A 230,686-nucleotide genomic window follows, 5' to 3' on the forward strand; every position below is an offset into this window, starting at 1 on the left:
CGGACCGGACCTTGGAAACCTACGACTTCTTCCTCGAAACCCCGGAGCCGGATGATGCGGAATTGGAGGCCATCCGTTATCTGGACGAGGTTTTGCAGAAAGAAGACATCGACATTGTCGAGAGCGTTCAGCGCGGCATGAGCACGCCCGCCTTCACCCAGGGCCGCATCGTGCACGACCCAAACGGGTCAGGGAAATCCGAACATGCCGTGCATCATTTCCACGGGCTGGTCCTGGACGCCTATGCAAGGGCCGCCCCGTGAGTCGGCCCAATATCGTTGTGGTGATGGCCGATCAGCTGGCGCCACATTTTTGCGGCGCTTATGGCCATCCGACGGTTAAAACTCCGAACATAGATGCGCTGGCCGCGCGGGGGATGCGCTTCGATGCGGCATATTGCAACTCGCCGCTCTGCGCGCCGTCACGGTTTGCGTTTATGTCCGGGCAGCTGATCAGCCGGATCGCGGCCTATGACAATGCCAGCGAATTTCGGGCCTCGGTCCCCACATTTGCGCATTACCTGCAGGCGTTAGGCTACCGGACATGCCTGTCGGGCAAGATGCATTTCATCGGTCCGGACCAAAAACACGGGTTTCAGGATCGGGTCACCACCGACATCTACCCGGCCGATTTCGCCTGGACCCCGGATTGGGAGGCGCCGGACGAGCGGATCGACAAGTGGTATCACAACATGCAGACCGTCAAGGAAAGCGGTGAAGCGGTCGCAACCTTTCAGACCGATTATGACGACGAGGTCGAATTTGCCGCGCGCCGCTGGCTGATTGACAGGGGCCGGGACCGTGCTGCCGGAAACAACGCCCCATTCTGCCTTGTGGCCAGCTTCATCCATCCCCACGATCCTTATGTGGCCAAACCCGAATGGTGGAACCTCTATTCTGGCGCGGACGTCCCGATGCCGGATGTAACTCTGACGCCTGAAGAGCAAGACCCCTTCTCGCGTCGGGTTATGGATGGGATCGAGGCGAGCTGTGTGCCGCTGACCGAAGAGGAGGTGCGCCGCGCCCGCCGGGCCTATCTGGCCAATGTCAGCTATTTCGACAGCAAGGTCGGCGCATTGGGGCAAGCGTTGGAGGATATCGGCGCGCTGCACAACACTATCGTGATCGTCACCGCCGATCACGGCGATATGCTGGGCGAGCGCGGCTTGTGGTACAAGATGAACTTCTTCGAACACTCGGCCCGCGTGCCTTTGATCATGGCCGGTCCCGGTGTCGCGCACGGCACCGCACCCAATGCCTGTTCCTTGGTGGATCTGCTGCCCACTTTCGTGGAAATCGCCGGCGGTACACAGGATATACTTGGGGAGCCTATAGACGGCCGTTCCCTGATGCCGCTGGCGCGGGGAGAGGACGATCCGGCGGACGAGGCAATCGGGGAGTACTGCGCCGAGATGACGCCTTATCCGGTGTTCATGGTCCGGCGCGGGCCGCTTAAGTACATTCACTGTGATGCGGACCCGCCACAACTCTACGATCTGTCGCAGGACCCTTTGGAGACAACCAATGTTGCAAACGATCCCGCCTATGCGGATCACGCGGCGCGGTTTGCCGCCGAAGTTGCACGGCGCTGGGACAGCGAAAAGCTGCGCGCAGACGTGATTGCAACACAGAAATCCCGCCGGGCCTTACATGCTGTCATGGAAGCTGGCGCTGGCGAAAGCTGGGACTACAACCCTCCGCGCGATGCGTCGCAGGAATACGTGCGAAATCATCTCGATTGGACGGCAGCCGCGGCCCGCTATCGGTTTCCGCCAGTCGGGGAGGATGGCAAATGATGCTGGAAGGCAAGACAGCGTTGATCACAGGTGGCCGCGGCGGGATTGGCCGCGCGATTGTTGCGCGGTTTTTGCGCGAAGGGGCCCGGGTCTACGCCGCCGATCTTACGCCGCAGGGGTCTTTGGCTGCGCATGACGACGATGGCAGTATCTTTGTCAAACTGGATGTTACGCAGGAGGGCGATGCGGTTGCCGCGCTGGCCAGGATTGGCGCAGAGGCGGCCAAACTGGATATCCTTGTGAACGCCGCCGGAATCGAAATCGAAAAGACCATCGAGGACACGACGCTGGACGAATGGAACCAGTCATTTGCTGTCAATGTCACCGGCACGTTTCTGACGTCGAAACACGCATTGCCCCTGCTGCGCACTGCGGCGGCTTCGGGAAGCTCGGCCTCGATCATAAATTTTGGCAGTTACGACGGCCTTATCGCTGACCCGGGTCTGGCCGCTTATTGTGCGACGAAGGGGGCGGTGCACGCACTGACCAAGGCGATGGCCTGCGATCACGGCCCCGAAGGCATCCGGGTCAACGCGGTCTGTCCCGGTTATGTGGACACCCCGATGCTTCAGGGATTTTTCACCGGCGATGGTTCGGGTGGTGGGGGACAGACCATTGATCAGCTGCAACAGGCCGTACGTGATGTGCACCCGATGCGGACCTACGGCACGCCAGACGATATCGCAAATCTGGTCAACTGGCTGGCGTCGGACGAGGCGCGTTATGCCAGCGGGCAGCTTTGGGTTCTGGACGGGGGGCTGAGTGCACAGGTTCAGCAGATGAAGCTATGAGCAGTCTCCAGAGTGATACCAGTGCGCCTGCAGGCGGTCTGAACTTCCAACCAGCTGAATCGGCGAAATCGAATGCAGATCGGATTCGCTCGATCATTGAAAACCTTGGTCTGACAATTGCCGCGCCAGAGGAGGCCCGTTTGCGGCTGACCCTCAAAGACCGCAGCCAGACCGCCTTTTGACGGGGAGCGCGACGCAGACAAAAATGTTGATTAACGGAGAGATGGTTGCAGGAGGGGGCGATGCTCTGCCTGTGCTGGACCCGGCCAGTGGAGAAACCGTGGCGCAGGTGCCCGAGGCAACATCAGAACAGATCGAGGCGGCCACCAGCGCGGCGCACGATGCGTTCGAGAAATATCGCCTGACTACACCGGTCGAGCGCGCAGGTCACTTGCACGCAATCGCAGATGTGATCGAAGACAACATCGAGGAATTAGCGGAGTTGGAAACCCTCGATGTCGGCAAGCCCTGGCCCATGGCGCGGGATGAAGAGATGCCGCTGACCATCGATACGTTCCGGTTCATGGCCGGCGCCGCTCGGACGGTAACAGGGTCTGCAACCGGAGAATACGTGGCGGGGCACACCTCAATGATCCGAAAGGACCCGATAGGGCCTGTCGCCTCAATCGCGCCCTGGAACTATCCGCTGATGATGGCTGCGTGGAAGATTGCCGCGCCACTGGCGGCTGGCTGCACCATGGTGTTGAAACCGTCCGAGATTACGCCGCTGGCCACGTTGCGATTGGCAGACCTGCTGGCAGATGTCCTGCCTAAAGGGGTTTTGAACGTCATCCACGGCCGGGGCGCCTCAGTCGGGGATCGTCTGATCAACGATCCGAGAATCGAGGGCATTTCCATCACCGGTTCGCCCGCGACCGGGATGGCGGCGATGCGGGCGGCCTCGAACCAGATCCGCCATGTGCATCTGGAGCTTGGGGGCAAGGCTCCGGTCATCGTGTTTGACGACGCCGATATCGACGCGGTGGCCGAAACCATCCGCTATGGGTCCTTCTTCAACGCCGGTCAGGACTGCGCGCAGCCCTGCCGGGTGATGGTTCAGGACAAGATCTATGACAAGGTGGTCGCCGCCGTGGCAGATCAGGTCGGACAGATCCGGATCGGCGCGCCGAAAGCCGATGGGACTGAGATGGGCCCCATCGTCTCTGCCGTGCAACGGGACCGCGTTGCCGGGTTTGTCGACCGGGCGCGCGACGGCGCCGAGATCGCGGTGGGCGGCATCGCAGGGGATGGGGCCGGGTTCTTTTACCAGCCCACTGTCGTGGTCAATGTCGACAACAATGCCGAGATCGCGTGCAGCGAGGTTTTTGGCCCCGTTGTGACCCTGTCGCGGTTTTCCGAGGCGGATGAGGCGCTGAGGATCGCCAATGTCGGGCGTTATGGCTTGGCCTCGTCCATCTGGACCAGAGATATTTCAACCGCGATGAAAATAACGGCGCAGCTGCGATACGGCATGACCTGGGTCAACACCCACGGGATGCCAGCCGCCGAGATGCCTTGGGCTGCGATGAAGGGATCGGGCACTGGATGTGACATGTCGGTTTATGCGCTGGATGCCTATACGTCGGTGCGCCATGTGATGGTGGCGCACTGATGCGGCTGGCCGGAAAAAAGGCCCTGGTCACCGGCGGCCGACAAGGCATCGGGCGCGGGATTGTCGAGGCGTTTCGGCGCGAGGGCGCGGCGGTCACTACCTGCGGTCGCGGCCCCCGGCCTGACGGGTTGGCTGACGATATCCATTGGCATGTGCTGGACGTCACGGATGTGGTCGCAGTCGAAGAGATGGCGGCAGCAGCAGGCGGCATCGACATCCTCGTCAACAACGCGGGGGTTCAAGTCGAAAAGACCGTCCCCGACAGCACGGATGCGGATTGGGACCTTGTGATCGGCACCAATTGTCGTGGCGTGTTTAACCTGTGCCGCGCCTACATTCCCCGAATGCCTGATGGCAGCTCGATCATCAATATAGGCTCTATTTCAGGGAATACTGCGGATCCATCGATGGCGCTGTACAACGCATCAAAGGCGTTTGTACACGGGTTAACCCGCTCGATTGCGGTTGATCACGGCCCAAAGATCAGGTGCAATGCGATATGTCCGGGATGGATTGAGACCGGCATGCTGGAGGCCGGTTTTGACATGGCGACTGATCCGCAGGCGGCGCGACAGGACGCTCTGGCCCGCCATGCTGCACGTCGCTTCGGTCGGCCGGAGGATATTGCCAGTATGGCGGTCTGGCTGGCCTCGGACGAAGCCGGGTTTGCGACCGGTCAATTGTTCACTGTGGATGGCGGCCTGACGGCGGCCTCGCCCCTTAATCCGGGTGTATTCTAATGGACGCATCGCACACAGCCTGCCTTGGCGGCGGTGTGATCGGAGCCAGTTGGGCAGCGTTGTTTCTGGCCTCGGGCCGGTCTGTGGCCCTGTTTGACCCTGATCCCAGCGTACAGGATCACGTTCTGGCCTATATCGCAGACGCCTGGCCGGTGATGGACGCGCTGGGCCTGACAGACACCGGCGACCCGAGTGCGATCCGGTTTTGCTCCAGTGCGGCCGGTGCCGTTGAGGGCGCTGAATTCGTGCGGGAAAATGTGCCCGAACGGTTGCAGATCAAACACGCGACCTATGCCGAGATCGAACCGGTCCTATCACCGGACGCCATTGTCGCCAGCTCAGCCTCGGGCCTGACTCTGGGGCAGATGCAAACCGGCTGGTCCGATCCATCACGCTTTGTGCTGGGCCATCCGTTCAACCCGCCGCATCTGATCCCGTTGGTCGAGGTGATGGGCAATGAAAAAACCGCAGACGGTATCGTCGACGCCGCGCAGCGGTTTTATGAAAGCCTCGGCAAGACCACGATCCGCGTGAACAAAGAGGTGCCGGGTCACGTCGCCAATCGCCTGCAGGCTGCGCTGTGGCGCGAGGCGATCCATCTTGTGGTGACGGGTGTTGCGTCCGTCGAGGACGTGGACAAGGCAGTCTGTGCTGGGCCCGGAGTCAGATGGGCGGCAATGGGTCCGACCATGTTGTTCAACTTGGGGGCAGGAGAAGGCGGGTTGAAAGCCTTCTGCGAACACTTCTCGGATACGTTCAATGGCTGGTGGGATGATTTGGGCAAGGTTTCTCTGACGGAAGAGATCGTAGACCAGCTGGCCGAAGGCGTTGCATCCGAGGCCCGGGGCAAAACCCCGGCAGAACTGTCGCAGCGGCGGGACGCGCTGATCCTTGCCATGCAAACGTCCATTAAGGCATTGCGCTGAGCTCAGCCCAGGAGTTGCCCCAACTTCAACGCCACGCCCATATTGCCGGATATCTTGAGCTTGCCCAGCGCCACGCCCGTCATGGGGTTCAGCTTGCCGGTCAGCAGCTTGGTCAGGTTTTCCTGCGAAATGCGGATCGTGCAATCCGTGTCCTGATCCTGCGTCGACGCCTGATTGTCGGCCAGAACAATCACACCTTTGGCACCGCAATCGAACTTGAGGGACCCGTCAAAGCTCTTGCCGGCTAGTCCCTTTTGTATCCCGTCGGCGATGTCCTGAAGCATCCATTGTCCCCTCGCAGTTTTTGAATGCGTAGAGCGTCGGGACCTTTGTGATCAAGGATGACCCTGCGGGAACTTGTGATTCAGAGTGCCTGCAGAATTTGCACGGTCCGTTCGCAGGGCTGACCACCGTAAAACGCGTCCAATACGTCCTGACACTCGGCCGGGGCATCCGGAACAGACGAGAACAAGGTCATGGAAGACCGCAGTTTCTTGGCGTCTATTCCACCCAGAATGTCACTGGCGTCGCGATCCTTGTGCAAGAGCATCAACTGGGCGGTTTCCGTCAGGCGCCGGCGCAGCTCGGGGTGATCCAAGTAAGCTGTCGCTTCGTCCAATCCTTCGATCCCATAAAGCTGCGCCATATGGGACTTGCCAAGGTCCGCCAGTTGCGGAAACACAAACCACATCCAGTGGCTGGTCTTCTGCCCCTGCCGCAACTCTTTCAGGACATCGGTCCAGACCGTGTCCTGCGCCTCGATGAACATATCGAGCTCGTTGTCGATATCGTCGTCGTCGATCACTTTGCCAGCCGCTTGTCGCGTGCCGCCAGCAGTTTCAGGCGCAGGGCGTTCAACTGGATGAAGCCTGCCGCATCTTTCTGGTCATAAGCACCTGCATCTTCTTCAAAGGTCACATGCGCCTCGGAATACAACGAATGATCCGACCAGCGACCGACCGTCGAGGCCAGACCTTTGTAGAGTTTCACGCGAACGGTTCCGGTGACGTGCTCTTGCGACTTGTCGATCGCGGCCTGCAGCATCTCACGCTCGGGCGAGTACCAGAAGCCGTTATAGATCAGCTCGGCATATTGCGGCATCAGTTGGTCCTTCAGATGCATCGCGCCACGGTCCATTGTGATGGATTCGATGCCACGATGCGCTTCCAGCAGGATGGTGCCGCCGGGCGTTTCATAGATGCCGCGTGATTTCATCCCGACGAACCGGCCTTCGACCAGATCGAGACGGCCAATGCCGTGCTTGCCGCCATATTCATTCAGCTTGGTCAGGATCGTGGCGGGGCTCATGGCCTCGCCATTGATGCTGACCGCGTCGCCTTTTTCAAAGCCGATCTCGATGAATTCCGGAGTGTTCGGCGCGTCCTCGGGATGCACAGTGCGCTGATAGACATAGTCGGGCGCCATATCGGCGGGGTCTTCCAGAACCTTGCCCTCGGATGAGGTGTGCAGAAGGTTGGCATCGACCGAGAAGGGCGCCTCGCCGCGTTTGTCCTTGGCAATCGGAATCTGGTTTGCCTCGGCAAATTCCAGCAGCTTGGTGCGGCTGGTCAGGTCCCACTCCCGCCACGGGGCGATCACCTTGATGTTGGGGTTCAGCGCGTAGGCGGCCAGTTCGAACCGCACCTGATCGTTGCCCTTGCCGGTTGCGCCATGGGCCACGGCATCCGCACCGGTGGCCTCGGCAATCTCGACCAAACGCTTCGAGATCAGCGGTCGCGCAATGGATGTGCCCAGCAGATACAGCCCTTCATATTGCGCATTGGCGCGGAACATGGGGAAGACGAAATCCCGGACGAATTCCTCGCGGATATCCTCAATATGGATGTTCTCGGGTTTGATCCCCAGCAGCTCTGCCTTCTTACGCGCCGGCTCCAACTCCTCACCCTGACCCAGATCGGCGGTGAAGGTGACGACCTCACAGCCATACTCGGTCTGCAGCCATTTCAGGATGATCGAGGTATCAAGGCCACCGGAATAGGCCAGAACAACTTTCTTGGGCGCGGACATCTGATTTCCCTTTGTCAGAAGAACGATTGGCCCCTAGCGGGTTTTGTTGGTGGGGGCAAGTTGTCAGCGTTGACGAGGGCCGGGAATTGGGGTGAAACGGGCGCAAAGAGAACAAGGATTGGTTGAGAGGACAGACAGCGGATGTTGGGTTGGAAGATTTTTGTACATTCGGTGAGATTGATCGTCAGAAACCTTCCTGCAGTACTAACAGTCTTCTGTTTACCAATTTTGGGTTGTATCTGTATCGCGGTTCTCTTTGGGATACTTGATGGAACATCGGCCGAAGAAAATTTCAATCAGATTGGCGAAGACACAGGGGCATTCATACTGAGAGGTGTAGCATGGGCCGTCGGAACGGCTGTGTTTTTAGCCTGGGGCGTTGTTTCGTGGCATCGCTACATTTTACTTGAAGAGTATCCAAAAGGGATCATCCCGGAATTCAACACTGGCAGGATTGGAGCTTACCTCTGGCGCTCAGTTCTGCTGGTCCTACTGGTTTCACTGATCTCGCTTCCTTTGGCTTTGATTGTCGGCACAGTGATGAACCCTTTGCTTTTAGGAGGAATTCTGACGACTTTTGTTCTTTCAGTTGTGGCCGGCTATTTAACGTTGCGCTTGGCGTTGATCCTGCCGGCGGCAGCGCTCGAAAAGCCAATGTCGATCGGAGACGCTTGGTTCGAAACAAGTAAATTCAAAAACGCAATCCTTATCTTGCTCTTGTGCCAGTTGGTTATTGAAACAGTTACCGAACTGGTTTTGGTAGCCATGCCGGGCGAGTCCGGGCTTCAAGTTCTCTGGGAAACAAGCAGCTTCCTGCTAGTCGCGCTTCTGAACGTCAGCATTCTGACAACGATGTATGGTGTCTTCATCGAAAAGCGCGAACTCACCTGATCGGCCTCACGAATACCTTGCTCTTTTTATAAGGATAAGCCACTGACATCCGCATGACTTATTTCATCACCCGTGCCCGTGCCGCCGAACAAGCGATGCGCTCTGTGTTTCCGGCAACGCCGTTGCAGCGGAATGCGCATTTGTCCGAGCGCTATGGCGCGGATATCTGGCTCAAGCGGGAAGACCTGAGCCCGGTTCGGTCGTACAAAATCCGCGGCGCGTTCAACGCGATGCGCAAGCAGCAGGGGCAAGAGCTGTTTGTCTGCGCCAGCGCGGGCAACCACGCGCAGGGCGTGGCTTATATGTGCAAGCATCTGGGCGTGAAGGGCGTGATCTTCATGCCCGTGACCACGCCCCAGCAAAAGATTCAAAAGACCCGTATTTTCGGTGGTGACAATATCGAAGTTCATCTAACCGGCGACTATTTCGATGATACTCTGGACGCCGCTCAAACCTGGTGCGCCGAGCAGGGCGGGCACTTTCTGTCTCCGTTCGACGATGCGGATGTGATCGAAGGTCAGGCGTCTCTAGCTGTCGAGATCGAGGAACAGCTGGGGCGCGTGCCGGATCACGTGATCCTTCCCGTGGGCGGCGGCGGTATGTCTTCGGGTGTGGCGACATGGTTTGGTGACCGCACCCACTGCCTGTTTGTCGAGCCCAAGGGTGGCGCTTGTCTGCATGCTGCGCTGGCGGCGGGGCATCCAGTGGCGCTGGACTCGATTGACAACTTTGTGGACGGCGCGGCAGTGGGCCGGATCGGAGAGCGGCCCTTCGAGTTGCTTAAGAACCGTCACCTGTCGGATGTCCTGGTTTTGTCCGAGGATCGCATCTGCGCAACGATGATCGAAATGCTGAATGTCGAAGGCATCGTTCTGGAACCCGCTGGTGCGCTGGCGGTTGAGGCTGTTGCGGACGTGCAAAGCTTTGTTCGCAGCAAGACCGTGGTTTGCGTGACCTCTGGCGGAAACTTCGATTTCGAACGCTTGCCCGAGGTCAAGGAACGCGCCCAGCGTTACTCTGGTGTTAAGAAATACTTCATCCTGCGCTTGCCACAGCGCCCCGGCGCACTCAAAGAGTTTCTGAACATTCTGGGTCCCGAGGACGATATCGCGCGGTTCGAATACATGAAGAAATCGGCGCGCAATTTCGGCTCGGTTCTGATCGGGATTGAAACGAGAAAACCCGAAAACTTTATGCGTCTGTTTGCGCATCTGGATGATGCCGGGTTCACTTATACGGATATCACCGAAGACGAAACGCTTGCGCAGTTTGTGATCTGACTCAGGTCAGGTTTTTTGCGAGCCCTGCCTCAAAAACCGATCTGGACGTGTCGAATGCCGCAAGTATTTCTTGCAAATCCACGTCCATCCCGTGGCCAGTGGCGGCGCGGCGTTCACCGTCCTGGCAGAGTTTCGAGAACTCGTCGAAGCCCAGGCTCATCGCGCTGCCCTTGAGGAAATGCAGGTTCTGTTCCAACTGGTTTCGCGCTGTGTCTGAATGCAGGCGCGCGATAACCTCCTGCACCTCTTCTAGAAAAATCTGGACGACCTCGTCGAATTCGTCCGCGCCAACCTCGTCCCTGAGCTGTCTGACCCTGGGCCATTGAATCATCGGCATTCTCCTGCGTCGCACCGTGCGTGACTTTTGGTACCGTACGTCCCGTAAACGGGTCGTTAAATGAGGTGGAGAGGGCGCCGGTTTTGCCCTTTCATCGGATGTTAAATCCACAGGCGATAAGATTGCCCCGTCCGGAGGATTCCACAGGTCAGGGATTGCAGCGTGCCAGAAACCAGTCAACAGGAAGCCAGGCCCGGGCTGGATTTCGGCGCGATTCGCAGGGTGCTGGTGGTCGATGACAGCCGCCTGCAGCGGCGTATTCTGGTGGCGTCGCTCAGGAGATGGGGGTTCGAGGTTCTTGAGGCCGATAGTGGCGACGCGGCCATTTCCCTATGCGCCGATCAATCGCCCGATCTGGTGCTCAGCGATTGGGTGATGCCGGGGATGAGTGGGCTGGAGTTCTGCCGCGCTTTTCGCGCGATGGGCACCGAACACTACAGCTATTTCATACTGCTCACATCCAAGAGCGAAAAGCAGGAGGTTGCACGGGGGTTGGATGCCGGGGCTGACGATTTCCTGATCAAACCGCTGGAGGCGGATGAGCTGCGCGCGCGCATTTCAGCCGGGGCCCGCATTCTGGACATGCAGCGCGAACTGTCCCGGAAAAATCGTATGATCGAATCTGCCCTGGAGGAACTGAAGCTTGTTCATGATGCAATCGACAAGGATCTGATGCAGGCCCGCAAGATCCAGGAATCCCTTGTCCCAGAACTGACGCGCACGTTTGGCAAGTCTCGCGTCAGTCTGTTGTTGAAACCGTGCGGTCATATTGGTGGCGATCTGGTGGGTATGTTCTCACCTGGCGTCAATCGGTTGGGGTTCTACAGTATCGATGTGTCTGGGCACGGTATCACCTCGGCCATGATGACGGCGCGGCTGGGGGGGTATCTGTCCAGCAAGCACTTTGATCAGAACGTCGCGATGGAGCGGCGATTTGACAAGTTTTACGCTCTTTTGCCGCCCGAAGCGGTTGCTGAAACGCTCAATTCCCGGCTGATCGCGGATGCGGGGATCGAAGAGTATTTTACAATGGCCTACGCCATCATCGACCTGCGCTATGGCCACCTCAAGATGGTGCAGTCCGGGCACCCGCATCCGCTGCTGTTGCGCAAGGATGGCAGCACCGAGTTTCTGGGGGATGGCGGGTTGCCCGTCGGGTTACTGTCAAACGCATCCTTTCATCAATTCGAGACGTATCTAAACCCCGGTGACAAGCTGTTGCTGTATTCAGATGGCTTTACGGAGTGTCGTCTGGCCGAAGGCGGGCTTCTGGATGAGGACGGTTTGCTGCGGATGGCTCAAGACTGCGCTGCTGATCGGGGCGGGCCTGAATTTCTGGACGACATGTTCTGGCGACTGACGCAGGTCATGCCACCTGATGCCAGGATGGAGGATGATGTCTCGGCAGTGTTCTTCGAGTACAACGGACCCTAAAGGCCTGCGAGGTGCCGACCGGCAAAATGGCGGTCACCATCGTTGCCCAGCAACTCGACCGCATCGGATGTGTCCATCCACAACGCTTCGTGAAACGCTTCGGTCGGCGGACCCATACGCCGCACGGGCCTGGCGCGATAGATCAGGCACATCTTTTCGGCCCAAAGGTCATATTCCGGCATATAAGTGAACCGACGAAAGGCGCCGATGCGCCGCGGATCGGAAATCGTCCAGCCGGTTTCTTCATACACTTCGCGATGTAGGGCCGTCATGGGTGACTCGCCGGGGTCGATTCCTCCGCCGGGCAGTTGAAGATCCGGTCCGGGTTCGGTCTGGCAGGTCAGCAACAGATGCCTGCGCCGAGGCAGCAGGGCATAAACGCCGACCCGCCGCGTGTATTTTCGTCCGGGCTGCGGGGTTTCACCGAACCGTCTGATCATGTATGGCCCCTTTCAACCCATTTTGTTCGACCTATATGGTGGCGGTATGCCAACCCGTGGCGTGTAAGGAAACCCCATGTCTCTTGGAACCAAAATCGCGTGGGACGATACCGTCCTGCCCTTTCAGCTTGATGTATCGGACATGCGCGGCCGCGTGGCCCGTCTGGACGGCGCGCTGGACGGGATTCTGAAGCAGCACGACTATCCGGAGCAGGTCGAAGCACTGGTGGCCGAGATGGCCCTGCTGACCGCATTGATCGGCCAGACCGTTGCGCTGCGCTGGAAGCTGTCGCTGCAGGTGCAGTCCAAGGGGGCGGTGCGTATGATCGCTACGGATTACTACGCCCCACAAACCGAGGGCGAGCCGGCCAGAATCAGGGCCTATGCCAGTTTCGACCGGAACCGGCTAAGCGATGGTGTCGCCTTTGATCAGGTGGGCGAGGGGTATTTCGCGATCATGATCGATCAGGGTGAAAACACGCAACCGTATCAGGGGATCACGCCTTTGGCGGGCGGATCACTAAGCGCTTGCGCCGAAGCGTATTTTGCGCAGTCCGAACAGCTGCCGACCCGGTTTTCGCTGAGCTTTGGAAAATCGACAGAACCCGGCGTGGGTGAGCACTGGCGCGCTGGCGGTATCATGCTGCAGCACATGCCCAAAGCGTCGCCTTTTGTGGCGTCTGGCGAAGGTCACGGTGACATCCTGTCCGCCGACGATCTGGTCGACTGGGCCGAAGGTGAAAACTGGGGCCGGGTCAACATCCTTCTGGACACGGTCGAGGATCTGGAACTGATCGGGCCATCAATCGCTCCGACAGACCTGTTGGTCCGCTTGTTTCACGAGGAACAGCCACGCGTCTACGACGCGCAGGCCGTCCAGTTCGGGTGCACCTGTTCCGAGGATCGCGTGCGGCAAAGCCTGTCGATCTATTCGGCCAAGGATATCGAAAAGATGACCACGCCCGAGGGAAAAGTAACGGCTGACTGCCAGTTCTGCGGGGCCCACTATGTGCTGGACCCCGCAACAGTCGGCTTTGACGCCGAAGGCGCCAAGGGTGGATGACCCCACTGAACAGATCCGGGCGGCGCTTGGTCGCCCCGGTCACAGCTCGAGCGACTTTGACCTCAACCTGGAAACCGTCCTGCCGCCGGGGCGCAAGCTGCGCCCTGCTGGCGTTCTGGTACCGATCTCCGTCGTCAGTGGAGCGCCGCGTCTGATCCTGACCAAGCGGTCCTCGGCCCTGAAACACCATCCCGGTCAGATCGCCTTTCCCGGCGGCAAGCAGGATGACGGAGATGCAGATGTAACAGCGGCGGCCCTGCGCGAAGCCCACGAAGAGATTGGCCTGCCCACAGACCTGCCCGAGATTCTGGGGTTCTTGCCGACTCATGAGACGGTAACATCCTTCTCTGTGACGCCGGTGGTAGCGATCGTGCGCGAAAGCTTTGCGGCAATCCCGGAACCCGGAGAGGTGGATGAGGTGTTTTCCGTTCCTCTGTCGCATGTGTTGAATCCTGCCAATTACCTCATCGAGTCACGCCAGTGGCGCGGCCAGCGACGAAAGTACTTCACAGTGCCGTTCGGCCCCTATTACATCTGGGGCGCAACCGCCCGCATTTTGCGGGGGATGGCGGCACGGGTGAATGAATGACGCGGATCGAAGAGGATTGGGTGTCCGAACCGGCGACCCAACAGGTGTGCACGGCCCTCACGGCCTCTGGAGCACAAGCTTTGTTCGTGGGAGGATGCGTCCGAAACGCCCTGCTGGGTGCGCCGGTCTCTGATATCGATATTGCGACGGATGCCCGGCCTGAACAGGTGGTTGAGCTGGCCCAAAAGGCTGGGCTCAAGGCGATTCCCACGGGAATCGACCACGGGACGATCACGGTCGTCAGCGACGGTATTCCGCACGAAATAACCACCTTTCGACGCGACGTGGAAACGGATGGCCGCCGCGCCGTCGTCGCCTACGCCGAAACTGTGGAAGAAGACGCTGCGCGCCGGGATTTTACCATGAACGCGATCTATGCGCAGCCTGATGGAACCATACTGGATCCGCTTGGCGGGTTGCCGGACCTCACGGCACGCCGTGTACGGTTCATCGGCACAGCCGCGCACCGCATTCGCGAGGACTACCTGCGCTCGCTGCGGTACTTCCGGTTTCACGCCTGGTACGGGGACGCCGGAAACGGGTTCGATGCTGAGGCTCTAGCGGCGATTGCGGCAAATCTTGACGGGCTGTCGGCTTTGTCCCGCGAACGCGTGGGGGCCGAACTGCTGAAACTGCTTGGGGCGCCTGACCCGGCACCGTCTGTCGCCGCGATGCGCAGCACGGGGGTCATGGCGCAGGTTCTTCCCGGCGCGGATGACCGGGCGCTGGCACCTTTGGTGGCCATCGAACAGGCGGCAGGTGCTGCGCCCGACCCGGTGCGTCGGCTGGCGGCCATTGCAACGCCGGAAGACGCGGCGACCCTGCGCCTGAGCCGGGCGCAACTGCAACGCCTCACACGCATGCGGGACGAGGCCTCGGCCTCGACCAGCGTGGCTGAGTTGGGCTACAGGTACGGCGACGAAGGCGGGCTGCATGAAACCCTGTTGCGGTGCGCGCTTTTCGAACACCCTTGGTCCGAGGACTTGCGGATCGCCTTGCATTCGGGCGCCGAGGCGCGATTCCCAATAAAGGCCACCGATTTGATCCCGGATTTCACAGGCCCTGCGCTGGGCAAGAAACTGGCAGAGCTTGAGGCGCGCTGGATTGCCTCGGGGTTTCAGCTGACCCGCGAAGATTTGCTGACCGGCTGAAACGAAGTCTCAAAAGGGGATGACAAACAAATTTGTTTGTGGTTACTTGCGCCTGTCACTTGATTTGGAGGGAGGCATGCGAATGTATTACGGGATCTGGTTCGGCTAAAGCCGGAACGCTCGACCCGTAGGGGTGGTGTTCTGGCGCCATCTTTCTTCGCACGCCCTTAAAGTCTTGCTCAATCGGAGCACCCTTCATGTTTCGCTATTTCGAAAACCTCGTTGACCCTTTTGTCGCCTATAAGGAATCCGACACACCGCCGACCCGGCTGTGGCCATTCATGCTGGACTACTCGCAGCCCTTTATGCGGGTGTTTTTCTGGACGGCGCTTATCTCGATAATCGTTGCTGGCGTCGAGATTGGCCTGATCTATTACATGGGTCGCGTTGTCGACCTGTTGGGCGGCTCGCCAGCCGAGGTCTGGCAGGATCACGGTACCGAACTGCTGTTGATGGCCGCGTTCATTATGCTGTTGCGTCCCATCCTGCATTTTGTCGACGTGCTGCTGTTAAACAACACGATCCTGCCGAACTTTGGCACGCTGATCCGATGGCGGGCCCATAAGCATGTTTTGCGTCAGTCCGTTGGATGGTTTGAGAACGATTTTGCCGGACGGATCGCAAACCGCATCATGCAAACGCCGCCTGCGGCGGGTGAAGTGGTGTTTCAGGTTTTTGACGCGATTTCATTCTCGCTGGCGTATCTGATTGGCGCGGCCATCCTGTTGTATGCGGCAGATCCGCGCCTGCTGATCCCGCTGCTGATCTGGTTTGCCTTCTATGCTCTGCTGGTGCGCTGGACGGTCCGGCGTGTCGAACCTGCATCCAAAGCGGCCTCGGACGCACGCTCGACCGTGACCGGGAGGGTGGTGGACAGCTATACCAACATCCACTCGGTCAAGATGTTTGCACATGACACGCAGGAACTGGATTATGCGCGTGAGGCTATCGAAGAGACACGTCGCACGTTTCAGGTAGAAATGCGGATTTTCACCATCATGGACGCCGTTCTGGTGACTTTGAACGGCCTGTTGATCGTTGGTGTTGTCGGTTGGGCCATTTACCTGTGGATGCAGGGCAGCGCGTCGGTTGGCGTTGTTGCTGCCGCAACCGCGTTAACGCTTCGGCTGAATGCCATGACCGGATGGATCATGTGGGCGCTGACCAGTTTCTTTCGCCAGCTCGGTATCGTTGCCGAAGGCATGGAGACCATCGCGCAGCCCATTGATCTGCTGGACGCTGCCGGGGCCAAACCGCTGCAACTGACAACCGGCGAGATTCAGATCCGGGATCTGTCGCACCACTACGGTCGGGACACCGGCGGGCTGGACCACATCAACATGACCATTCGGCCCGGCGAAAAGATCGGCCTGATCGGGCGGTCGGGCGCCGGGAAATCAACGCTGGTCAAGCTGTTGTTGCGGTTCTATGACGTGGAACGTGGCGCGATCCTGATCGACGGTCAGGACATCTCGGGCGTGACGCAGGACAGCCTGCGCAGCCGGATCGGTATGGTTCAGCAGGACAGTGCCCTGCTGCACCGGTCGGTTCGCGACAACATTCTGTATGGACGGCCGGATGCGTCTGAGGCGCAGATGATCGCCGCCGCCAAACAGGCCGAAGCGCATGAGTTCATTCTCGACCTGCAGGACCCGCAGGGGCGCACCGGCTATGATGCGCATGTGGGCGAACGCGGTGTCAAACTCAGCGGTGGTCAGCGGCAGCGGGTGACGTTGGCGCGGGTGATCCTCAAGGACGCGCCGATCCTTTTGTTGGACGAGGCGACATCCGCCCTAGATTCCGAGGTTGAAGCGTCGATTCAGGAGACCCTCTACGGCATGATGCAAGGCAAAACCGTGATAGCCATTGCCCACCGGCTGAGCACGATCGCTCAGATGGACCGGATTCTGGTTATGGATGCCGGACGGATTGTTGAGGAGGGCGCGCATTCCGACCTGCTGGCGCAGGGCGGTCTATACGCTCAGTTCTGGGCGCGGCAATCCGGCGGTTTCATGAACCCGGAGGCCGCTGAATGAGGATTGCCGACCTCATCAACCCATTCAAGAACATCGAAACGCCCCCACCGCAGACGTTGGGGGCGTTCATTCGCTGGAGCCTGTCCGGGGCGTGGCCGATGCTGTTCGTGGCGGCGTTCTTTTCGGCACTCGCCGGCGCGATGGAGGCTGGCACGGCCTGGATCCTTGGACGGGTCATTGATGTGGCAACATCCAGCGGGCCTGAGAATTTTCTGACAGCTGAGAACATGTGGATGATTCTGGGTGTGGTGGCATTCTTCATGTTGTTGCGGCCCTTGCTATTTGGGCTGTCGTCGGTGTCCAATAATTACATTGTCATGCCGAACATCCCGCCGCTGGTTCTGGCCAAACTCAACCGCTGGACGCTGGGGCAGTCGGTGACCTATTTCGATGACGATTTTGCCGGGCGGATCGCTCAGAAACAGATGCAGACATCCAACGCGATGGCTTCTGTGGTGTCCGAGACGATCAGTGCGATTGTCTTTGCACTCGCCTCTCTCGCGGGGTCTTTGCTTTTATTAGGCTCTATTCACCCGCTCGTGATGTTGCCTTTTGTAGCATGGCTGGCAGTGTATTTCCTGCTGGTGCGGTGGTATCTGCCGCGTATTCGCATGCGGTCGGCGGCACGGGCCGGTGCACGGGCCATGGTCTCGGGACAGGTGGTCGACACGATCACCAATATCAAAACTGTCAAGCTGTTCGCGCATTCCGCGTTCGAGGATCAGGCCGCGCGAAACTCCATGGTCGAGCTGCGTGAAAGGTCGTTGGATTTCGGCAAACTGTCGGCCAGTTTCCGATTCATTTTGATGACACTGGCCGGGATTTTGCCCGTTCTGCTGTTGGGTGCCACCCTGTTGCTCTGGCAGGCTGGAACGGCCACCGCCGGAGACATCGTTGCGGCGGGCGCGGTCTCGATCCGTATCGCGCAGATGACTGGCTGGGTCAGCTTTACGCTGATGGGATTGTACGCGAACGTGGGTGAGATCGAGAACGGGATGCAGACACTGGCCAAACGGGACCGTGTCGAGGATGTGGCGCAGGCGGTGGACCTGAAGGTAGTCAAGGGTGGCATCACGTTTGACTCGGTCAGCTTTGCCTATGGGCGTGACATTGGCGGCGTGACAGAGATTCACCTGAACGTGCAGCCGGGCGAAAAGCTGGGTATTGTCGGTGCATCCGGAGCCGGGAAATCAACCTTGGTGTCCTTGTTGTTGCGGCTCTATGACAGGGAAAATGGGTCCATCCGCATCGATAGGCAGGACATATCGCAAGTTACTCAGGACAGCCTGCGCCGCCAGATCGGAATGGTTACGCAGGAAACTGCGATGTTCAATCGCTCGGCCCGCGAAAACATCCTCTACGGTCGCCCTGATGCAACCGAAGAAGAGCTGATCCAGGCCGCGAAAAAGGCCGAAGCTCATGATTTCATACTGGGGCTTCAGGACGCCCGCGGACGCACGGGGTATGACGCCCATCTGGGCGAACGCGGCGTAAAGCTCAGCGGCGGCCAGCGCCAGCGGATCGCTTTGGCGCGCGCAATTCTCAAGGATGCGCCGATCCTGGTGCTGGACGAAGCAACGTCGGCACTTGATTCCGAGGTCGAAGCGTCGATTCAGACCGCATTGCACCGCGTCATGCAGGGCAAGACCGTCCTCGCAATCGCACACCGGTTGTCGACCCTCAGCGAGATGGACCGCATCGTCGTTCTGGATCACGGGCGTATCGTGGAAAGCGGAACCCATGATGTCCTGCTTGAAAAGGGCGGGCTGTATGCAAGGTTCTGGCATCGCCAATCAGGCGGGTTCATTCAGGCTGAGGCCGCCGAATAAGGGGTTTTGTTGCGCACCAACCCCCGGTATCAGGCGTCCATGACCCAGCAATTCACCATAAACCGCCTTGGACATCAGGGCGACGGTGTCGCAGATGGGCCGGTCTACGCGCCACGCACCCTACCAGGCGAAGTGGTCACCGGCACACTGCTGGGTCAATTTCTGGAAAATATTCGCGTCCAGACTCCATCCGAAAACCGTGTGCAAGCCCTCTGCCGTCATTACAAATCGTGCGGGGGCTGCCAATTGCAACACGCATCCGACGCGTTTGTCTCCGACTGGAAGGTAGACGTGGTTCGCACCGCGCTGGCCGCGCAAGGGCTTGAGGCCCCGATGCGGCCGATCCACACATCGCCGGACCGATCCCGGCGCCGCGCCACAATTGCTGTGCGACGCACCAAAAAGGGCGCGTTGGCCGGGTTCCACGCCCGCGCATCTGAGACGATCACAGAGATCCCGGACTGCCAGCTGCTGGACCCCAAGTTGATCGCTGCGATCCCTCTCGCCAAAGAGCTGGCGGTATTGGGCGGCAGCCGCAAGGGCGTTCTGGCCGTTACCCTGACCCTGTCCGAGGGCGGTCTGGACGTTGCGGTCAAAGGTGGCAAACCACTGGACGGCCCGCTGGAACTGACCCTGGCTCGGATCAGCGAAAAGCATCTTTTGGCTCGCCTGAGTTGGGACGACGAAGTCATTGCCACGCGACACCCGCCGGTTCAGCGCTTTGGCACCGCTGATGTCACGCCACCGCCCGGCGCTTTTTTGCAAGCCACCGAGGATGGAGAACAGGCTCTAATACAGGCCATTCGTGAAGCGACGCAGGGAGCTCGGCGGATCGTTGATCTGTTTGCCGGGTGCGGGACGTTTTCATTGCCACTGGCGCAAACCGCCGAGATACACGCGGCTGAAGGCGACGCCGCGATGACCAAGGCGCTGGAGCAGGGTTGGCGAAAGGCAAAAGGGCTCAAACAAGTCACCACCGAGGCGCGCGACCTGTTTCGCCGCCCACTGATGCCCGACGAGTTGACGCGGTTCGACGCCGTTGTTCTGGATCCGCCTCGCGCGGGGGCCGAAGCGCAGGTCGCCCAGCTGGTTCAGGCCAAACGCCCGGTCATTGCCTATGTATCCTGTAACCCGGTGACCTTTGCGCGCGACGCAAAAACCATTGTTAACGCGGGTTACACCCTTGAATGGGTACAGGTCGTTGACCAATTTCGATGGTCGTCACATACGGAACTTGCGGCGCGGTTTGTGCTGAACCCCGCATCTTGAGCAGACAGGAGACAGGCAGAATGGGGTTCAGACAGCGTTTGCTGACCGTTATCGAGGCTCCGGCTTTCAGCCGCTTCATCACTGGTGTGATCATCTTCAACGCCGTGCTGTTGGGCATGGAGACATCACCGACGCTGATGGAACAGGCCGGGCCGCTGATCGTGTTTCTCGATCAGGTCTGCCTGGCGATTTTCGTTGCCGAAATCGGCTCAAAACTAATCGTCACAGGGCGCAGGTTTTTCACAAGTGGCTGGAACATCTTTGATTTCGTGATCGTCGGCATCGCTCTGATCCCAGGCGGCGGGGGTCTGTCGGTGCTGCGAGCGCTGCGAATCCTGCGGGTGTTGCGGGTCATTTCCGTTGCCCCGCGATTGCGCCGCGTGGTCGAGGGGTTCATTTCAGCACTACCCGGAATGGCCAGTGTCTTCCTGCTGATGGCCATCCTGTTTTACATCGGCGCGGTGATCGCAACCAAACTGTTCTCACAGTCCTTCCCCGTATGGTTCGGCGATCTTGGTCTGTCGGCCTACACCCTGTTCCAGATCATGACGCTGGAAAGCTGGTCCATGGGGATCGTTCGGCCGGTGATGGATGTGTACCCGTATGCCTGGATGTTCTTTGTGCCCTTCATCATGGTCACAACCTTTGCGGTGGTGAACTTGCTTGTGGGTCTGATCGTGAACTCGATGCAGGACGCCCATCATGCCGAGGATGAAGTGAAAACCGATGCTTATCGCGATCAGGTGCTGGAGCGGCTGGAAATCATCGAACGCCACTTAATTGAGCAGTCGAACATGAAAAAGTGATTTCAGTTTATTGTTTTTTTGGCATAATAGTTCCCAAAAAACAGCAGGCAGTGAAAACATGGATCGTCGAGCATTTGGATTGGGGGCAATGGCAACGCTGAGCTTATCGGCTTGTGCCTCAGCCAGCCCAAAATTTCTGACCTATGATGGTCCCGAGGTGACCTCTTTGGTCGTCAACAAGGGCGCGCGCAAACTCTATCTTTTGCACAATGAGCAGATCCTGCGGGAATACGAGGTGGATTTGGGATTTGCGCCCGACGGGACCAAGACCAAACGTGGGGACGGCCGCACACCCGAAGGCACCTATCTCATCGACCGCCGCAACCCGCGCAGCAGCTTTCATTTATCGCTGGGTATTTCTTATCCCAACTCGCAGGACATCGCGCAGGCCAAGGCTGCGGGTGTCGATCCCGGTGGGGACATATTCATTCATGGCCAGCCCAATCGACGCTCGGAATATAAGCGTGCGAAAAAGACGCCGGACTGGACCGCGGGCTGCATCGCCGTCAAGAATGACGAGATGGAAGAAATCTATGCGATGGTGAACCGGGGCACATTGATCACCCTGCGCCCTTGAGGCAGGGCTAAGCCGGCACCCAGTTGCCAAATCCAAACTGCATATAGTCACGCGGATACGCCTCGGCCGCCAGCGCCTCAAGCCGGGCGTCATATATCTGGCCCAAAGTGAATGGCGTGTCTGGCGTGTTTTGTCCCGGTTGCGGCGGAGCCGCATGCCCCAGCCTGCGCGCCAGATCGGGTAGTGCGGTGGGCAACTCTTCCTCCCTGAGGATCAGATCGGGCGCGGCAAATCCGGACATCCCGTCCAGCGCTTGCGATTGGCTGCACCATGTTCCGTCCACCCGGATCGGTGTCTGCCCATTTAGGTTCTGGCGCAGGAATGTCAGGAACGCTGCAAACGCATCATAATGCTGATCTTGCGAGTAGTTGTTTGCCCGCACCTGACCGGGGATCGGCAATTTGAATCGGTTGCGCAATGTGTGTCGGATCACGTGATAGCTGTCAGAGCCTTTGTCCAGAATGCGCGTACAAAAAGCGGTATGCGCGCGGGCTAAGGGGTGCCGTAGGACGGTGAACTTGCGATGGCCCGGGTGCGATTGCATCCAGTCCCGAACCTGTTTGCGGCTTTGATCCGTGATCAGACCGTCGATGCCAACGGAATCCAAGTCCGCGAGCCACTGATTGACCACTGGTTCTATACCGCTGCGCAACGGCAGATACATCACAGGCGTCGCAGGGGCCGCGATGTAGGTCCCGACCGCCGGGCTGCGACGCGGCTCGTAATTCGGCGTCCGGTACAGGTTGAAGCCATCCATTTCGGACAGGGCCTGCTCCATCTGATCGGGGTTGGTCACCTTTGACCGGGGCGGGGCCGGGTTTTGCGGCTTTAACGTATCGTCCAGACCAGTCAACCGTGCCGCAACCCCCAGCCAGGCCGCCAGACCGTTCAGAATGTCCAACTGGTTCAGATCGTCATAGCCAATGAAGAACGGCGTCTGGCCCGACTTTTGCAGGTGGGCAAGCAGAAACTGATGATAATCCTGCAGTTGCTCAACGTATTCTAAGAACTCCTTGGCAAGAAATTCGACCTGCGCGTCGAGACGGCGTTTGATGTTCTTCAGCTGCCACTGTTTGGTTTTTCGCGCGATCTTGAGAGACAGGTAGCTGTCCAGTGGATTGCGCGTCAGAATGATCTTGGCGCAACGAGGATCGTTCAGGGCCGGCTCCAGAACGCGGGCGTCATGGTCCCGAAAATAACGGAATCCACCCAAGCCCTCTGAACCGTTCCGAATGGCCGTGATGAGCCGGGATGGATCGGCATCGCGTTCGTCCAGCGATACGCCCAGCAAGTCGTTGGATTTCAGGCGGCCGATGAAGTGTGGATTGAACGCCTCGCCATGACAGGTCACACCGTCAAGCGCGTTCAGATTGGCTTCCAGCAGGTTCGAACCGGTGCGCATGGCGGCCAGAATAATGAAATAGTCGAACTTCGCAGACATGCGTATTTATTGAACCAAGTAAGGTTTGCGGAAGGGTTTTGTCTGGGACCCGAACACATCGTCTGCTGGAAAATCGCCCATGAGATAGGGGTGCATGCCCTGATTCTTGAGGTTTTGCAGGAATTGCCCGAAACCGGACAGATCGACCATGGTCGGGGCCTCGGTCAGGTGGCTGAAGTGTTGCGGCCCGATTTCCTCGGTGACGGATTGCAGGGGTTCCATCGGCGATTCGACAAATTCTGCCAGAGACCAGCTGCGCACTCTTGCTTTGGTCCAGACGGATGTCAGAATCTCAAGCTGTTTGGTTTCGATTTGCTGCAGGCGCGCGGCCTCGTTACGGATATCGGCAAAGTTCATGTTCGACCGAAACAACGGGATGGCCCAGGCACCGGTGATGACCGATATCTGTGCATTCTTGTCACGGGCCAGAAACCAGTTGACTTTTTGCGTGTCGGTCGGCCCGAACTGAAAGCACTGGCGCTCGCCGCGCGTGTTCCAGATCAGGTTCGACAGAAATGCCGTCGGGTTGTAATCGCGCAGTGTCGCGCAGTCGCTGAGCGCACCATTGGTTATTGTCTCGCCCTGGGCGAACTCGGCCCGCTCCGGTCCAAAAAGATGCCCGTGCACCTTGGCACCGGTTGTCTGCGTCAGCCAGGGCTCGAAGTCTTCGAACAGTTCGGTGAACCCCTGAAACACGGAATACCGCGACGAGGTCAGACCATTCTCGCTGCCATGTCGCGGAAAGCGACTTTGCATGTACAACCCGTCCCGGCCCCGGGTGCGCCGTTCGACCGCCTTGGCAAACAGGCGGTCGATCTTGCCCGGATTCGGTTCCGCCGGTTTCATGGCACCAGCCGCATCCGTAAGAAAGGACTGGTAGAGACGGTCGGCACGCCACCAGATTTTTCGAGCGACAAAGCAATCGGACCGGCGTAACAGTTGCAGGTGATCGTCGTAAAAGATGTGCGGGCGTCCCTGATAGTCGAACTTGGACAGAGTCAGCGACCGACTTTCGATATGTGTGGAATAAAGCCGCGCCAAGGTTTGGAAATAGCTTTCATCCGGTATCCAGACGTGGCGAAAATACGTGTCGTATGTCTGGCGTTTGGGGTCTTGCAGAATTGCGGACAGGGTTTGCCGGGTCAAACACCACCACTGGCTTCCCATGTGAGGTACCAGACCCTCCGGGATGCGCCGGCGGATGCCCAGGGCGCGTTGCAGTTTGACATACCGGTCAAACAGTTTGCGGTGTTTGCGCCAGGAAAACGGGAAGCGCAGCGTAAAGCGTTCGTGATCCAGCCCGCCGATGGTCCAGCTGACATCCGCCGTGGTTGCGCTTTCGATAAAGTCGACGCGAGGTCGGTCGGACAGATAGTCGATCAACTCCTGTACCGGGCGCAGCGGCAGGCAGGCACCCGAGGACAGGAATACATGGCGGACATCCGGGAAGTCCTTGAGCATCTGCTCTGACGCGGATTGTGATGCCGCAACAATGCCCCAGCCTCCCCATTCACAGGTGTGACGCTCGGAAAACGCAATCTGCGGATCGTCCGAACAGGCGCTCACAAATTCGGAATACACATCGTCGGGCACTTTGCGATCGACATGGATCACCACGGGGCATCCCGCCTTGGTCCAGTGGCGGGCGACCTGTTCGGCGCGGTCCAGTGCCGTGTGTACCAGCATGACGATGCCAAGACTGCTCATGCCCAGTTTCCTTTGGACATAAGACCCAGAATCTCGAGCTGCCGCCAATTGATGTACTTTTCGGACCGGTCACACCAAAAGACCGGTTTGCTCTCTAGCTGCTCGGCATAGGCCTTGTACTCGCCGGACCTGCGATAATGCTCGCCTCGCTGCAGCTCCTCCCGCGCTTTTTCACCCAGCGTGTCGATCAGCTTGGCATGCAACAAGGCACCGCTGGTCTTTTCCCCACCCCATTCATCGTAGACCTGGTTCAGGCCCCGCGGCAGCAGGGAATGGGTCGAGCTGACATAAACATAGCGCCGATCCCACTTCACCAGGGGAATCTTGTTCAGCGCTGGTGCTTTAGACGGGGTCTCCTGAAAGAAAACCCGTGCGCGCGGGCCGCCCTGAATCCACAGGTTCCCGTAGTCCGGATTGCGCGTGATCATGTAGTTACCGGAATCGAACCACCGCGCAATTTCGAACGGGTCCTGCCCCTCGTGATAGGGTTGATCGTCGACAGGGCCTTGCGGATACATGTCGATCAGCATAGTTCCGAAACTGCGCACGGCGCATCCGTCCAGCCAATCGGTCAGCGCGCGGATCGGGCGCGTGTCGCAGAACGGATAGATAAAGAACTCATCGGGATCGACGGTTAGAACCCAGTGCCCGTGCGCATATTTGCGTAGCAGATAATTGGACCAGTCAATTCCGAAGGTCGAGCGACGATAGCTGGTCGTCGTGCGCCAGACAGACACATCGGGTTGCGCCTGTAGAAATTCAAAGCTGCCATCGCCGCTGTCATTGTCGACGAACAGAAAGTGGTCGATGCCCAGCGTGCGGTAATAGTCCAGAAAGAAAGGCAGGCGGATCTTTTCGTTGCGCACGACGCTCATCAAAAGCACGTCGCCGGGCTGGATTGCATCCGTATTGGCGCTGGCAGGCTTCAATTCGTGACGCTTTTTCAGGCAGCGCAGAATACGGCGCTTGCGCCGCAATCTCATCCGGTAAGAGTCCAACAGGCTCACGTGACTGCCCAACCTTTGTTTTTAACGCGAGCGACCCCCTGGCCCGCCAAATTCTGTTTGGTGCCGGGATATTGAGGTTTTATGCCACTTTTGCATCTTTCGAGGCAACGGATTTAAAAGACGTTAGTTTCCGGCATGGTATTTTGGTCCTTTTTGTTCTGCCCTCAGGCCCAACCGCCATCATTCATCAACCCAAGCTGCTGCAACTGCTTCCAACCCGTGTAGCGTTGGGACTCGGGGGCCCACATAACGGGCCGACTGATAATTCCATCATAGTAAGGCGCGAATTGGTCGGGATCGTGAAAATGCTGGCGCCGCTGTTTTTCGATCCGGGACTTTTCAACAACTTCCGGCAGAAACTTTGTATGCAACAAAACACCCGACGGCGTGTCACCGTCCGGTCCATCATAGAGTGTGTTCAGATATCTGGGTAGGGCCGAATGACAGGAATTCACAAAAGCATAGTGTCGCGACCATCGAACCAACGGGATCTTGTTCAACGTGGGTGAGCGTTTCCGGGTTTGGGCAAAGAACATGCGCTCACGCGCGCCGCCCTGAACCCACAGATTGCCCATTGGGCTTTGTCGCGCAGCGCGGTATGGCGCGGCATCGAACCAGCACAGCGTCTTGGTGGGGTCTGTTTCCGGATCATGATCCTGAGTGCCCAATGGTCCTTTCGGGTAAAGATCCAGCATCAGCGCCCCGAATGCGGACCGCCCGGTCTGGTCCAGCCAGGCCTTCAGGTCCTGCAGGGACCGCGTTTCGTGATGGGCGTAGATCAACAACTCGTCCGCATCCGCCATCAGGGTCCAGTGTCCATGGCCATACCGCATCTGTAACCATGTCAGCCAGTCCAACCCGTATCGGGCCGCGCGATAGCTGGCATGGGTCTGCCACAGTGACACATCCGGTTGATCCAGCAGGTACTCGACCGATCGATCGTCGCTGCCATTGTCCACGATCAGAAAGTGGTTCACGCCAAGCCGGCGATAGTGGCGGAAGTACCAGGGCAATCGGTTGATTTCGTTGCGCAGCGTCGTGAAGGCCAGAATATCTCCGCGCGCGATCTGGCTCGTTTTATCCTTAAGATTGGACAGCTGCGTGCGACTGCGCAGAGACCTCCACAACAGGCGACGGCGTTTCCAGCGCAGGCGGTACTTTTGCGCCCAGCTAATCTGAGGCAGAGCATGAGCCGCCGCGCCGGTCATCACCGCACCCTCACTTTTCGTAATGTCCGGTTTGGTGCCAGCGCCATGCATCAGTGATCATAGTCTCTAACGTGGACCTTTTTGGCGTCCAGCCCAGCTCCGTTTCGGCGCGGGCCGAACCGGAGACGAGTTTGGTGCAATCGCCAGCGCGTCGCGGACCGATGATATGGGGCACCGGTCGGTTGGTGACGGATTTTGATTTGTCGATCACTTCGAGCACCGAGAACCCCGAGCCGGTCCCAAGGTTAAAAACGCGGCTGCCTTTGCCGTTTTCCAGCCACTCTAAACCCAGCACATGCGCGTCGACTAGATCGCAGACATGCACATAGTCGCGGCTGCAGGTGCCGTCCGGGGTATCGTAGTCGGTGCCAAAAACCGTCAGACCATCCCGTTTGCCATCAATTGCGTCCAGCATCAGCGGGATCAGATGCGTCTCTGGTCGATGGAATTCACCGACCTCACTATCAGGGTCTGCACCGGCCACGTTGAAATAGCGAAAGATCACATGGCGCAGCCCATGTGCGGCCTCGAAATCCCTAAGGATATCCTCAATCGCGCGTTTTGATGCGCCATAAGCGTTCAGAGGGTGCTGAGATGTGTTTTCATCCAGAACAACGTTGTCATGGTCGCCATAAGTCGCGCAGGTCGACGAAAAGACGAAATCCAGACATTCGGCTGCAACCGCCGCCTCGATCAGGGCCAGCGATCCTGTGACATTGTTCGACCAATACCTGCCGGGCTCTTGCATCGCTTCACCCACCTGGCTCAGAGCCGCAAAATGCATGACCGCGGCGGGTTGGTGTTTGGCAAAAACCTCATCCAGCCGCGCCCGATCCAGCAGGTCGCCGTGCTCAAACGGGCCAAACTTCACCGCGTCCTGCCACCCGGTGATCAGGTTGTCGTAGGTCACCGGCGTATAACCTGCCCGCGCCAACGCCTTGCAGGCATGCGATCCAATGTATCCGGCGCCACCGGTTACCAGTACAGTCGACATGAGCGATCCAATCCCTGCTTGTCAGGCCAGCCTAGGTTATGCGGGGAAGCGGCGTAATGGGGAAAACGGGTCACTCCAACCCCATGGCGGCCATCATCTCCTCAATCTTCGGCACGTCCTGCGGGTTGTTCAACTCCCAGAACTGGCGGCCTTTAGCCTCGACCTCGACACACAGAACCTTGCGGCCGTTTTCCATGAACCTCAGTTGTTCAAGACCCTCAAGCTGTTCCAGTGGTCCGATTGGCCAACCGGGATACGCGGCCAGCGCGTCCGGACGATAGGCATAGACACCAACATGATGAAACACCGGTGTGGGCGCATCCCCGCCATAAGTCTGCGCCGTGTAGGGCACGACCTCTTTTGAGAAGTACATTGCGCTGTGATCGGCGGCAAACACGGCCGTTGTCCCGCCGACGCGCCCGTGTTTGCGGTCGTTCAACAGGCTGTTCAGCGCGTTGCCATCGCAGCGCAGCACCGGTGTCGCGACCCCAGCATCCGGCGCGGAACGCAGGCCCGAAATCAGGTCTTCCACGAACCAGTGCGGCGTCAGTGGCGCATCGCCCTGCAGGTTCACCACTATCTCGTAACCGCCGCCCAACACCTCGTGGGCTTCAGCACAGCGTTCGGTTCCATTTCCGCAGGTCTCGGACGTCATGACAACCTCGGCCCCGAACCCTTCGGCCACGTCGCGAATGCGGTCGTCATCCGTGGCGACGACAACGCGGTCCACGCCTGAAACCGACTTGGCCGCGCGCCAGGACCGTTCGATCAGCGTCACCGCAGTTCCATTTGCTCCGCTCAGGGGCACCAGCGGTTTGCCGGGATAGCGGGTTGAGGCGTATCGGGCAGGTATCGCGATCAGAACCGACATCAGGCCTCTTTCAGCTCCACACCCGGGGCATAGGCGATAAAAAACGGGTTTGCATAGCCGTCTTTGCCGTACGCCAGCGGCGTATGATCGTCAAAGCGGACCACGTGGCCACCTGCACCGGCCAGCACGGCGTGTCCTGCGGCGGTGTCCCACTCCATCGTGCGTCCGACCCTTGGGTAAATGTCGGCCTCACCCGTTGCGACAAGGCAGAATTTCAGCGAGGAGCCCGCGCTCTTGCTGTCCTGCACCTGATACTTATTGATGTAGTCGTCGGTGGCCTGATCGCGATGGGACTTGGAGGCCACGACCAAAAGGGCGGAATTGTCCGGGTTAGAGACTGATATAGGGGCTGAATCGCCAGGCTGGTCTTTGTTCAGCGCCCCGGTTTCCTCGACCGACTGACCATCGGCCTGCGTATAAAACATGCGGCCGCGCGCGGGTGCGTAAACCACGCCCCTTGTTGGCACACCGTTCTCGACAAGCGCGATGTTGACCGTGAAATCGCCGCGCCGGTTGATGAATTCCTTGGTACCGTCCAGTGGGTCGACGATCAGGAAGGTATCGCCCTTTTTTGCGTGTGAAGCGGCCTGTTCTTCGGTCACCAGAAGGATGTCGGGAAAGGCTTGACGCAGGCCGGCCGAGATCAGGGCGTCGGCGGCCTCATCCGCCTCCGTCACGGGGCTTGAATCTGATTTGACCTTCACGTCGAAATCATCCGCCTCGTAGATCTCCATGATCTTGTCACCGGCCTCAATGGCCAGCCGCCGGATGACTGGAATAAGGGCGTCATAGGTCACAAAAAAGCTCCGTTCCTGTGGTTTGTTGATCCGAAATCCTGACGGACTTATGATGTGCCGGTTACAGAACGGCAAGATATTCGTGCCAGAATACAGGCGACAAGGCGGGAAAGATCCTTCGAGTGTTCTATTTCAAGCGAAATCAAACGCTGTTGGGCGGCGCATTCACAACCGCGGAACTGGTGTTTCACGCGGTGGTGCGCAATGTGCGCGCGCAGCACGCTAATGCCGTGATCGCGATCCTGATCAACATCTTGCAGATCGTCGTCATGGCAACTGTATTTTATTTGATCATGTCTTTTATGGGCACCCGTGTGGCCAAAATCCGGGGTGAGTTCATTCTGTATGTTCTGTCCGGTGTTTTTTTGTTCATGACACATGTCCAGTCGGTTGGTTCTCTCACCGGTGTGGGGTCCGCCAATAACCCGATGATGCTGCACTCGCCGATGAACGTGATGGTCATGATTCTGGCGGCAGCCTTTGGGACACTTTACAAGCAGTTGATGGCCATTCTTGTAATCCTGTTTATCTACAGCGTCGCGGTGGCACCCTTGGATATTCAGGACCCCGGTGGGGCGTTTGCCATGTTGATATTGGCCTGGTTCACCGGGTGCGCCGTAGGGCTGGTGTTTATGGCAATCAAGCCATGGTTTCCGACGACTGTTACGATGATCAGCAACATTTACAGACGCATGAACATGGTGTTCTCGGGCAAGATGTTTATCGCCAACGCGCTTGGGGGCAGTCTGTTGATGATGTTCGCCTGGAACCCGCTGTTTCATATCATCGATCAGTGCCGCGGGTTCGTGTTCCGCAACTACTTTCCGCGCAACACCAGTTGGGAATACGCGCTTTGGGTGGGGATTACCCTGCTGATGATCGGGCTGCTGGCTGAGTTTTTCACCCGCAAGCATGTTTCACAAAGCTGGAATGCACGCCGCTAACGCGCCACGCGCATCGTCAGGTTGATCCGCCCGCCTTTCGGCAGCAAGCGCGACGATCCGTGTCGGATTCGGTCCACGCCGTGATAGGTCAGACGCGCCGGGCCGCCCATGATTACGACGTCACCTGAATTCAACCAGATCGATTCCGTTTTGCCGCCGCGTGATGTGTTGCCGATGCGGAACAACGCATCATCGCCCAACGACACGGACAAGACAGGCCATGAAAAATCCGCCTCGTCCTTGTCCTGATGCAAGCCCATTTTTGCGCCGTCTCCGTAATAGTTGATCAGACAGCAATCCGGGGCGCGATCCGCACTGACAAGATCACGCCAGACATCCAGAATCAGGTCGGGAATGTCGGGCCAATGCCCGCCCTTTGGGTGTTCGTCCTGATATCGATACCCGGATCGGTCGGTGACCCAGCCGAGATCGCCGGCCGAGGTCATGCGCACCGACATTTCCTTGCCCGAGGGTGTGATCGGGCGGAACAAAGGCGCCTCCTTCAGAATCGGTCGCAGAGCCTCGACCATCTGTGTCTGCGTTGCGGCATCCAGATACCCTTTTCTGATATCGAACCCCCGCAAAAGCACCCGCGTCATTCAAGAAACCCCATTCCTTTCCAAATCCTTGCCAAAAAGGCTTCAGATTCCCGAAAACCTGCTTTTCTGAACGCTTGCAGGCCTCTCATCACGCCCTTATATACGCCGGGACGCGCGATGGTGTAGGGCCGTTGCGCATATCAAATCGGGGCCGGGATGCCATAACGGGTCTATGCCTCGGGACATCGCCTTGAAGAGAAAGGGATTAAAAACATGGGAAAAGTAATCGGGATTGACCTAGGAACCACCAACTCGTGTGTGGCCATCATGGACGGCTCGCAGCCGAAGGTCATCGAAAACGCCGAAGGGGCGCGGACCACGCCCTCGATCGTCGCTTTTACGGAAGATGAGCGTCTGGTCGGTCAGCCTGCAAAACGTCAGGCGGTCACCAACCCCGACAACACGATCTTTGGCGTCAAACGCCTGATCGGTCGTCGCGTGGATGATGCCGAAGTCGAAAAAGACAAGAAAATGGTGCCCTATGCCATCGTCGATGGCGGCAATGGCGACGCGTGGGTCGAAGCCCGCGGTGAAAAGTACTCCCCAAGCCAGATTTCGGCCTTCACTCTGGGCAAGATGAAGGAAACCGCCGAGAGCTATCTGGGTGAGGAAGTTACACAAGCCGTCATCACCGTTCCGGCCTATTTCAACGATGCTCAGCGTCAGGCCACCAAAGACGCCGGTAAAATCGCCGGTCTGGAAGTGCTGCGGATCATCAACGAACCGACAGCTGCTGCACTGGCCTATGGTCTGGACAAGCAGGAAACCCAAACCATCGCGGTCTATGACCTTGGTGGCGGTACCTTCGACGTGACCATTCTGGAAATCGACGACGGGTTGTTCGAAGTTAAGTCGACCAACGGCGACACATTCCTGGGTGGTGAAGACTTTGACATGCGCATCGTCAACTACCTGGCGGAAGAGTTCAAAAAGGAACACGGTGTCGATCTGTCTGCCGACAAAATGGCCCTTCAGCGTCTGAAAGAAGCCGCTGAGAAAGCCAAGATCGAACTCAGCTCGACCTCGCAAACCGAAATCAACCAGCCGTTCATCTCGATGGGCGCCAACGGCCAGCCGCTGCACATGGTCATGAAGCTGACCCGCGCCAAGCTGGAATCGCTGGTGGGCGACCTGATCAAGAAATCCATGAAGCCGTGCCAGGCCGCCCTGAAAGACGCTGGCCTGTCGGCTGGCGACGTGGACGAGGTTGTTCTGGTCGGTGGTATGACCCGGATGCCGAAAGTGATCGAAGAGGTTACCAAGTTCTTCGGTAAAGAGCCGCACAAGGGTGTGAACCCGGACGAAGTGGTCGCTATGGGCGCCGCCATTCAGGCCGGTGTTCTTCAGGGCGACGTCAAAGACGTGGTTCTGCTGGACGTGACCCCGCTGTCGCTGGGCATCGAAACGCTGGGTGGCGTGTTCACCCGCCTGATCGACCGCAATACGACCATTCCGACCAAGAAGTCTCAGGTCTTCTCGACCGCCGAGGACAACCAGAACGCCGTGACGATCCGCGTGTTCCAGGGTGAGCGTGAAATGGCCACGGATAACAAGATCCTGGGTCAGTTCAACCTCGAGGACATCCCGCCCGCCCCGCGCGGTCTGCCTCAGATCGAGGTGACGTTTGACATCGACGCCAACGGCATTGTCTCGGTTTCGGCCAAGGACAAAGGCACTGGAAAAGAGCAGAAGATCACCATTCAGGCATCGGGTGGCCTGTCGGATGATGACATCGAAAAGATGGTCAAGGACGCCGAGGAAAACGCCGAGGCCGACAAGCAGCGCAAGGAGTTGGTCGAGGCCAAGAACCAGGCGGAGAGCCTGATCCACGCGACCGAAAAGTCAATGGAAGAGCACTCGGACAAGGTCGACCCGACCACCATCGAAGCCATAGAACTGGCGATTGCCGCGCTCAAGGACGAATTGGAAACCGAGAATGCCGACAAGATCAAATCGGGCATTCAGAACGTGACCGAAGCGGCGATGAAGCTGGGCGAAGCGATCTACAAGGCGCAGTCGGAAGAGGCAGATGACGAGCCGGCAGCCGCCGATGCCGCACCGGGCGATGACGACATTGTCGATGCCGAGTTCGAAGATCTGGACGACGACAAGCGTAAATAACGGTTAACCGGGCCAATTCGGGCCGGTCCGGTTGCCGGGCCGGCCCGTATACGTTGAGACATAAGGAACCACTGATGTCAAAACGCGACTATTACGATGTGCTCGGCGTGTCCAAGGGCGCATCGTCGGACGAGATCAAGAAAGGCTTTCGTGCGAAGGCCAAGGAATTGCATCCCGACCGCAACAAGGACAACCCGGATGCCGAGGCCCAGTTCAAGGAAGCGAACGAAGCCTATGACATCCTGCGCGATGCCGACAAAAAGGCTGCTTATGATCGCTTTGGCCATGCGGCCTTTGAAAACGGTACCGGCGGTGGTCGTCCGGGCGGTGGATTCGGACAGGGCGATTTCTCTAGCGCGTTCTCGGATGTCTTTGACGACCTGTTTGGCGATTTCATGGGTGGCCAGCGGGGTGGCGGTGGACGCCGGGCCGCGCGTGGTTCAGACCTGCGCTATAACCTGCGTGTGACGCTGGAAGAGGCCTATGCCGGTCTGCAAAAAACCATCAATGTCCCGGCCGCCGTGGCCTGTTCGGCCTGTGATGGAACCGGCGCCGAAGGAGGCGTTGAGCCGGTGACCTGTCCGACCTGTTCTGGTATGGGTAAGGTGCGCGCTCAGCAAGGCTTCTTCACGGTTGAACGCACCTGCCCGACCTGCAACGGCCTAGGTCAGATTATCAAAAATCCATGTAAAGTCTGCGGTGGTTCTGGCCGGGTGGAAAAAGAACGTGCCTTGTCTGTGAACATCCCAGCAGGCGTCGAAACCGGAACCCGTATCCGGCTTGCGGGCGAAGGCGAAGCAGGCATGCGCGGCGGCCCTCCGGGCGATCTTTATATCTTCGTCGAAGTGTCCGAGCACAAACTGTTTGAACGTGACAGCGTCAACCTCTATTGCCGCGTTCCCGTCAGCATGGCCAAGGCCGCGTTGGGCGGGTCGATCGAAGTTCCCACCATCGACGGTGGCCGCGGCCGAATTCAGATCCCGGCGGGCAGCCAGTCTGGCCGTCAGATGCGACTGCGCAGCAAGGGTATGCCGGCCCTGCGCGGTGGTGGTGTTGGGGACATGTTCATCGAATTGGCCGTCGAAACACCGGTCAACCTGACCAGCCGGCAGAAAGAACTGCTGCGCGAGTTTGACGATTTGGGGGAAGACAACCACCCCGAATCCAAAAGCTTTTTTTCGTCCGTAAAGTCGTTCTGGGACGGAATGAAGAGCTGAAATCATAGCCCAGATCACCAGGAGAGGCCGGTCTTTTTGGACCGGCTTTTTTTGTGGTATAAGTCCAGTTTGGCTGGTTACTGCGGCGTATTGGCCCTTGATTCCCATCCGAAGCCCTGAGATTGTCCGACCAACCGTTGGGGTGCCCTGCTTGAGGGGCTGAGAGGCGCGCATGTGTCAACCCATCGAACCTGATCCGGGCAATACCGGCGGAGGGAACGGTCTCAAGTCTACAGACGTTTTCCGAGCCACCGTTGCCCAGACCAAGATGGAGCAACGACATGGCACCAATTGCCCTGACCATAGCAGGATCCGACAGCGGTGGCGGGGCCGGTATTCAAGCTGATCTGAAGGCAATGTCCGCGCTGGGCGTTTTTGGCGCCAGTGTTGTCACAGCGGTCACGGCGCAGAACACGCACGCGGTGACCGCTGTGCACGGAATTCCGCTGGATATCGTGTCCGCGCAGATCGATGCCGTGCTGAGCGACCTGGACGTGCGGGCCATCAAGATTGGCATGCTGGCGACACCTGAAATCATCCACTCTGTTGCTCTGGGTATCGCCGACTTCAAGGGGCCGGTCGTGCTAGATCCGGTGATGGTGGCCAAGTCTGGAGACGCCTTGCTGGCAGATGATGCCATCCAGACGTTGCGTGACGTTCTTCTGCCCCGCGCGACGGTGTTGACACCGAACCTGCCCGAGGCTGCATGTTTGCTGAACGCAGGCGCGGCGAACACACCGGAAGAAATGGAGATGCAAGGTCGCGCGCTGTGCGCGTTGGGTGCCGATGCGGTGCTGATGAAAGGCGGCCATGGAACCGGTGCCGTTTGCCATGACCTGTTGATCACTGCGGCTGGCATTGTTGCCGAGTATCAAGCCGCTCGACACGATACAAAAAACACCCATGGAACCGGCTGCACTTTGTCTTCCGCCATCGCCGCGGGCCTGGCGCGCGGGATGGACCTGCCAGCGGCGACTGCCCGGGCCCATGGGTACCTACAAGCGGCAATTGCCCGCGCGGATGAACTACAGGTCGGGTCAGGTCACGGACCGGTTCATCATTTTCACCGGGTCTGGCCCACATGACGGTCTGGTCTGTCATCGGGGCGGGTGTTGCCGGTCTGGCCGTGGCAAGCGAAATGGCTTCGCGCGCTGCCAGGGTCGAGGTCTATGATCCCGGCGGTCCCCCGGGTCCGCATGGCTGTTCCTGGTGGGCGGGGGGTATGCTGGCCCCCTGGTGCGAATACGAAAACGCCGAAGAACCCGTGTTGCGGCTGGGTCAGATTTCCATCGACTGGTGGGCAGAACGAACACAGGTGTCCCGTCTGGGAACACTGGTCGTTGCCAATCCGCGTGACCTGCCGGATCTGCGCCGGTTTGCCCGCCGTACCGAGGGCTTTGATGAAGTCAATGGTGACGAAGTAACCCAATTAGAGTCCGATTTGTCGGGTTTCTCCAAGGCGCTTTACTTCAAATCCGAGGCGCATATCGATCCGCGCCGCGCACTGACCGACCTGCACCGCAGCCTGCGCAAGCAGGGCGTGACGTTTCACCAGAAACTTGCGCCGCCGCAACTGGACAACGCGATTGACTGCCGTGGCTTGCATGCGCGCGACTATCTTGGCGACCTGCGCGGCGTGAAGGGCGAGATGTTGGTGATCCGCTGCCCGGATGTGACGCTGAAACGCCCGGTTCGCCTGCTACATCCCCGGATGCCGCTCTACATCGTACCACGCGGTGACGGTGTATATATGCTGGGCGCAACGATGATCGAGTCCGAGGACAGCAGCCGGATCACCGCCCGCTCGATGCTGGAACTGCTCAGTGCGGCATACGCCCTGAACCCGGCCTTTGGTGAGGCCGAAGTGCTGGAAATCGGCGTCGATCTGCGCCCCGCTTTTCCGGACAACCTGCCGCGTATCCGGCGCCTGGGCCGGACAATCTATGCCAATGGGCTCTACCGCCATGGCTACCTTCTTGCGCCGGCTCTGGCGCAGGGCGTGGCCGATCTGGCGCTTGAGAACAAACATTCGGAGATGGTCGATGAAGATCGTGCTTAACGGAGACTCCCTCGACGTGCAGGCAACCACGTTGTCCGATCTGCTGACGGAGTTCGGGTTTTCCGGTCGCGTCGCAACCGCCGTAAACGAAGAATTTGTGCCATCCAGTCTGCGCATTGGCCATCAGTTAAAAGACGGCGACCGGGTCGAAGTCCTGTCGCCCATGCAGGGGGGCTGATCGTGAAATCCTTCTATGGCACCGACTTGCCCAACCCGCTGATGCTGGGCACCGCCCAATATCCCAGCCCGGCCATTTTGGAGCAAGCCTTTCGCGAAAGCCGTGCGGGCGTGGCCACGGTGTCTCTGCGTCGGGAATCTGGTGCGGGTCAGACCTTTTGGCAGATGATCCGCGATCTGGGTGTTCTGATCCTGCCCAATACGGCCGGGTGCCACACGGTAAAAGAGGCGGTGACCACCGCGCACATGGCGCGCGAGGTGTTTGACACCAAATGGATCAAGCTGGAACTGATCGGCCACACAGACAGTCTGCAGCCCGATGTGTTTCAACTGGTTGAAGCCGCGCGCATATTGTCGAACGACGGCTTTCAGGTCTTTCCCTACACAACCGACGATCTGATTGTCGGCGAACGCCTGCTTGATGCGGGGTGTGAGGTCCTGATGCCTTGGGGGGCGCCTATCGGATCGGGTCGTGGGCTGAACAATGAATACGCCTTGCGGGCAATGCGGGCCGCGTTTCCTGATGTGCCACTGGTCATTGACGCAGGCATCGGCCTGCCGAGCCACGCCGCGCATGCAATGGAACTTGGCTATGATGCCGTCTTGCTCAACACTGCTGTTGCTCGCGCCGGTGATCCGGTTGCCATGGCGCGGGCGATGGCACTGGCCATCGAGGCCGGCCAATTGGCGCATCAGGCCGACCCGATCGAGCCCCGGGATATGGCAGAACCCTCAACCCCCGTTGTCGGAAAGGCGTTTTTGTCATGAGCCTGGACCGGTTCTACCCGATTTTCGACGATTCTGATTGGTTGCGTCGCATGCTGCCCCTAGGTGTGAAGCTGGTCCAACTGCGGATCAAGGATCAGCCTGACGCGCAAGTCCGCAAGCAAATCGTGGACTCGCAACGGCTGTGCCGGGATCACGGCGCCGTACTGGTTGTGAATGACTATTGGCAGGCCGCGATCGACGCGGGTTGCGACTGGATCCATCTAGGGCAGGAAGATCTGGACGAGGCCGATCTGAAAGCCGTCCGCGCCGCGGGACTCAAGCTTGGCGTGTCCACGCATGACGATGACGAGCTTGAGCGTGTTCTGTCCATGGACCCAGACTACGTGGCGCTAGGCCCTGTCTATCCGACGATCCTAAAAAAGATGAAATGGCACGAACAAGGTCTGCCGCGCGTGACGGAATGGAAGCAGCGGGTTGGGGATATCCCGCTTGTCGGCATCGGCGGAATGAGCGTCGAACGCGCGGCTGGCGTGCTGGAGGCCGGGGCCGATATCGTCTCGGTCGTCACCGACATCACCTTAAACGCGGACCCAGAGGCGCGCGTACGCCAATGGATTGAGGTGACGCGATGAGCCGCTATGTCCGCCAGATGACCCTGCCGGAGGTTGGACCAGACGGGCAGATGCGCTTGTCGAAGGCGCGCGTGCTGGTCGTTGGCGCAGGCGGGCTGGCGGCGCCCGCCCTACCGTTGCTGGCGGGGGCTGGTGTGGGACGGCTGACCATCATGGATGCCGACACTGTATCGTTGTCAAATCTGCACCGGCAGACGTTGTTTTCGGAACAGGATTGCGATTTGCCCAAGGCCGAGGTGGCTGCAGACCGGTGCCGGGCTCTGAACAGCGACATTCAGGTGCTGGCCAGAAAACAGACTCTAACAAGCGACAATTCTGCTGAAATGGTCATTGGGGTCGATCTGGTTCTGGATTGCGCAGACAGCTACGCGGCCAGTTATTGTCTGTCGGACATGTGTCTGACAGTTGGCGTGCCACTGATCAGTGCGTCAGTGCTTGGGATGTCGGGCTATGTCGGCGGGTTTTGCGGAGGCGCTCCTTCACTGCGCGCGGTTTTCCCGGATGCGCCCGACAGTGGCGCGAGCTGCGCCACGGCTGGTGTACTGGCCCCGGTTGTCGGAGTGGTCGGCGCGATGCAGGCGCAGATGGCATTGACCCTGCTGTTGGGTCTCGATCCATCCCCGCTTGGGCAGATGGTGCAATTTGACGGTCGCACCTGCCGCAGCACAAGCTTTCGCTTTGACGACGCGGCAGAGCCTGACTCCCATTTCTCTTTTGTAAGCGCGTCCGAGCTGATGCCGGATGACGTGATCGTAGAGTTGCGCGGCGCGGATGAAGCGCCGGTGCCTATCCATCCCGACGCGCGGCGCATATCGCCGGAAGGTCTCAAAAACGAACCTAACAAAGGGCAAAGACTGGCCCTTTGCTGTGCCACCGGACTGCGCGCCTGGCGCGCAGCCGAAAAGATTCAACCGGATTGGCCGGGCGAGATCGTCCTCGTCGCGGCCTCAACCTCGTGAACAGAAGGAAATGCGAGACATGAAAAAACTGATCGCTGTTATTGCCCTGCTGGCCGCTGCGCCCGCCTGGGCCGAGGACAAGATGACCGTCCTGCTGGACTGGTTCATCAACCCTGATCACGGACCCATTATTCTCGCCGAGGAAAACGGGTACTTTGCCGAGCAGGGGCTTGACGTGGAAATCATCCCGCCTGCCGATCCATCCGCGCCGCCACGTCTGGTTGCGGCTGGTCAGGCGGAACTTGCCGTGTCCTATCAACCCCAGCTGCATTTGCAGATTCACGAAGGACTGCCGCTAAAGCGTGTGGGGACGCTGGTTGCCACGCCACTGAATTGTCTCCTCGTGTTGAAAGATGGCCCGATCAAGTCCCCGGCGGACCTGAAGGGCAAGAAGATCGGGTATTCTGTGGCCGGTGTGGAAGAGGCCGTTCTGACAACTGTTCTGGGCAAGTACGGCGTCACGTTGGATGATGTTGAACTGATCAACGTGAACTTTTCGCTCTCGCCTTCGCTGATGACCGGTCAGGTGGATGCCGTCATCGGTGCCTACCGCAATTTCGAACTGAACCAGATGGATATCGAGGGCGTTCCCGGCACGTGCTTTTACATCGAGGAAGAGGGCGTGCCGTCTTATGATGAGCTGATCTACGTCGCCAATCCCGAGACGATGGATGTCGACCAGATCGCCCGCTTCCTTGCCGCGACCGAGAAGGCCACCCAGTACATTGTCAACAACCCCGAAAAAAGCTGGGAGATTTTCGCCGCCACCTCGCCGGAACTGCAGGACGAGTTGAACGCCCGCGCCTGGGTTGACACTCTGCCACGCTTTGCACTGCGTCCGGCCGGCCTGGATGCCGGACGGTATGCCCGGTTTGAAGCGTTCCTGAACGAAAGCGGTATGATCGACAGCATCAACCCGGTCAGTGACATCGCCATCGATGTGACCGCGCAATGAGCGGCGCGTATGGCAACGCGTTTGCGCTCATGCGCGACGCGGCGCAGGGGCCGTGGCGGGACTATACCCGCCACGCCTTTGTCGAAGGGCTCAGGGACGGGACCCTACCGCGCGAGGCGTTCCTGCATTATCTGCGGCAGGATTATGTATTCCTGACACACTTTTCGCGGGCGTGGGCTCTGGCCGTGGTCAAGGCCGAGACTCATGAAGAGATGCAGGTTGCTGCCGCCACGGTGAACGGCTTGATGCAGGAAGAAATGATGCTGCATGTTGGCGTTTGCGCCGAGGCGGGCATATCGCATGAAGACCTGTTCGCAACGCCTGAACGCCCGGAAAACCTTGCCTACACACGGTTTGTCCTCGAATCCGGGTATTCAGGGGACTACCTGAACCTGCTTGCGGCGCTGGTACCCTGTGTCATCGGATATGCCGAGATTGGCGCGCGCTTGGCAAACGAGGCAACGTCTGAGACCTACCGCCAATGGATCGATACCTATGCGGGTGATCAGTATCAGAGCTATTGCCACGACATCGGCGCATTGTTGGACGCGGCGCTGGTCCGTCGGTTGGGAGAGCGCTACGAAACCGTTCCGATGTGGTCGACCCTCTGCAAGACCTTTGAAACGGCCACAGCGCTCGAGGTCAATTTCTGGCAAATGGGTCTGACCCCATGACACCGGCCCCTGACCTGTTCATCAGCGGGCACGCGGACATTGACGGTGCACTCTTGTTTGCGCCGGTAACCCTGACACTTGGGGCAGGGCAATGGACGTGTCTGCTGGGCGGGTCGGGGGTTGGAAAGACAACCGTTCTGCGTCTGATCGCGGGACTGGAGACCGGAGCCGCGTTCTCCGGTCAGATTACCGCCAGCGATGGCCAGCCGGTGGCAGAACGGGTGGCCTATATGGCGCAGGACGATCTGCTCTTGCCTTGGGCGACGGTGGCGCAGAACGTCTCATTGGGCGCGCGGTTGCGTAGGGAACGGGTTGATGTCGATCGCCGTGATCGGCTGATCGCACGGATGCGGTTGCAGGACCATATGCACAAGAAACCGGCCGAGCTGTCCGGGGGCCAACGTCAACGCGTGGCGCTGGCGCGGACCCTGATGGAGGATCGGCCTGTCGTTCTGTTGGACGAGCCGTTCTCGGCCCTTGATGCGCGCACCCGCGCGGACATGCAGGACCTGGCCGCAGAGGCGTTGCACGGCCGCACTGTTTTGCTGGTGACGCATGATCCCGGCGAAGCGGCCCGTTTGGGGCAGTCAATTGTCGTGATGACACCCGCTGGGTTGACGCCCTGTCAGCCGCCCCGCGCCCCGGCGCCGCGCATAGTCGACGACCTTGAGACGCTGGAAACCCAGGGTGCCTTGCTACGGTTGCTGCGGGAGACTGCGGCATGAAGTACCTGTCTGCCCTTGCCGCGACGATTTTTGCTCTGCTGCTCTGGCAGGGCCTGGTGACTGTAACGGGTTGGCCCAAATTCATACTACCCGGACCCGCCGTTGTGGCCGAGACCTGGTGGGAGAATCGCTGGATCATCGCACGGGACACGTGGGTCACCGCGGTTGAAGTCATAATTGGCTTTGTCTTCGGGGTTACTTTGGGTGTCCTGACGGCGCTGTCGCTGGCAAGCTCACGTGCGGCGCGGGTTCTGGTGCAGCCGTTGCTGGTGTTCACCCAGGCTCTGCCGGTCTTTGCGCTGGCGCCCCTGCTGACCTTGTGGTTGGGCTTTGATCTCTGGTCCAAGGTCGCCATGGCGATGCTGATTATCTACTTTCCGGTGACATCATCCTTTTTTGACGGGCTGGTGCGGACGCCGCCCGGCTATCTTGATCTGGCCCGCACCATGCAGGCCAACCGGTGGGCGATTCTGTGGCATATCCGTATTCCCGCCGCGCTGCCCTCACTGGCCTCGGGAATGCGATTGGCCGCTGTCTACGCCCCGATCGGCGCCGTCATCGGAGAGTGGGTTGGCGGATCTTCAGGTGGGTTGGGCAATCTGATGCTGCTCGCCAATGGCCGCGCCAAGACCGATCTGATGTTTGCCGCGATGCTGACACTCGGCGTTTTTTCCGTCGTTCTGCATATGATTGTCCGTCGTGCCACGGCGCGCATGGCGGGCGAGGTGCGTTAACCATTCGGCAACCGATTCTGCGCCAGTCTCGGGGCATGACACAGGACGCCTTTGCCGAAGCCCCGATGCTGTTTGACACAGACGAAGCACCCGCGCAGCCGCTGCCGACCGGTCGGTTACCCTCCTACATCAAAGACCACCGGCGGCGGCTGCGCGAAAGGTTCATGTCTGGCGGTTCGGCGGCGATGCCGGACTATGAGTTGCTGGAGCTGGCTCTGTTTCGGTCCATCCCCCGGCAGGATGTGAAACCGCTGGCCCGGCGTCTGCTGGACGCATTTGGCGACTTTAACCGCGTTCTGACAGCGCCCGAGGACCGGTTGCGGCAGATCAAGGGCGTTGGGGACACCGTGATCACCGATCTGAAAATCCTCGAAGCGTGCGCCCACCGGATGGCGCGCGCGCGGGTGATGCAGCGGCACGTAATTTCGGGATGGGACGCGCTGGTGGACTACTGCCACACCACGATGGCGCATCGCGAGACCGAGCAGTTTCGGGTGTTCTATCTGGATCGTAAAAATGTGCTGATCGCGGATGAGGAACAGGCCAAGGGCACCGTGGATCATGTGCCCGTCTATCCGCGTGAAGTGGCCAAACGTGCGCTGGAGCTGAACGCCTCGGCGCTGATCCTGGTGCACAACCATCCGTCCGGCGATCCGACCCCGTCACAATCCGACATCGACATGACAAACCGGATTCAGGATGCCTGCACCGCGCTGGGTTTGACGCTGCACGACCATCTGATCATCGGGAAATCGACCGAACTGAGTTTTCGCTCAGAGGGGTATCTGTGACCCTTACTGCACCCAGATTTCGACCCGGCGATTGACCTTTCGACCCCATTCGGTGTCGTCGCAAGCCATCGGCATGGCCTCGCCAAACCCCTCCACCCCAATTTGGATGTTTTCAGGAACAGCGGTTTCAATGGCACCCAGAACCGCATTGCGCACCGTTTGGGCGCGTCGCAATGCGATGCGGGCGTTGACATCCGCCGCCCCATCCCCGTCGCTGAACCCCACAAAGACCAGCCTGCGCGCATCAAACCGGCCCGCCTCGAGCGCTTGTGCCAATTGCAGGATGTTCGATCGCGATTGCGCGTCCGGCCTCGAGGATCCAGTTTCAAACCGGAAGGACAAGGACAGGCGAGACATCGGACGCAGCGTCTCGATCATGCGCTGTAGTTCCTGCAATCCAACTTCGGCCCCTCCGGTCACAATGGCATTGGCCAGACGGTCACCTTGCAACCCGATTCCCAGCATTTCGGGGCTCTGATCAACGAAACCGGCCTGCCGAATCGCCAACTCAGCGTTTGGGCTTTGGCTGTACGCCAGGAACTGTCGCGCGATCCGGGGTAGCCTGCGTTCCGGCAGATACAGGAACATCGGAGCCGTCAGGGGGTAATCTTCGGTCTTGATCGATTGCCGCGTCGCCGCCAGCGCATGCCCGCAACCACCCGTGAGCGGCAATGCACGTGCCCCTCCGACCGCCGCCTGCGTGGCGATTCCGATGGCAAACGGATCTTTGGCGACGGCACGTACAAGGTCACTGCTGCGCGCGTGGCGGATCGGGGCATCCGAAATTTTGACGTCGCCGGGCTCCAAAAGCTGATCCTCAACCGCCTGCGCCAGACCGGAACTGGCATTCGGCATATGCAATGCAATCGGAGCGTCGGGTCCGCCAAGGTCGGACCAGTTCTCAATATCTGCCGACAGAACCCGCGCCAGATCCGCGGGCGATATCTGCCGCACCACATTGTCGTCGGCCACAACCGGGACCATCGCGTCCAGCGCAACAACCCGCGACCGGCGCGGATGCGCAAGATCACCCAGACCTGCGGATTGCAGCGCCTCGCGTTCAGTATCTCGAATCTCGCGCATGGCCATGACGATGTCGGTGGCATCGTCCGCGAGATCGGCAAACCCTTGACTTGTGGTGCCGACCCTAAACATCAGCGTAGCCAATGCGGCCTGTCGTCCAGGTTGGTGCAGCTCATAGGCAAATGTGGATGAATCAATCCGTTTTGGAGTGGCGGTCAGACCCTCTTGGCGCGCAAAGCCAATGATCAGCGCTGGCAGCACCGTTTCTGCCATCACGGATGAGCCGGAAAACCAGACCTCGGCCACGAAATCGATCAGGTTAGGGCAGGCGGGACCTTCGCAGGTGACACCGGACCCATCCACGGTCAATTCGCCGAACTGGGTGTCGACGCGGTAGAACTCACCGTCATAGCCCAGCAGGTTTCCGGTGATCTCGACCTTGCCGTCATGCGAGGTCAGCGTGATGTCCTGCGCTGCGGCGCCTGCCGCCAATGTCACCGAAAACAGCGCAGCCACCGCTGCACGGAAGAATGTCATGAGAAGGTCGAGCCTGCCTGCGGATTACTTTGCAGCGATTGTCAGGTCTTCGAGCAGATTATTCAACACCAGAAACTCACCGGTGTGCGAACAGTCCGGCAAGCTCAGCGTCAGATCGCGCGAGCGCAACCTGCGATCGGACCGCAGCTCCAGCGACTGAACGCTCAGGGTCTGACCACAATTTGCGTCAGTTACCTCGGCCTCGACGGTCAGCGCGATTGAACCGGATCGGTCATTCTGCCCAGCGGGGAAAGAGTATACTTCGACGTTTTGAGCATCCTCAAAGCCGACTCGGCCCAGATTGACGACATTGCCGATACCCTGCGCCGATTGCCCGGACCAGACGTGACCGTCTCCGCCGTAACTGGCTTCAAATTCCAGCGCGTGTATCTGCAGGTTTGTGGCGCCGCTCCATTGCAAAGCGACGCGGTGGTATTGATCGATATCAGAGATGTGAGTGGTGGCAACGCTGCCGGTTTCATCTTGAAAGGAAATCAGAAAAATTGCGTATTCGGTCAGCGCCGGAACCGTCAGATCCACAGCACCGTTCGTGTCGGTCACCTGCGTAATGATCAGGCCGCTGTGGTAAATCTCGACACGTTCATTGGCATGACAGGGCGCCTTTATGGACAGGTGCGCCTTGGCGCCCTGCACGGCTGATGCGCGGGCGCTTAGATTGCAGGATTTTGGAGTTGTTGAGGCGCTCGGTTCGGCGCGCAGCGTTCGCTGCGCCGAGGGTGCGGTATCTATAGGTACATCACTCGGTGAAGATGACGTCAGAGTGATGCTTTTAAGGCCGGCCAGAACCGACGCCTGACCGTCTGTCGAAGCCACGTCAACGGCTGCCTGCGTGCGGTCGCCGCGCGCAAGTGATCCGTTCTGCATCAGGAAGCCGATGCCCAGCGCGCAAATAGCGGTGCCGAACATGGTTACGTAGTTCCGAACAACAAACAAGACACCCTCCCCAGTTGAAGGAGCGAGTCGCAATGTCGTCGCCAATCGCGGCCAATATGTGGCCACGAGGCGGACTCATTGTGTCGGATTCTAAGGTGACGCTAGGTCAGGCGACCATGGCAATGCTTGAATTTTTTGCCGGACCCGCAGGGACATCTGTCATTGCGCGACGGGTTGCCCCATGTTGATGGATCATCCTCGACAAAGCCCGGACGCGCGTCGCCTGATGCTTCGGCCTCGGCCACCGCTTCGGCTTGACCCGCCGCCTGATCGACCGCTTTCTGAGCTTGCGCCTGCTGGGCCGCCATCTGTGCCAGCATTTCTTTTTGCTCTTCTTCGGTCAGCGGACGGACACGCGACAATTGCTGTGTCACGGTCTCGCGCAGGCTGTCCAACATCCCCTCGAACAACTGGAAGCTTTCGCTTTTGTATTCGTTCAGCGGGTCGCGCTGGGCGTAGCCCCGGAAGCCTACGACCGAGCGCAGATGTTCCAGGGTCAGCAGATGTTCGCGCCATTTGCCGTCGATGGTCTGTAGCAGAACCTGTTTTTCGATGTTACGCATGTTCTCGGGGCCGAAGGCCACGGCTTTCTGCGCCATCATCTCATCGGCGGCCTTAATCAGGCGCTCGCGCACCTCGTCATCATCAACGCCTTCTTCAGCGGCCCAGTCCTGAACCGGCGCGTCGATGGTCAGCTTGTCCTTGACGGCCTCATACAGACCTTCGGTATCCCATTGATCTGCATAAGATTTCGGCGGCATGTATTCGTCAATGAGATCATCGATCACCTGTTCGCGCATGTCCGATACGATTTCTGATAAGTCTCCCGTCGACATGATCTCGCGGCGCTGGCTGAAGACCACTTTCCGCTGATCGTTCATCACGTCGTCGAATTTCAGAACATTCTTGCGCATGTCAAAGTTGCGGCCTTCGACTTTGGACTGCGCGCGTTCCAGCGACTTGTTCACCCAGGGGTGAATGATCGCTTCGCCTTCTTTCATGCCCAGCGTGGTCAGAACTTTGTCCAGCCGTTCCGAGCCAAAGATGCGCATCAGGTCATCTTCGAGGCTGAGGTAAAACACCGTGCGTCCGGGGTCGCCCTGACGGCCCGAACGACCGCGCAGCTGGTTGTCGATGCGGCGGCTTTCGTGCCGTTCCGAGGCCATGACACAAAGCCCACCGGCTTCCAGAACCTTGTTTTTTTCTTCGGCATGGTGCGCCTCTTCCGCCGCGCGCAGGTCGGCCGGATCCGCGTCCGGATTTTCGGCCAGCGCCTTAAGAACCTTCATCTCGACATTTCCACCCAACTGAATGTCGGTCCCCCGACCGGCCATGTTGGTGGCAATGGTCACCGCGCCATAGCGGCCCGCATCGGCCACGATCTGGGCTTCTTGTTCATGCTGGCGGGCGTTCAGCACGTTGTGCTCGATGCCTTCCTTGGTCAGCATCTGGCTCAGGACTTCGGATTTCTCGATCGAGGTGGTGCCCAGCAGAACCGGCTGCCCCTTTTCCTGGGCTTCCTTGGTTTCCTTGATCATCGCGCCGTATTTTTCCAGCGCCGTGCGATAGACCTGATCATCCTCATCGATGCGCGTGATCGGCTTGTTGGTCGGCACCTCGACCACACCAAGACCATAGATTTCCTGGAATTCTTCAGCTTCCGTCAGCGCGGTCCCGGTCATGCCGCCCAGCTTGTCATACAGGCGGAAGTAGTTCTGGAACGTAACGCTGGCGAGGGTCACGTTTTCTGGCTGAATCTGAACGCCTTCCTTGGCTTCGATCGCCTGATGCAGACCCTCGGACAGGCGGCGACCGGGCATCATACGTCCGGTGAATTCATCGATCAGAACAACGTTGCCGTCCCGCACGATGTAGTCCTTGTCGCGCTGGAACAGCTTGTGCGCACGCAGGCCCTGATTGACATGGTGCACCACTGTGGTGCTTTCGGGATCATACAGCGAATGACCTTCAGGGATCAGGCCGGCGGACAGCAACTGCTCTTCTAGAAACTCGTTGCCTTCATCGGTAAAGGTGACGTTTCGAGTCTTTTCATCCAGCGTGAAGTGATCGTCCTGCAGCGACGGGATCAGCCCATCAATCGCGGTGTACAGGTCCGAGCGGTCCTGCGACGGGCCCGAGATGATCAGCGGTGTGCGGGCCTCGTCGATCAGGATCGAGTCGACCTCGTCGACAATCGCGAAGTTGTGGTACTTCTGGTAAACCTCTTCCAGGTCGGCCTTCATATTGTCGCGCAGGTAGTCAAAGCCCAGCTCATTATTTGTGGCATAGGTCACGTCACAGCCATACGCCGCCTTTTTCTCGGCATCGGGCTGGCCCGACCAGATCACGCCGGTGGTCATACCGACGGCGCCAAACACCTTGCCCATCCATTCCGCATCTCTCTTGGCCAGGTATTCGTTCACTGTGACGATGTGCACACCTTTACCCGTTAGCGCATTCAGATAGGCGGGGAAGGTCGCGACAAGGGTCTTTCCCTCTCCCGTCTTCATTTCCGAAATGTTGCCCTGATGCAGAAACGCGCCGCCCATCAATTGGACGTCAAAGGCGCGCAGACCCAGCGCGCGTTTTGCGCCCTCGCGGACATTGGCAAAGGCTTCGGGCAGAAGAGCGTCCAGAGCTTCGCCGTCCAGCGCGCGTCTGCGCAGTTCCTCGGTTTTCGAGATCAGGTCTTGGTCGGACAGGTTTTCGAACTCGGGCTCGAGCGCGTTGATCTTTTCGACCAGGGGGCGGGTCGCCTTGATCTTGCGGTCGTTCGGTGTTCCGAACACCTTTTTGGCGAGCGTTCCGAGTCCCAGCATGTTCACTCCAGCGGATCTGTTCTTGTCTTGGTTGCGACAGGCTTGCCCACCTTGCGCGCAACCCATAGATACGGGGGTGAAAGGCGGCCCTGTCCAAGGCTTCAAGGCGATGTAAGCGGCAGGTTCCAGAGTGTCAACGCCGCGCCCCGTCGCGGCAAGAAAATAGGATGATTCCATGCCCAAAGGCCTCACTTTTCTGCCATCGCTGGCATTTGCCACCGTGATGGCCCTGCCGCTGGCCGCCGAAACCAAACCCGACGCCGATACTGTTGTCGCCCGCGTAAACGGCGATGAGATCACATTGGGTCACGTCATCGCCACCGCCGCCAACCTGCCACCGCAATACCAGCAGGCCGAGGATGCCGTTCTCTATGACTTCATTGTCGAGCAACTGATCCAGCAACAATTGCTGAGCCAGCAACAGGACGGCCTGACGGCGCAACACGAATTGGCGCTGGAAAACGAAACCCGCTCGCTCAAGGCGGTGCAGACTGTTGATGCACTGGTTGACGAGGTTGTGACCGAAGACGCCGTGCAAGCCGCTTACGACGCTCAATTTGCCGATTTTGAGGGCGAGGATGAGTTTGACGCCAGCCATATCCTTGTTGAGACCGAGGAAGAGGCAATTGCAATCAAGGCACAGTTGGATGACGGTGCCGATTTCGCCGAGCTTGCGCGCGAAAAGTCCACCGGTCCGTCAGGCCCCAACGGCGGCGCACTTGGGTGGTTCGGCAAAGGCCGGATGGTTCCCGAATTTGAAGAGGCGGTTCTGAGCCTCGAAAAGGGCCAGATTTCTGATCCGGTCCAGACCCAGTTCGGCTGGCATGTGTTGATCCTGAACGACACGCGCAAAACAGATGTTCCCGAATTGACCACGGTGCGCGAGGACCTGGTTCAGACCCTTCAGCAAGATGCGATCACGGCCCGGATTGACGAGCTGACACAGCAAGCCCAGATCGACCGGCCCACCCTGGAGGGTGTTGACCCCGAGGTCATCCGACAGCTGGACTTGATTCAGGAGTAACCCTCGTGGCCACGATCACCAAGGTTTCGCCGCTGGCGCCAGCGGCCTTCCCCGATCTGCCCGCAATCGATGGCGTGCGTTTTGCCACGGTTGCGGCGGGCGTACGCTATCAGGGCCGGACCGATGTCATGCTGGCCGTGATGGACCCGGGAACGTCGGTGGCCGGGGTGTTTACACGCTCTGCCACGCGCGCGGCACCAGTTCTGGATTGTCAGGACAAAATCGGCGGCCCCAGCGACGGTCCGGCGGCGATCCTTGTGAACTCGGGCAACGCAAACGCCTTTACCGGGCATTATGGTCAGACCTCGGTGGCCGAAGTCACCCAGGCAGTCTCAAAGGCAGCCGGAGTACCGGTGGAGCGGGTGTTTACCTCCTCCACCGGGGTCATCGGGGAACCACTGGCTCATAACCGAATTGTCTCGCAGCTAGAGGCATTGAAATCAAACCTCAACCGGCACGCGTTGGAAGACTCTGCCCGCGCCATCATGACCACCGACACGTTCCCCAAAGGCGCCGCCGCGCAGGTCGGGATTGAGGGCAAAACAGTCTCTATTTCGGGGATCGCGAAGGGGTCTGGCATGATCGCACCGGATATGGCGACCATGCTGGTTTACATCTTTACGGACGCCCAAGTTGAACAACCGGCGTTGCAGAAGATGTTGGGCGCACAAACAGACCGGACGTTCAACTGCATTACCGTGGACAGCGATACCTCGACCTCGGACACGCTGCTTTTGTGCGCAACCGGCGCGTCTGGCGTCGATGCAACCGGGAACCCGGCCTTTTCCGAGGCGCTGGAAACCGTCATGCTGGACCTTGCGCAGCAGGTGGTGCGCGACGGTGAGGGGGCCACGAAATTCGTAGAAATTCGTGTGACCGGTGCCGCCTCGGACGCGGACGCCAAGACCCACGGACTGGCCATCGCCAATTCTCCGCTGGTGAAAACCGCCATCGCGGGCGAAGACCCGAACTGGGGTCGCGTCGTTATGGCCATTGGCAAATCCGGAGCGGCCGCCGATCGCGATCGCCTCAGCATCTCTTTCGGAGACATCCTTGTTGCCGAAAAAGGCTGGGTTAGTCCCGATTATAGCGAAGAAGACGCCGCCGCTTACATGAAACGTCAGGATCTGGTTGTTGCCGTTGATCTGGGGTTGGGCGAGGGGCAATCCACCGTTTGGACCTGTGATCTGACCCATGGCTATATCAAAATCAATGCGGATTACCGCTCGTGAAACCCAAGCAACTCCAGCAAAAGTGGAGCCCGGTTTTGCGTCCGGGATTGCGACCATGAAAACGGTCCTCGTGTCTGCCGTCGCCCTTGTCGACATCGAGGGCCGCGTCCTGCTGGCCCAACGCCCCGAAGGCAAATCCATGGCCGGCCTGTGGGAATTCCCCGGCGGCAAAATAGAGCCCGGCGAAACACCCGAGGCCGCCCTGATCCGCGAATTGCATGAGGAGTTGGGCATCAACACCTGGGCCTCCTGCCTCGCCCCGCTGACGTTCGCCAGCCACACCTATGACGATTTCCACCTGCTGATGCCGCTTTTTGCCTGCCGCAAGTGGGAGGGTATCCCGCAGTCGAAAGAAGGTCAGACGCTGAAATGGGTGCGCGCGAATGATCTGCGCAACTACCCGATGCCTGAGGCAGATGTGCCTCTGATTCCGATCCTGCGGGATTGGTTGTAGGTATTAATTTTTCTCATACACTTGAGAAAACTATTCATGCAGTCGAGAGGGGATGTTCTCCAGGGTTATCACCGTGCTCACTGTGCAAGAGACCGACCATAAGACCATCCATGTGCTTTCGAAAGAAAGGTCGCCCCAAAAACAATTTGAGCGGCACCAAACCGGGCGGGTCCATTGAGGTCTCATCCTCCAAAGATGTACTGTACCTGTAAATCGTAGGAGGCTAAAGGTGTGCACACTGTGGTTCGAAAATGCCTGAACGCACATATTCGGCTATCAAAATCTTAAGAGAAGAAGCGGGTCTTTCACGTGCAGCGAGTTTCAATTGTCGGAGGGTCTGGATTTATCGGCACCAACCTCTGTCAACGCCTGGCCGATCATCAAATTCCGTTTGAAATTATTGATCTAAAGACATCTGTCCGCTTCCCGGAAAAGACCAAAATCGCGGATATCCGTGTTAAGGACACCCTTCGTAAGGCCATTACCGGAGATGTGGTGGTCAATCTGGCGGCTGTGCATACGGATGATGTCTCCGATCCAAATGCTTATACCTCGACCAATGTAGACGGGACACGCAACCTCGCTGAGGTCTGCGATGAAAAGGGAATTACAAAGATCGTGTTCACCAGCACCGTCGCCGTCTATGGGTTTGCCCCATCAGGCACCGATGAAAGTGGCAGGATCAACCCGTTCAATGACTACGGTCGCACCAAATGGCAGGCCGAAGAAGTGCTCGACGCCTGGTACAACGAGTCGGCGGAACAAAAATCTTTGCTCGTGTTGCGCCCGACCGTGGTTTTTGGCGAAGGCAATCGCGGCAATGTCTACAACCTGCTCAACCAGATTGCCTCAGGACGCTTTTTGATGATCGGGAATGGAAAAAACCGCAAATCCATGGCTTACGTAGGCAACGTGGCGGCATTTCTCGAAACTTGCATCCGCACTGACCGCAAACACGGCATCTTTAACTATGTCGATACCCCCGACGCAGACATGAACGCGCTGGTCGGTTTGGTACGGGGTAAGCTGACCCAAAAGAACGGCGCCGGTCTGCGCCTGCCGCGCTGGCTGGGCATCGGAATTGGCAAGGTGTTTGATTTTATTACCTACATCAGCGGCCGCAAATTCCCCGTCAGTTCCATCCGTGTGATCAAGTTTACTTCGGAATCCAGCTTTTCCAGTTCCAAGCACGAGTTGGACGGGTTTGAGCCCCCCTATTCGCTGCAGGATGGGCTTGAGCGCACATTGCAATCGGAGTTTATTGCACCTGATCCGGCTCGGGAAATTTTCTATACAGAGTAGACTGAGAGGATCTGCCGCAACCTCTGGCGTTGAACGAGGCCATGGTTGTGATTGGTGGGGTTATCGCGCGCGATCTGCAAATTGACGCAACCCACTTGCCGAGAATCCAGGTTGCCCTTTGCGGATCACCCTGGCGGCCTCGATACCCGCCAGGGTCGCGGCAGATGAAGCGAAGCGCGTGAAGTCGATTATCGGGCGGTCCGGATATTGTGGCGGTCAAACCGCCAGTCGGATCAAACACCACCAACGAGCAATACGCCGGCCAAAATTTGCAACAGACCCTGCCTTACGAAAACCTACCCAGCTTAAGGCCATAAAGACGTACACAGTATCTAGACTACCCACAAAGAAATGAACTATGTCAGATTTCGTGAACGACCGGTACATCGTAACCATCGGAGACATCCCATTTGACCGGAGGAGCCCGGTGGCTTTCGCTGCCACGCACTCTGTGTAGCAATCCAGCGGGCGGGGTAACAGCTCGGGCGATGAACGAAAGTTTGTCACCACTTTGGCGCGTGCCGCCGGTTTTGGCGGTGTATATGTGGAAACCCGCGAAGACCCTGATAAGGCACCCGGCAATGGCCCGAACATGATCCCGGTCGACCAATTGGCCGACCGTCTCGGCCCCCTCGCGAAAGAAGTGTAAGAATAGGTTATGGCACGCCCGGAACGTACGATCATCGCGTTGAACACGACGGACGCACGCCGCTTCGCGCGCAGCCTGATGAAAGACAGCGATCGGGTACTCTTTTTTGAGGAGGCCCGTAGCTGGGGCCAGATCCTGAGGTTGGTGCGCAAAGGTACGGGAACAATGATTCTGTTGGGTGCCCGGCCCCCGGATAAGGCCGCCGTAAAGGCGCTGGGGCGCTACGCGGACTCAGTGGTGATCCTGCAGCACGCCGTCAACAAACGCCGCCGCTTCAAAGAACTGCCGCCCGGATACTTCCTGAGCAACTTTAAGAAGCTGATTTACTGGAGCGTGTTCATCCTACTGTGTAAACTGGTGGGACTGCTCGGCCAAGGACGGCACAGTGTGCCAACGACCGTCTATCACTTCACCTCGGATTACCTTGCGGAATGGATAGATGCCTTGGGGCGGGATCGCTTTCAAGATATGGCCTGCCCGCGTCCAGATCCCACGCGTTTCGGTACTATCGAGGATATACCCGTTGTCGACGATCCGGTGGCCTATCAATTGATCGACGAACCCTTTAGGCAGACCATGGGCATCTCCAAGGCCCAGGAAACCGGCCTGCTTCAGAGCATTCTGGATACGACCGGTTCCGAGCAGATCATGGTCAAGCCACATCCGCGCAGCCAACCGGGCAAGTATGATTTTTCGGATCGCTTTGTCATCAGCAACACCCTGTATTCTAATGCAGAGGTGCTGATCGGATATCGCTCGGGGCTTCTCGACTATCCTTTTCTTGCGCAAGAACGCGTGGCGATCATCCCCAACGGTCAGAGCTTTGTCCTCGAGCGTACAATGATGGAGCGGAGCAATGAACAAGCCGACACCTATCTCGACTGCGTTGAACGAGACCTCCGCGCCAAAAAATATTAATGTCCTTTGGAGCGGGCGTAGTTTCGGCGGTGCCGAGATTTATGTTGAGACCATGCGCCGCAACTGGGGGTGCGAGATCATTGCGTTGCAGACTCTCAGCGCGGTCGAAATGCTGCGTTTGATGCGCGACATCGCCTTTGGGCGGAACACCTACGTATTTCACGATCTGCGCGCCGCACTACTGGGGTTTCTGCGCCCCACCCGTAAATACATCACGGTGATCCACGGGCCGGGCCAGCGGCAGGGGCTGACCCGGGCCGTCATCCGGGCGCAAGCCTTTACGCAAAAAGCGATCGTGCTGGTGTCGGACGATATCTATCCCAACCGGTCCAATGACCGGGTGTTCGTGCTGGAGAACTTTTCCAGCGCGGGTATCAAGGCCACGGATCAATCCGCGGATGCTGTCTTTGTCGGTCGGGTCACCCGGGCCAAGTGCGTCGACAAAACCGTAGCCTTCTGGCACAGGTATCAGCCCGGAGGCATCCTGCACATCATCGGCGATGGCGATTTGCTGCCCGAATTGCGCACACGATATGAAATCGAAGGCTCGAACATCCGATTTCATGGTGCCATGCCTCATGAGCAGATCACCAAAATCGCCTCGACCTGCCGCTTCTATGTTTCGTTTAGTGACCGTGAGGGCCTGTCCCTGTCGCTGCTCGAAGCCATGGATGGCGGGTTGATACCTCTGGTGACCAACCTGCCCTCGCAGCGTTTTGTCTTTGAGATTCCCGATGTCCCAATGGTGGATGAGGATGGAGAGCGGCTGGCGCAAGCGATTGCCCGTATCAATGATGGCACCGCTAAAGACCGCGCGACGCTGAGGGATGCAGTACGCCGCACTGTCCGCGAGCGCTTTCAGGAACGCTGGCTGAAGGTTTGGGAACAGCTGCTTGGTGCCAATCCCGGAACTTGATACAGAGGCGGGCGAGAAAGGACAAAATCATGCGTGTGTTCGTAACAGGAGGGGCTGGCTACATTGGTAGCCACACCTTGCTGCAACTTCTTAGGCAAGGTCATGAGGTGATGGTTTTTGACAACTACTCCAACAGCTCACCCGAACCTCTGACACGGGTGCGACAACTGGCCAACAAAGACTTTGCCATCCAAGAAGGCGACGTGCGCGACGAAGTGCTCTTGAACCAGTGCTTTGCCGATTTCAGCCCCGAGGCAGTGATTCATTTTGCGGGACTCAAGTCGGTGGGGGAATCCCAGCAGATTCCGCTGGACTATTATGACCAGAATGTCAGGGGCAGCATGACCCTATTGTCCACAATGAAAAAGCACGACTGCAAGCAGATCGTGTTTTCGTCTTCGGCCACGGTCTATGGTGAGGCCGAGTATCTGCCCTATGACGAAGAGCACCCTTTGAAGCCGACCAATGCCTATGGCAGGACCAAATACTTCGTCGAAGAAATCATCAGAGACTGGGCCGTGGCGTGGCCTGACGCGCGCGCAGTGCTGCTTCGCTATTTCAATCCGGTGGGCGCGCATGTGTCCGGGTGGCTCGGCGAAGATCCCAACGGCATCCCCAACAATCTGATGCCATTTGTGGCACAGGTGGCGGTCGGGCGGCGCGATCAATTGGCGGTGTTCGGCAACGATTACGAAACGCGCGATGGTACGGGCGAGCGCGACTACATCCATGTCGAGGATCTGGCCAGCGCCCATCTGGCAGCGTTGGGCTACAGCAATACTATGACCGGAGCGCAGGCGATCAATGTAGGTACGGGCCGCGGCACCACGGTGCTGGAGATGATCGAGGCTTTTACACGAGCCTCCGGCCGCGATATCCCCCATCGGATCGCTGCACGCCGCCCCGGCGATGTCGCGCGCAGTCTGGCTGCGGTTGATCTGGCGCAGTCGCTTTTGGGCTGGGCGGCGCAATACGATGTGGATGACATGTGTAAGAGCACATGGATTTGGCAGAAAGCGAACCCAAACGGTTACGCAGGGTGACGGGGTGGTAACCACGGATCGATATCTGCACGGCGTCGATACCTATGGCAGGGCGACGGCCTCAGCAACGACCCGAGCTTGGCTTACGCCAATTCTGTTGTCGCTCTATTTCGTCCCACTGCCGGAGATCGGGGCACGGGTGGTGCCATTTCTTCTGGTGTTCTATCTTCTGACAGATCTCCGCATGAGATTTCGGCCTTACGATGCGTTGGCCTTTGTCGGGCTGGCCAGTGCCACTGTAGTTCTTATCATATTGGACCCTGCTAAATTCGGTTTCCTGGTCAGCCTGCTTCTGGCGATCCTAATTACCCGTCTCATCAATGAATCACAGGGCAATTGGAATTTGATACCGGTATTGTGGATTCATGCCGGAGCGGTAGCGACCTCGGCACTTACGCTGATCGCATTTGGCTATGACCTGATCCCGCAACTCATTTATGGAGAAAGCCGTCACGCGGTTCACGACAACGTCTTTCTGAAGTTTCGGGTTTCGGGCTTGTATCAAGAACCCTCGACACTTGGGCTGCACATGCTGTTGTTGTCACTCTGGGCCGATCAGACTCACCCCCGGCAACGCTTCGTCAGCATGACTTTTGCAGGGATTGCCCTCCTGACCTTCAGTTCGATCACCATTCTGGCTGCCTTCAAGATCGTAATGGATTTGCGCAAAGTGCTGCGCAGTAAATTCTCCCTGCTGTTGTTGCCCGTCGTCTTGGTCGGCGGAGTCGTTGCGCTGCGGAGTTTCTATTTGTTCTTTGTCGAAAAGGTGTCGCTGTACGCGGGGCAAGGTTTGGAAACGGCCAAACGGTTCGAGGCTTTGTTTTTCACTTGGGACCAGATCGCATTCGACGAATTTAACTTTTTTCAGGGTCATGACACCGACATCATTCAAAAGTTCGTCGTATATGACCTGGGGCCGCTTCTCTCTACCCTCCTGATCTTGGGTTTTCCGGGTGCTTTGCTGGTAACTGCCTTTCTGGTTCGCATGCGGTTTTCGCTGGTAAACATCGCTATTGTGCTCGCAACCAAGGCGACCCTCAACAATCCCTTGCTCTGGATAGCTACACAGCGTTTCACCGGATCGCATAGCTCAGGAAAATGGCCCAGTTCTGGGAATGTGTCTTCTTGAACCTGAAAGAATCCCTGCTCAGTTCTGCCGTGATGCGCGTCGCCTCAGCGGTGCTGACGTTCCTCAACGGGGTTGTCCTGGCTCGTGTACTTGGGCCGGAATTCTATGGCCAATACGTGCTGATCTTTTCGTGGATTTCGCTGGGCTATTTCCTGTCAACCGCCGGCTTGCCTGTGCTCGTCTTGCGCGAGGTTTCCCTAAACACTGTTGAAGGCAACCACTCCCTGAGCAAAGGAGTGTTGATCTTCTCTATCGCCGTTTTCCTGGGTTTGCTTGGCATTTGCGGGCTGGTCTACGGTCTGACGCAGCTGGTCGTTGGGTATGAACCGGTCGAAGGTGGAATGGGATGGGTCGCCTGGGCAATTGTGCTTCTCTGGGGTCTTTCCATCCTGTTCGAAAACGCCACCCGTGGTCTGGGCAGAACAACAATCGGCCAAGTTGCCGAGCTTCTGCTACGACCGGGTCTTGGGCTACTTTTCCTGGTCATCCTGACGCTGATACACACTGTGGGCGATTTAACCTATGAAGACGCAATTCTCGCCCTGTTTGCTGCCACTTTGGCCACGGCGGGGTTCTCCGGCCTGACTTTCTGGTGTTTCACACGCCAACGGTGGAGCGGCCCCGCTCAATTCTCCTGGTTGCCCTGGATCCACGGAGGGGCGCTCAACTCAGCCACCTCTATCCTGATCACGACGTCCTTTCCGATTTCCTTCCTGTTGATCGGTCATATTGCAGGGGCCGAAGAGTTGGGGATTTACCGCGTGGCCTATCAGCTCTCTGTGGCCGCCGGCATGGGACTGTTGGCCGCCAAGGCAGTCATAGCCCCACAGGTCGCCAAGGCAGACAAAAACGGGGGAAGGCGTGCAACAACGGGGGTTTACTTAAACGCGATCCGCCTGTGCATGGGTTTTTCCATACCCGTCGTACTCGCTCTGATGGTCTTTCCCGACCTGATTGTAGAAACCATTTTTGGGGAAACCTTCCTGGGCGGCAAACAAGCCGTCCGCATTCTTGCCCTCTCGGTTCTGATCAACAGCGCTTTCGGGCCCATCGACATCCTGCTGCAGGTCGGGCGCAAAGACAGCGCGTTGATCGTGGCGGCTCTCATCCGCACTGTTTGTTTTCTTTCCTTGGTTGCGCTTCTTACGCCCGCCATTGGAATTACGGGTGGCGCTATTGCCCACACGCTTTCAGTCTCACTCTGGTGCGTGATTCTGCTTTTCTTCCACCTTCGGAGCACGTCGAAATCTGTTGGGTGAGTTGAATCTGGCAGTGATCTCAGCATGCGGGGATGGTTTGGTTCCTCTGAACGGTTTCAGGCCGTAGTGTAGGTGGATTTCCAGCTCGTTTATGCCAAAATAGAGCCCTCGACGCGGCGTTTCTCAGCCGGCAGAGGGGACCAGCCCGACCGATGCGGGCCGACCGGCCTTCAGATATGCAGCGCCTTGCCCAAAGCCCGAAGGCAAGCTTCCTGCAGGCTTTCGGACTGGGTTGGGTGGGCGTGGATGGTTGCGCCGATATCCTCAAGGCAGGCACCCATTTCAATGGCGATGGAGAAGGCGGCCGATAGTTCCGACATTTGCGCGCCAACGGCCTGAATGCCCATAACCGCATGGTCGCTTTCGCGCCAGACCACGCGGACGAAACCGTCTTCGCGTTCGCATGTCATGGCCCGACCATTGGCTGCCAACGGGAAATCGCTGACCTGTGTACCTTCGATCTCATCGGGTAGAGCGCCGCAGGTGACAATCTCGGGGTCGGTGAAACAGACTGCCGGGATCGCGCGTTTGTCCCACTCCACGGCGTGACCCGCGATATGCTCGGCAACCAATTCACCCTGCGCCATAGCACGATGCGCGAGCATAGGGTCACCAGTCACATCCCCGATTGCGTAGATGCCCCGCATCGAGCTCTGACAGGTATTGTCGATCTGAATAAACGGTCCATTCATGGTTAAAGACAATTCCTCAACGCCGATGCCTTGGGTGCGGGGGCGACGGCCAACCGTCACCAGCACTTTTTCGGCGGTGATATCACCCTGATCCGTGGTCAGAATACCATCGGCGAACCCCAGCGCCCTGGCGCCGGGCATGACCGTAACGCCCAGTGCTGACAGATGTTTGGCTACTGGTTCAGTCAGTGCTTTGTCGTAAGTGGGCAGGATGTGGGTCTCGGCCTCGACCACTGTGACCTTGGCACCCAGTTTGGCGAACGCCGTCCCCAGTTCCAGCCCAATATACCCACCGCCCACGACGGCGAGGCTTGAAGGTACGCCCCGCAGCGCCAGTACCTCGGTCGAGGATAGAATATCACCACCAAACGGCAAAAACGGCAGTTCGACCGGGGCTGAGCCGGATGCGATGACAATGTATTCCGCGCTGATTTCGCGGGCTTCTTCGTCAGCACCGGTAACCGACACCGTCTTGCCATCCAAGAACCGGGCACGGCCTGAAACGAACCGGACGCCTGCCTTTTTCATCAGACCTGAGACGCCATTGTTCAGCCGTTTGACGATACCGTCTTTCCAGGCGACGGTCTTGGCAAGATCGATTGCGGGAGCTGCGGTGGTAATGCCAAGCGGCCCGTCATTCATCGTCGCGATACGGTGAAACTCGTCGGCTGCGTGGATCAACGCCTTGGAGGGGATACAGCCCACATTCAGACAGGTGCCGCCGGGCTTGCCCTCGTCCACCACGATCGTGTCGATGCCCAACTGACCTGCGCGATTGGCGCAGACATACCCGCCGGGACCCGCGCCGATGATCAGCAACTTACATTTCAGGTCCGACATTCAGCCCTCCACAAACAGCATGGCCGGAGTTTCCAGCAGGGATTTCAGTTTCTGCACGAAGACCGCCGCATCCCAGCCGTCGACCACCCGATGATCGAAGCTGCACGAGATGTTCATCATCTTGCGCGGCTGGAACTGCTGGCCGTCCCAGACCGGGCGGATCTGCATCTTGTTGACGCCCACAATGGCCACCTCGGGATGATTGATGATCGGCGTGGTGGCCAATGCGCCCAAGGGTCCGAGCGAGGTAATGGTGATGGTACCGCCCTGCAAATCCTCGCGCTGGATCGTGCCATCTCGCGCGGCCTCGGCCAGCCGGGTCAGTTCAGCGGCGTTGTCCCACAGGCTGCGCGCTTCGGCGTGGCGGACCACCGGGACATTCAGCCCGTTTGGCGTCTGCGTAGCGATGCCTACATGCACGCCGCCATGGCGATGAATGATGCCGGCCTCGTCATCAAAACGCGCGTTCAGTCCGGGCTGTTCGCGCACCGCTTCGACAATCGCGCGCATCAGGAACGGCAGCATGGTCAGCTTTGGCCGATCACCTTTGTGTTTATCATTCAGGGCTACCCGAAGGGCGTCGAGCGCCTCAATTTCAACCTCTTCGACGATGGTGATATGCGGAATCTGGCGCTTTGAAAGCTGCATCTTTTCGGCGATCTTGCGGCGCATGCCGACAACGCGCACCTCTTCGATGCCGGTATTGGCACCGCGGGTGATTTGACCCTGCTGAATGCCGCCCGAGGCAATCCACTGATCCAGATCGCTGTGGCTGATCCGCGAGGCCGGACCGGATCCCGGCACGTGGCGCAGGTCGATCCCTTCTTCGCGGGCACGGGCGCGGACCGAGGGTGAGGCCAGCGGCTTGGTGCCCTGAGCTCGAACCACCGCAGGTGCCGCCCGCTCGGGTGTTTTTGCAGGGTCAGGCCTGGGCTCGACCTTTGGCTCTGGCTCGGATTCCGGTTCAATGTCGGGCACCGCAGCGTCGGCAGGGGCGTCGCCTTCGTTGCCTTCGCCGTCGACCTCAATACGGATCAAAGTGGCGCCAACGGCCATCAACTCTCCGATCTCGGCGCCCAGTTCCAGAACTGTGCCAGCCACGGATGATGGCACCTCGACCGCGGCCTTGTCGGTCATCACAACGGCCAGAATATCGTCCTCTCGAACGACATCGCCGGGCTTGACCTGCCATCCGGTCAACTCGGCTTCGGCGATGCCTTCGCCAATGTCCGGAAGGCGGATGATGTGCACGCCCATGGCTCAGTCCTCCATGACAGTTTTGAGGGCTTCACCAACGCGTTCGGGGCCCGGGAAATACTGCCATTCCTGAGCATGCGGATAAGGTGTGTCCCAACCGGTGACCCGGATAATCGGCGCTTCGAGGTGATAGAAGCATTCTTCCTGTACGAGGCTCAGCAACTCGGCACCAAAGCCGCAGGTGCGCGTGGCTTCATGCACGATCAGGCAGCGCCCGGTCTTTTTCACCGAAGCGGTGATCGCGTCCAGATCCAGCGGCATGAGTGTCCGCAGGTCGATCACCTCTGCGTCAATGCCGGTTTCCTGTGCAGCGGCCTCGGCCACATAAACCATGGTGCCATAAGCCAGCACGGTCACATCCGCCCCTTCGCGGGTGACCTTGGCCTTGCCCAGCGGTACGATCTCACCACCTGCTGGAACGTCGCCCTGCTCGTGCTTTTTCCAGGTGGTGAGCGGCTTGTCGTGGTGCCCATCAAATGGCCCGTTATAGAGCCTCTTTGGTTCCAGAAAGATCACCGGATCCGGGTCGGCAATCGAGGCCAGCAACAGCCCTTTGGCGTCGACGGGGTTGGACGGCATCACCACCTTGAGGCCCGACACATGGGTAAACAGGGCCTCGGGGCTTTGGCTGTGGGTCTGGCCGCCAAAAATACCGCCACCCGTGGGCATGCGGATGACTAACGGGCAGGTGAAATCGGCGTTCGAGCGGTGGCGCAAACGCGCGGCCTCACTTACGATCTGATCATAGGCGGGATAGACATAATCGGCGAACTGAATCTCGATCACCGGTTTCAAACCATAGGCAGCCATACCGATTGCCGTACCAACGATGCCGCTTTCATTGATCGGCGTATCAAAGCAGCGGCTCTTGCCGTATTTCTCCTGCAAACCAGCGGTGCAGCGGAAGACACCCCCGAAAAAGCCGACATCCTCACCGAATACAACCACCCGGTCGTCGGCCGCCATGGCCACATCATGGGCATCGCGAATGGCTTCGATCATTGTCATTTGGGTCATGGCTCAATACCCCGCCTGCTGGCGCTGCCGAACCAGATGTGGCGGCATTGTTTCGTAGACACCTTCGAACATGTCGCGCGGGGAGGGTGCCTTGCCGTCGCCCAGGGTGCCGACGCTCTCGGCTTGTTTCTGGGTTGTAATGACGCCGTCCATGATTTCCGCCTCGGCCTGTATATGGCGTTCCTCGGACCATTCGCCGACGGTGATCAAATGCTGTTTCAATCGCTCGATCGGGTCGCCCAGCGGCCAGGCACTGGCTTCCTCGCCCGAGCGATAGGCCGAGGGATCGTCCGACGAAGAATGCCCGCCCGCGCGATATGTCACGTATTCAATCAAGGTCGGACCCAGCCCCATACGCGCGCGTTCGGTGGCCCATTTGGCGACGGCGTGAACGGCCAGATAGTCGTTACCATCGACACGAAGCGAGGGGATACCAAACCCATGACCACGCGCGGCAAACGTGCCCACGCCACCCCGGGCGATCCCCTGAAAGGTTGAAATGGCCCATTGGTTGTTGACGATGTTCAGAACCACCGGCGCCTTGTAGGTCGAGGCAAACACCATCGCCGCATGAAAATCGCTTTCCGCTGTTGACCCGTCGCCGATCCAGCCGGCGGCAATCCGGGTATCCCCCGAAATGGCCGAAGCCATGGCCCAGCCCACCGATTGCACGAATTGCGTGCCCAGATTGCCTGAGATCGAAAAGAACCCGTGTTCCTTTGACGTATACATGATTGGCAGTTGCCGGCCGTTTAGCGGGTCATCGGCATTGGAATAGATCTGGTTCATCATCGTCAGCATCGGATAATCTACCGCAACCAGCAGTCCGGCCTGACGATATGTGGGAAAGTTCATGTCACCGGGTTGCAAAGCCCGCGCGAAGGCACAGCTGATCGCCTCTTCGCCCAAATGCTGCATGTAAAAGCTTGTCTTACCCTGGCGCTGCGCCATCAACATGCGTTTGTCAAATGCGCGCAGGGTCAGCATATGGCGCAAGCCGGCGCGCAGTTCATCTGGCGATAATGTACCTGCCCAGTCGCCGATGGCCTGCCCTTCTTTGTTCAGAACCCGAACAATTGAAAAGGCCATGTCGCGAATATCATCCGCCGCAACGTCGACCGGAGGTCGGAGGACCTCACCGGCGCGGGGAATCTCGAAATCCGAGAAATCCGGCGTATCGCCGGGGCGGCACCCCGGCTCAGGTACGTTCAGCGATAGCGGTTTGGGCGTGTCGCTCATGCTGCCCCCTCATGTCGGTGGTCATGGCCGCGATCCAGAATGTCGTCGACAATTTGATCAGCGACCTTTGTGGTCGAATGGCCGGTGCGTTTCGAAGTTTCGAGGATCTCGGCAATGCGAGTCGCGATTTCTTTGAGCCTGGCCTGACGATAGGTCTCACCTGCCTTGTGGATTTCACCGGCGACGCTGATGATGCCGCCCGCGTTGACCACATAATCCGGCAAATACCGAATTCCGCGCACGAGAAGCGTCTCGGCCACAGCGTCTTCGGCCAATTGGTTGTTGGCCGCGCCGCAGATGAGCTGTGCCGACAGTTTCTGCGCGTTTTCGTGGGTCAGAACTCCACCCAGAGCGCAGGGCGCGAAAATATCCATCTGCGCGTCAAAGACCTGATCCACCGGGCAGATATCCGCGCGCAGATTGTCGCGGGCGAGGTCCAGCGCGGCCTGATTGATATCCGACACGATCAGCGAGGCACCCGAGGCATGCAGTTTTTCCGCAAGGCTCATGCCCACGCTGCCCAGCCCCTGAACCAGCACGCGACGTCCGACCAGATCGTCGCTCCCGAATACGTCTTTTGCCCCAACCTTAAGACACTGAAAAACCCCTTCGGCAGTAAAGGGCGACGGGTCACCACTGCCATGCTCGCCGCCTTCAAGACCAACGGCAAAATCCGTTTCCTCAGCCACAATGCGAATGTCCTCGGGCGAGAAGCCCACATCTTCGGCGGTGTAATACTGTCCGTCCAGCGCGTTGACCGCCCGGCCAAAGGCGCGCAGCATTTCCGGCGTTTTGTCCGTTCGGGCATCGCCGATGATCACCGATTTGCCACCACCCAGCCCAAGCCCGGCCATGACATTCTTGGCCGTCATACCACGCGCGAGGCGCAACACGTCCTCGCGCGCAGCTTCCCGGCTTTCGTAAGCCCACATTCGGCAGCCACCCGCCGCCGGGCCGAAAACCGTTGAATGCAGACAGATGTAAGCCTGTAACCCGTGGCTGGCTTCCTCGGCAAATATCAGGCGTTCGTACCCGGGCGGTGGGGTTTCTTCCGTGATGATCAGGGGCATGATTTCACCATTCGTTTGTATGGCAGGGGTGTCGTCGTTTCGATCCGTCAGGATCATCACGTCCAGCCTATGGTCCTGCGCTGGGTTGAAAAACCGCTTTAGCAAGATAATCTGAAGGAAACAGAGTGGTTTCTGCTACAAAACAAAGGATACATAGTGCCTTACACTACTGATCAGGCGGATCGAGAGATTCTTCGTGCGTTACAAGAGGACGGACGTATGTCATTGGTCCAACTGTCCGAACGCATCGGATTGTCCGCTACACCCTGCAAACGCCGGTTGGCGCGTCTTGAGGAATCCGGGCTGATTTCTGGGTACAGCGCCCGTATCGACCGTAAAACGGCGGGTTTTTCGATTACCGCTTTCGTCTCGGTCGAGCTCGAGAGGCAGGACGCCGAAAAAGTGGCCGACTTTCAGCGCCAGGTCGCGCTGTTTGACGAGGTTGTGACCGGAACGCTGATGACCGGCGCACAGGATTTCCTGTTGGAGGTCGCCGTTGAAAGCCTTGAGGAGTTTGAGGCCTTCCTTCAGACAAAACTCATGCGATTGCCGGGTTTACGCGTGGTGCGTTCGCGGTTCGCGCTGCGCCAATTCATCAGTCGGGCGCGCATCCCATATTGAAAACCAGGGCCGGTCAATGACCGCTGCTGTCGCTGAGTCAGAAACGCTTGATGTTTGGATCTGATTTGAATGACGCGATTTAGTCATTTCTTTAGGATTTGACGATTGATTGAGACACAAATGTCTGAGGTTTCTCAGATCTCTGACTGCAAAAGAGGCATCCGGCACACATCTTTTTTGAATACGTACTCAGAGTTTTGTTGAATACGCATTCAGGATTACCTATCACTATTAGACAAATTGCGAATCGCCAGGGAGGACAAGATGCGCAAACGGACAATTCTCAAAGCCGGTGCCGCGGCGCTGGCTCTTGCAGCGGTGCCGCTTTCTGCTTGGGCAGAAGAGTTGCCCTACGGGCTGAAAGAGGGGCGGCCATACGACGGCACAAAGATCAATGTCTTGTCGGTTGTAACGCCGCAATTCGATGGCCTGATGCTCCGCGACCAGGAGTTTACAGACCTGACCGGTATCGAGGTTGAATGGACCTTTATTCCCTTCGGATCGCTGCAAGAGCGTATCAATGCCGAAGGTGTGGCTGCAAACGGCACGTTCGATGTGGTCAACTATCTCGACAGCTGGGGTCCGCCGAACGCCTATTGGCTGCGTCCGATTGATGATCTGATGGAACGCGACGGTGTTTCGATGGACCGCTATCCCGAAGCATTCGCACGTTCCGCACAGTTTGAAGGTCAAACCCTGGGCTTCCCCCTGCGCGCGCATCCGCAGGTGCTGTTCTACAGAACCGACCTGATCGACGAGCCCCCCACAACCTGGGAAGAAGTCGCGGCCATGGCCGATGGTTGGGAGCACGAGGGCATCTCGCCCATGGCGCTTTACTACAACAATGACGGCAACCGGCAGTCCTTGTTCATTTGGCTGAACTTCCTATGGGGCGCCGGCGCCGAGGTGTTCAACGAGGATGGCACCGCTGGTTGGACAAGTGAAGCGGCGCTTAAGGCGACAGAAGATTACATTGCGCTGTTGACCGAAAATGGCGCGGCCAACCCGAACTCGGTGGCCTTTGTTGAACAAGATGCGCGCCAGAGCTTCATGCAAGGCAACTCCGCCATGATCCCGGGCTGGTGGTGGTTCTATTCCGCCTTTCTCAACCCTGAGACCTCGACCCTGACCGAAGATCAGGTCGGTTTTGTTGGCATGCCGTCTTACACTGGCACAACCCGAACCTACGCGATCTCCATGCCGTTTGGTATTTCGCAGTATTCCGAAAACGAAGAAGCGGCCTGGGAGTTCCTGAAATGGCTCTCGAACCCCGACATGGACAAGGCCAACGCCATCGAGCGTGAGGTTGCGGGTGAACGGATCGTCAACAATGTGGTGACACATATCTCGTCACTGACCGATCCGGATGTGAACGCTGCAAATAACGGCATCCAGATGGCAGCCTGGGATTCGCTCAAACAGTCCGATATCATGCCGCAGATCCCGGAATGGTCAGAAGTTGGTGACATCCTCTCGGCTGCCATAGCCGAGGCGGCATCTGGTGGTGATACCCGTCAGCTGATGCTGGATGCCGCCGATCAGTCCAACCGCGTCCTGCGTCGCGCTGGTCGGATCGAATAGATCAGAACTCCCCATGGGGCTCGGTCACCACTCCTTTTGATCAAGCCTCGTACTGCTCCCTCCTGCCACACGGCGGGAGGGAAATACCCTGATTGGGATCACTCTAAATGCGCGACAATACCCTGAAATACCTGCTGATTATGCCAGCAGTCCTTGTAGTTGGTTTAACCGCCTTGTGGCCACTCTTTGAAAGCCTGCGGCTGTCTTTTACGGTTGGACGGCTGAACCGGCCCGGATCGCTGGACCAGTATCTTGGGTGGGAAAACTACTCCTGGGCCTTCCTGTACGAGCCCGCCTTTTGGAACTCGGTGCAGGTCACGGCAGTCTACACCGTGCTTACGGTGGCGCTGACCACACTTCTGGCCCTGGGGCTGGCCCTGCTACTGGCACCTGGTGGGCGGCTGCGCTCAGGCGTGCAAACGTTGCTTATCCTACCTTTTGCTATGAGCCCTGCTCTGATCGGGGTCAGCTTCCGTTTCATGTTCAACCCCGAATTTGGCCTGTTTGACGCATTTTTTGGGGTCATGATCCCTCCTCTGGCCGACGTCAGTTGGCTGGCCGACCCGGTCTTGGCCTTCGCAGTTTGCGTGATGGCAGATGTCTGGGGCTGGATCCCGTTTCTGACTCTTGTGCTGATCGGTGGGCTCGCCAGCGTGCCGCGAGACACAATCGAGGCTGCACAGGTCGATGGCGCCAGCGGCTGGCGCGTGTTCCGCGATGTTACGCTGCCGCAACTGGCACCGGTTCTGGCCGTTGTTATTATCCTGAAATCGATCTTCAGCCTCAAAACCTTCGATCAGATCTTCATGCTGACCAATGGCGGCCCCGGCACGGCGACGCAGACGCTGTCGCATTACATCTATGTCAACGGTATGAAGTACGGGCAGATCGGCTATGCCTCGTCCGTCGCGTGGCTGATGGTCATCCCGATGATCTTTCTGACCTACGCCTACGCCAAATACGTGTTCCGGAAGGGCTGAGGCGATGACAGGGAAACACAGAAAAAACCTGGTCAATGCGGTGCAGATCGTCCTCATCCTGATCGCGACTTTGATCATGCTTATGCCGATCCTGTGGATCTTCATGGCATCCTTTAAAAACCATATCGATGTGTTCCAGCTCAAGCTGTTCTTCACTCCAACGTTGGAGAATTTCAGCGAGGTGTTCCGCGCGCCGTATTATCTGGGTAGCAAACTCTTGAACTCCACCATCGTGGCCTTCTTCACCGTGCTTTTCGCAATTCCGGTGGCGACCATGGCGGCCTATTCCTTCAGCCGCTTCCGGTTGACGGGCGAAACCGCAATGCTTGTGGTGATCCTGGCCACGCAGTTTGTCCCGGCGGTGGTGATCATCCTGCCTTTTTTCGTCATGTTCCGCGATATCGGGCTGCTGGACACGCGGATCGGTTTGATCCTGGTGAACCTGGCAATCGTGATGCCGTTTGCGATCTGGATGATCAAAGGTTTCATCGATGGCATCCCGATGGACACCGAAGAGGCGGCGATGGTCGACGGATCTTCGCGGCTTCAAGTGATCCGGAACATTGTGCTGCCGATGGCGGCGCCCGGGCTGCTGACGGCCGGCATCTTTTGTTTCATCATCGCATGGAATGAGTTTCTTTTCGCCCTGATCCTGACCAATCGGGATGCGGTGACGTTGCCTGTCGGCCTGGCGCTGTTCCGTGCTGAAGAGGGCGACCTTTGGAATCTGCTGAGTGCGGCCGGCATCATTATCATGGTGCCGATGTTCGTCCTCGCGCTCTTGATCCGAAAATACTTCGTTCAAGGCATGACTATGGGAGCGGTACGCTGATGGCTGATGTCATCCTAAAAAATCTTACAAAAAGCTGGGGTGAGTTTGTCGGCGTCGACAACCAATCACTGGAGATCCACGATCAGGAATTCCTGGTTCTTCTGGGGCCGTCGGGCTGCGGGAAGACCACAACCATGCGGATGATCGCTGGGCTGGAAGACCCGACCGAGGGTGAAATCTGGATCGGCGACAGGATGGTCAACGACGATCTGCCAAAGGATCGAGACGTGGCGATGGTGTTCCAGAACTACGGCCTCTACCCGCATATGACGATCTATGACAACATCGCCTACCCGCTCAAAGTACGCGGCACCCCCAAGGACGAGATTGGTCCGCGGGTGAAAAAGGCCGCGGCGCAGGTGGAATTGACCGAGTTCCTGCACCGCAAGCCCAAGGCGCTTTCAGGTGGTCAACGGCAGCGTGTAGCATTGGCGCGCGCCATCGTCCGGACACCCAAAGTGTTCTTGATGGATGAGCCGCTGTCAAACCTCGACGCCAAGCTGCGCGTGACCATGCGGGCTGAGTTGAAACATCTCAGCCGGGAGCTGCGGATCACCACTGTCTACGTCACCCACGACCAGATCGAGGCGATGACGCTGGCCGACCGTGTGGCGGTGATGAAAAACGGCGTCATCCAGCAGCTTGGCACTCCAGACGAGATCTATAACGATCCCGCCAACCTGTTTGTGGCGGGCTTTATCGGCTCGCCGGCAATGAACCTGATCAACGGATCGGTCAAAGATGGCATGTTTGTCACCACCGGCGGCACACGGTTGGTCCCGGTGAAAGCCGCCGACCGAGCCAAGGTGATCCTCGGTGTACGCCCCGACGACATGCGGGTCTTTGAACCCGGCGAGGCCGAGATCGATGTGCGCATCTACGCCTATGAGAACACCGGCGAGGCGACTTTGCTGACCGTGCAATGGGGCCAGCAGCGGGTCATCGCAAAAGGGGATCGGCACCTGCGGAAAGAGCAGGACGATATGGTCAGCATCTCGCTGAGCAGCGACCACCTCTACTTGTTTGATCCCGAAACCGGAAACCGGATCAGGAGCGATTCCGATGGCGATTGAGTACCTCAAACGGTCCAAACCCGAAGCAGAGCGTGCCGAAGACGACGCGAAGGTGCGCGCCACGGTTGAGGCCACCCTGAAAGACATCGAAACCCGCGGCGATACCGCAATTGCGGAGCTCAGCCAGAAGTTCGACGGTTTCACCCGACCGTCTTTCCGCCTGAGCGACAGTGAGATCGAGGCGGCGATGCAAAAGGTCTCCTCCCGCGATATGGAGGATATCAAGTTCGCCCAGGATCAGGTGCGGGGCTTTGCCGAGGCGCAGCGGGCGTCGATGACCGATATCGAGGTCGAGACCATGCCCGGCGTCATCCTTGGCCACCGCAACATCCCCGTGCAATCGGTGGGGTGCTACGTGCCCGGTGGCAAGTTTCCCATGGTGGCCTCGGCGCATATGTCGGTGCTGACCGCGTCGGTCGCGGGCGTGCCGCGTATTGTGGCCTCGGCGCCGCCGCAGAACGGCGAACCGCATCCGGCGATTGTGGCGGCGATGAAGATGGGCGGCGCCCACGAAATCTATGTTCTTGGCGGCATTCAGGCCGTCGGTGCCATGGCTATCGGGACCGAGACGATTGATCCCGTGCACATGCTTGTCGGCCCGGGCAATGCCTTTGTGGCCGAAGCCAAGCGCCAGCTTTACGGCCGGGTGGGCATCGATCTTTTCGCGGGCCCCACTGAGACCATGGTCATCGCTGACGAGACTGTCGATGCGGAGATGTGTGCCACGGACCTCTTGGGCCAGGCCGAACATGGCTATAATTCTCCCGCCGCAATGGTAACCACATCGCGCAAGCTCGCCGACGAAACCCTGCGCGAGATCGAACGCATTCTCAAGATCATTCCCACTGCCGAAACGGCCCGCACCTCGTGGGAGGATTACGGGGACATGATCCTCTGCGACAGCCACGAGGACATGTTGCAGGTGGCCAATGACATGGCCTACGAGCACGTCCAGGTCATGACCGACCGTGATGACTGGTATCTCGACAATATGCACAGCTACGGTGCCCTCTTCCTGGGCCCGCGCACCAACGTGGCTAATGGAGACAAGGTGATTGGAACCAACCATACGCTGCCGACCAAGAAGGCGGGCCGCTACACCGGCGGTCTCTGGGTGGGCAAGTTCCTGAAAACCCACAGCTATCAGAAGGTCACCACGGATGAAGCGGCAACGCTGGTGGGCGAATACGGCTCACGGCTCTGCATGCTGGAGGGCTTTGTGGGTCACGCCGAACAATGCAACATCCGTGTCCGCCGCTACGGCGGGATCAACGTGCCTTACGGAGAGGGCGCGCCTTATCGCGACGCTGCGGAGTAGGTCTGGGATGTCTGACACGCGTATCACCTCAGCCGATGTCGCCCGGCGCGCGGGCGTCAGCCAGCCCACCGTAAGCCGGGTCTTTACGCCCGGTGCCCAGGTGTCGGCCGACAAGATCAAACGCGTGACCGAGGCGGCGCGGGAGTTGGGGTATCGGCCCAACACCTTGGCGCGGTCTCTGAATACCGGACGCTCCTACACAATTGGCATCGTTCTTGCCTACCTGAAGAATCCTTTCTACCCCGAAGCGTTGCAGAAGCTTTCCGAACGGCTGAGCGAAAGCGGATATCACGTCATGGTCTTTTTCGCCGCAAACATGGCCGAAGAGGTGGACGGTGTTGTCGAAAACCTGCTGGCCCATCAGGTCGACGGGATCATCTTGGCTTCGGTCAGTATGTCGAACCAGCTGACGAACCGATTGGCCGAGATGAACATTCCTTATGTGTTGTTCAACCGTGGGCAAGAAGACCGCTCACTGCCTTCAGTCACGGCCGCGAATTTCGAAGGCGGTCGGATTGCGGGTCGATTTCTGGCAGCGGGAGGACACAAGCGGATCGCCCACATTGCCGGTTGGAGAAAGTCTCTGAACGGTCGCGACCGCCAAGCGGGCTTCGTCGCGGGATTGGCCGAATACGGTATGGAGCCGTTTGCAATCATCGACAGCCACTTCAGACGAAATCTGGCCGTCGAGGCAACTAAGACCCTGTTCAAGGGTATCGAGGTGCCGGATGCGATTTTTGTGGGCAATGACCACATGGCTTTTGCGGTGATCGAAACGGTGCGCTGCGATCTTGGCCTGCGGATCCCCGAAGATGTTTCCATCATCGGCTACGACGACGTGCAAATGGCTGCATGGAAGATCTTTGACCTGACAACTTTGCGGCAGCCCGTGAACCGGATGGTCGACACCACTGTGACGCTGTTGCTCGGCATGATCGAAGACAAGCAACCCCATTCCGGCACCGTTGAAATTGAGAGCGAACTTATGGTCCGCGGCAGCGCCCGCATTCCTGAAAAGTGGGCCGACCCGTGACCCCCTAAATACGACGTCGGCGCAATTGCGTCGCGCTTAAACTGTTATGCACCTGTCTTTTGCCAGCGACACAGCATTAACGACCCCCATGACCAACATCCTGCTGATAATTGGAGAATCTGAATGACACCGCAACAAATGGAAGCGAACATTGTACGCTATGGAGACCTGAGACCGTGCAAAACGGCTTTCATCGACACGCATACGCCGGGCTCGGATCAGAAAGAGAACTTTACCATAATTGGCGGCGGAGTTTCCGAAGGCGCCGACCAGCATGTCCATATCCGTGAGACGCCGGGCTTCAACATCGGTGCCGCTGGGCAACCACCGAATTGCCGCAACTCTTTGCACGACCACAACACGGCCGAGGCGTTTTTTGTGCTGAAAGGCCGCTGGCGGTTTTTCTGGGGCCGTTGGGGCGATGCCGGCGAAGTGACGCTGGAAGAAGGCGATATCTTTAACATCCCGACCGGCGTGTTTCGCGGGTTCGAAAACATAGGCACCGACTATGGGATGATCATGGCATTCCTGGGCGGCGACGATGCCGGCGGTGGCGTGCATTGGGCCCCGCAGGTGGTCGAAGAAGCGGCCAGTCATGGCCTCGTCCTGGGCGAGAATGGAACGCTATATGACACCAAAAAGGGTGAAAGTCTGCCCCAAGGTGTATCGCCGATGCCACTGATGTCCGACGAGGAACTGGCCAAACGGGGCGAGCCGACGACTGCGGATGTGCTGCCGAACCACGTGGCCCGCTACTGGGATTTGATGGCGCTGGCGGATCGTCAGCCTGCCAAGGTCATAGGCCCGGATGCAAAACTGAGGGACCGGCCCGGTTTCGAGGTTGACTTCATCACCCGTGGGTCGATCCCCGAGGCGCGCTATAGCTGCGACGCGCCCGAGGTTCTGATGCCGGTGCGCGGCCATTGGCGTCTGGATTGGGACGGTGGATCGGCCACGCTGAACCCCGGCGACACTTGTCTAGTGCCCGAGGGCCTGTCGCGGTCCGTGGTCCCGTCGATGACCGGAGAGGCCAGCATGTACCGGGTGCGCAGCACCGATGATCCCGCCGGGAAAAGCATGTCGCTGACCTGATGCAGGATCCTCTCCTCCTGCTGCCGGGCATGATGTGCGATGCCCGGCTGTTTGGTCCGCAGATCGATGCGCTTTCAGCAGAACGCGCAATAATGTCGGCCCCTTTGACGGGGGCCGATACCATGGCGGGGCTGGCAGACGCGATCCTGGCGATCGCACCGCCGCGTTTTGCGCTGGCGGGGCTTTCGATGGGCGGCATTGTCGCCATGGAGATCATCCGGCAGGCACCGGAACGCGTGACCCGCCTGGCCCTGCTGGACACCAACCCGCTGGCCGATCCGCCGGACAAAGCGCCAGTGCGGCAGGCGCAGGTCGCCAAGGTGCGCAGCGGCGGTTTGCGCGCTGTCATGCGCGATGAGATGAAACCGAATTACCTAGCCTCCGGGCCGCGCCGCGAGGATGTTTTGAACCTTTGTATGGAGATGGCGGAGGCGTTGGGGGCAGAAGTATTTGCAGCGCAATCTGCGGCGATCCAATCGCGCCCGGATCAAACTGCCACCCTGCGCGGCGTTAACGTTCCAACGCTTGTACTCTGTGGGACCGAGGATGCGCTCTGCCCGGTGGCGCGCCACCAGCTTATGCATGATCTGATCCCCGGCTCCGAGCTTGCCGTGATCCCGGCGGCGGGCCACATGCCGACCCTGGAACAACCGAAAAAACCAATGAGGTGCTTAAGAAATGGCTGACACAATGATCCCCGAAGACCTATTGGCTCTGTTGCGAACGGTCGATACACCCACGGTCTGCAATGCAATCGAAGTGGTCCACGGCAAGCGTGGTTTCAATCGCTTTACCCGGGGTACGATGCACCATTCGAAACCCGGTGATCCGGCGACTGTCGGTTTCGCGCGTACCGCCAAAATATCCGGCCTGGCGCCGCCGACAGAGCCAGCCGAGGTTATTCGCGCGAGGCGCATTGACTACTTTGAGTCAATGGCATCTGGCGACGGTCCGACAGCTGCTGTCGTTGAGGATGTTGACTACCCCAATTGTATTGCGGGCTGGTGGGGCGAAGTGCACGTCGCCGTTCACAAGGGGCTTGGGCTTGCCGGCGCTGTCACCAATGGCGTCATGCGCGACCTTGACGTGATGGACGAGGGGTTTCCGGTCTTGGCGGGCTCCATCGGGCCAAGCCACGGTTATGTGCATGTGGTTGAGATTGGTACGTCGGTAAACATCATGGGCATGCGCGTCGCGCAAGACGAGTTGATACATGCCGACCGGCACGGCGCTCTGGTGATCCCCAACGACGTGATCCCGGCCCTGAAACAGGCAATTGAAACCGTCATAGCCAGCGAATCCATCGTCCTCGATCCCGCCCGTGCGCCCGGCTTCGACATCCAGGTGTTGAAAGAGGCCTGGGCCAGGTTCGAAGCGGCCAGAACCTGAGGCGAGGTAATAGTGAAACCAAAGATCCTTGTAACGCGCAAGCTCACAGCGCCGGTTGAGGCCCGCTTGGCGCGGGATTATGACGCCACGTTTAACCCCTCTGATACCCCGATGACGGGCGCAGAGTTGGCGCAGGCAATGGGCCGCTATGACGCGCTGGTGCCCACGGTCAGCGACAGGCTGGATGCAAACTGTCTGAAGGCCGAAGGGCGTACGGTGCAAATGATCGCCAATGTCGGTGTTGGTTACAGCAATATTGACACCGACGCCGCGCAGGGCGCAGGCCTCACCGTCTCGAACACGCCCGATGTTCTGACGGACGCAACTGCGGATATCGCCTTGCTGCTGATCCTGGCGGCGACCCGGAACGCCTTTGCCGCCGAGGCCAAGCTGCGCACCGGGCGTTGGGCCGGGTTTTCGGTTGTCGACGGTCTGGGCATGAGCATTCAGGGTAAGGTTTTGGGCATAATCGGTATGGGTCGTATCGGCCGGGCCACCGCCCGTCGCGCCGCCCTCGGCTTTGGGATGAAGATTGTGTTTTACAACCGGTCGCCCATCGGCCCTCTCGGGTTCGAGGCACGGCGTCTCGACAGTATCGACGCCGTCATGGCTGCAGCGGATGTGGTGTCAATTCACGTGCCAGGCGGAGGGTCAACCCCTTTGGTCACGGCCAAGCATATCGCAGCCATGAAACCCTCGGCCTATCTGGTCAACACAGCGCGCGGGGACAGCCTCGATCAGGCCGCGCTGATCGAGGCTCTGGCCAAAGGCCGCATCGCCGGGGCAGGGCTCGATGTTTTTGAGAATGAGCCATCGGTGCCGGAGGTGTTGCGCAAAATGGAAAACGTTACGCTTCTGCCCCATATCGGCTCGGCCACCGAGGAGGTGCGCACAGAAATGGGGATGCTGGCCGCGGACAATCTGGATGCATTTTTTGCCGGCGCAGTGCCGCCCTGCAAGGTGGTATGATCATGGCTACTCCGAACCTTGGCGTGATCGCAGATGACTTCACCGGTGCCACCGATATCGGCTCGATGCTGGTGCGCGGTGGCATGTCCGTTGTGCAGACCATCGGTCCGCCAGCCCCGGATTTCGCATTTGGCGACGCCGACGCCGTGGTGGTGGCGCTCAAGACGCGCTCGATCCCAGCCGCCGATGCCGTCACGCAATCGCTTGTTGCATTGAAAGCGTTGCAGGCGGCCGGTGTCTCTCAGATCCAGTTCAAATACTGCTCGACCTTCGATTCCACACCTGAGGGCAATATCGGCCCTGTCAGCGATGCCTTGGCGGCAGAACTGGGCTGTACTCAAGTGGTACATGTGCCTGCGCTGCCGGTGAACGGGCGCACAGTCTACAAGGGGCACCTGTTTGTGGGCGACAGCCTGCTGCATGAAAGCGGGATGCAAAACCACCCGCTCAACCCGATGACCGATGCCAATCTTTTGCGCTGGCTGCGTCCGCAGGTGGTGGGCGACGTGGCCCTGATCGACCATTCCGTTCTTGCAAAAGGAGCCGACAACGTCAGCATGGCCTTAGCCGAACGAAGCGGCGCGGCCCATGTCATTGGCGACACAACCGACGCAGACGACCTTGCCGTCTGGGCGGAAGTCTTGCAGGATGCCCGGTTTTTTGCAGGCGGCTCGGGCCTCGCGACACCTCTGGCACAGAGACATGTCGCATCCCGCAAAGGCGCGCGGGCGGAGCAGGCCGATATCCCCATTTCAGGCGAGGGACATACATTGATCCTTGCCGGAAGCTGTTCCAAAGCAACACTGGCGCAAATCGAGGCGTTTCAGGCCGCGGGCGGCGCTATCCGTCAGTTGGACCCGCTCGCCTTGGATGCGGGCGAGATTACGGTCGAAGCGATCGCCGAATGGGCTGCAGATACGCTTGGCACGGGCCCGGTGCTTATCCATGGTTCGGCCCGCCCTGAAGACGTACAACAGGCACAAGCCCAATTGGGTGAGGCCCGCGCCGGAGCCTTAATTGAAGAGGCCTTGTCGGAATTGGCCGCCCGTTTGACCTCATTGCCGCACCTCGGGCGGATCGTCGTGGCTGGCGGGGAAACCTCGGGGGCTGTTGTTTCTCGTCTGAAGGTTGCGGCTCTCAAAATAGGCGCGGAAATCGACCCCGGCGTGCCCTGGACCCTGGCGCTGGACGCCTCTGGCGCACCGGTGATCCCTTTGGCCTTGAAATCGGGGAATTTCGGGGGCGACGACTTCTTTTTCCGTACATCACAGATAGGGATAACATGACACAAGAGACGCAAATCCGGGATGAGATCGTCGCCACCGCGACATCCCTGTTTGAACGCGGCTACACTCACGGATCCACCGGCAATATCTCCGTACCGGTCGAAGATGGGCTGATCGTGACCCCGACGGGCAGCTCCTTTGGCGCGCTTGACCCGGCCCGCCTGTCGAAACTGGATTTCGATGGCAATCACGTGTCCGGCGACAAGCCGACTAAAGAGAGTTTTTTGCATCGGGCTGTCTACGCTGCCTGTGCCCGTGCAGGCGCGGTGATCCACCTGCACGGCACCCATTCTGTTGCGTTGTCCTGTCTGCCGGTCGCGGACCCCGAGGATGCCCTGCCAAAACTGACGCCTTACAGCCATATGCAATGCGGGCACGTCGCTCTGCTGCCCTACTTTAGACCAGGGGACGTGGCCTTGGCGGAGGCGGTACAGCAAAAGGCCCACAAACACTGGAGCATTTTGCTGGCCCATCACGGACCGGTTGTCGCGGGTACATCGCTGCGAAACGCCATGTACGCGACCGAAGAACTGGAACAGACCGCGCGCTTGGCGTTGATGCTGCGCGGCGCGGATCCACAAACCCTGAACGTTGATCAGATCGCGGATCTGGATCGGCATTTCCCGCCCTGGTGATCGCCTATGCCCCGATTTTCCGCCAATCTTTCCATGATGTTCACCGAATACGCCTTTCTCGACCGCTTCAAAGCTGCGTGCGAGGCCGGATTCGACGCGGTGGAATTTCTGTTTCCCTATGACCATTCGCCCGAGGACGTGGGCAGCGCAGTAACGGATAACGGTCTTGAAGTTTCGGTCTTCAACCTCTTTCCGGGGGATTGGTCAGAGGGGGACCGAGGTCTTGCAGCGCTGGCCGGACGGGAGGCCGAGTTCAAAGCATCGGTCGCGCGGGCTTTGCCTTATGCCGAGGCGCTTGGGGCCCGACGCTTGCACGCCATGGCGGGGATTACAGCGCCCAGGGCCGACAGCGTGACCACTTATGTGGACAATATCCGATACGCTGCCGACAGATTTGCTCAGGCTGATCTTGATCTTTTGATCGAGCCTATCAACCCGCGAGCGATGCAGGGGTACTTCTTATCGACGACTGAGCAAGCAATGGCTCTGATCGAGCGTATCGCGCACCCCAGAGTACGGTTGCAGTTTGATATCTTCCATCATCAGATCACGCGGGGCGATGTCATGTCGTCCGTGACCGACTGCAAGGATCTGATTGGCCACATTCAGATCGCCGGTGTGCCGGATCGCCATGAACCCGATACGGGCGAGTTGAACTATACCGAGATATTCCGGCACATTGATCAGATCGGCTATTCCGGCTGGGTTGGCTGCGAGTACATCCCGCGGAATGGAACGCTTGATGGCCTGGGCTGGTTTCGGGGAGAAGGGTCCGCATGAAAAACAAAGGATGCTTCGCACGGTGAACCTTCGAACATCGTATTGGAGGGCCGGACTTCCCGAAGGATGCGTTAAGCTTTCGGCTATCTCGTCATCCAGCCTGATGAAGCTTATACAGCGGTCTGTACCCAATGGCGGCGCTCCAACGCGCAATCGGACTTGGCGGTGTAATGGCTGTCCGAGTTTTGACGCAACGTCCTTTGGATTTACGCTCTCGTTTAACAAGTTGACGTAAACGTCAGTCTGTTATCACTTTTTTGACTAACCGATCAAAAGTTGACGCAAAACTGCAATTTCTTCCCCCTTACGAAGTACAATGCGTTTCCTAAATGCGCCGTGTCGCTGCGGATCGTCACTCACGGAAAAACGTCCTTGCGCCCGTCCCACCATTGGGCTCGGACACGGTTCGCAGCGGCAAAGTCTTTTTGCGCTTTAGGGTCGAAGGAATCTGAATATGCAAATCAAATCACTTCTAGGTCGCTTGAACCCAGCTGATTTGATCAAACCCGCGCCTGCCCGCGACGCAGACACCCCGTCCCCGGCATTGGACGACAAGCACCCGCCGCTGGAAAAATCCGAGATAACGGCGCTTTTTGAGGCTGCATTTGAAGAAATGCAAAATGATCTGCCCCTTAGCGGCCGGCAAGAACCCCTGACACGTTCCAACATGCCTGAACGTGAAGTACGCAGCTGAAAGCTTGGTCCATCCCGTAAGGGTTGCGGCGCGGTCCGAACCCCCGAGATACAGCCTGGCTGCACAACTTGCACTGGGCAGCGCCGGCAGTCACGCCTGTTTTTCGACCGGTTCCGCGTCGACGTCGATCACGTCGGTTTCGTCGGTGGTTTCGGCCTCCGGTTCCTCGGGCGGTTCAGGCTGATCCTCAAGTGCACCCACGATCAACGGCAACATGTGAGCGCCCGTCGCACTAGCAATCTCTGGCGTCTGAGGAGTTTGCCAACTGAGCGTATCAAAGCTGCCGCAATTCTGGCAGACCGGCGCCCATTCAGCCTGAATGTGATGACAGTTGTCGCACACCCACTGAGGCCCGCGCGGAGCGTTCAGCGCCTTGGCCAGCCAACCCTGGACGACGGCGTCCGTCGCACCCTCGCCCCGTTCTATTGCAGCCATCAACGTATAACCGCGTGCATCGGCCTGTTTTTCAATCACGTCGCCCAGCGCCCGGCGTGCCTCTGGGAAGTCTTCGGCGACGATGTTCAACTCTGCCAGAATCAGGCGGGTTTCCATATTCTCCGGGTGGATACGCGTGAGTGCAGAGAACCGCTTGATCCGCTCCTGAGGTGTTTCATCCGGTGCGATCTCGGCAAAAGCATGGGCGAGGTCGGGATGCGGCTGAACCTCCCACGCTTTTTTCAGGATCTTGGTGGCCGCTCTGGGTTTGCCCTTTGCGATATAGGCACGCGCGGCCATGGCAGCGGCAGGCACCAAATCAGGCGACAGGCGGTTGGCTTCAATCGCGTGTTCCTGCTGCTCCACACTGGCGGTCTCGTCCAGAATGTCCTTGGCCTCTGATAGCGCCAGAACCGCGTCGCGGCGTTTGAAAACATCGCGGGGCAGGTAGCCGGCTTTCAGTTTCGACGTCAAAGTCGAGCGGGCGCCGGCCCAGTCCTGCGCCTTGGTCTGCAGTTTCAGCAGAACGTCCTGCGTTTCTTCGTGACGGGGTTTAATGGCCAGTGCCTTTTCCGCCAGCTTCCGCGCGGTTTCGTCGTCACCCTCGGCTAGCTTTTGTTTCATGATGCCGCGCACGCCGACAAACCGGGTCGCGTTGTTTGTGACAAGCTTTTTATAGGTCTCGGACGCTTTCTTGGTGTCGCCGGTCAGCTCGGCGGCCTGTGCCACAAGCAGATTTGTCAGCTCGGGTTTGTTCAACAGTTTTTCGGCTTTGTTGGCCTTGGTCATAGCCACGCGACCCTCGCCCGACGCCAGCGCCATCACTCCGTCTGCAAGAGCCTGATAGCCGCGCTGTTCGCGGCTGCGGTCGAAATAGCGCGACAGGGCCGTTTCATTGCCGTTGAGGAACTTCAGCGTCGCGATCAGCAGGCTGAGCAGTTTAAAGAACAGCCATACCGCAAAAACCAGGACGCCCAGCGCAATCACCGATTGCAGCGGGCTCAGCGTGTATTCCGTTCCGGCGACAGTGACCTGCACGCCGCCGCTGGTCTGCATCAGGAACTGGGCCCCAAGGGCCAGCAGGCCAATAATCGCTACAAAGACAAGGATCTTAAACAATGACCACAGCATGGCAGGTCCTTCAGTTCGAGTTCAGGCTGGAAGCCAGCGTGTCGGCGGCATCAATGGCGGACACCCGCGTTTGAGCCGCCTGCTCCCATTCGGCCATTGCGGTCTGCGCCGCTTCGGGCAAAGATTTCAGTTCGCTCAGCGCTTTTGACAGGTCCCCATCCGACAGCGCCGCCTGCGCACGCGAGAGGATCGCGTCCGGATCGTCGCCGTCCTGCGGTGTCACCGAACGCGCGCCGGTCTGACGCTGGAGGAAGGCGATTACGCCCGTTCCCTTATCCGCGTCCCGCGCGTCCGCCAAAGCGGATCGGGCCGCAGGGGCAAATGAGGTGCGCAGCGATGACAGGGCCTCAACACCATTTTCCGCAGGCCCCGATAGCGCATCGGGAACTTCCAGGCCTCCGGCTTTCAACTCATTCACCAGCTCGCTGTAGGATTGGCCAGCGTCCAATTGGCTGCGCAGGCGCGACAGGATGGCCGCATTGGTCGCGGCCTGGGCCTCTGCCGAGGCTTTGGCCTCCAAGGCCTGTGCATCTGCAACCATTTTCTCGACCTCGCTGCGCTGGGCGGCCAGCGAGTCGCGCAGCTTTTCCAACTCAGCTTCAAAGGCGGCGGTGGCTTCGGGCGAAACACTGGCCTCGATCGGGTTCTTTTCCAGCGCGGACAGACGGTCGGTTAGTGGGCCCACCTGACCCGTCAATGTGTCGACGCTGGACTTCACCGAGGTCAAATCGGTCTCGACCGGCGCGAGCTTGTCCGCCAATGCCTTGACCTGAGCCGACAGGTCCGAGACATCGGAGTTGTCCGTAAGCGTTTTGGACAGGTTTGCGATCTGGTCTGATTGGTCTGTCAGTTTGGCCTCAAGTGTGGCAATCGCCTCTGACGTATCCGTTGCGCCCATCGGTATTAAATCACTGCGCCCGGCGACAAACCCGATGGCTGCCGCGATGACGCCGCCAACTAGGGCGGGAACAAACCCACCGCGTTTCTCGACAACGCGCTCAACGGGCTTTTCCTCTTCCTGCGCCGGCGCGGCTTCGGCTTCGGCTTCGGCTTCGGAATTCACCTCTTCCGCAGGGTCTTTTAGGTCAAGGGACGTGTCTGCAGAACCCTCATCACGACCAACGGCCTCATCGACTGCATCGTTCGATTTGGGGTCTTCTACCGGTTCCTGATCGGATTTCTTCTTATCAGCCACCGTCGCATTCCCCTTATCGATTCTAAAAACAACTGAATTACGGGCGTGGCCAAGTTAATCCGCGCCTGTCTCACCCTCAACCCGCATCACATGTTTCACAAGTTTTTTAACGGCTTTCCGCATTTTCTTAGGCGTTGGTTCCTTGGCGATTTTCAATCGCTCATAGGTCAAGGAATAAAGGGGTTCGGCTGTCGCCTCACTTATTGCGGCCAGCCATAACGGCGCGGATCCGGTCCAGACATCGGCAAATTGTCGCGCGGTGCGCGGCGAGAAAATCGGCGCGATTATCGGGACTTCCCCAATGGCGGCTTGCGATGCCTCATCGCTCAGCGGCAAAAGGCGCTGCTGATACACCGGCTGTTCCCGGGTCGTCACCCCCAACTCGGTCAGCCGCTCGGCCACCTCACCGCGAGTGTGCTCGCCGCGCAAATGCAGCAGAGGACCCTCGGGGCGGAGCTTGACCAGAGCGGCGACAAGTTCCTCGGCCGTTCCGCCTGCCATTTGCGCCCGCCAACCCGAGCCTTTTGCGGTTCCCGTTGTTGCGGGACCGACGCAATAGGCTGGCAAGTCTCGGGTCACTCCCAGCGAAGCCGCGGCGTTCACGGCGTTTGCCGAGGAAAAGATCAGTCCCCGGATTCCGCTGGTGATCACCTCGACGCCAAGCGGCCTGATGTCGAGCAATGGAGAATGGATGACGGTGACCCGGGACATGGTGCGGGTCGGCAGCTGCGCCAAAAACCTCTCCGAGGCGGCGCGCGGGCGGGTCATCAACAGATACAACGGGCGGCGCCTTTGGCCTTGGGATTGTTTGCGTCCGCGCAGGGTGATACCCCGCTTGGCAGTCATGATGCAACGGATCAGACCAATGGTGCAAACACTTACCGTGCTGGGATTGGAAAGCAGCTGCGACGACACAGCCGCCGCCGTTGTGCGCCAGACAGAGGGCGCACAGGCCGAGATCTTGTCGTCCGTCGTATACGGGCAGACCGAACTGCACAGCGCCTTTGGTGGGGTTGTGCCCGAAATTGCGGCGCGTGCGCATGCGGAAAAGCTGGATATCTGCGTGGTCGAGGCGCTGGGCGGGGCGGGGCTGACCCTGTCCGACATGGATGCCATCGCAGTCACCGCCGGTCCCGGCCTGATCGGTGGGGTGCTGTCTGGCGTCATGTGCGCCAAGGGTCTGAGTGCCGCAACAGGTTTGCCCCTGATCGGCGTTAACCACCTGGCCGGGCATGCACTGACCCCGCGCCTGACCGACGATGTTGCCTTTCCTTATCTTATGCTGCTGGTGTCTGGCGGGCACTGCCAGTATCTGATCGCCCATGGCCCGGAGGAGTTTACCCGGCTGGGGGGTACGATCGACGATGCACCCGGTGAAGCGTTTGACAAAACCGCACGTCTGTTGGGCCTGCCGCAACCCGGTGGTCCGTCCGTTGAGGTCGAGGCCCGGTCGGGTGATCCGGCGCGGTTCCGGTTCCCCCGTCCTTTAATGGATCGACCCGGCTGTGATCTGTCCTTTTCCGGCCTCAAGACGGCGCTGATGCGGACCCGCGATCAGATTTCCGCTGAAAAGGGCGGATTGACCCGTCAGGATCGGGCCGACCTGTGTGCGGGGTTCCAACAGGCCGTCGTTGACACATTGGCCGAGAAAACACGACGGGCCATCGTGCTGTACCTGCAGCAGAACCCGTCAGAACCTGTGATTGCCGTGGCTGGCGGCGTAGCGGCCAATTCGGCAATTCGGGCTGGTTTAGAGTCTGTTTGTGCAGAATTCGGCGTCCGATTCACCGCGCCTCCGCTGAACCTTTGCACCGATAACGCCGCCATGATCGCATATGCCGGGATCGAGCGGTTTCGCGCTGGCGCAAGGGACGGTCTTGATCTGGTCGCACGTCCGCGTTGGCCCTTGGATCGCACCAGCCCCGCGATGCTGGGCAGCGGCAGGAAAGGCGCCAAGGCATGAGCGTTTCGGTCCTTGGTTCTGGTGCGTTCGGCACCGCCCTAGCAAATGCACTGGCGAGCAAAGGGCCCGTGACCTTATGGGCCCGGGATACCGATCAGGCCGCGCGGATTCAGGACACACGGGAAAACCCGCGCCTTCCAGGTGTGAGCCTGCCGTCATCGGTCACGGTGACGTCCGATATTGGCTTGGCGTGTCAGGCAGATACCCTGTTGTTGGCCGTGCCGATGCAAAACCTGCGTGCGGCACTAACCCAGCATGAGACCCTTCTGGCGGGAAAAACCCTGGTGTCCTGTTGCAAGGGAATCGAATTGTCGACCGGATTGGGTCCGATCTCTGTCATCAAGCAAACCATCGACGACGCCCACCCCGCACTTCTGACCGGACCAAGTTTTGCGGATGACATCGCGCACGGTTTGCCCACCGCACTGACACTGGCCTGCGCCGACGCCTATCTGGGGCTGGAGCTGCAAAAAAAGCTGACCACCGCCAATCTGCGCCTGTATCGAACGACCGACACTGTCGGAGCCGAACTTGGGGGCGCCTTGAAAAATGTGATGGCCATCGGCTGCGGTGCCAGCATCGGCGCCGGTTTGGGGGATAGCGCACGGGCGGCCTTGATCACGCGTGGATTTGCTGAGATGCAGCGTTTTGCAGCCTTGCGTGGTGCGCGCGCCGAGACGCTTATGGGACTGTCCGGCTTAGGTGATCTGGTCCTGACCTGCTCATCCGAACTATCCCGCAATTATCGGTTTGGTTTGGCGCTAGGTCGGAATCTGAAGTTCGACGCCAACACCACGGTCGAGGGCGTTGCCACGGCGCGCGCCGTCGCTGAAATTGCCGAAGCCGAAGGGCTGGACCTGCCGATCAGTACGACGGTAGCGAAACTCAGCAGCGGCGCCTACAGTGTGGCCGAGGCGATTCAATCGCTGCTCAATCGCCCGCTCAAGGAGGAATAACATGCTGATCGCCCTGATCGCCCGCGACAAGGATGGCGCCCTGCAGACCCGTTTGGACAACCGCGCGGCCCATCTGGCCTATATCGAGGAAACCGGCGTGGTGTTGCAGGCCGGCCCTCTGTTGAACGACGAAACGATGATAGGGTCCCTGATCATTCTGGAGGTCGAGGATTTGGCGGCAGCGCACGCCTGGGCCGAGAGTGATCCATATGCGATGGCCGGGCTATTCGAGTCCGTCGAACTCATTCCGTGGAAAAGGGTGATTGGCTGATGGCATACTGGTTATTCAAATCCGAACCGTCGACCTGGAGTTGGGATCAGCAGGTTGCCAAGGGCGACGCAGGCGAGGAATGGGACGGTGTGCGGAACTATCAGGCGCGCAATTTCATGCGGCAGATGGCGGTTGGGGATCGTGGGTTCTTTTATCACTCGCAAAAAGACAAGGCGATCGTTGGGATCGTCGAGGTATGCGCCGAAGCGCATCCTGACAGCACAACCGATGATGAGCGTTGGGAATGCGTGGATATCAAGGCTGTGCGCCCCTTCACCACCGCTGTCACACTGGACCAGATCAAGGCGGACGAACGGCTGGCAGATATGGTGTTGGTCAAGAACTCGCGGCTTTCCGTGCAACCGGTCAGCGAAACCGAGTGGACGATAATCTGCGGCTTGGGTCAGACGCAAGCGGACTAGGCTAGGCCGTTTCGGACTTGCCTTCGGTGTCCCTGATCCAGTCCAGAACCATCGCGGCAATCTGATCCGAGTTGTTGTCCATCATCATCGCGTGCGTGTTGCCATTGATGCCCATAGAAGGAAGGTCCAGAACCCTGACGGATCCACCATCGGCAACAAGCTGAGACACATAGCTGTTTGCCGCGGCTCGGTAGGCGTGCCAGATTTGAAACTCTTCCAAGTAGTCTCCCCATATCACCAAATGCGGGACCTCAGCGGCCTTGCCTGTGGTCGAAGGTGCCGACGCGGGTTCAATGGCGATGACCCCCTTGAAGAATTCCGGATGTGTTGCCGCCGCCTCCAACGCGAAATTGCCACCCTGGCTATGAGCGATCAGCCAGACCGGGCCAACCCGCTTTAGCGCATCGTAATAGGCGGCAAGCGTCATTTCGGCATGGGTGGTCCAGCGGGGCACCAGTTGAGCCCCCAGCACATCCATCGCATCCACGGGAAATCTGATCCCCTCAAACGGGTGTCTCTCGGATTGTTCTGACCTGTACCCGCCGGCCTGTCCGAACCGGAACATGTTCCAGACATCGTTCTGAGTTCGAAACACCGGTTCGTCTTTGTAAATCTGGGGATAGGCCGACCAGCCAGCCCGCCCACGTTCCACGGCATCGCAAAGAAAAGTATCAAACCCGGACGTCAGAAAAAAGTTGTGCCAACCCGGTCGGCCATCCGGCGTGTTCTCCCAGACCGCACCGGTCATGCTGCCGCCATGCCAGAACATCAACGGGGTTTCGAATTCCGGCTCGACCTGACGCAAATACTGAACGTAGCATTGGCCGGTAATGTAGTCGCCGTTTGTATCAACGGTTCGGGGTGGGGCGTTGCGTGCAACCTGAATCTGCCGTATCGGTTGATCGCGCAGCGTTACCCTGTGGCCGCCGGCAAAAAAGCTACCGACCTCTTTGATCCGCACACACGGACCATCTTTGTTGGGGTCATCGTTGGCTGGCATTCATGCCTCGTTATTGCGCTGCAAGGTAACCCGATCCTATCCGTGACCGGATCAGATTCAAGCTTGCCGCAAAAAAAGGGAAGGCCCCAACGATGCAGAACCTTCCCTACCCCGCGTGCTCCCAACTCACCACACACGTATAGAATTTCTTGGTTCTGACCGTCCTGGTCACAGATCGACAATACCCGATGACCGGCTGCCGGTTCAAACTCCAAGTCTTTAAACTACTACTCAAATGCAAAACGCCCGCCGACCGGTCGACGGGCGCTGTTCAACGGCCGGAACCGGGATCAGCCGTAGACCGACTCTTTGCCAAAATGTTTGGTCAGCATGTAGTATACGACGGCGCGGTATTTGTTGCGTTCGGACATACCATAGGTTTCCAGGGCTGAGTTGATCGCCGTCATCAATTCGGGACCGTCCGATAGACCGAGTTTCTTGATCAGGAAGTTGTTCTTCACCGTCTCAAGCTCACCCTCTTGGCTGGCCGCTACCGTTGATGCATCTGCGTCATAAATCGCTGGTCCGCATCCGATCGTAACCTTTGTCAGCAGATCCATATCGGGATTCATACCGCATTTGCCTTTCAAATCTTCGGCATATTTGGCGATCAAGTCGTCACGCTTTCCCATTAAACACTCTCCCTTATTTGCAGTTCTTGCTGTGTTTTACTCACATTCCTGAAAATGTGACGGCAGGTTAAACAGAAGGCTACGTGTAACAAAGGGAAAAATTCCGAGCATTCCCCGTAAGCAAAGGCTGGCCGGAATGGCGGTTGATTTTTGGCCTATCATTATTTAACATTTATGTTAAATAACAAATCCAGGAGGACGACATGCCCGTATCGCTGCCCAACGAAAGCCCCGAATACAGAACCGCCCGCAACAAACTGCTGACGGCGGAAGCAGAGCTGCGCGCCCGAGTAGAAGCGGTCGCCCGTTTGCGCCGTTCCTTGCCTAAGGGCGGTCACCCTCCTACAGATTATGCATTTCGGTCTTTGGACGGAAAACCGGCACGGCTATCGTCACTGTTCGGATCTCATGACACGCTGGCCGTTTACTCTCTCATGTACGGCCCCAACGCGGCCCAGCCATGCCCGATGTGTTCCGCTTTTCTGGACGGCTTGAACAGCCAGATCCCGCATCTTTCGAAAAAGATCGGTTTTGCCGTTGTGGCTGAGAACGCGCCTGAGAAGCTGAAGGATCTGAAAGCTCGCATGGGCTGGGCTGACCTGCCGCTCTACTCAGCGCTGGGAACCACGTACCAAAGCGACTACCTCGCCGAGGCTGAGGATGGCAGCCAGTTGCCAATCCTGAATATTTTTCAAAGGGATCAGGACGGCATCCACCATTTCTGGAACTCCGAGCTGTTTTTCGAGCCCAGCGACTGGCATCCCCGGCACGTGGACGCAGCCTGGCCGCTGTGGAACGTGCTGGATTTCACGCCGGATGGCCGCGGAGATTTCTTTCCGTCCCTGCGGTGTTGATCTGTAAAGACACCTTTAAGCGCTGCCGTAATCCGCCCTGAACTGATGTTGAATGTCATGGTTCGGTCGGCTGGTTCAAGCGGCACCACCGAGGCGGTCGCTGGAAAATCCCTTAGATCACTTTGCTTCACTTTCCCCGTGCTCAGTTCCTTCCCATCTTTTTACTGATGCCTGTCGCATGGCGATTGGCTGACCGGCTTCCGGCAAGGAATGCTCTGATCGGCCTAGAAATCGGGGCAGCGCTTGCGACGCTCTGCGTTGGTCTCGCGGTGGCGGCCGGATACTTCTACCTTGCTTGTGGGCTGTTATTTATTCGCGGGTTCTTCGACATGACGACCAAGGTCGCGCGGAACGTCGCCCTCAAGGCTCATCTTGACGACTCATACATTGATCGTGCGAACAATCTGGTCATGACCTGCAATTATGTTGGTCAAGCGATCGGTACCGTGGTCGGCTTCTGGCTGATCTCGTTCGTGCCGATTACTGCAATCGCAGCGGCGAATGCGTGCACCTACGTCCTATCGGCTCTGACCTGCTTGCTGCTGCCCTTTATCCCGGCCGTTCGGTCGGATATCGGCGGCTACATTTCTTTGTTCCATCGTGGCCGGGTCGCGCTCTTGTCGAGCAGGACAATCATGCACGCAATGATCATTCTGGTTTTCTCAGTGGTTTTCTTGCAAGCATTCAACCAAGTTACCCGAGTATGGATACCTCTTGCGTGGCTTGGCCTTCCGCCACAATACGGTGCGATTTCGGAAGCCGTGGGGGTCTTCGGAATTGTCGCTCGCGTTGTCTTTGTAAACTATCTGTTTACTGGTAGTCGGAATATGAAGGCACCGTTGACGACCATACTCGTTTTCGCCTCATTTTCGATGATCGCTCCATTTGTCGCGCAGAACCCCCTGATAACCTTCTCCCCGTGTTTTGCGTTTATGTTGCATTCGAAGTCGCTTTCGGCGTTTCCATGAGCAGGATTCTCAAGAACGCTGATCGCGAGGATGTTCTCTGTTTGATGGTGATTTTTTACGGGATGGCATTTGGTGGAGTGGCGGTCACAACAATCATTATGGGCGTCGCGGCTGATCAGGTCGGGTTACCGATTTTGGCAGTCATTTTGGCTGTGTTGGCGTCTCTTGCAGCGATTTTCGGAACCCGATCGATCGCTCGACGGATGTAGTGCGTCAAGGTTAGCTGTCGGCTTAACGGCTTGTTTTAGCTCAGTATATCTGTGGGGCTTAAACTCATAATACTGACGCATATACACTCCATTATAAATGGGGAGGAGAATTCAAAGTGGCGAGCTGGTGCTCGCCTATTAAATCATAAGACGTGTTGGCTTTCGATGTGATGTGAAGATTTTGAGGGGAAAGGTTTATGCGACCAGATATCTCAGAAGCATTTGTTGAAGACATCGCCCTGTTCGCACGATCAGATGACCAGCCCGATTATCTTCGGAGGTTCGGTCAGAGGTTCGGCCTCTCGGAAATCGCCTATATACGGCTTAAACCACTTTCCGCCACCACGCCTCCAATTGAACTTTTGACCACTTGTTTGAAGGCTTGGGAGGACCGCTATGTTGAAAAAGGCTACGATGCCAGCGATCCGGTAGTTTCAAGTAGCTTCCTTGGTATACTACCATTCGACTGGGGCACGGTTCCCAAATCCGACAAGTCTGCGATAGATTTTTTGGTGAAGCGACCGAATTCGGTGTCAGCTCACAGGGCGTTTCCATACCGATCCGAGCCCCCTATGGCAGCCAGGCGCTCTTCTCAGCCAGTTCTCGGGAGCCGGTAGGGGAATAGCGCTCGATCAAGAAGCACCTTCTATCCGATCTGACCTATTTCGGATCTATTATCCACTCTGCCATCGTTAGGACCAACTCCGCAGATGACCATGACGTTGAGCTGTCGCCCAGAGAAAGAGACGTTTTGATCTGGGCCAGCGAAGGTAAAAGCTGTTGGGAGACTGGAAAGATCGTTGGTTTGAGTGAGCGCACGGTGAACTTCAACATCCGTAATGCGGCAACGAAGCTCGGAGCAGCGTCAAAGACACACGCAGTCGCTATTGCAATTCAGCGAAAGCTGATACAGCACACCCGCCATCACCAGCGACGGATCTGCGGTAAACTCTGGCGTTGATCGAAGCGATCGCTCTGGTTGGTTTTATTGTGCGAGCTCTGCGAACGACGAAGTCCACTTTTCGAGCATGCGAGCGGCACTGGAGTACTTGTATTGGATTTCTTAGGCGCGAGCCCAGCAGGGGGCGAAAATGTATGATAATGAACTTCCGATTTTCGCGACACTTTGGATGAACAGGCAAAGAATGGAACTCATTCGCGGGGCACCTCATCTTTCCCAGAAGCTCAGTGACACCAATGCGGTCATTTTGGAGTAGAGTCAGTTGTCGACCTAAACGGGCACTGTACTCTGTGTATTCCGCCAAAAATCTTCTGCTAAATCTGGTAGTGCACCTTTCAGACGCATGAGAACAACGTCGAGATCAAAACTTGGAAGCCGGTCCCTGACGTCAGCTACGCAACTTACTGTCTAAGGAGATACAACGGAGCGAATTGGTAGAGAATAGGCCGGTCTATGAAAACTTAATTTACCAGTAGTAAATAACCATGGATCGAATGACTGCCCTTACCGTGTTTCGAGCTGTGGTCGAGCTTGGCAGTTTCGCTGCGGCTTCCCGCAAACTGAACCTGTCTCCTGCCGCGATCAGCAAGAATATCAGCGAGTTGGAAGCCCATCTTTCCGCGCGTCTGATCAATCGCACAACTCGAAGGATGAGTCTGACAGAGGCCGGAACCTTGTATTTCGAGCGTGTTGTGCAAGTCCTCGATGATCTGGAAGAGGCCGACGCAACACTGCTGGCAATTCAGGCCACGCCATCCGGAGTGTTGCGCGTCAGCGCGCCGGTCACGGTGACGCTGATCGGGCTGTCAGAAAAAATCCCGAAGTTTCTCGACCGTTATCCCGATCTAACGCTGGACCTGAGGTTGGATGATCGGCGGGTCAACTTGGTGGAAGAAGGGTTTGATGTCGCTCTGCGTGGAAGTGACAGTCTTGAGGACTCGGGTCTTATTGCAAGAAAGCTGATGAATTTGGATCACGTCGTCTGCGCCGCGCCATCTTATATGGCGGAGTACGGTCGTCCAACCCGACCTGAGGATCTTGCGCAGCATAACTGCATTCAGTTCACCCATTCGGATCATGCCGCCAAATGGACCTTCGGGCAGGGCCGGCGAACCGTCGAAGTCCCTGTTCAGGGCCGCTACAAGGTTTCCTCCAGCCTTGCGGTCCGGGATGCTCTGCGCGCAGGGTTCGGTTTGAGCCTTGTGCCTCGTATGTACGTCGCTGAGGATCTGCAGGCAGGACGATTGTGCACGGCCCTGGAAGACTGGACACCGAACGAAACGGGACTCTATGCCGTCTATCCATCCCGACGCTATGTGATGTCCAAGGTTCGGGTATTTCTCGATTTTCTTGTTGCCGAGCTTCAAGACTAGGCGCCAGAGCTTTCTGCTTTTCTGGATCGCTGGGCATTCACCCCGACATAGGCAACCAGGTTCCGCCTCCGGCCACACCCAACAGTTTGCGATTTTTCACAATGGTTTGCCCTCGCGACAGGACATGAACCGGCGCGCCCTTTACACTGGTCCCTTCAAATGGGTTGTAGCCAACGTTATCCTTCAAATCGTTGGCCCCGTAAGTGATGGTCAGATCGGGGTCCCAGACCGCAATATCGGCATCGCATCCCACGTCGATCTGCCCTTTGCCCGATAGGCCAAACGCCTTGGCTGGCGCAGTCGCGGTCAGTTCCACGAAGGTCTCTAGTCCCATGCGACCCTCGCTCACCATCGCGTTGAACATCAGTGGCAATCTGGTCTCAAGCCCCGGCATGCCGTTGGCGATGCGGTTAAACGGAGCGTTACCGCCGTGAGCGAATTTCCCACTCTCGTCCATGCGGTAAGGGGCGTGGTCTGAGGTAACCAGCTGAACGGTGCCGTCCGCAATTGCCTCCCACAGGGCTTCCTGATCGTCGGATGTGCGCTGCGGAGGTGAGCACATGAAACGCGCAGGATTTTCACGTTCCAGGATATCGACCGTCATGAAAAGGTAATGCGGGCAGGTTTCTGCCTGGACATTTACGCCGCGTGCGCGCGCCCGGCGGACAATCTCGGCACCTTCGCGCGTTGAAACATGAAAGATCATGATGCGCGCGCCGGTGAATTCGGCAAATCGGCACATCCGGTCGATCGCCTCGATCTCTGCTTCGCGGGGGTGGGACTCGGCATGGTATTTTGGGTGTGTCTTTCCCGCGGCAAGCAGCTTTTCTGTCATATGACGGATAAGACCGTCATTCTCGGCGTGAAAGCAGACAAGTGCACCCTCCCGCTTGGCGACATCGAGGATGTCCAGAATGGATTTGTCGTCTTGTCGCACCTTGTCATAGGTGGTGAATACTTTGATTGAGCGGTGGCCCTCGGCAATCAATTGTGAAATGTCTTCGGTCAGGTTCCCCTCGCCTGTATCGGCAACAATCATGTGAAATGCATAGTCGATCAGTGCGCCTTTCCGCGCCAATGCGGCGTAGTTGGCGACGACCTTGCGTATTTTGTGGCCCGGATGCTGCGCTGCGAACGACACGACGGTTGTGGTCCCCCCAAACGCCGCGGATCGCGTGGCCGTCTCGAACGTATCGGCGTTCATCAGCCCCGCGCCCGAGACCTGTTCGATGTGGCAATGGGTGTCAACGCCGCCAGGCAAGACAAGCTGGTTGGTCGCGTCTATCTCGACCGGGGCCGTTCCGGACAGGTCCGGGCCGATGGCTGCGATTTTGCCAGCTGCTATGCCGATGTCGGTCTTTTGGGTGCCCACTGCGGTAACGGCTGTCCCGCCCCGGATAATGACGTCGAATTGAGAGTTCTGCATGGCGGTCCCGAAGCAATTGTTTGCGTATTGACATACCGAGTGTATACCAAAAGAAAGATGTTTAAAGATGATGCGTGAAAAGAACCCAAAGGTTCTGTGTCGCAGCAGGAGGGATTATGGCCGATACATTGCAGACATTGGGGGAAACCACCTTCACGCGTATCAAGGCGATGATCCTGGACGGCTCATTGGAGCCCGGCACGCGCCTGAGTGAGAAGAAGTTTGCGGATCTTTTGGGCGTTTCCCGCACCCCTGTGCGCGAAGCCATAGGCCATTTGATCAGTGAAGGGCTTGCGATTCGTACGGCTGGGGGCGCTCCTGTCGTCAACAGCATCTCGCTGAGTGACATTATGGAGATCCTCCATGTGCGCAGTTTGCTGGAGTGTGAGGCCGCCAGAAAAGCCGCAGGTTCAGGCAAACCCACTGAGGATCTTATGGCGATAAGGACCAAGATTTGTGGGTTCTTGGAGGGACCGCGCCCCAGTTCCGAGGAGCATTCCGCGCTGGATATGCAATTGCATTTTGTCATCGCGCGTATGGCCGGGTCCAAGCTGTTGTCTGAGCTGATCGAAGGCCTCAAGACCAAGACACGCATGTATGACCAGGGATCGATTCCGGACCGGCTTGTCCCCGGTTGCCATGAGCATCTTGCGATCATTGATGCTGTCGTTGCGCAAAAACCGGACGAGGCAGCTGCAGCGATGAAACTGCACCTGACCAATGTCCGGGAGGCGATCATTTCGCATATCTACCATCCGTTTTGATCCGACGAACAGCTGTAGCGAATTTATTTGAACTGAGATGTTGACTTGGTATCCAGAGTGTATACCGTCTGGATGCAAGCTAAAGTCTCAGTTTGAGGGTATTCGCCATGATCACGCAGATCGCCGGTCGGCCAATGGATGGGATCGTCCTCGCAGTGACGTTCCAGTATTACCGCGATCTGCCAAAGGCGATGGCTTTTTACGAGGATGTGCTGGGGTTCAGGCTGGCTATCGATCAAGGCTGGTCAAAGATTTATTGCATAGACGGGAAAGCGAATGTGGGCCTCGTGGATGAAACACGGGGGATGCAGAATTGGGCAGAAGCCAAGACCGTCCAGCTTTGCCTGCGAGTGCCCGACGTGGACGCATGGCACGCCTGGGCCGCGGCAAACAAAGTCGACGGGCTGACTGAGCCGCGCGACAGCGACGAGCTCGGTATTCGAGCTTTCGTCATGAATGATCCCGAGGGATATCAGATCGAAATACAAACCGCGAAGCCCGGGCACTAAGCGGTCTGTCACAGCTATGGAGTTAACCAGAAGGGCCGGCTCACCGGCTCCAATCAATATCCGCACACTCGACCAACACAGAGGAGTTTCCATGAAATACCGATCACAAAACACACTCTGGGCAGGCGTTCTCGGCGCAGCGATAATCGCTGCCACCGCAGGTGCAGCGCTTGCGCAAGACAAATCCGTGACGATTGGCCTGACCTCCGACCCAAGCCACCTCTATCCGCTTGCGGGCGAAGAGCTGTCGTCAAACATCATGTATTATCATCTGTTTGATCCGTTGGTGAAGCGCAGTGCCGACCTGTCATTTGGACCCGGTCTGGCGGAAAGCTGGGAAAACGTGGATGAAACGACCTGGCGGTTCAAACTGCGTGACGGCGTAACGTTTCACAACGGTAACCCGTTCACCGCATCGGATGTGGTCTTTACGGTTGAAAAAGCGCGTGAATCCATCCGGCCCGACCTGGTGGCCAACATTGCGTCGATTAACGCCATCGACGATCTGACGGTCGAGATCAAGACACCGAAACCCTATGCTGTGCTACCCAATGATTTGGCGGAGCTGCTGATCCTTGACGAGGAATACACGACTGCGACCGGCGATGAGCAGATGGACCTCAAGCCGATTGGTACTGGCCCATACATGCTGGATGAATGGATCAAGGAGGAGAAACTCGTCCTTAAGGCATTCGACGATTATTGGGCCGGCGCACCAAGAATCAAGACGGTGACCTTCCGACCGATCACAAACCCTGCGACCCGTACTGCGGCGTTGCTGACGGGTGAAGTGGATGTGATCCAGGATCTTGCTGTGCGTGACGTGGATCGGGTCAAGAGCGAGGATGGATTTCGGGTCATCACCCGCCCCAGCCTTTTAAACGTCGTCCTGGCAATGGATATGCGTGAGGAATCTCCGACCATCGAAGGCAAGAATCCGATGACGGATCAGCGCGTACGCGAAGCCATCGCGCGATCCATCGACGTCGACGCGATCAACAAAATCGTTATGAACGGTCTGGCCACGCCGAGTGAGCAGTATGTACCGGCATCTCACATCGGCCATGTCGACGGGCTGAATTTCCGCGACATGTATGCGGTGGATATCGAAAAAGCCAATCAACTGATGGCCGACGCGGGGTACGCCGATGGGTTCACTATGACGCTGGATGCAACCAACAACCGCTATGTGAACGATGCGCAGATTGCGCAGGCGCTGGCGTCGATGCTGGCCAAGATCAACGTTGATCTGCAACTGAATATCATGCCGAAATCGAACTTCTGGGGTTATATCCGGGTGCCGACCGAGAGCTCGAGCTTCATCATGAGCGGTTGGGACGTACCGGCGGGTGACGCGGGCTCCATGTATGGGGCGCTGTTCTACACCCGCGACAAGAAAGAGGGGTACGGCCAGGTCAACCGCGGGTCTTATTCGAACCCTGAGGTGGACGCGCTGGTCGATAAGGCGGACTCGACGCCGGATATCGCGCAACGCGACGCCTATCTGCAGGAAGCCACCAAGATCCTGATGGCGGACATTCCGATGATCCCCGTTCACTACGAGCAGGACATCTATGCTGTCCGGGATGGCGTGATGCTTGAGCCGCGCGTGGACAAGTTCATTTGGGCCTTCGACATGGATGTCGAATAACCGCGAACGCCAATAGGTCCCGGTGAAAAACCTTTGCCGGGACCCATCAGCTCAATTTTTTATCTCGCGAAAGACTGATCCCCGTTCATGTTCGGATATCTGCTAAAACGACTGATCCAGATGACGCTCGTGCTTTGGGTTGTTTCGGTCATCGTGTTCCTGATGATGAGTTTTACCGGCGATCCGGTGTTCATGGTCGTGCCCATTGACGCGACCGACGCCGAGATTGCACAGGCGCGCCGTCTGCTGGGGCTCGATCAACCGCTGCCCGTTCAATACTGGAAGTTCTTGACCAGCCTCGTACAGGGCGATTTTGGGCGCTCCTACGTCTTCCGCCAGCCGGCGATGACGCTGATCCTCGAGCGTCTTCCCGCCACCGTCGAAATGGTTCTTGTCGCGATGGCGCTGGCGATTGTGATTGCAATCCCCTTAGGTGTCTTTGCAGGCGCACATCCCGACAGCCGGATCAGTCGCATCATCATGGCCGGATCGCTTCTGGGCATCTCTTTGCCGGGTTTTTGGGTCGGCATGGTGCTGATCTATCTCTTTGCCGTGAACTGGGGCATCTTTCCCTCCTCGGGGCGCGGCGACACGGCCGAACTGTTCGGTCTGCGCATCAGCCTGCTGACCCGGGATGGGTGGCACCACATTATACTGCCGGCCGTGACATTATCGCTTGGAACCACCGCGATCCTCTTGCGTATGACCCGTGCCGGCATGATGGAGGTTAACCGTCAGGACTTCATGAAATTTGCACGCGCCAAAGGGGCTACCAAGCGTGACGTTCTGTACAAGCACGGCTTGAAAAACGCGCTGATCCCTGTGGTCACGATCTTTGGCCTGCAACTGGGTGATCTGATCGCCTTTGCGACAATTACAGAGACGATCTTTTCCTGGCCCGGCATGGGCAAGCTGCTGATCGATTCCATCTACCGCGCCGATCGTCCGGTGATCGTGGTCTATCTGATGTTGGTCGCGCTGATCTTTGTCGTCATCAATTTTCTGGTCGATGTGGTCTATACGCTGATCGACCCGCGCATCAAGCTGAAGTGAGCTGTCAACAATGATGTCCGGTTTCCTTCGATCCGAGTTCTTCCACAACTACAAACGCAGCACGTCTGCCATGATCGGCAGTGCGCTGATGGCGCTGTTTGCATTCGCAGTGGTTGCCGGACCGTTTCTCGTCGCCCAGAACCCTTATGACATTGCGGCACTCGATCTGATGGACAGCTACAAGCCGCCCATGTGGCTGGAAGGCGGCGACCCGCGCTTTCCGTTTGGCACTGATGGGCAGGGACGGGACGTTTGGGCTTCGATCCTGTACGGTGCGCGAATATCGGTCTTCATCGGGCTGGTGGCGATGTGTGCGTCCTGTATCATCGGCACGATGCTGGGGCTGATAGCCGGGTTTTACGGTGGCCTTGTCGATTCCGTCATCATGCGCATCGCGGATGTACAGTTGTCATTTCCGTCTATCCTGATCGCACTTTTTCTGATGTCTGCCGTCGGCACCGGTATTGATAAAGTGCTGATCGCCCTGACCGCCGTGGGTTGGGTTGTCTATGCGCGCACGGTACGCGGTTCGACACTGTCAGAAATCGAGAAAGAATACGTTCAGGCCGCCAAGGTCGCGGGGTTGCCCAACCACAAGATCATTCGCAAGCACGTTTTGCCCAATGTGCTAACGCCACTCATCGTAATTGCCACCATTCAGGTCGGCACTTTTGTTCTGATCGAGGCTTCGCTCAGCTTTCTTGGTGTTGGGGTGCCGATCACCCAACCGTCGCTGGGGCTGCTCATCAAGAACGGCTTTGATGTGCTTTTCAGCGGGTTGTGGTGGACCTCTGTCTTTCCGGGCGTGGCCATCATGACGCTGGTGTTTGGGATCAACCTTTTCGGCGATTTTCTGCGCGACGAACTAAACCCGAGGCTCAAGTGATGGAGCAGACCGTTCAGAAACCACTGCTGGCCGTGCGCGACCTGCATACCAGCTTCCATACCTACTCCGGCACCGTGCGGGCCGTGAATGGCGTCACGTTTGAAATCGGCGAAGGTGAGGTGATGGGGCTGGTCGGCGAAAGCGGCGGTGGAAAGTCCGTAGTTGGGTTTTCGATCCTCGGCCTCATCGACAGTCCGGGTCAGATAGAGGGCGGAGAAATCCTGTTTGACGGTCAGGACCTTGTCACGGCTGGCGAAACGCGTCTGCGCGAAGTGCGTGGGCAAGAGATTTCAATGGTGTTTCAAGACCCGATGACCTCGCTCAATCCGCTGCAAACAATCGGGCAGCAGATGGATGAGGTCTTGCGCCTGCACACCGATCTTGATGCCAGGACGCGTCGGCAAGCCTGTGTCGACATGCTGGAAAGTGTGGGGATCAGCCGTGCCAACGAACGCCTCAAGGCATACCCGCATCAGTTTTCGGGCGGTATGCGTCAACGCGTGGTGATCGCTATCGCCATGCTGGCGGGTCCCCGCTTGATCATCGCGGATGAACCGACAACTGCTCTAGACGTCACAATTCAAAGCCAAATTCTCAAGCTCATGCGTCAGCAGATTAAGGACAAGGGCGCTTCGATGGTCCTGATCACCCATGATCTTGCTGTCGTCTCGGAAATGGCCGACCACATCACGGTGCTTTATTGCGGCAAGGTTGTGGAACGCGGCCGCACGCGTGACCTGATCGAGGCACCCTCGCACCCCTATACCCGAGGCCTTATCGACAGCATTCCCGACATCACAAACCGGCATGACCGGCTGAGCCAGATCCCGGGCGCTGTTCCTGACGTGCGTAACCTACCCAAGGGGTGCAACTTTCGTGATCGCTGTCCGCGTGCGCGGGCCCGTTGCGCCGAAGAGGAACCGGAACTGAGTAAACCGCGTGCAACGCTTTGGGCGGCATGCCACTTTCCTTTAGCGCCGGAAGACGCAGCATGACCGATCATCAGGCCCCCATGCTTGAAGTGCGCAATCTGGAAATGCACTTCCAGATCGGCGGTGGAATTCTCGACCGGCTGAAGATCGATGCCAAAGGCGTGCGGCTGGAAAACCCTGTCGTGCACGCGGTCAACGGTGTCAGCTTCAAGATCGCGCGTGGAGAGATTATGGCGCTGGTCGGTGAAAGTGGGTGTGGCAAATCAACGGTCGCCAAGGCCATCGCACGTATCTACAAGCCGACGGTTGGCGAAGTGCTGGTCGAAGGGGAGGATATCGCCGGTTACGATTTTGCCCAGATGCTGCCCGTGCGGGCCCGGATGCAGATGATTTTCCAGGACCCTTACGCTTCACTGAACCCGCGCCAGCGTGTCCGCGATATTGTTGCCGAGCCTTTGCTGGAACAAACCAAGAGCGCGCGTGACCGCAAGACTGTGCCGACCCGGATCGAACAGCTGCTGGCCAAGGTGGGTTTGAACGCCGAGCATGCCGGGCGCTATCCGCATCAGTTCTCGGGGGGCCAAAGACAGCGTATCGGCATCGCGCGCGCGCTTTCCGTAACCCCTGGTCTTATTGTTGCTGATGAACCGGTTTCGGCGCTCGACGTATCGATTCAGGCGCAAATCCTCAATCTGATGAAGGATTTGCGTGACGAGCTTGGACTCTCGTATCTGTTCATAAGCCATGATTTGTCGGTCGTGCACCATATCGCGGATTCGGTCGGCGTGATGTATCTTGGCTTTATGGTCGAGAACGCACCGCGCGACGTTTTGTTCTCCAATCCCCGACACCCTTACACGCGCGCACTTCTTTCTGCGGCTCCCAGCATCAAGGCCAGGCGTGATAAAGAAGAGATCACGCTAAGCGGCGAAGTCCCCTCGGCGCTGGCTCTGCCCTCGGGATGCTGTTTTCGCACCCGCTGCCCGTTTGCGTGGGATCGGTGCGCGACTGAACGCCCCAAATTGCAGGATGTCGGCGACGGACAATCCGTTGCCTGCCACCTGATCGATGAGCCGGAAAGGGACAGGGCATGACCGTTATTGCACAGGCTCGTCTGGGTATACACGATCCGCATGACTGCACGGATGCAAGCGATGAATTGACGATCCTGCATGCCGTTTATGACACGCTTGTGCGGCGTGTAGGGCAGGACTTCGTGCCGCATCTTGCCGAAAGCTGGACCGTTTCCGACGACGCCCGCAACTGGAGTTTCCGTCTGCGGCAGGGGGTGACGTTTCATGATGGCAGTCCCTGTGACGCTCAGGCGGTTGCCGCATCTCTTGAGAGGATGGCGCGAGAGGATAAGGGCTACACGTTGGGGGCACCGGCCGTTTGGCGGCAATATCTTGGCGGTGCAACGCTGGAAATCGTGGAGTCTCACAATCTGGTCGTTACGTTGGTTGAACCGATGGCTGATCTGCTGGACGTGCTTGAACAGGGTTTCATTGTGGCGCCATCGGCATTTGCCGCGCTGGATGGCGGCAACTACGCCATGCAGATCGGATCTGGCCCGTATCGATTGACCTCAGCTACGCTAGGCAGGATCACGGCCACGCGGGTGGACAAGCATTTTGCTGGCTTGCCCGCCAATAAGACGATCACGTGGCTCTACGTGCCCGATCCGGCCGTGCGGCAAGTGTTGCTGGAGCGCGGCGAGGTGCAGGTGGCCAATGCGCTTGGTTATGAGGCGTCCCGCACACTGGGCGTTGAGCGTCATGAATATCTGGCGCCGGTCGCGATCATCTATCTTTTGAACGTGGCGAAAGGGCCGCTTGCGGATTCCCTAGTGCGCCGCGCGATTAGCCTGGCCGTAGATCGCGACGCTATTGTTGAGACAGTTATGGCTGGTGCGGCAAGTCCCTTGTACGGTTTCGTCAATCCCAACCATTTTGGTGCTGGGCCGGGAGAAACGAAGCAGATGGATCGCGATATGGCACGGCATCTGCTGGCGGAGGCTGGCTGGAGCGCGGGATTGACGCTTGATGTCGATTGCCCAACGCGCCTCCCGGATGAGGCTGAACGGCTGACGGCGGCGCTGGATGCTCAGCTGCGCGAGGTCGGCATTGCCCTGAACGTTCATATCCATACTGAACGTGAAGACTACGCCCATATGGTGCGCCGCAAGGAAATCCGCGACCTCTGTGTATTTGATTCCAGCCCGATGAGTACGTATCGCGTGCTCTATGAAAAGATCGACTCCCGCGTCGCAGGCTCCTGGTGGCAGGGTTACGCAAACGCTGAGATCGAGCTGTTGATCGACAAGGGCCGGCGCACCACGGACCGTGCTCTACGTGCGAAAATCTGGCGTCAGTGCTATACGTTGCTGCAGGACGATCCGGCCTGGCTTACACTGTACAATCCCATCCGGGTGATCGGGCTGTCAGGAGCACATCCGGACTTTGCGATGCCTGCTGACGGGGTGATCGATGTCGCGCGACTTCCTGCCTTGGGAGGAGCAGAGCAATGAAGGCCGACACGCTGATCACCGGTGCTTGCGTTATCACCATGGACCCTGATCGGCGTGTGATCGAAAACGGCGCGGTTGCTGTGAGGGATGGGGAAATTCTTGCCGTTGGTGCAGCGGCTGAATTGCAGACTGATGTGCAGGCGGACCATTTCGTGGATTGCTCGGGCCATATCGTTATCCCCGGCCTCGTCGATGTCCATGCCCATGCTGGTCATGGTCTGATCAAATCCATGGGCATGCATGATGGCTGCCGTTGGGAAGAGATTTGTGGAGAGGTATATACTCGGGCCTCGCCACCCGAATTCTGGTATGCAGAGGCTCGTCTTGCCGCGTTGGAGCGGCTGCGGTTTGGCGTCACGACCGGCGTGTCCCTGCTGGGCGGGGGCGACACAATCATGCGGACCGACGATCCGAAACACGCCGCTGCTCATTGCCGTGGTGTGGTCGAGGTTGGCACCCGCAGCGTTGTCGCCGTTGGCCCGACCCGCGCTCCTCATCCGATGACATATGCTGAATGGCCGGGGGGGGAGCGACAAGACTACCTGGTCATATTCGAACAGCAGCTGGAATGTTGTCAGAGCGTCGTGTCCGAGTGGCACGACACACATGACAGCCGCATTCACGTCGCCATGCTTTACCCTGTTTTGAGGGATGAACACGAACGCGACATGGCGGAAGAGGACTATGCTGCAGCCTGCGAGCAGGCAAGGATTGTCCGGGAATACGCTCGGGACATGGGACTCATTTTCACGCAGGATGGCCATTGGCGCGGCTCGATCCGCCGGGCAGAAAAGCTTGGTCTGCTGGGTCCTGAAACGCTGCTGTCCCATTGTATCGACCTGCACGCAGACGAGATTGAGCTGGTTGCGGCGACAGATACGAAAATCGCGCATAACCCGTCTGCCAATGCCTCGATCTTGGGGCGCTGCCCGGCGACCGAATTGATGGAGGCAGGTGCCTGCGTGGCGCTGGGTTCGGACGCAACGGCACCAGACAGGTCAGCGGACATGTTCCGTCACATGCAACAGGCGATGCATTATCACCGTCGCCACTTCCGCGATGCCGACAGGCTGCCCATTGGCCAGGTGCTTGAGATGTGTACCATTGGGGGTGCACGCGCGCTGGGCATGGCGGATCGGATTGGTTCGATTGAGGTCGGAAAGGCGGCCGATATCGTAACGCTTGATCTGCGGCGGCCGCATCTCTACCCACCCAACATGGCTTTGCACCGGCTGGTCTGCTTTGCCAACGGCAATGATGTGTCCAACGTCATGATCGGTGGCGAGTTCGTTTTGAGGGAGGGCAAGGCAACGCGCGTGAACGAGGCCGATATCCTTCGTGATGCTGCGCAGGAAACCGCGATCATGATTGATCGGATCGGAGGCACTCGGGATCTCGCTATTCCGCAAGGATTCTGGGGTGACGAAGAAAGGCAGACATGACGATCTATGTGATAAACCCCAACAGCAGCCAGCATGTGACCGATGGCATTGACGAGGCGGTTGGGCCCATGCGTGCGGCAAGCCCTGTGCCTATCGAGGCCCGGACCTTAGCCGAAGGACCGCCGGGGATCGAAACGCAGGCCCATGTCGAAGGTGTCGTGGCGCCGCTGCTGGACCACTGCGCGCGGTTGGAAGATCAGGCCAGCGCCTTTGTCATAGCCTGTTATTCCGACCCGGGACTTGCTGCCTTGCGCGAACAATCCGCGCAACCGGTGCTGGGTATTGCCGAGTCTTCGATCCTGACCGCCATGACACTGGGCCAACGGTTCGGGATTGTCTCAATCCTGTCCAAGAGCATCCCCCGTCATATGCGATACATTGGCGCGATGGGGGTGATGGATCGGTTTGCTGCCGATCAGCCGCTAGAGCTTGGAGTCCAGGAATTGGCAGATCACGCCCGGACATTCGACCGGCTCAAGGCCGTCGGCAGCAGTCTGCGGGACGTTGCCTTGGCCGATGTTATCATCCTCGGCTGTGCGGGCATGACCGCATATCGCGCGGAGTTAGAAGCTTACCTTGGTATCCCGGTGGTCGAACCCTGCCAGGCCGCGACCGCCATGGCGATTGGCAGGGTGGCCCTGCAAAACACACGATAGGATATTTCATGACACGACTTACCACCGAAGCTGCGGGCGTTTTTGTGATCGCCGTTACGCCATTTCTCCCAGACGGCCAGATTGACATGGACAGCTGTGACCGGATGGTTGATTTCTATCTCGATACCGGGGCAACCGGCCTGACTGTTCTGGGCATGATGGGTGAGGCGCCCAAGCTCACGGTCGAGGAATCCCGCGACGTCGTGGCGCGTATCCTGACGCGTGTGAACGGCCGCGTGCCGGTTGTGGTCGGTGTCTCCGCACCAGGCTTCGCTCAGATCAAGGCGCTGACGATGATGGTGATGGATCTCGGTGCGGCGGGCGTCATGATCGCCCCTCCGGCATCGCTGCGCACTGACGACCAAATCGTGACATATTATACTCAGGTCGCCGAGTTGATCGGAGATGTGCCGTTTGTTCTGCAGGACTTCCCGCTGGTCACCGGAGTACAGATCGCCCCCAAGGTCATCGCGCGGATCGTCAATGACCTGCCGAACTGCGTTTGCCTCAAGCATGAGGATTGGCCCGGTCTTGAAAAGATCACCGCGTTGCGGGCCGAGGGGATGCTGAATCGGCGCATTTCGATCCTGTGCGGCAACGGTGGGCTTTTCCTGCCCGAAGAAATGGCGCGTGGTGCGGATGGTGCCATGACAGGGTTTGCCTATCCCGAAATGATGGTGAGCGTTACAACGCTCTATGCCGAGGGCGATCCGGACCGGGCACAGGATATCTTCGATGCCTATCTGCCGCTCGCCCGTTTTGAACAACAGCCCGGGATGGGGTTGGCCATCCGCAAGTACACCCTCGCTCGGCGTGGCATCATTGCCCACGGCGCCTTGCGCCGTCCGGGTGCGTCGCTATCGCAAAACAGCCGGGCAGAGGTCGATCAACTGATCGCGCGGCTTGAAAAACGACTGGAGGAATTGAACTGATGGATCTGGAAATCACCGGGAAACGCGCGCTTGTTCTGGGGGCCAGTCGTGGCCTTGGTATGGAGATTGCCAAATCGCTTGCCGCAGAAGGCGCGACAGTGTTCGCCGCCGCCCGCAGCCGCGACAAGATCGAGGCATGGGCGCAAGGCATGGAAAATGTTCATCCGGTTCAATTGGACCTCGGCAATCCGTCCGAGGTCGATGCGCTGGTGGTCGATCTGCTGAAAGATGGTGGCGTAGACATAATCGTCAACAACGGCGGTGGCCCGCCTCCCGGTACGGCGCAGGCGGCAACACGCGAAGCGTGGCTTGTGCATTTCGAAACCATGGCGGCAAACATCTTCCATTTGAACACGCAGCTGCTGCCGAAGATGAAAGAAAACCAATGGGGCCGCATCATTTCGATCACTTCCTCGGGTGTCGAACAGCCCATTCCAAACCTTGCCCTGTCCAATGGCATCCGGTCCGCCGTCGTCGGCTGGTCCAAAACGCTGTCTGCGGAAGTTGCGGCTGATGGCATTACAGTCAATGTGGTGATGCCGGGCCGTATACACACTCAGCGCGTTGATGAACTGGACGCAGCCGCCGCCACGCGTACGGGCACGGATGTTGCGGACGTTGCCGCCAAATCGCGGGCGACCATCCCGGCGGGACGCTATGGAAAGCCGGAAGAGTTTGCGGATGTCGTTACGTTTCTGGCCTCTAACCGAGCCGGATATGTAACGGGCTCGCGCATACGGATTGATGGCGGGGGCATAAAGTCCATATAAACGACCGCAGCAGAGTATTCAGAAAATCCGGATCGCCCCTGCCAGTTCGTTTGCTATCTGGGCATTGTTCGAACAAGCGAGGGGCGGTTGGACACCGTGTCGTACCAAGCGGCCAACTGCGGGCGGTCGACGCGCCAATCGCCGACCGGTTGGCGAAAATCGAGATAGCCCAGCGCGCAGGCCAGCCCGATTGACGCTGCATCGAACCGGGTATCCAGAACATCGGATCCGCGCTCTTCGTACCAATTGAGAGAGCGGTCGATCTTTTCGCCTTGTCCGTCAAGCCAGGCCTGCGACACCTCTGCTTCGTCCCGCACGCGTCGCTCGTAAACACACGCCAAGGCTGCTTCGATCACCCCTTCTGCGAGGCTTTCCAAAGTCAGGCGGTCGAACCTGTCATCGCCGTTGTCGTAGAGCGTTGCAGGGTCGCTCAGGCCATCGACAAAACGCATTATGATGCGGCTGTCAAAAATCACACGACCGTCGGCGCGTTGGACACAGGGAATTTTCCCCAACGGGTTGCGTGCTGCAAGATCGGTGTTGGTGTCGAGAGGCGAGGTTGCCACACTCACGTCTTCAAACTGGTCTTCGACGTCTTTTTCGATAATCGAGACGCGCACTTTGCGCGCGAAAGGTGACGCTGGGGAATAGAAGAGTCGATTCATGAGGCGGGCTCCAGGTCAGTTCAAGGTGTTAGTAACTACATCGGTGTCAGATCAAACCGGTGTTCCCGCCCAGGCGACAGTGCTCCGGATATGATTGATCATAGCGGCCTCGGCATCGCCCGCAATGCGGCAGTGATGGTAGCTTTTGAATGAGAGCGTCGTGACCTGCCTCAGTCAATTTTGAACAAGCGATTGTCAGAACCGCGCTGGCTTATCCACTCGTTTCCGAAAACGGCCCTGGTCCCCGGATTCAGTACTCGCTGCTGGTATGTTGATGCCACATGTCGGTGACGATTTCCCAGCCATCGTCCTCCGGGCGCAAGACAAAGAGATAGGTGCCGGTGGCATCCATCCCAACTGTTTCGATTTTCGCCTCTACAAAGCCGATCATGACCGCCAGAGTCTCGTCGTCCGAGACGTATAAGTGATCAATTGTATGAGTGACCTCACCTTTATTGGCGGCGACAAACTCGAACAACTCCCGCGGACCCTCCAGCCCCTGACGCACAGGTTTGCCGTGTTCGATCCAGAGCGTGTCTTCGGAATAAAGTGAGACCAGCCCGGCCGCGTCGTGATCAGCAGCGAAGGCGTTGAACTGATCGTTGACAGCATTCAGGCTGGTGGTCGCGTCATCTGCGACGGCCATACCTGCCGAAAGCAATACGGCCGCAATTGAATTCATCATGCGCATAGTACGTTCCTTCTTTTTATGGGCGTGTCAGGAAGTCGGATCGGGATCAGGACGCGCGAAGATCACCTCTCGCGTGACCTGCCAGCGGTCGTCTTCGAAAATCAGGTCGATGCTGAGCTCAAGCACTTTGCGGGAATCGCCGATTGGCACCCGCCGGGTGATCAGGACGTGCCCATGGTCGCCGTTTGCTTCAACGGCGTTGAACCGGGCCCATTTGTGATCATCCGGGTTGGTGTCTTTGACCGATTTGGCCATCAGCGCCATGAAACCGGGCTTGTCAAAGCGTGCCAATTCGCCACTGACGTCCAGCATCAGGATTTGCATGTTTTTATGATAGATACGGTCCAGACCGCCGGTGTCGCCGTGGACCGCGACATTCATCAGGTCCTCAATCGCAGCGCGCACGCCTGCTTCGGTTTTGTCTGCCATTTCAGGTCTCCTTCAATTTCAGGCGTGGGTGCCGTTGACTGGGAAGTCATCGGACAACCCGCGCAAGAACCGGATACCCTTCACAAGGCTGGTCAGGCTGGGGCGGGCAAACGGGATGTTCGAGATGTCAACGATCTGCAGCCTGCCGTGATCGTTGACGACGAAAAGCCCGGGTTCGGCAAACGGCCCCTCGACATCCATCCCGTTGCGTGGACCGGAGACATACAGACCCAGCGTCCGCATCTGCTCAACACTCAGACCATAGCCAACATCGAAGGTTGGTGAGACGTCATGCATCTGTGCTGTGGCACGCTCTGCGCTATCGGCAGAGACCGCCAGCACATCGACGCCCAGGGCATTCAACTCAGGGAGCGCGTCGTTCAGATCGCGCAGGTAGGTCGTGCACAGCGGGCAGTGTTTGCCGCGATAGACGACGCTCAACATCCAGTCGTACCCGCCCCGAGGGACGGACAAGCTTCGGGTGTTGCCACCAAGCACAGGTAGATAGATCGCCGGAAATGCCTTTCCGACGGCAGGTTTGGGGCTGGTCATGAGAAGCCTTTCTGATTATATATCGATTGATACATAACTATCATGGCGACGCGAGAGTCAAGGAATTATATATTGACCGATACAAAAAAATTAGGCCGCCCAAGAAACTTCGATTACGACGAAGCTCTTGTGCAGGCGATGTCGGTCTTCTGGACCAAGGGGTATGACGGGGCGTCGCTGCGGGATCTGACTCAGGCGATGGGGATTACCGGACCAAGCCTGTACGCCGCGTTTGGTGACAAGCGAGAGCTGTATCTCAAAACCATCGACCTCTATGCGGATGTGGATGGATGCGCGCCCGTGGTGGCCTTTGAGGCCGAGGAGGATATCGCCAAAGCCATCAAAGGGTTCCTGTCCGAAGTGGTTCACTATGCAACCGCGCACGAAAGCGGGGCGAAGGGATGCTTTCTGGCATCGAGCGTGGTTACAACGGTTGGTCAGGTAGAGGGTGTGGCAGAGCGCGTTGAGGCGGCGATCGAAGACACCGAAAAACGCCTTGCAGCCCGGTTCGACCGGGAAATCGAAAAGGGCACGTTGCCCGCAGATTTTCCGTCCCGTGAGCGTGCTGCGCTTCTCTATGACTTAAGGCAAGGTTACATGTTCCGAGGACGTGCTGGCTGGAGCGGGGATCGCATGCAAAAGGATCTCGACGCTCGGGTGCAGATGCTGCTCACGTGTTAATGGCTAACGTTTACGCATCGCAGACAGGTCTTTAGGAACTCCGCCCAAATCGAGTTCTGATATACGCTTTTCGCCTGTGTTCGCATGGCGGTTTAAATTTGCTTGCTTTGGATGAGAGCGTAGGTGCAGCGGATCGCAAGCTTGTGGTCTGAAGTCGGGGCAGGGCCGTCATCAAGACTGGACAACGGCCATGTTGTTTTCAGTTCGGGCAACTGGCAAAACAGACCTTTACCGGCCGACTCCGACATAAGTTTCGAAACCGGATTTCATCACGGTGCCCTCGGAGTAGATATTGCGCAGGTCTACCATTCTGGGGGTCTTCATGGTTTCGGCCAGATCGGTCAGGTTCAGAGCCCGGAATTCATTCCACTCGGTTAGCAATACAACCACATCCGCGTCTTTTGCCGCCTCATACGGATCGTCTGACCATTCTACGCCGGGCAGCAGGTCTTCGCCCTCGGCTCGTCCCTGTGGATCGACAACGCGGACTTTGGCGCCACTGCCGATAAGCGCGGGCACGATGGTCAGCGATGGTGCGTCGCGCATGTCATCGGTGTTGGGTTTGAAGGTTACACCCAACATGGCAACCGTTTTGCCGTTGAAACTGTCGCTGCAAGCCTCTCGGATTTTTTCGATCATCCGCTTTTTGACTTCGTCATTTACGCGCATAACCGTTTCGGTGATCTGCATCGGATGCGCGTGTTCCTGCCCGATCCGCGCCAGTGCGGCGGTATCTTTGGGAAAGCACGATCCCCCGTAACCGGGACCGGCGTGCAGGAACTTGTTCCCAATCCGCCCGTCCAACCCGATGCCGCGCGCAACCTCTTTCACGTCGCCGCCAACCCGTTCGCACAGGCCCGCGATTTCGTTGATGAAGGTGATCTTGGTCGCCAGAAACGCATTTGCGGCGTATTTGATCATTTCAGCACTTTCCAGATCCGTGGTCAGGATCGGGAAGTCGCGCAGATACAATGGGCGGTAAATCTCTGCCATCACCTCGGCGGCGCGGTCGCTTTCAACGCCAACCACAACGCGGTCGGGACGCATGAAGTCGTCGATCGCTGCCCCTTCGCGCAGAAACTCCGGGTTCGACGCGACATCAAAATCCGCCTTTGGATTGGCCGCGGACACCACCTCGTGAACCTTGCGGTTCGTGCCCACTGGCACGGTGGATTTAGTGACAATCACGGTGTAATCGGTGACCGCGCGGGCGATCTCCTCGGCGGCGGCCATCACGTAGGTCAGGTCCGCATGGCCATCACCGCGACGGGTCGGCGTGCCCACGGCAATGAACACCGCATCCGCGCCGTCAACCGCAGCGACCAGATCGGTGGTAAAGCTCAGGCGACCGGCAGCCACGTTCTTGGCCATCAGCACGTCAAGTCCCGGCTCATAGATCGGAACCTCGCCTGCCTGCAGCATCTGGATCTTCTGATCCGTCTTATCGACGCAAATCACATCGTGGCCAAAATCCGAAAAACAAACCCCGGACACCAGACCCACATAGCCTGTGCCGATCATCGCAATACGCATAAACTAAATCCTTCTTACCAATTACCGCTGGTGGCGCGCGCACAATCAGGGAATCCGACGCCGGTTTCAATGCCTGACCAGCGCGTTGGGTTGCATTCCACAGATTCTTGCTGTTTTTGAGACAACAAACAGGCGCAATTGCACTTAAGGGCCCAGATATGACCAAAACGGCATTGATTACCGGCATTACAGGCCAGGACGGTTCGTACCTGGCCGAGTTCCTGTTGGAAAAAGGATACGAAGTTCATGGGATCAAGCGGCGCGCGTCTTCATTTAACACGCAACGTATTGATCACATCTATCAGGACCCGCACGAGCCCAACCCGAAACTGCATCTGCATTACGGCGACCTGAGCGATACGTCGAACCTGACGCGAATCATCCAGCAGGTTCAACCGGACGAGGTGTATAATCTCGGGGCCCAATCGCATGTGGCGGTCAGTTTTGAATCCCCGGAATACACAGCGGATGTCGATGCCATCGGAACCCTGCGCCTGTTGGAAGCGATCCGTTTCTTAGGGCTTGAGGACAAAACCCGGTTTTATCAGGCCTCGACCTCCGAGCTATATGGGTTGGTGCAGGAAACACCCCAGCGAGAGACAACGCCGTTCCACCCGCGTTCGCCCTACGCCGTGGCCAAGCTCTATTCCTACTGGATTACAGTGAACTACCGCGAGGCGTATGGCATGTATGCCTGCAACGGGATCCTGTTCAATCATGAAAGCCCGCGCCGGGGCGAGACCTTTGTGACGCGCAAGATCACACGCGGTCTGGCCAATATTGCGCAAGGCCTCGAAGACTGTCTGTACATGGGCAATATCGACAGCCTGCGCGATTGGGGACATGCCAAGGACTACGTTCGGATGCAGTGGATGATGCTGCAACAGGACTCGCCTGAGGATTATGTGATCGCAACGGGTGTGCAGTATTCTGTCCGCCAGTTTATCGAATGGTCCGCCGCCGAGCTTGGTATTTCCGTTGAATTTTCGGGCCGTGGCGTTGAAGAGATCGCGACTGTGAAGGCGATTGAGGGCGACAACGCCTCGGCGTTGAAACCGGGAGACGTTGTCATGCGGATCGACCCGCAGTATTTCCGCCCGGCGGAAGTGGAGACGCTGTTGGGGGACCCTTCAAAGGCCAGGCAGAAACTGGGATGGGTGCCGGAACTGACCGTGCAGGACATGTGCGAAGAAATGGTGCGCGAGGACCTGAAGACCGCCAAACGCCACGCGCTGCTCAAGCAGCATGGCTATGACCTGCCCGTCAGCCTGGAAAACGGCTGAGGAGGGCGGCATGCGCAAGATCTATCTGGCAGGGCATCGCGGCATGGTTGGGGGCGCCATCCTCCGCCGGCTGCAGGATCGGCGATCCTCGGGCGAGGCGCTTGAGGTGATCACACGCACACATCCCGAACTGGATCTGACGAATCAGTCGGATGTGTGCGATTTCATGCAGGCGGAACAACCGGATGTCGTGATCCTTGCGGCGGCCAGGGTGGGCGGCATCCATGCCAACAACACCTATCCCGCTGATTTCATTTATGAAAATATGATGATCGAATGCAACGTGATCCATCAGGCCTTTGCGGCAGGGGTCAAACATCTATTGCAATTGGGCAGCTCGTGCATTTACCCCCGCAAGGTTCCGCAGCCCATGCGCGAGGACGCGCTACTGACAGGGGTTCTCGAGCCCACAAACGAGCCCTATGCCATCGCTAAGATCGCCGGGATCAAACTGTGCGAAAGCTACAATCGGCAGCACGGTGTGGACTACCGCTCGGTCATGCCAACCAACCTGTACGGGCCGGGGGACAATTTTCATCCCGAGAACAGCCATGTCCTGCCAGCGTTGATCCGTCGGTTCCATGAGGCGCAGCGTGACGGGTTGGACCAAGTAACGATCTGGGGCACCGGGAAACCCCGGCGCGAATTTCTGCACGTGGATGACATGGCAGAGGCATCCCTCTTCGTTCTCGACCTGCCGCGCGACATTTATGCGGCGAATACGCAGCCGATGCTCAGCCATATCAACGTCGGGTACGGGTCGGATATCTCTATTGCGGAACTGGCGGAACTGGTGGCCAAGGTGGTCGGATTTCGGGGTCGGATCACGCAGGACACGAGCAAGCCGGATGGCACCATGCGAAAGCTGATGGATGTGTCACGACTGGCGGATATGGGATGGCGCGCCAGCATCGGGCTCGAAGACGGGGTTCGTGAAACCTATGCGTGGTATCTGGAGCAATCCGAAGCGGATTTGCGGGCGAGCTGACCACCCGAACATGTGGCTCGGGTGGCGTGCTTTGTTAGAACCAGCGACCGATTGCTATAACTATCGGGGCAAGCGCGGTTGCGTCTGCGATCGTGGACAGAACCTTGTAACCCACCAGCGCACCTGACGGGGCATCCAGTCCGAGAAAGCGTCCGAACGCGCCGCCGCTGCCACTTATGGCGGGTGCGGCTGCGAACGGAATCGGAAAATTCCAAGTCGCGGAATTGCTTGCATAAAGCGCGCCTTCGGCAGTGGTGCAGGCAACGGGGCTCAGCGAAGCCGTGCAGATTTGAGTGCCATCTGCGAACCGAACGTAATCGCCATTCGAGGTGCTGCCGCGCTCGATCACCGCACCGGTTGGCACGCCAGCGGATTCCGAGACTGCACCCAACAGGTTGCCGGGTCCATATCCAAAATCGGCACGCATCAGACGCCCTGATGTGGTGTCCTCGGCGCTGGTTTGCACGGCTGCGCCCCCGGCGATCCCGGTTGCCGGATCAAACGTCAGGGCTTCGATCCAGCTGCCACCATCGGGCGAAACTTTGATGGAAAACGCGGTGTTGCCCGACAGACCCAGTTCCGCGTGCCCGGTCCAGTTCGACTGAAACAGCAGCGAAGCCGTGTCGCCAGACCCGGCCTTGTTGATTTTCAGTTGGTGTCCGCCGCCCTCGTGGCTGAGCAGCGTTGCCGGGCCGCGCACGGAGAGGCGGTTAGTGCTGTCATAGCCCGTTGCAACGCCAACCCCGTCCAGATTTTGCGTCGTGACCGGTGGCTCGATCCAGTTGGCGCCGTCCCAGACCTTCAGCTGTCCGCTTGCCTGATCCCAGGCCCGCCAGCCGACATCCGGCGTCACAAAATGCCAGACAGTGTCCAGCCACGCGGCCAGTTCACCCGGGTGGCCGTTCCAATCCCCAGTTGGCGCCACGCCCAGGGCGTGTACTTCGCCTTGTTCCGGCGCGGGGGGTGGGTTGGTCGCGTTGGTGGAGACAACGCTCAGCTGTACCACCAGATCCAACTGACGCAGCGCCTCGTTATGGGTGACATGTTTTTGCGCCTGCGACGGTTGCAAAAAGGGCAGAGTCAATCTGGGTGAGGTCTGGGACATGGGCATCCTCCTGTGGCTGTCGGTCCGACACTGTCATTGCGCGCCACCCTGCAGCGATGCCTGTAAATCCCGTCTGACCTGCCCGAACGCCCGGAAATCGGTTCGTTAACCTCAGATTTCCAATGTGGAAACAAACACGCGATAACACCCGCTCTGTCGCAGGTGTTGAAGGGCAAACCGCCCCGATCTGATTCTACGGGGGCTGGAGATTCGCGCAGATGATCCGAAGATGACCCGCTAGGTTACTTGCGGGCGTAAATGTCTTCGTAGCGGATGATATCGTCCTCACCCAAGTATGACCCGGTTTGCACCTCGATCAGCACCATCGGCACTTTGCCCGGATTCTCCATCCGGTGCACCGCGCCCAGAGGGATGTAGACCGACTCGTTCTCGGAGACGAGGCGCACATCCTCATCAATGGTGACCTTTGCAGTACCTTCCACCACGATCCAATGTTCCGACCGGTGGTGATGAGACTGCAGGCTGAGCGACGCGCCGGGATGCACATGAATGCGTTTGACCTGAAACCGGTCGCCGATCACAAGGCTTTCAAACCAACCCCAGGGGCGGTGGTCCACCGGCAGCGATTCTGCCTGTTTGGCACCCTTGGCTTTGAGCGCTGCGACGGCCTGCTTGACATCCTGCGCCTTGTCCATACTGGCCACCAGAACGGCATCCGGCATGGCCACGGCGATCATGTTCTCAAGACCCATGGCCACAACCTCCTGCGACGGCGATTCCGACCGTACCAGCACATTGCGACAGTCGATTGTGGTCACGTCCCCGGTTGTTGCGACGCCCTGCGCGTCGGGATGGGTGAGCTCTTGCACAGCTGTCCAGCTGCCGACATCGGACCACCCGGCCGCATAGGGAACAACGCTCAGGTTCGACGCCTTTTCCATCACGGCGTAATCGATCGAGATATCTTCGACCGCGGCCCAGGCTTCCGCGTCCAACCGCAAGAACCCCAAATCTGCTTCGGCGTTTTCCACGGCGCGTTTTACCGGTTCAATCAGGGCTGGCGCGTAGTGTTCAAAACCCGCGACGATGTCGCGAACGGCAAATAGGAAAATGCCCGAGTTCCACAAGTAACTTCCGTCGTCCAGCATGGACCTGGCACTGTCCAGATCGGGTTTTTCCACGAACCGATCCAAGGGCACCGCTGCGCCGGTCCCGTCCGGGGTCTGGCTGAGCTTCAGGTAGCCATAGCCGGTCTCTGGCCGGCCCGGCGTTATGCCGAACGTCACAAGATCACCGCGCGCGCCAATGGTACGGACACCTTCGGCCACGGCCTGATGAAAGGCTGATTTGTCCGGCACAACATGGTCGGACGGGGCAACCAGAATGATCGCGTCAGGGTCCTTGGCCGCCAGATACAACGCGGCGGCCAGGACCGCAGGGGCGGTGTTGCGACCCTCGGGTTCAATCAGGATCGGTCCGGGGTCCACACCGATTGCGGTGAGTTGTTCCGGCACTATAAACCGAAACGCTTCGTTGGTTAAAATCAAAGGCTTGGCATACGGCGCACCCTTCGGCCCTTGCATCCTTTCGGCGCAATCCTGCAGCAGGCTGGTTTCGCCAATCAACGGCACGAACTGCTTTGGATAGCTCTTTCGGGACAGGGGCCACAAACGCGTGCCGGAGCCGCCGCACAGAATGACGGGATAGATATTAGTCATGGTGCACGTACCTTTAGCCTGCCAATAGCAGACGGTATCGCCTTAATTGACGGGCAGGGGAAGGGCATTCCGTTATTGTGCCGCTTTCCCCGTGGCAACGATGTCATTGAGGTATTGGCTCAGGTCGTCGCGCAGGTCATCGCGGGCCAGCGCAAAGGCCACGGTCGCCTGCAGGAAGCCGGCTTTTGAGCCGCAGTCAAACCGTTGCCCCTCGAACTTGTAGCCAAACACCGGGACGCCGTTACCGATATCTTCGGCAATTGCATCGGTCAGTTGGATCTCACCGCCGCTGCCCTTTTTCTTTTGGTTCAGATTGTACAGAACCGAAGGCCCAAGGACGTAGCGGCCGATCACGGCAAGGTTCGAAGGAGCATCTTCGGGCTTGGGCTTTTCCACCATTCCCTTGGTGCGGACCACGGTGCCGATGTTGTCACCGACATCCAGAACGCCGTACGAGCTGGTTTGCTCTGGCGCCACTTCCATCGCGGCGACCATGTTGCCGCCGGTTTCCTCATAGGCCTCGATCATCTGCTGCAGGCAAGGTTTGTCCGCTGCAATCACGTCATCAGGCAGCATCACGGCAAATGGTTCGTCACCGATCAGGCGCCGTGCGCACCAGACGGCATGACCCAGCCCCAAGGCCTTGTGCTGACGGATGTAGGCGATTGCACCGCTTTCCATGTTGGTCGCATTCAGCGTTTCCAGCAGGGCATCCTTGCCTTTGGTTTTCAGCTCCTGTTCCAGAACCAGGTTGTGGTCAAAGTAGTCTTCCAAAGCGGATTTGCCGCGCGATGTGACAAAGATAAATTCGGTGATCCCCGCTGCGCGCGCCTCATCGATGGCGTATTGCACCAAAGGACGGTCGACCAGTGTCATGATCTCTTTCGGAACCGATTTCGTCGCCGGCAAAAACCGTGTGCCCAGTCCCGCTACGGGGAAAATCGCCTTGGTAACCTTGCGTGCCATGGTGCCTCTCAAATTCAGCAAAAATACGGACGCGAATGCGCATCCGGAGTTTCTCTTAGGCTGCGAAGCCGGATCAATCAATGATGCCCGGTGTTCCGAGCGCTAATTGTTCAAAACGTGCCACCTTGAACGGTTAGAGTCAAAAACAACCATCGGTTTCTTTGAGTTTTGTCTTTCTATCGCATGTGTTGACGGCAGACGCGGTACTTCGCCGATTGCCCGCGCAGTGTCCGGATTCGGCAAGATTTTGCCCCGCGACCGGGAATCGGTCGCGGGGTCATTGGTCAGACCTGAGCCAGAATCTTCTCCAGCGGATCGTGTTCGGCAACAAAGTGATCCGGGGCAACTTCGCTCAGTTTTGGGACATAGCTCGCCTCACCTGCTGTCAGCTTGCTGGGAAGGAATCGCAGGGCTGCCTTCGGATCCATCGGAGAGGGTAATTCGCCGGGCAGTTTGATGCGCTGCCGGCTGCGCTCGACATCCGGGTCCGGGATCGGCACTGCAGAGATCAGGGATTGCGTATAAGGGTGAATCGGTTCCGAACAGATGATCTCGCCATCGCCCACTTCCACGATCCGGCCCAGATACAGGACCATGATCCGGTTCGATATGGCCCGCACGACCGACAGGTCGTGGCTGATGAAGATCATCGACAGCCCAAACTCCTGTTGCAACTCGCGCAGCAATTCAACGATCTGCGCCTGAATCGAAACATCCAGGGCCGAGACGGCCTCATCGCAGATTATCAGTTTTGGCTTGTTGATCATCGCCCGGGCGATACCCACGCGCTGATTCTGACCCCCGGACAATTCGTGCGGATAGCGATTGATCATGTTGGCCTGCAGGCCAACGCGTTCCATCATCTCGATGACCATTTGTTTGCGTTCGCGTTCGGTCAGGTCGGGGCGATAGGTCTTTAACGGCTCGGCAATCGAGGCCGAGATGGTCATCCGTGGGTCAAGGCTGGCCAGTGGATCCTGGAACACGATTTGCAGGTCCTTGCGATACTTCTTCAACTCGGACCGCTTCAAGCCGACAATGGGATGACCCAGCCAGCTCACGTTGCCACCGCTGGGTTCGATCAACTGTAAAACAGCGCGCGCCAGAGTGGATTTGCCGCATCCGGATTCGCCGACAACGCCCAGTGTTTCACCCTTGCGAATGTCAAAGCTGACGCCGTCCACGGCCTTTAACGGGACTTTGTGTCCGAACAACCCACCCGAGACATGGATCGGGAAATGCACTTTGACATCATCAACCGTCAGCAACGGTTCTTCGGTTTTCTCTAGTGCGCGTGGCGCATCCCCGGCGTCGATCCGCGGCATCGCCTCGAGCAGGGTGCGGGTGTAATCGTGTTCTGGCGCGCGGAAGATGTCGTGGGTGGTACCAGCTTCGACAAATTCGCCCATGCGCATCACCTGAATGCGGTCACACATCCGTGCGACGACACCCATATCGTGGGTGATCAGAGCGATGGCCGTGCCCTCGTCTTTTTGCAGGCGCACCATCAGATCCAGAATGTCGGCCTGTACCGTTACATCCAGCGCCGTGGTCGGCTCATCCGCGATCAGGAGCTTGGGATTGCACAGCATCGACATGGCGATCATCACCCGCTGGCGCATGCCGCCGGACAGCTCGTGCGGGTATTGATCTAGGCGCCGTTTGGCCTCGGGAATACGTACGCGATCAAGCCATTCCAGGCAGCGTGTCCGCGCCGCCGACCCCTGCAAACCCTCGTGGATTTGCAGAACTTCACGCATCTGCTGTCCCACCCGCAGGTGCGGGGTGAGCGCGGTTAGAGGATCCTGAAAGATCATGCCAACATCGGCACCCCGGATCTGGTTCAGTTTGCCCACCGGCAGGTTCAGGACCTCTTGGCCATTCAGCAGGACCGACCCCACTGCCCGCCCCGACGGCGGTAAAAGCCCCATCGCAGCCATGAAGGTCTGGCTTTTGCCCGACCCGCTTTCGCCGACGATGCCCAGACACTCGCCCGGGTTGATGTCGAAAGAGATGCCTTTGACGGCTTCGACCACGCCATCCGGAGTGTCGAACTGGACGCTCAGGTCCTTTACGGAAAACAGACTCATATCAGCGGTCCTTCGGGTCCAGTGCGTCACGCAGACCATCGCCGATGAAGAACATCGTGATGATGATGGTGACGTAGAATGTCAGGGGGAACAGCAACTGCCACAGGGTTCCATAGCCCATGGTTCCGGCCCCTTCGGCAATCAGACGGCCGAGCGAGGTATAGGGCTCGGAAATCCCAAGACCCAGGAACGAGATGAAGCTTTCGACAAGGATCATCTCGGGCACCAGCAATGAGGCATAGACGATCACAACGCCCAGAAGGTTGGGCAGGATGTGGCGGTACATGATGGTGAACTCGCTGACTCCAGCGGCGCGGGCCGCCTCGATGAACTCGCGATTTTTCAGGGTCAATGTCTGCCCCCGCACGATCCGCGCCATGGTCAGCCACCCCACCGCGCCCAGTGCGATGAACAGCGTAAAGAACGACCGCCCGGCAATCACCAAGAGCAGGATGATGATCAGTGTGGTCGGGATCGCCAGCAGGATGTCGACAAAACGCATCATTACACCGTCTGTGCGCCCGCCAATATAGCCCGCGGCGATGCCGTAACATGTCCCGAAGATCAGCGCGGTTGCCGCCCCGATCAGGCCCACCAGCAGCGAGGTCGTGGTTGCCTGAATGACGCGGCTGTAGAGGTCGCGCCCCAGATCATCGACACCGAAATAGTGGCCGGTTTCGATCGACGGCATGCCCATGCCGCGCACGTCCCCCATGACATTCCAGTCGATTTCTTCATTGTTCCAGACAGCGAAGTAGGGGCCGATGATGGTGAACAGGATAATAAGACCCAGAATAAAGACGCTGGCCATCGCCGCCTTGTTGCGGACAAACCGGATGCGCGCGTCCTGCCAGAGCGAGCGCCCCTGAATAGCCGTGTAGTCGGTGACGTCCTCGGCCAAGTGGGCGGCTTTTTGTGATTTTCCAAGCATTGCCAGCCCCTCAGTAGCGGATTTTCGGATCGAACCAGGCATAGGCCAGGTCGGTCAGCAGGTTCACGATGACGGTCAGCGCGCCGTAAAGGATCGTGACCCCCAGCAGCACGGCATAGTCCCGTGACAGGGCTGAGCCGACATAGGCTTGCCCCAAACCGCCGGTCGAAAAGTAAATGTCAACAAAGACCGAGCCGGTCAGCACGTAAACAAACACCGGGCCCAGATAGGACACGACTGGCAGCAGTGTGGGTTTCAGCGCGTGACGCCAGATAATGGTCCGGGTCGGCAGGCCCTTGGCGCGTGCGGTGCGGATGAAGTTCGAATTGAGAACCTCCAACATCGAAGACCGCGTGATCCGAGCGATAGACCCCATGTAAGATGTGGCCAACGCAATAACTGGCATCACAAGATACTGCCACTGACCGCCGTTCCAGCCGCCACCGGGCAGCCATCCCAGCCACAGGGTGAAGGTCAGGATCAGGATCGGACCCATGATGAAGTTCGGCAGCGCCTGCGCCGCGATGCCCAGCCCAACGGCGAAATAGTCGATCCAGCTGTTGTGCTTGATCGCGGCGGCGATCCCCAGACCGACACCAATGGTCGTTGCGACCAGAAATGACAGCGAGCCATAGGTCAACGAGATCGGAAAGCCCTGGGCGATGATGTCATTCACGTCCCGGTCCTTGAATTTAAAGGACGGACCAAAGTCGAAGTGAAACACGATGTTGTACAGGTAGTCCCACAGCTGTTTCCACAACGGCTGGTCCAGCCCATAGCGCGCCTCGATATTGGCCAGAACCTGCGGTGGCAGCGGCCGTTCCGAGGTGAATGGCCCGCCGGGCGCGTAGTGCATCAAAAAGAAACAGGCGACGATCAGTAACAGGATCGTCGGAATCGCGACGAGCAATCGCCGCAAACTATAGGCAAGCATGTCATGCCCCCATCATTATTGGCCCTGCCCCGGACAAATCCGGGGCAGGGCGAGGTTCCATGACGATTACTCGGCGAGTTTATAGAGGTTTTTCGAGTACCAGTTCTGCTCGACGTTGTTCACCGGCCAGTTACCGACGTCGCTGTCCATCATGTAGACACCCGCATAGTGGTAGATCGGGATCACAGGGGTTTCCTGTGCAAGGATGCGCTCGACCTCGGTGTAGAGAGGCGCGGGGTCGTCTGCGGTTTTGGCTTGGGCCAACAGCTCGTCAACACGGGGGTTGGCGTATTTGCCGTCATTGTAGCCCGAGTCTGACTGCAACAGATCAAGGAAGGTGGACGCCTCGTTGTAGTCGCCACACCATGCACCGCGCGCCAGATCAAAGTTCTGGTTGCCGCGCTCTTCCAGGAACACTTTCCATTCCATGTTGGCCAGTTCGACCTGAACGCCCAGTTTCTGCTTCCACATCTGGCTCAGGGCCACGGCGACCTTCTTGTGATCTTCCGACGTGTTGTAGACCATCTCGAAGCTCAGCGGATTGTCCGGACCAAATCCTGCTTCGGCCAGAAGTTCCTTGGCCAACTCATCCCGCTCCCCTTGGCTCATCGATGGCATCTCAACGGTGGGAACGGTGAACCCTGCGGTCGCTTCGGGGGCAAATGTGTAGGCTTCTGGCTGACCACCGGCCATCACCTTTTCGGTGATGATCGCACGGTCTACGGCCAGCGAAAGCGCCTGACGTACGTTGGGATCTTTGAACGCTTCGGGACCACCTTCCGAGACATTGAACGTGTAATAGTAATTACACAGACGCGGGAAGCTGATTGCCTCCTCCGGGTGTTCCTGACGCAGGCGCGGGTACTGACCGGCCGGGATCTCGGTGCGGTCCAACTCTCCCGCAAGGTAACGGGTCAGAGCGACGTTTTCGTCGTTGATGACCAGCGCCACGACCTTTTCGATAATGGTATTGTCGTTATCCCAGTACATCTCGTTGCGTTCCCGAACCGAGCGTTCCTGCGGCAGGTGTTCGGTCAGAACATATGCGCCGTTCGAGACAATGTTCTCAGGTTTAGTCCAGGCATCGCCAAATTCCTCGATGACCTTTTGCGGAGCCGGAAACGTCGTGGAATGCGTTGTCATCTGGGGGAAGTAAGGCAGGGGCGCGCTCAGGCGCACTTCCAGCGTCTTGTCGTCGATGGCTTTGACGCCCAGCTCATCAACTGGCTTTTCGCCAGCGATGATCGCCGCGGCGTTCTCAATGGCCATCAGCTCCATGAACCACGCATAAGGCGAGGACAAGGCGGGATCGACGGCACGTTTCCAGGCGTATACGAAATCGCCTGCGGTAACCGGATCGCCGTTGGACCATTTGGCGTCACGCAACGTAAAGGTGTAAAGGTCTTTGGTGTCATTGGTCGTGTAGCCGGTGGCGACACCGGGAACAAGATTGCCGTCTTCGTCCTGATTCATCAGCCCTTCGAACAGATCGCGGACGATCTCTGCGCCGGTCACGTCTTCGACAATCTGTGGGTCGACCGAGGTGTGCTCATCGAGAACACGGTAGGTAAAGGTCTGGTCCTCTGCCAGCGCTTCGCCCGTTTCCGGGTGCGTAGAGGCGGCGAATGCGGCGCCTGCGATGATCGTTGAGGCCATCAGCCCCGCCAGTGAGGTTCGGATGTATCTGTTCATGATGTTTTCTCCCATTTCAGGTGCCGGGCCGCGCCTGTGATGCGCAACCTGCCCGGTTACCTTTTTGACATGGATCGGAATTCAGCCTTGAGCGAGAATGGCGATACGTGGTCGCAATGCGCACTGCGTCAATGCCTTCCGGTCTGTTGTCTGAACGTGAATGCGAAAGCTGTCTTTCACTGCGCCGGAACGTGGCATTATTTACGCAAAGGTTAAAGACTCAGCCCGGATTTATTCAACCAAGGGAGGAAAAGAACCAAACTGCGGGGGCTGCTGAAACATTATGACCGATCAGAGTGTCATTGCCGTATTTATGTTAGACCCCGCCCGCCCAAAGGTGTGTTGGCGGTTGAGCTATTGGTCACGATGTTTGTCGACCGGTGACCGGATAGAGCGAATCACCAAGCGCGGCGGGCGGGCTCGGAAATCTGCACTCGAAAGGAGACCGTGGCTACGGTGTCAGGGCGGACTTCATCCGTTTTTCGGGAAAGCAGGTGGGGTCGCGGCCGGTGGCTTCCTGCCAGCGTCCGATTGATCGGCGGGTTTTGAAGCCGGGCAGGCCATCGGCCCCGCCGACATCGTGACCTTGCTGTTCCAGCGCGCGCTGCATGGCAGCGATATCGGATCGGTACAAGTCGTCGACCTGACCCCAGCGCCCGCTGAAATCCCCAACGCCGTATTGGATGCGGTCCCCCACATGACCGACGAACAAGGCATACAGATCGCTTTTGTTGTATTCCTTTAGCACGTAGAAATTCGGTGTAACCAGAAAGGCCGGTCCGCTGCGGCCTGCGGGCATCATCAGATACCCTTCTCCGGCCATTTCATGCGGAGGGAACGGTTTGCCCGAGACGCGGGCGATACCCATGGCGGACCAGTCGCGAAAGGACCGCCCCTGATCCGGTCCCTCCAGGGCGCAGGACAGGGATTGCGGCACTGCCACTTCGAACCCCCAATCGCGTTCGGCGACCCATCCATGCCGTGCAAGGTAGTTGCCGATTGAAGCGATCGTGTCATCAGCCGACCCCCAGATATCAGACAGCCCATCGCCGTCGCCATCTGCCGCATAGACCAGAAAACTGGACGGCATGAATTGCGGTTGCCCCAAGGCCCCGGCCCAGCTGCTGTTCAGCACGCCGCCTTTTGCGTGACCTGCCTCGGCAATTTCGAGGGCAGCGACAAGTTCGGCTGCGAAGTATTCTGAACGGGTGCTCATGAAGCCTTTGGTTGCAAGAACCTCAAAGGCATTGTGCGGAATGGGCACCTGCCCATAGCCGCTTTCACGACCCCAGATGGCGAGAATGATACGCGCCGGCACCCCGGTGTCCGCCTCGACCCGTGCCAGCGTTGCGGCGTGGCGTTTGGCCATTTTGCGGCCGACCGACGTTGCGCCGCTCACGGACCCTGCGTTGAAGTAACGCCCTGGTGCACCGAACTCGGCCTGACGTTGTGCCTTTGGGGTCTTGGCGGTGCTGCCGGGCGGCACGAGGTCGGGCAAGTCCCAGTTTAGTGTCACGCCGGAAAATGCCCGATCCATCGTGGCGCGCGAAACGCCCCGGGACCGGGCCTGCGGCCAGATGGTGTTCTGCAGCCAGGTCTGAAACTGACGCTCGACTGCCGCGCGGTCCTGCGCGCCGGCGGCACTGGCCAGGGCTGCCAATGCGAAGAAAATCACAAGAAAAATACGCATCACCACGATGTCTGTCCCGGTCTGCGGCGCAAGTCAACTGAAAGCCGTTTGGTCTGCCACAGGGAAACCCGGCTGTAACCCAGGGTTGAGCCGCGATAGCAACGGGCCATCGCAAGCCGGGAAAAAGCCTTGAGAAAATCGCTGCCTTTGCGGATAGTTGGGCGAAACCAAGGGCAGGAGAGGACCGTCAGGTATGGCCACACTCAGAACGTCCCCCGCGCTGGCCGTCTTGTTGGCGGCATCTGCGGTTCTGATGGCCACGGCACAGGGGGCGGGGGCAAGCGACAGTTTCATGGACCCGCAAGGACCGATTGCGGCGGTTCAGAAAACGCACCTGATCCGGGCAACCGGGCTGATCCTGATCGCGGTCATCCCCGTGCTGGTGCTGGTTCCGCTCATTGCGCTGCGGTACCGCCGCCGAAAAGGGGCGGAGCAGCGTATCGCCCCGACTGGGATTTTTCCGCAAAGCTTGAGTTTCTTATGTGGGGCGTGCCGATGGTGATCGTTGCGCTCCTGTCGTATTACCTCTGGAAGTCCACGCACCGTCTCGACCCGTATTCCGCACCTTTTGGCGAGCAACCGGCGCTGCAGGTGCAGGTTGTCGGTCTGGATTGGAAATGGTTGTTTATCTACCCGGAACTTGGAATCGCCAGTGTGGGAGAGTTGGGCATTCCGATCAAGCAACAGGTCGCGATGACGCTCACGACCGATACGGTTATGCAGTCTTTCATGATCCCAGCGCTGGCCGGTCAGATCTATGCGATGCCGGGGATGACGACCCAGTTGCATCTGGTGGCGGACCGGCCCGAGCAAATGCAGGGCGAAAACACGCAATACAATGGGCGCGGTTTCACCAAGCAGAAATTTGAAACCGTTGCGATGGAGCTCCATGATTTCGACGCTTGGGTCGACAAGGTTCGAGCAAACGGTATCCTTTTGGACGCAACGACATATCAGACACTTGCCATGCGTACCGACCGAGATGAGGTTCAGGCGGCTCTGGGGACGCCCCAGATGCCGGATAACGCGCTCTATTTCAAATTGGATGAGGGCGATCTGTTCCACACCATCCTGCACCGGTATCACAGCGGCGAGCCTTTGCCCCTGAACCAGCAGCCTGGAACAACCGAATACGGGCAGGAGGCCAGCCAATGACGACCACCGAGTCCGGGTTCTTTGGCCGCCTCAACTGGGATGCCTTTCCTATCACTGGATTGATTCAGGACCCCAACACCAATGAGATTGTCGCCAATGCGGCGGCAGGCATTGTTATCGTCGGCGTTGTCGCGGTGGTGGGTTTGCTGACGTGGTTCCGGCTGTGGGGGCCGCTTTGGCGGGACTGGCTGACCAGCGCAGACCACAAGAAAATCGGTATCATGTATATCGTGTTTGCCATCGTGATGCTGGCGCGGGGTGTTCTCGAAGGTGTTGTGATGCGCGCCCAGCAGGCGGCCGGACCGGGCGATGGTTTTCTGGAGGCCGAGCATTTTGCCGAGCTGTTCAGCACCCACGGCACGATCATGATCTTTTTCGTGGCCGTGCCGTTTGTGTTCGGTCTGGCGAATTTCCTTGTGCCGCTGATGATCGGTGCGCGGGACGTGGCCTTTCCGGTTATGAACCAGATCAGTCTGGGTCTGACGGTCTCGGCGGGCATGATGCTGATGGTTTCGCTTGTCGTGGGTGAGTTTTCGACCGGCGGCTGGACGGCGTATCCGCCTTATACCGGCGCGGCTTTCAATCCGGGTGTGGGACCGGACTACTGGATCTGGGCCATCGTTGTCTCGGGGATCGGCACGACACTGACGGGCATCAATTTCGCGGTTACGATCTACAAATTGCGCGCACCGGGCATGAAGTTCATGCGGTTGCCGATGTATTGCTGGACGATCATCTGCAGCTCGATCCTGATTGTCTTTGCGATGCCGCCGTTGGGCGTCGCCGCCCTGTTGCTGGCCGCCGACAGGTATCTGGACTTTCATTTTTTCACCAACGATCTCGGCGGCAACATGATGAATTATGCCAACCTGTTCTGGTTGTTTGGCCACCCCGAAGTCTATCTGCTGGTTCTGCCCGCCTATGGGATTTATTCGGAAGTGTTCGCGACATTCTCGGCAAAACGTCTTTACGGCTATAACTCGCTGGTCATTGCCACCATGTCGATCGCCGTGCTGTCATTCACCGTTTGGCTGCACCATTTCTTCACCATGGGTCAAAGCGCGCTGATCAATGCGGTGTTTGGTATCGCCACCATGCTGATCGCCATTCCGACAGGGGTCAAAGTCTATGACTGGATGGCAACGCTGTGGCGTGGGCGCATCCGGTTCTCGGTTCCCATGCTGTATGGGCTGGCCTTTCTGCTGCTGTTTGTCATTGGCGGGCTCAGCGGTGTGATCCTGGCCAATCCCACCGTGGATTATCAGGTTCACAACACGCTGTTTCTGGTCGCGCATTTCCACAACGTGCTGCTGCCGGGTGTGCTGTTCGGGTTGCTGGCGGGCTATAATTACTGGTTCCCAAAGGCGTTTGGCTTCCGCCTGAACGACTTTTGGGGCCGCGTGACGGTGGTTTTGTGGACGGTTGGGTTTATGCTCACTTTCCTGCCTCTGTACTTTGTTGGCCTGATGGGGATGCCACGCCGGTCGTTCAGCTGGGAAGACCCCAGTTTTCATCCTTATATGATCATCGCGGTGATCGGGGCGCTGGTGATCCTGTCTGCGCTGCTGTCTGTTCTGGTCCAGCTTTGGGTCAGCATCCGGGATCGGGAAAAGACCCGCGTGCCCGTCGGGGACCCGTGGGATGCGCGCACATTGGAATGGTCGATCCCCGCCCCGCCGCCGCCATATAATTTCGCGATCATTCCCAATGTGACAGACCGCGACAACTTTGCGGCCGCCAAGGAACGCGGCGATGCGTATCCCAAACCGGAAGCGTATGAAGACATCTATATGCCGCGTAACACCGGTATCGGGTTTATCCTGTGCGTGCTCAGCGGCGTCTGGATGTTTGCGCTGGTCTGGTGGATCTGGTGGCTTGCAGCGCTGGTGACCGTCCTGATCATCCTGTCGATCATTGTCTGGAGCTTTGACACCAGCACCGAAATTGTTATCCCGGCCGAAGAGGTGCGCAAAGAGCACGAGGCATGGCTGACGCTGGTGCAAAACTCGACTGCGGTAGATCGTGACCATGAAACCGCCCCGGAAAACCGCGGACTGGCCCGGCCCGATCTGGAGGCGGTGACATGAAACGCGCACCGACGCACAGCTATCCCGGCATAAACCTTGGCGAACGTCACGCGAGTGCCCACAAGGCCACCGAGGTCGTGACCTTTGGTTTCTGGGTCTTTCTGATGAGCGATCTGGTCTATTTCGGCCTGATGTTTGCTGTCTACATCACCATGATTGATGCGCAAGCCGGTGGACCCGGCCCGCACGAGTTGTTCGACCTGAGAAGCATCTTTGCCCAGACCATGATCCTGTTGACCAGCAGCCTGACGGTTGGTCTGGCTATGCTGGCGCTGAAGTACAATCTGCCCCGGGCACGCATTGTTCTTTGGTTCGGTGTGACCCTTGTGCTGGGTATCAGCTTTCTGGTTCTGGAAATCCGCGATTTCATGGCGATGGCCGAAAAAGGCGGGGTGCCGCAACGCAGCGGGTTCCTGTCGGCTTTTTACGGTCTGGTTCCCTTGCACGGCCTGCATGTCGCGGCGGGATGTGTGTGGTTGATCGTTTTGGGTATTCAATTGCGCGTCATGGGACTGACCGATCTGGTGATGTCGCGCGTCGTGCGCCTGGCGTTGTTCTGGCATTTTCTCGATCTCATCTGGATCGGCATTATCACAATCGTTTACTTCGGGGGGCTCACCTATGGATAAACGCTCCGAGATGCACCGCCGTGAACGCCGCCGCTATGTCATAGGCTATGGAGGCTCGCTGCTTTTGACGCTGGCGGTGTTTGCAATTGCCTACCATTTTGGCATCGAAACCCGGGGGGTCTATCTGACCATCGGACTGCTGGGGTTGGCTCAGCTGATCGTGCAGCTGGTTTACTTTCTGCATATCGACCGGCGCCGCAGCAGTCGGGAGGATCTGGACCTGATCCTATTCTCAACCCTGGTTTTGTTGATCATTATTCTCGGAACGGTTTGGATTCTGGGCAATCTGGCAGTGCGTATGCACATGCACGCTATGTAGGAAGTCTGCCCCAAGGACAAAAAGGACACGCGTATGAAATCCCTGAAGGTCATCGCGGTTTTTGTGATGCTGGGTGCCATCGCCGCAGGTTTGGTCCTGTACTGGCGGCATGACGAGCGATACCCGTCGACCAAGGACGCTTATGTTGGGGCGAACATAATATACGTTGCGGCACAGGTGACCGGACAGGTGGCAGAGGTGCACGTGACCGAAAACCAGTCGGTTAAGTCCGGCGATCTGTTGTTTACGATTGACGATACACAGTTCAAGGCGGCGTTTGACCAGTCTACGGCCGATCTGGAAGGTGCAAAGGCAGAGGCAAAGTCTTTTGCCACACAGATCGCGGCGGCAGAGGCGACGGTAGAAAGCGCGCAATCGTCCTACGATACGGCGGAAAAGGCGCTGGATCGGGCCAAAGTTCTATTTTCGACGGGTGATGTTGCACAGGCTTCTTTGGATCAGACAACTTCGGACTTTGCCCAAGCCTCGGCGCGGTTGACCGCCAGTCAATCAGCTCTGTTGGCGCTGCAAAACATCCTGGCGGAAAAGCAGGACGGCGTCTTGTCGGCGCGTGCGCAGTTGGAAATTGATAAGGCCAATCTTGCATGGACCAAAGTCTACGCAACTGCGGATGGGTGGATTGCCAATCTGACCCTGAGACCGGGATCCACGGTCTCAGAAAACCTGTCACAGTTTTCGATTATTGAGGCTGCGGATTGGTGGGTCGATGCCAATTTCAAAGAAACCTCTCTTCCGCGTATCCGCCCGGGGCAGCCGGTGACCGTAAAAGTCGACATGCTGCCGGGCATGACACTGACGGGCAAAGTTGCCTCGATCGGGCGCGGGTCCGGCGACACGTTCTCATTGTTGCCGTCCGAGAACTCCAGCGGAAACTGGGTTAAGGTCACGCGTCGGTTCCCGATCAGAATTGAACTTGATCCGACTGACGCACCGCTACGAGTCGGCGGCAGCAGTATGGTCGTGGTTGACACCACCACCCCTGCAATGGGTCAATGACCGCGACAGCAGCCAGCCATGTCAATCCGGTGATCGTTGTCGCCGTGGTCTGTAGCGCCATTCTGGAAGTGCTCGACAGTACGATTGTCAACGTGGCCTTGCCGCATATTCAGGCGGCCTTTGGGGCGACGACGGATCAAGCCACGTGGATTCTGACCAGCTACATCGTCTCGGCGGTTGTCGTCATGCCACTTACCGGGTTCGTCGCCAGGTGGATCGGGCGACGTCGGTTGATCCTGACGGCGATAACCGGCTTTGCCTCGATGTCAGTCTTGTGTGGCTTGTCCTGGAGCCTAGAGACCATGGTCGCGTTCCGTCTGGCGCAGGGCATGTTCGGCGCTTTTTTGATCCCGTTGTCGCAGTCCATTCTGTTCGACTCTTTTCCGCGCGAGCGGCGCGGGCAGGCAATGGCGGTTTTCGGTCTAGGTGTTGTTGTGGCGCCTGTTCTGGGCCCCACAGTAGGGGCGATCCTGACCGAGTATTTTTCATGGCGGATGGTCTTCTTTGTAAATCTTCCGATCGCCGCGATGGCGCTGCTGTTGCTGGCCGGGGAACTGCCGGAGGATGAAACCGAAGACGTCAGGATCGACTGGAAAGGCCTCGCCTTGCTGGCCATCGGCATTGGGTGCCTGCAGTTCGTTCTGGATCAGGGCGAAACCAAGGACTGGCTGTCGTCCCGCGTCATACAGGTGGCGGTGATCGCATCCGTCCTGGGCGCGCTTGGTTTCATTTATCATGCGCTGATATCGAAAACGTCGGTGGTTGATCTTCGCCTGTTTGCGGATCGCAACTTTGCCCTGTGCAACCTGATCATCGCGGGCTTTGCGATTTCCCTGTTCGGAGGTATCGCCATCTTGCCGACCTTTGTGCAGAATCTGCTGGACTATCCGGTCATCGACTCGGGTCATTTGTTCATCCCCCGCGGCATCACGGCTGGCCTGTCCATGGTGGTGACCGGCGCTGTGCTGGTCGGCCGGTTCGATCCTCGCATCCTTGCTGGCGCCGGCTTGTTGCTCACTGCGGTCGGGAATTTCATGCTGGGCGGGCTGAACCTGAACGCAGGCTTCTGGCAGGTGGCCTGGCCCGGTGCCGTCAGCGGTCTGGGTATGGGGCTGGTGTTTGTGCCAATGTCAATTTTGGCCTTCGAAAGCATCAGCAAAACCCGGCAGGATGAGGCGTCGGGGCTGTTCAATGTCACCCGCCAGCTCGGATCATCGGTCGGCATCTCGCTGGTCGGCACGTGGGTGGTGCGCGGATTGCAGACAAACACGGCGGTGTTGAGCCAGAATGTCACGCCCTATAACCCGGCGGCACAGGCCTATTTACAGCCGCTTGGTTTGACACCGGACAGTGCAGAGGGTGCGGCCATTCTGGGGCAGGAGATCGCGCGTCAGGCCGAAATGATCTCGTATCTGACCGTGTTCAACAATCTCGGGCTCCTAGCTCTGGCGACGATCCCTTTGTTGTTTTTCTGCCGCGCGCCGAAACCGGGTACACAAGCCACGGTCCAGGCCCATTAACCGGTCAGGATCAGCCCCAGCCACAGGGCCAGCCAGCACAGCACAAGGCTGATCAGGATGTTTCCGGCGGCCAAAACAAGCGTCCGCTCACGCCTCAGCTCCAGCGTTTGATAGGCAAAACTGGAAAAGGTGGTAAAGCCACCGCAGAACCCGAAAACCAAACGCTTTTCCTCTTCACCCATCTCAACCGGTCCACCGAGGAACCCAATCCAAAGCCCCAGTAGCAAGCTGCCCAGCACGTTCACGATCAGGGTGGACAGCGGCAGGTCGTGGTTGACCCGCAGCGCAAGCCAATGACGCAATACTGCGCCCAAACCGCCGCCCAATCCAAACATCGCATGCAGAAAGAGGTCGGTCATTCGGAACGCCTCGCACGCTGAAAGCGGCGCCCCAAGGCTTCACCCAATACGGCTGTTGCAAGGCCAATGACGATCTCGAATCCCGCAGCTGCGGGCACGGTCCAGAGATTGGTTTCTGCCAGCCGTTCCAGCTCTGCCACAAAAGACGAAAAGGTGGACAGACCGCCACAAAACCCAGCAGCACCAAGATGCAGGACATGGGCGTGCACCCTGTGGCGAATGGAATAGAGCCAGCCCAGAATGAAACAGGCGACGACGTTGATGCCGAAAGTTGATGTCAAAAAGGGCGCGCCGGGTATGGTCAGCGAAAACGCCTCACGCAGCAGCGACCCTGCAGCACCGCCAACAAACACGGCCGCGAACATCAGGATATGCCCCCGGACTGCTGGTCGTGTTTTCTGTTCCGTCACGTATCCGGCCCGTTTTGCTGTCTTATGGCCTTACAGGCTGACCTGACCCGGATCAACCGGGGCCAAACCCCGAACGGCGCTTCACAAATGCGTCTGTTCAGGCGCATGCGGGCACAAATGCTTGCAATTAAAAGCCAAACTGTTCCACGTTTGAACAAGTCGGCGCGACTTGGGCGCAGGGATGAATCAAGGTCGCGTTCCACATTGGCGCCACCCAGAGGGATCAGGAATGGTTGTACGCAGACTCTATTATTTTATCAGCTATGTGTGTCTGCCCTTGGTGGTGGTGCTGGGCTTTTACTGGCCGCCAGCCCATTGGTTCCTTGTTGTTCTCGTGCCTTATGCGGTCGTCGGCCTCTATGATATGCTCACCACCAAGCACAACGTTCTGAACAACTATCCGGTTCTGGGGCATTTCCGCTACATGCTGGAGTTTGTCAGTCCGGAAATACGCCAATACTTCGTAGAAACCAACGAAAGCGGACGGCCCTATAACCGGATCATCCGGGCGCTGGTCTATTCGCGCGCCAAGGGTCAGGTGGATACCCAGGCCTTTGGCACCCAATACGACATCATGACGGTGGGGTATCACCGGGCCAACCACTCGCTGGCCCCCAAAGAGGTTCCAGAAAGCGAAGAGCGTATCATGCTGGGCGGTCCGCAATGTGAAAAACCCTATAGTGCGTCCCGCCTGAATGTCTCGGCGATGAGTTTCGGCGCGCTCAGTGCAAACGCAATCCGCGCCCTGAACGGCGGTGCCAAGGACGGCGGCTTTGCCCATAACACTGGCGAGGGCGGGTTGTCGCCGCATCACCTGGCCGAGGGCGGTGACATCATCTGGCAAATCGGAACCGGTTATTTTGGATGTCGGACCCCTGAGGGCGGGTTTGACAAAGATGCGTTTGCCGAAAAAGCCAAAAAGGACGTCGTAAAGGCAATCGAAATCAAACTGTCCCAGGGGGCGAAACCTTCGCATGGGGGCGTTCTGCCCGCCGCGAAGGTCGACAAAGAGATCGCCGAGATCCGGGGCGTGCCCGAGCATCAGGATGTGATTTCTCCTCCAATTCACTCCGCTTTCGACGGCCCGACCGGGTTGATGCAATTCGTACAGCACTTGCGCGAGATGTCCGGCGGCAAACCCATCGGGTTCAAATTGTGTATCGGCAACCGGTCTGAGTTTCTTGCGATCTGCAAAGCGATGTTGGAAACCGACATCCTTCCGGATTTTATCACCATTGATGGGGCCGAGGGTGGCACAGGCGCGGCGCCCGTGGAGTTTACAAACCGTCTGGGCATGCCACTGAACGAGGCCCTGATCTTTGTGAACAACTGCCTGCGCGGCGTCGGGCTTCGCGACAAAATCCGGATTATCTGTTCTGGCAAGGTGGCGACCGGCTACGACATGGTCGAAAAGTTCGCGCTAGGGGCGGATATGTGTAACGCAGCCCGGGCGATGATGTTTGCGGTAGGCTGCATTCAAGCCTTGCACTGCAACACGAACCGCTGTCCGTCCGGTGTGGCGACGCAGGACCCGATCCGAGGACGTGCAGTGAATGTCCCGCAGAAACGCCAGCGGGTGCACCGTTTTCACGATGCGACGCTGGAAAGCTTTCGTGAGCTCCTTGGCGCGATGGGCAAAGAGACGGTTTCGGAGTTGCGTCCGGGTGATATCCGCCGCCGCACAGCAGATGAGCGCGAGCGTTCCTATGCGGAGCTTTATACGTTTATCGACGAGGGCGCTTTGCTGACAGATGCGATCCCGCAGGAGTTCGCCGACGATTGGACCCGCGCCTCAGCCACCCATTTCTGATTTTTTGGCCAGGCTGCCAAGGATTGACCTTTTCCATCCGTCTTACAAACGTGATGCGGATGAAAACCTCGGACGAAGACCTCGCCCTGGCGGCAGTTGGTGGCGACGCGGATGCGTTCGCTACACTGCTCGCGCGGCACTATGACCGGATCTTTCGGCTGGCCTTTCGTTTGACCGGACGTACCGATGAGGCTGAGGACCTGACGCAGGATATCTGCGCAGCATTACCGGCCAAGATTTCAGGGTTCCGGGCTCAGGCGAAATTCACCACATGGCTCTACCGGGTTGTCGTAAATGCCGCCGAAGACGCCCGGCGGCGCAGCGCCAGCCATGATCGTGCTGCATCCGGCTGGGGTGAGGTCGAGCGGCTACGCCTCGCCGAGGCCGTTGAAACCGCGGAAACTGTCGATTGGCTGCACCGCGCAATGCGCGCGCTGCCGCAGGACTTGCGGGACACGCTGGCCCTGACACTCGACGAAGAGATGACGCACGCCGAGGCCGCCAAGGTTTTGGGCGTGTCCCAGGGCACGGTGTCCTGGCGGATGTCCGAAGTCCGAAAGCGTTTGCGCGTATTGCGACAAGAGGAGCTGGCGCAATGACAGACGAGTTTGACGATCTGAAAAGGCACATGGAAGCTGCGATGCCCGCCCCTGATGCGCGTCGTCGCGCCGAAAACCTGCAACTGGCGCAGAAAAACTTCGCCCGCGCCCAAGGATCGCGTGCCGGGAAACGTCCCACTGTTCAGCGAGGTCCAATGGCCCGCCTGACAGAAGGAGCGAAGTCCATGTTGAACACCCTTTCACAGCGCGGCGCGCTGACCGCGACCACGGCCATTGCCGCCGTCGCTTTGGTGATGATCGTGCCGCAAGCTCGGGATATTGTGGTGAACCCGACATCTCGAAGCGAAAGCCGGTTGGCGGCTCCGCAACCGCAAACCGAACAGGATGCCTCTTTACTTGCAGAGGCCGAAGGTCCCGATCTGGAAGCATCGATTGTCGAGGCCCCGGTTGTTGTTGAAGAGGCACTTGCGCCAGCGCCGAAACAGTCTTCGGGAGTGCAGTTCTCGAAGGATGCAGGGCGATTTGAACTGTCTTACGGTACACCCTCCGGAGACAGCACCTCTCCGATGGTTGCACCTGTGATTGACGACGGCGGAGTGGGCCTAAGCCCAAACACCGAAGCCTTCGCCAACACCGATACGAATCCGCTGAAAGTCACGACCGAAGAGCCGGTGTCCACGTTTTCGATCGACGTTGATACGGCCTCGTATTCCATCGTCCGGTCTTCGCTGATGAACGGTCACCTGCCGCCGAAAGACGCGGTGCGGGTGGAAGAGATGGTGAATTACTTTCCATACAGTTACCCTGCACCCGATGGCGACGCTCCGTTTCGTTCGACGATTACGGTGACCCCGACGCCGTGGAACGAAGGGACGCAGCTTGTCCATATCGGTATTCAGGGCGCGTTGCCTGCGATTGAGGATCGGCCGCCGCTGAACCTCGTGTTCCTGATCGACACGTCCGGTTCGATGCAGGACACGAACAAGCTGCCCTTGCTCAAACAATCTTTCCGCCTGTTGCTGTCCGAACTGCGGCCCGAGGATCACGTCTCGATCGTGACCTATGCGGGTAGCGCCGGTCAGCTGCTGGAACCGACGGTCGCCACGGACCGCGCAAAGATTTTGACCGCGTTGGAGCAATTGGAAGCTGGTGGTTCGACTGCCGGGCAAGCCGGACTTCAACAGGCCTATCAGGTGGCTGAAAGCATGGCGGCAGACGGCGACGTGACCCGCGTGATCCTGGCCACGGATGGCGATTTTAACGTGGGGCTTTCAGATCCTGAGGCGTTGGAAGGTTTTATCTCCGGAAAACGCGACAGCGGCACCTATCTGAGCGTGTTGGGATTTGGCCGGGGCAATCTGGATGACGCAATCATGCAGGCGCTGGCCCAGCACGGGAACGGGCAGGCAGCCTATGTCGACACGCTGAGCGAAGCGCGCAAGGTGTTGGTTGATCAACTGGCGGGCGCTTTGTTCCCGATTGCCAATGACGTGAAGATTCAGGTTGAGTTCAACCCCGCACACATCGCCGAATACCGGCTGATTGGTTATGAAACCCGGGCCCTGCGCCGCGAGGACTTTTCGAATGATAAGGTGGATGCGGGCGACATCGGTGCAGGCCACACTGTGACCGCGATCTACGAGGTTACGCCCGTGGGATCAGATGCGACCCGCAACGCGCCCTTGCGCTATGCCACGCAAACCGAACCGCAGACATCCGATGAGATCGGATTTTTTAGGCTCCGATACAAAACCCCGGGAAAAGAGCAGAGTCAGTTGATCGAACAAGCGATATTACCGGTGCAGGGCGCGTCAAACGACGATGTTCGGTTCTCCTACGCGATTGCTGGATTTGGGCAGTTGCTGCGCGGCGGCGTATATCTGGACGACTGGAGCTATGACGATGCCATTGCCCTTGCGAACGGGGCCAAGGGTCAGGACAGATTTGGGTACAGATCCGAAGCGGTCACCCTGATGCGATTGGCGGACACGCTGTCTCAATGAACTCAAGGGGGGCGAAAGTGTTCTGTCGCCCCTCTCTATTCAGTTCAATGAAGGACGCGGGTTGCTTGCGGCGTGAGAGTTGATCCGGCGCACGCTCCACTCGACCGCGTCCCGCATGGTTTTGCCCAGGGCTACGTCAAACGCAGTGACCAGATCAGGCGTCTGGTCGCTCGCCGCTACAACGTTTTCCTGAAACGAGCTGGAGGCGATGATCTTATCCTCGAATTCATCGATGATCTTGATGTTCATGCGCACTTCGACCCGCACGGTCTTTGAGTTTTCAGTTTCCGCGATGACGATACCCTGAAACTCGCGCAGGTCTGGCACGATGATGTAGTCGGCCCGCAACCCTACGGTCGAACGCCCAACGGCGGCCACTCTGTTTGAGTTCTCATAGCTCTCGACCAGCAAGGCCTGAACGATCAGTGGTGCGCGATCAACCCAACGTGCGCGCGGCAAATACTGCACCTGTAGTGGGGTTGGTTGAATTGCAATCTGGTCGGTGTCTACCGCCGCTGTCGCCGTCGGCTCTTGAACCACGATCTGTTTTTGAACCTTCGGCAACGAGGACGAGAAGGTACTTTTGGGTGTCAGCAGATACAGATCATTGGGTTTGGCCGCCTGTTGCAGTGTTCCCAAACCGGCGCAGCCGCCAAGCGACGCAATCATCAGAAACAGAATGAATGGCCTAATCATTGGCGGAACTCCGATGCTTGCGTGCCCAGAAGGAAACGGGCCGGGTCACGCTCGATCTTGTCTACAAGGCGGTCGAGGCTGATGACAAGCCTTTGTGACTCTTCGACAAAACGCACAAACTGGGGCAGGCCAACCCGCAGGAAATCCGAGACCTGGCGGCGGTTGCTTTGCACGATCCCGTCGATCGTGCCCATCAGTTCCGATGCGGAATTCGACGCGCTGAGCACATCGTCTGAGATTTTGTCGATCTTTTCGGTGATGTTTGAAACGGTCGTGGTGACCTGATTTGCTGCCTTGCGGATATCCTCTGCGACCGGGGCCACATCCTCTTCCATAACCCGGTTAGCGGAGTCAAAGGCCCGCTCGGCTGAAACTAGAGTTTCCTTCGCCGTGTCCATGGCCGCAGTGATCGAGCCAAGCGTGGTGTTTGCGTTCAGCACGGTGTCGTTGACGATCTCCAGCGTGACGCTGCCCTCTTCAGACAATTTGGTCAGCCGCTCGGCCAATGCCGATCCTCGCTCGATAAACGGCCGGATGTCTTCCTGCATCACCCGGTCGGCTGTGGCGAGGGTTGTTTTAGCCTCGTCCAGCGCCTCTTTGGCGGATTCCGATGCCGTCTTGACGGAATTCAGGGTATCGTTCCCGGTTTCCAGTGTCGTCTTGGCGGTGTCGACCAAAGGTTCCAGACGCTTGGTGAACTCACCGATATCTTTGGCTGCACCACCAATATCGCTGGAAACGGATTCAAAATCCGACAGCGTTTTGTCCAGCCGTCCGGTGGCCGAGGCCAAATTGTCCAGGATATCGGATACAGCCTGACGGTTCTTATCATTTACGACGGAATTCAAATCCTGAAGCAGCGTAATCGCTTCATCCAGAAGCTTCGGGGCGCCTTCGAAAAGCGTTTGGATCGTGCTGCGTTTGCTTTTGATAACACTGTCTTCGGGCAAACGTTCGGCCGAGGCAGACCCGCCGGTCAGTTCAACGTATCCAACGCCGGTCACACCCAGCGATTGCAGTTGCGCAACCGTGTCTTCGGTCACGGGGATATCGGCATCCACCTCGATCCGCACCCTGACCTTGGACGGATCGTCGTCATCTAGGTTGAGCGAAAGCACCTGTCCGACCGGCAGGCCATTAAAACTGACGCCCCCGGCGGCCGAGAGGCCCGACACGTTGTCAAAAAGAATATCGTAATAGGCGTACTGGCGGGTGACTTCGAATTTTGCTAGCCACAGGAAGAAGGCAAACGCGCCCAGAATACCCGCAAGGGTGAACGCGCCGATCAGGATATAGTTCGCTCGGGTTTCCATCGCCTCTACCTGTTTTACCCCTTCTCCTGCGCCGCGCGGGCGCGGGGGCCTGTGAAGTATTCCTGAACCCAAGGATGATCGACCTTGGTCATCTCTTCAATCGGACCTTCAACCAGCACGCGTTTTTCCGCAAGAACTGCAACGCGGTTGCAACTGGCATAAAGGCTGTCTAGATCGTGTGTGACCATGAAAACGGTCAAACCAAGCGCCTGCTGCAACTCTCCGATCAGATTATCATAGGTGGCCGCGCCGATCGGGTCCAAACCGGCGGTTGGTTCGTCCAGAAAGACGATTTCGGGGTCCAGTGCCAGTGCCCGCGCCAGCGCAGCACGTTTGCGCATGCCACCCGACAACTCCGCAGGAAACTTGCCGCAACTGAGCTGTGGCAACCCGACAAGCGAGATTTTGAGCGCGCCGAGGGATTCCATCAGCTTTTCACTGATCCCGGTATGTTCGCGCAGCGGCGCCATCACGTTCTGCAAGACAGTCAGCGAGGAGAACAACGCGCCATCCTGAAAGGCCACGCCCCAATGCCGCTCGATCCGGCGGCGATCTTCTTCGGGCCCGTTCAGGACATCCACACCCAGAACCTCGATACTGCCGGCCACTGGTGTGTTGAGCCCGACAATCGTGCGTAACAGAACAGATTTCCCGGTGCCCGAGCCGCCGACTATACCAAGAACCTCACCACGCCAGACGTCCAGATCCAGGTTTTCGTGTACCACTTGCGGGCCAAATTGCGTTTTCAGACCCCGAACACGGATCACGGCCTCGCGCTGCGCGTCCGCTTGGGTGGTCTGATGTTGAACCGTTCCGTCCATCTCAAACCCCGATTTGCGAGAAGAAAACGGAGAACAGTGCGTCGATGGCGATTACCATGAAGATCGATTGAACGACCGAGGCGGTGGTTCTCTGACCCACGCTTTGTGCCGAGCCTTTGACCTGCATCGCCTGCCAGCAGGCAACGACGCCAATGACCAAGGCGAAGAATGGAGCCTTGATCAGGCCGACGCCCAGTTGCCAGACACCTGTGTTTTCATTCAGCCGGGTCACAAACATGCCGGGGCTGACGCCAAGGTCGATCCAACTCATCAGCGCGCCGCCGAACAATCCCGCCATGTCTGCCACAAACGCAAGGATCGGCAGCATGATCAGCAAGGCAACAACGCGCGGGATCACCAGAACTTCAATCGGGTCCAGGCCGAGTGTCCGCATCGCATCAATCTCTTCCTGCACTTTCATGGACCCGATTGATGCGGTGAAGGCCGAGCCGGACCGGCCCGCAACAATGATGGCCGTCAGCAGAACACCGAGCTCACGCAGGACCGAAATCGAGATCAGTTCCACGACAAAAATCTCTGCCCCGAATTGCTTAAGCTGGGTCGCCCCCTGAAAGGCCAGCACAACACCGATTAGGAACCCCATCAGGGCAATAATCGGCAAAGCTTTGAACCCGGTCTCTTCCATATGCGTAAACAGGGCGGCGCGGCGCAGTCTCCAGGGCATGACAACAGTTCGTGCAAGCCGATGTAACGTCAGCCCCAAAAAACCGAGAATCGATAAAGTGTCTTTCCATGCGCCGACAGTGCGCTCGCCCACGCTTTCCACCCATTCGACGAAACTGCGCGGCGCGGCAACTTTACCGGGCTTATCCGGGATATTGTGCGATACGGTATCGATCAGCGCTGCATGTGCGGGTTGGACGCCTTGAAACTGTAACTCTGCGCCATTGGACGTGAACCGCTGCGCCATGTTGGCCACCAGCCAAGCGCCGCCTGTGTCCAACGCTTCAACACCCGACAAGTCTACCGTGACTTTCCCGCCGGTTGGCTGGATGTTTCCAAAGGCATTTTCGACGGCTTCAAGCGATTGCGTCAGCATCTGGCCGGCAATGCGGACACGGGTGCCATCGGCGTCATGCTCGGATGTTATTGTCGGACGCGTCATGCAGCTATGTGAAGTGAAACATGCGCGTGCTGCAACGGCTTTGTGCCGGGGAAACCGGATTTGTTCTCACAGGAGTGCCTGGTTGCGACACATGACCGTGGCTTAGGTAAACGAATCCTACAATGTGAGACCTAATTCACTTGTTTCGACTGTCGGTGATGGTATTCTTGCGCCAGTTATTTGTTTTGTTGTTCGGTTGTGTCCTATGTCTGATCATCACTCCAACGTTGATGTCGAAATTGGCTCTGAACGGGGCTTTGGATTTGTCTTTACAGCCGTGTTTCTGATCATCGCACTGTGGCCCGTTTGGGGCGGCGGGTCGGTCCGTTGGATCCCACTGGCAATCGCGACCGGTATTCTGGCGCTGACCTTTTTCGCGCCGCACACGCTGACCAAGCCAAACCGGCTATGGTTTAAATTCGGCATGCTGCTTGGGGCTGTCGTGGCACCAATCGTGATGTTTCTGGTGTTCATCACGACCTTTGTGCCGTTCGGCATTGTTACCCGCCTGTTGGGTAAGGATCTTTTGTCAGAGAAATTGGACAGTTCGGCAAAAAGCTACTGGGTGGATCGCAAGGATCAGCCCGGCAGCATGAAACAACAGTTTTAAAGAAGGGAGTACCGGGCGTGACATTTGTTTCCGAGCTCTGGTCATTCATGAGAGTAAGAAAAAAGTTTTGGCTGCTGCCGATCCTGATCGTTTTGGGCGTGTTCGGCGGGCTTATTGTGCTCAGCCAAGGTTCGGCTATTGCGCCGTTCATTTACACGCTATTCTGATCTTATGACGCATATTCTGGGCATTTCCGCGCTGTATCACGACAGCGCAGCCGCCTTGCTGCGCGATGGCAAAATTGTTGCCGCCGCGCAGGAAGAGCGTTTTACGCGCCGCAAACACGACCCCGGCTTTCCCGAGAAGGCCATTGAATACGTGTTGGCCGAATCGGGCATTACGCTTGCTGACGTCGACAATGTCGTGTTTTACGACAAACCGTTTCTCAAGTTCGAACGGCTGATCGAAACCTACATCGCGGTCGCTCCGCGCGGGTTCAATTCTTTCCGCATGGCGATGCCGGTGTGGTTGCGTGAAAAGCTGTTTCTCAAGGATCTGCTCAACAAACAGCTTCGCAAATTCGACCCGGATTTCCCGATCGAGAAGCTGCTGTTTACGGAACATCACGTTAGCCATGCGGCCAGTGCGTTTTATCCCTCACCGTTCGAAGAGGCGATTGTTCTAACCGTGGATGGTGTCGGGGAATGGGCGACGACCACTGTGGGGATCGGGCGTGGCAACGAGCTGACCTTGGTCAAGGAATTGCATTTCCCGCATTCTCTGGGCCTGCTCTATTCCGCATTTACCTATTACACAGGGTTCAAGGTCAATTCTGGCGAATACAAGGTCATGGGCCTCGCGCCATATGGCGTGTCGCAATACAAAGACCTGATCCTTGAACATCTGGTTGATCTGAAAGAGGACGGCTCCTTCCGCCTGAACCAGAAGTATTTCAACTATACGGCTGGATTGACCATGACCAGCCAGGCGCTGGAGGACCTGTTTGGCCATCCGGTTCGGAAACCGGAAACCGATCCGCTGACACAGTTTCACATGGATATCGCGGCATCCGTTCAGGCCGTGACCGAGGAGATCATGCTGCGCATCACCCGCGACCTGGCGCAGGAGCACGGCATTCGAAATCTGTGCATGGCTGGGGGTGTTGCCCTGAACTGCGTGGCCAATGGCAAAATCCTGCGTGACGGTGCCTTTGACAATCTATGGGTTCAGCCAGCCGCTGGCGATGCCGGAGGAGCGCTGGGGGCAGCCTACGCCGCGTGGCATCAGGAGTTGGGGAACCCGCGTGAGGTGTTGCCGGGCGACCAGATGATGGGCGCGTATCTCGGGCCTCGGTTCGAGGACGAGTCAATCGCTGCGGAACTGACCAAGGCGGGCGCAAAGTTCACAACATACGAAAACGGCGAAATGGTCAGCCAGACCGCGCAGGCCCTGGCGGATGGAAAAGCCGTTGGCTGGTTTCAGGGACGCATGGAGTTTGGCCCGCGTGCACTCGGTGCCCGCTCAATCCTGGGCGACCCACGCTCGGAGTCGATGCAGAAGACTCTGAACCTGAAGGTAAAGTACCGCGAAAGCTTCCGCCCGTTTGCACCGTCTGTTTTGCGCGAAGACGTCGGTGAGTGGTTCGAACTGGATGGCGACAGCCCGTATATGCTGATCGTGGCGGATGTGCAGGACCGCATCCGGCGCCAGATGACCGATGAGGAAAACGCCCTGTTCGGCATCGACAAACTGAACGTAAAACGATCCGACATTCCGGCTGTGACCCATGTGGACTATTCCGCGCGTATCCAGACCGTGCATGAAGAGACCAACCCGGCCTACCACGCGCTGATTTCCAAGTTCAAAGAACTGACTGGATGCTCATTGGTCGTCAACACATCGTTCAACGTGCGCGGCGAGCCGATTGTGTGTACCCCCACGGACGCGTTCCGATGCTTCATGGGCACGGATATCGAGGTCTTGTCTATCGGTAACTGCCTGCTGCGCAAGGAAGAACAGGATCCTGCGCTCAAGGAAAATTACGAGACGAAATACGAGCTCGACTAACCTGTTGCATGCACACGGGAACCGCGACACAGTCCGCATCTGAATATCGGGTGCGGAAACGGGGATCGTGCCATGCGCCAGGCCGGAAACGTCTTGTTCATTATCGTCGACCAGTTGCGGGCCGATTGCCTGACCGGGGCGTTGGCGGCACATGTCGATTTGCCGAACTTGCGGGCCTTTATGGATGAGGCGGTGACGTTCACCCGCCACTATTCGGTCACCAACCCCTGCGGCCCATCGCGTGCGTCGATCCTGACCGGTCAATACGCCATGAACCACCGCTCGGTGCGCAACGGAACGCCGCTGCGCCATGACACAGCAAATATCGCGACGGAAATGCGCAAGGCAGGGTACCTGCCGATGCTCTTTGGCTATACCGACACCTCCGCCGACCCGCGTGTTCATCACCCGAGTGACCCGGTCCTGACGTCTTATGAGCAATCGATGGATGGATTTCTCGAGGTTGTCGAAATGCGCCTCGAGGAGTCCTATCCGTGGCGCGCGCACCTGATGAAAAAGGGCTATGCGTTTGGAAATTATTGGGATGTTTATAGACCCGTTTCTCGTGACGGCACCGCTCCGAAACTGAATGACCCTGCCCTGTATCGGGCCGAAGACAGTGACACTGCGTTTCTGACCGATGCATTTCTGGAGAGGATTGCCTCGCACCGAGGCGAGAACTGGTTTGCGCATCTGACTTACATCCGACCCCATCCGCCGCTGGTTGCTCCGGCGCCTTACAATGACATGTATGATCCGGCGGGGATTCCCTTGCCGCAGCGGCTGCCCACGCTCGATGACGAACGCGCCCTACATCCGTTTTTTGAACCCAAGCTCAGCCCTAACTCTGCGGCGGGTGTTGTTTTTGGCTTTGCTGATGTCCCGCCGACAGATGAAAACATCCAAACCCTGCGGGCCGTCTATCTCGGGTTGGCGACCGAGGTGGATCACCATATCGGGCGGGTTGTTCAGTACCTCAAAGACAGCGGTCAATATGACGACACATTGTTGGTGATCACGGCGGACCATGGCGAAATGCTGGGTGACCGGCACAGCTGGGGCAAAATGACGGTGTATGATGCGGCGTACCACACCCCGCTGATGATCCGGATGCCCGGCAACACGGCGCGTGCCGGGGCCAGGGTTGTCGTGCCAACAGAATCCATCGACATCACGCCGACAATTCTGGATTGGGTGGGTCAGGCCGCTCCGAATGCGATGGACGGGCGATCTTTGCTGCCGCTCTTGCGCGGTGAGTATCCGGAAGTTTGGCGCACATACTCTTTCAGCGAACTGGACTTTTGCGAACCCGAAAACCCGACGCTGTGGCAGAAGCACCTGGGAACTGGCAACAGCGACTCCTGTTTGGGCATCCTGCGCGACGAACGGTTCACGCTGGTTGAATTCGCTGCCGATCTGCCGCCCCTTCTGTTTGACCAAAAAGGCAGGGGAGAGCTTGAGGACGTCGCGGACAAGCCTGAATTCGCGACGGACCTCGCCCGGCTGTCACGGCAGATGCTGCGGCACAGGATGCGCAATATGGACCACACATTGTCACTGCACTCGATCACGCCGATGGGTGCGAAATCTCAGTCCCGGTTCTAGGCGGTGACCCCAATCGGACGGCGACCCAAAATCCTAGACAAATTCGCATCTTACGATATCGTCACCTTTGATTACTCTGGTTTGATTTAACACCGCCGGGCAGCCAAGGTGAAATCGCGAGCGAACTGCAGATCACTCGTTCCGCCCGCACAGCTTTCCCGGCCCTTGGGTTTCTGGCGTGCCCGGCACGTCGTTCGTGTCGTTTGATGCGTGGGAGGTGAGTCATGTTTGACTGGTTTGTAAACGTTTTGCAGACCTACCCCGAACTTGCGGTGTTCCTGTCCATTGGCATCGGATTTCTGGTTGGACCCTGGAAGTTCATGGGGTTCAGTCTTGGGTCGGTCACCGGCACCCTGTTGGCGGCCGTGGTGATTGGCCAAGTGCATATCGACATCGATTCCGCTGTTAAATCAACGTTTTTCATCATGTTCATCTTTGCCGTTGGCTATGGTGTAGGCCCGCAGTTTATTCGTGGTCTCAAGGCCGACGGCGCGCGCGAGGTGCTTTTTGCGCTCAGTGTTCTCGCGCTCTGCCTGATTGTGCCGTTGATCTCGGCCAAAGTCGCGGGGCTTGAGCTTGGATTTGCTGCCGGTTTGTATGCCGGATCGCAGACTATTTCGGCGGCCATCGGTGTGGCAACAGATCAGATCAATCAGCTGGGTCTGTCATCCGAACAGGCGCAGACCTATGCCAATCAGATCCCAATCGCATATGCCGTCACCTATATCTATGGCACTATCGGGTCGGCCATCATTCTGGCCAAGATCGGACCCAGGCTGATCGGTGTCGATCTGGTCGCAGCCTGCAAGGAATATGAGGCCAAACTGGGGGGTGCCACGGCCGTTGAAACCGGTGATGGAATCGTATCCGGCTACCGCGCCATCGAAGCGCGGGCATTTGAAATCCCCGACGGCAGTGATCTGCTGGGCCAGCCGGTCAAGGACCTGCTGCCGGGCGTTCGGATCTATGCGGAGCGGATCAAGCGCGGCGATCAGATCATCGAGGTCGATGACAACACAATGCTGGAGGCTGGCGATATCGTCATGTTCTCGGGCCGGCGCGCGGATTTGGTGGGTCTGCTGGAAACCAGCCTGCGCGAAGCAGATGCGCCTGAATTGCTGAGCATTCCTTCGGAAAAACTGGACGTTCTGATCACCAGCAAAGAGGTCCATGGAAGGACGCTGGAACAGCTTGGCAAACAGCCCATAGCGCGCGGTGTTTATGTCTCGAAACTCATGCGCAACATGGTCGAATTGCCGCTGTTGCCCGGCACGGTGGTGCATCGTGGCGACATCCTGACGGTCTTGGGCAACAAACGTCATGTCGAGGCCGCGATCGCAGAAATCGGATATGCGGATCGTCCGGTCGATACGACAGATCTGGCATTCGTAGGTTGGGGTATCTTTATCGGCGGTCTGGTAGGCACGCTGGCCATCATGATGGGCGGGTTCCCTATCAGCCTGTCGACCACCGGAGGGGCGCTGCTGGCCGGGCTTGTTCTGGGGTGGCTGCGCACCGTGCATCCGACATTTGGCCGTATTCCCGGCCCGTCACTGTGGCTGATGAATACTCTCGGGCTGAATGTTTTTATTGCGGTGATCGGGATCACGGCCGGACCTGGATTTATCGCCGGGCTGCAACAGGCCGGCGTCGCTTTGCTGTTGTGGGGCATCCTGGCGACATCTTTGCCGATGATCTTTTCGGTGTATGTCGGGCACTACGTCTTCAAATTCCACCCAGCCATCTTGTTCGGGGCATGTGCCGGCGCCCGAACAACGACCGCGGCCCTCGGCATGATTCAGGAAGCCGCACAGAGCCGCATCCCCGCGCTGGGTTACGGTATGCCCTATGCAATCGGAAACACGTTGCTGACCATCTTTGGCATGGTCGTTGTTCTGATCCTAAGCTGATTTCGAAAGGTGAGTTCCATGGACCGACTGAAACTGCACGATTACGAAGCACTCAGCCCCTTTCAGATCAAGGATGAGCTGATCAAACTGGCCTCTGACGAAGCCCGCAAGTCCAACAGCGCCTTTCTGAACGCCGGACGTGGCAACCCCAACTGGATCGCCACCCGTCCGCGCGAAGCGTTTTTTGCATTGGGCCAGTTCGCGGTTCTCGAGGCAAAACGTACGATGAACCATCCCGCAGGTCTGGGCGGGATGCCAGCCATGAAGGGGTGCCATGACCGCCTGCTGGCATGGGCCGACTCGCATGGCGATTTGCCTGGCGTGGATACGCTCATGGAGGTCGTCAAACACGCAATTTTTGCCTTTGATTTCGATGCGGATGCATTCGTGCATGAATTGACGGATTCGATTATCGGCGACAACTATCCGGTGCCGGACCGCATCCTCAAGCACAACGCGGCCATCGCGCATGAATACCTGATGTGGGCCATGTGTTCCGGCCAGCGACCGGATGCGCAATTCGACCTGTTCGCGGTCGAAGGTGGCACGGCGGCCATGTGTTACATCTTCAAAACGCTCAAGGCGAACCGGCTTTTGAATCCGGGCGATACAATTGCGTTGTGTACGCCGATTTTCACACCGTATCTGGAAATGCCGGAACTGGAAGACTACAGCCTGAAATCCGTGCATGTCGAAACCGATGAAAAGGACGGTTTCCAACTGACCGATGCAGCAGTGGACAAGCTGAAGGACCCCAAGGTCAAAGCCTTCTTTCTGGTCAATCCGGGCAACCCCTCTTCGGTTGCGCTTAGCACCGCTTCATTAAAGAAACTGGCTGATCTGGTAGAAAACCACCGCCCCGATCTGATTGTCCTGACCGATGACGTTTATGGAACGTTTGTGCATGATTTCACATCCGTCATGGGGCAATTACCGCGCAACACGATCGGCGTCTATTCCTATTCCAAGTATTTCGGCTGCACCGGCTGGCGCCTTGGCGTGATTGCGGTCGCGCAGGACAATATCTTTGATCTGAAACTTGCGGAGCACCCGCAAGACATCAAAGATGCGCTGGACAAACGATACGGAACGTTGAGCCTGACGCCGAGCGACATTCGGTTCATTGACCGAATGGTTGCCGACAGCCGCGACGTGGCCCTGAACCATACGGCTGGATTGTCCTTGCCGCAGCAAGTCATGATGACGCTGTTTTCTCTGGTCGAACTGGTCGACACGAAAAAGGCCTATCAGACCGCATGCATGGAGTTGGTGCATCGTCGTTTCAAACTGCTGACCGAGTCCCTGGGGATCGAGATCGATCCCGGTGATCACTATGATGCCTATTATGGAATTCTCGACTTTGAATACTGGCTGCGCAAATACGTGGGCGAGGATGTCGTCGCCTGGATCAAAGAGAATGTGCATCCCTTGGATATCGCGTTCAAGTTGGCCGAGGATCACGGGATCGTCCTGCTGAACGGCAGCGGCTTTGACGCACCGGGCTGGTCGGCGCGGGTGTCCTTTGCCAACCTGCCCGATGAAGCCTATTCGCAGATTGGCCGTGCTGTGCGGTCAGTGGCGCGCGGCTATGTCGAGGCGTATCGAGCCGCAAACAACCAGCCCATGCATGGCTGACCGGATCGGGTAACAGACCCTATCCCCTCTACAACTGCATCAGATCTGATGTTACGCATATGTCGTGCGGAGGACGACATTGGACATTACCGAACAGCGCATCAAAGCGATGACAACCGCCGGGCTGAACCTGATCGGTCAGGCACTTTCGATCTATGACAGCGAGTTACGGCTGGTGCTGAGCAACCGCCGGTTCCAGGAAATGTTCGATCTACCAGATGGTTTGGTTCGGCCCGGCGCGTTGTTCAAGGATACGATTCGTTTCCTCGCCAGTCGCGGTGAGTATGGCGATGAGGGTGACGTTGAGGAGATGGTCTCCATCCGCGTCGAACAGGCCCTGGCGTTCGAACCGCATTATATGGAACGGGTGCGACCCAACGGGCAGGTTTTGTCCGTCGAAGGGGCACCGTTGCCGCAAGGCGGATGGGTTGCGGTCTACACGGACATCACCGGCACCAAACGGGCCGAGGATCTGCTGCGCACCCGCTCCGAAGAGCTGTCAGATCAATTGCTGAGCCACGCCGAAGAGCTGTCGGCAACCAACCGAAAGCTGGCCGCCACCATCACTGCGCTGGAAGAAGCCAAGCGGGAATTGACCGAAATCGAGGCGCGCACGCGTATGACGACGGAAATGATGCCCGCCCATATCGCGCATCTGGATGCCAGCGGGCGTTATGACTATTCGAATCGCCGCCTCAGTTCGGTCATGCCCGGGCGCCCGTCCGAAATCCTGGGTCTTCATATTTCAGAGGCTTTGGGGCAAACCGCGTTCGGACGGGTCGAACCGCATCTGCAAAAGGCATATGACGGCGAAACCTCGGTGTTCGAGTTCACCGAGGATCAGGGTGCCCGACGCATCCGGGTGTCCTTCACGCCAGATGGGGAAGGGGGCGTCTATGTGATGTCGGTGGATATCACTGAAGAAACGCAGGCGCGCGTTGCCTTGCAGCAAACCCGACGGCGCGAGATGGCGGCCCAGATGACCAGCGGGCTGGCGCATGATTTTTCCAATCTGCTGACCATCATTCTGGGCATGCAGGCAAGGCTGGACAAAATGGGCTTGCCAGAGGACGCACGCGAGCTTGTGTCCGCGACCCAGCAAACAGCGCGCCGGGGCGGGCAATTGCTGAACCGCATCGCCGACATGACCGGCAATCGGACGCCGCATCCACAGGCCACAGACATGCACGGCTTGCTGGAAGATTTGCGCATTCTTGCGTCTCCGTCATTGCCGCGCGGTGTTGGCCTGTCTGTTGTATGCACTTTGCCGGATCAAGCGCTGATGCTGGACCCCGGTATGGTGCAGGACGCGCTGCTGAACTTGGTTTTGAACGCGCGCGACGCTTGCGGCAGTTCCGGTCAGATCACGATCAGCGCTCACACAATCGGTGCTATTTGGGTGGAAATTACGGTGTCCGACACCGGCCCCGGTTTTTCGACCGATGCATTGAAGAAAGCGCTCAATCCGTTTTTTACCACCAAAGGCAGTCAGGGATCCGGACTGGGTTTGCCGATGGTCTACGACACCGTGAAACTAGCGGGCGGCGATCTGAGCCTGAAGAACACGCCCTCGGGCGCATCTGTGATCATTCGCCTACCGTATAGACCTGCTCCGCCCGTTCAGGATGGGTTGGTTCTGCTGGTCGAAGACAATGATGACCTGCGTGGCCAGTTTCGCGAGATGCTCGTGGACCTTGGGTTTTCGGTCATCGAAGCGATCTCGGTTGATGAGGCCCTGGCCCTGACCGCAGACATCGACGATATTGTGCTGGTCTTGTCGGATATTCGCCTCGCCGGATCGGGTACCGGGCTCAATCTGTTGGCTCGGCTAAAGAGCAGCTTGCCGTGTATCCTGATGACATCCCTACCCGCAACCGATCCTTTATACCGCGAGGCCCTGGCGGTCGCGCCGGTTTTGCGCAAGCCGTTTTCGCAAGCACAATTGTCCGCGCTGATCCGAACTGAGGCCGCCTGATGACGCAACCGTTGGTCACCATTCTCGATGATGAGCCCGAAATTCGCCGCATGCTGACCGATGCGCTTGAAGATGCCGGGTTCCGAACACAGAGTTTTTCGCGCGCGCGGGAGTTCGAGGCCGCGTTGAACCGGGTCACCCCGGATGTATGTTTGGTTGATCTGTCCCTGCCCGATACGGACGGGTTGGCGCTGGTGCATCGACTGGCCTTGGAGCAAGGCGCGGCTGTTATCATTGTTTCCGGGCGCGTGCAGGTTCAGGATCGGGTCACGGGGTTGGAACTCGGTGCGGATGACTACATTACCAAGCCGTTTGATCCAGCCGAGGTGGTGGCGCGCATTCGCGCCAGACTGCGATCCCCGCGCGCGCAAAACGCCCATTCGGATGTGGCGAGTTTTAACGGCTGGACGGCTTATTTCGATCGGTACATGCTTAAGGATGGCAATGGCGAGGAAACGCTGTTTAGCCATGCCGAAGGTGAAGTGTTGCGCCTTTTTCTGGAGAGCCCCAAGCGCCTGATCACCCGCGCTCAGATGCAGGACTCCCTCGGCGGCGCGGCTGGGGACAGCTTCGACCGGGCCATGGACGTTCGTATCTCACGCCTGAGAACCAAGCTGCGCGAAGACCCCAAAAACCCACGCCTGATCAAGACGATCTATGGTGCGGGATACATTTTTTTAGGGGACGTGGAGTGGCGCTAGAGGATTCTTCGAGCCGTCATGCGAACAGAATGCTAAAAGGATAGCCGAAATTTTCCTATTCTAGAACAACTTACGCAAGTTGTTGCGATGAACGGCAAGACAAAGTGCAGCAGCATTCCTAACGCTGAGTGCAATCTTGCTAAGCGGGGTGGAATATCAGCCCCGTCCCGCTTAATTAACACCAATCCGTTTCTGGCGCCGATCAGGGTGTTTTGATCACTGCCATGGCTTCAGTAAAGCGACGGAAAAGGTTTTGGAGAGTACAATGATCAAGCAAGCCTGGGCGAATTGGCGATCTGGCTACATTGGTCGCCTCTTAAGCGAGAGCCTGCGCAACCAGGGTTGGTTGTACGGTATTGCGATGATTGCGATGGTCGTTGCGGCCGTAACTACCGCAGGTGCGGCGTGGATGATGGAAAACATCGTCGATGCTATGACCACACCAGATATGCGGTCGCAGGCGCATTTGGTGGCGTTGGCGGTGATCGCGCTTTTTGGTGCCAAGGCCGTGGCGTCTTATGTCCAGTCGCTGTACCTCGCCCGAGCGGGCAACCGGATCATTGCTGCCCAACAGACAAAACTATACGAAAAATTGCTGAAACGGGGCGTTGGCTACTTCGCAGAGATCGAGTCGTCCAACCTGTTGATGCGTGTGACCGCCGGGGCAGGGGCTGCCCGGCAACTCGTTGACGTCATTGTCACCAGTTTTGTCCGCGACGCGCTGACGCTTGTTGGTTTGATATTCGTCATGGTGTACCAGCAGCCGCTCTTGTCCCTTTTGTTTTTTATTGTCGGCCCATTTGCATTGATCAGTGTGCGTTACCTGCTCAAGAACGTGCGCAAAATCATGCAGTCTGAAATGAAGTACCTGTCTGAAATCATTCAGGTTTTACAAGAAACCGCCAACGGTATTCAGGTGATCAAGGTTTTTGCACTAGAAGACCGTATGGCAGGGCGCATGAATGTTGCGATCAAGCGGGTCGAACAGCGGTCCAACGACATTGCCAAGCTACAATCTATTGCCAGCCCGATGATGGAGTTTCTGGCCGGGATCGCGGTGGCGGGCGTTCTGGTCGTGAGCACGATGGGCCTCGCCGGGAGCGAGCCGCCGACGGCGGGCCAATTGATGTCCTTTATAACCGCGTTGCTGATGGCGTATGAACCTGCGAAACGCCTGTCGCGCATGCGTGTTGTTATCGAAACCTGCATGGTGCCGATTGAACTGATGTTCGAACTGCTCGATGAAGAAGACACGATGCGCGAACACCCCGCGCCGAAAGAGCTGCGCGATGGTCCTGGCGAGGTGCGTTTGAACAACGTCACGTTTGGGTATCAGGGTGCGCTACCGGTGATCCAAAACATGAACCTCACCTTCGAGGCCGGGAAAACCACCGCTTTGGTTGGCCAGTCCGGCGGCGGAAAGTCGACGATCTTCGGTCTGATCATGCGGTTTTATGACCCGGATCAGGGCGTCGTTGAAATCGATGGGCAGGACCTTATGGAGGTCAGCTTTGCCTCGCTGCGCCGCAAGATTTCATATGTGGGACAGGATACGTTTCTGTTTTCGACCAGTGTGCGGGAGAATTTGCGCTATGCCAACCCCTCAGCGACCGATGAAGAGATTGAAGACGCGGCACGGGCCGCACATGCCCATGATTTCATAAAGGCCATGCCGCAAGGCTATGACACACAGGTTGGCGAGAACGGCGCCTTTCTGTCCGGTGGACAGAAACAGCGCTTGGCAATCGCGCGGGCCATCCTGCGGAAGACAGAAATTCTGTTGCTGGATGAAGCGACCAGCGCGCTGGACGCGGACTCCGAGGCGCTGGTGAAAGAAGCGCTGGACAAGCTGACGCACGGGGTCACGACGATCGTGATTGCCCACCGATTGTCGACCGTTCTGGAGGCGGACAGAATTATGGTTGTTCAGGATGGTGAAGTTATCGAGCAAGGAAATCTGGACGATTTGATGGAACAGAACGGCGCCTTCCGTCGCTTGTTCGATCAGCAGTTCAAACGTGCTGCGTCTTAACGCTGAATAACAGCCTGAGTTAATCGCTATACGAAGCACGCACCTATTGATTGGAGCTTAGGCCGGGTTTGGTGACGCCAACGGCACGGGAGTTAACCGCTTGGGAACACCTGACCTTTACTCCCGCAGCGCCTGATCTCTGATTTTAACAACAGGCTGTATTAGGTAATCCAAAACGGATTTGCGACCTGACAGAATGTCTACTTCGGCGATCATGCCCGGAATGATCTCCACAGCTACACCATTGGCGTCCAACATCGTGTCCGTGGTTCGGATTTCGACCACAAAAACCTCTTCGTCATTTCGTTCGGATCGTGTGATCGTGTCCGCCCCTATCCTGACGATTTCGCCGTCCAGCCCCCCATAGCGCGCGAAATCATAGGCGGTGATCTTGACTTTGACCGGCTGCCCCGCGCGCAAAAACGCAATGTCTTCGGGGCGCACAAACGCCTCCACCAGTAATGAATCGTCCAGCGGGACGATTTCGACAAGCTCCTCGCCGCTGCGGGCCAGGGTGCCGACCGTGGTGCGATGTACGCGGTTTACGATGCCGCGCACGGGGGATCGAACCTGAGCCCGCGCGGCCCGGTCCTGCAAGGCGGGCAAGGCGGGTTGCAGCGCAGCCAGTTCCGCAGTGGCCATGGCAAGATCTGTCAGGGCGGCGCTACGAAACCTGCTGCGTGTCGCACGGATACGGTCTTCGATTTCGTCCAGTCCGGTTTCCAGCCTTTTGGTGACCGCCTCGGCCCGAACTTTGCGTCCCTTCCACTCGGCCTCGCTGCGTCGCAAGGCCAACAGTGTGGTGGCGGGCTCCATCCGGCGCTCGACCAGCGGGGCCATTATGGCCCGCTCTTCGGCCAGAACCCTGAGTGTTTCGTCTGCGGTCACCTGATCCACCAGGCCTTCCTCGTATTCCCGGCGCCGTTGTTGTCTTTGACGTTCCAGAATAGCGATTTCCGCCTGCAACTCGGTTTGGCGTCCCTGATACAAGGCGGTTTCAGATCGCACAACGGCCGGTGCTCCGGTGATCAGGTCTGTGTCGAACCGCAACTCCGTCTCATCTATTTCGGCCTGCAAGCGCTGTGTACGGGCCATCAGCCCAAAGGCCCGTTGTTGCTCCTGACTGATCTGGCTGTCGATCTGTGTTGTGTCGAACTCCATCAACAGAGTGCCTTGCTCGACAATCTGGCCTTCGCGGACATGCAGAATTTGCAGGACACCCGGTTCGGTGGCCTCGATCACCTGCACATCACCCGAGGGTACGATCCGCCCGTCCACCCGGGTGACATCGTCCAGTTCGGTCATGTGGGCCCAAAGGCCGGCGGCTGCCAGGCAGGACAGGATCACCAGCAACAGCAGGGACCCCCTGACCGGAGACCGCCCATGCATCTCGCGGGCCAGAGCGGCAAGATCAGGATGCCGCGACATTCAAATGCCTCCGCCCTGGGCGTGTGTGTTGTGAAAGCAGGCTTTTGGGGCCGTCCACCGCAATTTTCCCATCTTCGATGACAATCACCCTGTCGACAAGTTCCAGCAGGCTGGTGCGGTGTGTGACAACGACCATTGTGGTGCCCTGTGTTGCGGCCCTGAGGCGCCGGATAACCTGTGCTTCGGTTCGGACATCCATGGCGCTGGTCGGCTCATCCAGCAGCAAGACCGGCGGCCGCCCGATCACGGCCCGCGCCAGGGCGATGGCCTGCCGCTGACCTCCGGACAACCCTTCGCCCCGTTCCGTGAGGTTCAGGTCATATCCCCCGGGGGTATTGGCAACAAAATCCTCAACACCCGCAATGTGGCCTGCTTCAATCAGGTCTTCGTCGCGGGGTCGGATTGCGCCGCTGACGATGTTGTCCCGGACCGACCCTGAGAACAGCCAGACGTCTTGCAAAACCGAACCGATATTGCGCCGCAGGTCGCCCGGGTCGATCTGACGAATATCCACACCGTCCAGCATAACTGACCCAACCCGTGGGGTATAGAGTCCCAACAGCAGGCGCGCGACCGTGCTTTTGCCTGATCCGATCGGTCCCAGGATCGCAACCTTTTCGCCGGGGCTGATGGTAAAGGTGACGCCGTTCAGCGTGTCCTGGCTCTGGTCCGGGTAGGCAAAGTGAACATTGCTGAACGAAACAGCCCCCTTGAACCCGGGTCGGTTGATCCACTGGCGTCCGACGGGCCGTTCGCTTTCAGCCTGCATAAGGGCATCGAGGCTTCGATAGGCGGACCGGGCCTGATTGGCGCGGGTCAGGGTCTGGGCCAATTGCCCCAACGGGGCCAGCGCCCGCCCGGTCAGCATGACCGAGGCGACCAGAGCTCCCATGCTGGCCTGGCCTGCGGTGATCAGGAACACACCGTAGAATACGATCAGGACTTGCGCCGCTTGCTGTGCGAAACCGGTCAGGTTCAGCGCAAACTGCGTGATTGCCCGACTGCGCGTACCATGCGCGGATTGCCGTTCGATGGCCCCTTCCCAGCGGTTGCGCATCTGACGGCCGGCGGCAGTTGTTTTGATGGTTTCAAGGCCAGAAACAGCCTCGACCAGGACGGACTGTTTTGACTGACCATCGGAAAAGCTGCGTTCAGCCAGGCGGGACAATAGCGGCTGTACTGCCACACCCGCCAGCAGGACCACGGGCACGGCCAGGGCAGGGATGATCGCCAGCGGCCCGCCGACCAGGTAGATAACGTAAACAAACAACGCGATGAATGGCAGATCAACCACCGCCACCAGCGTGGCTGACGTGAAAAACTCGCGCAGGGTCTCAAACTCCCGGACAGTGCTTGTCACGGCCCCGGTTGAGCCGGTGCGCGACTCCATTCGGATGTTGAGCAACTGGTCAAACACTCGCCGCCCCATGAACAGATCCGCCTTTTGCCCTGCCTGATCGATGAAACCGGCCCGCAACAACTTGAGAACAAAGTCGAACACCAGCGCCAGACCGACGCCGATGGTCAGCGCGATCAGAGATTCCTTGGCCTCATTCGGAAGCACACGGTCATAGACCACCATGATGAAAATAGAGGTCGAGAGGCCCAACAGATTGGCCAGGGCCGCAGCCAAAGCCACCTGAATGTAAGACCAGCGATTGGCGGACAGGGCCGACCAGAACCAGTGACCGGCCGGAGTGGTATCCCCCGATATCTCGTCCTGGTGGGTGCGACGAAACAAAATGGCGTAGCCGCTATACGTATCGCGCAGGCTGCTCTGTGGCACCTCGCCGATCCCTTCGCCAAGGGCGGGGTCAAAGATCAATAGCATGCCCTTGCGGCCGCGCCCGTGATATACAACGGCCCTGTTGTCCTCCAGCAGCAGAATGGCCGGCACCAGGGTGTTATCAAAGGCGGACAGGCGCCGCGCCCCGTATCCGGCCTGCAATCCGACCCGGTTTGCCACCGAAATCACGTCCCGCACGGTCAGATCGCCGTCCGGCGCGGATTGCGCGGCCTGCAAGGTGGCCAGCGTCATCGGTCGCTCTAGCGTTTTGGCGACATTCAGAACGCAGGCTTCCATAGCGGTCAGTGCGGATGGATCAGCGATCACTCCGGTTTGGATCATCGCGGATCCTCCCAGGTGTTTAAGGAAATTCCGAGAAGGTCCAGAATGTCGCCGGTAAGACTGAGTGCGGCATAGTTGGTCAGGAAAAAGCTCTGTTCCGCCAGGATCAACCGTTCCTGGGCATTCACATAGTCGCGCTGGGCATCCAGAATCTCGATCAGGCTGCTTCGTCCAATCGTAAATTGTTCGCGGGTTGCTGTGACGCTGTCCGCGTTGGCCTGAACCGCAACCCGCGCGGCTTTCAAGCGCTCTGCGCCAGCTTTCTGGTCCGACCGGATAAAATCCAGTTCCCGGGTGATTTCCCGTATCAGGGATTCGCGAGCGAACTCTGCCTCTTTGACCTGGGCTTCGGCGGCGGCAATGGCGGCGCGGCGCTGGCCGGTGCTGTCCAACTCGTAGTTGAACGACAAGTCTACCCCGAAGTTGGCGTCGCGGCTGTCGTCCTGATCGGCAAAGGCGGCAACACGTATGTCCGGTTGCCGTCGGGCCAGCGCGGCGGCGCGTTCAGCCTTGGCCGCGATCAGGCCCGCATCGGCGCGGCGGATTTGCGGGCTGTCCATCACGATCTGGCTGTCGCTGCGGGCCAGGGTCGGGGCCGGTACAGGGGACGGCAACGCATCGGGTGCAAAGCCGAACACCTCGCGGAATCGCGCCTCGGCCCGATCACCTTGCGCCTTGGCATCGGCAAATCGCGTCCGCGCGTCAGCCATGCGTGAGCGGGCCGTCAGAACATCTGCGTTGGACCCGGCGCCACCCGCCGCCCGATCGGAGATCTGTTGTACCAGTTCTTCGTGAACCGCAACATTCTTGGCGGTGATGTCCAGAATTTCCCGGCGATCCAGGACCACTACATAGGTCTCAATAGCGGCCAGCGCGGTGGCCGCCGCAGTTTGCAGCTGATCGCCGCGGCTTTCCAGGACACGTGCCCGCGCCGCAGTCAGATCACCCGACGCCGCTCCGCCGTCATACACCAGCTGCGACACACGCAGGTAGGGCGACACATCGGCAGCGTCCGAGGCGATCCGCTCTGACCGAGCGTTCACGCCCAACGCCACCTGGGGCAAAAACGCGCCCCGGGCCGCATCCTCGTTAGCGGTGGCAATGTCCATTCTGGTGCCGCTTTGGGCCAGTGTCGGACTCGTTTCCACTGCGGCACGCACCTGCTTGCCAAATGTGCTTTGAAGGAGGGTTTCGGAGGGCGCAGTCGCGCCAGCCCCTGCTGTTCCGCCCGCAAACGAGGCTTCGACCAGGGACAGATCCGGTGTTGGCGCGCAGGCCGTGATTTGGGTTGTAAGACACACTATAACCAGCCCTCGAAAGATACGCTCACATATCGGCATGGACACCCCCCAGCCTCTGGAACTTGTATGTGTTTTCGGTGTCCCGGGCATTGGCCATCGCCTTCAGAAACTCTGACGTGGTCGAGATGCCGTGTAAGTGGTCGGGCTGCGGCGTCACAGCGGCAGGCCGTTGCGCTTGCGTCAGCCATGCGCTGTGCGACAAAGACACCTGATGAGCGTGGATCAGGCGCAGGGCGCCACTGTTTGCAAGACCCGCACTTTGAGACTGGGAAAGCCCGTCGAGAACGTTCGGATCTATCCCCTTGAATCCAGGGGGAAAACGACAGCCCTGATGCTGTGTCAAAGGGGCAAGCAAACCCATCTTGTCAATGTCGACGCACAACCGGCGCGTTTTTTCCGCGGTGGCCAGACGTGCCTGAAAGAAGGATCGTAGCCTTTGTAACTCTGGTGCCAGATCCCCATTGGCATCGAAAAACGCCTCATCCTGCGGATCGTCTGTCACCAGACCCGAGGCTTCATCCACCATAAGACGGAACGGCGTGTCGTTCGGGCTTCGACGATCGGCCGGACCTGTCAAAAACGGGGGGCAGCGCAGCAGAGAGGGGATGTAAGCCGCCAGCCAGGCGCCGTTTGCCGAGACAAAGGGATTTGCCCCCTCTGGGGCCATGGACAGAATGGCCACCGGTTCGATGATTTCTCCTGTTGCCCGGAATGCCATTGGAAAGGCGGCCGCGACCTCAAGAATTTCTGTTTCAACCACCGGGCAAACGGTGACGGATCTCGCGTGCTCATACGAGGTGATGCGACGCCAAAACCGATGGCCATGTGTTTTGTAACTCACTGGAATGAGGCCGTTCTGTGCCATAAGCGCTCCATGAGAATTGGCTGAACCTGTCTGGTTCAGGTGGTCGATCCGGTCGGGTCGGTGTACAAAATATTGTCCGCCGTCAGACTGCTGAGATCGCCCAGCCCATCGAACGTCGCCAGGGTTTCGACGCTTGCCGCGTTCGATGCCGAATAATCCACCTTGATCAGCACACTGTCGGTCCCGTCGGTCGCAAGGACGTAGATGTCGTCACCCGATTGCGCTCCGGTAAAGCTTTCGACCGCTGTTTCAAGCGTTCCGGCTGTCAGGTCCGACAGGACGGTGGTCAGACCGACAAAGCCTGTGTCTGAGCCCAGAGCGCCCCCCAGCGTCAAAAGGTCTAAATCCGTTCCATCGCCGCGCAACGAGCTGACATTCAGGCCGCTGAACATGAGCGCATCGGAAATATCCGCCGCCGGACCCAAGGTGAATCCGGTGATGGTATCGACACCGTTGTCCGCCGGGTTCGCCTCTAGTACGATTACATCGCGACCGGCGGCTGTCACATCGATTATGTCGTCGCCTTCGCCTCCCTGAATGACGGTGTCCAGCTCGGACGCGGTCAGCGCGTCGCTTCCGTCCGTGCCAAGCTGAAAAACCGAGGGGCCGCCATCGGATGTCGTGATCGTCAGCTCGATCGGCTGGCCCGCGTCCTGAACTGTCATTGTAAATGTGACCAGTGGTTGCGACAGGTCGGTAAAGGTCGTCGCGGCGCCCGCGAAATTCATCACGTCGCCTGCCCCCGGGCTGACAAGAAAAAGATCAAACTCGCTGTTTTGGTTTTCCGATCCATCATCAAAAGTGACAACCGAAGAGTCAAAGGCCAACTGGGCCGTCATGGCCAGACCACCCGAGACGTCGCGGTCCGGATCTGCGTGGATCTGAAAGGTCACGGTCGATCCGCTGCGCCCGACTTCGGTAATAACGTAGGCTGCCGGAACATGCGCCGTGGTTTCGCTCGAAACCGGAACCGGATCTGGGCCGCCGGACACCGTGGCCTCGGCCGAGAATTCCAGTGCGTCTCCCGCATCAGTCCCCGCGAAATCCGAAGCGGGGACGGTTACGGACCAAGTTCCATCCGCCGCGACAATGGCCGTCCCGACCGATACGCTGTTGAGCGTGATGTCGACGGATTGACCTGCGTTGAGTCCGATCGAAGTTCCGCTGATGAGGACGCCTGTGCTTTGCGCCTCGGACAGCGAGACCGCGCCGTTTGTGCCTATGGCATTCAAGCTCAGGGTGGGTCTGAAATCCGTGATGATCGAGGTTGTGGCGGCCGTCGCTGCGTTTCCGGCTGCATCGTCAACCGTGCCTGAGACCGCAAAACTTGTGCCATCCGCAAGCGCCGCGAGGTCTGCAGAAGGCACCGTCGCGGACCATGCGCCACCCGATGCGGTCCCGGTGTAGGTTTGCCCATTCAAGGTCACCGACACGGTCTGACCGTCCTCGGCTATGGTCGTACCGGTCACGTTCAGATCGCTTCCCCGCTCGACAACATCCAGAACCGCACCGACCGACAAAGGGCTGATCACAATTGTTGGCGCGGTGAAGTCCGTCGTGAACGTGGTTGTGGTCTGGCCGCTGTTGCCGGCGCTGTCCGCAACAGATGCCCGGACCGTGTAGGTTTCTTCATCTTGCAGGGCGCTCAGATCAACCGCCGAGGCGGTGTAGGACCAGACCCCGCCGGACACCGTGGCCGATCCGCTGGCATCCACGGTGCCGTCCGCCCGTTCAATACTGACAGAGATTACCGTGCCGTCCGGGGCGTCGGATGTGCCCGAGACAGTCAGATCGGTGCTTTGTTCCGCCGCATTCATGACCGAGCCATCCGACAGGGTCGTGATCGCAATGGCTGGAGGTGTAAAATCCGTGTCAAAGCTGTTGCTGGCCTGAACCGCCGGGTTGCCTGCGCCGTCGGAAACATCCGCCGTGACCGCAATGGTCGCGCCATCCGACAGGGCCGCCAGATCGGCAGCAGGGGCGGTCACGCTCCATGCACCACCCGACACTGTGCCGGTGTATGTCTCACCATTCATGGTTACAGAGACGACCTGCCCGTCTTCGGCATTTGTCGAGCCGGTGATTGTCAGGTCCGTGCCCTGTTCCACGGCGTTCATGACCGCGCCGTCCGAAAAGGTATCGATACTGAGGGTCGGGGCCGTGGCATCCTTGGTCATCGGCACGCTGGCTTGCGGCGCGGCCAAGCCGTCGGCGTCCGTGACATCGGCTGTCACCGTAAGTGCCCCATCCGCCAGTGCGGCAAGATCTGCGGCAGGGACCGTCACGCTCCAATTGCCGCCCGCAACGGTTCCCGTGTAGGTTTGCCCGTCCAGCGTCACTGTCACTTGCCGACCATCGCCGACATTCCCGGTCGTGCCGGTGATTGTCAGGTCCGATCCGGTTTCAGCGGCGTTCAGAACCGATCCGACAGACAACGGCGCGATTGTAATAGACGGTCCGGTCAGGTCTACCGGAACCGATACAGAGACGGGGACCGCAGGGTTGCCCGCCGCATCCTCCACGGTCACGCTGATCGAGGCCGGAGTGCCCGTGCTGAGACCACCAAGATCGCCGCTGGGGACCGTGAGGCTCCAGGTTCCGCCCGACGCGACGCCAGAATAGGTCTGACCGTCGAATGTAACGGTCACGGTTTGGCCGTCTTCGGCTGTTGTTGAACCGGTCAAGGTCAGATCGCTGCTCAGATCAATCAGGTCAATCGAGCCGCCGGCAACCGTGTCCAGTGTTACAGTTGGGGCAGTGAAATCGGTGTCGAAGCCGCCGCTTGCCTGAGCCGCTGGGTTGCCGGCACGATCCGCGACATCCGCAGTGACCGCGACGGTCACGCCATCGGACAAAGCCGACAGATCGGCGGCGGGAACCGTTACGCTCCATTGCCCGCCGGATACCATTCCGGAATAGGTCTGCCCGTTGATCGTGACGGTGACCGATTGGCCGTTTTCCGCGTCAGTCGTACCCGTCACAGTCAGATCGGTCGACTGCTCTGCGGTATTCAGAACGGCTCCGTCTGAATAGCCGGTGATCGATATAGTCGGCGGGATTGTGTCTACGTTAAACGTGGCGGTTTCGACGGACAGTTCATCGCCCATGCTGTCCAGGTGCCGCACTGTAACGGTGGACACGCCCTGGGGAAGGCCAGCTGCCTCGGCAGAGGTCAGAGAAATATCCCAACTTCCATCTGCGTTCGGCGTCACGGTTTTGACGACCGAGCCAATTGTAACCTCGACGGTGGTTGTGCCCGTTGTCGCAACAGAACCGGTGCTGACACTGCTGAGCGCGGCGGATTGAAGACCGGCAAGGTTCAGACTGGGATATGTCGGTGCAGGAGCCGGTGCCGGATCGCTGGACTCGCCACCCCCACCACCTGCTGCGGCTGCGGCCCCGGCCAGACCAACGCCCCCCAGAGCGGCGCCAGCGCCGCTGATCCCGCCTGCGGCGGCGGCGCCTCCGGCCTCGGCAGCCACGCTGAACTGGGCAATTTCCGCAACCGCTTCTTCGGCAATCATGATCGCGCCGCTGTCAAGAACCTGGACGTTCTCGGCGGCCACGACCAACGTACGGCCATCCGTCATTTTCAAAAGAACGTCACCGTTTTTCAACAGCTGGGCCGAACGGACGCCCGGCAGCGTTTCGGCAAATTGGAACGCATAGAGTTCCTCTACTGTCGCCTGCGCCAAAGCTGGAAGCGCCATCAATGTCGATCCAAGCCCCCCGGCGATCCCGCGACCGGCCCATCGGCGAACCTTGCTGTCAATCCACTTGCGGATCTGGGTCTTGCGGTCCGCGTCCGACGGATCGGTGGGCGATTGCGGGTTGGCCTCAGGCTTGTGTGTCATGTTGCCCTCATTTGCAGTTTCCGCGATCCCGTGAGGGGGACAGTTTGGTCCAGGTCTGGATTTGCTCATCTGTTACACCCTCTGGTTTCCGCCGCGATCGGTTCGGAAAAATTGAGTTAAACTGAAGCCGAACTCCTCGGTTTCACCACATTTGTGCTCTGGTTTCGCTTTGGGCATCTGATCATCCTGTTCTCGGGGCCAGAGGCGGCTTTGGGGGTGATCGATTTGATGCTTCAATTCGAAAGAGTGGTGGCAACGGGGAGCGCGACGCTCGATTCAGGTATCGGCGATACGGCTTTAAAAACGTTTAACGGGGACACGTATCTCTACACGGTCACCGGCCCCGCCGGTGGGGTCGTGGTCTGGCGGCTGGTTGACGGGGCGATGCCGCAATTGATGGATACCGAGTATTACACCGGCACGATTACCTTTCTGGTTGGGCGTAGCGGCACGCCCGTGACGCTGGGGGGCACGACGCAACTGGTGCTGGATGTCAACACCGCAACGGGTCTGGTCGGATATGATCTGAATACGGACGGAACGCTTGGCGGTCTGCAGGAAACCGGAACCCTGACCGGGGGCGGCAACATCTCGGCCGTTGCGCAGGCCTCAGCGGGTGCTGGCGATGTGCTGGCCCTTGCGCATCAGGACACCGGTCAAATCGGAACCTACCAGGTGAATGGCGACGGAACCCTGACCCTGGCCGGGCTGGTAACGGGCCGCGCCGATTCGATGCAGATTCTTCAGGCCGGGGCTGGGCAGTTTGTGATATCGGGTGATGCTGCCAGCAATGCCATCACAACCCACGCGCTGGATACCGCCACCGGGACGTTGACCGCAATCGACAATAGCGCCGCCATCGGGACGCTTGGGATTGCGGCCCCAACGGCCATCGAAGTGGTTCAGGCTTATGGGCAATCGTGGGTTGTGGTCGCCGGATCCGCCAGCAATTCGCTGAGCGTGATGGAACTGAGCAGTGACGGCAGGCTGATCCCCACCGATCATGTGTTGGATACGCTAAACACGCGCTTTGGCGCGGTTCAGGATTTGTCGGTGGTCGAGGTGGACGGACGTGTGTTCGTTGTGGCGGGCGGGGGAGACGACGGGATCACCCTGTTCACCCTGACGCCGGATGGCCAGTTGGTGCATCTGGACAGTTTTGCCGACACGCTGGCGAGCGGTCTGCAAAACGTCCAGACGCTGAGCGTTGCCCATATCGGGGATGAGCTACAGATCTGGGCGGCGTCACAACAGGATGCAGGGCTGACTCAATTGTCCTTCTCGGTGGCCGATCTCGGGGTGGTGCAGGAGGGGTTTGGCACTATAAACGGCAGCGCGCAGGACGATATGCTGAGTGGGAGTGTGCTGGATTCGGTTCTGCTGGGCGGGGCAGGGGATGACATTCTGATCGCAGGCTCTGCGGCAACCACAATGACGGGTGGCGCGGGCGCTGACATATTTATCATGCAATATGGCAGCGCGCCGACGACCATCACAGATTTCGAAGCGGGCATCGACCGGCTGGACCTGTTTGACTTCCCCATGCTGCGCACGCCGGCGCAACTGACGTTTACCGCTACGGCCCAAGGGGCTGACATTCAGTACATGGACGAGATCGTTCACGTCTTTTCGGCCTCAGGCGGGCCGCTATCCAGCCAGGACGTGTTTGGCACGGGCTTTGGTGGTCCGGATCACATCCCGGTCGATTTCGGCGATTTCGGTGGGTTGGAGCCGGACAGTTCGGGCGGGGTGCTAGGGGTCGTATCGGTGAATTCCGAGACGTCCAATCCTGGACTGACGGATGCAGAGATCAGGTTCACACCCGATGGAGGCGGCACCGTAAGTACCCGAGCTGATGATCAGGGACGGTTTGATCTGGACCTTCCACCGGGGACTTTTTCGGGCGAACTGGATATTGTCAAAACCTATTCCACGGCTAGCAGTGAAATCAACGCGTTGGATGCCTTGCAGGTGTTGCGCATTTCCGTCGGTCTGGACCCGACATGGGGCCCTGCCGCGCCCGAGAATCTGATCGCGGCGGACATCACGAGGGATGGAACGATCAACGCGCTGGACGCACTGGCCATATTGCAGGTGGCTGTTGGCCAATCCCCTGCGCACGAACCGGAATGGGTTTTTCTGGATGCTGACGCGGACTTGTCCGGTATCACGCCAAACAACGTGAACTATAGCACGGGTGTTGATGTCACCGCAGTCGATGGGGTGCTTACCGTTGACATGACTTCGATCTTGTTGGGCAATCTTGAGGCTGTCTAAGTCATTCGCTGCGTGATTTGAGCAGGTTTCTGCTGCTGCCCATTCAGAAGTTGAGGCTGTTGATCCACGGGTCCCTTACGCTCTCCGGCGCATCGTGAAAAACGGGTCTTTGGTCAACGTGAAAGACCCAGCATGTTCAGACTGACGTGTCGCCCAAGGCCCTCCTTCGGTACTCCGTCGGCGTCGTCGCCTCATATCGCTTGAACGCCGAGTAAAAGACAGACCGGGAATTGAATCCGGCCCCGTATGCGATGTCGAGAACGCTGTCATTGGTCTCAAGCAGGGCTTTTTTGGCGGCACGCAGGCGCAATTCGTTCACCATATCAAAAAAGCTCTTTCCCAAATACTCGTTCAAAGCTTGCGTCACATAATGGGGCGGGGTCGAGATATGGTCGGCAAGGACATATAGAGACAGGTTGGGGTTCTTGCAGAGGTTGTCGGTTTCAAGTGCGGTTTCGATCTTTCTGGCGATCTTTTCCTGCCGCTCACGGGTCAATCCGGAATTCCGGTACCGCTGCGCCGCATCGGGTGGGGCCGTATCAAGGGGATAGGTGGTAAGCCCCTGAGCACGCAGTCCTGGGTCCTGACGAAGACCCCAAAGCGCCAGCAGCCAGACAAGAAACAGCAGCAGGAAGTCATCCGCGACTTCGGGGAAGAGAACTGTATCAGAAATTGCGTCGAGTATCGCCTGAGCGATGGAGAGCGTCCAATAAACAAAGAACAGGACCATGATAACCCTGATCCAGTGCATCTCCCGACCGATTGTGGACGCAAAGACGTCTTTCAGGCGCTGTCGGTAATAAAAAAGCCGCCTAGAGATCGCGACCCAGTAGATCAGCCATTGGCCGAAAAATACCATTTGCAGACCGATCATGGACAGTATGACCGCGCGCAGCTCAGGCGTGAGCGGTGTTTCGGCTCCGTTGTAAATGCGTGCCCTCTCTTCACCGCCCAAGGTCAAGCTGGCTGCAATGACCAGCGCGGTCAGGACCGTAGGAAGGAAATGCAGCAGGTCCCTCGGTCGATAGGCGAATTCATGGGCACTTGTAATCGCCCTTGCATAAAGCCAAAGGCTCGGCGCGAGGGTCAGTAAGGCGATGCCGCTGATGCCATCGACGAATTGGCTTAGGCGAGCGGTTTGGGGCGCGAGGTCCAAGAAACTCCAAAGGACTGATACGTCATTGAAGAAGATACACAGAAAGAAAACGGTCAGTCCGCCATAGGTTTTCCAATCCCGTTTCAGAAACAGCAGGAAGCTGGCTGCGAACAGCCCGAGTGTCAGGGTACTGAGCGTTGCGGCCACCTCTAGGTGTTCGTTGATGTTCATGTGCACCCTGTCCGTCGTTTTGTCTGGGTGAATACCGGAGCCAGCCCCACCTGAACAGTTCGATGCCCGGAAAAAACATCCGTCCCGGACGGTCAGGACGGTTGATCGTCTGCGCCAGCGGGTTCGGACGACGGCCCGGCCCGGCCTCGCTAGCACGCCTCCAAAACAGGTGGAGATTGCTACATGTCACGCGTTCAAAATTGCCTCGCGCCACTGGCGGGCCGGGAGAAGAGTTGGCGGAGCAAGCCGGCGGGGGCGGCGCGCATTGCCGGAACCGGGTTGCTGATTTTTATTCTGGGAGGCAACGAGGCATTCGCGGATATTTTGGGGGCCAATGACTCCTTCGCGGATGCTGTTTTGAACACATGGTCGGACGCGGATTGGTCCGTCGCAATAGGCGGCGGCGTTGAGGCAACCACATCCATCTACACGGGGGACGATGATGTCGAGTTTGCCGCAGTCCCCCACCTAAGCGCGCGGTGGCGTCAGCTTGAGATCGAGCCCGACAGACTGGCGTTGACGTTTTGGGAGACGGACACTCTGTCTGTGGACCTGTCTGCGAACCTTCGGGCCGGGCCGGATTTTCCCGAGACCGCAGTGTTCGCAGGTCTTCAGAGAGATATCGCCGTCGAACTTGGTGGGAGCGTCAGCTATGATTGGGGGGCTTCAGCACGGGGTTTTCCTTTCATCATGACGTGGCAGGGGCCCATTCCGGGTATGAAGCGGTGTTCGATGTCGCGCGGGACTTTGAGGTTGGAGAAGCGATTGTCGATCTGGGCTTAGGGGCGACTGTCCAAGACAAGAACCTTGGAAGTTACCTTTATGGTGTGACCGCCGCCGAGGCAAATGCGTATCGCGCGGCCTATGCGCCTGACATATCTGTAAGTCCCTTTGTCGAGGCTTCAGTTGCTTTTCCGATCACCGATCACTTTGCCATCGTTGGCTTTGCAGAATACCAACTGTTAGACAAAACGATACAGAACAGCCCGCTTGTTGATGCGTCAGACACGGCTTTGATGGGTCTGTTCATGGTCTTTCAGTTCTGATGCGACGCGGGATCCGGATCGTTTTTGTCCTGCCCTGTCTGATTGGCACAGGGCTGGGTATGTCGTCCTGCACCGGCCCCGCGGAGGGAGAGTTCGTCACGCCCAAAGGGGTCTGGCGGTCCGATGGATCGGGATTTCTTCTGGACGTCTCTGCCAGAAAGGTCACGGAATACGATGTAACAGCAACCACCTGCCTGAAGACGGATGTTGAACGCCGGCGCTCGATTGGCCGGGCTAATGGTTGGACCTTTGACCGCGACAGGCAACGCCTGATCGAGCGTGATGGGCCAGAGCCTTTCTTCCTTCCCTACTATCGGGTGCTCGAACTGCCTCGGGCCTGTCTCCGCCCGGTTCCGAATACAGTCGGGGGGAATTTCGAGCATTTTGCGGCGTTGTTCCAAGCGCATTACGCGTTCTTTGATCTCTATGGTGTTAATTGGGAGTACCGCGTTCAGATGGCCAGAGAGAGGCTCAGGCCCGACCTGAGCGATGCCGAACTTCTTGAGGTGTTCGCTGCGATGCTGGTCGGAATTCGGGACGGCCATGTTTCGATTATTGCCGAACTGAGCGGAGACAGGGTTCGGCACTCTCCCGCAAACGATACCTATCACAATTTGATTATGGACAGGTCAGGCCTGATTGCACGCGTAGATGAGCAGAAGTATCAGAGCCTTGCACTCGAATATTTGAAACAGAACGTCAGGCAGGACATTCTGTCTGGAAAAAGCGAAGCCGACGAATTGGACCTCGTCCAATATGGAATACTAGACGGCAATGTCGGGTATCTTGCCATTTTGGGTCTTGCGGGATTTTCGGGTAATGGGGACGATGATCCGCGGGCAGATTATGTTGCCTTGGAGGGCACGCTTGATGACGTTTTCCAATATTTTGCCGAGGCGAATGTCAAGGCTGTCATTGTTGACATCAGTTTCAACAGCGGGGGGTTTGCCTTTGCGGCCAAGCAGGTCGCCTCACGTTTTACCGAAGTGGCGTTGCCGGGGATTTCTTACCAGCGATGTGATGCCAGGGACGTTGTTGTTCAAAGCGATACGCTGGACCCAAGTCCGGGCCCCGGTTTCCATGGGCCCACCTATCTGGTGACAAGCCCAGCGACTCTCAGCGCGGGCGAGCACATGGCTCTCTATATGCGAGGTTTGCCCAATGTTGTTCATATCGGCGAGCCCACCAACGGCATTCTGTCAGAAGTGCTAGAGAAAGAGTTGCCCAATGGGTGGATAGTCGGTTTGTCAAGCCATATCGCGCGCGATCAACGGGGTGTCTCGTGGGAGGGTATTGGGATCCCCCCGCACATCAGCCAACCGATCTTTGAGCCCGGCTTGGGCTTTACACAGCATGCGGAAACCATCGAACGACTCCGGCAGAGAATTAGCGGACAGGATCGTCCAGTTGCCGGAAACCAAGATGGCGGGGGAAGGCAAAGGCGCTTTTGATTGCGAGAAGGTGCCGTTTTGCATTTACTGTTGGCCGCCTGGATTATGGTGTTAGTGCGGTTTAAGCGGCGCGCTGTAGGATTTACGGCAGCGGCTGGGTGCGGGTGTACGAGGCCGTTGCGGATCACCTGCGCGGCTTGATAAAACGATGCGCCTGTTCGATGATATTGTCCAGATACCTCCGTCTCACCCAACGGGTGGACTGAATGTGACCCGACCGCATATATGGCGGCAAACGCGCAGAAGTCTCAACTGACATCTTGGCCAGTCTTGCCCGACTCAAGGACGGTGGCGTGAAGGTTCTCGGCATGCAAGGCCCGTGCTTTGGAAATGCAGCAAAGTCTCCACCGCCGCCAGCAGTGATCTTGTTCATTCAGCTCCGGCCAGATCGCGCAACTGTTCAAGCAAGTCATTGCTGACAGTCACGCCCTCAGCGCCAGAGGTCGCGCGCCTGGCCAAACGGCCGTCGCCGGGTACGCGTGCATCGCCGTTGCCGTCGATCTCGGCACAGATGCGGGTGACGTAGTCGTCGAAGCCCGGATTACCGAATTTGACCGGATCAATCGCGATCAGCGTTGCACCACCCTTGATGTTGAGTGCGCCATGCGCCTCGCGACCCTCATTGTCAACCGAGAGCGTGCCCCCTGCCAGCGCCGCACCCAGAATTTCGATCAGCAACGCGATCGCGCTGCCTTTATGTGCGCCGAAGGGCAACAGACTTTTGGTCTCCAGAATGGCGTTCGGATCATTGGTGGCCCTGCCGTCATGATCAAGCCCGCCTTCCAGCGGCAACTCGTGACCTTCTGCGGCGGCCATGCGCACGTCCATCAGGGCGACAACCGAAGACGCCTGATCCCAGACAATTGGCGCTTGGTCCTTACGCGGGCAGGCAAAGGACATCGGATTGGTCCCGAAGACCGGCCTGGCGCCGCCGTGGGGAACCACCATCGAAAGCGAATTGACCACGCCAAGCGCCACAAGACCGGCTTCGGCAAGTGGTTCGGTGTCAAAGCGCAACCCGCCAAGGTGATGGCAATTGGCGCAGGTGAAGGCGGCGATGCCGTTCTTGCGGGCCATGGCGATCAGCTGCTCACGGGCTTGCTCGGCGACGATCTGATAATAGCCGTTATCGCCATTGCCGCGCAGAACCCCCGGCGCGGTTTCCGACACGGTGGGATTGGCATCGGGGTTGGCGTATCCCGAAGAGAAGCTTTGCACGTAGACGGGCAGCATCCGAAGGCCATGGCTGCGGGGGCCGTCGCGCTCGGATTTATAAACCAGCTCGGCCAGAACATCGCTGCCGCTGTCATTCATGCCTGCCTTGGTCAGGATGGCTTTGGCCAGGGCCCGGACCTCATCAAGTGAGATTACCGTAGTTTCCATTGGACCCTCCTAAGCGCTGACACGTTTGTTGTAAGCTTGGTTTTTGTTCGCCACAAACTCATCAAGCGCGCCACGAATGTCGTCAGGCATTGGCGGCTGGACATAGTTAGCAAGCATGTTGCGTGCGGCTTCGCGGCCAACTTCATCGGCGTTTCTGGCGCCTTCAAGCTCCCATTGCTCAAAGCTGTCATTGTTTTGCAGCGGGTTCATCACCATCGGGTTCTCGCGGGTGTGATCTGTGCCGAGAAAATGCCCGCCGGGTCCAATACGGGACACATCGTCCAGAATGCTGCTCAGGTTCTCTTTCTTCAAACCGGAGAAGAAGCGGTGGTAACCTTCGAGCTGGTAGCTATCGTGGATCCACTTGGAATAGCTGACGCCCAGCGCGCCTTCGACGAAGCCGGCGGAATGCACCACATAGTTGCAGCCGCCCAGCAGCACGGGCCACATGGTGTTGGCACTGTCGAATGCAGCCTGAAGGTCCGGCGATTTGGAACCGGACCACATGGTGCACGAGCGCCACGGCACATCGTAGAACCGCGCCATCTGGCCAACGAGCAGGTTCATCAGCCCCGGTTCCGGCGAACCCATCATCGGTGCACCGGTTTTCATCGACACGCCCATGATTGCCACACCCAGAACCATCGGCGCACCCCGGCGGATGATTTGTGAATAGGCCATGCCAGCCAGGCTTTCGGCGATCAGCAAGGCGACGCCGCCGGTCGGGCTGGCGGGGGTTGAGGCCCCTGCAAGTACAAAGGGCGACAGCAGGCAAGGCTGGTTTGCGCCTGCATAAACGCGCAGGCTTTGCAACATCGTGTCATCCCAGACAAGCGGGGTGTTGCAATTCAAAAGCGCCGCGACGACCACGTTTTCGTCCACAAAATCCGCGCCATGAACAATGCGCAGCATGTCCATTGTCTCGCGCGCGGCATTTTCCGAAAGGACCGAGCCTTTGATCGGTTTGTCTGTCAGCGTCAGCGCGGCGTGGACCAGCTCCAGATGGCGCAGCGGAACCTGTACGTCTTGCGGTTCGGCCGGAAGGATGCCGGGAACATGCATGCTTTGGCTCATCTGGGCCAATTTGAAGAAGTTGTGCGCGTCTTCCAGCGTGGATGGCCGCCGCACACCGTCGAGCCCATAGACAAACGGTGCGCCATAGGCATTGGCAAACACCGTGTCGCGCCCGCCGACGCGGACCGAGCGTTCGGGATTGCGGGCGTGATAGTCCCAGTCTTTGGGCACCGAAGAAATCAGGTCCATCAGCATGTCGCGGCCGATGCGCACGCGCTGATCTTCGACATCCGCGCCCGCGCGCTTCCAATCGGCCAGCGCCACCGGATCGCGAAACTCGATGCCGGTTGTTTCCAGAATGGTCATTGCTGCGTTGTGTATCTCTTCAACGCCTTCGGGGCCGAGCAGATCAATCGGTCCGATCTGCCGATGCAGGGTAGAAAGATAAACCGGCGGTGGATTGGTCCGTGCCGATACCCGCGCAGCCCGCCCTCCGGAACGACCGGCGCGTTGAGGTTTGGCCTGTTCTTCTGTCATGACCGGTCCTCCATTTATGCGCGCGCGCGGGCACTGGTCGCATCATAGGCACAGATGTCGATCACTTCACCGTCGCGCAGTTCATTGTGGATCTTGACTTGTAGCTTTGTTCCCGGCGCGGTCAGCTCTTGCGGCACCAGTGCCATCGCAATGTCGTGTTGGCAGTGATAGGAGAAACCGCCCGAGGTCACGCGACCGACGATCTTACCATCCTTATACACCGCCTCATAAGCGATGACCGAGGTGTCGCAGTACGGCAGTTTGAGGGTGACAAGCGTATTGTAGCCGCCCTCAGCCTTTTGCTTCAGCAAAGCCTCCTTGCCGATAAAGTCCCGCTCGCGTTTGACGCCCTGCACCTTTTCGGTGAAGGCCACGAAGCGATCCAGACCGGCCTCGAAAGGCGTCATATCCTTGCAAATCTCGCGGTTGATCGCGCGGTAAGACTTGTCGAGGCGCATGGATTCCAACGCCAGTGCGCCAAAGGGTTTCACGCCCGCTTTTAGAAGCTGGTCGACGATATGGCGGTTGTAGTTCACCGGGTGGTGCAATTCCCAGCCCAGTTCCCCGGTATAGCTGACACGCAAGAGCCGCACGCCCTTGGCATAGCCCACTTCTCCCATTTGCGCTGAAAGCCACGGGAAGGCCTCATTTGAGAGGTCGTTGTCGGTGAGCTTTTGCAGTATCTCGCGGGATTTTGGACCGGCGAGAGCAACAACGCCCAACTGCTCGGAAATGTCTTCCATGATCACCGAGCCGTCTTTGGGCAACTGCTTGCGCAGAGTGTCCCAGTTGTAGACCTGCCCATTTGGCGTTGAGACGAGGTAAAACGCATCCTCCGCGTCCCGCACGATGGTGTATTCGGCGTCCATTCCTCCGTTGGCGTTCAGCATCAGCGACAGCGTCATTCGCCCGACCCTGGGCAACTTGTTGGCCATTAACCCATCGAGCCAGGCGGCAGCGCCGGGCCCTTTCACGGTAAACTTGGTCATGGGCGACATGTCGATGAAGCCCGCCTCTTCGCGCGTGGCGCGGACCTCTTCTGTCACATGATCCCAGGCGTAGGTCTGGCGGAAGCTGTGGACAGGGATCGCCTGTTCAGGTGACGGCGCAAACCATTTGGGGAATTCGTAACCGTTGTACAACGTCCAGACCGCGCCTTGCGCAGTCAGAAGATCATAAGAGCCAACCGTGCGCATGGGCCGGGCGGAATAACGGTCTTCACCCGGAATATGCGCGTCCATGTGCGTGCCCCATGTCTCGCGCACCTTGTCCATGGTCCAGCGCTTTGAGGCGTAGTCGCCAAACCGGCGCGGGTCGAGCTCGGACATATCAATCGCAGGCTGACCGTTGAGGATCCACTGGGCAAGCTGGTTGCCCACCGTACCGCCCCAAAGGATGCCGCCGGGCATACCCTCGGCCAGCCAGAGGTTGTCGTGCCCTGGCGCCGGGCCTGCAAGGGGTAACTCGTCCGGTGTCATTTGGAACGGGCCTCTGGTATTGGCCTTGATCCCAACTTCGCCCAGCACCGGGACACGCTCAATCGCACGCTCCCACTGGGTTTCAACAGCGTCGAAATCCTCGGGCAACAAATCCGCGCCAAAGTCGGGCGGTACCCGGTCTTCGGCAAAGAGCTTGAGGTCTTTTTCGAACTCATAGGGCCCGAACTGAATGCCGCCCGTGTCTTCGCGCAGATACGCGCCGTAATCCTCGTCCCGCAGAATCGGGTATTCCGGCAACCCCTGCTTTTTACGCTCGATCAGCTGAGGGACTGTTTCCGTCGTCCAGTACTGATGAACAATCGGGATACAGGGCAGGTCCAACCCAACGCGACGGGCGTTCTCACGCGCGTAGTTGCCGGTGGCAAAGATCAGATGCTCGCAGGTGATCTCGCCTTGATTGGTGATAACCTTCCAATGGCCGTTCGGAAGCTTCTCATACCCTTGCGCTTCGGTGTTCTGATACACTTTTGCACCTGCATCCCGGGCCAGCTTGGCCATCGCCTGCGTGATGTCGGCGGGGTTCACGTAACCGTCTTCGGTGTGCAGGATGCCGCCTTGTATGTTGGCGTTCTGATTGAGGAGCGGGTGAACCTTGGCGATTTCTTCTGGCGTCAGCAGTCTGCAGGGCACCCCTGCAGCCTCAGCGACAGAGAGATAGCTTTGAAACTCGTCCCATCTTTCGGGCGTATTGGCCACGCGAAGCTGCCCGACTTTGCGCAGACCGACCGAGGTGCCCAGCTTTTGTTCAACTTCGGTATAGATGCGGATTGTCTCCAGCGTCATCTTGGAGACGTTGTGCGATCGCACGAATGTCACCAGCAGACCTGCCGCATGCCAGGTGGATCCGGCGGTGAGTTGTGTCCGCTCCAGCATCGCCGCATCGCTGCAGCCATGTTCCGTAAGTCCATAAAGAATGGATGCCCCGACGCATCCGCCACCAACGACAACGACCTTCGCGTGGGATTTCATTGGGCATTCTCCGATTCTGCGCTGACTTGTCGAAATGACTGGTTGTTAAACTGCCGGACTGGCGTGCTTCAATTGCAATAAAATTTTTTTGGGATTAGATGAAGTAATCTGAACTTCGGTATGTCCGCAGTTATTTGTTTGTGGATCGCTGGACAATTGAGTGGATTTTACCCGTGACTGGCTTTTCCCACCTGCCGATGCGTGCCTTGATCAGCTTTGAAGCGGCCGCGCGGCATGAAAGTTTCAAGGGCGCTGCGGCTGAACTCAATGTGACGCCCGCCGCCATCAGCCACCAGATTAAAGCGCTTGAACGGGAGTTGCGTGGCACCCTCTTTCAACGCCTGCACCGTCGCGTAGAACTGACCGAGAAGGGTGCCTATCTGCTGATTTCAATTCAGGGTGGGTTCGATCAGGTCAGTCAGGCCATGGACCAGTTGAAATCCCACCAAAGCCGCAGTGCCGTAACGATCCACTCGACCACGGCTGTCAGTTCTCTTTGGCTGACACCGAGGCTTGCGGAATTCTGGAAATCAAATCCTGATGTGTCCGTCTCACAGGTGGTCAGCGACACGGATCGGAACGAGGGGACCTGCGATCTGAGTATCCATTATGGGGATATGGCCAGTGAAGGCACCGAGTGCAGGCGACTTTTCAATGATCGGATCACCGCATTGGCCAGCCCGGAATTCGCCCGCAAGCATCCGGTTTCTTCGGTGGCCGATTTGGCTTCGGTGCCCCTCATCCAGCTTCGCTGGGCGGAAAACCACTGGACCACATGGGAACAGTGGGCCGAGGCCTTAGGCTATTGCGGACCGCTGCGGATGTCTCATTTCGTGAACAACTACGTCATTGCCCTGCAGGCCGCGCGCGACGGGATGGGTGCCGTTCTGGGCTGGGAAGGGCTGACGGCTGATCTGACCGAGACCGGCACCTTGGTGCGTTTGCTGCCCGACTCCATGGCGTCGCCGCTGGATTTCTATGTCGCGCGACACAATCACGATTCGAGTCAGGTGGATCGGGTGATCGAGTGGCTGTCGAATAACTGAATCGAGTTTGTGGTCCAAAGGCAGAGGATGGATCGATACGAAACTACAATCGACTTTGATGCTCGGACGGGCCCCAATCTGGACGTCACTGTCTGCGCTCGCAACGCGCTGTTTTTCAAGAATCGATGGAAATCAGACATTTGCTATGGTGGTGGCCTGACCAACTTGCCGAGGCAAGCGGGCAAGGCCTGACCTTCTGCAGTATCGGCGTCACAGCACGTGGGCCTTGCCGTATTCTTCTGCCGCCAACCGTTTCAACGCCACTCGGTCCAGCTTGCCGCCCTTGGTCAACGGCAGTGTACTCATCACCTGAACCACATCCGGCGCTTTGTACCCGATCCGCGCCCGGACAAAATCAATAATCTCTTCAACGCGCACTGGGTCCGCATCTTCGGTCAGGCTCACAAACCCCCAAACATCCTCTCCATGCATCTCGTCTCGCACCCCTACCGCCACTGCTGAATCAACGGCTGGGTGCGCTGTCAGCGCGTCTTCCACCTCGGCCGGGCTGATGTTTGAACCATCATGCACAATGATCTGTTTCCGGCGGCCGCGAAACCAGAAATACCCATCCTCATCCCGACGCATCACGTCGCCGGTATCGAGCCAACCATCGCGAAACGCCGCCGCCGTTGCTTCTGGGTTCTCCCAATATTCCGTCATCATGGTCGGGCTCTTTACCCAGTGGCGGCCGTCCACACCTGCAGACACTTCCCTCCAGGTTTCGTCACGCAGCGACGAGACATAGCCCGGATTGTTGAAGCCAACTGCGCCGACCTTCTCAGAACTCCCGTGAGTGTTCGAATGCGACGTGCCCATTTCCGTCATTCCGTAAAACGAGCCGATCGGTACACCGGCCACCTTTCGGAAAGCCTCGACCAACGCTCGTGAAGGTTTGTCTCCGCCCGCCATCATCGTCTTTAGTGAGCTGAAATCTTCGCGCACCGCGCCATGCGATCGCAGCAATGCGGCTAAGGGCGCAGGCAATATCTGCGCTACGGTTGGTCGCGTCTGCCGCAAGAGGTTCAACAGCTCATCCGGCGTGAACTTCCGAGCAATATTTGTCATGGCTCCGGCCCATAGCCCCGCGAACGTTAGCCGCAATCCAGCGGTATGCGAAACCCACGACGCCGGCAGCACTACGTCTTCCGGCCCCAGCCTCAGCCCCTTTGCGTTGCTCGCCACCATGTATCCCATGGTGGTGTGGCTGTGCGTTACGCCTTTGGGTTTGCCCGTGGTTCCCGATGTAAAAAATATGAATGCTGGAGCGTCTGCACCGATCACCGGCAAGGTCTCTTTGCCGTTGTGGTTCAGCAGAGTCTTAAAGGCGAGGCCGGATTTGGCGTCGTCTTCGTATGAAATCACCCCTACAGGCAATCGCGCTACACTCGGAATCCCCACTATATCCTTTACACGCTCGCCGTGCACCAACAGGGCCGCAGGTTTGGCAAGCCCGAGCGCATAGTCGATATCCGCGGGGGTGTATCGGTAGTTGAGCGGCATGGCCACCAGGCCCGCCCGCATGCAGGCCAGGTAATGGATCACCAGGTCCGCTCCGTTCGGCATGATCGACGCGACCCGATCCCCCGGCTTCAACCCTAAGCTCAGGTAACTCCGCGCAAGCCGCGTACAGGCCACTTCCAACTCGCGCCACGTCAATATCCCGTCCAACGCATAAAGCGCTGTGGCGTCAGGGTCGGCCAATAAACTCCGACGAAGAAGGTCCTTCAAGTCCGCAGGTTCTTCCAGCGGAGGCCCAGATACCGGCATGCCCTTCTCCTTAACTTCACGTTGGTCTTAGTCTACACAGGCCAAGCCAGTCCCCAAAGCCCGCCTAGCGCGCGTATGATTTCGTCCAGATCGCGCACGGCACCCCGCAGCGGATATAGTAGAACACGTCGACAAGCATGATGTCCTTCGGAAATCGTCCGCCTTTCCACGTGATGGTACCTGATGGCATTCACTCAAAAATTTGACCAGCCGCTACAGGCAAAAATCCAAAGGTTAACGATTTCCCCGAGGATTCTTTAGCGTGTGAGTTTCGACGTAACCAGCCAGGTGAGAATGTTGCCGTCACAACACCGGTAATTCAGTTCGAATTCGGAACCCGCCGGAAGGTTGGGAGAAAGGTCCGTTGTGAGACGCAGATACAAGTGTTCCCTGCTCGGTAACTCTACAAGTTCCGCAGAATCAAATCCAAAAAAACGACCGACGTCAGGGTGTAAGGCCTTGAAAAGGCTTTCCTTTGCCGAAAATATCAAAGTTGCGCACTGGTTTATTGTGAGACCCTGCGCGTGCTTGACCAAGCTGCGTTCAGAAGAAATCAGCGCGGTATCGTGTATTGCATCCGCTGTTTCTCCGGTTGCCACTTTCTCAATATCTATTCCGGCCGCGCACCGTTCGCCGACCGAAATCACAGCTGCACATAGATCCCCGGTGTGGCTGATCGATCCGATAATCCCAGGTGGCCAGGATGGCGCGCGGTCGGCTTGTTGTGGGATGGGTTGATCCGGCACTGACAACTGGCAAAACGCGTATCGTGCAGCAAGCCGCCCCGCCAGAAACTCTGCCCTGCGTTTAGGAACCGCGGATGAGAGCCCTAAGGGGAATTCAACCTGAAACTGTTTGAACAGCGTTTGATGGAACCGCACGGTTTCAAAGTGCCCTACAACCAACGAGGTGCGCGCAACCCCGATATCCATAGGTTGCAACCGCGGCATAAACCCGGTCGGATCGCTCCAGATCGTCGTTTTTTCCCGTGTCATAATGAGGTTTCTTCCGTTTGCGGCAAGCTTTGGTCCGACGGTTGGTTCCCTTGCATCTCCTAACGGGCATTGATCCGCCAAAAAAAGAGAGGAAGGCGTTCATCAAACAATTTTGTCGCATTCACAAACGGAGCACCTATGGACGCTCATAGGTTGTACGGGCATGAAGGGCGGCAACAGCCAGATGCAGACGCTTCAGTTCTCCAGCCACCAATTTTGAAAAAATTGCCCGATTTGCGATTATTTGGAGACGTACATGCCGTCCTCGGCTTCAATATCTGTCGCTATGCCACATAAGCAACTTGAGACAGTGCCCGGAACCTATGTCGAAGGTTGGATGCATTGCCCCGATGGCAATGCGGATCTGGTGCTGTGTGAGCCGGGATACGCAGATCGTGTGTTGCTGTTGGATGTCCAAGACCTGCACAGTTTTCGCTTCGTCACCCGGTCATCTCAGATTAAACTCAAACTTCGCAAACAGGCGGACATACAGGCCGAAATTCATATTGAAAGGCAGATCCCACCCAGCGATCAGGGAACCGGGAACGCCGGAGAGATCAACGGCGGGCCAATCAGCCCAAGGCTGTTGCAAGTGGTCAACGGGCAGGTTGATGTCGATGAGTTCTGGCGACGCGTCATCGAAGGCGGCACCCCGATGGTCGAACCCGATTGCGAGGGAACTGACGATCACCGGCTGATTACATTTCTTTGGCGGGGGGCGGTCCGCAACGTCAGGCTTATTGGTGGGCCCGCACCGGATCACGTCTGGATGCAACGCCTGAAAGGTACGGATCTTTGGTTTGCCTCTTTTCGTGTCCCGTTGGATTTGCGCCTGTCCTATCGCGTTGCGCCGGATGTGCCCGATATCAATGCGTCGCCGCGCGAGAACCGGATGGCGCTTCTTGCAGTTGCCAAGGCTGATCCGCTGAACAAAACACCTTTGTTTTCCGCCGTCGGCGACCCGCATTCACAATGGAGCCTGTTCGACCTGCAAGAAACGACGGGTCCGGTAAAGCAATTGCTGGGACGGGTCTCGCGCGAGGTCACCGAGTACCGCGTGCCGGACCCTGTGATGCCCAACTGCCGCAGAGTATGGGTTCATCGCCCGGCCGGTTTCGTTCCCGGGGCACGGGAAAATGTCATGCTGGTTCTGTTCGATGGTGCAACGTATCTGAAGGATCTGGACCTACCCGCAGCGATTGAAGAAGGCATCGGCGAACGGCGCCTGCCCCAGATCGCCACCGTGTTTGTTGATTCGGTCTCTCCGAGGCGGCGAGCGGAAGACCTTGCCTGCAATAGCCTGTTCACGCGGCACTTGGTTGATCGGCTTCTGCCGCTGGCGTGCAATAAGATTGGGCAGGCGTTTTCAGCCAGAAACACAGTTGTTGCCGGGTCCAGTTTTGGTGGGTTGTCCGCTGCTTACACGGCGCTGTCACATTCAGAAAAGATCGGCAACTTCGTTTCGTTGTCCGGATCGTTCTGGTGGGGCCCCTCCGGCTGGACCTCGGCAGACCCGTATCTGGCGTCACTTCCAGTCCCGCCCGGACTGCGAGGTGTACTGACCGCCGGGCGCTATGAATGTGCACGCCATGAGGGGGACATGGGCATTCTCGAAAGCAGTATGCAGTTTGCCAAGCGGCTGAGAGGTCAGGGCGCAGACGTGAAGATGCAGACTTATACCGGCGGCCATGACTATGCCATCTGGGCACCGGCCCTGATCGACGCGATGGAACATCTGTTTGGCGGTTCCAGTGTCGGCCAAAAGACCACTTCGGTCCGGCGAAACTGGAATTGATCGATGGCTTCGACCGTTTTCATACGCCTCTCTCTGCTGAAGGAAAATGACCAGTATCGCAGGCTGCTGATTGCGCGGACGTTGTCCCTATTGGGGCTTGGCTTTCTGATCGTAGCGGTCCCCGTTCAGGTCTATCATCTTACCGGGTCGAGCCTTTGGGTCGCCCTTGCAGGCGCCAGCGATGCTGCCGGTCTGTTCCTGGGTTTGCTTGTCGGTGGCGTGCTGGCAGACACACGCGATCAGCGCAGCCTGATACTAATGGCCCGCAGCGTCTGTGGTCTGGGTTTTGCGGCCCTCACGGTCAACGCGTTGCTGTCATCGCCATCCGTTCTTGTATTGGTCGGGCTGGCCTTTATCGACGGCTTCTTTGGCGCGATCGGTGTGGCCGCTCTGATGGCGGCCGCCCCCAAGGTGGTCGGTCGGGAGCGTATTGTTGAGGCTGGCGCCTTAGGAATGCTGGTCACGCGCGTGGTCAACATCGCCAGTCCCGCCTTGGCCGGTCTGCTGCTCGCAGTGGCACATGTGGCATGGGCCTATGGCATTGCGACGGTGGCAACCGTTGCCACGGTCACTGTCCTGCGCGGGCTCAATCCGTTGCCGGCAGACGAGGTTGAGACCCGCAACCCCTTTGTCATGTTGGGCGATGCTTTCGGTTTTCTTTTGTCGCGCAAACAGGTTCTTGTGGTCTTTTTGCTTGGCATGCTTCTGACAGCCTGCACCGGCATCAAGGTGCTTTTTCCCGCCCTGTCGACCGAGGTCTTTGCCGCTGCCAACAGCATGACCGGTCTGTTGTTCGCAATGGGGCCTATTGGTGCAACCCTCGCCGCGGTTCTGAGCGGGTGGGTGCATGACAGAGCGCAGCCATATCCTCTGATGATCACACTCTGCATAGCGGCGTTGATCGCCTTTACCGCAATCGGTCTTGCCCCCGCGATCTGGGCAGTCATGGCGGCGCTGGTAATCTTTGGGTACCTCATGTCCACCGCTGCGCTGCTGCAATACGGCATCGTTCAACGTCAGACGCCGGATGCCTATCTGGGCAGGGTAAACAGCCTGTGGCTTGCGCAGGATGCGCTGGGCGACATTCTGGGAGCGCTGACCCTGGGCGCGTTGGCCAGCATGTTAATGCCACTGACGGCAGTTCTGGTTCTCGGCCTGTCCAGTCTTTTCATTCTTCTTCTGCTCGGCCTCGCCGCCTTTGCCTTGCGCAAACTGGCAGGTCCGCTTGATGCGGATGCGGGTCCAGCCTGATCTGACCTCTCCTTCAACCCCTATCGAAAGGATTGAAAACTATGGAACTTAAAAACTCGCCAAGCCCGGACGTTATCCGCAACGAAATCCAGAGCTTTCTGGACGATGTGCCCGAGGACAACGAGAACCTGCTAGATTACGGACTGAACTCGATCAACTTCCTGACCCTTGTCACCCGTTGGGAAGCCAAGGGTATCAGGGCGGATTTTAACGCGTTGGCGCGCAATCCGACCATGGGCGCGATCCTTTCCCTGCTGGCGGACCAGCTTTCGCCCACACTGGAAGCCGCCCATGGATAACGCGCAGCTCAATCCGTTTGATGATACTCGGTACCAGTTTTTTGCCCTGCGAAATTCAGTCGGTCAGTACAGCATTTGGCCGGATTTCCGCGACATCCCCGCGGGGTGGGAAACAGTACATGGACCTGACAATCGCGAGGCATGTCTCAGCTACGTCGAAAACATCTGGAATGACCTGCGGCACTGAGTTTTCTGCGGCCCGGTTCACCTGACCCACTTCGATGCGATGCGGGAGTTCGATATGGACATGACTCGTTTTGACCTGCTGGACACCCAGCAGGGTGTATGGACAGCGCAACAGATTTCGGCGCGGCCTCAAGATTATCTGATTGCACATGCGATTGAGGTGTCCGGCCCGCTGGACCCCGATTTGATGAGCCGCGCGATCAAAACAGCGCTGGCTGAGGCAGACACTGTCAACGCGGTGTTTTCCGAGGCAGACGGGAAAGCGTATCAACAGGTGCATAGCGAAGCGGTGCGGGCCGAAGTTCAGGTTCTGGATTTCAGCAATGACGCCGAGGCCCGCTCGAAAACATGGGCGGCAATGCGGTCGGACTTGGAACTGGGGAAAGAGCCGTTTTCTCCCCGTCATGTTCTTTACAGGATCGCCTCGGGTGACCGAAGCGAGCGGTGGGTCTGGTACCAGCGCTATCACCACGTCATGCTTGATGGCTACAGTATGGATGCGCTGACGGACCGGATCATTGCGCTGTACCAGGCAGACCTGCAAGGACACGATGCGGACCCATCCCCGTTCACTCCGGTGTCGGAAGTTGTTGAGGAACAACGGGCCTATAGAGCCTCGGAGAAATGGCAGAAAGACCAAGCCTATTGGCGGGCTCAATGCATTGACTTGCCGGTTGCCGTAGGATTGTCACCGACATCAGGTCAACAAAGCCGCTGGCAATTGAACACCAACGCGGGCGCGGTCTTGCTGGCTCAGGATGAATTTGCCCAACTAGAGGCGATTGCCGCCGGGCGCGACCACACCGGTTTCGATGTATTGACAGCTGCCATTGCCGTTTATGTGGCGCGACTGAGCGGTCAATACGACCAGGTTCTCGGCGTTCCGATGATGCGAAGGCTGGGTTCTGCCGCCGCTGGGTCCTGCGCACCGGTTGTCAATGTCCTGCCACTGCGCCTGCCGTTCAGTGCCTCAGACAGCTTGACGCAGATCGCCGTCCAGGTCAGCCAGGGGATGCGCGACATGCGCAAGGCGCAGCGCTATCCGGTAGAACAGATTCAGCGTGATCTGGGTCTAACAAACTCAAGGCAGGCGCTGTGGGGTGCAACCGTCAATTTCCGCCTCTACGAGAAAGACAAAACAATCGGTGGGAACGCAACAGAGCTGCACCGTCTGGCAATCGGCCCGTTGGACGAACCGGAATTCGGGTTGAGAGTGGACGACGCAGGCGTGCATCTGGACTTGCGCGCTCCGGGCGATCGCTATTCATCGCAGGATCTGGAGAACCACATCACGCGGTTGACCGCGATGCTGCAACAGTTTCTGGCTCAGCCGGATACTGCCGTTTCCGATTTCATTTTGACGACCGAACAGGAACAGATTGATCTCACGCTGTGGCAACGGGGACCATCTGTGTCGGCGCGACCAGACGAAACCTCTCTGCTGGACGCATTTTTAAACGGCCCCCTCAAGGATCAGAAAGCCATTGCACTACGATGTGGCGACGTTGCGCTTTCTGGCGCCGATCTTGTCAACTACAGTTGCCAGCTTGCCCATCTATTGACATCACTTGGTATCGGACGGGGCGACGTGGTGGCCGTCGCGCTGCCCCGATCAGAGCTCTCGGTCATCGCGGCGTTTGGTGTTTTGACCGGTGGTGCGACCTATCTTCCGATGGATTTGGGCTATCCCGACAACCGGATCGCCGCGATTTGTGAGGATGCCCGCCCAAAGCTCATTCTGACCACGGCTGAAGCCGCCGCTCGCATGCCCGGTGATATTGACCACGTGCCAATGGACATGACTGAACTGGGTGACTATCCAACCACGCCCACCGCCTTGGATGAGCGTATCACCCGTCCTGACGATATCGCCTATGTCATCTTTACATCGGGCAGCACTGGCAGGCCCAAAGGGGTCATGGTTTCGCATCGTGCGCTGCTAAACCTCTTCTCGGTGCATCGCGCCGGATTGATGAATGATGAAGCGACCGGTTGCCCAATAGATCGCCGACTGCGTGCGGGGCACTCTCACTCTTTTGCGTTTGATGCTGCTTGGGAGCAGTTATTCTGGCTGCTGTTGGGTCACGAGGTTGTGGTTCTAGGCGATGAACAACGCCACGATGCTCAGAGGTTCCTCGAGGCAGTCAATTCACACAAGTTGGATGTGTTGGATGTTCCGCCGTCATTCTGCGCCCAGTTGATTGACATGGGTCTGCTGGATCAACCCGATCACCGGCCTTCGATCCTGATCTTGGGTGGCGAGGCGCTGCAGCCCGCGCTGTGGGAACGGTTGGCGCAAGCCGACGGTGTTGTCGTATATAACGCGTATGGACCGACCGAATTCACGGTTGATGCCTGTCTGTCCCGGATCACCAATCGGGATCAGCCGAGTATCGGTCGCCCCATCGGCAACACGCGAGCCTATGTGCTCGACACTGCACTGTCACAACAGCCTATTGGCGCAACTGGTGAGTTGTACCTTGCCGGACCCGGCATCGCCTCCGGTTATGTCGGCAACCCGGCCCTGACGGCCGAACGTTTCGTGCCCAACCCATTCGAACCCGGCACAACCATGTATCGCACAGGGGACCGTGTTCGCTGGTGCGCCGATGGCGAGTTGGAGATTTTGGGGCGTACCGACACTCAGGTTCAGGTGCGGGGGCACCGGGTCGAGCCCGGCGAGGTTGCCGCCGCGCTGACCGCGCTAAACGGCGTGTCGGACGCCTTTGTTCTGGCCGAGCCCGTGCACGGCAGTCACCGGTTGCTGGCCTATTGCGTTGGCGATCCGGATCGCGCGAAGCCGGAGGAATTGCGCGAGCAGCTCGCCGCGTCGTTGCCCGCTTATATGGTGCCCGCCGCCATCACAATTTTGGACAAACTGCCCTTGACGGTGAACGGCAAGATCGATGATCGCGCCCTGCCAAAACCCAAACTGTCCGAAGGGCGCATCGCCCAGACCGAGCTTGAACAAACACTTTGCGCGACAATTGCCCAGGTTCTCGGTTTGGAAAAAGTCGGACTGGATCATGATTTCTTTGCCAGCGGTGGCGATAGTATCTCTGCCATGGTTCTGTGCAACGAAATGCGCAAACAGGGCTGGGTTCTGCACACCCGCGATATCTTTGCCAGCCCCTGCGCCGGTGATCTGGTCGACGCACTCGAACCGACACAGGCCGATGTGAGCGTACCGCACACAGATCTGGCCGACATGGCGGAGTTTGGTACGCTCCCGGTCGAGGTCGAATACGTGCTGCCCTTGCTTGCTGCACAAAAAGGCATTCTGTTTCACGCCACACTGGGTGATCAGGCCGGAAGTTACAACGCCTATACGCGGCTCGACCTGAGGGGTCCGTTGGACGCCGCGCGCTTGCGCAGCGCCTTTGATGCGGTCTTGCGACGCCATCCCCAATTGGCAGGCTTTTTTGTCTCGGACAACCACGGAGAGGCTTATATGGCCGTTCCCGCCGCGTCGGACCTGACCTGGCCATGGAAAGACCATGATATCAGCCATCTGGATACGCCGGAACGGGACCGCCGTTTGAGCCAGATCGAGCTGTCCGCAACGCGCAACCTGCGCCTTACGCGCGATCCGTTGTGCATGGTTTCTGCGGAACTGGTGCGGGTGTCCTGTGACCGGCATGTTCTGATCCTGAATATTCACCATGCCATTATCGATGGGTGGTCAACGCCGATCCTGCTCAATGACCTGTTTGCCGCCTATCGCAACGGGCCAGACAGCTTACCGGCTCCGCAATACGCCTATGGTCCGGTCGTGCAGGCGTTGGCCAGCCGACCCCTTGAAGAGACGCGAGACTTTTGGACCGATCAGTTACAAAACTGCACGCCGACCTGCCTGTTCGACAAAGATCGCGGCGCCGCTACGGTTGAAGAGCACCACCTGGCTCTCACCTTAGATCAGAGCGGTGCCCTTCGCGCCCTGGCAAAATCTGCCGGTGTTACTCTGAATGTTGTCATGCAGGCACTCTGGGCCAATGTGATCAGTGCCCATTGCGGCCGTCAGGACGTAATTTTTGGCACAGCTGTAGCGGGCCGGTCGGCCCCTGTCGAAGGGATTGGCGACCAGATCGGTATGTTCCTGAACACCATCCCGGTGCGTGTTAATCTGGACCCGGCGCAATCCTTGCGAGCCCAGTTGAAGGACTTGCAGCACACCCACGCGCAGGCCATCGAACATGACAGTCTTGGTCTTGCCGATCTACACAGGCTGGCCGATGTTGATGCGTTGTTCGACACCTTGCTGGTCGTCGAAAACTATCCCGACAGCAGCTATCTTGATCAGGATCTGGATGGGCTGCGGATCACGGATGTTCACAATAGAGGGTACAGCCATTATCCGCTTGCCCTGCTGGTATTGCCCGGTGACCAAATTGGCCTCGTTGTCGAAAGCCGCGATGGCGCTGCCAAGCCTGAGCGCATCACAGCGATGCTGGGTCGCCTGATCGATACGTTGCAACAAAATCCTGATGCCACGCCTGCGCACCTGAACCAGTTGCCTGAAGTGGACGACGCACTGATCGCGGACAGTAATCGCACCGGCATGCAACTGCCCGAAGACCTTACCTTGCGGGACCTTATCGCGGCGCAGGTAGGGCGCACGCCAGACGCCATTGCCCTGCAAGATGCCGATCACCAGTTCAGCTTCCGTCAGACCCGGCATCAGGTACTGCATCTGGCCGAACAATTGCGAAAGGCGGGCGCAACACAGGGCGATGTAATTGCCGTTGCGATCCCGCGTTCGGCGCGATTGTCGGTTGCCATACTGGCCGTCATCGAAATCGGCGCGGTCTATCTGCCCCTCGATCTCAGTTATCCGCAGGACCGGCTGGAGTTTCTGATATCAGACGCCAAACCCCGTCTGGTAGTCACCCAAAGCGGGATAGATGTTGGGGACGCGACTTGTGCCAGACTGAACTTTGACGGGTTCGCCGGTCCAGGGCATTCTGTTCGCGATCTGGTCGACGCCCCGGATCTGAGTAGTCGCGATCCCGCCTATCTGCTGTACACATCCGGTACGACGGGACGACCCAAGGGGGCGCTGATCTCACATGCCGCCATCGTCAACCGGCTGCTTTGGATGCAAAGCGAGTATCCTCTGGATGCGACCGATGTCATTTTGCAGAAAACGCCAAACGGGTTCGACGTTTCGGTTTGGGAATTCTTCTGGTCATATCTTGTTGGTGCGCGTCTGGCGATGGCGCCGCCAGACGCCCATCGCGACCCGCATGTGTTGCTGGACCTCGTACAGCGCTACGAGGTGACGACCATCCATTTCGTGCCGTCAGTTCTGAGTGTCTTTAATGACGCCATGGCGTCAACCGGCGGCACGCCATGTCCCAGCCTTCGGCAAGTCTTTTGCAGTGGTGAGGCGCTGAATGGGCAGGCCGTCGCGGGTTTCGCGCAATACTGTGGTGCCGAACTGCACAACCTGTATGGCCCGACAGAGGCGGCGATTGATGTCACCTATTGCCCGGCACTGCCGCATGCAGACACATCAACGGGCGTTCCTATCGGCAAACCGGTCTGGAACACGGGCCTGCGTATTCTGGACCACCTGTTGCGCCCGGTGCCTGTGGGTGTCGGGGGTGAACTCTATCTATGTGGTGTGCAATTGGCAGAGGGGTACCTTGGCCGGGCTGGTCTTACGGCAGAACGGTTTGTCGCCGACCCTTATGCCGGTGGTCGGCGCATGTACCGCACGGGTGATCTGGCCTGTTGGGATGAAGAAGGTCGCGTGGTCTATCTTGGCCGCACCGATCACCAGATCAAGATACGCGGTCAGCGGGTCGAGCCGCAGGAGATCGCCAGCAGCCTGATGCGTCAGCCCGAGATCGTCGAGGCGGTTGTCCTCGCGCTGACACTAGAGGGACAGCCCGAGCCTTCTCTGGTCGCTTATGTCGTGCCAGCGGGGGCCGGATTTGATCCTGCAGCGGCGCTGGCTGCTTTGGCTGCACAGTTGCCTGCCTATATGGTTCCAGGCCACTGCATTCCACTGGATCATCTGCCGATCAATGCCAACGGTAAGCTCGACCGCCGGGCACTGCCAGCACCGGAAACCCCTGTGCAACCCGTCGGACGCTCTCCGGCACCGGGGATCGAGCAGGATTTGGCTCGTATTTTCTGCGATCTTTTGGGGTTGGATCAGGTCAGCGCAACTGATGACTTTTTTGCAATCGGCGGGCATTCACTGCTGGCCATGCGGTTGGCTGCGCGCATCCGGCAGGATCTGAAACGCCACATTCAGGTGGGCCAAATCATGAGTATGGCCACAGTCGAACGTCTTGCGGAACATCTCGCGGCGGGCGCGATGGTCGGGACACTGGTGCAGGACGGGTTCGATCCGGTAATCCGACTGCGCGAGGGCAGCGGCACACCTTTGATCTGCATATACCCGGCATCAGGTGTGTCCTGGCAGTACAGCGTTCTTGCACGGTATCTAAAAAACGAGATGCCGATCATCGGCCTTCAATCGCCACGCCCCAACGGTCCGATTGCCACCGCTGAAAACATGGATGTGCTGTGCGAGCGTCAGTACAAACTAATCCGAGAAATTCAGCCCGAAGGTCCCTACCATTTGCTTGGCTACTCATTGGGCGGGAACATCGCATTTGGAATCGCTGAACGGCTTGAAGCTGCCGGCCAACAGGTGAATTTCCTAGGGCTACTGGACACCTATCCGGCCGAGCGTCACGATTGGACCGACCCGGATGGCGGTGAGGCCGAAGCCGGCGCCGAACGCGAACAGGAACAATTGCTCAACGATGCGATGGGCGACGTGATGGATGACGAGTTCCATCGCGAAAAGGCTGAAATGTTTGGGCACATCTTCGACAACTACCGCGATGCAGTGCGCTTACTGTCTACAGCGCGAACCGGGCGGTTCTCTGGCCAGATCACACTGTTTGTCGCCGACAAATCGGATTTGCCGGAGATCGACCCCGACACAAGCTGGTTGGGTCATGTCGGCGCACAAGACGTTCATCACCTGCCCAACGCGTCGCACGAAGACATCATCTCCCCGGCCTCGCTCGAGGTGTTGGGACCGCTGATGCACCTTCTGATCGCCAAGGCGCGTGATGAAAGGACAGCGGCACCCGAAACCACCGCGGGGGCGGCATGACAGACGACTTTATCACGTTCATTCAACAGGAAAGGTTACGTTCATGAGTAGTTTACTTCCTGAAAACAGGCACTTTACAGCCGCAGATCAAGGCACGGCATTTCGCTTTGCAGGTAAAGAAGGGCGGATGCTGGGGCATGGTGATCCACAGCCGCTTCCCGGCGGAACTCGTGACAGCCTTGGCAAAAGGTTGGAGCGTCACTTCCACCAACATGGCCGCGAAACTGTCGTGGCGGGGGCCTTTCCCTTTGACCGCGCCCGCAGTGACCACATGCTGAGCATGAGCACCTGCATTCGAAACCCGGCGGCCGACAGTCTACCCATCCAGAGCGGCGCGTTTCACAGCATCAATGCCGAGCCCGCGCCTGCAACATTTCACGATAGCGTTGCGGCCGCACTTGAGCGCTTAGACGCAGAAACCGAGCTGCCGGACGGTTTGCGCAAGGTTGTTCTGGCGCGGTCGCTTGCAGTGCAGTCGAAACACCCCATCGACCCGGGCGCATTGTTTGGGACTTTGTCGGGCGATCCCGCAGTGACGGCCTTTCAGATTCCGTTGCCCGACCGGAATGGTCAACCGCGGTATCTGGTGGGGGCAACGCCCGAACTGCTCATCTCGAAATCCGGGCGGGATATTTGTTCGCATCCGCTGGCCGGTTCGGCCTGCAGGCACGCGGATCTGGCGCAAGACGCCACCGCCGCCGCCAAGCTGTCACATTCTGCAAAGGACTGGCGCGAACATCAGTTTCTGGTGGAATACATCCTCGACACCTTGAGCCCATATTGCGATCAGTTGACCTTGCCTGAAGGCACCAGCCTGACAAGCACCCGGACCATGTGGCATCTGGGGACTTGGATCGACGGCCGACTGCGCGATGCGGATACCCCAAGTGCGATACTGGCGGCTGCGCTGCATCCGACCCCGGCCGTCTGCGGCGTTCCGCATCAGCCAGCAATGGATCTGATAGAAACGCTTGAACCCGTTGACCGCGACTTTTATGCCGGTGCAGTGGGATGGTGCGATGGGTCCGGGGACGGCGCTTGGTACGTGGCCATTCGCTGTGCGGAGATTTGTGACTGTCAGGCAAGGCTGTATGCCGGTGCCGGGATTGTACCCGGATCAGACCCGCAGTCGGAAACCAACGAAACCGGCGCAAAGTTCGGGGCCATGCTGAGCGCGCTGGGCCTGCCCCGGGATGCGGGCCTCCGATAACTGAAACAGACGCAGTGCTGCAATCCGGACATGACCTGATGATTAGCCAAATTGCCAAAAACCTCTTTGCTGCAGGCCTGCTGATTGCAGGCCTGATACCCGCTGCGGCGCAGTCCGTGACCGTTACCGACATCACAGGGCGTGACGTTCAGATTGTTGGGCCGGTCGAACGGGTGGTCCTGTCAGATTTCCGCCAGATCATCGGTCTGTCACTGATTGACCGAAATGTCGGCGCGCGGGTTGTGGGTGCGGGTTCAAAATCGCGGGTAGGCCCGGATTTACAGGCCGAGCTTGAGTCCCAGTTTCCAGGCATCACTTCAGTGCCTGAATTGGCCGAGAATTCGCCTACTTTGTCGGCCGAGCAGGTTATCTCTATCGCACCTGATCTGGTGATCCTTAGTGATCCGGCAAGCCCCGCGACCAATCAATTGGTCGAGCAGCTGGGTCGGGCCGGTATTCCGACCGTCTTCGTTGATTTTCGGATCAACCCGTTCGAAAACACGCTGCCAAGCCTGCGTATCGCTGCCGCAGCGCTGGGATCGGGGGACCAAGCAGCCGAGTTTATCGAGTTCTATCGCGCCCGCCGGGACACTGTGACCGACCGGGCCAAATCGCTGACGAATCGGCCTTCCGTCTTGATGCATCTGCAAGCCACCCAGGTGCGTAGGTGCTGTATGTCGCTCAGCGATGTCAGTTTGGGCCGGTTTATCACCGCCGCAGGTGGCACCAATATCGGAGCCCAGGTGATCCCGGGCACCTTTGCCCAGATTGCGCCGGAGTATGTGCTGGCCTATCAGCCGGACATTTACATCGCCACCGGCGGCCATCAGCTGGAACAGGAATATGGCCTGATCGTCGGTCCCGGCATCACGTCCGAGATGGCCCGCGAGACGCTGATCAAGCTGACCCAGACCCCTATCATTCGCGACCTGGATGCCGTCGCGGCAGGGCGCAGCCACGGTATGTGGCATTCAATTCACAACTCGCCGCTCAATATCATCGCGCTGGAGTTGCTGGCCCAGTGGATTCACCCCGAGGTGTTTGGCGATCTGAACCCGCAGAAGACCTTGAATGAGATCAATGCACGGTTTTTGCCGTTTGAGTTCAAGGGCGCGATCTGGACAAGCGCGGGGGAGCGACCATGACAGACATGACCGCCCCCCAGGTTCTGACTTCTTTCACGCGGATGCGGAGGAAGAGAGTGATTATCCTGTGGACATTGGCACTCTTGCTGCTTCTGTCGATCTGCCTTGACCTGTCCGTGGGTCCGTCCGGGATTGGATTTTCACGTAGTATGGCGGCGCTGCTAGGGTCCGAAAGCGCCAGCCATAGCGACATTGTCATCCTGCGCCATGTCCGGTTGCCTCAAGCCGTGGCGGCGGTTCTGGTCGGGGCTGCGCTGGCGCTGGCGGGTGCGGAAATGCAAAGTATCCTCCGCAATCCGCTGGCCAGCCCGTTCACGCTAGGCGTTTCAGCGGCGGCATCTTTGGGCGCGGCACTGGCCTTTGTGTTCGGCATCGGTCTGCCGGGGCTCGCCACCGTTTGGCTGGTGCCGGGAAATGCCTTTGTCTTTGCCTTTGCTGCTGTAATGCTGCTGAGCGCGTTATCTCACCGGCATGGAGCTGGAAGCGACACGCTGATCCTGCTTGGCATCGCGCTGGTGTTTGCCCTGAACGCTATTGTGGCGCTGCTGCAGTTTGTCGCCTCGGAAGCGGCCTTGCAGCAATTTGTGTTCTGGACCATGGGGAACGTATCGCAGGTGGGCTGGTTACAATTGGCTATCCTTGCCACCGCGTTGATCATTTGCGCACCTCTGTCACTGGCATCAGGAAACGCGCTGACCGCACTGGCCTTTGGTGTGGATCGCGCGGCAAGCTTTGGAATCGATGTCAAACGGCTGCGGTTTTTTACCTTGCTGCGCATCAGTCTGCTGGCCTCGATCGCAGTTGCCTTTGTCGGTACGATCGGATTTGTCGGCCTTGTCGGACCCCATATCGCCCGACTTCTGGTCGGAGAAGACCATCGCGTCTTTCTGCCCGCCAGCTTGTTAAGCGGTGCGGTCATCCTGTCGCTGGCCTCGCTGGTCAGCAAGGTTTTGGTGCCAGGCGTTCTGTTGCCAATCGGCGTTGTCACGTCTCTGGTCGGCATCCCTGTTTTTGCGGTTCTGATCTTGCGGCGGGGTAAGATGTGATGGCGACGCTGACAGTCACCGATCTGCACACCAGCTATGGACCCACGCGCGTCCTGACTGGCGTGACACTGCCGGAGCTCAAACAGGGCAGCCTGACGGCCGTGATAGGACCCAACGCGGCCGGCAAGACGACACTGATCCGCGCCATTGCCGGGCTGCAACCGGCGACCGGAACCGTTCAGTTCGGCGAGTATGACCTGTTGACTACATCCTGGGCGGAACGCGCCAGGCATGTTGCCTACATGCCCCAGCACCTGCCGGACGGGCTGTCGCTTTCCGTGATGGAGACGGTTCTGATACCCGCACAAACATCGGCAAACCCATTTGCAGCTCCGGATCGCGCCCTGAAGGAACACGCCCTGTCTGTCCTGCAGCGGCTTGGCATCGAGGGTCTTGCATTGCACCAGCTGCGGTCTCTGTCCGGAGGGCAGCGGCAGATGGTTGCACTGGCTCAGGCAATGATCCGCGATCCTGATGTCCTGTTGCTGGACGAGCCGACAAGCGCATTGGATCCGCATCACCAGCTTGCGGTCATGCGATGTGTGCGGGATTTTACCCGGTCCGACCGGGTGATTGGTATTTTTGTGTGTCACGACCTCAATCTGGCCCTGTCCTGGGCGGATCACGTCGTGGCGTTGTCGGGTGGCGTCATCACCGCCAGCGGACCACCCGAACAGGTTATTACGTCCGATCTGCTAGCCGACATTTACGATGTGCAGGGTCGTGTCGAGCGCTGTTCGCAAGGACGGCCCATGCTGATTTACGATCAGGCGATCTGAGCGGAATGCCACGAGATCCCGAACCAGACAGCCATGCCCATCGGGCACGGCCCTAACGCTACGGAGGATACATGCAACCGCTCGTGCAACCTTATCCCGAAAACCGCGCTTCGGCGTACCGGGATGCCGGATACTGGACCGGTGAAACCTTTCCACAACTCTTGCGCCAATGGGCGGCGCAACACCCCGCCGCGCCCGCCATTGTCGACGCGTCACGTTCCGATGTCAGGGTGCTGACCTATGGGGAATTGCACCATAGGGCTGAACGATTTGGCGCGGGTCTCATCGCGCAGGGTTTGAAACCCGGCGCACGGGTCGTTTTGCAACTGCCCAATTGCGCCGAATTTTTCATCGCCGCGTTTGGCCTGTTTGTTGCAGGCATGCACCCCGTCTTCGCATTGCCCGCGCATCGCAAGACCGAAATTGCGCATTTTGTCGACCGGGCCGGTGCAGAAGGCCTGATCATCGCGGATCAGCATGACGGGTTTGATTATCGCACCATGGCGCGCGAGTTGGTGGGAGACTATCTAAACCTGAACCACATTATCGTCCACGGTGATGCAGAGGAGTTCGTGCCCTTTGCAACCATCCCTGGCGAACCCACGCTGTTGCCTGCCGACGGCACCGCTTCGTCTGTTGCGTTTCTTCTGATTTCCGGCGGCAGTACAGGTCTGCCAAAACTGATCCCGCGCACCCATGACGACTATATCTATTCCCTACGCGAAAGCGCGCGAATTTGCGGACTGAGCCACAACAGCCGATACCTTGCAGTATTGCCGGTTGCGCATAATTTCACGCTCAGTTCACCGGGTAGCCTGGGTGTGTTCATGGCCGGGGGAACGGTGGTATTGCCGCCAAGTTCCGCGGCCGAAGCCTGTATGTCGCTGATCGCGCGCTACCGGGTGACGATCACGGCCCTTGTCCCGCCTCTGGCTCAGCTCTGGCTGAACGCGGTTCCGGCCAATCATCATGATCTGTCGTCGCTCGAGGTCATTCAGGTGGGGGGTGCTAAACTTCAGCCCGAAATCGCGCGGCAGATCGAACCCGCCTTTGACTGCTGCCTGCAACAGGTGTTTGGAATGGCCGAGGGCTTGGTCAACTACACGCGTCTGGATGATCCCGAAGTCTTGCGCTTGACTTCCCAAGGCCGCCCGATCAGCCCAGCCGACGAAATACGGGTCGTTGATGATGCGGGCGATCCGGTTGCCCCGGGCGTACCGGGGCAATTGCAGGTTCGCGGGCCTTATACAATTTGCGCCTATCACAATGATCCGGGGGCGAACGAGCGATCCTTTACCGAAGACGGGTTTTACTGCACGGGCGACATCGTGGTGCGCGGTGATATGGGAAACCTTACAGTTCAGGGCCGATCCGGGGATTACATCAATCGCGCGGGCGAGAAGTTTTCCGCGGAAGAGGTCGAAGATCACATCCTGGCGCTGGCTGGCGTCATGGATGTGGCCATCGTTGCCATTCCAGACGAGGCGTTGGGCGAGCGCAGCTGTGCCTTTGTTCAACCACAGGACGGAATAACCCTGCGCCCGGTTCAAATTCGGCGGTTTTTACGCGAACGCCAGATCGCCAATTTCAAAATCCCTGACGAAATCGAAATCGTCACCGCATTGCAAAAAACGGCGGTGGGCAAACTGTCGCGCAAGGATCTTCGCCACGAGTTGCGCAGCAGACGACTGTCGGCAACAGCTTAAGAAAAGGACTTGCATTCATGGGATTGCCCCAAATCGCACCGTACCCGCTGCCGCAGGCTGGCGACTTGCCGGCTTCGCGGGCGGCCTTGGTCCTGAATCCAAACCGTTCCGCGCTTCTCGTGCATGACATGCAACGATACTTTTGTGCGCCATATTCGGAAGAGGCAGACCCGCTGAAGTCGGTTACCCGCAATATCGAACGCCTGCTCGCGTGCGCACGCGCAACAGATATCCCTGTGTTCTACACGGCTCAAAAAGGCAACCAGTTGCGCGCCGATCGCGGTCTTCAGGCCGAGCTATGGGGACCTGGCATGTCAGCAATTGCCGAGCACGAGGATGTGCTGACTCAGATTGCACCACAGGACGACGATATCGCTCTGGTCAAGCATCGCTACAGCGCCTTTCAACGCTCGAATCTTGAAACGTTGATGCGCGCGCGAGGGCGGGATCAGTTGGTGATTGTTGGTGTATTTGCCCATATCGGATGCCTTGTGACCGCAGTTGAAGCGTTCCAGCGTGATATCGAACCTTTTGCCGTTGCCGATGCGCAAGCTGATTTTGACCGCGCCCGCCATGACGCGGCGATGAATTGGATCGCTGGGTGCTGCGGCACTGTACTCTCCACTGACGACGCCTTGGAGAAACTGGGGGTAGATCCGGTATGATGCTAACCGGATTCAAGGACCGGATCGCGCTGGTGACCGGGGCAGCAGGTGGTATCGGACAAAGCCTTTGCGCGCATCTTCGCCAGTCCGGCGCTGTAGTTGTCGCCACGGACACCGCACCGGCTCTGGAACGGATCGCTGAACCTGCCGGCGACCATGTCAGGGCTATGGATGTCAGTGACACCGACCAGGTCACCGAGTTGGTCAATTGGGTCGAGCGCGCCGTCGGGCCCGTTGATTTGTTGGCCCATGCTGCAGGTGTGGTTTCATACCAGAGGGCCGATGAGACCACTCCGCAAGAGTGGGCGCGGGTCATGGGTGTCAATGCAACCGGCACCTTCAACGTGTGCGGGACCGTCGCGCTGCGCATGCAGGATCGCAAACGCGGTGCAATGGTGGTGATCGGCTCGAATGCCGCAGGTATTCCACGCCACAGAATGGCCGCGTATGCCGCGTCAAAAGCAGCAGCGCATATGTACGTGCGGTGTCTTGGTCTGGAACTTGGCGCGTATGGCATTCGCTGCAACCTCGTGGCACCCGGATCAACGATGACGCCCATGCAAACGGGCATGTGGCAGAATGAGCATGGGGCAGAAAAGGTTATTCAGGGGGATCTGGGCAGCTTTAGAACCGGTATTCCGCTGGGCAAGCTGGCGCAGCCTGACGATGTCGCAGCGGCGGCCATGTTTTTGCTGTCGGAGCAGGCCGGACAGGTTACGATGGCCGACCTTTACGTCGATGGTGGTGCGACGCTGCGAGCGTAGCGGCGGCTAAGCGTCGCAACTGCGGGCTTTGGCCGGTGGCATCCCAAACGCGCGTCGGAACGCCGTCGAAAAATTGGCGGTGTTTGAATATCCTGCCTGAAAAGCCGCCTCGGCAATCGAGATCCCATCATTACGCAAAGCGCTGTTGGCTCGTTTGAGCCGTTCGCTGCGCACAAATTCTGAGATGCTGACACCATATTCAGACTTAAACGTCCGCTGCAGCGACCGGCGGTTGCGGCAGAATTTGTCCTCAAGCTGCCCTGTGGTCAGATCGCAACTGAGGTTGTCGAGAATATACAGCCGCATATCTTCGGCCTTGCGGCGACCATCTACCTGACCGGCCATATCCAAACGATGGCTGTTTTTCTCCTCTGACATATTGCGCAAGACTTCGATGCCTTTGGACATGCGGTACAATCCCAATTGCTGCTGGCTGTCTTCGGGCGGTGGAAGTATGATCTGGGTTGCCAGGCGAATAATGCGCGCGCTCGGGGTCCACAAAGTGGCGGAGTATGTGTCGATCTTTGGCATAGCCGGGATCATCGCCGGTACAGAAGAGACGGCGTCTTCTTCGACATCGACTTCTGGCTGAAACTGACTGAACCAGTCCAACTGCCCCGCGATGGCAAGTTTGCGTAGTGGTGCCCCAGATGACTCCAGATACTGCACCTGCGCCGTGGACCTGACGGCAATGGTTACCGCACTGGCTTCATGATCTTCTTCGCTGGCTCTTAGCTCAAACTGTTGGTCGTCGATTGTGAAGATCTGCCGACCGTTCAAAACGATCAGAACGATGAATTTTGATTCAATGCGAAATGCGTCCCCGTCGCGTGGAGAATCGACATTTTCATTCATGTGTCCGATGCGTAAACCGCCCGGGTAATAGTCTATTGTCATGGTCTTCCTCGCATTCACAGCTGTCGAGATGTGGATGCTTGCGGTTTGCCAGGGCGATCATGGTACTTACGCAAATACCTTTGTCGCTTACTCAATGGCACTTGTGATGGAGCTTGCGGGGCAGAAGCTACATAACCCACAAAAAAAGTCAAGAATACGTACGCCATGCTTTTGACGGTCCGGATGATGGGTGGGCAGGCACAGCCATAACGTTTCTTGGTCAAGTTACGGTCAAGACAAGGACTACGCCATAATGAGTAACTCTAAGAAAAGTTCCCACATGGTTTCGCGACACTTCGGGGGTGCGCATAAAGGATCAAGAAGATTAACATCAGCTGTTGTTGCAGGTATTGCTGCGGCTGCAGGCGCCTCGGCGCAAGAGACCGAACAGGAGATTGACCCCAACGTCTACGACCTGGGTGAGATCGTGGTGACCGCTTCGGGGTCGGCAACGGAGCTGCGCACCGCACCTGCCAGCATCTCTGTGATTACAGCCGAAGAGATCGTCGAGTACGGTGCTAACAACCTGACCGATGTTCTGGGTCGGAGCGTGGGTGTCACCGTGCAACGCGCCGGAAACCTGAATCGCGTTCAACTGCGTGGCCTTGCCGATCGCTACGTCCTGATTCTGATTGATGGTCAACGCGTCAACTCAAACCCCAATCTATTCAGGGGCAATGACTTTGACCTGGATTGGGTGGACCTTGAAACCGTTGAACGGGTTGAGATCGTGCGTGGCCCAATGTCCTCGCTCTATGGTGCGGATGCCATTGGCGGCGTCATCAACATCATTACCAAGAAACCCGACAACGTTCTGAGCGGGTCCATCACCGGATCGTATACGTATCAGGACAATCGCAAGGCCGGCGATTCCTACCGCGCCGGCCTGACGTTGAGCGGCCCAATCAATGATCAGTTGTCATTCAGGCTTGGCGGCGGATATTTCCGCCGCGAGGCGGATGACGAGGATATCAACCCGCCTCGTACCGGCCCCTTTGTCGACCCCAGCGCAGGTTTTCCCGAAAGCAAGAACCGCTATTTTGATGGAGCGCTGGCCTATGAAATCGATGGGGCTAACCGGATCGATTTTAATTATGCGTACTCAAAGCGTCAGCATGATGAGGTGCCTCTGACACGAAATGCCGCCAGCGCGCGGTATACGGGTGTCCACTCATTTGGCACCAGCGAAATCTTGCTTTGGGGCGACAAGATCGAAAACGAGGTTGGCGTCAGCAGCTCTCTGAGTACCGAACAACCCAACGAGTCCTATAACTATGGGTTGGACGCCAAACTAAACGCAACGCGCGGTAGACGGGTTATTCACAATGTCACGCTGGGTACATCTTTCGAATCTCAGAATCTGGACGATGAATTCAACCTGGTCGGTGATGGCACCACCTCGGTCTGGGAATCCGCGCTGTTTATCGAAGACCGAATCGAGATCAACGACCGTCTGGAAGTGACCATTGGAGGCCGTCTGGATTACCACGAGAACTACGGCAGCCGGTTCAGCCCCCGTATTTACGGTGTGTATCAGTTGAACAACGAATGGATCGTCAAGGGCGGTGTATCCACCGGTTTCAAATCCCCATCACTGTTGGAAACCAGCCCAAACTGGCAGCAGATTTCATGTGGTGGAGGGTGCTACCTTATCGGATCGGAGGATCTGGATCCGGAAACCAGTGTCAATACCGAGATTGGCCTGTCCTACGCGGGGCCGCGCGCCTCTTTCGATGCGACTATCTTTAACAACCGCATCAAAAATATGATCCAGTTTCCACCCGCCCGAACACTTGACCCGGTCTTGGCTATGACCTTTGACAATTACGTTGGCTTAGCTCCAGACGGTAATCCTATCTTTACTTATCAAAACCTCGAAGAGGTGACGACCCGCGGTCTGGAATTGGCCTTTGCGACCGAAATCACTGATACGGTCACGTTGTCGGGGAACTACACATATCTGGATGCTAAAGTGACGAAGCAGGTCGAGCGCCCGCTGACCTATCAACCGGACCACACTATCAACTTGCAGGCCGACTGGCAGGTCAATGACAGGCTGCGCGTATCACTGGCCGGGAACTATGTATCCGAGCAATACACCTATGTGCCAAGCACGGGTGGCGAACCTACAGAGGTCGATGCGATTGCGACGGCTGACATCCTCGCCCAGTATGATCTAAATGACACTGTCGTAATCAATGGCGGCATCCTGAACGTAACGAACAATACGCTAAACCGCACCGACAACTTCGGCGACGATTTCAATACCGAAGGCCGCAGGTACTTCCTGACTGTTACCAAACGCTTTTAACCCGATGCGGGCCGCAAGGTTGTTGCGGCCCGCATCCCGTAAACGCGAGCAACCGTGTATGTCAGTTCTGGCGCTAAAACCTCAGCACGTATGTCGCATCCCATGGGTGCGACATCTGCTTGTCGGCATGTTCCCGGTTCTGATTTTCAGCCAAGTGGTGGATGCCGACACACAAAGTGGTGCAGGCTTCGCCCCGCTTGTGACCGTTGTTCCGGTCGAAAATGTCGATGTGTCTCCGCGCATCACCCGCCATGCGACTGTCAAACCCAGGACCGAACGCAAATTATTTGCGCCCGTGTCCGGACAGATTGTCTGGGTGTCCGATCAGATCGATCCCGGCCACCTGCAAAAACCGGGCGACCAATTGGCGACAATCGACAAGATACCGTTTGAAAGTGCGGTAGCCGAAGCGGAGGCCGCGCTTGCCGAGAGTGAGCTCAACCTGTTGCTCGAAGAGCGCTCTGCCAAGCTAGAACGTGCGCGCCGCGCTGGCACCGAAGTGTCCGCTTCGGCCCCTTTGGTTTTACGTGAACCTTATGTTCGGGCCGCTCGTCTGCGTCGCGATGCGGACAAGGCTGCCCTGGATCAGGCGCGTGCGGATTTGAGCAAGCTGAATATATTGGCGCCTTTCCAAAGCATGATCACGTCGCACAAGTTGTTTCCGGACGCCTATGTGACGGCCGGGGAAACGCTTGCTGACATCATCTCTGCAGGGGACTTGATCATCGACCTGTCCCTCACCCGGGAAGAATGGGGTCAACTTTTGCCCCATGGCCCCGGAAACACATCGGATTTTCCGATCTCCGGCGAGGTCATTACCGATCGTGGGACCCGGATAAAAGTCATCCCCGAGCGTGTTTTGGCCGCCGCGGATGATTTTACCAAACAGCCAGTACTCAGGCTGCGGGTGGATTTGCCGGAGGCGCAGATTCAATCGCTGTTGCCCGGGGCGTTCGTCACCATCACCCTGCGCAGCGACCTGAGACGGACACTGCAGAAAACTCCTGTCAGCGCGCTGACTTTCGACAATCGCATCTGGTACGTACTTCCTGACGAAAATCGCCTGCGCAACACGGATATATCTCAAGCTTTTGAGCATGAAGGGTATTCCTATCTGCCAAAAGGGTCACTGCCGGAAAATGCGCAGGTTCTGATCAGCCCATTGGCCAGCTACGAAACCGGAACGGTCGTCACGCCAGAGGGCCGCAACGATGGATGACCCCCAGGTCAAAGGGGTAATCGGCTGGTTCATCCGCAACCCAATTGCGGCCAATCTGTTGATGATCACCATCCTGGCCATGGGTTGGATATCGCTGGGTGGTATCCGCCGCGAGAGTTTTCCCAAACTTCCGCCGTCCGAAATCCGAATAGAAATTCCCTATGACAGCGGCGCGGCCCAGGAAACCGAAGAGGCCGTCACCCTACGGGTCGAAGCGGCGCTTGGTCGAATAGAAGACATCAAACGCGTCAGCAGCCTGTCCGATCCGATGGGCAGCACGTTCACCGTTGAAAAAGAAACCAGTGCGGATATCGACGATCTGATTTTACAGATACGCGAAGAGATCGAGACCCTTTCGCTGCCGGACGAAGCAGAACGCGCCCGTGTCATGCGCGACGCTTGGGTGGAAGAGATTGCCCATATTGCCGTCGTTGGGAATGTGGATCATCAAACGCTGTCGCAAACAGCGCGGCGTGTGCGGGATGCCCTGTTGGGGCGACCCGAGATATCCGCGCTTTCCATTATAGGGGAATGGACGCCGGAACTGGTTATCGAGATCCCGCCGCAAGCACTGGCGCGATACGATCTGGCCAGACAAGATCTGGCTGCGCACCTGATCAACCTTACCCAAAGCGCACCCGAGGGGCGGATCGAAACCGCAACAGGTCCGCTTGTCGTCAGCACTGCCGACACCGCGATTCAGCCTGAAGACCTGGCTGGTATTACGGTCGAAACCGGGCCGGATGGGCAGATTGTGACCCTGTCCCAGATTGCCGACATTCGCCGCGATTACGAAACGCCCCGCAGTTTATTACGGTTTGATGGCGCGCCTGCCATTCGCCTGACCGTCGAGATGAGCGCAAGTTCCGATCTGCTCTCAGCCGCGCGGGCATTGCACGATACGGTCGATAGTTTCGCCAACGGCTCAGCCCTCCCAACGGGTGTGGAATTGCGCGTCTGGCGCGACGAGAGCGGGTTTATCTCGGACCGTTTGTCGCTGCTGGCCAAGAACGGATTGCAGGGGATGCTGTTGGTTGCCGCCATACTGGCCCTGTTCCTGCGACCGCGCGTGGCGTTTTGGGTGGTTTTAGGATTGCCGGTCTGCTTCGCCGGAGCGCTGATCCTGATGGGGCCGGCCTTCTTCGATTACACACTGAATGAGCTGACAACATTCGGCTTCATCGTGGCGCTGGGTCTGGTGGTCGATGACGCCATCGTTGTGGGCGAAAGCGTGAGTGACACAGTGTCAAAACGGGGCGCATCGCCCGAATCCGTCTATGTCGGCGTCAAATCAGTGGCGACCCCCACGATTTTCGGAATGTTGACCACCATTGCGGCATTCTACCCGATTACCGTGATTGATGGCGATTTGGCTCGCATCCTGGCGCAATTTGCCACAATCGTGATCTTCACGCTGCTGTTTTCAATGGTTGAAACCAAACTGATCCTGCCGTCGCATCTGGCTGGCGGAACCGGCAAAGCCCGGTTTACGGCCGTGTCAGATTTCTGTTCGGGCGCTTTGCATCTCTTTACTGTAAACGTTTACGCCCCGGCCCTGCGTGTGGCCCTGCGGATAAGGTATCTCAGCCTGTTGGCCATGGTTGCCTGTTTTGGTGCGACACTCTACGCGGTTTCGAGCGGTACCGTGCGTCAGGCGTTTTTCCCGGACATTCCGCAACGCGTTCTGAATGTGTCATACGTTGCGCACTCCGATCTGGCCGCGGACCTTTTCGAACGCGAGGCTCTGCGCATTGCCGATGCCGGGCGTACGCTTCAGGGCGAAATAAATGCTGTTGCGGGGCACCAAGTCATCTCGGCCATCGAACTTTTGGCGCAAGACAGGTCCGCTACCATCACGGCCGAGCTGTCAACCGATGTTGACACGGCTGACATCCTGAACCAATGGCGCAATCGCGTCGGACCCGTCGAAGGCGCGCGGGAGTTGAACTTTTCCAACCGCATGTCAGGGTTTCCCGACTTCAGTGTCGAACTGTCGCTGCCGGACCGGGATGCGCTGCAAAGCGTCTCGACCGATGTGCTTCGCCAACTGAGCGCCGTTGAAGGTGTAACCGAGGCCAAGTCCGCCAGCGCTGCAAATCAACCCCAGATCAAACTGCATCTGACGCAGTTGGGTGAAACACTGGGTTTGACTGTGGATGACGTGGCCAGACAGATTGACGGCCTCTTGGATGGGGTGGAACTGACCACATTCATGGAAGAGGGGCGGGAGGTTTCGGTCCGACTGACAACTCCGGTCTCCAATCGCCAGAGTTTGATGGATCTCCCCAGGCTGGAAATCAGCACGCCCGATGGGCAACGTGTTCAGTTAAGCGCAGTGGTGAATTGGACCCGCACACTTGTGTCTGACGAAATCGCCCGTAACGCACAGGGTCGCGTCGTGTCCTTGTCCGCCAGTATCGACAACAGCGTTATCGACGGTTTTACCCTGCGCGAAACGTTCCTGCGTGACATCCTGCCGCCGATTCTAGATGCGCATCCCGATCTCACATTCGGGTTCTTCGGTGAAACACAAGCGCAAGAAGAGGCCAGCAGCGGATTGGTGCAGGCCTTTGCCCTTGCGTTGTTGATTATCTACGGCCTGCTCGCCGTTGCGTTGCGGTCGTACGTTCAGGCCTTTCTGGTTCTCTTGGTGGTGCCGCTGGGCTTGATCGGAGCGGTCTGGGGTCACTGGCTGCACGATCTGCCGCTGAGTATTCTGTCCGTGAATGGCGTAATTGCTTTGAGCGGTGTGATCGTGAACAACGGTCTGTTGCTGGTTTCGACATACAACGCCCAACGCAGAGTCGCGTCGACGATTCAGGGCGCGTTGATTGACACCGGCATCACCCGGTTTCGGGCCGTCATCCTGACCAGCGCAACCACCTTTTTAGGTCTTGCACCGCTGTTGTGGGAAATATCCGAACAGGCGCAATTCCTTATACCTGCAGCGGTTTCCATTTCTTACGGGATGCTGTTTGCCACCCTAATCACCCTGTTCATCGTCCCTGTCTTGCTATTGATCACGCGCGATGTAACGGGACTTTTTGAAACGGGGTATTTCACCAAACGGTCCAAGCGCAGGGCGAAACGCCTGAACCCGGGGACCACCATGTTATCATAAAGAGAAGAACTGTAATGCTATCAGCCCAAGCGTCGTTTCAAACCAAGCAAGGCAGCCAATATCTACAACGGCTCTGCAGACATTTCGCGCATAAAGTCGAGGCGTGTTATGACGCCAGTTCCGGTCAGGTCGAGTTTGAGATGGGTCAGGCTCATCTGGCCGCGTTTTCCGACCGTATCGAGTTTGTGGCGCGCGCAAACACACCCGAGCGCCTGAAACAAACACAACGAGTGCTAGAGAGCCATTTCATCCGCTTTGCATTTCGCGAAAACGCAGAAAAACTTGATTGGTCCGCGTGTTCGCGAGACCCTCACAGAGACAATAGAGCATCTGCAAAGCCGAAATGATTCAAGCTTGAAAATTCGTGTGCTGGATCACCTGCGTTTCACTGGTTCTGAACGTGCTGAATTTCATCGCAGGTAACATGCCGGATCTTTCGTAGAACCGGATCGTGTATGAAGATAATCCACACTCCTGTGGCTCGTCAGCAAGTTCATCTTTCTGATTGCTCCTCCAGCACCTCGCTAGAGGGTGGGAGTAACTCTAAGTCGAGTGATCGAAGCGGTCTTGAGGCTTTCACAGTACTAGTCAAGGTGGACTCATGGCCCGCAATCGCCGTGATTTGTATGAATGTCCGCTTGATCTGAATGGAATACTTGATTTTGGCAAAAAAGTTCCGCAATACCGGAAGTCGGGATGTTTGCCGGCGGCCTTCGATCCGTCTCGAACCGCGCGTCGTAGAATCTGCAGCTTCATTTTGTTCTGGCGTTTGAAACCCACAAGAAACAACCCGATCAATGTAGGGACAATCCCGGCAATTATGATGCCGGAAAGGCCGATGTTATCGATCAGTGACATGCCAAGGGTTCTGATGGAGTGGACATCCCCTGATCTCCCATCTGATAGGTTTTGGATATGGAAGGCATCAGGAGGTTATCTAAATGGCGGATTTGGACCTTGTCGGCATAGATCTGGCGAAGAATGTGTTTCAACCTCATGGTTGCAGTTCCACGGGCGAGGCGGTGTTTCGTAAACAACTCAGACGCAACAAACTTCTGTCGTTCATTGCTGAACTGCTAGCGTGCACCATTGCGATTGAGGCTTGTTCTGGGAGCCATTGTCGGGGCCGAGAATTTGAAGCACTCGGACAAACGGTTCGTTTGATCGCGCACAAATATGTCAAACCGTTTGTGAAACGCAGCAAGAGTGATTTGATCGACGCCGAAGCCCTTTGCGAGGCAGCCCTGCGACCAACGATGCGGTTTGTGCAGGTCCGCAGCGAAGACAATCAGGCTGCGGCCCTGGCATTCAAAGCGCGGGATTTGTTGGTCCAGCAACGCACGCAGATCATCAATGCCTTGCGCGGCCACCTGTCCGAGTTCGGTTTTGTGGTTGCCAAAGGCCCGACACACGTCCGTAAACTTGTTTCTGTAGTCGAAGACGGGAGCATTAAATTGCCGGAGATGTCCCGCCCTCTCTTGAACATCTTTGTCGATACGCTTGAAGCTTTGAATGTTCGCATCCGACAGTTGGAAGCGCAAATCGCACAGCGTGCCAGGGAAGATGAAACAGGTCAGAGGATGATCGCGATACCAGGCGTTGGCCCGATAATTGCGACCGCGCTTGCTGCACTTGCGCCACCCCCTTGGACATTCAGACGGGGCGCGATTTTGCAGCATGGGTAGGCTTAACCCCACTCCAGCATTCGACTGGCGGCAAGCAGCGCCTGGGACGCACATCAAAGATGGGGAACCGGACGTTGCGACGCCTTCTCATTATTGGCGCCAGCGCCGTGGTTAGATGGGCCGAGCAAAAAGGAGCCGTCCCGGGATCCTGGCTCGCAAGGATGTTGGAGCGCAAGCCACCCATGTTGGTCAGAGTGGCTTTGGTCCACAAAATGGCGCGTACCGTCTGGGCGTTGATGGCACACGGCGAAGAATATCGGGTACAGGTTGTTACACGTTAGAGCCGTGTGAACGATCTGATCCCGGAGGCGTGGGAAGGTCAAACGGAAGGTAAGGCGCAACAGTCGATGAGACGAGATCAGGAAAACCAGCTTGCGACACAGTACCTGGAGCACGTGGTTCTGAATTGGACTTGATCTGAGAACTCCATACGGGCCCGCGGCATGTGAAAGCCGCGCTATGAGGCCGCATACATGTCAGCACCCGATTATGCGAATTACCAACCAAAGATTCTTCTTGCCCAAAGGGGGTGTCCATACATGTCGCAAATTTATTTGAGGGTCGCATAGATGGAGGTGGCCCGTCAATTATCTCGCCAGTTGGGCGAATTGCTGAAACGGACGGAATCCGGGCGTGAACTGACCTTTGTGGATCATGTTGACCAACTCTATTCCCGCCACGACAGGCGCGGCTGAAACGATAAATCTGAACCCCAGCAGGGGTCTGATCCTTCGTTTGATAAAACGGTGATCCTGTTCAATGATGTTGTTGAGATACTTCTGCCCGACCATCTCGACCGGGATCAGGCAGCCATAGCCTTTCAACATCCTGTTTATGGCTTTGATGCCAGCCGTGTTGGCACCACTTTGTCGATTACGATCTTGCGCGGTAGAGCTAAACCCATTTGCCTTTAACTCGCGCATAGGTCTCATTCACTTGCCACGAACGGTCTGTGGGACGCTTTCTATAGCGCGAAGCATCAGCTACCAGACCGGCATACCGACTGATCCAGCGGTTCAGCGTTGCATGATCCAGATCAACGCCACGTTCTGCCATGATTTCTTCAAGATCCCGGTATGAAACACCGTAGCGACGGTAGAAGAAAACCGCGTGCAAGATCACGTCTCTCGGAAAATGTGCGCCCTTAAACGAAATTGTCACGGTCCGATCCTGTCATGTTCCAGCATGCGGTACCAGAACTGCGTTCGATCTGACAGATTGGGGATGGAGTTTGCGACAGAACCTTAAAGGAACCGCTCTGGCGGATCAATTCGACTACGCAAAGCACCTTGACTCGGACGAACCCGTTAACAAAGTCTGGAACCCGGTTTCCTTCCGACAATCCCGCGGCTTGGGTAGGGACGGACATTCCGTGGTCAGGTAAAACGCCACATTGAAGCAAAGTCAGACGAACTGAGACACTCAATAGAGTCAGATCAAGGATTCTCGAAAAAACCGACACCTTAGACAAGGATGCCCCGTCAAGCTGCTAAGAATGTGAAAGCCCATACCGGTTGGCATGATCAGAGGTCTTATGTGGTTTTGCTGAACCAGCTTATTATGTCCACGGCAGCATCGTGCGTTATGAAACAGCGGATTCCTGGCTAAACGCTCCTAATCTACAAACTGCTCATTTACGATTTCCGCAAAGCTGTCAAAAAACTTGCCGGAGAGTTTTTTAGCCGTGCCGGCAATCAAACGGCTGCCCAGTTGCGCTATCTTTCCGCCTACGTCGACTTTGGCTGTGTAAGAAAGAACCGTTTCCTCCCCTTCGGCCGAAAGAGTGACATCGGCACCGCCTTTGGCGAACCCTGCAGCACCCCCCTTCCCTTCTCCGGTCAATGAAAACGCGTCCGGTGCTTTGGAATTGTCTAATGTAACTTCGCCGCTAAAGCGCGCCTTGACCGGGCCAACTTTCAGAACAACCTTGGCCTCTAGATGTTCTGGCGAGTGCTGTATCAGTTCCTCGCACCCAGGGATGCACGCGCGCAGGACATCGGGATCATTCAATGCCTTGTAAACTGCGTCTTGCGGGGCGGCGATGCGGATTTCGTCAGTCAATTCCATTTGAGAAGTCCTTGTCTCAACAACATTTCGGGAATACGCGGAGGGCTGCTTCGGTCGCTTCCTCAGGGGTCAGGTCCGTGTGTTCGCCCCGGAACGTCCCCAGCCAGCTAAGCCATTTCTTCATCATGCGATGTCTCCTCGGATTTATCTGAATTCCGCCAGAGAATGATCTCTGCCAGAATCGATAAGGCGATCTCGTGCGGATCGATTGCGTGAATATTCAGACCCGCCGGGGATTTTAGCCGCTTGGTTTGTTCTTTGGTCAACCCTTGCTTTTCGAGCCTGTCGCACAGCACCTTGGCTTTTCGTCGACTCGCGACCATTGAGACGCGGCGTGCGGGCGTTTCCAACGCAGCCTTCAACGCAACCCCGTCACCCTGTCCTTGCGACGCGACCACAGCGAAATCGCGCGGTTCGACGCTCAAGGTGCTAAGATCGTCCGGATCAAAGCAGGTAAACTCCACCGTGCTCTCCGAGCCCTCAGGCAAGCACACACGATACCCTGCAAGCGCCGCATGAGCGGCAAGCGCGTGCGCGATCGGCGAATCTCCAAAAATGATCAGGCGCGGAGCGTGCTGATAGGGCTCGATCAACAGGTCAACCGTGCCTCCTGATGGGCATCCGCTTTTGAAGGTCTGAACATCGTCCGGGTCTGTCATTGCCACAACCTTGTCCGAGGGTTTCACGCGGATCATTTGCGGAGTGCCCGTCCGCAGGGCCTCTTGCGCAGAGGCACGAACAGCGCGCTGCACACAGGCCCCGCCAAGATGCCCCAATATCCGCCCATCCTGCGTGACCGCGGCCTTGCCGCCCGCTTTGGCTGAGGTCGCATCGGCTGTGCGCAGGACCGTTGCCAGACAAAACGTGTCCCCATTGCGGCGCAACGCCTCAATCGTATCGAATACATCGAAACTTGTCATGATCATGCCCTTTCACAGTTTCCGGAACTCGGGTTCCAGCGCCGCCAGCGCTTCGAGCGTGTTGGCAGGCAAATGTGCGTCCAGATAGGGTTCCGCGGCCTGCATGGCAGCAGCAATGGGTTGATAGTTCTGCCACCCTTTCAAAGGGTTCAGCCAGACAATCCGACGCGTCTTGCGCCGTATCCGCGCCAAGACATTGCCCAACGCCTGTGGGTCTGAACTGCAGTAGCCGTCAGACAGGATCACGACAACCGTCCGCCCATTCAGAGCCCGCGCGCCGTATCCGTTCAAGAACCGCTCCAGACTGCCCGAGATGTCAGTGCCGCCACCAAACCCTTCGGCCATCAAAGACAACCGGCCAGCCGCGCGTAGTGTATCATGGTCGCGCAGGGCATCCGTGACACGCATCAGGCGCGTGTGGAACAGATAAGCGTCTGCTTCGGTTGCATTGCCAATCAGACCTTTGAGAAAGGCCAGAAAAACGCGTGAGTAAACGGTCATTGAACCACTAACGTCGCACAACGCGACAATCCTCATTGGACGCGGCGGTCGGGCCCGATAGTATATGTCCAGAGGCTCTCCACCCCGCGCGAGGCTTGAACGCTGTATCCGACGCATGTCCAGAGTATTGCCACGCCTGGCTTGTCTTCTCCGACGCGAGCGCCGGTCTCGAATGGCTTTTGCAAGCCGGGTTGCGGCCAGTTCGGCCTGCTTCAAGGCCTCGTCATCCAACAACTCGCGTAGATCGCGACGCGCCAGATTGGCTGTACGGGTCGCGATCAACTGCCCGTCTTTGCCTTCGGCATCGCCATCGCCGGGATCAGGCGTCACAGCTTGGTCAGAGCTGGGCCCTGTTTCCCGCGCGTCTTTCGGTCCCTGTTCCCAAATCATCGGCTTGGCGGATTGTACCTGAACATGCTTGGTTTGCGCGTGTCCTGTCCGTTGTTTTCCGACATTGAACCAGTAGGCGTCGAAGAGATCGTCAAACCGCCGCCAGTCATCGACGCGGCCGGATAGCAAAACACACAGGGCCTGTTTCGCCTGCTGCACATCCGTAGCTTCAACTGCTGCCAGTGCGGCTAGCGCGTCGCCGGTCTCGGCAGGTCCCACGCGTATCCCGTTCATGCGCAAATGCGCCATAAAACCGCCCATCCGGTCCGCCAAACCTGCCGCGCGTGAAGGGAAGCGGGTGACCGGCATCAGGCAACCTTTCCGATCAGCCGATCCAAGACTTCGGGCGGAGCAGCGTCATAATCAGCTGCTGTTTTCAAAAGACACACAAGCGTCGCTTGAACCTCTTCACGGGACCGAGCCAGATCATTTACGCCCAATCCTGAAAGCGCGGCCGCCCAGTCCAGCATCTCGGCAATACCGGGTGTCTTTTCCAGATCCTCTTTGCGCAATGCTTGAACCACACCAATGATCTGTCGCGCCAACATGCCCTCGACTTTGGGCATACGCGCATTCAGAATGGCCAACTCGGTTTCGCGGGACGGATAGTCAATATGACTGTACAAACACCGACGGCGCAACGCGTCAGACAGATCCCGTGTTCCATTGGCAGTCAGGATGACAATCGGACGTGATCGCGCTTTGACGGTCCCCAGTTCAGGAATCGTGATCTGAAAGTCTGACAGTATCTCAAGCAGATAAGCCTCAAACTCTTCGTCTGCCCGATCAATCTCATCGATCAGTAGAACTGGGGGCTCTTCTTCGCTGATTGCCTCCAGCAACGGCCTTTTCAGCAGGTATTCGTCCGAGAACAGCTGTTTTTCGTTTGTGCCGCCCTGCGCTTCGCTGGCGCGAATGGCAAGCAACTGCCTCTGATAGTTCCATTCGTAAATGGCGTGGCTGGCGTCCAAGCCTTCATAACATTGCAATCGGATCAACCGTGTCTCGCGCTGGGCCGCAAGCGCTTTGGCGACTTCGGTTTTCCCAACTCCGGCAGGGCCTTCCAATAACAGAGGCCGTCCTAAAGTCTGCGCCAGATGCAACGCCATGGCCAGCCGATCATCGGCAACATAGCCCTGCGCGGCCAACCCGTTCTGCACATCACTCAAAGTCAAAACCAGGATCCAATCTTCATCTGGCAAAAAATATCCCGGGGGAGGTGCGGAGGGGTAGACCGGATCGAATTATTTTGGATTTCGGACCGCCTTAATTTGGATTGATCCGGCTTCAATCGCTCGGTCTTTTCGTCTGGGTTGAGGTGGTGAAACTCCTGCCACTGATCTCATGGCGTGCGCAGGCCGCACCATAGCCGATGTCTATTCAAACATAGGATCGGAGTATTTCATAATACAGTAACTGGGTTCTAAAGTTGGGCAGGAAACGAATGGCCCGCCTACCGAATGATCGGTCAGCAATCCTCAATATCCGCAATACATTCAGCTTGTTACTTGCGAGCCGGGTGGGTCGGGCGGTTCATCGGTATCAACGGCGCGCGGTCGCAACCGAGCAGTTACAATCTAACAGCTAAAGAATAGCAATCATCATGCGCCTGTTTAAGACGTTAGCCCTGACCACGACGGCCATTATTACCTTTGCCAACTCCGTCGCGGCGAATATCTACTCGGATCAACTCACCTCCTATTCAAATCAACAGGCCTTGCAATTCCTCGTCAGTGAGCATGCGCGCGATCCATCAACCTTCGAGGATGCACGCAAGTACATCCTCCTGAGCCGACCAGCAATTATGGAGGACTACCTCAACCAAACCTTAGACCGGACACCAGACATCCGTAGTTTTTCCCTTTCGGAGCTAAGCACAGGGGAGACCTTCGGAATTGGTTCGATCGCCCTTGGGCTCGCCGCAGTTGGGCTCGCAGCTTCTCTCGCAGGCGGTGGTGGTGGAGACTCTGAGACAGGCTCCGGCCCCAATCCAGGCACCGGTATTCCAAACCCAGGTCCCAGCCCATCACCTTCTCCAAACCCCAGTCCAAATCCAAGCCCAGGTCCCGGCACTCCAAACCCGGGTCCCAATCCAGGCCCCGGTCCCAATCCAGGCCCCGGTCCCAATCCAGGCCCCGGTCCCAATCCAGGTCCCGGTCCCAATCCAGGCCCCGGTCCCAATCCAGGCCCCGGTCCCAATCCAGGTCCCGGTCCCAATCCAGGTCCCGGTCCCAACCCAGGCCCCGGTCCCAATCCAGGCCCCGGTCCCAATCCAGGCCCCGGTCCCAATCCAGGTCCCGGTCCCAACCCAGGTCCCGGTCCCAACCCAGGCCCCGGTCCCAACCCAGGCCCCGGTCCCAACCCAGGCCCCGGTCCGGACAATCCCGCTTTCTTCCGGACCGAAGAATTCAACGCAAACTATGCTCTGTCTCTGATTGGAGCCGATGAAAAATACGCTCAAGGCTGGCGAGGACAGGGCATAAAGATTGCAATCCTGGACACAGGTATTGATATCGACAGTCCAGAATTCGAAGGGAAAATCGACTTTGAGAACAGCCACTCTTACTTTGTCGGAGACCCCGACGATATTTCTGAACCTGACGGTCATGGCCGTTCCGGTCATGGCACGCATGTTGCCAACATCGCTGCAGGCAGGAAAAACGGTCAAGGCCTGCACGGCGTTGCCTTTGAATCCGAGCTTGTCATCTTCAATGGAATAAGAAAACGGGGCGACTACACCGAATTTACGATTCCGATCGAGAGCATATGGGCTGATGCCATAAACCGCGCAATTGACGCTGGTGCGCATGTCATGAACAACAGCTGGGTTCGAACCAAAATTGTCGATGATTTCATCGTCGAAATGCCAATCACGGATTTCACAACTGAAACTCCGGACGAAAATAGCAAAAATCTCAAAGAATTTCTTGGCGACAAAACCATCACCGCCCTGAATAGAGCCAAATCCGAAGACTTGATGACCGTTTTTGGCGCAGGCAACGGCGGCCTGCCCGACGTCTCAGTCACTGCAGGCATTCCGGTCGTGCTGGACGATTATCTCGGTTACTTCATCGCCGTCGTTGCTGTCCGTGAAGACAAGAGCCTATGGCACTCCTCCAACCACTGTGGCGTCGCAATGCACTTTTGCCTCGCTGCGCCAGGCGCAGGTGTCATTATCATCCCCAACGGCAACGGCTTCACTCACTTGAACGGAACATCCATTGCAGCCGCCTATGTCACTGGCGCCTATGCCGTATTGAAGAGCCAGTGGCCACACCTGACAGCACCCGTAATCGCTGAGATTATGTTCGCGGCAGCCGAAGATCTCGGTGAGCCGGGTGTTGACCCGATCTACGGGCAGGGCCTCCTCAATCTGGAACGCGCCATGCTTCCTATGGGTGAGCTTGTCGTCTACCAGGGGAACACCATCGAGAGCGCCGCCATGCCTCTCGCCGAAACGGGCATCGTCGCCAGCGGCGCCCTGGCGCCAGCCCTCAACCAGGCCCTCGCAGGGCAGACCCTGATGGTTGCAGATGCGTATACGCGCGGATTTGAGCTTGCTGCCAGTGCCTTGGTCTCCGAACTCAAGGCGCCAAGACCCCGCCTTGCGATCACAAGGGAAACAAAGGTCAGCGACAGCCTCACACTCATGCGTTCAGATCACGGAACAGGTCTCCGTTTTGATGGGGATGTGTTCTCCTATGAGATAACTCTCGGCGACATAGATCCAGACGCAGATCCATTTGGACAGCTTCTGACAGAAGACTACTCATTCAGGCACAAGTTTGAACTCACACAAGCGCTGGCCCTTATTACTGACCACGCGGTCGGATCATCCACGGGCTCCTTCTCGAGGACCAGCATAGGGCTTGAAGCAAAAGACAAAGATGGGTCAGGCCTTTCTGCCCAGTTCGGCCTCATAGAAGAAAACGGCACAGTCCTTGGATCCCGCTTCATGGGAGCCGCGGGTCAGGACGGACGCAGCTCTACCTCGTTCTTGGAAATATCCGGATCTGTTGCGGTCGGGCAGGGCACGCTCCTGACGGTATCGGGCACGCAAAGCAGGACAGATTTCAAACAGGCAGGCCTGGTCACGGGCGGCAAAAGCCTGACGGGGCGTGCCGGCAGCGTCTCAATCAGCAAGAAACGCTTTCTCGGCAGCCCAGGCACGATGCACTTGTCGATATCCAGTCCGCTCCAGATCTCCTCTGGTGAGATTTCAATCGACCTCCCCCGGGACAGGGTTGCAGCAGTGGCCGGTCAGGAAAGCACGGGCGTGACAAGAAGCTCTCAAACTGTGCAGATTACATCTTCAGTGCGGCCGATAGATATTGGCCTGACCTATCAGCTTGCTTCAGAAGCGCCCGGACCGGAAATTCTGTTTAACGCGGGATATCGCGCACAAGGCGGTGACCCCAATCCCTACATTGGATTTGCCCTCAGTCACAGGTTTTGAGCCGCACGGGCAGATGTTTCGGCCACTTCATCTGCCGAGAGAGCTGCGCAGTGCATAGCGCACCAGATGCACGATGCAGGTCTGAACCAGGGCCTCAGGGACGGCGGAGAACAGCAGCCGGTACATGCATTGGGCCGCTGAGATTTCTGCGTCATTTTCAGGATAAAGTGAAGGCGGTGCACCGATTACAGGTCTGTGGCGTAATTCCAGGGCATCAGGCTGCTGATGTTGGACTGTTTATGCCCGTTTGCGATAGCGGTCAGTGTTTGGGTGAGCCAGGCACGGCCATTGGTTAGAACGTAATGCAGGGCGGAACGTCGAACTGATGTGGTTGACTGGGCAACTCGCCCTGACCAGAAGACCATTGCAGACTTCTGGTGCGATAATGGTGCTTGTGGCGACTGTTTGCTCAGGCCGTATTGACAAAGTAACAGTCTGACAGGTGCAGACCCCACCATAGCCTTTTCCTATTCAAATATAGAATCATGGTATTTTCCAATTCAGCGATCTGGATCCAGTGTTGGATGCGGGACGAATTGGCTGGACGTATTCGCGGTCAATCGCGCAGCGGAACCCAATCAGTAAAACTTTGGAACGTTAGCCAGTACAATAACAACAGGTTTTCACTCATCACTCACATGTACAGCATGCAAATGAGATCATCTCAATTGCTCACAGCTTGAATTGGATAAAGGAATGACCGTAATGAACAATGCACCCGTTCTGGCACTTGCATTGCCTCATCAGTTTTCAGCAGAAGATCAATCTGTGAGCTTTGTATTACCGGCCAATGCATTCACGGATGTTGATGGCGATGCGCTGACCTTAAGCGCGACGCTTGCGGATGGTGCGGCCCTGCCTGGCTGGTTGGAGTTTGATGCGGTTGCGGGGAGTTTCTCGGGCACACCGCCCCAGGACTTCAATGGAACAGTCAACGTGATGGTGACGGCCAGCGACGGGTCTCTTTCGGCCAGCGACACCTTTGTGCTTGATGTTACCCCGGTCAATGATGCACCTGTCGCGGCTGATGATACTGTTGATCCGAGTGAGTTCCTGGTCAATGACTTCACCGATGGCTCTCAAAGCGACCCGAGTGTTACCGCTCTCGCCAATGGCCATTTCGTCGTCACCTGGCAGTCTGATGATGGACAGCCGGGCGATACGTCTGAAACTGCCATCAAGGCCCGTATTCTCAATGAGAATGGTGTGGAGATTGTCAGTGAATTTCTGGTGAATGAGTCTACTAATGGTAGTCAATTGACCCCCAGCGTTACCGAGCTCGCCAATGGCCATTTCGTCGTCACATGGCCGTCCAATGATCAGGAGCAAGGGCATCCGTCTGGTTTTGACATCAAGGCCCGTATTTTTGATACGGATGGTAATGAGATTGTCAGTCAGTTCCCGGTCAATGAAGTTACCCATGACATGCAAGGCTGGCCGAGCGTGACAGCCCTTGCCAATGGCCATTTCGTCGTCACCTGGCATTCTCTTGACGGGCAGCAAGGGGATACGTCCAGTTCTGCCATCAAGGCCCGCATTTTCGATGCAAATGGCGATGAGATTGTCAGTGAATTCCTGGTCAATGAATACACCAATGACGCGCAACTATACTCGAGCGTTACAGCGCTCGCCAATGGCCATTTTGTCGTCACCTGGCATTCTTGGGACCAACAGCACGGGGATACGTCTTGGTCTGCCGTCAAGGCTCGTATTTTCAATGAGAATGGCGATGAGATTGTCAGTGAGTTCCGTGTCAACGAATTCATCAACTTCTGGCAAGAGGACCCGAGTGTGACAGCCCTCGCCAATGGGGGTTTTGTTGTCACCTGGGGGTCTCATGACCAGCAGCAAGGGGATGCGTCCGCTTCTGCCATCAAGGCCCGTATTTTCAATGAGAATGGCGATGAGATTGTCAGTGAGTTCCTGGTCAATGAATTCACCGATAGCTGGCAAGTATACCCGAGTATTACAGCGCTCACCAATGGCCATTTTGTTGTCACCTGGATGTCTGAGGACCAGCAGCAAGGGGATACGTCCGGTACTGCCATCAAGGCCCGCATTTTCAATGAGAATGGCGATGAGGTTGTCAGTGAATTCCTGGTCAATGAATTCACCAATGGCTGGCAACAGAACCCGAGTGTGACAGCCCTCGCCAATGGGGGTTTTGTTGTCACCTGGGAGTCTCATGACGGACAGCAGGGCGATGGGGACCTCGCCATCAAGGCCCGCGTTTTTGATGCGAACGGTGTTGCTCAAAGTCACAAGATTATCACAGAAGATGTTGTCACCCTGATTGAGACCGCCACGCTTCTGGCCAATGACAGCGATGTGGATGGCGATGCGCTGACGGTGATGGATGTGTCTCCGACGAGTGCACATGGCGCGGCCCTGACGCTGAACACAGACGACGGGACGATCAGCTATGATCCAACCGGCGCAGACGCTGTTCAGGCCCTGGCAGAGGGTCAGACCCTGACGGATACATTCACCTATACGGTCGAGGACGGTAATGGCGGGGAGAGCACCGCAAGTGTTTCCGTGGTTGTTCATGGAGCCAACGATGCGCCTGTTGTGGCGATTGTATTGCCTGATCAGTCTTCCGTGGAAGATGAGACCGTGAGCTTTGTGCTGCCGGCGAATGCGTTCACGGATGTGGATAGCGATGCGCTGACCTTGAGTGCGACACTTACGGATGGTTGGCCGCTGCCGGACTGGCTGGTGTTTGATGCGGCTTCCGGGAGCTTCTCAGGCACACCGCCGCAGGATTTCAATGGCATGGTCAATGTACTGGTGACGGCCAGTGACGGGTCTCTTTCAGCAAGCGATGCCTTTGCGCTTGAGATTACCCCTGTCAACGATGCACCTGTCGCAGTTAACGATGTTGTGCAAAGTCCCACTCCGATCACCGAAGATGTTGTGACCTCAATTGATACCGCCACGCTTCTCACCAATGACAGCGATGTCGACGGGGACGCACTCACGGTGACAGCGGTTTCTGCCACAAGTGCGCATGGTGCAGCCCTGACGCTGAACACTGATGGGACCATCAGCTACGATCCCACCGGGGCAGCTGATGTTCAGGCCCTGGCAGAGGGCCAGACACTTATCGACACATTTTCCTATGCGACCGATGACGGCAATGGCGGTGTGGGCGTCGCAACCGTTTCGATCATTGTGCACGGAACCAATGATGCCCCTGCCGCTGCTGATGATACGGCTCAAACTGCCACTCCGAGCACAGAAGATGCTGTCGCCTTGATTGATGCCGCCATGCTTCTCGCCAACGACAGCGATGCCGAGGGGGATGCGCTGACGATGACAGCTGTGTCTGACATGAGTGCATATGGGGCCACGCTGACGCTGAACGCCAACGGGACAATCAGCTATGATCCCACCGGCGCAGACGCTGTGCAGGCCCTGGCAGAGGGCGAGACACTTATCGACACCTTCACCTATACGGTCGCGGACGGTAAAGGCGGGGAGAGCACTGCAACGGTTTCAATCGTTGTGCACGGAAGAAACGATGCACCTGTCGCAACTGATGATAGTGAGGTTGGAAATACTATTGATGTAGAAAGTACCATTGCCGCAAGTGAGTTCCTCGTCAATGACTTTACCAATGGCACTCAAACCCAACAGTACGTCGCAGAACTCGCCAATGGCAACTTCGTCAATACCTGGGTGGAAGCACCGGACTCCACTTACTTTCATGACATCAAGGCACGTATTGTAGACGCAGATGACAACGAGATCGTCAGTGAGTTCTACGTCAATCAAGGAAGGTTTGATAGTCAAGAGAATCCGAGTGTTACAGCACTCTCCAATGGCAATTTCATCGTAACTTGGAATCATATCAATGATAGCCAAGGATTAAGACTTATTAATGCACGTGTTTTCGATGCGAATGGCGTCGGGACCGTCGGTGACTTCACCCTTAGCACCAATACGACTATCTGGGGTTATCACCCAAGTGTTACAGAGCTCGCCAATGGCAATTTCGTCGTAAGCTGGACGGATGGATACTATAACGATCTTACTGGTTATGACACCAATGTCCGTGTTTTCGATGCGAACGGCGGGGAGATCAGTGGCCTCCTCAAAGTCAATGAACCTCTCAATGCCATTGACTGGCCCGTCGAAAGTGTCACGGCCCTTGCCAATGGCAATTTCGTTGTCACCTGGAGGTCTCATAGCCCCGAAGACGGTTCTTACGACGGGAATGCAACCAATGTCCGTATTTTCGATGCGAACGGCGGGGAGATCGCCAATGAAGCAATCACCGATGGTGGTCAAGGCAGCGCGCATGTGACAGCGCTCGCTAATGGCGATTTTATGGTCAACTGGGAGTCTGAGGCCCGTATTTTCGATGCAAACGGTGTTGCTCGAAGTTCCGATGTTATCTCGGAAGATTTTGTCACCCTGATTGAGACAGCCTCCCTTCTGGTCAATGACAGCGATGCCGAGGGGGATGCGCTCACGGTGATAGCGGTCTCTGCCGAAAGCGCGCATGGGGCAGTCCTGACGCTGAAACCCGACGGGACGATCAGCTATGACCCAACCGGCGCAGCTGATGTTCAGGCCCTGGCAGAGGGCCAGACCCTGACGGATACATTCACCTATACGGTCGATGACGGTAATGGCGGGGAGAGCACTGCAACGGTTTCAGTTGTTGTTCACGGAAGAAACGAAGCACCGATCTTTGGCACCGCTGGTGATGATATCCTGACCGGCACCGCTGGCGATGACATCGTGTCGGGCCGGACTGGCGATGACGCCCTGAACGGCGGCGGTGGCAATGACGAGCTGTGGGGCGGTTCCGGAAGCGACGAGTTTGTTTTTAACGACAGTTTTGGAAACGACACGATAAGAGACTTCGAAGATGGCCTTGACCTTATCAGAGTGGATATCGCAGGTGTCTCCTACTCTGATTTGACCATCACATCGAGCGGTTCAGACACAGAAGTCTCTGTATCCGGGCACGGTACGATTACCTTAAGCAGCGTTGCCGTGACAAACCTGAGTGAAGATGACTTCCTTTTTGGGTAGGGTGGCTCCTCTCAAAAGCAGACTTGGACACCTTCATATGATGCATTGCGCCGCCAATGGGAGCAGGAACCACCCACCCCATCGGTTTGGTGGCGCTCTTTCATGAAAACTATCAAATCAGATCAAGAATGGAAGAAATACAATGGCATTCAACAGAATTAAGGTTATTGCTTTCACTGTTTCAATCATATTACCCAATATGTCCGCTGCGGCACCGGAGGAGAAAAATTCAGAGCCGGGAAAGGCAGACCCACTGGAGGCGCTTGTGGATTTGTTAGATGTACCGCTTCAGTATTGACGCTCGCGCCAAGTGATCCTGGCGACAATCGCCATACGTTGGCAGTTTTGCGTGCGCAGGAGCATATAGAGGAAGCACGTAAGGCGTATCCCGGATCGGTGGGAGAAACACCGCCTGACTTCACTGACTTGGTTATAAAACTCACTAAATTGCGGCGGATCCAGCCCGAACGGCGAGCCGAGGTTGAAGCCCATCAGAAGGAATGTCTCAGATTACACTCGAAGTAGTTTTGGGTCATTCAGGGGGCGATTACGGCTCAGTGCAGAAAAGCACTCTAAGAATTTTTATCAAATAAAATCAAAGTCTTAGAAGTCAGAAAACTTCGGACATTGCATAAATCAGTCATAAAAATACCGTTACTTTTCAATAGCTTAGCCTTCTAACGTATAATTTAGCACTGAGCCGCAATCGACCTCTCTCTATATATATCTCGCCGTCTGGACGCTGATCCTTTGCGGAGGTTGTGCGGCTTACTATTGGCAAGTCGTGTTAGCTGAACCAAGTGGGCAGACTACGAAGAATTGACTCACCTTCGTTATCGGCCTGGTCTTCTCTACTTTGGCTGTAGCTCTGTTTGCCGTCGCATGCACAAGTGTTCGTGTCTCAGTTGATGACATTGTTCTGCGGCGTCTTTTTCGTCGTCCTGTGCGATTTTCATTGAAAGAGATTTCACGTGCTGAACCAGTCGGCAAAGGCCCTGCAACGGGAGTGAGGCTCATCCGCTTTGACGGAAAGTCTGTCAGATTGCTGGCGGGTTTTGAAGGCTATTCGCAAGTCCTGAAGAAAATTCATAATGCTCATCCAGACTTACTTAGGCTGCTTACGATTGGACGAATTACCAACGTTGCGGCCGCGCGACGAAAGCGCCATCTGTCAAAGTAACCAATCAACCAAATCTGCATTCAATGCGGTCTTTGCAAATGAAGGCATTAGGGAATAAGCGGGGTGCCATCTGCTGGGTTAATCCAATAGACGGGCACAAGGTCGGAAACATAAACAACCGTTTGTTACCAACCCGGATTTCAAGAAGCGGACATTCGCGCAGCGAATGGTCACTGCATCGTGCCTTCTCCTTGTGTTCCTCATAACCCCCATATGTGCACGTTCGGGGCGGTTGAGCCGACTGGGTTATTGCAACTGGTGCGCAAAGGCTAACTGAGCAACCTTTGTCGTTGAGGACAAGTTTGAGCGCTCATTTTGACAATTGCAGCGATTTTGTCGTCAGCGACAAATAGTTTGCATTTGGTGCCGCTCTTGCCATATCTTGTCGTTAGGGACAAGAGGTGCAAATGGAGCGGTATGCGAACCAAAAATGGCCCCACATAGTGGGCGCCAACATTCGGAAAGCTCGGAGCGACCAACGGCTGACGCTCAACGACTTGTCACGTCTGTCCGGCGTCGAAGCGGCTAGTCTATCCAAGATCGAAAATGGGAAGCGAGACCCAAGGCTGTCCACTCTTGTGGAGATTGCGAAGGCACTCCGCACAGACCTGCCGATACTATTTCAGTCCCAGGGTGATGGTATGGCCAAGGAAATCAAGTTGAGCCAGGATGGATATGACCTGGACGGCGAATGATGGACAGCCAAAACAGCATCTCGGTTTTCTACGGCAACTTTACCATTGGGCAGATCGACGTTGATGCAGCGGGTGAACTGTCGTTCCGATATAATCCGAAGTGGTTGGCAACCAAAGGCGCATTTCCGCTGTCTGTGACCATACCACTTCGGCCAGAGTCGGTCGCAGCACCGGTGATTACCCCTTGGCTGGCCAACCTGCTGCCAGAGGAACAGCAACTTCTTGCACTGTCGCGGGCGCTTGGTTTGGCCTCATCAGACGCCCTGGCTATCTTAATGGAGATCGGCGGGGACACGGCGGGTGCGATTTCCGTCGGAGAGCCCAGTAACAAGTTGTCATGGGCGTATCAGCCACTCACCGACCACTATCAAACCGAGACCGTAGAAGACGCACTCACAGCCCATTTCGCTGACCTTGGTAAGCGTCCGTTCTTGGCTGGTGAGGACGGTGTTCGATTGTCGTTAGCAGGTGGACAGAAGAAGACTGCACTTGCGGTGCTTGGCCCCGCTGGAAACCCGAAACTTGGCCTTCCAGCAGAAACGGACGTACTGGCTATCCCCAAACACGGTGCGCCTTCCACCGTCATCATCAAGCCTGACAATTCCAACTTGCCAGGTATCGTCGAGAACGAGGCGTATTGCCTGACATTGGCGCGATTGTGCGGGCTGAAAACGGTGGAGGTTGGCATCCTGCCAGCAGGTGATCGCGCAGCATTGATAGTTGCCCGGTATGATCGATCAGCGCGAAGGGATGGATCACTCAGACGCTTGCACCAGGAAGACTTCGCCCAAGCCAACGGGGTCTTCCCCGGTCAAAAGTACGAGCAAGGCACAGTGGCCGGGATCGATATGCAACGGCTTCTCGGAACGGCTCAGTATGTGCCATCAAAGGATGCTTTAGCATTACAGGATCAGGTTATTTTCAACATACTGGTCGCCAATACGGACGCCCATGCAAAGAACTACTCGATGTTGTTGGGTGGCGACATAAGCATGGCACCACTCTATGACGTATCGACCGTCCTGCACTGGGATCATGTAAACCAGTATCACGCTCAAAAACTGGCGGGCCAAAAACGCAAACCTGGCGATATGGACCGTCAGCACTGGGACCGGATCGCGGAAGAAGCGGGTTTCAGTCCAAGAGTGATGCGCAAACGGGTTCAGGAGTTGGTCGATACGATGGTGGCACGGAGGGTAGAGGCGACCCATCTTGTTTGTGACATGGTTAATGCCGAAGCTGGGATGGTCGAGCATGTCGCCGATCTCATTGAGAACAACGCGCTTAGGATTGCTGGCAGACTACGGTGATTTTGGTACAATCCGCCAGCGCAGTATATGTACGCTCACCGGTCGGTCAGAAATGGGACACTTTAGGGTAAAATACCCCGAAAATCGCTGTCTCATTTTCAGCTAACTTGTTGATTCCGGAGGACAGGTCTGTCCCGTCCTTAGCCAGAACGGACGTCACATGCATCGCAGCGAGTGAGTGCTGCCACAACCTTTATTCAAAAGTGCCATTGCACTCGAAACGTAACCGTCCGGCCTGGCTGCTCTGCAGCCGTTTAAGCGGGTATGATAATGTCCATTAACGGTATCATTAGCACTGGAGCCGCTGCGCAATCCAATGGTGGCCTTGGCACGGCAACCGCGGAAATGCATGGCGGCACGATCACCACGAATGCTGCCAACTCCTGGGGGCTTCATGCGCGGATTGATAACCCGGACAGTGCCGAAGAGGTGCGGGCGACAATACCCTGACCTTGGAAGGCGGCGACTTCAGCGGGGATGTTCGTCTTGGGGCGGGAGACGACACCGTCACGATTTCCGCCGACAGCACCTATGTTGGGTCCCACGTTCTGGATGGTGGTGCGGGTGATAACGATCAGCTGACGCTGCATGGCCAGACCATGACCACAATGGAGGACGTCATCAACTGGGAGCATTTGACGCTGAAGGATGAAACAAAGTTGAGCCTGGATAAGGGTGCCACGCTGGATATGGCTCTCTCGATCGAGGCAGGATCTGTATTCAGCGTGTCTGGCGGGGGCGCCCCCACCGAGGCGACCATCGCAGGTAAAGTGGCCAGCGCGACGGGCGGGGGAGGGGATACCCCCACCGTTGTGAGCATTGCAGGGGATGTGATCAATGATGGCTCTGTTGTTTTGAGTGTACAGGACGGGGATGCGGATGATGTGATCACCATTGAGGGGGATTACACCGGATCGGGAACAAGTGTTTTTGCCCTGGATGCAGTTCTCGCTGGCAATGATGCGCACTCCGACAGGCTGGAGATCAAGGGCGACGCGTCGGGCGAGATGATGCTGTCGATTTCGGGCCTGGACAGCGCCGGTGGCGAAGGCACACCGCTTGAGATCGATGTGGTCACTGTTGGCGGAACGTTTAACGGGACCTTCACCCTTGTGGATGGCAACCATGTCACCCCGGACGGGTCGCAAGCGGTTGTCTCGGGCGCCCACCTCTATAGGCTGACCGAGGCGGGGGATGGCCACGGCTGGTCGCTGAGCGCGATGTCCGAGACCGGTGGGAGAAACTATCAACCCTCTGCGCCGATCTATGACAGCTACGGTCAGTCGCTGCTGGCCCTCACTGGCCCCGCGTCGCTGCGCAACCGGGGCAGCTCACAGGACTTCCGCAGCCTGGCCTGGGACGGGGAAGCGTCGGGTCAAAACAGGGACACCCCGCTGTGGTTCCAGATGGGGACAGAACAGGTCACCTTGTCGGAAGAGCACAGCACAACAGGGGCCGCGCTCGACAGCTCGATCTGGGAGATGGAGATCGGCGCGGATGTTGTCGTGAGCGAGAGCGGGGCGGGGCTGCTTGTGGGTGGGTTGATGTTCTCCTACGCCACGGGGAGTGCGTCGGTGACCTCAGATTTTGGAGATGGTTCGATTGACACCACGGGCCTGGGTCTGGGCCTTTCGGCCACGTGGTATGACACGCGCAGGTTTTATGTCGACGGGCAGGTGACACTGGCATCCTATACAAGTGACCTGGCCGCTGATGGTCTTGGAACCCTGACCGAAGACAACGGGGGCACGGGCCTTGGGTTGTCGATCGAGGCCGGGCAGCGCTTTGATCTGGGGTCCGGTCTGACGGTGATCCCGCAGGCGCAGCTGAGCCTGTCGTCAGTTGGGTTTGATGACTTTGAGGGTGAGCGCTACGGGGAGCAGGTGACGTTTGAGGATGCGGCCAGCCGGCAGCTGCGACTTGGGCTTGAGTTTGGTGCGCAGGAACAAGGGGCACACCGCCTTTATGGCATCGTGAACCTGTTCCATGAGTTTGGCGCGGGCAGCGAGGTGGATGTTGCCGGGGCGACCCTGACAACCGAGAGTGAGCCCTGGGCGGTTGGGATCGGTCTTGGCGGCAACTATGCCCTGACCGATCGCGTGGATCTCTTTGGCGAAGCCTCCTATGCCACCGGGCTCAGCACCGCTGGCGACACCAGCGCACTGAGCGCAAACGCAGGCCTCAAAGTCGTGTTCTAGAGAGGGTGGGGGCAGGCCAGATGTTTCGTTCCGGATCGAGCTGTGAGATGAGCCGTCATTAGGTTATCCCGAAGCATCAGTTGAATAGAGCTCACTACAGCCATTTTATGCAGATCGCACGGTGTAGTGAATTTGAGCCGTTACCAGACCTTAACCGTACTTTGAGTTTTTGTTGGTGCAGAAGGCTTTGAAACCACGCAAACCGGACATACCCAGGCGGTTTGCAGAGGGAAGAGATGCGGACAGAGCGCTATTTCGTTGCGATTGCTCCAACGTCCGCTTTCGTGTCAGCCAGTCTAGCAGTCAACTATGTCAGTTCTTACGAAATAGCCTGGTCGACTTCAGCGGCATGATTAACTTAAGGTTGTCCGAGCTGATCGAAGATCTCTACCGCATGTCACTCGGTGTAGTTTGTGTGACATTAACAAGGGTTTGAGAGAAGTCTTTGCTGGTGAAGGTGTCCGGGTTTTTGAGTAGATCAAGGACCAAAAGCTGTCACAATTGAGCGCTGCCTTATTGCGAAATTAAGAAAACTCCTATATTGATAAGGACCGCAGACAGGAGATTGCAGAAATGTCGCTTGCGACATCTACCGTACTGGGAACAATAAACGCGCCTTATGGCGCGAACCTATCTGCACATCAACTTGCCGCCTGCATCTCAAATTTTGAGGATATGAAGAGCGCCATGGGGCCAGTTTTTTCTTTCTTTACAGAAGTTAAGCCGGATCTACAGAAAGCCTTCGTCGAAGAGATGGGCGTTTGTGATGGCGCAAAAGCCATCGCAAAATACCTGCAACAGCAGTGTATGAATCCAATCGCACTCGCTGCCTGATAGTCTCCTGTGAACACACCTGTACCGAGTCGTTGGGGTGACCTCTTTGATGTGGCAACGTCCATAATCGATCAGGCAAACGACCCATATCAAATAGTAGACCAATGGACTTTTGGTGGTGGCACTGCGCTTATGTTGCAGATCGACCACCGTGAGAGCCATGATATTGATCTATTCATTGGTGATCCCCAAGTATTACCGTTTCTGAATCCAGAAATTCAGGGTTTCGACCTGACGTTGCGACCAAGCAGCTACGCTACCGATGGCACACAGGCCCTCAAAATCGTCTTCGATGGGGTCGGAGAAATCGATGTTATTTGTTGTGGCTGGCGCACTGATAACTTCGCAGAATCACGTGAAATACGTGGAAAAGAAGTGTTGCTTGAGACGCCCAGTGAGATCATAACAAAAAAGATCGTCCACAGGGGATGGAACCTGCAACCGCGTGATATGTTCGACATCGCCGCCGTGCGAAAGCACTACGGAGACAACTACGTCAAAGAGGCATTAGCACCGATTGCTGCGAGTGCTAAACAGGCGCTAAAAGTCGCAAAAGGATTCAATCCTGATCTTGTGTCGGCTGTCATTTCAGGGCTGACTATCAAGGACAAGTATGCGGACATAGCTCAGACTGCACAACAGTCCACCATCGAGCTGCTCTCTCAAGCTAGCGAATAGGTAAAAGGCCATGGATTAACCATGGTACATCTTTCCAAGGTGTAGTCACAACAAGACCCACCTCTGTGGCATTCAGTGACAACTTCTGTGCGACGTCCCCGGTTCGCCGAAAGAGTCCAAAGCCGCTGTTGCTCGTACTCCAGTCTTTCGTTTATGCAGAAAGTCCAGAACTACGGGAAAGCGGATATACACTACGTGATTGCGGATGACGGTAACACAATTCAACACCGAAGGAAGATTGGAACGCGACGAGTATCAATCCGGCTGGTATCAATTGCCAGGCGCTGGCCGCTCACCAGACCTTCTGCGATGCACCGCGCCACAGTCGTATCAAACAGATGACGCAGCAGTTCAGGATCAACCGAAGGTCGGCCTGTGTGGTTGTAGAAACCCGCGAGATGCACTCGAATGCTGCTCAAATCGACAAAGCGATCAATCGACCGAAGCAAGTGATCTTAGGGAAAGTGGTTCTCCAATGAGAACTCATAGAACAGCGACGATTGCGCTTCCTGCCTCGGCCCCAACACCGCTCAATCCTCCCACCCATTGGAAGAATTGAATCAGCGGTTCATGCACCGATCAAGGAAGAGTTTTTCAACAAAATAAGCCCCAAGCAGCCGTCGGCCAAGCTTCCGCCTTTCGCATGTGCAGCACATCGCAATCCCGCGCATTCCGGACGTTCCCAGGCGCTTCACTGATGGCAGGGCTGCGGACACTCCTGCCATTCCTCAGCTGATACCTAGTTGTAGTGGCTTGAGATCATAATCCGTTGGGCGCGAGATTATCGGCATTTCTGGCTCAGATTATTTGAGACTGTAAATCGATTTGGGATCACATTATTTGCGACTGGACTCAGAATAATTGAGACGGGCTCACATTGCTGAGACTGGGATCGGTGGGGTGAGACCATCCGACGCCGTCACAGCGACAACGCTCACCCCGTCGGCTCGTATTACTCTGCAAGAAATTTTTTCACTTCTTGATTATCAATAAACCAGTTGGAAATTCCTAGAATATTGGTGTCTAGATATCCAAAAAATCTTTCTGGGCGGCTTAAATCTAGGAAGTAGAAGGCCAGTTCCTCGCCCTTAGTTCCGTCATCAAATTCGACGAACTTCCGGGTGAGAAAATTCTCTGGTTTTGTGCACACTGGCATAAATCGTTGAGTTAGAAAAATTCCGGTATCAGAGTGCCTTTCTTCCTCAACTTCTTCAGAAGGAATCATCGTATAAAGCCAAAGCCAACCAGTGCCGTCAGCTTCCAGTTGTACATCGGTAAAGAGAGCAGTAACTTTGTCCAGCCCCAATTCTATGGGCCAGTTTTGAGCAAGGTTTCTGGAACGGGCGGTCGCATGTTTAGAGCCTGATGGGGTCTGACACGATTGTACTGTCTAAGCCAGGTATTGATGACGATCTGAGCCTGTTTGGTGGTGTGGAACCATTCTGCGTTGAGGACTTCCCGGCGCAGAGTGCCATTGAAGCGCTCGTTGTATCCATTCTCCCAAGGTGATCCCGGGTAGATTTGGATCGGCTTAATGCCCACCTTTCTTAACCAGGTCTGCAGGTGTTTGATCACGAGCTGTTCGTTGAGTGGAACGACAAGCGCTTTGGCCCCTACCGCCCGACAGGTGGGCCTATCCCGCTGCATCGCTATCGCAAGCCCAAGAAAACACAAACACAGGCACGGGCCGACAGGATCGGAGATCTTGCGCAGAAGATCTCGGTGCCCAGATCGGCGCTTGCCGGGTTGGATTCAAGCCTGGCCAAAGCCGCAGACGTACTGCCGTTCGCCAGCCAGGCCTTTGTCGATCCGGATCCCTATGGAGAGTTCACCTATAGCAGCCGATTGGATGCGCTGCGCGGGGTCTCGGATTTGCTGCACAAGCCGCTGGCCCGCCTGACAGACGAGGATCTGTCGTTCGTGAATGATCTTGTCGACCGCACGCTCGACAAGACGGAAATCAAACAAGGAATAACTGCCCGGTTCTCGCCTAAGCGACCGGCCGCTGAAGAGGAGAGCGAGTAATGCTGAATGCCGAGATCATGGCGCGATATGGGCTGATCAAGGACTGGCGAGCTGCCGGATTCTATGAGACCGAGAACCATCGTCAGATCACCCACACCGTCCGGGCGGGCATTGGAACCGGACGCCTGATCGCTGTGACAGGCCCAGTTGGCATCGGCAAGACTGTGTTCCTGCACCGGTTGCAAGATGAAATTGCGCGCGAAAAGAAGGTCACTGTCGCCGAAAGCCTGTCGGTGGACAAAGCCCGCACGACCGTTCCGACGCTAATCTCAGCCCTGTTCTACGATCTCTCACGAGAGAAAGAACCAAAGATTCCAACCCAAGGTGAAAAGAGGGAACGAGAACTTCAGAAGCTGGTAGCCCGCTCCGGAAAGCCCGTGGCGCTGTTTGTCGATGAGGCCCATGATCTGTATGGAAAGACATTGATCGGGCTGAAACGCCTGATGGAAGTGATCGCGCGCGGCGGAGGCAATCTGTCCGTTATTCTGGTCGGCCATCCGAAGCTGCGAAACGACCTTCGCCGCCCAACGATGGAAGAGATCGGGCATCGCACTGATATCCTGCCCTTCGAAGGATTGGGGGAAGAGTCCCGAACCTATCTCGACTGGCTTTTGGACCAGTGTACCGAGGACGACGCTCCACTTGACGAGATTATCGAACCGGCGGCGCTGGACCTACTGGCAGAGCGCCTGACCACACCCTTACAGTTTGCCGAATATTTAAACCGGGCATTGGAGGCCGGGTTCCGCATCGGCCAGAAACCAATCACGCCGGATATTGTGTCGGCCACCCTGGCCCCCGACTTTGATGACTTGGAGCCACGTCTCACCCGGCAGGGCTATTCTGTGAAGGTATTGGCGGATCAGTTCCAGTCCAAACCTGCCGAGATCAAACGCTTCCTGAGCGGGCAGCTTGAACCCGCGCGGACCCGCGAATTGGCAGAGCGAATGCGGATGGCGGGGTTGTCGCTATGAGGTCATGTGGATGGTCTCACCCCACCGATCCCAGTCTCAGAAATGTGAGCCCGTCTCAATTATTCTGAGCCCGTTCTCAAATAAAGTGGTCCCAAATCGATTTATAGTCTCAAATAATCTGAGCCAGAAACAGCGATGATCTCGCGCCCAACGGATTATGATCTCAAGCCGCTACACATAGGGTTCAGGAATGGCTCATTTCGCGGTAATTTTCACACCGCAATTGCACGACTTTCACCAAATCTCACTCCCGCGTTCAGAGCCGGTGTGAGCGCGATCATCGGGCATGGATACAATCCGAATGCGGAGACTCTGATTGATGGCGCGATCGTCGACATCAACGGATTTGAGGCCGTAGTATCGGACGCAGCAGAGTGCAGTGACAAGTCAGTCAACTCGCATGATCGCAAATTCTGGCTTGCGATGCACAATCGCGACTATGACGATCACGCTATTGAGCACTACTGGGAACAGGCGGGCGAAGACGGTCATACTGCTGGCGAAGTCCTGAAAGCTTACGTGGATGCTCGCCGTGCTACAGGCGATTGGCAGTCTTTGGCAAACCACCCACGACGCGCCTCATTCGTTTGGGAGTGGATTAACTGTGCGAGCCGCGATGAGAGTGATGTTACAGAAGAAGAGCTCACGGCAATAAGCAAAGCGGCTCTGAAACATCGCCACGAAAACCACTTTTGGAACCTTGCAGATAAGGAATTCAAAAAATCACTATCTAGCCAATTGGCAGTTCGATTGCGGGAGGGTTCCGAAGACCGAGACGTTAGGTCAAATGCCGCGCGAGTGGCACTCAACCATAAACCTCTGCTTATTGCCGGGCTTTTGTCGCCATCGTCCGGACTTTCCGTGGAACGCATGCTCGAGATTTCATTGGATATCAAAGCGGCACTGGAACTTGACGAAATACCTGTCCCTGAACAGGGGACACTTATCAAGAAGATTACGTCTCGTTGTACCCCTGACGTTTCGAATGCGATCTGCCGACTTCTCGATCTCGATGATTCAGAGCTCTTCCCTGATGCAGAAGAAGTGCTTCAGTCCGTAGACCAAACCGCTAGCATTGATCTGAATTTGGCGGTCTCCAAACTCCTGTTTAACCACGGCCACGATATTTCTTCGCGACTTCGTAGTATCCTGACAACTACGCATGACGTTTCCGAAGAGAATATTGAACTTGTCGGCCAGACAATGGATTTGGCAGTTCAGTTGAATGATCAATCGTTGATTTCTCTAGGATTGGCGCATGAGTTCGCGCGATGTCGTATCAAAGCAATAAATGCAATATTTCAGGCCTCAACTTCTCCACTACCGCATAGCTTATTGAAACTGAGGAGTGATGACAGCAGTCTGGTCCGGAAGCGCCTCGTGGAAATGCTTGAGGAAGCACCACATGGTGACCATTCTGACGTTTTGATCGACCTAACATTCGATACATGGACGCCTGATCAACACCATCATGGGTACACGGTTAGCTATCCTATCGCAGGCAAGGCGGCCGACCTCCTTCTCGACCAGCCCAATCTCACGGACGATCAATACCAAGAGGTGATCAGTTCGCTCAAGAAAACTGACAACAATGACGTTCGACTGACATTGCTGCAAGCCATGGTACGGCACGGTTTTCAAGCCCGTCGTGACAAAATAGTGAAAATTGCCGTTGGCGAGGGTCGCCCGACGTATCAGAGCCTTTCGGCAAAGGCACTATTCTTCGAACGCAATCATTTAGAAGCCAGACAAATTGACCTCATCGAAAGTGAAAGGATCGCAGTTGTCAGTCCGACTGTCGCGTGTTGGCTGGTTCTCCTTCTAATTGAAAACGCCAGTGACGAGCGAGTTCATCAACTTGCAACCGACCTGGCTACAAACCCCGACCGAGCTGTTCTTCTTGCGGTTATGTTCCTCGTGACTGCTGGTACTGACCAGAAAACTCTTCACAAGAAACTTGGAAAGCTGCTTGGCGATGTAAAGTGTTTAGCGATTGAAGTGACGCTAGAGACCCAAGACACGACCAACCTCAACTACTTGGATGAATTAGGAGATGTACGGATGGTGGAAGCGGTAAAGGGCCTATTCCGCATTTATTTCAGGTGAAAAGGTAACAGCTAAATGTCGCAACTTTATTCGGATCGGGCTAATGGTCCGCGACCCAGAACAGAAACCGAGATATCGGCCACGGTGGAAGCAGCGCTTCAGAGCTTGGTCCAAAGCTTTCAAGACCGTGACTTTTTCGGAATCGATTTTCCAGCTATTTGCCCGGACAACGGCCGACCTTTTGGTACATCTGAGGACATGTTGGAGGCCGCCCGTGTCGGCATGGTCCCTGAGCTAGCGCAATGGTGGCGCAAAGTAAGTGAAAATCATGGGGAAGAGGCGTCCATTCCAACAGTTGCAATTCTGGACGCACTTGAATGGCATGCAAAGCATGCAGGGGAGCCAAGAGAAAGTGATTATCACAGTTACTTCCGGCATTATCACAAGACCTGGGATCGAGAAGATGGTTTGGCAGACTTCCGTACTGCTGTGAATGACGTATTGTCCCGTAACGGTTTGGCTTACGAAATGGGCATTGACGGTCTCATCACACGTATCGTCGAAGGGCCCGTCGCCGATCAACTTCGTCTGACGCATTTCGATAGTGGTGATCTAGAGACAGATCGCCTTCTCGAACTTGCTCGAACACGCTTCTTCGATAGAGATCCAGACGCAGCGCAACGATCGATTGAGGCGCTCTGGGATGCATTTGAACGCCTAAAAACGCATATTGACCCCACCAACAAAAAATCGTCGGCGCAGGCGCTTATCACCGCTGTTGCACAATCCTCCGAAGAGCAAGCACTTTTTGAAGCTGAAATGCTAGCCCTAACGAGTATTGGCAACACGTGGCGTATCCGTCATCACGAGACAAACAAGCATGATCTTGGAACAGATCGTCGACTACGAGATTACCTTTTTCTGCGGATGTTCACTCTTCTTCATCGGATCATTCCGGGGCGAAAAGTGATGTCATATGAAACGCCAGATAAACGCTTTGACCGAATTTAGGTCTGTCGCTTGAACGGAGGAGGTGGGCTGAAGTTACAATAGTTTCCAGTTATCGTAACCGGGATGCCGTGAGGTGGGCGATGCTCAGCCGGTAACTATAATGGGACCCATTATGGTCGTTGCGTAACCTTGGCGCTGCCATCGCGTACCATCAGCCGATCACCTGCGCCGGCCTGAAGGACATCTTCGGCAAAAAGATCAGCCGCGATCTGATTGGGCGGTTGCATGCAGGCGGCCCCATCGGCACCGGACTGCGATCCCCACGGCGCGGAGCGTTTACACCTACGTGACGACCGAGCAGTTCCTCGTGGCGTTCGATCTGGAGTCGCTGCCGGACCGGCAGCAGCTGGAAAATGAGATGCTGGTTTGACGGAGGAAAGATAGGCGTAGCGTGCATCGCCGTCACGGTGTTGGACTCGCCTTAAGCTCTGCAAATCTTCCATCGCATTGGATAAATGTAAGGTATGATCGAGCGCAGTCACAGACAACGGGTTAAAGGGGCCCTGGAAGCCCAGGCTGGTGTCTCTCTGCTTGGTCCAAGACAGGTCGGCAAAACGACCCTTGCCCAAGACGTCGCAGAAAGCCGCGATGCGGTCTATCTCGATATGGAGCGGATGGCGGATCGTCAGATCTTGGACGAGCCGGACCTTTATCTGGATGAGCAGATGGGACGGCTTGTTGTGATCGATGAGATCCAGCTTGTGCCCGATCTCTTCAAAGCTCTGCGCGGTCAAATCGACCGGCGCCGGAGGGCACGACACCGAACCGGGCAATTCCTGTTGTTGGGATCGGCGTCAAACACGCTGCTGCACCAAAGCGCCGAGTCTCTGGCTGGACGGGTGAGCTATCACGAACTGACGCCCTTCCTTCTGCCAGAGGTCGGCGTTGACGAGATGTCGACGCTTTGGCTTCGGGGCGGTTTCCCCGACAGTTTTTGGCGAGGACGCATCGGGCCAGCTTGACCTGGCGCGAGGACTTTATCCGAACCTATCTGGAACGCGACATCCCGTCATTCGGGCTGCGCATTCCGGCCGAGGCACTGCGCCGACTCTGGACCATGTTGGCCCATGAACAGGGCGGCCTTCTCAACGCGGCGAAGCTGGCGGGCAACCTCGGTGTCTCCGGTCAGAGTGATACGCGGTACCTTGATCTGCTTGTCGACCTAAGGCTGGTGCGGCGGCTTCCGCCCTGGCATGCAAATGCTGGCAAGCGATTGGCGAAATCGCCCAAGGTCTTTATTCGGGTCGCAGGGATGACCCATGCGCTCCTTGGCATTGAAAGCTTAGAGGCCCTTCTGGGCATCCTGTAGTCGGCGTGAGTGTCAAGTGGACGCACCAGGGATCAGTTTGAAGCCGATATCGACGATCCGTGCCGTGTCCTGATCGGCGAGACGTGCGAGGATCTGCTTGGCCGCGGTGGCGCCGATTTCGCTGCGCCGGGATTGTACCGTCGTTAACGGGATCGGGGCGGCCTGACCCAGGTCGAGCCCGTTAAACCCGGCCAAAGCCAGTGTGTCCGGAATGGATAGG

General features: G+C 57.8%; 201 protein-coding genes, 6 pseudogenes and 1 riboswitch (2 of these 208 cut by a window edge). Of the genes and pseudogenes, 139 read left to right on the top strand and 68 right to left on the bottom strand.

Annotated features, from left to right (window positions below):
- The 7 genes in view from ACR3ES_RS02880 to ACR3ES_RS02910 are tightly spaced (at most 23 nt apart) and all read left to right on the top strand, a layout consistent with a single transcriptional unit that may run on beyond the window.
- Window positions 1-263 carry the end of a ring-hydroxylating oxygenase subunit alpha gene (locus ACR3ES_RS02880; RefSeq protein ID WP_170431523.1) on the top strand. It extends 877 nt beyond the left edge of the window, so only the last 263 of its 1,140 coding nucleotides appear in the window; the start codon falls outside the window, past its left edge; it ends in the stop codon at window positions 261-263.
- Window positions 260-1,795, top strand: coding sequence for a choline-sulfatase (gene betC, locus ACR3ES_RS02885; RefSeq protein WP_170431521.1), 1,536 nt, complete (start codon window positions 260-262; stop codon window positions 1,793-1,795). Before ACR3ES_RS02880 ends, betC begins: the two co-directional genes overlap by 4 nt.
- On the top strand, window positions 1,795-2,586 hold the full coding sequence (locus ACR3ES_RS02890) for an SDR family NAD(P)-dependent oxidoreductase (RefSeq protein WP_480424764.1): 792 nt from the start codon (window positions 1,795-1,797) through the stop codon (window positions 2,584-2,586). Before betC ends, ACR3ES_RS02890 begins: the two co-directional genes overlap by 1 nt.
- On the top strand, window positions 2,583-2,768 hold the full coding sequence (locus ACR3ES_RS02895; RefSeq protein ID WP_480424766.1) for a hypothetical protein: 186 nt from the start codon (window positions 2,583-2,585) through the stop codon (window positions 2,766-2,768). The genes ACR3ES_RS02890 and ACR3ES_RS02895 overlap by 4 nt, the downstream gene beginning before the upstream one ends.
- Window positions 2,769-2,791: 23 nt before the next feature.
- Complete coding sequence (locus ACR3ES_RS02900) at window positions 2,792-4,198, top strand: gamma-aminobutyraldehyde dehydrogenase (protein WP_170431517.1); 1,407 nt, start codon at window positions 2,792-2,794, stop codon at window positions 4,196-4,198.
- Window positions 4,198-4,938 carry an SDR family oxidoreductase gene (locus tag ACR3ES_RS02905; protein WP_170431515.1) on the top strand — a complete coding sequence of 247 codons (741 nt, stop codon included), beginning with the start codon at window positions 4,198-4,200 and terminating at the stop codon, window positions 4,936-4,938. Before ACR3ES_RS02900 ends, ACR3ES_RS02905 begins: the two co-directional genes overlap by 1 nt.
- Window positions 4,938-5,864, top strand: coding sequence for a 3-hydroxyacyl-CoA dehydrogenase NAD-binding domain-containing protein (locus tag ACR3ES_RS02910; protein ID WP_480424768.1), 927 nt, complete (start codon window positions 4,938-4,940; stop codon window positions 5,862-5,864). Before ACR3ES_RS02905 ends, ACR3ES_RS02910 begins: the two co-directional genes overlap by 1 nt.
- A 2-nt stretch (window positions 5,865-5,866) precedes the next feature.
- Here the strand turns inward: ACR3ES_RS02910 and ACR3ES_RS02915 are convergent, their stop codons facing one another.
- The 3 genes from ACR3ES_RS02915 to ACR3ES_RS02925 all read right to left on the bottom strand — a co-directional run bounded on the left by ACR3ES_RS02915 (window position 5,867) and on the right by ACR3ES_RS02925 (window position 7,892).
- On the bottom strand, window positions 5,867-6,148 hold the full coding sequence (locus ACR3ES_RS02915) for an SCP2 sterol-binding domain-containing protein (protein WP_170431512.1): 282 nt from the start codon (window positions 6,146-6,148) through the stop codon (window positions 5,867-5,869).
- 80 nt (window positions 6,149-6,228) lie between these two features.
- Window positions 6,229-6,633: a DUF1810 domain-containing protein gene (locus ACR3ES_RS02920; protein WP_170431724.1), complete on the bottom strand. Its 405-nt coding sequence runs from the start codon at window positions 6,631-6,633 to the stop codon at window positions 6,229-6,231.
- Between the two features lie 32 nt (window positions 6,634-6,665).
- The gene (locus ACR3ES_RS02925) at window positions 6,666-7,892 is read right to left on the bottom strand and encodes an argininosuccinate synthase (protein WP_170431510.1); all 1,227 of its coding nucleotides are present in this window, start codon (window positions 7,890-7,892) and stop codon (window positions 6,666-6,668) included.
- Between the two features lie 141 nt (window positions 7,893-8,033).
- Here ACR3ES_RS02925 and ACR3ES_RS02930 point away from each other — a divergent pair, with 141 nt between their 5' ends.
- Together ACR3ES_RS02930 and ilvA are read left to right on the top strand one after the other, a co-directional pair.
- Entirely contained in the window at window positions 8,034-8,783 is a 750-nt protein-coding gene (locus tag ACR3ES_RS02930; RefSeq protein WP_480424770.1) for a hypothetical protein, read from the top strand.
- 53 nt (window positions 8,784-8,836) lie between these two features.
- Complete coding sequence (ilvA, locus tag ACR3ES_RS02935; RefSeq protein ID WP_170431504.1) at window positions 8,837-10,063, top strand: threonine ammonia-lyase IlvA; 1,227 nt, start codon at window positions 8,837-8,839, stop codon at window positions 10,061-10,063.
- Window position 10,064: 1 nt separating this feature from the next.
- On the opposite strand, the gene ACR3ES_RS02940 is transcribed toward ilvA, so the two are convergent.
- A complete protein-coding gene (locus ACR3ES_RS02940; protein WP_170431502.1) occupies window positions 10,065-10,394 on the bottom strand; it encodes an Hpt domain-containing protein in 330 nt (109 codons plus the stop codon).
- 168 nt (window positions 10,395-10,562) lie between these two features.
- On the opposite strand from ACR3ES_RS02940, the gene ACR3ES_RS02945 reads away from it, so the two are divergent.
- Window positions 10,563-11,834 carry a SpoIIE family protein phosphatase gene (locus tag ACR3ES_RS02945; protein WP_170431500.1) on the top strand — a complete coding sequence of 424 codons (1,272 nt, stop codon included), beginning with the start codon at window positions 10,563-10,565 and terminating at the stop codon, window positions 11,832-11,834.
- Here the strand turns inward: ACR3ES_RS02945 and ACR3ES_RS02950 are convergent.
- Window positions 11,831-12,274, bottom strand: coding sequence for an NUDIX hydrolase (locus ACR3ES_RS02950; RefSeq protein ID WP_170431498.1), 444 nt, complete (start codon window positions 12,272-12,274; stop codon window positions 11,831-11,833). The two genes, ACR3ES_RS02945 and ACR3ES_RS02950, sit on opposite strands and share 4 nt — an antisense overlap.
- A gap of 76 nt (window positions 12,275-12,350) precedes the next feature.
- Between ACR3ES_RS02950 and hslO the strand changes: the two genes are divergently transcribed.
- The 8 genes from hslO to ACR3ES_RS02990 all read left to right on the top strand — a co-directional run bounded on the left by hslO (window position 12,351) and on the right by ACR3ES_RS02990 (window position 21,594).
- Entirely contained in the window at window positions 12,351-13,337 is a 987-nt protein-coding gene (gene hslO / locus ACR3ES_RS02955) for an Hsp33 family molecular chaperone HslO (protein WP_480424772.1), read from the top strand.
- Window positions 13,330-13,926: a CoA pyrophosphatase gene (locus ACR3ES_RS02960; protein ID WP_480424774.1), complete on the top strand. Its 597-nt coding sequence runs from the start codon at window positions 13,330-13,332 to the stop codon at window positions 13,924-13,926. Before hslO ends, ACR3ES_RS02960 begins: the two co-directional genes overlap by 8 nt.
- Entirely contained in the window at window positions 13,923-15,077 is a 1,155-nt protein-coding gene (locus tag ACR3ES_RS02965) for a CCA tRNA nucleotidyltransferase (protein ID WP_170431492.1), read from the top strand. Before ACR3ES_RS02960 ends, ACR3ES_RS02965 begins: the two co-directional genes overlap by 4 nt.
- Before the next feature lie 197 nt (window positions 15,078-15,274).
- On the top strand, window positions 15,275-17,113 hold the full coding sequence (locus tag ACR3ES_RS02970) for an ABC transporter ATP-binding protein (RefSeq protein WP_170431490.1): 1,839 nt from the start codon (window positions 15,275-15,277) through the stop codon (window positions 17,111-17,113).
- Window positions 17,110-18,942 carry an ABC transporter ATP-binding protein gene (locus ACR3ES_RS02975; RefSeq protein WP_480424776.1) on the top strand — a complete coding sequence of 611 codons (1,833 nt, stop codon included), beginning with the start codon at window positions 17,110-17,112 and terminating at the stop codon, window positions 18,940-18,942. Before ACR3ES_RS02970 ends, ACR3ES_RS02975 begins: the two co-directional genes overlap by 4 nt.
- Window positions 18,943-18,981: 39 nt before the next feature.
- The gene (locus ACR3ES_RS02980; RefSeq protein WP_170431486.1) at window positions 18,982-20,211 is read left to right on the top strand and encodes a class I SAM-dependent RNA methyltransferase; all 1,230 of its coding nucleotides are present in this window, start codon (window positions 18,982-18,984) and stop codon (window positions 20,209-20,211) included.
- A gap of 20 nt (window positions 20,212-20,231) precedes the next feature.
- Complete coding sequence (locus ACR3ES_RS02985; protein ID WP_170431484.1) at window positions 20,232-21,017, top strand: ion transporter; 786 nt, start codon at window positions 20,232-20,234, stop codon at window positions 21,015-21,017.
- A 58-nt stretch (window positions 21,018-21,075) separates the two neighbouring features.
- Window positions 21,076-21,594 carry a L,D-transpeptidase family protein gene (locus ACR3ES_RS02990; protein ID WP_170431482.1) on the top strand — a complete coding sequence of 173 codons (519 nt, stop codon included), beginning with the start codon at window positions 21,076-21,078 and terminating at the stop codon, window positions 21,592-21,594.
- A gap of 7 nt (window positions 21,595-21,601) precedes the next feature.
- On the opposite strand, the gene ACR3ES_RS02995 is transcribed toward ACR3ES_RS02990, so the two are convergent.
- The 7 genes from ACR3ES_RS02995 to cysQ all read right to left on the bottom strand — a co-directional run bounded on the left by ACR3ES_RS02995 (window position 21,602) and on the right by cysQ (window position 29,619).
- Complete coding sequence (locus ACR3ES_RS02995; protein WP_170431480.1) at window positions 21,602-23,035, bottom strand: sulfotransferase family protein; 1,434 nt, start codon at window positions 23,033-23,035, stop codon at window positions 21,602-21,604.
- Between the two features lie 6 nt (window positions 23,036-23,041).
- On the bottom strand, window positions 23,042-24,742 hold the full coding sequence (locus ACR3ES_RS03000; protein ID WP_170431478.1) for a DUF5927 domain-containing protein: 1,701 nt from the start codon (window positions 24,740-24,742) through the stop codon (window positions 23,042-23,044).
- Complete coding sequence (locus ACR3ES_RS03005) at window positions 24,739-25,725, bottom strand: glycosyltransferase family 2 protein (RefSeq protein WP_170431721.1); 987 nt, start codon at window positions 25,723-25,725, stop codon at window positions 24,739-24,741. The genes ACR3ES_RS03000 and ACR3ES_RS03005 overlap by 4 nt, the downstream gene beginning before the upstream one ends.
- A 188-nt stretch (window positions 25,726-25,913) precedes the next feature.
- On the bottom strand, window positions 25,914-26,957 hold the full coding sequence (locus tag ACR3ES_RS03010) for a glycosyltransferase family 2 protein (protein ID WP_170431720.1): 1,044 nt from the start codon (window positions 26,955-26,957) through the stop codon (window positions 25,914-25,916).
- Window positions 26,958-26,967: 10 nt separating this feature from the next.
- Window positions 26,968-27,951, bottom strand: a complete 984-nt coding sequence (gene galE, locus ACR3ES_RS03015; protein ID WP_480424779.1) for a UDP-glucose 4-epimerase GalE — start codon at window positions 27,949-27,951, stop codon at window positions 26,968-26,970.
- 70 nt (window positions 27,952-28,021) lie between these two features.
- Window positions 28,022-28,822 (bottom strand): 3-deoxy-manno-octulosonate cytidylyltransferase family protein, encoded by an 801-nt coding sequence (locus tag ACR3ES_RS03020; protein WP_170431475.1) that lies wholly within the window; start codon window positions 28,820-28,822, stop codon window positions 28,022-28,024.
- Entirely contained in the window at window positions 28,822-29,619 is a 798-nt protein-coding gene (gene cysQ / locus ACR3ES_RS03025) for a 3'(2'),5'-bisphosphate nucleotidase CysQ (RefSeq protein ID WP_170431473.1), read from the bottom strand. The genes ACR3ES_RS03020 and cysQ overlap by 1 nt, the downstream gene beginning before the upstream one ends.
- 122 nt (window positions 29,620-29,741) lie before the next feature.
- Here cysQ and ACR3ES_RS03030 point away from each other — a divergent pair, with 122 nt between their 5' ends.
- A complete protein-coding gene (locus tag ACR3ES_RS03030) occupies window positions 29,742-30,563 on the top strand; it encodes an ABC-2 transporter permease (protein ID WP_170431471.1) in 822 nt (273 codons plus the stop codon).
- On the opposite strand, the gene ACR3ES_RS03035 is transcribed toward ACR3ES_RS03030, so the two are convergent.
- On the bottom strand, window positions 30,560-31,162 hold the full coding sequence (locus ACR3ES_RS03035; protein ID WP_480424781.1) for an alpha-ketoglutarate-dependent dioxygenase AlkB family protein: 603 nt from the start codon (window positions 31,160-31,162) through the stop codon (window positions 30,560-30,562). The two genes, ACR3ES_RS03030 and ACR3ES_RS03035, sit on opposite strands and share 4 nt — an antisense overlap.
- Before the next feature lie 213 nt (window positions 31,163-31,375).
- Here ACR3ES_RS03035 and dnaK point away from each other — a divergent pair, with 213 nt between their 5' ends.
- From dnaK to radC, 13 genes are all read left to right on the top strand, one after another.
- On the top strand, window positions 31,376-33,283 hold the full coding sequence (gene dnaK / locus ACR3ES_RS03040; RefSeq protein ID WP_170431469.1) for a molecular chaperone DnaK: 1,908 nt from the start codon (window positions 31,376-31,378) through the stop codon (window positions 33,281-33,283).
- A 74-nt stretch (window positions 33,284-33,357) separates the two neighbouring features.
- Window positions 33,358-34,500 (top strand): molecular chaperone DnaJ, encoded by a 1,143-nt coding sequence (gene dnaJ / locus ACR3ES_RS03045; RefSeq protein ID WP_170431467.1) that lies wholly within the window; start codon window positions 33,358-33,360, stop codon window positions 34,498-34,500.
- Window positions 34,501-34,628: 128 nt separating this feature from the next.
- Window positions 34,629-34,735, top strand: a riboswitch (TPP riboswitch).
- 46 nt (window positions 34,736-34,781) lie between these two features.
- Complete coding sequence (gene thiD, locus ACR3ES_RS03050) at window positions 34,782-35,585, top strand: bifunctional hydroxymethylpyrimidine kinase/phosphomethylpyrimidine kinase (RefSeq protein WP_170431465.1); 804 nt, start codon at window positions 34,782-34,784, stop codon at window positions 35,583-35,585.
- A complete protein-coding gene (locus ACR3ES_RS03055) occupies window positions 35,582-36,559 on the top strand; it encodes an FAD-dependent oxidoreductase (RefSeq protein WP_170431463.1) in 978 nt (325 codons plus the stop codon). The genes thiD and ACR3ES_RS03055 overlap by 4 nt, the downstream gene beginning before the upstream one ends.
- Window positions 36,543-36,737: a sulfur carrier protein ThiS gene (thiS, locus tag ACR3ES_RS03060; RefSeq protein ID WP_170431461.1), complete on the top strand. Its 195-nt coding sequence runs from the start codon at window positions 36,543-36,545 to the stop codon at window positions 36,735-36,737. The genes ACR3ES_RS03055 and thiS overlap by 17 nt, the downstream gene beginning before the upstream one ends.
- A 2-nt stretch (window positions 36,738-36,739) precedes the next feature.
- The gene (locus ACR3ES_RS03065) at window positions 36,740-37,504 is read left to right on the top strand and encodes a thiazole synthase (RefSeq protein ID WP_170431459.1); all 765 of its coding nucleotides are present in this window, start codon (window positions 36,740-36,742) and stop codon (window positions 37,502-37,504) included.
- Entirely contained in the window at window positions 37,501-38,097 is a 597-nt protein-coding gene (locus tag ACR3ES_RS03070; RefSeq protein ID WP_170431457.1) for a thiamine phosphate synthase, read from the top strand. The genes ACR3ES_RS03065 and ACR3ES_RS03070 overlap by 4 nt, the downstream gene beginning before the upstream one ends.
- The gene (locus tag ACR3ES_RS03075) at window positions 38,094-39,056 is read left to right on the top strand and encodes a ThiF family adenylyltransferase (protein WP_170431455.1); all 963 of its coding nucleotides are present in this window, start codon (window positions 38,094-38,096) and stop codon (window positions 39,054-39,056) included. The genes ACR3ES_RS03070 and ACR3ES_RS03075 overlap by 4 nt, the downstream gene beginning before the upstream one ends.
- Window positions 39,057-39,075: 19 nt before the next feature.
- Complete coding sequence (locus tag ACR3ES_RS03080; protein WP_170431453.1) at window positions 39,076-40,011, top strand: ABC transporter substrate-binding protein; 936 nt, start codon at window positions 39,076-39,078, stop codon at window positions 40,009-40,011.
- Window positions 40,008-40,685 (top strand): thiaminase II, encoded by a 678-nt coding sequence (tenA, locus tag ACR3ES_RS03085; protein ID WP_170431451.1) that lies wholly within the window; start codon window positions 40,008-40,010, stop codon window positions 40,683-40,685. Before ACR3ES_RS03080 ends, tenA begins: the two co-directional genes overlap by 4 nt.
- Window positions 40,682-41,410, top strand: coding sequence for an ABC transporter ATP-binding protein (locus ACR3ES_RS03090; RefSeq protein ID WP_170431449.1), 729 nt, complete (start codon window positions 40,682-40,684; stop codon window positions 41,408-41,410). Before tenA ends, ACR3ES_RS03090 begins: the two co-directional genes overlap by 4 nt.
- On the top strand, window positions 41,407-42,144 hold the full coding sequence (locus tag ACR3ES_RS03095; protein ID WP_170431447.1) for an ABC transporter permease: 738 nt from the start codon (window positions 41,407-41,409) through the stop codon (window positions 42,142-42,144). Before ACR3ES_RS03090 ends, ACR3ES_RS03095 begins: the two co-directional genes overlap by 4 nt.
- A gap of 35 nt (window positions 42,145-42,179) precedes the next feature.
- On the top strand, window positions 42,180-42,935 hold the full coding sequence (gene radC / locus ACR3ES_RS03100; RefSeq protein WP_170431446.1) for a RadC family protein: 756 nt from the start codon (window positions 42,180-42,182) through the stop codon (window positions 42,933-42,935).
- A 3-nt stretch (window positions 42,936-42,938) separates the two neighbouring features.
- Here radC and ACR3ES_RS03105 read toward each other — a convergent pair whose 3' ends face one another.
- From ACR3ES_RS03105 to secA, 3 genes are all read right to left on the bottom strand, one after another.
- The gene (locus ACR3ES_RS03105; RefSeq protein WP_170431444.1) at window positions 42,939-44,495 is read right to left on the bottom strand and encodes a phosphate ABC transporter substrate-binding/OmpA family protein; all 1,557 of its coding nucleotides are present in this window, start codon (window positions 44,493-44,495) and stop codon (window positions 42,939-42,941) included.
- A gap of 24 nt (window positions 44,496-44,519) precedes the next feature.
- Complete coding sequence (locus ACR3ES_RS03110; RefSeq protein ID WP_170431442.1) at window positions 44,520-45,449, bottom strand: hypothetical protein; 930 nt, start codon at window positions 45,447-45,449, stop codon at window positions 44,520-44,522.
- A gap of 101 nt (window positions 45,450-45,550) precedes the next feature.
- Window positions 45,551-48,268: a preprotein translocase subunit SecA gene (secA, locus tag ACR3ES_RS03115; protein WP_170431440.1), complete on the bottom strand. Its 2,718-nt coding sequence runs from the start codon at window positions 48,266-48,268 to the stop codon at window positions 45,551-45,553.
- 175 nt (window positions 48,269-48,443) lie between these two features.
- Between secA and ACR3ES_RS03120 the strand changes: the two genes are divergently transcribed.
- The 10 genes from ACR3ES_RS03120 to ACR3ES_RS03165 all read left to right on the top strand — a co-directional run bounded on the left by ACR3ES_RS03120 (window position 48,444) and on the right by ACR3ES_RS03165 (window position 58,194).
- On the top strand, window positions 48,444-49,292 hold the full coding sequence (locus ACR3ES_RS03120; RefSeq protein WP_170431438.1) for a peptidylprolyl isomerase: 849 nt from the start codon (window positions 48,444-48,446) through the stop codon (window positions 49,290-49,292).
- A 5-nt stretch (window positions 49,293-49,297) separates the two neighbouring features.
- Window positions 49,298-50,524, top strand: coding sequence for a bifunctional glutamate N-acetyltransferase/amino-acid acetyltransferase ArgJ (argJ, locus tag ACR3ES_RS03125; protein WP_170431437.1), 1,227 nt, complete (start codon window positions 49,298-49,300; stop codon window positions 50,522-50,524).
- Window positions 50,525-50,579: 55 nt separating this feature from the next.
- The gene (gene mutT, locus ACR3ES_RS03130; RefSeq protein ID WP_170431435.1) at window positions 50,580-50,978 is read left to right on the top strand and encodes an 8-oxo-dGTP diphosphatase MutT; all 399 of its coding nucleotides are present in this window, start codon (window positions 50,580-50,582) and stop codon (window positions 50,976-50,978) included.
- Window positions 50,979-51,287: 309 nt separating this feature from the next.
- Window positions 51,288-52,280 (top strand): NAD-dependent epimerase/dehydratase family protein, encoded by a 993-nt coding sequence (locus tag ACR3ES_RS03135; RefSeq protein ID WP_170431433.1) that lies wholly within the window; start codon window positions 51,288-51,290, stop codon window positions 52,278-52,280.
- A 511-nt stretch (window positions 52,281-52,791) separates the two neighbouring features.
- On the top strand, window positions 52,792-52,929 hold the full coding sequence (locus ACR3ES_RS03140) for a hypothetical protein (protein ID WP_480424783.1): 138 nt from the start codon (window positions 52,792-52,794) through the stop codon (window positions 52,927-52,929).
- 78 nt (window positions 52,930-53,007) lie between these two features.
- Window positions 53,008-53,847: a hypothetical protein gene (locus ACR3ES_RS03145; RefSeq protein WP_480424785.1), complete on the top strand. Its 840-nt coding sequence runs from the start codon at window positions 53,008-53,010 to the stop codon at window positions 53,845-53,847.
- On the top strand, window positions 53,786-54,763 hold the full coding sequence (locus tag ACR3ES_RS03150; RefSeq protein WP_170431429.1) for a glycosyltransferase family 4 protein: 978 nt from the start codon (window positions 53,786-53,788) through the stop codon (window positions 54,761-54,763). Before ACR3ES_RS03145 ends, ACR3ES_RS03150 begins: the two co-directional genes overlap by 62 nt.
- Before the next feature lie 29 nt (window positions 54,764-54,792).
- Window positions 54,793-55,806, top strand: a complete 1,014-nt coding sequence (gene galE / locus ACR3ES_RS03155) for a UDP-glucose 4-epimerase GalE (protein WP_170431428.1) — start codon at window positions 54,793-54,795, stop codon at window positions 55,804-55,806.
- A gap of 97 nt (window positions 55,807-55,903) precedes the next feature.
- Window positions 55,904-56,935 (top strand): hypothetical protein, encoded by a 1,032-nt coding sequence (locus ACR3ES_RS03160; RefSeq protein ID WP_480458655.1) that lies wholly within the window; start codon window positions 55,904-55,906, stop codon window positions 56,933-56,935.
- Entirely contained in the window at window positions 56,905-58,194 is a 1,290-nt protein-coding gene (locus ACR3ES_RS03165; protein WP_170431424.1) for an oligosaccharide flippase family protein, read from the top strand. Before ACR3ES_RS03160 ends, ACR3ES_RS03165 begins: the two co-directional genes overlap by 31 nt.
- Before the next feature lie 170 nt (window positions 58,195-58,364).
- On the opposite strand, the gene lpdA is transcribed toward ACR3ES_RS03165, so the two are convergent.
- The 5 genes from lpdA to ACR3ES_RS03190 are packed head-to-tail and all read right to left on the bottom strand — an operon-like array spanning window position 58,365 to window position 64,414.
- Window positions 58,365-59,726: a dihydrolipoyl dehydrogenase gene (gene lpdA / locus ACR3ES_RS03170; protein ID WP_170431422.1), complete on the bottom strand. Its 1,362-nt coding sequence runs from the start codon at window positions 59,724-59,726 to the stop codon at window positions 58,365-58,367.
- Complete coding sequence (locus tag ACR3ES_RS03175; protein WP_170431420.1) at window positions 59,727-60,983, bottom strand: dihydrolipoamide acetyltransferase family protein; 1,257 nt, start codon at window positions 60,981-60,983, stop codon at window positions 59,727-59,729.
- A gap of 3 nt (window positions 60,984-60,986) precedes the next feature.
- Window positions 60,987-62,000, bottom strand: coding sequence for an alpha-ketoacid dehydrogenase subunit beta (locus ACR3ES_RS03180; protein WP_170431418.1), 1,014 nt, complete (start codon window positions 61,998-62,000; stop codon window positions 60,987-60,989).
- Window positions 62,001-62,003: 3 nt separating this feature from the next.
- Window positions 62,004-63,239 (bottom strand): 3-methyl-2-oxobutanoate dehydrogenase (2-methylpropanoyl-transferring) subunit alpha, encoded by a 1,236-nt coding sequence (locus tag ACR3ES_RS03185; RefSeq protein WP_170431416.1) that lies wholly within the window; start codon window positions 63,237-63,239, stop codon window positions 62,004-62,006.
- Window positions 63,236-64,414: a Glu/Leu/Phe/Val family dehydrogenase gene (locus tag ACR3ES_RS03190; protein ID WP_480424787.1), complete on the bottom strand. Its 1,179-nt coding sequence runs from the start codon at window positions 64,412-64,414 to the stop codon at window positions 63,236-63,238. The genes ACR3ES_RS03185 and ACR3ES_RS03190 overlap by 4 nt, the downstream gene beginning before the upstream one ends.
- 51 nt (window positions 64,415-64,465) lie before the next feature.
- On the opposite strand from ACR3ES_RS03190, the gene ACR3ES_RS03195 reads away from it, so the two are divergent.
- The 15 genes from ACR3ES_RS03195 (at window position 64,466) to ACR3ES_RS03265 (ending at window position 78,592) form a co-directional block, all read left to right on the top strand.
- On the top strand, window positions 64,466-64,930 hold the full coding sequence (locus ACR3ES_RS03195; RefSeq protein WP_480424788.1) for an Lrp/AsnC family transcriptional regulator: 465 nt from the start codon (window positions 64,466-64,468) through the stop codon (window positions 64,928-64,930).
- Between the two features lie 264 nt (window positions 64,931-65,194).
- A complete protein-coding gene (locus tag ACR3ES_RS03200; RefSeq protein WP_170431414.1) occupies window positions 65,195-66,511 on the top strand; it encodes an ABC transporter substrate-binding protein in 1,317 nt (438 codons plus the stop codon).
- A gap of 107 nt (window positions 66,512-66,618) precedes the next feature.
- Window positions 66,619-67,491: a carbohydrate ABC transporter permease gene (locus ACR3ES_RS03205; RefSeq protein ID WP_170431413.1), complete on the top strand. Its 873-nt coding sequence runs from the start codon at window positions 66,619-66,621 to the stop codon at window positions 67,489-67,491.
- 4 nt (window positions 67,492-67,495) lie between these two features.
- The gene (locus tag ACR3ES_RS03210) at window positions 67,496-68,323 is read left to right on the top strand and encodes a carbohydrate ABC transporter permease (RefSeq protein ID WP_170431411.1); all 828 of its coding nucleotides are present in this window, start codon (window positions 67,496-67,498) and stop codon (window positions 68,321-68,323) included.
- Window positions 68,323-69,396 carry a sn-glycerol-3-phosphate ABC transporter ATP-binding protein UgpC gene (locus tag ACR3ES_RS03215; protein WP_170431409.1) on the top strand — a complete coding sequence of 358 codons (1,074 nt, stop codon included), beginning with the start codon at window positions 68,323-68,325 and terminating at the stop codon, window positions 69,394-69,396. The genes ACR3ES_RS03210 and ACR3ES_RS03215 overlap by 1 nt, the downstream gene beginning before the upstream one ends.
- Window positions 69,386-70,714: a histidinol dehydrogenase gene (gene hisD / locus ACR3ES_RS03220; protein ID WP_170431407.1), complete on the top strand. Its 1,329-nt coding sequence runs from the start codon at window positions 69,386-69,388 to the stop codon at window positions 70,712-70,714. The genes ACR3ES_RS03215 and hisD overlap by 11 nt, the downstream gene beginning before the upstream one ends.
- Before the next feature lie 7 nt (window positions 70,715-70,721).
- Window positions 70,722-71,747 (top strand): LacI family DNA-binding transcriptional regulator, encoded by a 1,026-nt coding sequence (locus tag ACR3ES_RS03225; RefSeq protein ID WP_170431405.1) that lies wholly within the window; start codon window positions 70,722-70,724, stop codon window positions 71,745-71,747.
- Between the two features lie 123 nt (window positions 71,748-71,870).
- Window positions 71,871-72,839, top strand: a complete 969-nt coding sequence (locus tag ACR3ES_RS03230) for a cupin domain-containing protein (RefSeq protein ID WP_170431403.1) — start codon at window positions 71,871-71,873, stop codon at window positions 72,837-72,839.
- Window positions 72,839-73,525, top strand: coding sequence for an alpha/beta fold hydrolase (locus ACR3ES_RS03235; protein ID WP_480634684.1), 687 nt, complete (start codon window positions 72,839-72,841; stop codon window positions 73,523-73,525). The genes ACR3ES_RS03230 and ACR3ES_RS03235 overlap by 1 nt, the downstream gene beginning before the upstream one ends.
- The gene (locus ACR3ES_RS03240; RefSeq protein WP_480424791.1) at window positions 73,518-74,228 is read left to right on the top strand and encodes an RraA family protein; all 711 of its coding nucleotides are present in this window, start codon (window positions 73,518-73,520) and stop codon (window positions 74,226-74,228) included. The genes ACR3ES_RS03235 and ACR3ES_RS03240 overlap by 8 nt, the downstream gene beginning before the upstream one ends.
- Window positions 74,229-74,240: 12 nt before the next feature.
- The gene (locus tag ACR3ES_RS03245) at window positions 74,241-75,197 is read left to right on the top strand and encodes a 2-hydroxyacid dehydrogenase (RefSeq protein ID WP_480424793.1); all 957 of its coding nucleotides are present in this window, start codon (window positions 74,241-74,243) and stop codon (window positions 75,195-75,197) included.
- Window positions 75,198-75,199: 2 nt separating this feature from the next.
- The gene (gene otnK / locus ACR3ES_RS03250) at window positions 75,200-76,483 is read left to right on the top strand and encodes a 3-oxo-tetronate kinase (protein WP_170431399.1); all 1,284 of its coding nucleotides are present in this window, start codon (window positions 75,200-75,202) and stop codon (window positions 76,481-76,483) included.
- Window positions 76,480-77,118, top strand: coding sequence for a 3-oxo-tetronate 4-phosphate decarboxylase (gene otnC, locus ACR3ES_RS03255; RefSeq protein ID WP_170431397.1), 639 nt, complete (start codon window positions 76,480-76,482; stop codon window positions 77,116-77,118). Before otnK ends, otnC begins: the two co-directional genes overlap by 4 nt.
- 6 nt (window positions 77,119-77,124) lie before the next feature.
- Window positions 77,125-77,898, top strand: a complete 774-nt coding sequence (otnI, locus tag ACR3ES_RS03260; RefSeq protein ID WP_170431396.1) for a 2-oxo-tetronate isomerase — start codon at window positions 77,125-77,127, stop codon at window positions 77,896-77,898.
- Between the two features lie 454 nt (window positions 77,899-78,352).
- On the top strand, window positions 78,353-78,592 hold the full coding sequence (locus ACR3ES_RS03265; protein WP_170431394.1) for a hypothetical protein: 240 nt from the start codon (window positions 78,353-78,355) through the stop codon (window positions 78,590-78,592).
- Window positions 78,593-78,682: 90 nt separating this feature from the next.
- Here the strand turns inward: ACR3ES_RS03265 and ACR3ES_RS03270 are convergent, their stop codons facing one another.
- From ACR3ES_RS03270 to ACR3ES_RS03280, 3 genes are read right to left on the bottom strand one after another with little or no spacing between them, the layout of a single operon-like run.
- A complete protein-coding gene (locus ACR3ES_RS03270) occupies window positions 78,683-80,158 on the bottom strand; it encodes a heme biosynthesis HemY N-terminal domain-containing protein (RefSeq protein ID WP_170431392.1) in 1,476 nt (491 codons plus the stop codon).
- Window positions 80,159-80,168: 10 nt separating this feature from the next.
- Window positions 80,169-81,353 carry a hypothetical protein gene (locus ACR3ES_RS03275; protein WP_170431390.1) on the bottom strand — a complete coding sequence of 395 codons (1,185 nt, stop codon included), beginning with the start codon at window positions 81,351-81,353 and terminating at the stop codon, window positions 80,169-80,171.
- Window positions 81,354-81,407: 54 nt separating this feature from the next.
- Window positions 81,408-82,199, bottom strand: a complete 792-nt coding sequence (locus tag ACR3ES_RS03280; RefSeq protein WP_480424795.1) for a uroporphyrinogen-III synthase — start codon at window positions 82,197-82,199, stop codon at window positions 81,408-81,410.
- Between the two features lie 19 nt (window positions 82,200-82,218).
- Between ACR3ES_RS03280 and tsaD the strand changes: the two genes are divergently transcribed.
- The 4 genes from tsaD to ACR3ES_RS03300 are packed head-to-tail and all read left to right on the top strand — an operon-like array spanning window position 82,219 to window position 84,965.
- Window positions 82,219-83,316 (top strand): tRNA (adenosine(37)-N6)-threonylcarbamoyltransferase complex transferase subunit TsaD, encoded by a 1,098-nt coding sequence (gene tsaD, locus ACR3ES_RS03285; protein ID WP_170431388.1) that lies wholly within the window; start codon window positions 82,219-82,221, stop codon window positions 83,314-83,316.
- Window positions 83,313-84,272 carry an NAD(P)H-dependent glycerol-3-phosphate dehydrogenase gene (locus ACR3ES_RS03290; protein WP_170431386.1) on the top strand — a complete coding sequence of 320 codons (960 nt, stop codon included), beginning with the start codon at window positions 83,313-83,315 and terminating at the stop codon, window positions 84,270-84,272. Before tsaD ends, ACR3ES_RS03290 begins: the two co-directional genes overlap by 4 nt.
- A 1-nt stretch (window position 84,273) precedes the next feature.
- Window positions 84,274-84,543 (top strand): YciI family protein, encoded by a 270-nt coding sequence (locus ACR3ES_RS03295; RefSeq protein ID WP_170431385.1) that lies wholly within the window; start codon window positions 84,274-84,276, stop codon window positions 84,541-84,543.
- Entirely contained in the window at window positions 84,543-84,965 is a 423-nt protein-coding gene (locus tag ACR3ES_RS03300) for an EVE domain-containing protein (RefSeq protein WP_170431383.1), read from the top strand. Before ACR3ES_RS03295 ends, ACR3ES_RS03300 begins: the two co-directional genes overlap by 1 nt.
- Window position 84,966: 1 nt before the next feature.
- On the opposite strand, the gene ACR3ES_RS03305 is transcribed toward ACR3ES_RS03300, so the two are convergent.
- Together ACR3ES_RS03305 and ACR3ES_RS03310 are read right to left on the bottom strand one after the other, a co-directional pair.
- Complete coding sequence (locus tag ACR3ES_RS03305; protein WP_170431381.1) at window positions 84,967-85,965, bottom strand: alpha/beta hydrolase; 999 nt, start codon at window positions 85,963-85,965, stop codon at window positions 84,967-84,969.
- 290 nt (window positions 85,966-86,255) lie between these two features.
- Window positions 86,256-86,597 (bottom strand): DUF2853 family protein, encoded by a 342-nt coding sequence (locus ACR3ES_RS03310; protein WP_170431379.1) that lies wholly within the window; start codon window positions 86,595-86,597, stop codon window positions 86,256-86,258.
- A 203-nt stretch (window positions 86,598-86,800) separates the two neighbouring features.
- Here ACR3ES_RS03310 and ACR3ES_RS03315 point away from each other — a divergent pair, with 203 nt between their 5' ends.
- The 7 genes and pseudogenes from ACR3ES_RS03315 to ACR3ES_RS03345 all read left to right on the top strand — a co-directional run bounded on the left by ACR3ES_RS03315 (window position 86,801) and on the right by ACR3ES_RS03345 (window position 90,962).
- Window positions 86,801-87,451, top strand: a complete 651-nt coding sequence (locus tag ACR3ES_RS03315) for a DUF899 family protein (protein WP_170431377.1) — start codon at window positions 86,801-86,803, stop codon at window positions 87,449-87,451.
- Between the two features lie 122 nt (window positions 87,452-87,573).
- Complete coding sequence (locus tag ACR3ES_RS03320) at window positions 87,574-88,419, top strand: MFS transporter (protein WP_480424797.1); 846 nt, start codon at window positions 87,574-87,576, stop codon at window positions 88,417-88,419.
- Entirely contained in the window at window positions 88,416-88,628 is a 213-nt protein-coding gene (locus ACR3ES_RS03325) for a hypothetical protein (protein ID WP_170431373.1), read from the top strand. Before ACR3ES_RS03320 ends, ACR3ES_RS03325 begins: the two co-directional genes overlap by 4 nt.
- A 197-nt stretch (window positions 88,629-88,825) precedes the next feature.
- Window positions 88,826-89,104: pseudogene (locus tag ACR3ES_RS03330) on the top strand (autoinducer binding domain-containing protein); the annotation flags it as partial.
- 8 nt (window positions 89,105-89,112) lie between these two features.
- Window positions 89,113-89,253 carry an autoinducer binding domain-containing protein gene (locus ACR3ES_RS03335; RefSeq protein ID WP_480425543.1) on the top strand — a complete coding sequence of 47 codons (141 nt, stop codon included), beginning with the start codon at window positions 89,113-89,115 and terminating at the stop codon, window positions 89,251-89,253.
- A gap of 102 nt (window positions 89,254-89,355) precedes the next feature.
- Window positions 89,356-89,589 carry a response regulator transcription factor gene (locus ACR3ES_RS03340; protein WP_480425544.1) on the top strand — a complete coding sequence of 78 codons (234 nt, stop codon included), beginning with the start codon at window positions 89,356-89,358 and terminating at the stop codon, window positions 89,587-89,589.
- Window positions 89,590-90,083: 494 nt separating this feature from the next.
- On the top strand, window positions 90,084-90,962 hold the full coding sequence (locus tag ACR3ES_RS03345) for a LysR family transcriptional regulator (RefSeq protein ID WP_480426425.1): 879 nt from the start codon (window positions 90,084-90,086) through the stop codon (window positions 90,960-90,962).
- A 37-nt stretch (window positions 90,963-90,999) separates the two neighbouring features.
- Here the strand turns inward: ACR3ES_RS03345 and hydA are convergent, their stop codons facing one another.
- Window positions 91,000-92,388 (bottom strand): dihydropyrimidinase, encoded by a 1,389-nt coding sequence (gene hydA / locus ACR3ES_RS03350; RefSeq protein WP_170431366.1) that lies wholly within the window; start codon window positions 92,386-92,388, stop codon window positions 91,000-91,002.
- 116 nt (window positions 92,389-92,504) lie between these two features.
- On the opposite strand from hydA, the gene ACR3ES_RS03355 reads away from it, so the two are divergent.
- The 12 genes from ACR3ES_RS03355 to ACR3ES_RS03410 all read left to right on the top strand — a co-directional run bounded on the left by ACR3ES_RS03355 (window position 92,505) and on the right by ACR3ES_RS03410 (window position 104,510).
- A complete protein-coding gene (locus ACR3ES_RS03355) occupies window positions 92,505-93,152 on the top strand; it encodes a GntR family transcriptional regulator (protein ID WP_170431364.1) in 648 nt (215 codons plus the stop codon).
- A gap of 107 nt (window positions 93,153-93,259) precedes the next feature.
- Window positions 93,260-93,661, top strand: a complete 402-nt coding sequence (locus ACR3ES_RS03360) for a VOC family protein (protein WP_480424799.1) — start codon at window positions 93,260-93,262, stop codon at window positions 93,659-93,661.
- Window positions 93,662-93,752: 91 nt separating this feature from the next.
- Window positions 93,753-95,312, top strand: coding sequence for an ABC transporter substrate-binding protein (locus ACR3ES_RS03365; protein ID WP_170431362.1), 1,560 nt, complete (start codon window positions 93,753-93,755; stop codon window positions 95,310-95,312).
- Window positions 95,313-95,399: 87 nt separating this feature from the next.
- Window positions 95,400-96,365, top strand: coding sequence for an ABC transporter permease (locus ACR3ES_RS03370; RefSeq protein ID WP_480424800.1), 966 nt, complete (start codon window positions 95,400-95,402; stop codon window positions 96,363-96,365).
- Between the two features lie 13 nt (window positions 96,366-96,378).
- Window positions 96,379-97,251 carry an ABC transporter permease gene (locus ACR3ES_RS03375; protein ID WP_170431358.1) on the top strand — a complete coding sequence of 291 codons (873 nt, stop codon included), beginning with the start codon at window positions 96,379-96,381 and terminating at the stop codon, window positions 97,249-97,251.
- Window positions 97,251-98,246 (top strand): ABC transporter ATP-binding protein, encoded by a 996-nt coding sequence (locus ACR3ES_RS03380; protein WP_170431356.1) that lies wholly within the window; start codon window positions 97,251-97,253, stop codon window positions 98,244-98,246. Before ACR3ES_RS03375 ends, ACR3ES_RS03380 begins: the two co-directional genes overlap by 1 nt.
- Window positions 98,243-99,277, top strand: a complete 1,035-nt coding sequence (locus ACR3ES_RS03385; RefSeq protein ID WP_170431354.1) for a dipeptide ABC transporter ATP-binding protein — start codon at window positions 98,243-98,245, stop codon at window positions 99,275-99,277. The genes ACR3ES_RS03380 and ACR3ES_RS03385 overlap by 4 nt, the downstream gene beginning before the upstream one ends.
- Window positions 99,274-100,710 carry an ABC transporter substrate-binding protein gene (locus ACR3ES_RS03390; RefSeq protein ID WP_170431352.1) on the top strand — a complete coding sequence of 479 codons (1,437 nt, stop codon included), beginning with the start codon at window positions 99,274-99,276 and terminating at the stop codon, window positions 100,708-100,710. Before ACR3ES_RS03385 ends, ACR3ES_RS03390 begins: the two co-directional genes overlap by 4 nt.
- Entirely contained in the window at window positions 100,707-102,152 is a 1,446-nt protein-coding gene (locus ACR3ES_RS03395; protein WP_170431350.1) for an amidohydrolase family protein, read from the top strand. Before ACR3ES_RS03390 ends, ACR3ES_RS03395 begins: the two co-directional genes overlap by 4 nt.
- Window positions 102,149-102,808 (top strand): aspartate/glutamate racemase family protein, encoded by a 660-nt coding sequence (locus tag ACR3ES_RS03400; protein WP_170431348.1) that lies wholly within the window; start codon window positions 102,149-102,151, stop codon window positions 102,806-102,808. Before ACR3ES_RS03395 ends, ACR3ES_RS03400 begins: the two co-directional genes overlap by 4 nt.
- Window positions 102,809-102,816: 8 nt before the next feature.
- Window positions 102,817-103,740 (top strand): dihydrodipicolinate synthase family protein, encoded by a 924-nt coding sequence (locus tag ACR3ES_RS03405; RefSeq protein WP_170431347.1) that lies wholly within the window; start codon window positions 102,817-102,819, stop codon window positions 103,738-103,740.
- Window positions 103,740-104,510, top strand: a complete 771-nt coding sequence (locus tag ACR3ES_RS03410; protein ID WP_170431345.1) for an SDR family oxidoreductase — start codon at window positions 103,740-103,742, stop codon at window positions 104,508-104,510. Before ACR3ES_RS03405 ends, ACR3ES_RS03410 begins: the two co-directional genes overlap by 1 nt.
- A 53-nt stretch (window positions 104,511-104,563) precedes the next feature.
- Here ACR3ES_RS03410 and ACR3ES_RS03415 read toward each other — a convergent pair whose 3' ends face one another.
- The 4 genes from ACR3ES_RS03415 to ACR3ES_RS03430 all read right to left on the bottom strand — a co-directional run bounded on the left by ACR3ES_RS03415 (window position 104,564) and on the right by ACR3ES_RS03430 (window position 106,847).
- A complete protein-coding gene (locus tag ACR3ES_RS03415; RefSeq protein WP_170431343.1) occupies window positions 104,564-105,175 on the bottom strand; it encodes a glutathione S-transferase family protein in 612 nt (203 codons plus the stop codon).
- A gap of 250 nt (window positions 105,176-105,425) precedes the next feature.
- The gene (locus tag ACR3ES_RS03420; RefSeq protein ID WP_170431341.1) at window positions 105,426-105,866 is read right to left on the bottom strand and encodes a nuclear transport factor 2 family protein; all 441 of its coding nucleotides are present in this window, start codon (window positions 105,864-105,866) and stop codon (window positions 105,426-105,428) included.
- A gap of 27 nt (window positions 105,867-105,893) precedes the next feature.
- Complete coding sequence (locus ACR3ES_RS03425; RefSeq protein WP_170431339.1) at window positions 105,894-106,295, bottom strand: nuclear transport factor 2 family protein; 402 nt, start codon at window positions 106,293-106,295, stop codon at window positions 105,894-105,896.
- An 18-nt stretch (window positions 106,296-106,313) separates the two neighbouring features.
- Window positions 106,314-106,847, bottom strand: a complete 534-nt coding sequence (locus ACR3ES_RS03430) for a peroxiredoxin-like family protein (RefSeq protein WP_170431337.1) — start codon at window positions 106,845-106,847, stop codon at window positions 106,314-106,316.
- A gap of 72 nt (window positions 106,848-106,919) precedes the next feature.
- Between ACR3ES_RS03430 and ACR3ES_RS03435 the strand changes: the two genes are divergently transcribed.
- Window positions 106,920-107,528 carry a TetR/AcrR family transcriptional regulator gene (locus tag ACR3ES_RS03435; RefSeq protein WP_480424801.1) on the top strand — a complete coding sequence of 203 codons (609 nt, stop codon included), beginning with the start codon at window positions 106,920-106,922 and terminating at the stop codon, window positions 107,526-107,528.
- A gap of 228 nt (window positions 107,529-107,756) precedes the next feature.
- On the opposite strand, the gene ACR3ES_RS03440 is transcribed toward ACR3ES_RS03435, so the two are convergent.
- Window positions 107,757-109,061, bottom strand: coding sequence for a UDP-glucose dehydrogenase family protein (locus ACR3ES_RS03440; protein ID WP_170431333.1), 1,305 nt, complete (start codon window positions 109,059-109,061; stop codon window positions 107,757-107,759).
- A gap of 158 nt (window positions 109,062-109,219) precedes the next feature.
- Between ACR3ES_RS03440 and gmd the strand changes: the two genes are divergently transcribed.
- Both gmd and fcl read left to right on the top strand, forming a co-directional pair.
- On the top strand, window positions 109,220-110,344 hold the full coding sequence (gmd, locus tag ACR3ES_RS03445; protein WP_170431331.1) for a GDP-mannose 4,6-dehydratase: 1,125 nt from the start codon (window positions 109,220-109,222) through the stop codon (window positions 110,342-110,344).
- A gap of 10 nt (window positions 110,345-110,354) precedes the next feature.
- Window positions 110,355-111,332, top strand: a complete 978-nt coding sequence (gene fcl, locus ACR3ES_RS03450) for a GDP-L-fucose synthase (protein WP_170431328.1) — start codon at window positions 110,355-110,357, stop codon at window positions 111,330-111,332.
- A 34-nt stretch (window positions 111,333-111,366) separates the two neighbouring features.
- Here fcl and ACR3ES_RS03455 read toward each other — a convergent pair whose 3' ends face one another.
- From ACR3ES_RS03455 to ACR3ES_RS03490, 8 genes are all read right to left on the bottom strand, one after another.
- Window positions 111,367-112,437 (bottom strand): DUF2793 domain-containing protein, encoded by a 1,071-nt coding sequence (locus ACR3ES_RS03455; RefSeq protein ID WP_170431326.1) that lies wholly within the window; start codon window positions 112,435-112,437, stop codon window positions 111,367-111,369.
- 242 nt (window positions 112,438-112,679) lie between these two features.
- The gene (locus ACR3ES_RS03460) at window positions 112,680-114,116 is read right to left on the bottom strand and encodes a mannose-1-phosphate guanylyltransferase/mannose-6-phosphate isomerase (RefSeq protein WP_170431324.1); all 1,437 of its coding nucleotides are present in this window, start codon (window positions 114,114-114,116) and stop codon (window positions 112,680-112,682) included.
- Between the two features lie 72 nt (window positions 114,117-114,188).
- Complete coding sequence (gene galU / locus ACR3ES_RS03465) at window positions 114,189-115,082, bottom strand: UTP--glucose-1-phosphate uridylyltransferase GalU (RefSeq protein WP_170431322.1); 894 nt, start codon at window positions 115,080-115,082, stop codon at window positions 114,189-114,191.
- A 284-nt stretch (window positions 115,083-115,366) separates the two neighbouring features.
- A complete protein-coding gene (locus ACR3ES_RS03470; RefSeq protein ID WP_170431320.1) occupies window positions 115,367-117,172 on the bottom strand; it encodes an ABC transporter ATP-binding protein in 1,806 nt (601 codons plus the stop codon).
- A 1-nt stretch (window position 117,173) separates the two neighbouring features.
- Window positions 117,174-118,103 carry an ABC transporter permease subunit gene (locus tag ACR3ES_RS03475; RefSeq protein WP_170431318.1) on the bottom strand — a complete coding sequence of 310 codons (930 nt, stop codon included), beginning with the start codon at window positions 118,101-118,103 and terminating at the stop codon, window positions 117,174-117,176.
- Between the two features lie 10 nt (window positions 118,104-118,113).
- Window positions 118,114-119,037, bottom strand: coding sequence for an oligopeptide ABC transporter permease OppB (oppB, locus tag ACR3ES_RS03480; protein WP_170431316.1), 924 nt, complete (start codon window positions 119,035-119,037; stop codon window positions 118,114-118,116).
- A gap of 66 nt (window positions 119,038-119,103) precedes the next feature.
- Window positions 119,104-120,729, bottom strand: a complete 1,626-nt coding sequence (locus ACR3ES_RS03485) for a peptide ABC transporter substrate-binding protein (RefSeq protein WP_480424803.1) — start codon at window positions 120,727-120,729, stop codon at window positions 119,104-119,106.
- A 451-nt stretch (window positions 120,730-121,180) separates the two neighbouring features.
- Window positions 121,181-122,419: a lytic murein transglycosylase gene (locus tag ACR3ES_RS03490; RefSeq protein ID WP_170431312.1), complete on the bottom strand. Its 1,239-nt coding sequence runs from the start codon at window positions 122,417-122,419 to the stop codon at window positions 121,181-121,183.
- Between the two features lie 193 nt (window positions 122,420-122,612).
- Between ACR3ES_RS03490 and ACR3ES_RS03495 the strand changes: the two genes are divergently transcribed.
- From ACR3ES_RS03495 to ACR3ES_RS03525, 7 genes are read left to right on the top strand one after another with little or no spacing between them, the layout of a single operon-like run.
- The gene (locus ACR3ES_RS03495; protein WP_480634685.1) at window positions 122,613-122,921 is read left to right on the top strand and encodes a hypothetical protein; all 309 of its coding nucleotides are present in this window, start codon (window positions 122,613-122,615) and stop codon (window positions 122,919-122,921) included.
- Window positions 122,915-123,574, top strand: a complete 660-nt coding sequence (locus tag ACR3ES_RS03500; RefSeq protein WP_480634686.1) for a cytochrome ubiquinol oxidase subunit II — start codon at window positions 122,915-122,917, stop codon at window positions 123,572-123,574. Before ACR3ES_RS03495 ends, ACR3ES_RS03500 begins: the two co-directional genes overlap by 7 nt.
- Window positions 123,571-125,661: a cbb3-type cytochrome c oxidase subunit I gene (locus ACR3ES_RS03505; protein WP_480424806.1), complete on the top strand. Its 2,091-nt coding sequence runs from the start codon at window positions 123,571-123,573 to the stop codon at window positions 125,659-125,661. The genes ACR3ES_RS03500 and ACR3ES_RS03505 overlap by 4 nt, the downstream gene beginning before the upstream one ends.
- Window positions 125,658-126,290 carry a cytochrome c oxidase subunit 3 gene (locus tag ACR3ES_RS03510; RefSeq protein ID WP_170431306.1) on the top strand — a complete coding sequence of 211 codons (633 nt, stop codon included), beginning with the start codon at window positions 125,658-125,660 and terminating at the stop codon, window positions 126,288-126,290. The genes ACR3ES_RS03505 and ACR3ES_RS03510 overlap by 4 nt, the downstream gene beginning before the upstream one ends.
- Complete coding sequence (locus tag ACR3ES_RS03515) at window positions 126,283-126,609, top strand: cytochrome o ubiquinol oxidase subunit IV (protein WP_480424807.1); 327 nt, start codon at window positions 126,283-126,285, stop codon at window positions 126,607-126,609. The genes ACR3ES_RS03510 and ACR3ES_RS03515 overlap by 8 nt, the downstream gene beginning before the upstream one ends.
- 33 nt (window positions 126,610-126,642) lie before the next feature.
- Window positions 126,643-127,626 carry an HlyD family secretion protein gene (locus tag ACR3ES_RS03520; protein WP_170431304.1) on the top strand — a complete coding sequence of 328 codons (984 nt, stop codon included), beginning with the start codon at window positions 126,643-126,645 and terminating at the stop codon, window positions 127,624-127,626.
- On the top strand, window positions 127,623-129,146 hold the full coding sequence (locus ACR3ES_RS03525; RefSeq protein WP_170431302.1) for a DHA2 family efflux MFS transporter permease subunit: 1,524 nt from the start codon (window positions 127,623-127,625) through the stop codon (window positions 129,144-129,146). Before ACR3ES_RS03520 ends, ACR3ES_RS03525 begins: the two co-directional genes overlap by 4 nt.
- Here the strand turns inward: ACR3ES_RS03525 and crcB are convergent.
- Both crcB and ACR3ES_RS03535 read right to left on the bottom strand, forming a co-directional pair.
- On the bottom strand, window positions 129,143-129,505 hold the full coding sequence (gene crcB / locus ACR3ES_RS03530; protein WP_170431300.1) for a fluoride efflux transporter CrcB: 363 nt from the start codon (window positions 129,503-129,505) through the stop codon (window positions 129,143-129,145). The genes ACR3ES_RS03525 and crcB overlap by 4 nt on opposite strands.
- Complete coding sequence (locus tag ACR3ES_RS03535) at window positions 129,502-129,915, bottom strand: fluoride efflux transporter FluC (protein WP_480424809.1); 414 nt, start codon at window positions 129,913-129,915, stop codon at window positions 129,502-129,504. Before ACR3ES_RS03535 ends, crcB begins: the two co-directional genes overlap by 4 nt.
- 229 nt (window positions 129,916-130,144) lie before the next feature.
- Between ACR3ES_RS03535 and ACR3ES_RS03540 the strand changes: the two genes are divergently transcribed.
- From ACR3ES_RS03540 to ACR3ES_RS03550, 3 genes are read left to right on the top strand one after another with little or no spacing between them, the layout of a single operon-like run.
- On the top strand, window positions 130,145-131,725 hold the full coding sequence (locus ACR3ES_RS03540) for an FMN-binding glutamate synthase family protein (RefSeq protein WP_170431298.1): 1,581 nt from the start codon (window positions 130,145-130,147) through the stop codon (window positions 131,723-131,725).
- A gap of 59 nt (window positions 131,726-131,784) precedes the next feature.
- Window positions 131,785-132,324 carry an RNA polymerase sigma factor gene (locus ACR3ES_RS03545; RefSeq protein WP_170431704.1) on the top strand — a complete coding sequence of 180 codons (540 nt, stop codon included), beginning with the start codon at window positions 131,785-131,787 and terminating at the stop codon, window positions 132,322-132,324.
- Between the two features lie 29 nt (window positions 132,325-132,353).
- Window positions 132,354-134,288, top strand: a complete 1,935-nt coding sequence (locus tag ACR3ES_RS03550; protein ID WP_480425546.1) for a vWA domain-containing protein — start codon at window positions 132,354-132,356, stop codon at window positions 134,286-134,288.
- 39 nt (window positions 134,289-134,327) lie between these two features.
- Here ACR3ES_RS03550 and ACR3ES_RS03555 read toward each other — a convergent pair whose 3' ends face one another.
- The 4 genes from ACR3ES_RS03555 to ACR3ES_RS03570 are packed head-to-tail and all read right to left on the bottom strand — an operon-like array spanning window position 134,328 to window position 138,244.
- On the bottom strand, window positions 134,328-134,984 hold the full coding sequence (locus ACR3ES_RS03555) for an ABC-type transport auxiliary lipoprotein family protein (protein ID WP_170431294.1): 657 nt from the start codon (window positions 134,982-134,984) through the stop codon (window positions 134,328-134,330).
- Entirely contained in the window at window positions 134,981-136,297 is a 1,317-nt protein-coding gene (locus ACR3ES_RS03560) for an MlaD family protein (RefSeq protein ID WP_170431292.1), read from the bottom strand. The genes ACR3ES_RS03555 and ACR3ES_RS03560 overlap by 4 nt, the downstream gene beginning before the upstream one ends.
- A gap of 14 nt (window positions 136,298-136,311) precedes the next feature.
- Window positions 136,312-137,118 carry an ABC transporter ATP-binding protein gene (locus ACR3ES_RS03565; RefSeq protein ID WP_480424810.1) on the bottom strand — a complete coding sequence of 269 codons (807 nt, stop codon included), beginning with the start codon at window positions 137,116-137,118 and terminating at the stop codon, window positions 136,312-136,314.
- Between the two features lies 1 nt (window position 137,119).
- Window positions 137,120-138,244 carry an ABC transporter permease gene (locus ACR3ES_RS03570; RefSeq protein WP_170431288.1) on the bottom strand — a complete coding sequence of 375 codons (1,125 nt, stop codon included), beginning with the start codon at window positions 138,242-138,244 and terminating at the stop codon, window positions 137,120-137,122.
- Between the two features lie 205 nt (window positions 138,245-138,449).
- Here ACR3ES_RS03570 and ACR3ES_RS03575 point away from each other — a divergent pair, with 205 nt between their 5' ends.
- The 9 genes from ACR3ES_RS03575 (at window position 138,450) to ACR3ES_RS03615 (ending at window position 150,719) form a co-directional block, all read left to right on the top strand.
- Entirely contained in the window at window positions 138,450-138,854 is a 405-nt protein-coding gene (locus tag ACR3ES_RS03575; protein WP_170431286.1) for an SxtJ family membrane protein, read from the top strand.
- 17 nt (window positions 138,855-138,871) lie between these two features.
- Window positions 138,872-139,021 (top strand): DUF5989 family protein, encoded by a 150-nt coding sequence (locus tag ACR3ES_RS03580; protein WP_170431284.1) that lies wholly within the window; start codon window positions 138,872-138,874, stop codon window positions 139,019-139,021.
- Between the two features lie 4 nt (window positions 139,022-139,025).
- Window positions 139,026-140,861 carry a carbamoyltransferase family protein gene (locus ACR3ES_RS03585; RefSeq protein WP_480426429.1) on the top strand — a complete coding sequence of 612 codons (1,836 nt, stop codon included), beginning with the start codon at window positions 139,026-139,028 and terminating at the stop codon, window positions 140,859-140,861.
- Between the two features lie 72 nt (window positions 140,862-140,933).
- On the top strand, window positions 140,934-142,466 hold the full coding sequence (locus tag ACR3ES_RS03590) for an alkaline phosphatase family protein (RefSeq protein ID WP_170431282.1): 1,533 nt from the start codon (window positions 140,934-140,936) through the stop codon (window positions 142,464-142,466).
- A gap of 224 nt (window positions 142,467-142,690) precedes the next feature.
- The gene (aspT, locus tag ACR3ES_RS03595) at window positions 142,691-144,376 is read left to right on the top strand and encodes an aspartate-alanine antiporter (RefSeq protein WP_170431280.1); all 1,686 of its coding nucleotides are present in this window, start codon (window positions 142,691-142,693) and stop codon (window positions 144,374-144,376) included.
- A gap of 18 nt (window positions 144,377-144,394) precedes the next feature.
- Complete coding sequence (locus ACR3ES_RS03600; protein WP_170431278.1) at window positions 144,395-146,011, top strand: bifunctional aspartate transaminase/aspartate 4-decarboxylase; 1,617 nt, start codon at window positions 144,395-144,397, stop codon at window positions 146,009-146,011.
- A gap of 109 nt (window positions 146,012-146,120) precedes the next feature.
- Window positions 146,121-147,986, top strand: a complete 1,866-nt coding sequence (locus ACR3ES_RS03605) for a hybrid sensor histidine kinase/response regulator (RefSeq protein WP_480425548.1) — start codon at window positions 146,121-146,123, stop codon at window positions 147,984-147,986.
- Window positions 147,986-148,687, top strand: coding sequence for a response regulator transcription factor (locus ACR3ES_RS03610; RefSeq protein ID WP_170431274.1), 702 nt, complete (start codon window positions 147,986-147,988; stop codon window positions 148,685-148,687). The genes ACR3ES_RS03605 and ACR3ES_RS03610 overlap by 1 nt, the downstream gene beginning before the upstream one ends.
- A gap of 265 nt (window positions 148,688-148,952) precedes the next feature.
- On the top strand, window positions 148,953-150,719 hold the full coding sequence (locus ACR3ES_RS03615; protein WP_170431272.1) for an ABC transporter ATP-binding protein: 1,767 nt from the start codon (window positions 148,953-148,955) through the stop codon (window positions 150,717-150,719).
- A gap of 117 nt (window positions 150,720-150,836) precedes the next feature.
- Here the strand turns inward: ACR3ES_RS03615 and ACR3ES_RS03620 are convergent, their stop codons facing one another.
- Genes ACR3ES_RS03620 through ACR3ES_RS03640 form a run of 5 tightly spaced genes read right to left on the bottom strand, consistent with a single transcriptional unit; the run spans window position 150,837 to window position 160,295 of the window.
- A complete protein-coding gene (locus tag ACR3ES_RS03620; RefSeq protein WP_170431270.1) occupies window positions 150,837-152,147 on the bottom strand; it encodes an HlyD family type I secretion periplasmic adaptor subunit in 1,311 nt (436 codons plus the stop codon).
- A complete protein-coding gene (locus ACR3ES_RS03625) occupies window positions 152,131-154,275 on the bottom strand; it encodes a type I secretion system permease/ATPase (protein ID WP_170431268.1) in 2,145 nt (714 codons plus the stop codon). Before ACR3ES_RS03625 ends, ACR3ES_RS03620 begins: the two co-directional genes overlap by 17 nt.
- Window positions 154,272-155,576 carry a TolC family protein gene (locus ACR3ES_RS03630; protein WP_480426431.1) on the bottom strand — a complete coding sequence of 435 codons (1,305 nt, stop codon included), beginning with the start codon at window positions 155,574-155,576 and terminating at the stop codon, window positions 154,272-154,274. Before ACR3ES_RS03630 ends, ACR3ES_RS03625 begins: the two co-directional genes overlap by 4 nt.
- Window positions 155,577-155,601: 25 nt before the next feature.
- Window positions 155,602-156,441, bottom strand: a complete 840-nt coding sequence (locus tag ACR3ES_RS03635) for a SapC family protein (protein WP_170431264.1) — start codon at window positions 156,439-156,441, stop codon at window positions 155,602-155,604.
- Between the two features lie 35 nt (window positions 156,442-156,476).
- The gene (locus ACR3ES_RS03640) at window positions 156,477-160,295 is read right to left on the bottom strand and encodes an Ig-like domain-containing protein (protein ID WP_170431262.1); all 3,819 of its coding nucleotides are present in this window, start codon (window positions 160,293-160,295) and stop codon (window positions 156,477-156,479) included.
- A 153-nt stretch (window positions 160,296-160,448) separates the two neighbouring features.
- Between ACR3ES_RS03640 and ACR3ES_RS03645 the strand changes: the two genes are divergently transcribed.
- Entirely contained in the window at window positions 160,449-162,572 is a 2,124-nt protein-coding gene (locus tag ACR3ES_RS03645) for a dockerin type I domain-containing protein (protein WP_480426433.1), read from the top strand.
- A gap of 136 nt (window positions 162,573-162,708) precedes the next feature.
- On the opposite strand, the gene ACR3ES_RS03650 is transcribed toward ACR3ES_RS03645, so the two are convergent.
- Window positions 162,709-163,899 carry a helix-turn-helix transcriptional regulator gene (locus tag ACR3ES_RS03650; protein WP_170431260.1) on the bottom strand — a complete coding sequence of 397 codons (1,191 nt, stop codon included), beginning with the start codon at window positions 163,897-163,899 and terminating at the stop codon, window positions 162,709-162,711.
- A gap of 183 nt (window positions 163,900-164,082) precedes the next feature.
- On the opposite strand from ACR3ES_RS03650, the gene ACR3ES_RS03655 reads away from it, so the two are divergent.
- From ACR3ES_RS03655 to ACR3ES_RS03665, 3 genes are read left to right on the top strand one after another with little or no spacing between them, the layout of a single operon-like run.
- Window positions 164,083-164,682, top strand: a complete 600-nt coding sequence (locus tag ACR3ES_RS03655; RefSeq protein ID WP_480634363.1) for a MipA/OmpV family protein — start codon at window positions 164,083-164,085, stop codon at window positions 164,680-164,682.
- Window positions 164,625-164,945 (top strand): MipA/OmpV family protein, encoded by a 321-nt coding sequence (locus tag ACR3ES_RS03660; RefSeq protein ID WP_480634364.1) that lies wholly within the window; start codon window positions 164,625-164,627, stop codon window positions 164,943-164,945. The genes ACR3ES_RS03655 and ACR3ES_RS03660 overlap by 58 nt, the downstream gene beginning before the upstream one ends.
- Window positions 164,945-166,396: a S41 family peptidase gene (locus ACR3ES_RS03665; RefSeq protein ID WP_170431257.1), complete on the top strand. Its 1,452-nt coding sequence runs from the start codon at window positions 164,945-164,947 to the stop codon at window positions 166,394-166,396. The genes ACR3ES_RS03660 and ACR3ES_RS03665 overlap by 1 nt, the downstream gene beginning before the upstream one ends.
- 369 nt (window positions 166,397-166,765) lie before the next feature.
- Here ACR3ES_RS03665 and ACR3ES_RS03670 read toward each other — a convergent pair whose 3' ends face one another.
- The 3 genes from ACR3ES_RS03670 to ACR3ES_RS03680 are packed head-to-tail and all read right to left on the bottom strand — an operon-like array spanning window position 166,766 to window position 171,798.
- Window positions 166,766-167,779 (bottom strand): Ldh family oxidoreductase, encoded by a 1,014-nt coding sequence (locus ACR3ES_RS03670; protein ID WP_170431255.1) that lies wholly within the window; start codon window positions 167,777-167,779, stop codon window positions 166,766-166,768.
- 9 nt (window positions 167,780-167,788) lie between these two features.
- Window positions 167,789-169,330 carry a trimethylamine methyltransferase family protein gene (locus ACR3ES_RS03675; protein WP_170431253.1) on the bottom strand — a complete coding sequence of 514 codons (1,542 nt, stop codon included), beginning with the start codon at window positions 169,328-169,330 and terminating at the stop codon, window positions 167,789-167,791.
- A gap of 14 nt (window positions 169,331-169,344) precedes the next feature.
- Window positions 169,345-171,798, bottom strand: a complete 2,454-nt coding sequence (locus ACR3ES_RS03680) for a GcvT family protein (RefSeq protein WP_170431250.1) — start codon at window positions 171,796-171,798, stop codon at window positions 169,345-169,347.
- A 173-nt stretch (window positions 171,799-171,971) separates the two neighbouring features.
- Between ACR3ES_RS03680 and ACR3ES_RS03685 the strand changes: the two genes are divergently transcribed.
- Window positions 171,972-172,844 carry a LysR substrate-binding domain-containing protein gene (locus ACR3ES_RS03685; RefSeq protein ID WP_480424816.1) on the top strand — a complete coding sequence of 291 codons (873 nt, stop codon included), beginning with the start codon at window positions 171,972-171,974 and terminating at the stop codon, window positions 172,842-172,844.
- Between the two features lie 210 nt (window positions 172,845-173,054).
- Here the strand turns inward: ACR3ES_RS03685 and ACR3ES_RS03690 are convergent, their stop codons facing one another.
- Window positions 173,055-174,614, bottom strand: a complete 1,560-nt coding sequence (locus tag ACR3ES_RS03690; protein WP_170438349.1) for a class I adenylate-forming enzyme family protein — start codon at window positions 174,612-174,614, stop codon at window positions 173,055-173,057.
- 257 nt (window positions 174,615-174,871) lie between these two features.
- Entirely contained in the window at window positions 174,872-175,609 is a 738-nt protein-coding gene (locus tag ACR3ES_RS03695) for a 4'-phosphopantetheinyl transferase family protein (protein WP_480424818.1), read from the bottom strand.
- A 286-nt stretch (window positions 175,610-175,895) separates the two neighbouring features.
- Between ACR3ES_RS03695 and ACR3ES_RS03700 the strand changes: the two genes are divergently transcribed.
- The 12 genes from ACR3ES_RS03700 (at window position 175,896) to ACR3ES_RS03755 (ending at window position 193,593) form a co-directional block, all read left to right on the top strand.
- A complete protein-coding gene (locus tag ACR3ES_RS03700; protein ID WP_170687751.1) occupies window positions 175,896-177,404 on the top strand; it encodes an enterochelin esterase domain-containing protein in 1,509 nt (502 codons plus the stop codon).
- Window positions 177,405-177,407: 3 nt separating this feature from the next.
- Window positions 177,408-178,655 carry an enterobactin transporter EntS gene (gene entS / locus ACR3ES_RS03705; RefSeq protein WP_170437562.1) on the top strand — a complete coding sequence of 416 codons (1,248 nt, stop codon included), beginning with the start codon at window positions 177,408-177,410 and terminating at the stop codon, window positions 178,653-178,655.
- A 41-nt stretch (window positions 178,656-178,696) separates the two neighbouring features.
- A complete protein-coding gene (locus ACR3ES_RS03710; protein WP_170437565.1) occupies window positions 178,697-178,954 on the top strand; it encodes a phosphopantetheine-binding protein in 258 nt (85 codons plus the stop codon).
- Window positions 178,947-179,141 (top strand): MbtH family protein, encoded by a 195-nt coding sequence (locus ACR3ES_RS03715; RefSeq protein WP_170437567.1) that lies wholly within the window; start codon window positions 178,947-178,949, stop codon window positions 179,139-179,141. The genes ACR3ES_RS03710 and ACR3ES_RS03715 overlap by 8 nt, the downstream gene beginning before the upstream one ends.
- A gap of 54 nt (window positions 179,142-179,195) precedes the next feature.
- A complete protein-coding gene (locus ACR3ES_RS03720; RefSeq protein WP_170437569.1) occupies window positions 179,196-186,278 on the top strand; it encodes a non-ribosomal peptide synthetase in 7,083 nt (2,360 codons plus the stop codon).
- Window positions 186,279-186,321: 43 nt separating this feature from the next.
- The gene (locus ACR3ES_RS03725; protein ID WP_170437571.1) at window positions 186,322-187,488 is read left to right on the top strand and encodes an isochorismate synthase; all 1,167 of its coding nucleotides are present in this window, start codon (window positions 186,322-186,324) and stop codon (window positions 187,486-187,488) included.
- Between the two features lie 38 nt (window positions 187,489-187,526).
- Window positions 187,527-188,633 (top strand): ABC transporter substrate-binding protein, encoded by a 1,107-nt coding sequence (locus ACR3ES_RS03730; RefSeq protein ID WP_170437573.1) that lies wholly within the window; start codon window positions 187,527-187,529, stop codon window positions 188,631-188,633.
- On the top strand, window positions 188,630-189,679 hold the full coding sequence (locus ACR3ES_RS03735) for an iron ABC transporter permease (RefSeq protein ID WP_170437575.1): 1,050 nt from the start codon (window positions 188,630-188,632) through the stop codon (window positions 189,677-189,679). Before ACR3ES_RS03730 ends, ACR3ES_RS03735 begins: the two co-directional genes overlap by 4 nt.
- Entirely contained in the window at window positions 189,679-190,458 is a 780-nt protein-coding gene (locus tag ACR3ES_RS03740) for an ABC transporter ATP-binding protein (protein ID WP_170437577.1), read from the top strand. Before ACR3ES_RS03735 ends, ACR3ES_RS03740 begins: the two co-directional genes overlap by 1 nt.
- Before the next feature lie 71 nt (window positions 190,459-190,529).
- Entirely contained in the window at window positions 190,530-192,164 is a 1,635-nt protein-coding gene (locus tag ACR3ES_RS03745) for a (2,3-dihydroxybenzoyl)adenylate synthase (protein WP_480424821.1), read from the top strand.
- A gap of 17 nt (window positions 192,165-192,181) precedes the next feature.
- Window positions 192,182-192,829, top strand: a complete 648-nt coding sequence (locus ACR3ES_RS03750) for an isochorismatase family protein (RefSeq protein ID WP_170437580.1) — start codon at window positions 192,182-192,184, stop codon at window positions 192,827-192,829.
- Window positions 192,829-193,593, top strand: a complete 765-nt coding sequence (locus tag ACR3ES_RS03755) for a 2,3-dihydro-2,3-dihydroxybenzoate dehydrogenase (protein WP_480581938.1) — start codon at window positions 192,829-192,831, stop codon at window positions 193,591-193,593. Before ACR3ES_RS03750 ends, ACR3ES_RS03755 begins: the two co-directional genes overlap by 1 nt.
- Before the next feature lie 6 nt (window positions 193,594-193,599).
- On the opposite strand, the gene ACR3ES_RS03760 is transcribed toward ACR3ES_RS03755, so the two are convergent.
- Window positions 193,600-194,490 (bottom strand): helix-turn-helix domain-containing protein, encoded by an 891-nt coding sequence (locus ACR3ES_RS03760; protein ID WP_170437584.1) that lies wholly within the window; start codon window positions 194,488-194,490, stop codon window positions 193,600-193,602.
- A gap of 280 nt (window positions 194,491-194,770) precedes the next feature.
- On the opposite strand from ACR3ES_RS03760, the gene ACR3ES_RS03765 reads away from it, so the two are divergent.
- From ACR3ES_RS03765 to ACR3ES_RS03785, 5 genes and pseudogenes are all read left to right on the top strand, one after another.
- Window positions 194,771-196,801, top strand: a complete 2,031-nt coding sequence (locus tag ACR3ES_RS03765) for a TonB-dependent receptor domain-containing protein (RefSeq protein ID WP_480424822.1) — start codon at window positions 194,771-194,773, stop codon at window positions 196,799-196,801.
- A 106-nt stretch (window positions 196,802-196,907) separates the two neighbouring features.
- Window positions 196,908-198,020 carry an RND family efflux transporter gene (locus ACR3ES_RS03770; protein WP_170437588.1) on the top strand — a complete coding sequence of 371 codons (1,113 nt, stop codon included), beginning with the start codon at window positions 196,908-196,910 and terminating at the stop codon, window positions 198,018-198,020.
- Window positions 198,013-201,141 (top strand): efflux RND transporter permease subunit, encoded by a 3,129-nt coding sequence (locus tag ACR3ES_RS03775; RefSeq protein ID WP_170437590.1) that lies wholly within the window; start codon window positions 198,013-198,015, stop codon window positions 201,139-201,141. The genes ACR3ES_RS03770 and ACR3ES_RS03775 overlap by 8 nt, the downstream gene beginning before the upstream one ends.
- Before the next feature lie 14 nt (window positions 201,142-201,155).
- Window positions 201,156-201,488, top strand: a complete 333-nt coding sequence (locus tag ACR3ES_RS03780; protein ID WP_170437592.1) for a DUF2218 domain-containing protein — start codon at window positions 201,156-201,158, stop codon at window positions 201,486-201,488.
- A gap of 594 nt (window positions 201,489-202,082) precedes the next feature.
- Window positions 202,083-203,107 (top strand): annotated as a pseudogene (locus ACR3ES_RS03785) (IS110 family RNA-guided transposase).
- A 306-nt stretch (window positions 203,108-203,413) separates the two neighbouring features.
- On the opposite strand, the pseudogene ACR3ES_RS03790 reads toward ACR3ES_RS03785, so the two are convergent.
- From ACR3ES_RS03790 to ACR3ES_RS03810, 5 genes and pseudogenes are all read right to left on the bottom strand, one after another.
- Window positions 203,414-203,987, bottom strand: a pseudogene (locus tag ACR3ES_RS03790) (IS6 family transposase).
- Window positions 203,988-204,440: 453 nt separating this feature from the next.
- Window positions 204,441-204,893, bottom strand: a complete 453-nt coding sequence (locus tag ACR3ES_RS03795) for an SRPBCC family protein (protein ID WP_170435953.1) — start codon at window positions 204,891-204,893, stop codon at window positions 204,441-204,443.
- 107 nt (window positions 204,894-205,000) lie between these two features.
- Window positions 205,001-205,813 carry an XdhC family protein gene (locus tag ACR3ES_RS03800; RefSeq protein ID WP_170435951.1) on the bottom strand — a complete coding sequence of 271 codons (813 nt, stop codon included), beginning with the start codon at window positions 205,811-205,813 and terminating at the stop codon, window positions 205,001-205,003.
- A 12-nt stretch (window positions 205,814-205,825) separates the two neighbouring features.
- Window positions 205,826-207,013 (bottom strand): VWA domain-containing protein, encoded by a 1,188-nt coding sequence (locus ACR3ES_RS03805; RefSeq protein ID WP_170435949.1) that lies wholly within the window; start codon window positions 207,011-207,013, stop codon window positions 205,826-205,828.
- Window positions 207,013-207,879, bottom strand: coding sequence for an AAA family ATPase (locus ACR3ES_RS03810; protein ID WP_170435947.1), 867 nt, complete (start codon window positions 207,877-207,879; stop codon window positions 207,013-207,015). Before ACR3ES_RS03810 ends, ACR3ES_RS03805 begins: the two co-directional genes overlap by 1 nt.
- Window positions 207,880-208,307: 428 nt before the next feature.
- On the opposite strand from ACR3ES_RS03810, the gene ACR3ES_RS03815 reads away from it, so the two are divergent.
- Window positions 208,308-211,160, top strand: coding sequence for a S8 family peptidase (locus ACR3ES_RS03815; protein WP_480424823.1), 2,853 nt, complete (start codon window positions 208,308-208,310; stop codon window positions 211,158-211,160).
- Between the two features lie 185 nt (window positions 211,161-211,345).
- Here the strand turns inward: ACR3ES_RS03815 and ACR3ES_RS03820 are convergent.
- Window positions 211,346-211,444 (bottom strand): annotated as a pseudogene (locus ACR3ES_RS03820) (transposase domain-containing protein); the annotation flags it as partial.
- Window positions 211,445-211,856: 412 nt separating this feature from the next.
- Here ACR3ES_RS03820 and ACR3ES_RS03825 point away from each other — a divergent pair.
- From ACR3ES_RS03825 to ACR3ES_RS03855, 7 genes are all read left to right on the top strand, one after another.
- Window positions 211,857-216,206, top strand: coding sequence for a tandem-95 repeat protein (locus ACR3ES_RS03825; RefSeq protein WP_480634367.1), 4,350 nt, complete (start codon window positions 211,857-211,859; stop codon window positions 216,204-216,206).
- Window positions 216,207-217,793: 1,587 nt separating this feature from the next.
- Window positions 217,794-218,081 (top strand): helix-turn-helix domain-containing protein, encoded by a 288-nt coding sequence (locus ACR3ES_RS03830; RefSeq protein ID WP_480424825.1) that lies wholly within the window; start codon window positions 217,794-217,796, stop codon window positions 218,079-218,081.
- Window positions 218,078-219,391, top strand: coding sequence for a HipA domain-containing protein (locus tag ACR3ES_RS03835; RefSeq protein WP_480424827.1), 1,314 nt, complete (start codon window positions 218,078-218,080; stop codon window positions 219,389-219,391). Before ACR3ES_RS03830 ends, ACR3ES_RS03835 begins: the two co-directional genes overlap by 4 nt.
- A 270-nt stretch (window positions 219,392-219,661) precedes the next feature.
- Window positions 219,662-219,841 carry a hypothetical protein gene (locus ACR3ES_RS03840; protein WP_480424829.1) on the top strand — a complete coding sequence of 60 codons (180 nt, stop codon included), beginning with the start codon at window positions 219,662-219,664 and terminating at the stop codon, window positions 219,839-219,841.
- A 2-nt stretch (window positions 219,842-219,843) separates the two neighbouring features.
- Window positions 219,844-221,589, top strand: coding sequence for an autotransporter family protein (locus tag ACR3ES_RS03845; protein WP_480424830.1), 1,746 nt, complete (start codon window positions 219,844-219,846; stop codon window positions 221,587-221,589).
- A gap of 573 nt (window positions 221,590-222,162) precedes the next feature.
- Entirely contained in the window at window positions 222,163-222,423 is a 261-nt protein-coding gene (locus ACR3ES_RS03850) for a hypothetical protein (RefSeq protein WP_480424832.1), read from the top strand.
- Between the two features lie 9 nt (window positions 222,424-222,432).
- Window positions 222,433-223,101, top strand: a complete 669-nt coding sequence (locus ACR3ES_RS03855; protein WP_480424833.1) for a nucleotidyl transferase AbiEii/AbiGii toxin family protein — start codon at window positions 222,433-222,435, stop codon at window positions 223,099-223,101.
- Window positions 223,102-223,358: 257 nt separating this feature from the next.
- On the opposite strand, the pseudogene ACR3ES_RS03860 reads toward ACR3ES_RS03855, so the two are convergent.
- The 3 genes and pseudogenes from ACR3ES_RS03860 to ACR3ES_RS03870 all read right to left on the bottom strand — a co-directional run.
- A pseudogene (locus ACR3ES_RS03860) lies at window positions 223,359-223,628 on the bottom strand (transposase); the annotation flags it as partial.
- Between the two features lie 425 nt (window positions 223,629-224,053).
- On the bottom strand, window positions 224,054-224,407 hold the full coding sequence (locus ACR3ES_RS03865; protein ID WP_480424834.1) for a hypothetical protein: 354 nt from the start codon (window positions 224,405-224,407) through the stop codon (window positions 224,054-224,056).
- Window positions 224,408-224,409: 2 nt separating this feature from the next.
- Window positions 224,410-224,676 carry an integrase core domain-containing protein gene (locus ACR3ES_RS03870; RefSeq protein WP_480424835.1) on the bottom strand — a complete coding sequence of 89 codons (267 nt, stop codon included), beginning with the start codon at window positions 224,674-224,676 and terminating at the stop codon, window positions 224,410-224,412.
- Here ACR3ES_RS03870 and ACR3ES_RS03875 point away from each other — a divergent pair.
- The 7 genes and pseudogenes from ACR3ES_RS03875 to ACR3ES_RS03905 all read left to right on the top strand — a co-directional run bounded on the left by ACR3ES_RS03875 (window position 224,665) and on the right by ACR3ES_RS03905 (window position 230,466).
- A complete protein-coding gene (locus ACR3ES_RS03875) occupies window positions 224,665-225,126 on the top strand; it encodes a hypothetical protein (protein ID WP_480424837.1) in 462 nt (153 codons plus the stop codon). The genes ACR3ES_RS03870 and ACR3ES_RS03875 overlap by 12 nt on opposite strands.
- Entirely contained in the window at window positions 225,126-226,100 is a 975-nt protein-coding gene (locus ACR3ES_RS03880; RefSeq protein WP_480425612.1) for an ExeA family protein, read from the top strand. The genes ACR3ES_RS03875 and ACR3ES_RS03880 overlap by 1 nt, the downstream gene beginning before the upstream one ends.
- Window positions 226,101-226,367: 267 nt before the next feature.
- Entirely contained in the window at window positions 226,368-228,206 is a 1,839-nt protein-coding gene (locus ACR3ES_RS03885; protein WP_170437251.1) for a hypothetical protein, read from the top strand.
- Between the two features lie 15 nt (window positions 228,207-228,221).
- Window positions 228,222-229,157, top strand: a complete 936-nt coding sequence (locus ACR3ES_RS03890; RefSeq protein ID WP_170437249.1) for a hypothetical protein — start codon at window positions 228,222-228,224, stop codon at window positions 229,155-229,157.
- A gap of 134 nt (window positions 229,158-229,291) precedes the next feature.
- Window positions 229,292-229,527: pseudogene (locus ACR3ES_RS03895) on the top strand (SMC-Scp complex subunit ScpB); the annotation flags it as partial.
- Window positions 229,528-229,621: 94 nt separating this feature from the next.
- Complete coding sequence (locus ACR3ES_RS03900; RefSeq protein ID WP_480634687.1) at window positions 229,622-230,119, top strand: AAA family ATPase; 498 nt, start codon at window positions 229,622-229,624, stop codon at window positions 230,117-230,119.
- A complete protein-coding gene (locus ACR3ES_RS03905) occupies window positions 230,116-230,466 on the top strand; it encodes a DUF4143 domain-containing protein (RefSeq protein WP_480634688.1) in 351 nt (116 codons plus the stop codon). The genes ACR3ES_RS03900 and ACR3ES_RS03905 overlap by 4 nt, the downstream gene beginning before the upstream one ends.
- 12 nt (window positions 230,467-230,478) lie before the next feature.
- Here ACR3ES_RS03905 and ACR3ES_RS03910 read toward each other — a convergent pair whose 3' ends face one another.
- Window positions 230,479-230,686 carry the 3' end of a LacI family DNA-binding transcriptional regulator gene (locus ACR3ES_RS03910; protein ID WP_480424841.1) on the bottom strand. It continues 791 nt past the right edge of the window, so only the last 208 of its 999 coding nucleotides appear in the window; the start codon falls outside the window, past its right edge — the gene reads right to left on this strand; the stop codon is at window positions 230,479-230,481.

Source organism: Ruegeria sp. B1, from assembly GCF_056535885.1.

Bases quoted from the DNA above. Each gene is read 5' to 3' on its own strand.
- ACR3ES_RS02890 (WP_480424764.1), top strand. From the start codon at position 1,795: ATGCTGGAAGGCAAGACAGCGTTGATCACAGGTGGCCGCGGCGGGATT.
- ACR3ES_RS02895 (WP_480424766.1), top strand. From the start codon at position 2,583: ATGAGCAGTCTCCAGAGTGATACCAGTGCGCCTGCAGGCGGTCTGAAC.
- ACR3ES_RS02900 (WP_170431517.1), top strand. From the start codon at position 2,792: ATGTTGATTAACGGAGAGATGGTTGCAGGAGGGGGCGATGCTCTGCCT.
- ACR3ES_RS02905 (WP_170431515.1), top strand. From the start codon at position 4,198: ATGCGGCTGGCCGGAAAAAAGGCCCTGGTCACCGGCGGCCGACAAGGC.
- ACR3ES_RS02910 (WP_480424768.1), top strand. From the start codon at position 4,938: ATGGACGCATCGCACACAGCCTGCCTTGGCGGCGGTGTGATCGGAGCC.
- ACR3ES_RS02915 (WP_170431512.1), bottom strand. From the start codon at position 6,148: ATGCTTCAGGACATCGCCGACGGGATACAAAAGGGACTAGCCGGCAAG.
- ACR3ES_RS02920 (WP_170431724.1), bottom strand. From the start codon at position 6,633: ATGTTCATCGAGGCGCAGGACACGGTCTGGACCGATGTCCTGAAAGAG.
- ACR3ES_RS02925 (WP_170431510.1), bottom strand. From the start codon at position 7,892: ATGTCCGCGCCCAAGAAAGTTGTTCTGGCCTATTCCGGTGGCCTTGAT.
- ACR3ES_RS02930 (WP_480424770.1), top strand. From the start codon at position 8,034: ATGTTGGGTTGGAAGATTTTTGTACATTCGGTGAGATTGATCGTCAGA.
- ilvA (WP_170431504.1), top strand. From the start codon at position 8,837: ATGACTTATTTCATCACCCGTGCCCGTGCCGCCGAACAAGCGATGCGC.
- ACR3ES_RS02940 (WP_170431502.1), bottom strand. From the start codon at position 10,394: ATGATTCAATGGCCCAGGGTCAGACAGCTCAGGGACGAGGTTGGCGCG.
- ACR3ES_RS02950 (WP_170431498.1), bottom strand. From the start codon at position 12,274: ATGATCAGACGGTTCGGTGAAACCCCGCAGCCCGGACGAAAATACACG.
- hslO (WP_480424772.1), top strand. From the start codon at position 12,351: ATGTCTCTTGGAACCAAAATCGCGTGGGACGATACCGTCCTGCCCTTT.
- ACR3ES_RS02965 (WP_170431492.1), top strand. From the start codon at position 13,923: ATGACGCGGATCGAAGAGGATTGGGTGTCCGAACCGGCGACCCAACAG.
- ACR3ES_RS02970 (WP_170431490.1), top strand. From the start codon at position 15,275: ATGTTTCGCTATTTCGAAAACCTCGTTGACCCTTTTGTCGCCTATAAG.
- ACR3ES_RS02975 (WP_480424776.1), top strand. From the start codon at position 17,110: ATGAGGATTGCCGACCTCATCAACCCATTCAAGAACATCGAAACGCCC.
- ACR3ES_RS02980 (WP_170431486.1), top strand. From the start codon at position 18,982: ATGACCCAGCAATTCACCATAAACCGCCTTGGACATCAGGGCGACGGT.
- ACR3ES_RS02985 (WP_170431484.1), top strand. From the start codon at position 20,232: ATGGGGTTCAGACAGCGTTTGCTGACCGTTATCGAGGCTCCGGCTTTC.
- ACR3ES_RS02990 (WP_170431482.1), top strand. From the start codon at position 21,076: ATGGATCGTCGAGCATTTGGATTGGGGGCAATGGCAACGCTGAGCTTA.
- ACR3ES_RS02995 (WP_170431480.1), bottom strand. From the start codon at position 23,035: ATGTCTGCGAAGTTCGACTATTTCATTATTCTGGCCGCCATGCGCACC.
- ACR3ES_RS03000 (WP_170431478.1), bottom strand. From the start codon at position 24,742: ATGAGCAGTCTTGGCATCGTCATGCTGGTACACACGGCACTGGACCGC.
- ACR3ES_RS03005 (WP_170431721.1), bottom strand. From the start codon at position 25,725: ATGAGATTGCGGCGCAAGCGCCGTATTCTGCGCTGCCTGAAAAAGCGT.
- ACR3ES_RS03010 (WP_170431720.1), bottom strand. From the start codon at position 26,957: ATGACCGGCGCGGCGGCTCATGCTCTGCCTCAGATTAGCTGGGCGCAA.
- galE (WP_480424779.1), bottom strand. From the start codon at position 27,951: ATGTCGACTGTACTGGTAACCGGTGGCGCCGGATACATTGGATCGCAT.
- ACR3ES_RS03020 (WP_170431475.1), bottom strand. From the start codon at position 28,822: ATGTCGGTTCTGATCGCGATACCTGCCCGATACGCCTCAACCCGCTAT.
- ACR3ES_RS03035 (WP_480424781.1), bottom strand. From the start codon at position 31,162: ATGACGCGGGTGCTTTTGCGGGGGTTCGATATCAGAAAAGGGTATCTG.
- dnaK (WP_170431469.1), top strand. From the start codon at position 31,376: ATGGGAAAAGTAATCGGGATTGACCTAGGAACCACCAACTCGTGTGTG.
- dnaJ (WP_170431467.1), top strand. From the start codon at position 33,358: ATGTCAAAACGCGACTATTACGATGTGCTCGGCGTGTCCAAGGGCGCA.
- thiD (WP_170431465.1), top strand. From the start codon at position 34,782: ATGGCACCAATTGCCCTGACCATAGCAGGATCCGACAGCGGTGGCGGG.
- ACR3ES_RS03055 (WP_170431463.1), top strand. From the start codon at position 35,582: ATGACGGTCTGGTCTGTCATCGGGGCGGGTGTTGCCGGTCTGGCCGTG.
- thiS (WP_170431461.1), top strand. From the start codon at position 36,543: ATGAAGATCGTGCTTAACGGAGACTCCCTCGACGTGCAGGCAACCACG.
- ACR3ES_RS03070 (WP_170431457.1), top strand. From the start codon at position 37,501: ATGAGCCTGGACCGGTTCTACCCGATTTTCGACGATTCTGATTGGTTG.
- ACR3ES_RS03075 (WP_170431455.1), top strand. From the start codon at position 38,094: ATGAGCCGCTATGTCCGCCAGATGACCCTGCCGGAGGTTGGACCAGAC.
- ACR3ES_RS03080 (WP_170431453.1), top strand. From the start codon at position 39,076: ATGAAAAAACTGATCGCTGTTATTGCCCTGCTGGCCGCTGCGCCCGCC.
- tenA (WP_170431451.1), top strand. From the start codon at position 40,008: ATGAGCGGCGCGTATGGCAACGCGTTTGCGCTCATGCGCGACGCGGCG.
- ACR3ES_RS03090 (WP_170431449.1), top strand. From the start codon at position 40,682: ATGACACCGGCCCCTGACCTGTTCATCAGCGGGCACGCGGACATTGAC.
- ACR3ES_RS03095 (WP_170431447.1), top strand. From the start codon at position 41,407: ATGAAGTACCTGTCTGCCCTTGCCGCGACGATTTTTGCTCTGCTGCTC.
- radC (WP_170431446.1), top strand. From the start codon at position 42,180: ATGACACAGGACGCCTTTGCCGAAGCCCCGATGCTGTTTGACACAGAC.
- ACR3ES_RS03105 (WP_170431444.1), bottom strand. From the start codon at position 44,495: ATGACATTCTTCCGTGCAGCGGTGGCTGCGCTGTTTTCGGTGACATTG.
- secA (WP_170431440.1), bottom strand. From the start codon at position 48,268: ATGCTGGGACTCGGAACGCTCGCCAAAAAGGTGTTCGGAACACCGAAC.
- ACR3ES_RS03120 (WP_170431438.1), top strand. From the start codon at position 48,444: ATGCCCAAAGGCCTCACTTTTCTGCCATCGCTGGCATTTGCCACCGTG.
- mutT (WP_170431435.1), top strand. From the start codon at position 50,580: ATGAAAACGGTCCTCGTGTCTGCCGTCGCCCTTGTCGACATCGAGGGC.
- ACR3ES_RS03145 (WP_480424785.1), top strand. From the start codon at position 53,008: ATGAAAGACAGCGATCGGGTACTCTTTTTTGAGGAGGCCCGTAGCTGG.
- ACR3ES_RS03150 (WP_170431429.1), top strand. From the start codon at position 53,786: ATGAACAAGCCGACACCTATCTCGACTGCGTTGAACGAGACCTCCGCG.
- galE (WP_170431428.1), top strand. From the start codon at position 54,793: ATGCGTGTGTTCGTAACAGGAGGGGCTGGCTACATTGGTAGCCACACC.
- ACR3ES_RS03165 (WP_170431424.1), top strand. From the start codon at position 56,905: ATGGCCCAGTTCTGGGAATGTGTCTTCTTGAACCTGAAAGAATCCCTG.
- lpdA (WP_170431422.1), bottom strand. From the start codon at position 59,726: ATGTCGGACCTGAAATGTAAGTTGCTGATCATCGGCGCGGGTCCCGGC.
- ACR3ES_RS03175 (WP_170431420.1), bottom strand. From the start codon at position 60,983: ATGGGCGTGCACATCATCCGCCTTCCGGACATTGGCGAAGGCATCGCC.
- ACR3ES_RS03180 (WP_170431418.1), bottom strand. From the start codon at position 62,000: ATGACCCAAATGACAATGATCGAAGCCATTCGCGATGCCCATGATGTG.
- ACR3ES_RS03185 (WP_170431416.1), bottom strand. From the start codon at position 63,239: ATGAGCGACACGCCCAAACCGCTATCGCTGAACGTACCTGAGCCGGGG.
- ACR3ES_RS03200 (WP_170431414.1), top strand. From the start codon at position 65,195: ATGCGCAAACGGACAATTCTCAAAGCCGGTGCCGCGGCGCTGGCTCTT.
- ACR3ES_RS03205 (WP_170431413.1), top strand. From the start codon at position 66,619: ATGCGCGACAATACCCTGAAATACCTGCTGATTATGCCAGCAGTCCTT.
- ACR3ES_RS03210 (WP_170431411.1), top strand. From the start codon at position 67,496: ATGACAGGGAAACACAGAAAAAACCTGGTCAATGCGGTGCAGATCGTC.
- ACR3ES_RS03215 (WP_170431409.1), top strand. From the start codon at position 68,323: ATGGCTGATGTCATCCTAAAAAATCTTACAAAAAGCTGGGGTGAGTTT.
- hisD (WP_170431407.1), top strand. From the start codon at position 69,386: ATGGCGATTGAGTACCTCAAACGGTCCAAACCCGAAGCAGAGCGTGCC.
- ACR3ES_RS03225 (WP_170431405.1), top strand. From the start codon at position 70,722: ATGTCTGACACGCGTATCACCTCAGCCGATGTCGCCCGGCGCGCGGGC.
- ACR3ES_RS03230 (WP_170431403.1), top strand. From the start codon at position 71,871: ATGACACCGCAACAAATGGAAGCGAACATTGTACGCTATGGAGACCTG.
- ACR3ES_RS03235 (WP_480634684.1), top strand. From the start codon at position 72,839: ATGCAGGATCCTCTCCTCCTGCTGCCGGGCATGATGTGCGATGCCCGG.
- ACR3ES_RS03240 (WP_480424791.1), top strand. From the start codon at position 73,518: ATGGCTGACACAATGATCCCCGAAGACCTATTGGCTCTGTTGCGAACG.
- otnK (WP_170431399.1), top strand. From the start codon at position 75,200: ATGGCTACTCCGAACCTTGGCGTGATCGCAGATGACTTCACCGGTGCC.
- otnC (WP_170431397.1), top strand. From the start codon at position 76,480: ATGACACAAGAGACGCAAATCCGGGATGAGATCGTCGCCACCGCGACA.
- otnI (WP_170431396.1), top strand. From the start codon at position 77,125: ATGCCCCGATTTTCCGCCAATCTTTCCATGATGTTCACCGAATACGCC.
- ACR3ES_RS03265 (WP_170431394.1), top strand. From the start codon at position 78,353: ATGCAAATCAAATCACTTCTAGGTCGCTTGAACCCAGCTGATTTGATC.
- ACR3ES_RS03270 (WP_170431392.1), bottom strand. From the start codon at position 80,158: ATGCTGTGGTCATTGTTTAAGATCCTTGTCTTTGTAGCGATTATTGGC.
- ACR3ES_RS03280 (WP_480424795.1), bottom strand. From the start codon at position 82,199: ATGACTGCCAAGCGGGGTATCACCCTGCGCGGACGCAAACAATCCCAA.
- tsaD (WP_170431388.1), top strand. From the start codon at position 82,219: ATGGTGCAAACACTTACCGTGCTGGGATTGGAAAGCAGCTGCGACGAC.
- ACR3ES_RS03290 (WP_170431386.1), top strand. From the start codon at position 83,313: ATGAGCGTTTCGGTCCTTGGTTCTGGTGCGTTCGGCACCGCCCTAGCA.
- ACR3ES_RS03295 (WP_170431385.1), top strand. From the start codon at position 84,274: ATGCTGATCGCCCTGATCGCCCGCGACAAGGATGGCGCCCTGCAGACC.
- ACR3ES_RS03300 (WP_170431383.1), top strand. From the start codon at position 84,543: ATGGCATACTGGTTATTCAAATCCGAACCGTCGACCTGGAGTTGGGAT.
- ACR3ES_RS03305 (WP_170431381.1), bottom strand. From the start codon at position 85,965: ATGCCAGCCAACGATGACCCCAACAAAGATGGTCCGTGTGTGCGGATC.
- ACR3ES_RS03310 (WP_170431379.1), bottom strand. From the start codon at position 86,597: ATGGGAAAGCGTGACGACTTGATCGCCAAATATGCCGAAGATTTGAAA.
- ACR3ES_RS03315 (WP_170431377.1), top strand. From the start codon at position 86,801: ATGCCCGTATCGCTGCCCAACGAAAGCCCCGAATACAGAACCGCCCGC.
- ACR3ES_RS03325 (WP_170431373.1), top strand. From the start codon at position 88,416: ATGAGCAGGATTCTCAAGAACGCTGATCGCGAGGATGTTCTCTGTTTG.
- ACR3ES_RS03345 (WP_480426425.1), top strand. From the start codon at position 90,084: ATGACTGCCCTTACCGTGTTTCGAGCTGTGGTCGAGCTTGGCAGTTTC.
- hydA (WP_170431366.1), bottom strand. From the start codon at position 92,388: ATGCAGAACTCTCAATTCGACGTCATTATCCGGGGCGGGACAGCCGTT.
- ACR3ES_RS03355 (WP_170431364.1), top strand. From the start codon at position 92,505: ATGGCCGATACATTGCAGACATTGGGGGAAACCACCTTCACGCGTATC.
- ACR3ES_RS03360 (WP_480424799.1), top strand. From the start codon at position 93,260: ATGATCACGCAGATCGCCGGTCGGCCAATGGATGGGATCGTCCTCGCA.
- ACR3ES_RS03365 (WP_170431362.1), top strand. From the start codon at position 93,753: ATGAAATACCGATCACAAAACACACTCTGGGCAGGCGTTCTCGGCGCA.
- ACR3ES_RS03370 (WP_480424800.1), top strand. From the start codon at position 95,400: ATGTTCGGATATCTGCTAAAACGACTGATCCAGATGACGCTCGTGCTT.
- ACR3ES_RS03375 (WP_170431358.1), top strand. From the start codon at position 96,379: ATGTCCGGTTTCCTTCGATCCGAGTTCTTCCACAACTACAAACGCAGC.
- ACR3ES_RS03380 (WP_170431356.1), top strand. From the start codon at position 97,251: ATGGAGCAGACCGTTCAGAAACCACTGCTGGCCGTGCGCGACCTGCAT.
- ACR3ES_RS03385 (WP_170431354.1), top strand. From the start codon at position 98,243: ATGACCGATCATCAGGCCCCCATGCTTGAAGTGCGCAATCTGGAAATG.
- ACR3ES_RS03390 (WP_170431352.1), top strand. From the start codon at position 99,274: ATGACCGTTATTGCACAGGCTCGTCTGGGTATACACGATCCGCATGAC.
- ACR3ES_RS03395 (WP_170431350.1), top strand. From the start codon at position 100,707: ATGAAGGCCGACACGCTGATCACCGGTGCTTGCGTTATCACCATGGAC.
- ACR3ES_RS03400 (WP_170431348.1), top strand. From the start codon at position 102,149: ATGACGATCTATGTGATAAACCCCAACAGCAGCCAGCATGTGACCGAT.
- ACR3ES_RS03405 (WP_170431347.1), top strand. From the start codon at position 102,817: ATGACACGACTTACCACCGAAGCTGCGGGCGTTTTTGTGATCGCCGTT.
- ACR3ES_RS03410 (WP_170431345.1), top strand. From the start codon at position 103,740: ATGGATCTGGAAATCACCGGGAAACGCGCGCTTGTTCTGGGGGCCAGT.
- ACR3ES_RS03415 (WP_170431343.1), bottom strand. From the start codon at position 105,175: ATGAATCGACTCTTCTATTCCCCAGCGTCACCTTTCGCGCGCAAAGTG.
- ACR3ES_RS03420 (WP_170431341.1), bottom strand. From the start codon at position 105,866: ATGCGCATGATGAATTCAATTGCGGCCGTATTGCTTTCGGCAGGTATG.
- ACR3ES_RS03425 (WP_170431339.1), bottom strand. From the start codon at position 106,295: ATGGCAGACAAAACCGAAGCAGGCGTGCGCGCTGCGATTGAGGACCTG.
- ACR3ES_RS03430 (WP_170431337.1), bottom strand. From the start codon at position 106,847: ATGACCAGCCCCAAACCTGCCGTCGGAAAGGCATTTCCGGCGATCTAT.
- ACR3ES_RS03440 (WP_170431333.1), bottom strand. From the start codon at position 109,061: ATGCGTATTGCGATGATCGGCACAGGCTATGTGGGTCTGGTGTCCGGG.
- gmd (WP_170431331.1), top strand. From the start codon at position 109,220: ATGACCAAAACGGCATTGATTACCGGCATTACAGGCCAGGACGGTTCG.
- fcl (WP_170431328.1), top strand. From the start codon at position 110,355: ATGCGCAAGATCTATCTGGCAGGGCATCGCGGCATGGTTGGGGGCGCC.
- ACR3ES_RS03455 (WP_170431326.1), bottom strand. From the start codon at position 112,437: ATGTCCCAGACCTCACCCAGATTGACTCTGCCCTTTTTGCAACCGTCG.
- ACR3ES_RS03460 (WP_170431324.1), bottom strand. From the start codon at position 114,116: ATGACTAATATCTATCCCGTCATTCTGTGCGGCGGCTCCGGCACGCGT.
- galU (WP_170431322.1), bottom strand. From the start codon at position 115,082: ATGGCACGCAAGGTTACCAAGGCGATTTTCCCCGTAGCGGGACTGGGC.
- ACR3ES_RS03470 (WP_170431320.1), bottom strand. From the start codon at position 117,172: ATGAGTCTGTTTTCCGTAAAGGACCTGAGCGTCCAGTTCGACACTCCG.
- ACR3ES_RS03475 (WP_170431318.1), bottom strand. From the start codon at position 118,103: ATGCTTGGAAAATCACAAAAAGCCGCCCACTTGGCCGAGGACGTCACC.
- oppB (WP_170431316.1), bottom strand. From the start codon at position 119,037: ATGCTTGCCTATAGTTTGCGGCGATTGCTCGTCGCGATTCCGACGATC.
- ACR3ES_RS03485 (WP_480424803.1), bottom strand. From the start codon at position 120,729: ATGAACAGATACATCCGAACCTCACTGGCGGGGCTGATGGCCTCAACG.
- ACR3ES_RS03490 (WP_170431312.1), bottom strand. From the start codon at position 122,419: ATGCGTATTTTTCTTGTGATTTTCTTCGCATTGGCAGCCCTGGCCAGT.
- ACR3ES_RS03495 (WP_480634685.1), top strand. From the start codon at position 122,613: ATGGCCACACTCAGAACGTCCCCCGCGCTGGCCGTCTTGTTGGCGGCA.
- ACR3ES_RS03500 (WP_480634686.1), top strand. From the start codon at position 122,915: ATGGTGATCGTTGCGCTCCTGTCGTATTACCTCTGGAAGTCCACGCAC.
- ACR3ES_RS03505 (WP_480424806.1), top strand. From the start codon at position 123,571: ATGACGACCACCGAGTCCGGGTTCTTTGGCCGCCTCAACTGGGATGCC.
- ACR3ES_RS03510 (WP_170431306.1), top strand. From the start codon at position 125,658: ATGAAACGCGCACCGACGCACAGCTATCCCGGCATAAACCTTGGCGAA.
- ACR3ES_RS03515 (WP_480424807.1), top strand. From the start codon at position 126,283: ATGGATAAACGCTCCGAGATGCACCGCCGTGAACGCCGCCGCTATGTC.
- ACR3ES_RS03520 (WP_170431304.1), top strand. From the start codon at position 126,643: ATGAAATCCCTGAAGGTCATCGCGGTTTTTGTGATGCTGGGTGCCATC.
- ACR3ES_RS03525 (WP_170431302.1), top strand. From the start codon at position 127,623: ATGACCGCGACAGCAGCCAGCCATGTCAATCCGGTGATCGTTGTCGCC.
- crcB (WP_170431300.1), bottom strand. From the start codon at position 129,505: ATGACCGACCTCTTTCTGCATGCGATGTTTGGATTGGGCGGCGGTTTG.
- ACR3ES_RS03540 (WP_170431298.1), top strand. From the start codon at position 130,145: ATGGTTGTACGCAGACTCTATTATTTTATCAGCTATGTGTGTCTGCCC.
- ACR3ES_RS03545 (WP_170431704.1), top strand. From the start codon at position 131,785: ATGAAAACCTCGGACGAAGACCTCGCCCTGGCGGCAGTTGGTGGCGAC.
- ACR3ES_RS03550 (WP_480425546.1), top strand. From the start codon at position 132,354: ATGGAAGCTGCGATGCCCGCCCCTGATGCGCGTCGTCGCGCCGAAAAC.
- ACR3ES_RS03555 (WP_170431294.1), bottom strand. From the start codon at position 134,984: ATGATTAGGCCATTCATTCTGTTTCTGATGATTGCGTCGCTTGGCGGC.
- ACR3ES_RS03560 (WP_170431292.1), bottom strand. From the start codon at position 136,297: ATGGAAACCCGAGCGAACTATATCCTGATCGGCGCGTTCACCCTTGCG.
- ACR3ES_RS03565 (WP_480424810.1), bottom strand. From the start codon at position 137,118: ATGGACGGAACGGTTCAACATCAGACCACCCAAGCGGACGCGCAGCGC.
- ACR3ES_RS03570 (WP_170431288.1), bottom strand. From the start codon at position 138,244: ATGACGCGTCCGACAATAACATCCGAGCATGACGCCGATGGCACCCGT.
- ACR3ES_RS03575 (WP_170431286.1), top strand. From the start codon at position 138,450: ATGTCTGATCATCACTCCAACGTTGATGTCGAAATTGGCTCTGAACGG.
- ACR3ES_RS03585 (WP_480426429.1), top strand. From the start codon at position 139,026: ATGACGCATATTCTGGGCATTTCCGCGCTGTATCACGACAGCGCAGCC.
- ACR3ES_RS03590 (WP_170431282.1), top strand. From the start codon at position 140,934: ATGCGCCAGGCCGGAAACGTCTTGTTCATTATCGTCGACCAGTTGCGG.
- aspT (WP_170431280.1), top strand. From the start codon at position 142,691: ATGTTTGACTGGTTTGTAAACGTTTTGCAGACCTACCCCGAACTTGCG.
- ACR3ES_RS03600 (WP_170431278.1), top strand. From the start codon at position 144,395: ATGGACCGACTGAAACTGCACGATTACGAAGCACTCAGCCCCTTTCAG.
- ACR3ES_RS03605 (WP_480425548.1), top strand. From the start codon at position 146,121: ATGACAACCGCCGGGCTGAACCTGATCGGTCAGGCACTTTCGATCTAT.
- ACR3ES_RS03610 (WP_170431274.1), top strand. From the start codon at position 147,986: ATGACGCAACCGTTGGTCACCATTCTCGATGATGAGCCCGAAATTCGC.
- ACR3ES_RS03615 (WP_170431272.1), top strand. From the start codon at position 148,953: ATGATCAAGCAAGCCTGGGCGAATTGGCGATCTGGCTACATTGGTCGC.
- ACR3ES_RS03620 (WP_170431270.1), bottom strand. From the start codon at position 152,147: ATGTCGCGGCATCCTGATCTTGCCGCTCTGGCCCGCGAGATGCATGGG.
- ACR3ES_RS03625 (WP_170431268.1), bottom strand. From the start codon at position 154,275: ATGATCCAAACCGGAGTGATCGCTGATCCATCCGCACTGACCGCTATG.
- ACR3ES_RS03635 (WP_170431264.1), bottom strand. From the start codon at position 156,441: ATGGCACAGAACGGCCTCATTCCAGTGAGTTACAAAACACATGGCCAT.
- ACR3ES_RS03640 (WP_170431262.1), bottom strand. From the start codon at position 160,295: ATGACACACAAGCCTGAGGCCAACCCGCAATCGCCCACCGATCCGTCG.
- ACR3ES_RS03650 (WP_170431260.1), bottom strand. From the start codon at position 163,899: ATGAACATCAACGAACACCTAGAGGTGGCCGCAACGCTCAGTACCCTG.
- ACR3ES_RS03655 (WP_480634363.1), top strand. From the start codon at position 164,083: ATGTCACGCGTTCAAAATTGCCTCGCGCCACTGGCGGGCCGGGAGAAG.
- ACR3ES_RS03665 (WP_170431257.1), top strand. From the start codon at position 164,945: ATGCGACGCGGGATCCGGATCGTTTTTGTCCTGCCCTGTCTGATTGGC.
- ACR3ES_RS03670 (WP_170431255.1), bottom strand. From the start codon at position 167,779: ATGGAAACTACGGTAATCTCACTTGATGAGGTCCGGGCCCTGGCCAAA.
- ACR3ES_RS03675 (WP_170431253.1), bottom strand. From the start codon at position 169,330: ATGACAGAAGAACAGGCCAAACCTCAACGCGCCGGTCGTTCCGGAGGG.
- ACR3ES_RS03680 (WP_170431250.1), bottom strand. From the start codon at position 171,798: ATGAAATCCCACGCGAAGGTCGTTGTCGTTGGTGGCGGATGCGTCGGG.
- ACR3ES_RS03690 (WP_170438349.1), bottom strand. From the start codon at position 174,614: ATGCCGGTATCTGGGCCTCCGCTGGAAGAACCTGCGGACTTGAAGGAC.
- ACR3ES_RS03695 (WP_480424818.1), bottom strand. From the start codon at position 175,609: ATGACACGGGAAAAAACGACGATCTGGAGCGATCCGACCGGGTTTATG.
- ACR3ES_RS03700 (WP_170687751.1), top strand. From the start codon at position 175,896: ATGCCACATAAGCAACTTGAGACAGTGCCCGGAACCTATGTCGAAGGT.
- entS (WP_170437562.1), top strand. From the start codon at position 177,408: ATGGCTTCGACCGTTTTCATACGCCTCTCTCTGCTGAAGGAAAATGAC.
- ACR3ES_RS03710 (WP_170437565.1), top strand. From the start codon at position 178,697: ATGGAACTTAAAAACTCGCCAAGCCCGGACGTTATCCGCAACGAAATC.
- ACR3ES_RS03715 (WP_170437567.1), top strand. From the start codon at position 178,947: ATGGATAACGCGCAGCTCAATCCGTTTGATGATACTCGGTACCAGTTT.
- ACR3ES_RS03720 (WP_170437569.1), top strand. From the start codon at position 179,196: ATGGACATGACTCGTTTTGACCTGCTGGACACCCAGCAGGGTGTATGG.
- ACR3ES_RS03725 (WP_170437571.1), top strand. From the start codon at position 186,322: ATGAGTAGTTTACTTCCTGAAAACAGGCACTTTACAGCCGCAGATCAA.
- ACR3ES_RS03730 (WP_170437573.1), top strand. From the start codon at position 187,527: ATGATTAGCCAAATTGCCAAAAACCTCTTTGCTGCAGGCCTGCTGATT.
- ACR3ES_RS03735 (WP_170437575.1), top strand. From the start codon at position 188,630: ATGACAGACATGACCGCCCCCCAGGTTCTGACTTCTTTCACGCGGATG.
- ACR3ES_RS03740 (WP_170437577.1), top strand. From the start codon at position 189,679: ATGGCGACGCTGACAGTCACCGATCTGCACACCAGCTATGGACCCACG.
- ACR3ES_RS03745 (WP_480424821.1), top strand. From the start codon at position 190,530: ATGCAACCGCTCGTGCAACCTTATCCCGAAAACCGCGCTTCGGCGTAC.
- ACR3ES_RS03750 (WP_170437580.1), top strand. From the start codon at position 192,182: ATGGGATTGCCCCAAATCGCACCGTACCCGCTGCCGCAGGCTGGCGAC.
- ACR3ES_RS03755 (WP_480581938.1), top strand. From the start codon at position 192,829: ATGCTAACCGGATTCAAGGACCGGATCGCGCTGGTGACCGGGGCAGCA.
- ACR3ES_RS03760 (WP_170437584.1), bottom strand. From the start codon at position 194,490: ATGACAATAGACTATTACCCGGGCGGTTTACGCATCGGACACATGAAT.
- ACR3ES_RS03765 (WP_480424822.1), top strand. From the start codon at position 194,771: ATGGTTTCGCGACACTTCGGGGGTGCGCATAAAGGATCAAGAAGATTA.
- ACR3ES_RS03775 (WP_170437590.1), top strand. From the start codon at position 198,013: ATGGATGACCCCCAGGTCAAAGGGGTAATCGGCTGGTTCATCCGCAAC.
- ACR3ES_RS03780 (WP_170437592.1), top strand. From the start codon at position 201,156: ATGCTATCAGCCCAAGCGTCGTTTCAAACCAAGCAAGGCAGCCAATAT.
- ACR3ES_RS03795 (WP_170435953.1), bottom strand. From the start codon at position 204,893: ATGGAATTGACTGACGAAATCCGCATCGCCGCCCCGCAAGACGCAGTT.
- ACR3ES_RS03800 (WP_170435951.1), bottom strand. From the start codon at position 205,813: ATGACAAGTTTCGATGTATTCGATACGATTGAGGCGTTGCGCCGCAAT.
- ACR3ES_RS03805 (WP_170435949.1), bottom strand. From the start codon at position 207,013: ATGCCGGTCACCCGCTTCCCTTCACGCGCGGCAGGTTTGGCGGACCGG.
- ACR3ES_RS03815 (WP_480424823.1), top strand. From the start codon at position 208,308: ATGCGCCTGTTTAAGACGTTAGCCCTGACCACGACGGCCATTATTACC.
- ACR3ES_RS03825 (WP_480634367.1), top strand. From the start codon at position 211,857: ATGACCGTAATGAACAATGCACCCGTTCTGGCACTTGCATTGCCTCAT.
- ACR3ES_RS03830 (WP_480424825.1), top strand. From the start codon at position 217,794: ATGGAGCGGTATGCGAACCAAAAATGGCCCCACATAGTGGGCGCCAAC.
- ACR3ES_RS03835 (WP_480424827.1), top strand. From the start codon at position 218,078: ATGATGGACAGCCAAAACAGCATCTCGGTTTTCTACGGCAACTTTACC.
- ACR3ES_RS03840 (WP_480424829.1), top strand. From the start codon at position 219,662: ATGTCCATTAACGGTATCATTAGCACTGGAGCCGCTGCGCAATCCAAT.
- ACR3ES_RS03850 (WP_480424832.1), top strand. From the start codon at position 222,163: ATGTCGCTTGCGACATCTACCGTACTGGGAACAATAAACGCGCCTTAT.
- ACR3ES_RS03880 (WP_480425612.1), top strand. From the start codon at position 225,126: ATGCTGAATGCCGAGATCATGGCGCGATATGGGCTGATCAAGGACTGG.
- ACR3ES_RS03890 (WP_170437249.1), top strand. From the start codon at position 228,222: ATGTCGCAACTTTATTCGGATCGGGCTAATGGTCCGCGACCCAGAACA.
- ACR3ES_RS03900 (WP_480634687.1), top strand. From the start codon at position 229,622: ATGATCGAGCGCAGTCACAGACAACGGGTTAAAGGGGCCCTGGAAGCC.